The organism is Rhizobium yanglingense, from assembly GCF_977109285.1.
This window is the reverse complement of sequence record NZ_CDSAWY010000005.1, coordinates 1,827,091-2,054,835: the sequence shown is the minus strand read 5'-3', so window position 1 is coordinate 2,054,835 and position 227,745 is coordinate 1,827,091. Positions and strand designations below refer to the sequence as shown.

Sequence of the window (227,745 nt, the reverse complement as noted above, 5' to 3'; positions counted from 1 at the left end):
GACATTCCGGATGGGCGAGCACGGTGATGCCCGGATAATTTTCCCGAAGCTGGCGAACATCATCCGCGTTGAAGAGCTCATGCACCTCGCAGTGGCCATGCCAGGCGATGATCTCAACGTCGGTTTCCTTTGCGACGTTGCGGGCAAGATATTCATCCGGGATCATCAGCACGCGCGGCACACCAAGCGATTCGACCACCTGCTTCGCATTGCCCGAGGTGCAGCAGATATCCGAGGCGGCTTTCACCGCCGCCGAGGTATTGACATAGGTGATCACCGGCACGCCGGGATGGGCCTGGCGCAGCAGCGCGACATCCTCCGGCGTGATCGAATCCGCCAGCGAGCAACCGGCGCCCATGTCGGGAATGAGCACCGTCTTTTTGGGATTAAGCAGCTTGGCGGTCTCGGCCATGAAGTGGACGCCGGCAAGCACGATCACCTCGGCATCCACCTCGATCGCCTTGCGCGCCAGCGCCAGGCTGTCGCCGACGATATCGGCAACGCCGTGGAAGATCTCCGGCGTCTGGTAATTGTGGGCGAGGATGACGGCGTTGCGGCGGCGCTTCAGATCGAGGATCGCTTCGACATCGTCCTGGAAGGTCAGCCATTCCGCCTTGGGGATGACGCGGCTGACACGGTCATAGAGAGAGGACGCGGACACGGGAGAATTCACGGCGAGCTCCTTTTATACTCGAAACGAGTATTTCTAGGACAAACTAATTATTCTCAGATTGAGTTTATGTCAAGCGCGGGAGAGCGGGAGTTTCGAGCCGGACAGCGCGCGTTCTTCGAGAACGGCATGCCGGTAGCGAAAGAGCTTCGCCGGGCGGCCGCCGGTTTCGCTGGCCATCTCGCCGGTTTCCTCGATCAATTGCTGCTGATCGATCAGCCGGCGGAAATTCGGCTTATGAAGCGCAAGGCCCGCCAGCGCTTCGACGCTGCGCTGAAGCTGCAGCAGCGTGAAGCTCTCCGGCATGAGCTCGAAGACGACCGGGCGATACTTGATCTTCGCGCGAAGCCTGGCTATTCCGGTCGCGAGAATCCGCCGGTGATCGGCAAACATCCGGCGGCCCGGGTTCTCCGCCACGGTTACGCCCGCCTCCGCCACCAGACCCGCCTCGTAAAGCAGTTCGTAGCGTTGCAGGGCGAGATCTTCGTTCCATGCGGCGCCATCCAGGCCGAAGGTAAAGGCGATCCGGCGCTTGCGGTTCTGCTGGCGAGCGGCATCCGTCGCTTCCCAGCGCCGCAGCCGGTCGACAAGCGCGTCGAAGACCGGCGGCTTGCCTTTGCGGTGATCCTCCCACGGAAAATATTCGTACCAGCTATGCCAACCCGGCGCCGGGTGCTCCCGCACCAGCCCCAAATAGCTGATCGAGATCGTCCGTCCACCGAGGATCTCGTTCTGCCGGTCGCGGTCGGCGAAGGTATAAAGCTGTTCAAGATAGCCAACCGGATGCGCCGTCTGCTCCTGAACCCACTCCCGCAGCCCGCTCTGCAGCGTGCGGTGCCCCATCTCGAAGGATCCGGATGGCAGCGCCTCGCCAGTCCTGACGGTCATGACGCGCGGGTCTTCGTCGGTTACGGCGGCGAGGACCGCGATCAGTTCTGCGTGTGCGACGCCGATGGGCACTGTGATGGATCGTCCTCTGCAAATGTGGTTTTAGCGAACAGCTTTGCCACACGAGCTATACAATGCCAATGCCAGCGAAGCGCAGCCCGCTGGCAGTCACGCCCTTAAGAAAAGAGCTTCACCGTTCCGGCCATCTCCTCGCGGATCCAGGCCTTGAAGTCCCGCACCTTCTTCGGCTCGCGCGCGCCTTCGGCTGTCACGAAATAATGGCCGAAACCGGTTTTCGCGCGGATGCCGAAGGGGACGGCGAGCTGGCCGGCCTGCAGCGAATAGTCTGCCAGCGTCTGCCAGGCGAGCATGACGCCCTGCCCGGCGATGGCCGCATCGAGGCAGAGCGAAGCGTCGTTGAAGACGTGGCGCGTCGCCGGCGCCGAACCTGAGAGGCCCGCCTCCTGCATCCAGACCTCCCAGCCGAACATGGCGCGGCCATCGATGACGGCCGGCAGCTTCCGGATATCGGCGGGCTCCTTCAGATCGCGCGCCATCTGCGGTGCGCAGACCGGGAATACTTCCTGCTCCACAAGCAGTTCGGCCGTAACACCGGGCCACTGCCCGGCACCGACGCGGATGCCGATATCGACGTCGGATGTCGACAGATTGACGAGGCATGTCGTCGCATCGATGCGCAGTTTGACATCCGGAAAACGCGCGGCGAAGCGATCGAGCCGCCACACCAACCAGCGGGCGGCGAAGACGGGTGCCACAGAGATCGTCAGCGTCGCGTCGTCCCGGCGCTGCGCGATCGAGACGGCCTGCGACATACGGTTGAGGCCCTCCGTCAGTGCGGCAAGCACCGGCGCGCCCGCTTGCGTCACCACCATGCCCTTCGACGTGCGCTCGAAAATCAGCTGATCGAGCTGCGCTTCGGTCTTGATAACCTGCTGACTGACGGCACCGATCGACACCCCAAGTTCTTCCGCGGCAAGCTGCAGCGAACCGAGACGCCCGACGGCCTCCAGCGCGCGCAGCCCGTTCAAATGCACCGAGTTGAGATTCCGCATATATATTTTCTATAGCGCGTCGCTGATAATCTCAATTGAAAATGTTCCTCATGGCTCCGATATTGAGGCGGAGCACCTGTAAAGGCGAGGTTTTGTCGCCGACACACTGTGCATTTCCGAACCAAAGAAAGCGAGGCATGCAATGTCATTGCTGAAGTTTTTCTTGAGTAAGGCATCCGGCGCGAAGGCTCCTGAGGCCGACGATCCGCTGTCGCATCCGGAGATCGCCGCAATGTCGCTGCGGCAAATGGCCGATCTGCCATTAAACTATCCGGCGCCGAAGCCCACGCGATATGAGACGCGGCCGCTTTCGAAATGTGCATGATTGCTGCTGGGGTCTTTTGCGCAGACAACGGCAATGGATTGGATGCCGCCGGCCCTCCTTGCACCTCATTCCTGTCCTTGTGACAGGCAACTCAGCCACGGCGAGGGTTGCCCGCATGAGCCACCCCCATCTCCTCTCGCCGACCGACATGATGAGGAGGGAGTAAGGGACGCCCTCATCCCTTTTCAATCGTCAGCGCCCGCTGCACCGCCGGGCGATCCATCATCCGGGCGTAGTGGGCGGTGGCCTTGGCGAAGCGCATCGGGTCGACGCCGTCGCCGCGCAGCCAGCCGGTCATCGTGAAGAGATAGGGATCGGCGACGGAATACTGCTCGCCCATGACCCAGGGGCCGGCGAGCATCGTCTCCTCGATGAGTTCGAAGCTTTCCGTCATGGTTTGCGGCACCTTGGCCTGCATGGCTTCGTGCGCGGCGGGATCGTCGGCCCAGCGGGAACCGCGGCGCTTGTGCGCATGGTTCACATGCACGGTCGAGCAGAGGTAGCTGTTGAAGGCCTGCAGGCGGGCAAACTCGAAGAAGTCGTCGAGCGGCGCGAGCTTGGCCGCCGGGGCGGTCTGCGCGATATAGGCGAGGATCGCCGGCGTTTCGGTGACTATGCCGCGATCGGTGACGAGGGCGGGAACGCGGCCCTTCGGGTTGATCTTCAGATATTCCGGCGAGCGCTGCTCGTTGTCCTTGAAGCTGATCATCCTTGCTTCATAGGCAAGGCCGGATTCCTCCAGCGCGATGAGACTTGCCAGCGCACAGGTGCTTGGCGCGAAATAAAATGTCAGCATGGTCGAGACTCCGTTTCGGGAATTTTATATAGCGCAGCCGTCACGCCCTGCCCATGGCGGAAATCGGGGCCGTTGCCGGCCCCGGCGCAATCACGCGGCTTTCGCCCAGCCCGGCACCTCTTCCAGCTTGTACCAGACCGGAATGCCGCGCTCGCGCGCGATGCGGACGTCGTTGTCGGCACCCTTGGAGTCCCCCGGCAGCCGCAGCACGCCCTCGCAAAGCTCCAAAAGCCGGTGGGCGACGGGGTGGAAGATTTCCTCGTAGAGATCATCGCCGATCGACTTGCCTCCGGCTGCGTTCCAGACCGGCAAGGCCACCCATTCGCCGATCATCGGCACATGGCCCGCCTTGAAGAGCGCGTAAGCCGGTTCCTCCAGTCGCTTCAGGTTGGCCGCCATTTTTCCCGGATCATCGCCGGTTCCGGACCTGTACGGCCCTGCAATCAGGATCAACATCTCAAACTCCATCACTCCCGGCCTCATGCACGGGATTTCACGATAATGCGTGAAATTGCTTGCATGTCGAGTCATTTCAGGCATTATCGTGATAATTCGTTGATTTTCGTGCAGAGCGATGCTGACAACACAACGCAAATCCCTGATCCTCGACATCCTGCGCCGTGACGGCCAGGTCATCGCCAAGCGCGTCGCCGAAGATTTAGCGCTGTCGGAAGACACGATCCGGCGCGACCTGCGGGAGATGGCGGCTGACGGGCTCTTGAACCGGGTGCATGGCGGCGCAATGCCGATTGCGCCCGACCTGCCAAATTTCTCGGCGCGGGCGGAGCGTTTCGTCCGATGCCAAGCAGCGGCTCGGCGCGCAGGGCGGTGCAAATGGTGAAAGCGGGGCAGATGATCTTTCTCGACGGCGGGACGACGACGGCGGAGATCGCCCGGTATCTGCCACGCGACATCGCCTTTACCGTCGCAACGCATAGCCCGACGATCGCGGCGGAACTGGAGCATCACCCGACCCGCCGACATCATTCTCACAGGCGGGCGGCTCTACAAGCACTCGATGGTGGCAACCGGCGCTGCGGCCATGGCGGCGATCTCGCAGCTTAGACCCGATATCTTCTTCCTCGGCGTCACCGCCGCCCATCCCGTGCACGGGCTCTCCACGGGCGACTTCGAGGAGGCGGCGATCAAGCGCCATATCGCCCGTTGCGCGGCCGAAACATATGTCCTGCTGACCGAGGAGAAATTCGATCTCGTTTCGCCCTGCGCTGTGCTCGGCATTGCCGATGTTGCCGGACTGATCGTTTCGGCGGGAATGCCGGAAGAGCGGCTTGCGCCCTACCGGGCGCTCAATGCCGCGATCCTCGAAGCATGAAGGGCACCGCGAGCCGCGCGAAGTCCTGCGGCAGCAGGCTTGCGGAGAGAGCCGCCACGAAGAGCGCCAGCATTGCATATGCCGGCATCATGCTACCGGTTCCGAGATCGAAGATTGCCGCCAAAAGCGGCTGGAACGCGGCGATCGTCGAGGCGATCCACGGCATGCCGAGCATGCGCGCCGGGAGGGCACCGAAGCCTGGCGTTTCCGCGATTGCCGCAAGCACGCCGTAGCCCGCGGCAACCCAGATGACGGCCCGCAGCCAGGCCCGTTGGCCAAAAGGGAACCATCCTCCCTCTTCGAAGGCGATGAAGAGATAACCGCAGAACACCGTGACGAAGAGGAAGGCCACCGGCAGGCTTTCGACGACCATTTCCGGCCGCAACTGGCCCGTCCAGCCGCCCGCGAGAATCCCCGGGAAGGCCGCCGACGCCGAAAACCAGACAAGCGCGACAGGCGCCCAGAGCCAGTTGACCGACAGGTAATGCAAACGGGCGAATGTGCAGATCACCATGATTGCCCCCGCAAGCCCAATACCCGAAGGCTTCATCGCGCCGGACATGGCAAGCACGATCGGCCCGCAGGAACCGGCGATCTCGGCGCAGCCGGACATGGCGACGATCGCCCAGGTCACGTAATCGAAGCACATGGAAAAGAACAGGAAGATCGCGACGGCGATCAGCATCCACCAGAGATAGCGGCCTGCAAACATATCCTGCCCTCGCGGCATGGGTTGAACGCCGCACCATAGTAGGACAAATGCGCCGCCGCGCATCTCCTCTCGCAGGATTTGGTTTAACCTATATTAGGAATTGCTGATCATCCGAAACAGCCTGTGCCGTAACGGCACGGCCTATGCGAGAAGCGCAGCCGTGACGCGAATGTCGCCGACATGGATGCCGTTCCAATTGTGCATCGGCTTGACGCCCATCGAAATCAGCTTCGCGTGAACCGCGCTGCCCCTTTCGAAGAACCGGGCGAGTGCTGCCGCCACCATGGCCTCGGCGGCGCGAGTCGTCCCGTCCTCGCACTTTACGGCGATCGAGATCCCTTCTTCGGGAATTGCAGCGCAGAAGACGCCCTCGGCGCCGGTCTTGGCGAAAATCCTGCCCGGCGCGATCTGCATCAGCTCGGTGCAGGCGCGGCCCGTACCCGCGACATAGAAGGGCTCCGCCATGCAGGCGTCGAACAGGCGGCGGGAGGCCTTGGCGCGCAGCGGTTCAAGGCCATTGCCGGTCGCCATCTTGGCAAAGCCATGCGCGAGGCCGCGGAGCGGCACGGCATAGGTCGGGATCGAGCAGCCGTCGGTGCCGCAATTATCGCGGCCGAGCACGGCGCCGGTGAGGCTCTCCATCGTACCGCGTAGCTCTTGCTGCAGCGGGTGGTCGTAGCCGGCATAGCCCTTCGGATCAATATCCTGATGGCAGCAGGCGCAGACGAAGCCTGCATGCTTGCCGGAACAATTGTTGTGGAGCGCCGTCGGCGCTGTGATCGTGCGCGCCTGGTGGATCAGAGTCTTGCGGTCCGATGACCAGTCGGGCACTCGCATTCCAGCGTTTCGACGCTCCCTCCAGCGCGCGCCAGCATGGAGGCGGCAAGCGCCACATGCTCGTCCTCGCCGTTATGGGAAGAACAGGCGAGCGCCAGTTCCTTGTTGCCAAAGCCATAGGCATCGGCCGCACCACTTTCGACCAGCGGCAGCGCCTGCATAGCCTTGCAGGAAGACCGCGGGAAAACGCCGGCATCGATTTCGCCAAGCCCGAAGACGACCTTGCCATCGCCGTCGACGGCAACGACCGTGCCGCGATGGCAGCTTTCGACGAGCGAGCCGCGCGTGACTTCGACAGTGACGGGATTGGACATGGGCAGGAATCCGGATCGGTTTTTGGGGAGAGCAAAGCCATAGCGCGTTGCGCCGATAAAGCAATGCCTTTTGGCCGCGCTGCGGCGCGATTGCATTCCCGTTTCGTCCCGAAGCCTAAAGCGGACTGATCCGGTAGGCGCAGCGGCGGGCGCCAAGGAGAATGTGCTCGGACCGCTCGACATTGGCGCCAAGCACATTGCGGAAGGTCTCGAGCTCGGAACGGCAAAAGCCGGCGCAGGCCCGGGCCGCCGCACAGATGGCGCAGTGGTTTTCGACGAGCATAAACGTGCCGTCCTCTTCCATCCAGCTATCGGCCATGTAACCTTCGCGCGTCCGGATCGCTGTCAGCTGGCGGATGCGCAGAGCGAGATCGGAAGCCGAGACCTCCTCGCGATAGCGCTTCACGGTTTCTGCCTCGCGTGCCGATATGATGGTATCCAGGGCATCCCTGCCGAGCGTCTTGACCATGGTGCTCAGAAGGGTCGCGGTCAATTCCGCGTGGCCGTCCGGAAAGGTCTGATTACCGGCCAGGGTCAGATGCCAGAGCTGGCCCGGCCGTCCTCTGCCCGAACCCGGCTCGGTCAGCGGCTCGACAAGACCGTCCTCGGCAAGCTTCGTCAGGTGCTGGCGCGCCGCTTCAGAAGTGATGCCCAGCACATCGCCGATCGACGCTGCGCGCTGCGGCCCTTCGGTCTTTAGCAGAAGCAGAATGCGGTTGGCAGGCGATTGACGCATTTATTTTTCCAAGTCGTTGCTTGCTTTAATGAGTCAGGCATGTAATTTTCCAATTTATAACTTGGAAAATAATGATCCGCTAGCGAAAACATCAAGGTAATTGTCATGACCAGTGCCGATCAGGCCGCTGCGCCGCAGTCATCCGTCTTCCAGCTTTTCACGCCGTCCGTGCTGCCCGCCACGCTGATGCTCGGCGGCGGAGTGACGCTTTATGCAATCGAGAGCTATATCACCGCCACAGTCGCCCCCTCGATCGTCCGCGATATCGGCGGCTTGCCGCTACTTGCCTGGGTGACGACGCTCTTCGTTGCCGCCGCCGTGCTCGGCTCGATCTTCGTCGCCATGCGGCCGCGCGGTATGGGCTTGCGCGGCGCCTATGTCTGCGGCGCCTTGATTTTCGCAACAGGCAGCCTCATCTGCGCCGCCGCACCTGTCATGGAAGTGGTGCTCGTCGGGCGCGCCGTTCAGGGTTTCGGCGCCGGCATCCTTGCCGCGCTTGCCTATGCTTTCGTCCGCTTCGCCTATCCGGAGCCGCTCTGGCCAAAAGCCTCCACGCTCTATGCAGCGATCTGGGGTGTTGCGACCCTACTCGGGCCGACTGCAGGCGGCCTGTTTTCGCAAGGGAGTGCGTGGCGATACGCCTTCATCATCATCGTGCCGCTCGGTCTGCTGATGGCCGTTCTTGCGCCATGGCTGCTACCGAAAGCGACGGACGACCGCGCCCACGGCAAGACGCCGGCCTTGCAGATCTGCCTGCTGCTTGTCGCCGTGCTGTTCGTCAGCATCGCAGGCACCGTCGAGCATATGGTCCCGAAGGCTGCGCTGATTGCCGTTTCCGTCCTCTCGATTTCACTGATGCTGATGACGGAACGTCGAGGCAACAACCGGCTTCTGCCGACCGGCGCGGTCATGCTCGCAAAGCCGGTTGCGCGCGTCTACCTCATCATGTTTGCGCTGCTGTTCATCCTCGTCAGCGACATCTATATTCCCTATTTCCTGCAGACCCTGCATGGCGTGACGCCGCTGATTTCCGGCTATCTGACCGCCCTTGTCGCGCTCGGATGGACGATCGCCGCCTTCTTCAGCGGCTCTCTGACCGGCAGGCGCGCGAGCAACGCAATCGTCGCCGGCTGTATCATCGAAGCGCTGGCGACCGTTTTCCTGGCGATCTTTCTCGCCCGAGACAACCAGATGGCGAGCCTTGCAATTCTCGGACCGGCGGCTGTCGCAATGCTGATGATGGGTTTCGGTGTCGGCCTCGGATGGGCGCATCTGGTGACAAAGGTGCTGCGCCTTGTCAGCAGCGCCGAGCAGGACAAGGCATCGGCAGCGATCTCCACCGTGCAGTCGCTCGGCGGCGCTTTCGGCGCGGCGGTCGCTGGCGTCATTGCCAACAGCACAGGGCTCGTCACACCGGGCGGCATTGCCGGCGCCATCTCGGCGGCCCACTGGCTCTACGCCGCCATGGCGCTCCCCGGCATCGTCACGATTGCGGCGGCACTGACGCTGAGAGAAGGCCGAAATTGAAAAGAGGCGCCTCGGGGCGCCTCTTCCATGAATGAGAGTTTCGCGCGATCTCAGGCGACGCTGCGCTCCGGCTCTTGCTGGACAGCCTGCTGCTTCACGCCGAGATAAAGAACGGAGCGGAGGCCGATGCCGTAGGTCTCGCAGACTTCGGGCGTCAGGAACTCACTGACCGGAACCTCCTGCACCGCAAGGCCTGACCGCCGAATCACATCGACGAATCCCGGCTTCGAGAAGATGCGCACATGGTCATCCTGGCCGAAATGCTGCCAGCGCCCCTCAGGCGTCGTCACTTCGGGATTTTCATAGTTGTCCTGGATCGACAGGCAGATCGGCGCCATCAGGATGGCAATGCTGTCCTGCTTGAGAACACGCCGTATTTCTGAGGTGGCGCGCACCGGATCGTCGACGTGTTCGAGCACGTGCGAGCACAGAACGAAATCGAAAGTTTCGTCCGCATAAGGCAGATTGTGAATGTCCGCCTTGTCGTCCGCCTCTGGCATATACATGTCGCAGCTGCGATAGAAGATGTGCGGATGGCTTTTCAGCCAGAAGCTCAAAGAGCGGCCTGGGGCGATATCCAGAAACCGGAACGGCTGCGCCTGGTTGAGGCGCTGAAACACAGGCGTCAGGAACAGGGCATAGAGCCTGTCGCGGTCGCTCGAGTGACAGTTGGGGCAACTATAGGCCTGATGATTGATCGTTTCGAATTCATCGACCCCATAAGGAAAGCCATGTTCGGTCGCCTTGTCGATATAATACCGCGGAAGCGGTACGAAATGCGGAATCCTGCTGCGGCAGATGGGGCAAGAGTGGAATAGAGCCATTGCATTCCTCGTGGGGACCGTACGACGCGCAATCAACGCCACATCAAGATGCGCAGTTCGAGGGCCGGGTTTCGCTCAGACGACAGTTCAGCGACCCCGGAGACTCTACGTACGGCCAGGATCAGTTTTACCTTGTGCACCGATGCTGGTCCGAAGCTGACCTCAAACGGTCAGCGTGATCTTGCCGATATGGCTGCTCGTTTCCATCAGCCGGTGCGCTTCGACGACCTCTTCGAAGGCAAAGGCCCTGTGGATGACGGGGGCGACCTTGCCGGCTTCGAGGAGCGGCCAGACCTCGGAGAAAAGGTCGTCGCGGATGGCGCGCTTTTCTTCCGCCGTGCGCGGGCGCATGGTGGAGCCGGTGACGGTGAGGCGCTTGACCATGATCGGCGCGAGATTGACCTTTTCAGCCGACCGCGCCGCCCAGCAAGGCGATGATCGACAGGCAGCCATCCCTGGCGAGCGATGCGATGTTCTTTTCGAAATAGGCAGCGCCGATCATGTCGAGTACGACATCGACGCCGCTGCCGCCGGTCTCGGCCTTGATGACCTCGGCGAAATCCTCACTCCTGTAGTTGATCGCGCGCTTGGCGCCGAGCTTCTCGCAGGCCTCGCATTTCTCCGCCGAGCCCGCCGTCGCATAGACCTCGGCGCCGAAGGCGCGGGCCAGCTGGATCGCCGTCGTGCCGATGCCGCTGGAGCCGCCGTGGATCAGCACGCTTTCGCCCTTCCGTCAGGCCGGCCATCTGGAAGAGATTGGCCCAGACGGTGAAGAAGGTCTCGGGCAAGGCTGCCGCTTTCACCGCGTCGTAGCCCTTCGGGAACGGGCAGGACCTGGCCAGCGGGCAGCAGGCAATATTCGGCATAGGCGCCGCCATTGGCGAGGCCGCAGACCTTGTCGCCGACCGCAGTATCCGGCGACGCCCGAACCGAGCGCGACCACTTCGCCGGACAAGTTCGAGGCCGAGGATCGGGCTTGCATCCTTCGGCGGCGGGTATGTTGCCCTGGCGCTGCGCCACATCCGGGCGGTTGACGCCGATCGCCTGCATCGCGACACCAGGATCTGCCCCTCGCCGGGCACCGGAACAGGTCCGCTCGCGAATCGCTCATCACCTCCGGCGCCGCCGAAGCGACGGCAGGTCGACGAAACGCATGTTTCGCTGGGCAAGGGCATGACCGGTCTCCTCCTTGTCCGGAAGCACCAGGAGATGAATTCAGCGCCCGGTGCTTGGGAAGGTGAGAATGTGGCAAAGGCGTCAATTCGCCTCGCCCAGCGGATGGAAGATCGAACCCGTCGGCACTTTCCTTCGCTGTCGGCCTTGATGTGCGCGATTTCGGCGCTGACACGATTGATGTCGTCGATCACCAAGCCTTCCGGCAGCTCAAGGACGCCGATCGAGCAGCGCATCAGCGGGAAGCAGCGCTTCCGCGCCGGCGCGGTCATGACCGCGAATGCAGCCGGCGGCGCGGTCCTCGTCGGAATAGAGATCGCGCGACATCGTCGTGAAAATCGCTGATGCAGCCGGTCAAGGATCTCCGTCAGTTCCTCCTTCGTCCAGTCCGACGACGCCGATGAAGAAGTCGTCGCCGCCGACATGGCCGAGGAAATGACGCTCGGCGAAGAAGTAACGGCGCATCAGCGCGGCGAAGAGCGAGATCGCGTGGTCGCCGAGATGAAAGCCGTAAGCATCGTTGAACGGCTTGAAGTTGTCGAAGTCGCAATAGCAGAAGATGCGTACCTCGTCGCCGTCGCGAGCTGGCTTGGCGCATGAAATCGCGGATGGCGCGGTTGCCTGGCAGGCCGGTCAGCGGGTTCTGGTCCTGCGCGGTCTTCAGCTGCTTTTCGTTGATGACCTTGATCAGCGAGGCAGCGGAGACGACGCCGGCATAGCGCATGTTGTCCGTAAGGATCAAGCAGTTGCTGCCTTCCATATTGGCGAAGATCGTCATCAGCTGCTCGGCGTCGGAATCGAGGCCGACGATCGGCGCCATTTCGACGAAGTGTGAAATGCGTGCGGCTCATAGACCTTGTTCTTCAGGAGATCGCGGCCGAAGGGCTGGTAGATATATTCCTTGAGATGGTGCTCGTGGATGATGCCGCGCGGCTCGCCATTGGCGTTAAGATACCGGGAAGAAGGCCTGGCGCGGATTGCGGCGGAAGAGCTCGAAGACGCGTGTCGATGCTGTCGTTCTCGTAGACTGTCGGCAGCACTTCGATCTGCTTGCGGATAAGGATTTCATCGAGCGATCTGCGCTGCTGCGCTTGCTCTTGCCGAGATCCTGCAGATGCGGAGAACGACGACACGCAGCTCGGAGGTGATGCGGCGTCGGCCGGGCGATCGAACCAGCCCTGGACGAGATCGACGCCATATTCGCGGCAGGCGAGGAATTCCGCTTCGGTTTCGATGCCTTCCGCGATCACCCGGGTGCCGAGCACATGGGCGATGTTGACGATGTTGCTTCAACAGGTGGCGCTTGCGCGGCTTGCGGTCGATGTCGGCGACGAAGTGGCGGTCGATCTTGCAGGTAATCGACGGCATAGTCGCAGAGCAGCTTCATCTCGCCGTGACCGACGCCGAAGTCGTCGATTGCCAGCTTGAAGCCGGTCTTGCGGAGCTTGGAAACCAGCGCCGTGAATTCCGGCACGCTGGTATTGTCGAAACGCTCGGAGAATTCGAAGCAGACCGAGGACGGCGGGATGTTGGCCGGCCTTCAGGTGCTGGAGGAGGGTTTCAACCAGGCGGTCGCCGTGCGGGATCAGCCGGACGTCGAGATTGAGGAAAAGCGTCGAGGTCGAATAATTGCCGAGCGTCGCAAACTTGGCGAGCGCCCGGCTGGCGACCATCTGCTCCAGCTGCAGCAGCTGGGCGGCGCGATGCGCCTCATCGAGGATTTCGACAGGGGAATCGAAGCCGATGCGTTCCTGCCCGCGCATCAGGGACTCGTAGCCGAAGACCGTGCCCGTCCCTGCTTCGACAATTGGCTGGAAAGCATTTTCGATGACGAGTTTCGCGAGGGTCACGATCTGATCGCTGGCATAACGGCGCAATGACGCCCGGTTCGACGGCGGCAGCCGAAAGACATGTCCAAATTCTCCACTGTGAAGTCTTCTTTTTCGCAGCGAAAATGGTGAAAAAGCATCAACGAACCCTTTCGCCAATGTGAAATTTTTGTGAAAGTTGTGTGACCGGAATGTTTCAGCATTCCGATCAATGGCTTAGGTCGCCGACGCCTATCAGGCGGATCGGCGGCGCTCCGCTTCGTGATCGGCAAACATATCTGCAACGCAGCGGCCTCCACTCGCGCGGTCTTCGTCATTTAGAACGTCATTGCGGATATTCTGCGAGCTTGCGGGCGGCATCCCAGAGACGCAGCGCCTCACGGACAACCTCGCTGCTCGATGCATAGCCGCCATGATCGACGGCATCGCGAATGCCTGCTGCCTGGACCGGTGATATGGAAACTGTGACCATTGGCATGAACTTCCTCCCTTCGTTTATCTATGGACAGAACCTGCCCTACGCGGGATGCATGACCACTCATGACATCTGTTCCGGCAATGTCGTCTGCCGGCGCCTTGGTTATCTGAATCTTTAGTCCCGCCTCACATGCTTGTCAAAAAAGAAACATTCCGTGAGCACAGCCTGTGGACAGCCTCACTGCACGCTTCGAAGGCCGATGCCGAACGCAATCATCGTCCATCCCTGCAGAATAAGATCGACCGCGAGGAAAAGTCCGAGGACCCAGAGGCTGTTCACCGGCCAGCCGAGCGCGATGATAAAGCCTGCGAGCGCGGTGACCACGCCGCTTACGACAATCCAGCCCCAGCCCTTGAGCGGCTTCATGCGGCGGCCGATAAAGACGCGGAAGACGCCGGCGACAAGCAGAGCGACGGCCAGAAAGAGCGTCAGAGCAGCGGAGGTAAGGATCGGATTGATGAAGGCGAATATGCCTGCGAGGACGTAAAGTACACCGCTCAGCGCCCAGAAAAGGATATGCTCCCAGCCGCGCACCTGAAAGGCGTGGATGAGATAGACGATCCCCCCGAAGACCATCAGCATTCCCACGGAGTAGACCGACACCACGGTGGCAAGAAGCAGATTTCCGACCGCGATCAGGCCGCAGATCAACAGCAGCACGCCGAGGCCCACGAACCATATCCATTTCGACTGCAGGGACGAGGACGGCGCTCCATCGAAGACGCTCAGCCATGACACACCTCCTGATAGCTTTTCATATGCTGCAGAATTGCGGGCCGGAAAGGGTTGAGGCTTCTCTAATTCCGTCAAAAGGATTTTTGTTGATTGATCAGTCAATCAAAAATAGTATGTGCTGAACTGTCAAGGAGCTGGCCCTCATGCCGAAAATCGGAATGGAACCTCTACGCCGAAAGGCGCTCGTCGACGCTGCACTGCGCGTAATCGCGCGATCACGGCTCGCTGAGCGTCACCATGTCCGATATCGCCCGCCAGGCCGGCGTGTCGCCAGCCCTTGCGCACCACTATTTCGGCAGCAAGGAGCAACTGCTGATCGAGACGATCCGTTCGCTGCTCAGGCAGCTGCGTGACGACACGGTGACGGCGCTGAAGGCTGGCCGTACACCACGCGAAAAGCTCTCTGCCGTCATCCGCGTCAGCTTCCAGGCCGATCAGTTCGCGCCGGAAACGATCGCCGCATGGCTCGCCTTCTATGCCGAGGCGCAGCGCTCGGAAGAGACGCGCCGTTTCCTCGTGCATCTATGCCCGCCGGCTGCGTTCGAACCTGCTGGCCAACCTCAAGAAACTTTGCCCGCCGGATGCCGCAGGACGCATCGCCGAAGGCGCTGCTGCGATGATCGACGGGCTCTATATCCGCCAAAGTCTGAAATCCGCGCCGATCAACATCGAGGCTTCGCATCGGCGCTGACGGAGGATTATGTGACGATGCAATTAGGGGGGATCGAATGAGGCTAACCGCACAGGAATGAGGAGCCTTATTTTTGACCCTGTCGGACAAAGCAAAGCGATTGAACTATGAAAGCCCAGCCGAAAGCGTCGCACTTCATTGACGGCGAATATGTCGAGGACGAAGCGGGCAGCGTCATCGAAAGCATTTATCCCGGCAACCGGCGAAGTGATCGCGCGGCTGCATGCGGCAACGCCTGCCATCGTCGAGAAAGCGATCGCGGCTGCCAAGCGCGCACAGCCGGAATGGGCGGCGATGAGCCCGACGGCCCGCGGCCGCATCCTGAAGCGCGCCGCCGAGATCATGCGCGAGCGCAATCGCGAGCTTTCCGAGCTCGAAACGCTCGATACCGGCAAGCCGATCCAGGAAACGATCGTCGCGGATCCGACGTCGGGCGCCGACAGCTTTCGAGTTCTTCGGCGGCATCGCAGCAGCCGGCCTCAACGGCTCCTATATCCCGCTCGGAGGCGATTTCGCCTATACGAAGCGCGTGCCGCTCGGCGTCTGCGTCGGCATCGGCGCCTGGAACTATCCGCAGCAGATCGCCTGCTGGAAAGGCGGCGCCGGCGCTGATCGCCGGCAATGCGATGGTCTTCAAGCCCTCGGAAAACACGCCACTCGGCGCGCTGAAGATTGCCGAAATCCTGCACGAAGCAGGCCTGCCGAAGGGCCTTTACAATGTGATCCAGGGAGACCGCGACACTGGCCCGCTGCTCGTCAACCATAAGGACGTGGCAAAGGTGTCGCTCACCGGCTCGGTGCCGACCGGCCGCAAGGTCGCCGCCTCCGCCGCAGGCCACCTCAAACATGTGACGATGGAGCTCGGCGGCAAGTCGCCGCTGATCGTCTTCGACGATGCCGATATCGACAGCGCAATCGGCGGCGCCATGCTCGGCAACTTCTATTCGACGGGCCAGGTCTGCTCGAACGGCACCCGCGTCTTTGTCCAGCGGAAGATCAAGGGCGAGTTCCTGAAGCGGCTGAAGGCCCGCACCGAGGCGATCCTGATCGGCGACCCGATGGACGAGGCGACGCAGCTCGGCCCGATGGTTTCCTTCGACCAGCGACAGAAGGTCTTCAGCTACATCGACAAGGGCAAGGCCGAGGGTGCGACACTCGTCACCGGCGGCGGCATTCCGAACAATGTCTCCGGCGAAGGCTATTACGTCCAGCCGACCGTGTTTGCCGACGTGACGGACGGCATGACCATTGCCCGCGAGGAGATCTTCGGGCCGGTGATGTGCGTGCTCGATTTCGACGACGAAGCCGAAGTCATCGCACGTGCGAACGCCACCGAATTCGGCCTTTCGGGTGGCGTCTTCACCGCCGATCTGACGCGCGCCCACCGCGTCGCCGACCAACTCGAGGCGGGCACGCTCTGGATCAACACCTACAATCTCTGCCCGGTCGAAATTCCCTTCGGCGGCTCGAAGCAATCCGGTTTCGGCGGGAGAACTCGCTTGCGGCGCTGGAGCATTATTCGGAGTTGAAAACGGTTTACGTGAACATGGGGCCGGTAGCGGCGCCTTATTGAGAAGAGGCCGAAGCCCTCCCGCTTGTGGGGAGGGGAAGGCCAACACCTACTGAGTGTACATCATGCAAGCAGACTTCGTCATCATAGGCTCCGGCTCGGCAGGGTCGGCCCTCGCCTATCGTCTCTCGGAAGACGGCAGAAACAGCGTGATCGTCATCGAGGCGGGCGGCAGCGACTTCGGGCCGTTCATCCAGATGCCGGCAGCCCTTGCTTGGCCGATGAGCATGAGGCGCTACAACTGGGGCTACCTCTCCGAACCCGAACCGAACCTCAACGGCCGGCGCATCACCGCGCCGCGCGGCAAGGTGATCGGCGGATCCTCCTCGATCAACGGCATGGTCTATGTGCGCGGCCATGCCGAGGACTACAACCGTTGGGAAGAGCTCGGCGCCAACGGCTGGGCCTATGCAGACGTGCTGCCCTACTTCAAGCGCATGGAGCATTCGCACGGCGGCGAGGAAGGCTGGCGCGGCACCGACGGCCCGCTGCATGTGCAACGCGGCGGCTTTCGCAACCCGCTGTTCCATGCATTCATCGAAGCCGGCAAGCAGGCGGGTTTCGAGGCGACGGACGACTACAACGGCTCAAAGCAGGAAGGCTTCGGGCTGATGGAGCAGACCATCTTCCGCGGCCGTCGCTGGTCTGCGGCGAGCGCCTATCTGAAGCCGGCGCTGAGGCGGCCGAATGTCGACATCGCCTACGGTATGGCGCGCAGGATCGTTATCGAGAACGGCCGCGCGACCGGCGTCGAGATCGAGCGCCGCGGCAAGGTCGAAATCATCAAGGCGAACCGCGAGGTGATCGTTTCCGCCTCATCCTTCAACTCGCCGAAGCTCTTGATGCTTTCCGGTATAGGCCCTGGCGCTCACTTGCGGGAGCACGGCATCGAGGTGAAGGCCGACCGGCCAGGCGTCGGCGCCAACCTGCAGGACCATATGGAATTCTATTTCCAGCAGGTCAGCACCAAGCCGGTTTCGCTCTATTCCTGGCTGCCATGGTTCTGGCAGGGCGTGGCGGGCGCGCAATGGATGTTCACGAGATCCGGCCTCGGCACCTCCAACCAGTTCGAAGCCTGCGCCTTCCTGCGCTCGGCAGCCGGCATCAAGCAGCCGGACATCCAGTATCACTTCCTGCCGGTGGCGATCAGCTATGACGGCAAGGCGGCGGCGAAGAGCCACGGCTTTCAGGTGCATGTCGGCTACAATCTCTCGAAGTCGCGCGGGTCCGTCACCCTGCGCTCGCCCGATCCGAAGGCCGACCCCATCATCCGCTTCAACTATATGAGTCATCCGGATGACTGGGAGAAATTCCGCCACTGTGTGCGCCTCACCCGCGAGATCTTCGGCCAGCAGGCTTTCGACCCCTATCGAGGGGCGGAAATCCAGCCGGGTGAGAAGGTGCAGACGGACGACGAGATTGACGGCTTCCTGCGCGAGCATCTGGAAAGCGCCTACCATCCCTGCGGCACCTGCAAGCTGGGCGCTAAGAACGACCCGATGGCCGTGATCGACCCGGAGACGCGCGTCATCGGGGTCGACGGCCTGCGCGTGGCCGACTCGCTCGATCTTCCCACACATCACCTACGGCAACCTCAACGGCCCCTCGATCATGACCGGCGAGAAGGCGGCGGACCATATCCTGGGCAAGCAGCCGCTGCCGCGCTCGAACCAAGAGCCCTGGGTCAATCCGCGCTGGGCCCTGAGCGACCGGTAATCAGAGCCGGTGCTTCGTCCGTATAACGGACCTCGTAATTCATCTTTCTCTTGCAGCTTCGGGTGCATCGAGTTTCGCTCTAATCATTCCGAGCGCCTCCTCGGAAGAATGATCGGGTCCGGTCCATCCAGCTTCGTCTCGTAAAGCGAGACCGCGAGCGATAAATTCCATCTTCGTCTTCCGAAAGTCGATCTGGCGCCGCACCCCGCTTTCGAGGAAGGCGGAAAGCGTTTCCCCTTCCTCCAGCACGCTTTCGGCGGCAGCGCGCAGCTCGGAATCGAAGCGAAGCGACGGAAGGGACGCGGTTTTCATGGCCAACCGCATGCCTTGCAATTGCGATGCAATTTATCCGTCTTTTTTGACGTTCTCAAATCAACGCAGATATGGGACGCGGATTCCAGGATTATCCGGCCGAAAGTCCTTGGTGATGCGCGTCACCAGGAGCAACCCATGCGTATCGGCGGTCGACCAGATTACCGCGTCCGGAAATTTGATCCGGTGGCGCTGTCCTAAGCGAACAGCGCCTTCCGCTATCGCATTATCAACCGCGATGATCTGGAAGTTATTCAAGAAGCTTCGCGTCGCTGCTTCGACGTCGGGATCAGCGCCAATCAACACCTCCATCCAAGTGATGATGCTGATGGCACGGCGTCCATAGCGGTCAAGCTCGTCGCGGGCTTCCGGTATGGCGTTGTGATAGTCGATAAGGATGTTCGTATCGAAGAGCGGTTTCACCATTCGCTTCGAACTTTATCCTGGTATTCGAGCCCATCGATCTTTCTATTACCCCAGAGCCGGAAAGCTTCTGCCTCCTTTGTCCGATCATGACGATCCAGAAAATCGTTGACGGCTTTGCGGATGAGCGAGGCGCGGGAAACCTTCTCGCTCTTCACCATCTTATCGCACGCAATCAAGACTATATGAAACCGATCCACCGCCCGGCGATGAGAGCGGTAATCCATACCGCCGCCGAAACCATGGCTGCAATGCGCAAGCTCGCTGCAACGACCACTCCGGCAATCGCCTTTCGCCAGCTGTCCCTGGCATGCACGATGGCGGCATTGGCAACGCCCACTGCCAGCAATCCGATCTTTGCCAAAAATGCTGGGTTTCCGGCATATTCCATCGGCCGGACGCTGAAGAGGCAGAAGCCTGTGACGATCGCCGCCGTCAAACCGACCGCCGCTGCGCGCGACAGGAATGGCCCGACCACCGAAAGCGGGACCAACGGAAAGAAGCCCATCAACCTGAGATCGAGCGGCAGGATGGCGCCGAGCAGCAAACCGATGGACAGGATATGCGAAGCGTTGACGAACATGTAAAGCAGCGCTGAACGTCGCAACCCGGCGGCGAGCGGCGTTGCGGCAAGCCATTGCCAGAAGTTCGATCGCCATGCGGTCAATTCGTCTGGATTCGATCGGGATAGATATCGTAGCGCTTCTCGCCGACCATGATTCGCACGGCCTTCATGCGCTTTTCATTCCGATCCAGCGAACGGTTTCCGATCGCAACGATCGGATCGCCTTTCTTCGCCGAGCCCTCGACGAAGCCGGAGCGCTCCGTCTGGCGCGGATTGCCGAGTTCGACGCGCCACACGCCGTCATCGGTGGTCGCAACGTCAAGCGCGGGATGCGGGCCGCCCATGGAAATCTTCTGGATCGTCCCCCTCAACTCCATCTGCTCGGCCTCAGCCCATGACCAGCCGTGATGCGCCGCAGCGCCGGTCGCGAAAGCTGCCGCGAGCGCCGCGCTCAAGACGATCTGCCTTGTGGATAAGACACGCATTTCAGTTCTCCCTGCCCTTTTCCGAACAGGTCCGAATTGGCGCATTCCGGCGGCTTTGAAAGGCTTTTCACCAAATCTTGAAGCTGGGAGATGATTTCGCGAACCTGCGGCTGTCTATGGAGAGGGAAGAAGCCGCCCGTCAGGCGAGAAGGCGGGTGACCTCTGCGCCTTTTACCGGAGCGACCGCGTCGGCGATCGTCGTCGAGAACAGCACCTTGCGCGTTGCATCCGCAACTTTGGCGAAGACGCTGCGGATTTTGCAGGTCTGTTCGCCATCGCAATCGTCGCACTTGCGATACGCGGTGATCGAAAGGCATGGGAGCGGCGCGATCGGGCCGTCGACGATGCGCAGGATTTCGCCGAAGGTGATCATGTCGGCGGGCTTCAACAGCAGATAGCCGCCCGCCTTGCCGCGTCGGCTCGCGACGATGCCCTGATGCTTAAGATCGAGCAGGATCTGCTCGAGGAACTTCTTCGGAATTTTCTGCTGCGCTGCAATGTCCGAAATCATGACGGGCTCGCCGGCATCGGCTTCCGCCAGTACCGTCAGCGCCCGGAGCGCGTATTTTGCTTTCTGCGTAATCATTTTGGACCGTCACACACACGAGCGGTGCGACTTGCCGCACCACCTCACAAGCTTACCTATCTCCTATTGCATAGCCAGCATGAACGGAATTTGAACGCGCCCGCGAAAGCCTTGGAAGACAAGCATTTTGGCCTTGTTTTTCTTGCTCGGCCAACGGACAGAATTCTACGCTGGAATTACGCTACCTGCATCTTTTTCGACATCACTTCAGATTTCGAGTTGACAGGCAGCGTGTAACCCTACTAATTTTATAGAGATTAAAACAGCCTCGACAGATTGCTGGCCTGACGCGGCTGCTTTTCTGCATTGCAGCGGCTTCGGAGAGATATTTGCTCCCGTATGCGCCGCTTTCGAAATCCGTTTTTCTGTCCGATCTGCGCTCAAGCTGCGATACTCCGGCCAACATCGAGGACAGGGTTTCCCATGACTGTTGTCAATATCATCGAAGAAGCGGAAACGCTGAATGCGAAACTTGCGACCTTGAGCCTGGCCGAACGTCTGTCGTTTGTCGCCGGCCTAGACGTAAGAGTTGTCTTCACGACATCGCTTGGCATCGAAGACCAGGTGATCACCGCCGAAATCGGCAATCATCGCCTACCGATCGACGTCGTAACGCTGCAGACCGGCCGCCTCTTCCCCGAGACGCTGGCGCTGATCGGCGAAACCGAAAGCCAGTACGACATCCACATCACCCGCTACGAGCCAGAGCAGGCCGATATCGACGCCTATGCGGCGAAATACGGCATGAACGGCTTTTACGAGAGCGTCGAAGCCAGGCATGCCTGTTGTGGCGTGCGCAAGCTGAAGCCGCTTGCGCGGGCGCTGGCAGGCGCAACGATCTGGATCACCGGGCTGCGCCGCGGTCAGTCCGCCAACCGCGCGGAAACGCCTTTTGCGGAATATGACGCCGAACGGCACCTCCTGAAGATCAATCCGCTTGCCGACTGGGATATCGAGACAATTAAGTCCTACGTCGCCGACAATAGCGTGCCGGTTAATCCGCTGCATGCGCGCGGCTACCCCTCCATCGGCTGCGAACCGTGCACGCGCGCCATCAAGCCCGGCGAGCCGGAGCGCGCCGGCCGCTGGTGGTGGGAACAGGATGAAAAGCGCGAATGCGGCCTGCATGTCGGCGAAGAGGCGACAGCGGTTGCCGCACGATAGCCAGGAAGGGTGAGTTTGACGGGCCGGACTGCATGGCCCCTCACCGCTAGCCCTCTCCCCCGCAAGCGGGGCGAGGGGACGGAAAACGAGCCGCCGAGCGCGGCATTGGGGTGAGGGGCAAATGCCTCCTTGCCAATGATCGAAAGTCTGGAGTAGGAAATGCCCGATAGCCGTCCGGATACGGAACTCAACAATCCACAGAGCGCCAAACCGCCGCTCGATCCGCACCTGAAGGCTCTGGAAAACGAGTCCATCCATATCTTCCGCGAGGTTGCGGCCGAATTCGAGCGTCCGGTGATGCTCTATTCGATCGGAAAGGACTCGTCGGTGCTGCTGCATCTGGCACGTAAGGCTTTTTATCCGGGCCGCGTGCCCTTCCCGCTGCTGCATGTGAACACCGGCTGGAAATTCCAGGAGATGATCGCCTTTCGCGACGAGACCGCGAAGAAGTATGACCTGGACCTGGTCGAGCACATCAATCCGCGCGGCGCCGCCGAAGGAATCACACCCTTCAGCCACGGCTCCGCGACCTTCACCGACATCATGAAGACCGAGGGGCTGCGCCAGGCGCTCGACGCCGGACAGTTCGACGCAGCCTTCGGCGGCGCACGCCGCGACGAGGAGGCAAGCCGCGCCAAGGAACGCATCTATTCCTTCCGCACGCCGGACCACCGCTGGGATCCGCGCAACCAGCGGCCCGAGCTCTGGAACATCTACAACGGCCAGATCCGCAAGGGCGAGAGCGTGCGCGCCTTTCCGCTGTCGAACTGGACCGAAGTCGATATCTGGCGCTACATTCAGGCCGAAGACATTCCGCTGGTGCCGCTCTACTATGCGAAGAAGCGCCCCTACGTTGAGCGCGACGGCATGATGATCCTTGCGGAAGACCCGCGGTTGGAACTCCTTCCCGGCGAAGTCCGCCAGGAAGGCATGATCCGTTTCCGCACCCTCGGCGATTTCCCGCTGACGGGTGCCATCCGCTCCACCGCCACCACCCTTGAAGACGTCATAGCGGAGCTGGAAATCGCAACCGTTTCCGAGCGCCAGGGCCGCGCCATCGACCGCGACCAGTCCGGCTCTATGGAAAAGAAGAAGCGTGAAGGATATTTCTGAGATGACTGCAGCAGCACCTGCAACCGCCATCGCCCTGCCTGCCGCCGAGCCGCTGAAGGCCACGCGCGACACACGGCCGTTGCGCCTCATCACCTGCGGCAGCGTCGACGATGGGAAATCCACGCTGATCGGCCGGTTGCTCTGGGACACCAAGGCCGTCAAGGAAGACCAGGCAGCGACGCTCCAGCGCGATTTTACCGGCAAGCAAAACGATCTCGGCCTGCCCGACTTCGCACTCCTTCTGGACGGCCTGCAGGCGGAGCGCGAACAGGGCATCACCATCGATGTCGCCTATCGCTATTTCCAGACCGACAGGCGCGCCTTCATCGTCGCCGACACGCCCGGCCACGAACAGTACACCCGTAACATGGCAACTGGCGCTTCGACCGCCGATCTTGCCGTGCTGCTCGTCGATGCCCGCGCCGGCATCCTCGAGCAGACGCGACGCCACGCGACGATCGCCTCGCTGCTCGGCATCAAGCAGTTCGTGCTCGCCGTCAACAAAATCGACCTGACCGGCTACGACCGCGCCGGATTCGAGAAGATCACGCACGAGTTCAAGGAATTTGCCCTGTCGCTCGGCGTCAAGCAGATCACCGCGATCCCGATGTCGGCGCTGAAGGGTGAAAACGTCGTCTACTCCGGCCAGGCCGCCATGCCCTGGTACACGGGTCCGACGCTGGTCGAGACGCTGGAGCTCGCCACGGTGCGCTCTTCGCAGACCGTCGGCTTCCGTCTCTCGGTGCAGCGCGTGTCGCGTCCCGGCGAAAGCTTCCGTGGCTATCAAGGCACCGTTGCCGGCGGTTCGGTGAAGCCGGGCGACAGCGTCATGATCCTGCCATCGGGCATGGTCGCCAATGTTTCCAAGATCGTCACCTTCGACCTCGTGCGCAACGCGGCCGTCGCGGGCGACGCAATCACCCTCGTGCTCGACCGACAGGTGGACGTCGCGCGCGGCGACATGATCGTCTCGATCGACAGCCAGCCGCAGGTCGGCCTTGCCTTCGACGCACAGATCGTGGCGCTGCAGCCGGAAGGCATCGAGGCCGGTAAGCGCTACTGGCTGAAGAGCGGCAGCCGCCGCCAGCGCGTCCAGGTGCAGCCCCTCAGCCAGTTGGAGCTGAAGACCGGCGCCTGGAACGTGGCCGAGCGGCTTTACATGAATGCCATCGGCAAAGTGCGCCTGGCCTTCGATGAAGCGGCGATCTTCGATCCTTATGAGCAGAACCGTTCCTCCGGCTCCTTCATCCTCATCGACCCGGACACCAACAATACGGTCGCCGGCGGCATGGTGACCGGTAAGCGCTCGGAACTCGGCGGACTTCACACCGGTGACGCGCGCGTCATCCTCTCGCTTCCAGCCGACCTTGCCGAGCAGATTATGGCGAGCGAGATCTTCGCAACCCGCCGCGACGAGGCGCATGTGCACCGGATGACCGCAGCGGAAGCGGCGGAACTCTGGAAAAACGCAGCAAGCGATATCTGAGACTGAAGATGGGGCCGGACGGCCCCTTTTTCTTGCCGTGTCGAGGGCGCGTTACGTATCTGGCGCAAACGGATTGCTGCACGCAGTGTGCGGCGCAAATTCTCGCCCGGGATCAGGGAAAAAATCGGGAAAATCGGCTGGTCGGAGTGGAGTGATTCGAACACTCGACCCCCACGTCCCGAACGTGGTGCGCTACCAGACTGCGCTACACTCCGTGACCAGCGGCGCCTCTATAGACCGGCCCATCTTATTGCGCAAGCACCAAATTTCAAAACCCGGCGCATTTTTGACAGAGGGGTGACAGGGCCCGGCGCAGCCTAAAACTGCAACAAAAAGCCACACTCGCGGCAAATTTCGCCATCGCGAAGACAGGGCAATTTTCTTTTGCCGGGTTCCGCGCTAAAGCGCTCCACGGGACAAGCGGAAACCGTTGGTAGACAGCGATTCCCGCCGTCGAATGCGCGACAAATTCAGGGACGATTAGATGAAACTCCGCACCATTGCCGCGGTCGGGCTTGCCATTGCGCTTGCCGGCTGCACGACCATTCCTTCTGCAGGCGATCCGATTTCCGCACGCTGGACCGGCCAGTCGGCCGGCAAGTTCTTCGCCGCCTACGGCCCGCCGATCGCCGATACCGAAACCGGCTCGGCCACCGTCTATACGTGGAAGGGCGGCTACAAGAGGATCCGCGTCCCGGCGAAATATGCCGAAGGCGAAAACGGCAAGCGCGGCAAGCAGATCGCTGCCGCCCGCACGCTCTATCTCCGCTGCCAGGCCGAAGTCACCGCCGATTCCAGCTACACCATCCGCTCCATCCGCACCGTCGGCGACATCCCGGGCGAAAACAGCAAGTCCTATTGCGCGGAGTTTCTGGCGCCGAAAACGGCTCAGTAGTCCAGTTTCGCGGCCAGTATCAGTCCGGGAAAGGCAGCCTGCAGGCTGCCTTTTCTTTCATTGGCTATTTCGACGACGAGACATGCAGACTGGAGCTACTTCCAAACCCCTTCAGGCCGAAAGTGTTAGCGCCGGACGCTTACGAAGCCAGTCTCCTGCAACAGCTGCAAGAGACACCAAACGCAATTCACATCCGGGAGAACTGTTACTGATTGCTGTCTCACCTAAGGGGTGCAGTCCACTATGTCTCAGGAGTAAACCGTGACCTATGTGTCCAGAATGGACCCGAACAGTCTTGGCTGGGGCGCCAGGATTTGAACCTGGGAATGCCGGTACCAAAAACCGGTGCCTTACCGCTTGGCGACGCCCCACCACAGCTTGAGAGCGGAAACCCGCTTTGCCGCAAGCGAGGCCTGATTAGCAAAGGTCCGGCTGCCTCACAATCACTAACTTGCGCTTCCGGCAAATTTCTGTGCGCTTCTTCCTGCGCCGTGCTACGTCTTGGTTCGCCCGATCAAAGTCTCAGGAGAGATGATGAGCCAGTACCGTGCCCGCCCGCCTGCCCTTGCGACGCTTCTTCTCGACGATGCCGTGGTGCGCATCACGCGCTGGGATTTCGAGCCGGGCGCGGATACCGGCGTGCATACCCACGGGCTCGGCTATGTCGTCGTGCCGATGACTGATTGCGAATTCCTGCTCGAGGATCGGAATGGCAGCCAGCGCGTCGATGTGGCCAAGGGTGCTGCCTACCGGCGCGAGGCGGGCGCGGAGCACAATGTCGTCAATGCCGGAAGCGAGCCGATGTCCTTTATCGAGATAGAATACAAGTAAACCATGCCCAGCCCGACGTTCGATCTTGCCTTCGAGCCTCACTATGGCCGCGCGGTGGACGTTGCGCCGGGGGTCCAGCGCATCACGGCCAACAATCCGAGCCCTTTCACCTTCCACGGCACCAACAGCTATATCGTCGGTACCTCATCCGTCGCCGTCATCGATCCGGGGCCTGAGAACGAGGCGCATTTTGAGGCACTGATCAAGGCGCTCAAGGGCCGGACGGTCACGCATATCGTCATCACCCATACGCATCGCGACCACTCGCCGCTTGCCGCGAAGTTGCAGAAAGAGACAGGCGCCATCAGCGTCGGCGAAGGTATGCACCGCGCAGCAAGGCCGCTCTATGACGGCGAGGTCAATCCCTTTGCCGAAAGCTCCGATACACGTTTCGTGCCGGATATCTCGGTTGGCGACGGCGAGACCATCAAGGGTGACGGCTGGGCGCTGACGGCGGTGCTGACACCGGGACACGCCGCAAACCACGCGGCTTTCGCGCTCGAAGGCACCGGCATCCTCTTTTCCGGCGACCATGTCATGGCCTGGGCGACCTCCATCGTTGCGCCGCCGGATGGCTCGATGGCCGATTACATGGCCTCGCTCGACAAGCTTATCGTACGCCGCGACCACGTGCTTTTACCGGGCCATGGCGGGCCGGTGAAACGTCCCGTCTCCTTCATGCGGGCGCTGAAGACGCACCGGCGCATGCGCGAGCGCGCCGTCGTGGAGCGGATGAAGGCGGGCGACCGGCTGATCCCCGATATGGTGAAGGTGATCTACCGCGACACAGACCCCAGGCTGCACGGCGCGGCGGCACTCTCCGTCTTCGCGCATATCGAGGACTTGGTGGAACGCGGCATCGTGCAGGCGGACGGACCGCCTTCGCTCTTCGGGGCGTATCAACTGTCTGCTGGAGAGGGACGATGAGACGGAATGACTATAGCTATCGGAGCGATGCCGCTGTTCCGGCCTTTCCGGACGACAAGCCGCTCATCATCTTCGACGGCGAATGCGTCTTCTGCTCCCGCTGGGTGAAATTTGCGCTGAAGCACGACAAGGCCGGGCGTTATCGCTTCCTTGCCGCGCAATCGCCGCTCGGCACGGCACTTTACCGGCACTACGGCCTGGATCAGCGGGACTACGAGACGAATATCCTGCTCGAAGACGGCCGCGCGCATTTCAAATCCGAGGGTTCGATCCGCATGATCGCCCGGCTCGGCTTTCCCTGGTCGCTCGTCAGTATCCTTTACATCCTGCCGCGCCCGTTTGCCGACCGGCTCTATGAGTTCGTCGCCAGAAACCGCCTGAAGATCGCCGGGCGCCGGACAACCTGCTATGTGCCTTCGCCCGAGGAACGGAGCCGCTTCCTGGCATGAGCGGTGCAGCACTTCGCATTCTCATCATCGGCGGCTATGGCACCTTCGGCGCCAGGCTGTCGCAGCTTCTTTGCGACGACGAGCGCTTCTGCCTGCTGATTGGAGGACGTTCGCTTGCCAAGGCGGTTGCTTTCGTGTCCAGCCTGGGCGGCAAAGCCGGCAAGGAGCCGGTGGAGTTCGACCGCAACGGCGATGTTTACAAGCAGCTGTCAGCGGTCGCGCCTGCCGTGACCGTAGACGCTTCCGGACCGTTTCAGACGATGGGCGGCGACACCTATCGCGTGCCCAGAGCCTGCATATCTCTCGGCATCGACTACGCTGATCTGGCAGACAGCCGCGAATTCGTCCGCAAGATCGCAGAGCTCGACGCGGAAGCGCGGACGGCAGGCGTATTCGTTCTGTCGGGGCTGAGCAGCTTTCCCGCCCTCTCCATTGCCGCGCTCGACCGCCTGGCACAGGATTTTTCGCGGATCGACCATGTTTCATCGGGTATCGCGCCCTCGCCGCATGCCGACATCGGCCCTAACGTCATCCGGGCGATTGCGAGCTATGCCGGAAAGCCCGTGCCGATCCTTCGCAACGGCATTTCCGCGACCGGCCTTGGGCTGATCGAATGGCATCGGGTGACGGTCGCACCGCCGGGATGCATCCCGCTCAAAAGCGGACGTTTCAGACTGGTTGACGCGCCGGACCTCGATCTTCTGCCTCAGCGGTTCGAGGGCCTGTCATCAATATTCACCGGTGCGGCAACAAAGCCGCAGAGCTTGCAACGGCTGCTGGCTGCAACGGCGCAACTGGTGCGGCTCAAGCTTCTTCCCTCGCTGCTGCCATTTGCCCCGTTGATGCATCGGGCAAGCAAGCTCCTCGCCTCCGGCGAACACAGGGGCGGCATGTTCGTCCGCGCCTCGGGATCGGATCGGGCTGGCCAACCGCTCGAAGCAAGCTGGCATCTGGTCGCGGAAGGCGATGACGGGCCGTTCGTCCCTGTCACCGGGTTGGAGGCCCTGATCCGAAAGCTGGCGAATGGCAATCGACCGGCCGATGGTGCGCGGTCGGCGGCCGCCGAATTTCCTCTTGAAGCGTTCGAAAGATGCTTCGAGCGTTTCGCCATCCACAGCGGCACGCGGCACGTTCGGCCGGGAGAGGTGGACCTGCCTCTCTATCGGCGCCTGCTCGGCTCGGCCTGGGAACGGCTGCCCCGTGCAATTGCCGCGACGCATGACACAAGCGAAGGCGGGCACAGGTTCTCCGGCCGTGCACGCGTGGAGCGCGGGACCGGCTTCCTGGCCTCGATCATCGCTGCCGCCGTGGGCTTTCCGAAAGCGCAAGATGATGTTGCGGTCCGCGTATGTTTCACCACCAAAGGCAGAATAGAGTTCTGGACACGCGATTTCGACGGTGCAGAGTTTCGCAGCGTACAATTGGAGGGCCATGGGCGCGATGCGCATCTGCTCGCTGAAGATTTCGGGCCTTTCCGGATTCTCATGGCTGTGGTGCCGGATGGCGCCAAGCTGCGTTTCGTCGTTCGCGGCTGGCGATTTTTCGGCATCCCCCTGCCTTTGGCGCTAGCGCCCGGCGGCGATATCTACGAGGAGGAGCGCGAAAGCCGGTTCCATTTTCATGTGGAGGTCGGCGGGCCGCTGACCGGGCTGATCGTGAGGTATGCCGGATGGCTGGAAGAAGAGGCGGTTGAGCCTTCGTCTTACCCCGCAATGCCCAGCAATTCCATATCGAGGGCTTCGAGATAATGGTCGGCGATTTCGGCGCTGAGGCCGAGGTCGTGCTGGCCGTAGCGGGAGGCGACGCGAATGTCGACGAAAGTGGTTTCGGCTTCTTCGCGCAGCCGGATGACGACGTCGAAGTGCAGGCCGGTGATGAGCGTGCGGGTTTCGCCCTGAAGCGTTACGCCATTTGCGTCGCGAATTAGCTTTGCGACATCATCCTCATAGGGCCTCGGCGTGGGAACGGGAACCTGATCGGGCGCTTCGGCGACGGCATCGCCATCGGGCTGGGGACTTGCCGGCGCATCCTCGAGATCGCGAACCGGTTCGCCTTCGCCGGCACTTCCGGTGATCGTGATGCCATCCAGCTTCGCCACTTTCCTGACCGCTTCGAGCACGCGGTCGATCGCGCCTTCATAACGCCGGCCGGTCAGTTCCGGATAAGCGAGGAGCTGCTGTTCGCGCTCCTGCGGCGACACGTCGGGATTGCGTTTCATCCAGATCTGATCGGCATGTGGCGACGAAAGCCAGTCTGGCGCTGAAACGACATCCGTCGACACGTCATAGATGGCCGGCAGCGTGAAATAGCGCTCAGCGATAAAACCGCCGAAACCCAAGGGAAGGATCGCAAAGATCAGCGCTTTCAACGCATCGAGGCCGCCTTCGGCTCCCGTCGCCCAGAGGCTTCTGAGACCGACGCCTGCAAGCATGACGGCAAGCAGCGCAAAGCCGATGGAGACAAGCAGCAGGAGCACGAGATAGGGCGTGGCAAGCCCGCCGAACCGGTGCGCGACCAGCACCGCGACCCACAGGATCAATGCAAACGCCCCGAAGCGCCGCGCAAAGCGGGCCGAATTGGAAACGGGGCGGTCAAAGCGGATGGCCATCAAACTTACCGGTTATTCGCGGGCGCAAACCGCCTGCGAGGGCGCAAGAAGCACCCACACTTGTTTATGGCAAGATTCGCCTAAATTGAAACTGTTGTCTCCGCGCAAGGGCCGCAATCCACCAAAAGGCGGTGGTGGCTTTGATAAGTAACATCTGATATGTCACTAAAAAGACGGCTCCGGCGCATTTGCCGATAACGGGAAGGATCAGGAGAAGAGTGATGCTTTCATCGGAAACAACCGAAAGACCACAGGCATCATCGCTTGGCGCAAGCGATCCATCCGAGTCCTTCCTGCCGATGGAGCTTCTTGAGCTCGAGCTTTCGCTCGAAGGCTACGACGGCGGCGAAGAGGGCTTCTGCGAGGCCGTGCGCGCGGCTGCCGCCAATGCAAACGGCGAATTCCTGTTCGATCTTCCGGCAGCCGGGCTCATCGAGGATTGCCGGCGCATCGCCGTTCTGCGCATCCCGTCGGCGAGCACCAAAATGCGTGTCGTGCTTGCCGTTCTCGATACCAATGGCTCGGAAATCCGCGTGCAGGCGCCGGATCAGGAGACCGCACATCTCGTGCAGTTCGCCGATGCCTTCATCGAGGTGCTGGAACGAATTCTGAACTCAGCCGCGTTTTCCGATGTTTGTTGACGTGAGCCGGCAAATCGCCTCTTGTCTGGCGACCGGTTCATGCATCGGAGAATGTGCTATGCGTCTTTCCGCTCTTTCCCTGTCCCTCGCCGCCATCGCGATCAGCCTTTCGGCCTGCCAGAACTTCTCGCCGGAAGAACAGCGGGCTGCCGACGAGCGGCGATGCCTCAGCTACGGCTTCAGGCGCGGCACCGACGCGTTTGCCACCTGCCTGCAGCGCATTGATCTCGACAGGCGCGCTGACGCGCGGGCATTTCGCGCGCAGGCAGATGAAAACTTCGACGACTTCACCCGGCCGATCTACTATCCGCGCTATTACCGCCGCTGACCGTTGCTGATGACCGCCTGAGCTGCCGCGAGCCGGGCAATCGGCACGCGAAACGGCGAACAGGAGACATAATCGAGGCCGATTGTCTCACAGAAATGGATCGAGGCGGGATCGCCGCCGTGCTCGCCGCAGATGCCGAGCTTCATGTCGCGCCGTGTGCGCCTGCCGCGTTCTGCTGCGATGCTGATCAACTCGCCGACGCCGTCGAAATCCAGCGAGATAAAAGGATCGTGCTCGATGATCCCCTTGCGCTGGTAAGTCGGGATGAAGGCGGAGGCGTCGTCGCGCGAAATGCCGAAGGTCGTCTGCGTCAAGTCGTTGGTGCCGAAGGAGAAGAACTCGGCGGCCTCGGCGATCTTGTGCGCGCGCAGGGCTGCCCGCGGCAACTCGATCATCGTGCCGACGAGATAATCGATCGTCATGCCAGCCTCGGTCATCACCTCCCCGGCAACCGCGTCGATCCGTTCCTTGACATAATCCAATTCCGAACGAAGGCCGACGAGCGGCACCATGATTTCCGGGACGACGGCCGCCCCCGTTTCCTGCGCGGCGGCAATAGCCGCCTCGAAAATGGCGCGCGCCTGCATTTCGACGATTTCGGGATGGGAAATGGCAAGCCGGCAGCCGCGGTGGCCGAGCATCGGGTTGAACTCGTGCAGCGCATCGACACGCTGGCGGAGTGCGGCCGCCTCCATGCCCATGGCAGCCGCGACATCCACGATCTCTTCGTCGGTCTTCGGCAGGAATTCGTGGAGCGGCGGATCGAGCAAGCGGATCGTCACCGGCAGGCCGTGCATGACGGTGAAGAGGCCGGTGAAATCCAACCGCTGCATTGGCAGCAGCTTGTCGAGTGCGGCACGCCTGCCCTTCTCGTCTTCGGCAAGGATCATCTCGCGCATGACATGGATGCGCTCGCCTTCGAAGAACATGTGTTCGGTGCGGCAAAGGCCGATACCTTCCGCGCCGAAGGCACGCGCAGCGCGCGCGTCGGCGGGGGTATCGGCATTGGTGCGCACCGTCATGCGGCGGAGCCTGTCGGCCCAGCCCATGATGCGGCCGAAATCCCCGGAAAGCTCCGGCTGGATCATCGGAACCTCGCCCCTCAGCACCTGCCCGGCCGAGCCATCGATGGTGATGATGTCGCCCTTTTTCAGTGTCACGCCAACACCGATAAGGCGCTCGTTGCGGAGATCGATGCGCATGGTTCCGGCGCCGACCACGCAAGGGACGCCCATGCCGCGGGCGACCACCGCCGCGTGGCTGGTCATACCGCCGCGCGTGGTGAGGATACCTTCTGCGGCATGCATGCCGTGGATATCCTCCGGGCTCGTTTCGACACGGAGCAGAATGACCTTGCGGCCCTCCTCCTCCGCCTCGACCGCCTCTTCCGCGGTGAAGACGATCGCACCGGTCGCAGCCCCCGGCGAAGCCGGCAATCCGGTGCCTATCACCTGGCGGTCTACACGCGGATCGATCGTCGGGTGCAGAAGCTGGTCGAGCGTTGACGGCTCGATGCGCAGCACCGCCTGCTCTTCGGTGATCAGCTTTTCATCCACCATATCGACGGCGATCTTCATCGCCGCCTTTGTCGAGCGCTTGCCGGAGCGCGTCTGCAGCATCCAGAGCTTGCCGCGCTCGATGGTGAATTCGATGTCCTGCATGTCGCGGTAGTGCGCTTCGAGCTCGGTGCAGATATGGGTGAGTTCCTCGAAAGCCTCTGGCATCAGCTTTTCCAGCGACGGACGGTCGGAACCGGAGTTGATGCGTCCCTCCTCCGTAATGCTTTGGGGCGTGCGAATGCCGGCGACCACGTCTTCGCCTTGCGCATTGACAAGGAATTCGCCGTAGAGCGACCTTTCGCCGGTCGAGGGGTTGCGCGTAAAGGCGACGCCGGTTGCCGACGCATTGCCGAGATTGCCGAAGACCATGGCCTGGACGTTGACGGCCGTGCCCCAGCCTCCCGGGATGTTGTGGAGCTGGCGATAGGTGACGGCGCGCGCGCTCATCCAGCTTGCGAAGACGGCACCGATGGCACCCCAGAGCTGCTCTTCGGGATCCTGCGGGAATTCCTCGCCGAGTTCCTCCTCGATCAGCTCCTTATACAGCGAAACGACATGCTGCCAGTCGCTGGCTGTCAGCTCGGTTTCGAGCTCATGGCCGAGACGCGCCTTCTGGTCTTCCAGGATCTCCTCGAAAATTTCGTGGTCGAGGCCCATGACGACATCCGCATACATCTGGATGAAGCGGCGGTAGCTATCCCAGGCAAACCGGGCGTCGCCCGCATCATGTCCCAGCGCCTGCACGGTTTCGTCATTGAGGCCGAGATTGAGAACCGTATCCATCATGCCCGGCATGGAAATGCGGGCGCCTGAGCGGACGGACAAGAGCAGCGGCCGGTCCTTTGCGCCGAACTGCCGGCCAGTCGCCTTCTCGATCGTCTCCAGTCCGCGGCGGATTTCATTTTTCAGGCCGGCATCGATCCGTCTACCGAGCGTGTAATAAGCGCTGCAAGCATCGGCGACGATGGTGAAGCCCGGCGGCACCGGCAGCCCCAGGCTGCACATCTCGGCCAGATTGGCGCCCTTACCGCCCAAAACGTCATGGTCCCGTGCGCGACCTTCCGCCTGCCCGTTGCCGAACGTATAGACCAGTTTGGTCATCTTCCCCCCGATCAAAATCAGGACCAGCTTATTCCCTTGGTCCTGAAATGAAAATCGACAAATACGGCGAAATGTTGCACCGCACAATGGATGCTCGCCATTTCGAACCGATTGATTGGAATAGGGAAGAAAAAAAGCTTTGCGGGACTGCAACAACCGTCCCGCAAAGCCTTGTTTCCGTCCAGCCAGGAAACTGGACGGGGGGTACGTTAAACCGGGAAAATCCGACTGCCCTTATTCGGTATGCCACCCGGTCGATCCAACATGCGCATAAGCCCGCATCTCAGGTCCGCCATCTAGAAACAACTTCTAATTCAATTCTGGAAAAAGAGCATCACCCAATTGGGTTAACGCGCCCTTTGGAACATGACCTTTTTTGGGTATTTATGAAAGCGCTTATTTTTCAAGCCGTTTCGCGAAGGCGTTCGGCGGTTTGCAAGTCGACGGAAACAAGCTGCGATACACCTTGCTCGGCCATCGTTACACCAAAAAGTCGATTCATGCGGGCCATGGTGATTGGATTGTGAGTAATGATCACGAATCGGGTCTCGGTCGAGGCCGCCATTTCGTCCATCAGATTGCAATAGCGCTCAACATTGTGATCATCCAGCGGCGCATCCACCTCGTCCAGCACGCAGATTGGCGCCGGATTGGTGAGGAAGACGGCGAAGATCAGGGCCATGGCCGTGAGCGCCTGCTCGCCGCCCGAAAGCAGTGTCATCGTCTGCGGCTTCTTGCCGGGCGGGCGGGCGAGGATTTCGAGGCCCGCCTCCAGCGGATCATCGGATTCGATCAGCTGAAGTTCCGCCGTGCCGCCACCGAAAAGATGGGTGAAGAGGCGCTGGAACTGGCCGTTGACGACGTCGAAGGCGGCGATCAGGCGTTCGCGGCCCTCGCGGTTGAGGCTCTGGATCGCGCCGCGTAGCTTGCGGATGGCGTCGATGACGTCGTCACGCTCCCTGATCAGCGCCTCGAGCTTTTCGGTGAGTTCCTTCTGCTCTTCCTCGGCGCGGAGGTTCACGGCTCCGAGGCGCTCGCGCTCCATCTTCAGCCGCTCCAGCTCGCGCTCGACCTCGCGCAAGTCGGGAACGGACTGCATGGCCTGCAGGCCTGTCAGACGGTACGCCTCATGTGGCGGAACATTGAGCACTTCCCGGATTCGGCTTTCGCTCTCCTGCCGCTTCTCGTGCGCAGAGACGAGGCGCTCTTCGGCGCGGGCGCGGCGCTCGCGGCTTTCGGCAAGTTCGGAAAGCGCCGTGGCGGCCTTATGATCGGCTTCGCGCTGCACGAGTTCGGCGGCAGCGAGAAGATCCCCGGCCCCACGGCGGGCGGCTTCTGCTTTCTGCAATTCGTTCAGCAGCGTCTGGCGCTTGTCCTCGAATTCATCTGGCGCCATTTCGAGTTCGGCCGCTTCCTCGCGTGCCTCCTCCTCGCGATCGCGCAAGGTCGCGATGTGATCCTCGGCGCTTGCGGCGCGCTGGCGCCAGGTCTCGCGCTCCTGGCCGATCGCAATGATGCGGCGCTGGCGAGCCTCGTTCTCGCGGTTTAAGCTTTCGTGGCGGGCGCGCGCTTCGGCCGCAAGACCGCGATCGGTCGCGACCTCGGCCTGCTGGATGCGCAGCCGGTCGTCGAGTGCGGTGAGATCCGGCGCATCCTCGAGCTCGATGCGCGCGGTCTCTTCCTGAACGGCGAGGTCTTGCTGCTGCGACTGGAGCTGGTTGACGGCTTCCGCAACCACGTCGCGACGCCGGATGAGATCGCCGGAGGCGCGTTCGGCGGCAGCCAGCACGTCGCGCGCCTCGGCAAGATGACGGGCCGAAAGGCGGCTCATGTCACGCGCTTCGTTGAGCTTGCGTTCCTCGCCACGAATGGCTTCGCCCGCCATGGCAAGTCGCTCCTCCGCTTCAGCCAGAACATCGCGAGCGAGCGAAACTTCGCTTTCCAGCTCGCCGAGGCGGTTCTTCTGGGCGAGGCGCAAAGCGGCGGCACTCGGCGCATCGGCGCCGGTCACATGGCCATCCCAGCGGTAGACGGCGCCATCTTTCGTCACCAGGCGCTGGCCGGGCTTCAAGTCGTTCAGCAATCGCATAGCGTCGCCATCGGCGACGAGGCCAATCTGCTTCAAGCGGCGCGTCAGTGCAGCCGGCGCGCCGACATGGTTCAGCAAGGGCACGACCCCGGCCGGCAGTGCGGGATCGGAAGTGCCATCACCATTTCCCGACCAGTGGGCAGGCGCCTTCGGATCAAGGGGCGATTCCAGATCGTCGCCGAGTGCGGCGCCCAAGGCCGTTTCGAAGCCGCGATCGACGCGGAGTTCATCGGCAACCGGCGGGAATTGCCCTGCCGCCGCACCCGCATCAAGCATGCGCGAGATCGTGCGGCCTTCGGTTTCCAGCGCATTCAGCTTCGAGCGCGCCTGATCGACCGGCGCGCGTGAAAGCGCTTCGGTCTCTCGCGCTGCGGAGAGCGCTTGTTCGACCGCCTGGATCACCGTTTCGGCCTCGGCGACAGCCATCTCCGCAGCTTCGACCACTGCCCGCTTCTCATCGGGATCGGGCAGCGCAGTGATCTTTTCAGCTACACTGGAGAACTCGCGGTTTGCTTCGTTCATCTGCCGTTCGAGGCGCATCTTGCGGTCTGCGAGATCGCGGATCGCCCGTTCCAACTGATGGCGTCCAGCGGCAGCTTCGGCGCGCTCGGCGGTCAGCGCCGCGAAAACGCGCTCGCTATCGGCAAGCTTTGCCGCAGCACCTTCGAAAGCCTCGCGCAATTCGTCGGCATGGCGGCCAGAATCGGCCAATATCTCCGCAATATCCGCCTCCTCGGCATCGAGCCGCGAAAGGATCGCAGCATTGTCCGACACCAGCCGCTCCTCGCGCTGAATGTCCTCGGCGAGTTGCGCTAGGCGGCGAGTCAGTTCGTCGCGGCGGCGCAGGATGCGGTTTGCGTCGTCCTCGAGCTGCGACTTTGCGATCTGCAGCCGCTGGAGGGCAGCGGCGGCACGCGCCTCGCTCTCGCGGAGCTCCGGAAGCTTCAGGCTGGCCACCCCTTGAGCCTTTGCGGCCTCCATCTGGATCTGGGCCTTTTCCGCAACGACGACGGTCGCCTGGTTAAGGGCGCTGTCGGCCTCGGCTTCCGCCTCCTTCGCCTGCACCCAGCGGATATGCAGGAGTGTGGCTTCGCGCGCACGGATTTCGGCAGATAGCGTCTTGAAGCGGTTCGCCTGACGCGCCTGGCGCTTCAGGCTCTCGATCTGGCCTTCAAGCTGCGAGGTCACGTCATCAAGGCGTTCGAGATTGCCTTCGGCGGCGCGCAGCCGCAGCTCAGCCTCATGACGGCGGGAATGCAGGCCGGAAATGCCGGCGGCCTCTTCCAGCAACTGGCGGCGGGCCTGGGGCTTTGCCGATATCAGCTCGCCGATACGCCCCTGCCCGACCATCGACGGCGAGCGCGCGCCGGTCGAGGCATCGGCGAAGAGAAGCTGCACGTCCTTGGCACGGCTTTCCTTGCCATTGATTCGATAGATCGAACCCTGTTCGCGCTCGATGCGACGGGTCACCTGAATTTCGTCGCTGTCGTTGAACGCGGCAGGCGCCATACGCTCGCTGTTGTCGAGATAGAGCGCGACTTCGGCAGTGTTGCGCGCCGGGCGGTTTCCCGAACCGGAGAAGATCACATCGTCCATGCCGGAGGCGCGCATGTTCTTGTACGAGTTCTCGCCCATCACCCAGCGCAGCGCCTCGACAAGATTGGACTTGCCGCAGCCGTTCGGCCCGACAACGCCGGTCAGGCCCCGCTCGATGATGAATTCCGTCGGCTCGACGAAGGATTTGAAGCCGATGACGCGGAGCTTGTTGAACTTCATGCGGCGCCCCCACGGCGCGCAGAACAACAAACGGGCGCACGGCTTTCGCCGCCGCCCGTCATCTTGAAACGGTTCGGATCAAAGCAGGCTGTCGATGAGGGCCGACATGGTGTCAACCGGCATGTCTCCAGAATAACGCTTCCCGTTGATGAGGAAAGTCGGCGTGGCATCGATGCCGAACTCCTTGGAGCCCCTTTCCCGCGTGGCGTTCACTTCATCCAGAAGCTTCTGGTTCGTCAAGCACTTCGTAAAACTATCCTCACTAAATCCAGCGAGTTTGGCCATCTGGAGAAGTGCAGCACGGCGATCTTCAGCGGCGGCCCAGGTTTCCTGCTGCTTGAAAAGCATGGAAACCATCGGAAAATACTGTTCCGGCGTGCTCAATTCTTCCGGCTTGGAAGCGTTGCAGCGAGCGAGCATGAAGGCTGCTGCAGCGGCCGGATCGAACGGGAATTCGCGGATGATGAAACGCGCCTTGCCGGTGTCCACGTACTTCTTCTTGATCTCGTCGAAGGTTGTGTTGTGGAAGTGGGCGCAATGCGGGCAGGTCATCGACATATATTCGACGATGGTCACCGGCGCATCTTCCTTGCCGAGCGCCATTTCTGGCAGCGGGCCGGGCTTCAGCACTTCCGCCATGTCGACATCACCAGCCGGCTTCGGAAGTTCGGCTGCTGCGTTTGCCGTACCGGTAACCGCAAGTGTCGCGGTCGCGGCGGCCATGCCGCTCAGAAGCTGGCGTTTCGTCAGTTGCATTTCAGAGATCAGCATGGGTTCCCCTAATCGAGAGTGGCGGCTGAATGTGCGATATAACGGCACGCGGCCGCGAACAAGGCACGCTTCGGCAACTTTCTTCAAAGAATTGTGACCTTGGTGGGACGAAAGCTGACGCTGCGAGCCGCATCTGCAATTTCAGTTTTGCCAAAAAGCGGCAGGCGTATTTCTGCCAGTATGGAACAGCTTGAGTATTTGAACGCTGCTTTTGTCGATTCTATAAGCGATGAGGACCCGTTTCTCGAATACAAGAATGCGAACGAAGACGGTTTTTCAAAGTGCGTTATCTGCCCCGCTTCCCCAGCACCGCAGTGCCCAGCCGCTTCACTGCCTCGCGCAGCTTGTCGCCCTCGATGCCTTCCATCATGTCTTCAAGCTTTCGGGCTGCCTCGCCCTTCAGTGGCGGCGGAGTGCGGGAGCGCTTTACCGCTTGCGAAACGGGCTTCTGGACGATGCGGATCTGGTGGACGGCAGCAAAGCCGAAGAAGCTGTTGATGCGCTGGATGAGTTCGCCCTGCGCGTGCGTCAAAAACAGAGCGCGCGCGCCTTCGCAGGCAATCGTCAGGACGCCGGGTTTATAGGTGTCGACTTCATTGCCACGCGCCCAGGCGATCTTTTCCGGACGTGTGCAGTCGGCGAAATCCTCGCCTGCAATTTCATCCCATGAACCGAGCAGCGCGGTGTTGATGCCGGCCCGTTTTGCAAGCACCGGGTCGATCAGGCCGTTCGCCAGTTCGGATATCTGCTTTTCAGCTTTACGTGGATAACTCATCGAAACCTTCGGATGCCGTCGCCAATCGGCGCTACCACCTTGATCGCGCAGCATTGCTCCGCCAAGTATAGGGCACTTCCCCGTCCCGCGGCAAATGATGACATCAACGACACTCGACGCCCCTTCCGCAACGCCTCTTCTCGACTGGTACGACCGGCATCACCGCGACCTGCCCTGGCGCGTCTCCCCGCCGATGGCGGCGCGTGGCGTGAGGGCCGATCCCTATCGCGTCTGGCTTTCGGAGGTCATGCTGCAGCAGACGACCGTGCAGGCCGTGAAGCCCTATTTTGCCAATTTCCTGGCGCGCTGGCCAACGGTTCGCGACCTCGCCGAGGCGCCGAACGACGATGTCATGGCAGCTTGGGCAGGGCTCGGCTACTACGCCCGCGCCCGCAATCTCAAGAAATGCGCAGAAGCGGTCGCCACGCAACATGACGGCGTCTTTCCGGACACGGAGGACGGCCTGAAATCGCTGCCGGGCATCGGCGACTATACGGCAGCGGCGGTCGCGGCGATCGCCTTCAACAGGCAGGCTGCCGTCATGGACGGCAATGTCGAGCGTGTGATCTCCAGGCTCTACGCGATCGCGGCTCCGCTTCCGGCCGGCAAGCCGCTGATGAAGCAGAAGGTGGCGCTCTTGACGCCAGCCGACAGACCCGGCGATTTCGCGCAGGCGATGATGGATCTCGGCGCAACCATCTGTACGCCGAAGCGGCCGGCATGTTCGCTCTGTCCGTTCAGGGGATCGTGCGAGGCGCTTCGCCTGCATGAGCCCGAGCAGTTTCCGGTGAAGGCGGCAAAGAAGGAAAGGCCGGTCCGGCGCGGTGCAGCTTTCGTCGCCGTGACCGCTGACGGCGAAATCCTCCTGCGGCGGCGGATCGCAAGCGGGCTGCTCGGCGGCATGACGGAGGTGCCGACGACCGCTTGGACATCGCGGGCGGATGGGGAAACTTCCGCGGATGCAGCGCCCTTCCCGGCACAATGGGAACCATGTGGCAGCGTCACCCATGTCTTCACGCATTTCGAACTCCGGCTTTCGATCTACCGCGCCGCGATCCCATCGCGAATTCAGACTGATGACAAATGGTGGGAGCCGGTTACAAATCTTGAAGCGCAGGCGCTGCCGACCATCATGAAAAAAGCGATCGCCACCGCTATTCCTCGTGTGTTTGCAATGCCCAAGGGATGACATATGACTGCATCAATTCATCATATCGTTTTCGATATTGGCAAAGTTCTTATCCACTACGATCCGAATATTCCCTACAGCCGCCTCATTCCCGACGCGGCCGAACGCAAGTGGTTTTTCGACAATGTCTGCACCCATGATTGGAACGTCGAGCAGGACCGCGGACGCACCTGGTCGGATGCCGAAGCTCTCCTGATTGAAGCCCATCCGACGCGGGAAGAGCATATCCGCGCCTTCCGCAAGTACTGGCACGAAATGGTTCCGCATGCCTACGAGGACAGCGTCGCGATCATGGAAGCGCTGATTGCGGAGGGCCGCGATGTCACAATGCTGACGAACTTCGCATCCGATACGTTCCGCGAGGCGCAGAAGCGCTTTGCCTTCCTGACGAAACCGCGCGGCGTCACCGTTTCCGGCGATGTCGGGTTAATCAAGCCGGATATCGCGATCTATGAAACGCATACGAGGAGCTTCAGCCTCGAGCCGGCGGCGACGATCTTCGTCGACGACGCGCCTGCGAATGTCGAAGGCGCAAGGGCGGCAGGATGGAACGCCGTGCTTTTCACCGGTGCCGACAAGTTGCGCAGCGATCTTGCCGACTATGGCGTAAGGGCAAGGTGACGGACTGGCGCTGAAAAGAAAGGCGCCCGGGGTGTTGATCCCGGGCGCCGTAGGCCTTCTTCCGCAACTGGAGGTACAAAAACCGGAAGAAGGTAGTCTCGATCAGGTCAGGCCGCTGCTCATTCCGCCTTCGCCAGATCACTGCGGATCACAGACCGCAAATCGTCGATGGGGCGCAGGGATTGCCCGTCGTCGAAGTGCCAGAATGTCCATCCGTTGCATGCATCGAGCCCCTGCACTTTCGCGCCGAGACGATGAATCGAACCAGCCTCGCCCCCGGAGGCAACCGTGCCGTCGGCGCGGACGATCGCACTGTAGCGGCGGCGGGCATCAGTCAGCACCTGGCCGGGTTTGATGAGGCCGCTTTCCAAAAGTGCATTGAAGGCGACGCGAACCTCCTGCTTCTTGCCGGTCATGACGGTCAGCTCTGCCTTGCCGAGCGGCTCGACGGCGGCAATGCGGGCAGAGGCCGCATCGATATAGTCCTGTTCGCGCTCGATGCCGACGAAGTGGCGGCCGAGGCGCTTGGCGACAGCGCCGGTGGTGCCGGAGCCGAAGAACGGATCGAGTATGATGTCGCCGGGTTTCGACGACGCCATGATGACACGGGCGAGCAGCGCCTCCGGCTTCTGCGTCGGATGAACTTTCTTGCCATCGTCGCCCTTCAGCCGTTCGCCACCGCTGCAGATCGGGAACAACCAGTCGGAGCGCATCTGCACGTCGTCGTTGGCAGCCTTCAACGCATCGTAGTTGAAGGTATAGCTCTTGGCCTTCGCGTCCGGGCTCGCCCAGATCATCGTCTCATGGGCATTCTGGAAGCGGCGGCCCTTGAAGTTCGGCATCGGGTTGGTCTTGCGCCAGATGACGTCGTTGAGAATCCAGAAGTTCAGGTCCTGCAGGGTCGCGCCGACCCGGAAGATGTTGTGATAGGAGCCGATGACCCAGATCGTGCCCGTAGGCTTCAGCACGCGGCGGCAGGCAAGCAGCCAAGCGCGGGTGAAAGCGTCGTAGGCTTCGAAGGATGCAAACTGATCCCACGCGTCATCGACGGCATCGACAAGCGACTGGTCCGGACGATGAAGCGTGCCGCCGAGCTGGAGATTGTACGGAGGGTCAGCGAATATGACATCGACGGAATTGGTCGGCAAAGCTTCGAGGGCTGCAACACAATCGCCCCTGATGATCGTGTCGATCCAAGAACCCGGTGTTGCGGAGGTCTTGAGATCGGCAAGCGGAAAAACTGACGCCATATGGATACTCGCTTATACACGTTACGCTTTTACTCGCCGTTATGGTTACTCAAGTTGGTTACCAAAGCCTGAACCGGTGGATGATTTCGGGAAATAAATGCAGGACTCGGAAATAAAGTCGCCGCCGCGCTACACTTCCTTCGTGAAGGGAAACGAAGCCGTTGAGAGACTGAAGCGACGGGCCGACGCCATCCGGGCGCTCCTTTTCGGTTCGGTCGCGCGTGACGAGACGGGCCTGGCGAGTGACCTCGACCTCTTCCGATCCGGCGAGCCGCTTCAACGCCCTCGGGCTCATCTGCATCAAACTCTTCCTAGAAGACGAGCTGCATCTGCCCGTCGATGTTCACGCCACGGGACAACCTTCATCCCCTGTCGCAGGACAGGATCGAAAATTCCGCCTCGCAGGTCTTTTGACGCCCCCGCGAGGTCTGGCACTTTCTACATGACATTCTTCGGGCAATTGCCATCGTCGAGACGGCAATCGCCGGCAAGCCGTTCGCCGACTGCCGGAACGACATTCCTGCCTCTCGCTCTGGAGCGGGCCATAGAGGTCATCTCGAAAGCCGGCCGCGGCATTCGGACGATCTCAAGAACGCGCGGCCGCAAATTGCCCGGCCCAGCGCCAAGGCGATCGGAAACGTGCTGAGGCACGAGTATCATGCCCTTCCGGCAGGATCATCTGGGGCGTCATCGTGGATGAACGTCCCGAAATCCGGAAAGGCAGTTGGATGAAGCCTGACTAAGCCGCATGCACCTGCCGGCTATCGACCGGCGTTTGCGCCCGCTCGAACATGCCGTAGTCTCGAACCACATGGCCGATGCGCAGGCGGTAGTCGGCGAAGATACCGTTGCGGCCGGCCTTCTGCGCGGCGCGGTGGGCTTCGAGATTGCGCCACTCTTTGACCGCCTCCTCGTCACGCCAGAAGGATAGCGACAGCAGCTTGCCGCGCATCGTCAGGCTCTCGAAGCGTTCGATGGAAATGAAGCCGTCAATCTTTTCCAGTTCGGCGCGCAGGTCGCCGGCAAGGTCGAGGTATTTGTGGCGTTCGCCCATATAGGGCACGACTTCGAAGATGACGGCGATCATGGCAGCACCAGCGGAGAATGAGGGACGGACACGTTCTTCAGGAAGATGCGGTCTTCCTTCAGGATGAAGCGCCCGCGTTTGGCGAATTCGTAGTTCTCCTTGCCGAGCGGATCGGCTGCGAGGCGGGCGCGATACGCCTCATAGGCGGCCAGCGTTTCGATGTTGTAGACGCCGTAGGCGGTCGTCGCGGACCCCTCGTGGGGACCGAAATAGCCGATGAGATCGGCACCGTTGCGCGGTATCGCCTGCCCCCAGGCACGGGCATACTCGGTAAAGGCATCCTTCTTGAACGGGTCGATCTCGTAGCGGATGAAGCAGGTCAGCATCACTTTTCTCCTTTGCTTGTGAAAGGCGTTTTCGCACATTGTGCGACGACAATGCTTCGGTTACGATCGAAGTATGAAAGAAGGACCGGATATTGCTCAGATCGGAGCGCTGATCGGCGATCCTGCCCGCGCCAACATGCTGGCTGCGCTGTCGGGCGGCCGGGCCTTGACGGCGACCGAGCTTGCGGCAGTGGGTGGCATCACCCTGCAGACGGCGAGCACGCATCTCGCCAAGCTCGAAACCGGCGGCCTGCTTACCCAGCGAAAGCAGGGCCGCCACCGCTATTTCACACTCGCAGACGAAGCAACTGCCCTGCTGATCGAGAACATGATGGGTTTCGCCGCCAGCCGCGGACATCTGCGCCACCGGCCGGGTCCGAAGGAACCGGCGCTGCGCAAGGCGCGCATCTGCTACGACCATCTGGCCGGCGATTACGGCGTGCGCATGCTCGACAGTCTCGTGGCTTCGGGTGCGATCGACGCAATCGGCGAAGGATTGTCGGTCACCGCGAAAGGCGAGAGCCGGCTGCAATGCATCGGCATAGATGTCTCCGGCCTCAAATCGTCCCGCCGTCCGCTCTGCCGCTCTTGCCTCGACTGGAGCGAGCGCCGCGCGCATCTGGCCGGCAGTCTCGGCAAGGCGCTGCTTTCGACTTTCTTCGACAAGGGCTGGGCACGGCGGACGGCGGGAAGCCGCTCGGTGATCTTTTCGCCCGAAGGCGAGCAGCAGTTCCTGTCGCTCTTTCCGCTGGAAGCCTGAGCCGCCAAGCGTCAGTCGCGAGCCGCCCGCGCGGCGCATTCCAGCCATGCCGGCGTGCCGGTTGAGCTTTCGACGGCCATCGTGTAAGTCGCATCATCCCCCAACAAGGCTTGAGAGTACATGGACGGCTTCGACCTCATTATCTTCGACTGCGACGGCGTTCTGGTCGATTCCGAAATCATAGCGGCGGATGTGGAGTCCAAGCTTCTGACCGACGCAGGCTATCCGATCAGCGTCGAAGAGATGGCGGAGCGCTTCGCAGGCATGACCTGGAAGAACATTCTTCTGCAGGTGGAACGCGAAGCGAGCATTCCGCTTTCCGCCTCGCTGCTCGACAAATCCGAAAAGCTGCTCGACCTGCGCCTCGAACGGGACGTGCAGGCCATTCCCGGCGTCGAGTTCGCCATCTCGCGCCTTGATCTGAAGCGTTGCGTCTGCTCGAATTCCAGCGCCCACCGGCTCGACATGATGCTCGGCAAGGTGGGACTGAAGAAGCTATTTGCTGCGAACGTCTTTTCCGCAAAAGATCTCGGGCCGGATCGCGTCAAGCCGAAGCCGGACATCTTCCTGCATGGCGCCGAGACGATGGGAGTCTCGCCGTCGAGGACGGTCGTCGTGGAAGATTCTGTCCATGGCATCCATGCGGCACGCGATGCCGGCATGCGCGTCATCGGCTTCACCGGCGCATCGCATACCTATTCCTCGCACGCCGACCGCCTGACGGATGCCGGCGCGGAGACGGTCATCTCGCGGATGAAGGATCTGCCGGGCGTCGTTGATGCTCTTTCGCAATGGGCTGGCGTCCTCTAAAAGAGGGACAGGCCGGCTCTTAGCTGCTCTTCTTGGTCTTTGCGGCCGGGCCCTGATCGAAACCGATATTGACGCGAACCAGCGCGCCGGAGCCGACGGGCAGCTTGAAGCCGTCCTTGCGGAAGAGGACCTGAGCAGCCGTCTGCCCTGCCGGAATTTCGGCAGTAAACGGAACCACTTCCGAAGTGACCACATCCTGCCCGTCGAAGGCGGTGATCCGGACCGGCAGCGTGACGCGGCCGGGGCCGCCGGCCGGGCCGGCGATCAGGCGGATCTGCGCCACGACAGTCATCGTCAGGTTCTGTTCGTTCAGCGTGCACTGACGCGTGTAGTCCCCGATTGCCGCCTGATGGACGATCTGGCTGTTGTCACCCGTCTTGCCCTTGGCATAGGTGCGGAAGATCGCGTCCTGATCCTTCATGAAAATCTGCGGGCAGGAGCCCTGCACGACCGGCTGCGCAGTACCTTGGACGTTGGTCGCGGTGCCGATCGGCTTGTCGCTGGAAGACGGATTGGCGGGCGCAAGCGGCATGATCTGGGCATTGCCGTTTGGCTGGGCCGGCGCTTCGGCGGACTTGCTTTCACCGCCGACGCCCAGGGAATTGCAGCTTGCAAGCAGAGCGGCGACTGATACGGAAACGATGAGACGCGAGACTTTGCCGAACACGATTATTCCACCCTCTTACAAAGTTTCTGGCAGGCCCGAAGTCTTGCTTGCAGGGCCTTTCATGACAGTTTGCGATGGTCTATATCAGCGGCGCAAAGAAAAATCGATTGGGTAAGCACCGTTTTGACGCACATTTCGATCTGCTGCAACTTCGGCGCCTGGATCCTCTATCCGGATTTCCTCCGGCCATAACGTCAAGGATGAAGAACGTGGACTATATCTCGACCCGCGGCGAGGCCCCATCTCTCGGCTTTTGCGATGCGTTGCTGACGGGTCTTGCGCGCGACGGCGGCCTCTATGTCCCGCGGCAATGGCCGCATTTCTCCAAGAAGGAAATCCGGGCGCTGCGCGGCAAGAGCTACCAGGAGATCGCGTTTGCGATCCTATCGCCCTTTACGAACGACGAAATCCCCGCCGCCACATTCCGGGCGATGATCGACGAGGCCTATGGCACCTTCCGCCATCCGGCGATCGCCCCGCTCGTCCAGACGGGACCGAACAGCTTCGTCATGGAGCTTTTCCACGGCACCACGCTCGCCTTCAAGGACGTGGCGATGCAGCTTCTGGCACGCCTGATGGACTATGCGCTGGAAAAGCGCGGCGAGCGCGCGACGATCATTGGCGCAACGTCGGGCGATACGGGCGGTGCGGCCATCGACGCCTTCGCCGGCCGCGAGCGCACCGATATTTTCATCCTCTTCCCGCACGGCAAGGTCTCGCCGGTGCAGCAGCGGCAAATGACGACCTCGACGGCTCCCAATGTCCATGCGCTGGCCGTCAAGGGCAATTTCGACGATTGCCAAAACCTCGTCAAAGCGATGTTCAACGACGCCGCCTTCCGCGACAAGGTTCGCCTTTCCGGCGTCAACTCGATCAACTGGGCGCGCATCATGGCCCAGATCGTCTATTACTTCACGACGGCGATAACACTTGGCGGGCCTGATCGTAAGATTTCGTTTACGGTACCGACCGGCAATTTCGGCGACATTTTCGCGGGCTATGCGGCCAAACGCATGGGCCTGCCGATCGGCAAGCTGGTAATCGCGACCAACGAGAACGACATCCTCGCCCGCACGATGAAGACCGGTCGCTACGACATGAAGAAGGTCACGGCGACGACCTCGCCGTCGATGGACATTCAGATTTCCTCGAATTTCGAGCGCCTGCTTTTCGAAGCCTATGATCGGGACGCTTCCAAGGTGCGCCATGCGATGGACAGCCTGAAGCAGTCGAATGGCTTCGAGATCGCGCCGAAGGCGCTTGCCGCCATCAAGAAGGACTTCCGCGCCGGCCGCGCCAGCGAGAAGCAGGTGGCGCAGACGATCAAGAATAGCTACGCCGAAACCGGCTATCTTCTCGACCCGCATTCGGCAATCGGCGTCTTCGTTGCCGCCAAGCACGACAAGCCGAACACGCCGATGGTGACGCTTGCGACCGCGCACCCGGCAAAATTCCCCGCCGCGGTAAAATCCGCCTCCGGTATTGACCCGGCGCTTCCGACGTGGCTTGCTGGACTGATGCTTAAGGAGGAGCGCTTCCAAGTCGTCGATCCGGAACTTAAGGCCGTTGAAGGTTTTATCGGCAAGCACGCCCGGACGTGATGCGCCAGGCGCAGAAAGATAGCCAATGACAGTTGAGTGCACCCGGCTCAAATCCGGGCTGACAGTAGTAACCCAGACCATGCCGCATCTTGAAAGCGTCGCTCTGGGCGTCTGGATCAAATCGGGTTCGCGCAATGAAACGGAAGACGAGCATGGCATAGCCCACCTGCTCGAACACATGGCTTTCAAGGGTACCGCACGCCGCTCGGCCCGCGACATCGCCGAGGAAATCGAGGATGTGGGCGGCGAAGTGAACGCGGCCACCTCGACCGAAACGACGTCCTACTACGCCCGCGTGCTGAAGGATTACGTGCCGCTCGCCGTCGATATTCTCGCCGACATCCTGACCGAGTCGGCCTTCGAGGAAGACGAGCTCGAACGCGAGAAGCAGGTGATCCTGCAGGAGATCAATGCGGCGAACGACACGCCCGACGACGTGGTCTTCGACAAGTTTTCCGAAACCGCCTATCGCAACCAGACACTCGGCCGCGCCATCCTCGGCACGCCCGAAACCGTCGTCTCCTTCTCGCCGCAACAGATCCGCAACTATCTCGGCCGCAACTATACGACCGATCGCATGTTCGTCGTTGCCGCTGGTGCAGTCGATCACGACGAATTCGTGCGCATGGTGGAACAGCGCTTCGCGAGCCTGCCGACCGCGCCGAGCGCGCCGCCGGTCATCGAGACCGCCCGCTATATCGGCGGCAGCGTGCGCGAGACGCGCGACCTGATGGACGCGCAGATCCTGCTCGGCTTCGAGGGCAAGGCCTATCATGCCCGTGACTTCTACTGTTCGCAGATCCTTGCCAACATCCTCGGCGGCGGCATGTCCTCCCGCCTCTTCCAGGAAGTGCGCGAAATCCGCGGCCTCTGCTATTCGATCTATGCCTTCCACTGGGGCTTTTCCGACACCGGCATCTTCGGCATCCATGCCGCAACCGGCGGCGAGAACCTTCCTGAACTCGTACCGGTGATCATCGACGAGTTGCATAAGTCGGCCGGCTTCATCGAGCAGAAGGAGATCGAGCGTGCCCGCGCGCAGATCCGCGCACAGCTTCTGATGGGACAGGAAAGCCCTGCCGCCCGTGCCGGCCAGATCGCCCGCCAGATGATGCTCTACGGCGGCCCCATCTCCAATCAGGAAATGATGGAACGGCTCGAGGGCATCACCATCGAGCGTCTCACCGACCTCGCCGGCCGACTGTTTTTCGACACTGTGCCGACGCTTTCGGCAATCGGCCCGCTGGAGCAACTGGCACCGACGGAAGATATCGTCGCCTCGCTGTCCGCTCCCCTGCCGCAGTCGAAAACTGCAAGCCGCTGAGCCGCGTTCCATCTGCCGGGAGTGATCGATGCCAAAATCGGTTTTTCGATTCCTGTCGCGGCAGCCGGAGGCGGTGGAGCTCGAGAACGACCGCTATGCGCTAAGACTTCCGCGCTATCAGGATTTCAACCAGTGGCACAAGCTGCGCTCCGCCAGCCGCAAGTTCCTGGAGCCCTGGGAACCGACATGGCGTCGCGACGAGCTGACAGAGGGCGCCTATCGCGCCCGCGTCATCCGCGGCAAGCAGGAATACGCGTCCGGCCAGGCGATCCCGCTGTTCCTGTTCCTAAAACCAGACATGGAACTGCTCGGCGGGATCACGATCGGCTATATCCGCCGCGGCGCGGCGCAAAGCTGCATGATCGGCTACTGGATGGGCGAGAAGCATGCCGGCCAAGGCCATATGTCTCGCCGCACTTCAGTTGGTTATACCCTATATCTTCGCAGGGCTTGAGTTGCACCGTATCGAGGCAGCCTGTATTCCGGAGAACTGCACGAAGCATTCGCCTGCTTGAGAAAGCCGGGTTTCAGCGGGAAGGCTATCTGCGCGGATACTTGAAAATAAACGGTCAGTGGCATGACCACGTGATGTATTCACTGCTTGCCACCGATACGGATACAGGCAGGAAAACCGACAGCCGATGACCACGAACCGCATGCTGCCCAAATCACCGTCCGGCCGATTGATCGCGGTGATTGCAGCTCTTTTCCTGTCGATGCTTGCATTGGCTGCAGGCGTTGCGCAGGCGGCGGAGCCCGTGAAGATTTCCCGCGACGACACCGCGCTCGATTTGACCGCGACGACGGAAATCTATGCCAATCAGGGCGAGGCCTTCCAGGTCTCGACGGCCGCAGGCGCAGACGGCATCCGCCGGCGCATCGAGGTGCGTGCCAGCTCCGAAAACCACCAGGGCGACTGGGCCGTCTTTGCGCTCGCCAACGTCTCGGAAGAACAGCTCGAGCGCGTCATCGTCGCTCCGCATTTCCGCCTCGTGAATTCCAAGCTTTTCTGGCCGGACCTCGGCTCGCAGCGCATCATGGCGATCACGCCGAGCGAGGGCTTTGCGCTCGACCGCCAGCCGAGCGCACGAGGCCGACGTCTTCCGCATCACTCTGAACCCAGGCGCTGTCATCACCTTCGTCGCCGAGCTTGCGACGCCCGACCTTCCGCAGATCTATCTGTGGGAGCCGGACGCCTACAAGGACACGATCAACGCCTTCACGCTCTACCGCGGCATCGTGCTCGGGATTGCCGGCCTTCTGGCCGTGTTCCTGACGATCCTCTTCGTGGTCAAGGGAACCTCGATGCTGCCGGCAACGGCGGCACTTGCCTGGGCGGTGCTCGGCTACATCTGCGTCGACTTCGGCTTCCTCGGCAAACTCGTCAGCGTCGCCTCGGCGGACCAACGAATATGGCGCGCCTGCGCGGAAGTGGCGCTGGCGTCGAGTTTCGTGATCTTCCTGTTCACCTATTTGAACCTCAACCGCTGGCACACGCATCTCGGCTATGCGACGCTTGCCTGGGTGCTCGGCCTGGCTTTGCTCTTCGGTGTCGCGATCTATGATCCGTCGATCGCCTCCGGTATTGCGCGGCTTTCCTTCGCGCTGACGGCGACGATGGGCATCGTGCTCATCATTTATCTCGGCTTCAACCGCTACGACCGCGCCATTCTGCTGGTGCCTGCCTGGGCGCTGATCCTGGTGTGGATTTTCGGGGCTTGGTTGACCGTTACCGGCCGGCTCGACAACGACATCATCCAGCCGGCGCTCGGCGGCGGCCTCGTCCTCATCGTTCTGCTGATCGGTTTTACGGTGATGCAGCACGCCTTTGCGGGCGGCGCCTTTCAGCAGGGTCTGTTTTCCGATCTCGAACGCCAGTCTCTGGCGCTGACCGGCTCCGGCGACATGGTGTGGGACTGGGACGTGGCGCGCGACCGCGTCGTCACCATCCCGGATGTTTCCATCAAGCTGGGCTTGTCGCCGGGGACCATGCATGGCGCAGCCCGCAACTGGCTGCCGCGGCTTCACCCGGACGACCGCGACCGATTCCGCGCGACGCTGGACGTGCTGCTCGAACATCGTCGCGGACGGCTGAACCACGAGTTCCGCATCCGCGCCGAGGACGGGCATTTCCATTGGCTGCTGATCCGCGCGCGGCCGGTGCTCGGCTCGAACGGCGAGATCATCCGGTGCGTTGGCACGATCGTAGACGTCACCGAGCAGAAGAATTCCGTCGAGCGGCTGCTGCATGATGCACTGCACGACAATCTCACTGGCCTGCCGAACCGCCAGCTCTTCATCGACCGCCTGCAATCGGTGCTGGCGCTTGCGCCCGGCGGCGAAACGCTCAGGCCGACGGTGATGGTGATCGATATCGACCGCTACAAGCTGGTGAACGATTCGCTTGGCGTCGCAGCCGGCGACAACATTCTTATCGCGCTGACCCGCCGCCTGCGTCGTCTGCTGAAGCCGCAGGATACGCTGGCGCGCCTTGCGGGCGACCAGTTCGGTCTCATTCTCGTTTCCGAGCGCGATCCAGCGAAGGTCGCCGATTTTGCTGATGCCGTCAGCAAGGCGATCATGGTGCCGATCAATTTCGGCAATCGCGAAATTATTCTGACGGCCTCGATCGGTCTCGCCTCCTGGGTAGACCAGCAGGAAAACGCAGCCGGAATGCTGAGCGACGCCGAGCTTGCCATGTATCGCGCTAAGCGCGCCGGCGGCAACCGCGTCGAACCCTTCCGCCCCGCTTTCCGCGATTTCGGGGCCGACCGCCTGCAGCTCGAATCCGATCTCCGCCGCGCCATCGAGCGCAAGGAGCTCTCGATGGTCTACCAGCCGATCGCGCGGCTGGAGGATGTCGAGATTGCCGGATTCGAGGCGCTGATGCGCTGGGAGCATCCGAAGCGCGGCAACATCCCGCCGTCCGAATTCATCCCGATCGCCGAGGCCTCGGACATCATCGGCCCGCTCGGCATGTTCGCGCTCGAACAGGCGACCAGCGACCTGATGGCCTGGCAGAACCAGACCGGCGAGCTGCCGATCTTCGTCTCGATCAACCTGTCGAGCGTGCAGCTCCTCAACAACGAACTCTATGACGACGTGCGCTCAGTTCTTTCGAAGACCCATTGCGAGCCGTCGCGCCTGAAGCTGGAGCTGACGGAATCCATGGTCATGGAAAATCCGGAACAGGCACGGCTCGTGCTGCAGAAGCTCAAGGAAGCTGGCCTCGGACTGGCGCTCGACGACTTCGGCACGGGCTACTCGTCGCTTGCCTATCTTACCCGCTTCCCCTTCGACATGATCAAGCTCGACAAAGCGCTCGTTCGCGATGACAGCGACAAAAAGGCAACCATTCTAAGGTCGGTCATCTCCATGGCGCGCGAGTTGGAGATGCAGGTGGTCGCCGAAGGCATCGAATCCAACGAGGATGCCATCGAGCTCGCCAAGATGGGCTGCAGCTACGGGCAAAGCTACCTCTTCGGCCCGCCGATGGGCTCCGATTCCGTGCTGCGCCTGCTGAAGGAACGATTTCCACTGACGAAGCGGGCTTAGGCGGCCTTTCAAATCAATGCTGGCGACTACCCATCGCCTGTCCACTCCCTGCGTCAACCGCATGCCCTTCTTCCCGTCGGGGAGAAGGGCCGGCAGGCGGATGAGGGGCTACGCCGCAGCCTTCCGCGACATCGCAGACGCGACCTGAATGAGCTTGTGCAGATATTCCAGCTTCGCGACGACAGCCCGCGACAGCACGAAGGGATAGGAATCGGGCTGGCCCATGCTGCGCTGAATGGCGTTGATCGCGACGCTGAGCGGAACCCAGGCGCTGACGAGCTGTTCAGCGCTTTCCGCCCTGTATGGATTGAAATCCACTTCCGAGGCCATTTCCTCATGGCCGCGTGGATCGATGGCGATGCCGAAGGCGCGGGCCGTTTCCAGCGTATCAACGATGTGGAGGTAGTGCGCAAAGCACTCGGCAAAATCTTCCCACGGATGTGAGGATGCATAGGCGCTGATGAAGCTCTCCTGCCAGCCGAAGGGCGGACCGCTGGCATAATGGTTCTGAAGGGCTGCGCCGTAATCCTGTCGTTCGTCGCCGAAGACGGCGCGGAAGGCATCTAAGCCGTTCCTGTCCCGCACCAGCTTGTTCCAGACGAAGTGGCCGGCCTCATGGCGGAAGTGGCCGAGCAGCGTGCGGTAAGGCTCGTTCATCATGCTGCGCGCTTGTTCGCGGGTGGCGTCATCGGCTTCCGCCGCACGGATGGCGATCAGGCCTTCCTCGTGTCCGGTCATCGCGGGGAGGATATTGCCATCGTTCTGAACCGTATCTTCGAGGAAATCGAAAACGAGGCCGCCGACGGGATCTTCCTCGCGAGCCGGGTGCGGCAGGTTCCAGCGCAGCAGCGAATAGAACAGATGGCGCTGCGCCTGGCTGATGCGGCGCCAGCGGGCGATGCCCTCCTGGGTTCCGGTGTTCGGCACCAGCCTGTTGTGGCGGCAGGCGATGCAAAAATCATGGGGGCCTCCATCCGCAAGCAGCCAGTTGCAGATATCGAGACCGGCATTGGCGCAGAAGCGGATCCTGCGCTCCGGACGTGCGACGAGCTGCCACTGCATTTCATCGCGCGGCTCGAGCGCGTGCACGCAGAGATCATCCGGCAGGAAGCCCAGGCGATGATTGCAGCGGACGCAATGGCGGTTGTCGAAGTGGACGACCTGGTCGCAATTATCGCAGGCGAAGAGCCTCATGATTACCTCGACGAATGGTGACGAACCAAAATGCCTGCTGCGCGGCGCGCAACAGGCATTTCGGCGGCGCGCCATCGGCACGCTTGCCGGAAGAAAACGTCACGTCAACGAAATCGTTCCTGGATTAGATATCACGCATGTCCGGCTTCGGCGGAAAGCATGGCGGCGGTGATGCCCATGCCCGCGAGCGCGCGCTCGTATTTGTCGTCCAGATTGCGGTCGAAGATCAGCGCCTCATTGGCGGCGCAGGTCAACCAGCCGTTGCTGGCAACTTCCATTTCGAGCTGGCCGGCACCCCAGGAGGAATAACCGAGCATCATCGTCGCCCTCTTCGGCCCGCCGCCCTTGGAAATCGCGCGGACGATGTCGAGCGTCGCCGTCAAGCAGATATCGTCGCTGATCGGGATGCTGGAGTCGCTGATATAATCATCGGAATGCAGCACGAAACCGCGGCCGCTTTCCACGGGACCGCCTGTCTGGACCGGGAAGTCCCGGGCGTGCTCCGGCAGGACTATCGGCTCCTGGTCGTTGACCATTTCGAGATGCAGCAGCACGTCCGTGAAGGTGAGGCTTTGGGCGCGGTTGATGATGAAGCCCATGGCACCGGCATCGGAATGGGCGCAGATATAGATGACCGTGCGGAAGAAGTTGCTATCTTCCATGCCCGGCATGGCAATCAGGAACTGCCCGTCGAAAAAGCCGCGTTCCCGTCTGTTTTTCAGCGTGGATAAGGACATACTTCCTCCTGCTGCCAGACCGTTACCAACAGCCCTATAAAAGAAACATGGGGCAATGCCGCAGATCAATCAACTGAAAATGAAGAATTAGATGCCCGAACTTCTGGCAGCGAAAGGCGATTTTCGATAAACCGTTGTTCCATGACGATTATTTTTCTCGGGTTTCGCCAGTTTCTGAACGCCACGATCTGCGCCGCCGTGCTGGCGGGATCGCTTGGGCCGGCGCGCGCCGAGATGAGCGGCTGGATCGACAATGAGGGCGGCCGGATGCGGCTGATCGCGCTGCCGCCCGGCCGCGACGGCACGATGCGCGGTGCGCTTCAGATCGAGCCGAAGCCCGGCTGGATCACCTATTGGCGCGAGCCCGGCAACAGCGGAATACCGCCCCAGATCACGGTCGCGCCGGAAAGCGGCATCACGCTGACGGCAATCCGCTATCCCGTGCCAAAACATCTCGTCGACGGAAAGATAGACGACATCGCCTATGACGCACCCGTTTCGCTGACGCTGACCTTCTCGGCGAAAAACGCCTCCCGGTCGCTCGAACTGAAGGCGAGCGCGTTCATCGGCATCTGCAAGGATATCTGCATTCCGTTCCAGGCCGAATTCTCACTTCCCATCGCTGCCGCCAATCAGTCCCGCCCGGAAGAGGAAGCGATCCTCAAGAATGCCGAGGCGTCCCTGCCGGAAAAGCCGTCGTCGCAGTTCAAGGTGATCTCCCACAAGATCTCTGAGGACATGAAAGAGCTCTGGCTGCAAGTTGCCTTGCCCGACGGCGGCGACACCGCGCCGGAGGTGATCCTCACGGGGCCAAATGGATATGTCTTCACTAGGAAGCTGATGAGCAAGCGCGACGGAAAGAATTTTTCAACGTCGATTGCCGTCGACAAGCTGCCGAAAAACTATGAAATCGCCCGCAAAAGCTGGAGCGTTCTGATCATCGACGGCGGCCGCGCCATGGAGACGCCGCTTGCCTTTGACTGACCGGCTTTTATAGTCGGCTGCAACCCCGCGGCTGACCCCGCCGCAATCATAAACACCAAGGAGAACCCTATGACCATCGCGATCGGCGATAAGCTTCCTGCCGCCACATTCAAGGAAAAGACGGCCGACGGACCGGTCGAGGTTTCGACGGATCAGCTCTTCAAAGGCAAGCGCGTCGTGCTTTTCGCCGTACCCGGCGCCTTCACCCCGACCTGCTCGCTGAACCATCTGCCGGGCTATCTCGAAAACCGCGATTCCATCCTCGCCAAGGGCGTCGACGATATCGCCGTTCTCTCCGTCAACGACTGGCACGTCATGGGCGCCTGGGCCGAGCAGTCCGGCGGCATGGGCAAGATCCACTTCCTCGCCGACTGGGACGCCGGCTTCACCAAGGCGCTCGGCCTGGACGCTGACCTTTCCGCCGGCGGCCTCGGGGTGCGCTCCAAGCGCTATTCGATGCTCGTCGAAGACGGCGTCGTGAAATCGCTGAACATCGAGGAGAGCCCCGGCCAAGCCACGATCTCAGGTGCGGCCACGATGATAGAGCAGCTCTGAGAGAGCGGCAGAGAAGGCGTGGAGAGGCGGCCGAACCCAGCCGCCTCAGACCGGTAAATTATTGTATTTTCGTAGGTTCTTGTCGACCAGGAATTCCGGCAGGAAACGACGCATGAGGCTGACTTGGCCCGCCAGTTTTCCCGCAGTGTAGCGCCTTTCCGGCGCAGGATCAGCGGCGGCTTTGACGACGGCTTCTGCCGCAACTTCGGGGCGACGCCGGTTTCGTATCCGGCCTTTTGTTTTTCGGCGGGCTCGCCAACGCCGTCAATTTGCCATATTCGTTACAACATAACTTGTAATGTTATTACATTTAAGAAGCATCACCTATGAAGAGATTGCCTTTCGCGTCCGGTCTGCTCCTGCCCTCTGCTGTGACCCGCGTCGCCTGCGTGCTCGTTCTCGTCGGGGCACTTTGGACGGCGATCCATTGGGCAATCGTCCTGCCATGAGCGGCGCGCTGATCACCCTCGACAACCTGACCGTCGCCTATGATCGTCACCCAGCGGTGCATCATGTTTCCGGCTCCATTCTCGCAGGCAGCCTGACGGCGATCGCCGGACCGAACGGTGCAGGTAAATCGACGCTTCTGAAAGCCATTATGGGCGAGCTGCGGCCCGCCGAGGGGCGGATTTCCCATAGGCTGCAGCGCACGGATTTCGGCTACCTGCCGCAGGCGGCCGAAATCAACCGGCGCTTTCCGATCTCGGTCTTTGACGCCGTGCTGCTCGGTGCTTGGCGTAGCAGCGGCGCCTTCGGGCGCGTCTTGGCGCATGAGACCGGCAAGGCTCGCGAAGCGCTTTCCGCAGTCGGGCTCGAAGGTTTCGAGAAACGCCATATCGGTTCGCTGTCGGCCGGGCAGTTCCAACGCGTGCTTTTTGCCCGGTTGCTGCTGCAGGACGCCAAGCTCATCCTGCTCGACGAGCCGTTCACAGCCATCGACGCCCGCACGACAAAGGATCTGCTCGATATCGTCGCGCGCTGGCACGGCGACGGGCGAACCGTCATTGCGGTGCTTCACGACTTCGACCAGGTGCGGGCGCATTTCCCGCAGACGCTGTTGATCGCGCGGACGCTGATCGGCTGGGGGCCGACCGGCGACGTCATGTCGCCCGCCAATCTTCTCAAGGCGCGCGCCATGGCCGAGCGCTGGGACGAGGATGCGAGAGCCTGCGAGCCTGCGGCATGACGGCCTACGACATCTTCCTCGCACCGTTTGCGGATTACGGTTTCATGCGCCGCGCGCTCGTCGCCTGCCTCTGCCTCGGCCTCGGCGCAGGCCCGATCGGCGTCTTCCTGATGCTGCGGCGCATGAGCCTGATGGGCGATGCGATGAGCCATGCCGTGCTGCCGGGTGCGGCGATCGGCTACCTCGTTGCGGGATCGCTGTCGCTGACCGCCATGGGCATCGGCGGCCTTATCGCCGGGCTCTCCGTGGCGCTGCTTTCCGGCATCGTCAGCCGGACGACGGTGCTGCAGGAGGATGCCAGCTTTGCAAGTTTCTATCTCGCGTCGCTGGCGCTCGGCGTGCTGATCGTTTCGCTGCGCGGATCGAATATCGACCTGCTGCATGTGCTCTTCGGCACCATTCTGGCGATCGACGCTCCTTCCCTCGTCCAGATCGGCGCGATCACCTCGATCACGCTCGTCGTTCTCGCCGCGATCTACCGGCCGCTGGTGGCCGAATGCTTCGACCCGGGGTTCCTCAAAGCCGTCGGCGGCCGGGGACCGGTCTATCATGTGCTTTTCCTGCTGCTCGTCGTGCTCAACCTCGTCGCCAGCTTCCAGGCGCTGGGCACGCTGATGGCCGTCGGATTGATGATGCTGCCGGCGGCAATCGCGCAGCTCTGGTCGCGCAGCCTGCCGTCGATGATGGCGATCGCTGTGATCAGCGCCACCTTCTCCGGCTATCTCGGGCTTATCGCCTCCTACCATCTCGAGCTCGCCTCCGGCCCGACCATCATCATGACGGCGGCGGCAATTTACGGGCTTTCCATCCTCTTCGCGCCGTCGGGCCTTGCCCGGCGCCTCTTTCCCCGCCCGCGTCTTACGGGCTGAACTCAAGGAGACTTCGATGATTTCCCGCAGACCGCTTCTTTCCGCGGCCCTTCCTGTGCTGATCGCCTTTTCGTCCGCACCAGCCTGCGCCGAAACGCTGAAGGTGGTTGCCTCCTTCACCGTGCTTGCCGATGTCGTCAGCCAGGTCGGCGGCGACCACGTGAACGTCACGAGCCTCGTCGGCCCGAATGGCGACCCCCATGAGTTCGAGCCGTCGCCTGCCGACGCCAAGCATCTGAAGGCCGCGCAGGTGACCTTCGTCAGCGGCGAAGGCCTGGAGGGCTGGATGGACCGGCTGATTTCCGCTTCCGGCTACAAGGGAACGCCGGTCACCGTCTCCGACGGCATCAAGACCCGCACGATGGAAGAGGACGGCGAGACCGTCACGGATCCCCACGTCTGGAACAGTCCGGTCAACGTGAAGGTCTGGGTCGCCAATATCGAGAAGGCGCTATCGGCCGCCGATCCGGCGGATGCCAGCATCTTCAAGGCCAATGCCGAGCGCTACACGAAGACGCTCGACGCGCTTGACGCCTATGCCCATTCCAAATTCGACACGGTTCCGGACGACCGGCGCAAGGTGCTGACGAGCCACGACGCGTTCGGCTATTTCGGCCGCGAGTACAATGTCAGCTTCCTAGCGCCGCTGGGCATGTCAACCGAAACGGAGGCGTCTGCCGCAGACGTCGCCAAGCTGATCGAGCAGATCAAGGCCGAGCACGTGAAGAGCTATTTCTTCGAAAACTCGAACGATCCCCGCCTCGTCAGGCAGGTCGCCAAGGCAACAGGTGCGGAACCCGGCGGCGAGCTCTATGTCGAATCGCTTTCGGATGCGAAGGGACCGGCGCCGACCTACGAAAAGATGTTCCGCTACAATGTCGATGAGATCGCCGCGGCGATGGCAAAGTCGAGCTGATTGGCGCCGCGGCTTTCCTCAGAGATTGAAATCAAAGACCAGGAGGCCAGCAAGGCCTCCATCCGTCGAGGAGACGATGCGCTCGCCGACGGCCACATGCTCGGGATGCACGAGATAGGCATCCCGCGCCTCGGCATTTTCGAAGGTCACCACGAAGCCGTCGACGAAGCCGCCATGCAGCCCTTCCGGCGAGACGTTTGGACCATATCTGACATCGAGGATGCCCGGGATCACCTGCTTCAGCGCGACGACCGATTCGAGCAACGCCTGCTTCTCCTCGCCCGTTATAGCAGCCTTCAGCCGCAGCAATACGCAATGCAGGATCATATGGTGGCCTCCTATGGCGTTGCCGGCAGAATAGAGGGAACGAGGCAGAGGGCAAGGGGATTACGGTGACTTCCCGGCGGCTCTACTTGAAACCGTGTCCGGCTCCTCCACCTTTCCAGAGTGGTGCCAATTACGAACGCGGGAGCGCTGCGAGCGAGCCTGCTGGCCACAGATCATTCAACAGAGCACATTGCCCTGCTGTTCGTCCGCATTGACCGGCAGCTTTGAAGAATTCGAAGCCCTCCCTCTTCGTTTTCAAATGAAGGGAGATGGAAATGGCAAAGGTCGTTTGCGTCCTCTATGACGATCCGGTCGATGGATATCCGAGCGCCTATGCGCGGGATGGCCTGCCGAAACTCGAACACTATCCCGGCGGCCAGACGCTTCCCACCCCGAAAGCCATCGATTTTCAGCCGGGCGCCCTGTTGGGCAGCGTTTCCGGCGAACTGGGCCTGAGGAAGTTTGTCGAAAGCCAGGGGCACAATCTGGTCGTGACCTCGGATAAGGACGGTCCCGGCAGCGTCTTCGAACGCGAGCTTGTCGACGCCGAGATCGTGATCTCGCAGCCTTTCTGGCCGGCCTACCTGACCGCCGAGCGGATCGCCAAGGCGGCCAAGCTGAAGCTGGCGATCACCGCCGGCATCGGCTCCGACCATGTCGATCTCCAGGCCGCGATGGACCGCGGCATCACCGTCGCCGAGGTGACCTACTGCAACTCAATCAGCGTATCCGAACATGTGGTCATGATGATCCTCAGCCTCGCGCGAAACTATATCCCCTCCTACCAGTGGGTCGTGAAAGGCGGCTGGAACATCGCCGACTGCGTCGCGCGCTCTTACGATATCGAGGGCATGGCGATCGGCACGGTGGGTGCCGGGCGGATCGGCAGCGCTGTGCTTCGCCGGCTGAAGCCGTTCGACGTCAAGCTGCACTATACCGACCGCCACCGGCTTCCCGATGCAGTCGAGAAGGAGCTCGGCGTTACCTTCCACAAGACGCCAACTGAGATGGTGCCCGTCTGCGATGTCGTCACGATCAACGCGCCGCTGCATCCGGAGACGGAAAACCTCTTCGACGAAGCGATGATCGCCAAGATGAAACGCGGCGCCTACCTGGTGAACACGGCGCGCGGCAAGATCTGCAATCGCGATGCCGTCGCGCAGGCGCTCGAGAGCGGCCAGCTTGCCGGTTATGCCGGCGACGTGTGGTTCCCGCAGCCCCCACCGAAGGACCATCCTTGGCGGTCGATGCCGCATCACGGCATGACGCCGCATATTTCGGGCTCGTCGCTCTCCGCCCAGGCGCGCTACGCCGCTGGCACGCGGGAAATTCTCGAATGCTGGTTCGAAGGCAAGCCGATCCGCGAGGAATATCTGATCGTTGACGGCGGCAAACTCGCCGGCGCCGGTGCCCACTCCTACAGCGCCGGAGACGCGACTCGCGGGTCTGAAGAGGCGGCGCGCTTCAAAAGCTGAAGGCGCCCGGTTGCTCGGAAGGCTCGACCGGCTCTCGTTGCTTGGTGAGAGCAATGTTATGTCGACTTGTTCGCTTCAATGAAACGACGCAGCGCTGTGGCAGCGTTCAGCATATGTGCTCGCATGCGCCGAGATGCCATTTCGCCGTCGCCCTCCGCGATCGCCTGCATGATGCCATCGTGCTCATCCCGGGATTTTCGCATCCGATCGCCTTGCCGAAGTTGCGTGCGCCGAAAGGCGTTCAGCCTCGTGCGCACCGCCATCGCTTGATCGGCAAGAAAGCCGTTGTGGGTAGCGCGATAGATCGTCTCATGGAATTCGCGGTTGAAAGCATCATACGCGTCAAAATCACCTTTCTCGACAATCTCGTCGAGATCATGTCGTGCAGTCCGATCAGGTGGCTTCGCTCGAGCGGGGTCATACGATAGGTCGCAAGCCGCACGCACATGGCCTCGATCTCGGCCGACGTCTCAAACATGTCCATGATGCGCTCGGCGGTCAAGCGAGCCACGACGACGCCTCGCCGTGCGCGAACCTCGACGAGCCCACTGACCGCCAATTGACGCAGCGCTTCTCGAACCGGAGTGCGGGAGGCGCCGAAACGGTCGGCAAGCTGCTGTTCGTCCAGCGAAGCACCCGCTACCAGCGTGCCCGCAGCGATCTCATCCGTCAATGCGTTGCGAATGCGGTCAGACAGGAGCTCCCGATCATCGACATCATCTCCAGCGTCTGATCCCTTGACCATGCATAATCTCCCTGACCCTTCGGGCTCCTTTGTATGCGAATATGCACAACCGGAAAAGTGGCCGCATACAAAGTACTCATCACGGAACCGTTACGCATTCAATTATTGAAAAACGTCCGCATCAAGAATACACATGACCGGAACATCATATATCCTGCATACGCATGGACTTTCTAAGAATGCGAGCTGGAGTGCTGGAAAAGCACTGGCAGCCACGCTTGAGACACGTTGTACGCCAGCCTTCAAACTGTTCGACGCAGAAGGAAGCCATCTCATGATGATGACAAGACGTAGTTTCTCAGCCGCCATTGTTGCCGGCGCGGCCACCTCTCTTCTCTCAACCCGCAGCATGGCCGCGCCCTCTGGTACCGTGAAGGCGCGCAACGTCGTCCTCGCGCATGGGCTGTTCGCTGATGGATCGTGCTGGTCCGAGGTGATTGCCCGACTGCAGGCAGCGGGGTTCAATGCCACGGCCGTGCAAAATCCGCTAACGACGCTGCCTGAAGCGGTATCCTCCGTTGAGCGGGTCCTGGCACGCCAGGATGGCCCGACGGTTCTGGTCGGGCATTCCTTCGCGGGGATGATCGTAACTGAAGCTGGTATGCATCCGAACGTGTCGGCACTCGTTTATGTCGCAGCGCGGGCGCCGGATGCGGGCGAGGATTATGCCGCACTGGCCAAGACATTTCCCACGCCGCCGGCCTCCGCAGGCATCGTTTTCGATGGTGACGAAGGGCACCTTAGCGAGGCGGCATTCCTGCATGATTTCGCGGGCGACCTACCGGAAGCAAGGGCGAAGGTGCTTTATGCAGTCCAGGAGCCATTCAACAAGGCTCTCCTTACGGGCAAGACCTCCCAGGCGGCTTGGCGTTCGAAGCCAAGCTGGTATGCCGTTTCGACGGAAGATCGCACGATCAATCCAGACCTCCAACGCTTCATGGCCAAGCGCATGGGAGCCAAGACCATCGAACTGAAGTCCAGCCACCTCTCGCTGATTTCCCATCCGGACGAGATCACCCAACTGGTCATTGCGGCGGCGGGATAGCACACGCGATCTGGCCGCCCCCTAATGCACGCCGAGGAACTGCTTGAGTTCGGCGGTCTTCGGGTTGGCGAAGACGCCTTCCGGCGGGCCGATTTCGTGCACGCGGCCCTGGTGCATGAAGACGACGCGGCTGCAGACGTCGCGGGCGAATTTCATTTCGTGCGTCACCATCAGCAACGTCATGCCCTCGGAGGCAAGCTCGCGCACGACAGCCAGAACCTCGGCGACGAGTTCCGGGTCGAGCGCGGAGGTGATCTCGTCGCACAGCAGCGCGATCGGCTGCATGGCAAGCGCCCGGGCAATCGCGACACGCTGCTGCTGGCCGCCGGAAAGCTCGTCGGGATAGGCATCGAACTTGTGGCCGAGACCGACGCGGTCGAGCATCTTGCGGGCGACCGCTTCAGCCTCTGCCTTCGGCGTCTTCTTGACGACCGACTGCGACAGCATGACATTGCCGCCGGCCGTCAGGTGCGGAAAGAGATTGAACTGCTGGAAGATCATGCCGACCTTCAGCCTGAGCGCCTTCAGATGCAATTCGTCGTCCAGAAGCTGGGCGCCGGCGACCGAGATCGAGCCTTGGGTGATGGTCTCGAGGCCGTTGATGCAGCGTAGCAGCGTTGATTTTCCCGAGCCGCTCTTGCCGATGATGGCAATGACCTCGCCCGGCTCCACATCCAGGTTGATGCCCTTCAGCACCTCGTTGGTGCCGTAGCTCTTGCGGACTTCAGTGATTTCGATGAGCGACATTGAGCTTCCTTTCGAGGATCTGGCTGCTCTTCGACAGAGGCCAGCAAAGCGCAAAATAGATAAGAGCGACGAGCCCGTAGACAGTGAAGGGCTGGAAGGTGGCGTTGGTGACGACGGTGCCTGCCTTCGATAGTTCGACGAAGCCTATGATCGAGGTGAGTGCCGTTCCCTTGACGACCTGGACGGAGAAGCCGACAGTCGGCGGCACGGCGACCCTCAGCGCCTGCGGTAGGATGACGTAGCGCATCTGCTGCAGCCTTCCCATGCCGAGGCTGGCGGAGGCTTCCCATTGGCCTTTCGCCACCGCTTCGACGCAGCCGCGCCAGATTTCGGCGAGGAAGGCAGCGGTCCAGAGGATCAACGCCAGGCCGGCGGCAAGCCATGCCGGCACGTCGATGCCGAAAAGGCCGAGACCGAAGAAGGCGATGAAGAGCTGCATCAGGAGCGGCGTGCCTTGAAAAAGCTCGATGTAGTATTTCGCAAGCGCCCGCAGCGACTTCCGCTTGCTGATGCGCAGGAAGAGCAGGCCGCAGCCCGACCGCGCCGCCCCCGATGAAGGAAACGAGCGAGAGCAGAACCGTCCAGCGCGTGGCGAGCAGCAGGTTGCGCAGGATATCCCAGAGTGTGAAAACTCGATCATCGCGACAAGCCTCCTCGGGAAAGATGAACCCGCCCGGCCACCACCAGAAGCTGCCGCAGCAGGATCGGCCAGCGCCAGATAGATCGACCGTCGAGACGATGTAGGCTTCGAAGGCGCGGAAAGTTCGCGACTGGATGAAGTTGGCGGCAAAGGTCAGGTCCTCGGCGGCGATCTGCGACACGACCGAGGAGCCGAGCATGACGATCACCACCTGCGAGGACAGTGCCGGCCAGATGCGCTGGAGCGACGGCACGAGAACGACATGGCGGAAGGTTTCGAAACGGCGTCATGGCGAGGCTTGCGCCCGCCTCGAACTGCCCCTTCGGCGTCGCCTGGATGCCGGCGCGGATGATCTCGCAGCTATAGGCCCCGAGGTTGACGACCATGGCAATGATTGGCGGCCGTCAGCTCAGACAGCTGCAGACCGAGCGACGGCAGGCCGAAGAAGATGAAGAAGAGCTGGATCAGGAACGGCGTATTGCGGATCAGCTCGACATAGGCCGCAACGACGGGCTTCAGCCAGGCCGGGCCGAGCGCGCGCACCCAGGCACAGAAGGTGCCGAGCAAAATGCCGAGCACGCCGCCAATCGACGATCAGCTCGATGCGTGATCACGATGCCCTTGACGATCTGCGGGTAATATTGAGGCAGCCAACCGAATTCGAAATGCGTAGCTCAAGACACTGTCCCCTCTTTGAATACCGACGGCGAGTGCGCCACCCCGCGGCGTGCGGGATCGACCATGCTGGACCGGTTTTCAGAGGTCTTTCGGGAGGTCGGCGCCGAGCCACTTCTGGGCAGATGGCATTCAGCGAACCGTCGGCCTTGGCGGCGGCGATGATGCCGTTCACCTTTTCGAGAAGCGCCGGCTGTTCCTTGCTCAGGCCGATGTAGCAGGGCGAGTTCTTGATCAGGAACTTCAGTTCGGGCCGCTTCGGCGGGTTCTTGGCAAGGATGGCGGCGGCAACGACGTTGCCGGTTGCAACAGCCTCGACCTGACCGGAGAGGAAGGCGGAAATCGTGCCGTTGTTATCCTCGTAGCGCTTGATCGTGACATCGGCAGACGCGATCTTCGGTCAGTTCGAGGTCTTCGACGGCGCCGCGGGTGACGCCGACCGTCTTGCCGGCAAGATCTTCCACCTTGGCGACGGAAAGATCGCCTGGCGCGAACACGCCGTTGATAGAAGGGAGCATAGGCCGCGGAGAAATCGATGACCTTTTCACGGTCCGGCATTCTTGCCGAGGCTGGAAATAACCAGATCGACCTTGTTCGTCTGCAGATAGGGAATGCGGTTGGCGCTGGTGACCGGCACGAGTTCGGTTTTGACGCCGATTTTTTCGGCGATCAGATTGGCCATGTCGATGTCATAGCCCATCGGCGCCATATCGGTGCCGACGCTGCCGAAGGGCGGAAAATCCTGCGGGACGGCGACGCGCAGCGTGCCGCGCGCGGTGATGTCGGCAAGCGCATCGGCATGGGAAGCGGAACCAAAGCCGACGGCGGCTGGCGAGGGTTGCGATTGCAAAGAATGTTCTTCTTGTCAGCATGAGTTCATTTCTCCTTTGAAGATTGCGGTTTTTCAGTGTGCCTGCCGGTTGGGAAGACACAGTCCTGGGAGGGAGCGACAGGGAGCTGCGCAATTCCGAGAGTGGGTCCGGGCGGGTCGTGAGGTCCAGGCCCGTTTCCACCTCGTCCAGATGTTCGACGGAGAGCTCGGCGGCCTTGACGAAATCGCCTGCCTGCCATGGCCTCGAAGATGCGGCAATGCCCCTCATGAGATTGCACTGCGTGAAATTCCGACTGATAGAGCATCGAAATCAGGATCGTCCTGGCAGTGAGATCGCGCAGGATGTCGACAAGGATCGGGTTGCCGCCGAGTTCGGCGATGCGGATATGGAAGTCACCCATGAGGCAGGTGAGGCGCTGGCGGTCGCCTGCAGCCATCGCAGCCTTTTCCTCGTCGAGGTGGGAGACGCAGAACCGTGCGGCCCTCGTCCGTCAGCGCGCGCATGCCACGCAGCAGGCCGGATTCGATAGCACGCCTTGCCTCATAGACGGTCATCGCCTCTTCGGCGGACGGCTCAACCACAAACCAGCCTCGCCGGGGGCTCACGGTGACGATGCCGCGCGTTTCGAGCCTCATCATCGCCTCGCGCACACGCGTTCGCGAAACGCCGAAGACTGACGCAAGCTGGTTTTCGCTCAGCCGCGTGCCGGGCCGGATCCGGGCGGAAAGAATGCCCGAAACGATGGCCTCTTCGATGTTGCTCTGTGTGCTTTCGGATGTATGGCTGTCTTGCATACAAGACGGGTAAGCAAGCCATATGCCAGTTTTCGCAAATCTTTCATTTACAACGGCTTTCCCACCTGGACCGCGAAACAGTCCGTTGCAATGCCCACTATTTAAGCAGTTTCTTAGTCTGAATAACGACGAGGCGTCGATTGGAGGCAACCGTGTCTGACGGCTACCCAATATCCAGCAAGAGCGGCCGATGGTCGGACACTTCCGGTTCCCCGACGACGTCGAAGCTCACGACGCCGACTTCAGGCGTCACCAGCATATAGTCCGCAAAGCGCCCGTCTTTGGCATAGTGCGATGTTCTCGTATCCGTGAAGCCGCGGGAAGTGACGAGATCGGTGAGGCCGAGTCCACCGAGCACATCGAACATGACGCTTCCGGGCAGCACGTTGAAGTCGCCGCAGACGACGAGACGCTCGCCCTTGCGCCAGATCTGCCCGATCAAGCTCATCAGCGCATCGGCTTGACCCCGGCGTGCGGGCGTATCGCCCTTGCCGGCCATGTCACGCAGGCCATGCAGGTGGGCGATCGTGATCGCTTGACCGGCCCCGTAGTCGAAAAGGCGGATGGCATGGGCGTTGCGGGCGCGCGGATGCTCTCCGTAGCTATCTGCCGAGAAATCGCCATGCACGAAATCTGCGGCGTGGCCGATGACCGCAACCGACCGACGCACGAACGTCGCAAGACCGAATTCCGAAGGCACGCTGTTTTCGTCATCAAAAAGCTCGCCTCTCGCCGTCGGCGCGAAGAAGGCGTCATGCTCGGGAAGAACCGCCTTGATCTCCTCGAAGAGGTTGGCGCGCTGCGGCAGGATGTGGCTGCCATCGCGATATTCCAGCCAGTCGCTCTTGACGGTGACGGAACGGGTAACCTCCTGGAGGCAGAGCACGTCCGCCTCAGCAGCTCGGAAATAGTCCATCAGCGGTCGATGCAGCTTGCCGCCCCAGGCATTCAGCGAAATGATGCGCAATATCGCCTCCCCGGATTTGCCGCCCTACCGCTTCTTGAAGGGCGCCATGCCCATGCGCGCCAGTTCGTCGGCACGCTCGTTTTCCGGATGGCCGGCATGGCCCTTGATCCAGTGGAGCGTCACCTTATGCTTGTTGCGGGCTTCCTCCAGCGCCTGCCAGAGCTCGGCATTCTTCACCGGTTTCTTGTCCGCAGTCTTCCAGCCGTTTTTCTTCCAGCCGAAAATCCACTTGGAAATCCCGTCCTTGACGTAGGCGCTGTCGGTATAGAGATCGACCTCGCAGGGCGTCTTCAGCGCCGAGAGCGCCGAAATCGCCGCCATCAACTCCATGCGGTTATTGGTGGTCTCCGCCTCGCCGCCGGAGAGTTCCTTTTCAATGTCGCCATAACGCAGGATCGCGCCCCAACCGCCAGGACCGGGATTGCCTGAGCACGCGCCGTCGGTGAAAATCTCGACGTGCTTCATGCCGAAAGCCCGTATTCAACAGCCGATGCGACCTGCCGGTGGAAGCGCAGCTTGCGCAGGTATTCGAGCGGGTCCTTCTTGGTGACCATTGCGCCTTCCGGCGTCGTCAGCCAGTCATAGAGGCGGGTCAGGAAGAAGCGGAGCGCAGAACCACGCGCAAGCACAGGAAGCGCTGCGAGTTCGGCACCGTTGAGCGGCCGAACACTCTGGTAGCCTTCCAACATGGCGGTGCCCTTGGTGATGTTGTAGGCTCCGTCCTTTTCAAAGCACCAGGCGTTGAGAATGATCGAGACGTCGTAGGCAAGCAGATCGTTGCAGGCGAAATAGAAATCGATCAGGCCGGACAGCTCATCGCCGAGGAAGAAGACGTTGTCGGGGAAGAGATCGGCATGAATGACGCCGGCCGGAAGGTCCTTCGGCCAGTGGGCGGAGAGGAAATCGATCTCGCCCCGGATTTCGGCAGACAAGCCCTTCTCGACTTCGTCGGCGCGCGCCTCGGACTTATCCCAAAGCAACTTCCAGCCCTCCAGCGACAGCGCGTTCGGCCGCTTCAGTTCGAAACCTTCGCCGGCGATATGCATCTGCGCCAGGGCCTTGCCGACTTCGCGGCAATGTTTCGGCTTCGGGCTTCCTCAGCCACATGCCTTCGAGGAAGGAAATGAGCGCCGCCGGTCGATCCGAAAGCGTACCGAGCAGCGCACCGTCCTTGCGCGGCAGGGGCAGCGGGCAGGACACGCCGCGGGCGGCAAGATGCTGCATCAGGCCGAGGAAGAACGGCAGGTCGGCCTTTTCGACGCGCTTTTCGTAGAGCGTGAGGATCAACGGCTTTTTGGTGGTGTGCAGCAGGAAGTTGGAATTTTCGACGCCTTCCGCAATCCCCTTGTAGGAAAGCAAAGTGCCGGCATCATACTCCGTCAAGAAACCACTTCAAATCGTCTTCTGAAATATCGGTATAGACTGCCAAGGAGGGCTCTCACATTAAATACGCTAGAGTGGTGAAGCGGATGGGGATACCCCCTTTTGTCACTTCGTGACATCTCCCCCACAAGGGGGGAGATTAAAAGCATGCGTCTTGCCTTGCAATCTATCGTCTTCGTCGCGATTGCCGGAGACGGTGCTACTGCCGATCTCCCCCTTTGTGGGGGAGATGCCCGGCACGGCAGAGCAGGGTAAGCGGCACGATCCAAGCCACTAATCCCCGTTCACAAAAGCCATGTCGGCCGTCGTCAGCTCGATGTTGCGCAGTTCCCGGTTGACCAGGAAATGCTCGTTTTCCTGCAACGGTCTCGGCAAGCTCCAACCTGGCGTCGAAACGCGCCTGGAAGGCCTCGATGATCTCGTTGACGATCACTTCCGGCGCGGAGGCACCGGCGGAAAGGCCAAGCGTCGAAATCGGACCTATCTCGTTCCAGTCCAGTTCAGCGGCGCGCTGCACGAGGATCGACTTCTTTGCTCCTGCCCTCAGCGCGACTTCGACAAGGCGCTTGGAGTTAGAGGAATTCGGCGCACCGACGATGATGAAGAGGTCGCAGCCGGGGGCGGCCTGCTTGACCACTTCCTGGCGGTTGGTCGTGGCATAGCAGATCGCAGTCGGCGGCGGGTGCCGTCAGCTTCGGGAAACGCTGCTCGCAGACGCGCAATCACGCCGGCCGTGTCGTCGACCGAAAGCGTCGTCTGGGTCACGTAGCCCAGATTGTCGGGATCGGCAGGCTGATAGGCATCGGCGTCTTCGACCGTCTCGATCAGCGAGACCGAGCCCTCGGGAAGCTGACCCATCGTGCCGATGACTTCCGGATGACCGGCATGGCCGATCAGCACGACATGGCGGCCGAGGCGATTGTGCCGCATCGCCTGCTTGTGAACCTTGGAAACCAGCGGACAGGTGGCATCGAGATAGAAAAGATTGCGGGCGTTCGCATCTTCGGGAACGGACTTCGGGACGCCGTGCGCGGAAAAAACGACGGGCTGGGCGCGGTGCTCCGCCGGTATTTCATCGAGTTCTTCAACGAAGACCGCGCCCTTGGCCTCCAGTCCCTCGACGACGTAGCGATTATGTACGATCTCGTGGCGGACATAGACGGGCGCGCCATAGGATTTCAGCGCCAGCACGACGATCTGGATGGCGCGGTCGACGCCGGCACAGAAGCCGCGCGGTCCGCAAAGCCTGATCGTCAATGGAGGTTTCGCCGCTATGTTCATGTCATGTCCGGTAATCTGGGATAGGGCCTGGTCTAGCCCAATATAAGAAGGAATCGAAGCGATACTATTGCGAGGCCGGCTTGCCGCGCCCGCGGAATCCACGAGATCGCAACGATCACGACCAGCACCACCGCCAGGCCATACCAAGTAAAGGCATATTGCAGGTGGTTGTTCGGCAGGTCGACGTCGGTGACGGCGCCGATCGGCAGGCCTTTCGGGTTGGGCGTCGAATCGGCGTCGACGAAGAAGGGCAAGACGCTCGGCCTTGTTGAGACCGGTGCTTGCGGCCATCACGTCGAGGTCTTTCCAGTAGAAGATGTTCTTGGCGACATCGTTGTCCGGTACGAGCCAGGAAGGCTTTGCCAGGCAGCTTGTTGCGCGTCAGGCCGATGACCATCTGCTCGCCGGTCAGTTGGCCCTGCATGCGCATTTCCGGCTCCTTGTTCTCAAAAGGAACGAAGCCGCGATTGACGAAGAGGTAGCGTCCGTCCGGCAAGCTCAAGCGGGGTGTAGATGTAATAGCCCGTCTGGCCGCGCCAGGTGGCGAAGAAGTGCCGCTCCTTGTTGTTCACATAACGGCCGGTTGTCGTGACGGGCCGGTACTCGATGTCGCCGCCCGAGGCGAGCATCCGCTCGATATCGGCGAGCGGCACCGGCGCCGAGGCGCGGCGCTGCGCAATATCGGCGATCAGCCCTTCCTTCCAATGCAGGCGCTCCACCTGCCAGGTGCCGAGCGAGACGAGGATGGCGAGAGCAATCAGCACGGCAATGCCGGTGAAGACCGGCAGCCTGCGACGCGCCAGCCACGGCCTGGATATCAGTCACTGGAAATGCGTCCTTCACGGGCATTGTGGCGGTATTGCATGGCGATCAGGATGCCCTTGCACCAGCGCAGCGCCACCAGCGAAAGAGCGATCGTCAATGGAGCGAACAGCAGAATGTGCAGCCAGATCGGCGGCGAATAGTTCACCTCCAGCCACAGCACGGAGCCGATGATGATGAAGCCGACGATGAGAATGACGAAGACGGCGGGGCCATCGCCGGAATCGGCAAAGGAATAATCGAGGCCGCAGGCGGCACAGCGTGGCTTCACCGCGAGCACGCCATCGAACAATTTTCCCTGTCCGCAGCGCGGGCAGCAGCCCCGCATCCCGGTCCTAACGGGATCCACCGGCGGGAAAATATGCACTGTCTTCGCTCATCGTCTTCCTTTCGGCCGCAGATCATTTTCAGCCGCGCCTTAACTCTCCCATAAAGTATCTGCAGGACGAAAGGAAATAGCTGCGCGATTTCGCCTCAGCAATTCGCGCCAAACAGAAGAAGAAGCTCATGAGCAACGAGAACCCTGCAGGCCAGATCGTGATCCTGAACGGGGCGCCGCGAAGCGGCAAGACGACGATCGCGAGAGCCGTTCAGCAGCAGTTCGAAGGACCGTGGATGAACCTCGGCGTCGACATCTACAATGCCGCGACGCCGGCGCGCTACCTGCCGGGCATCGGCCTTCGCCCCGGCGGCGAGCGCCCCGATCTTGAGGAACTGGTGCCGTTCTTCTACGCGGCACTCTACGAGTCCATCGCCATCCATGCCGGGCTCGGGCTCAATGTCGTTGCCGACCTCGGTCATCACGACGCCTATTCGCAGCCGCTCGGGATTCTCACCGATTGCGCCCGGCGGCTTGAAGGTTTCCCGGTTCTCTTCGTCGGTGTGCGCTGCCCGCTCGACGTCATCATGGAGCGCCGCAACATCGACGAGCCCGGGCGCGAGAATCTCTACGAAAAAGGCAATGGCGAGGTCCCTGTTCCGGACCCCGTGCGGCGCTGGCAGGAGGAGGTGCACAGGCCGCGGTATCTACGATCTCGAGCTCGATACCTCGGTATTGACGCCATATGAATGCGCCGAGGCGATCCGGCACCAACTCGATCTCGGAATTGCGGAGCCATCGGCCTTCGAGCGGATCGCTGCTTCAAGGTAGCGATGAAAAAAGGCGGGCGCCGATGGCTCCCGCCTTTCTGATTTTCTTTCGCTCCATCAGCCTGCCGCGACAGGAGCGCCCCAGCCGCCCCAGACGTAGATGCAGAAGAACAGGAAGAGCCAGACGACGTCGACGAAATGCCAGTACCAGGCGGCGGCTTCGAAACCGAAGTGCTGCTTCGGCGTGAAGTCGCCACGAAGCGCGCGCAGCAGGCAGACCAGCAGGAAGATCGTTCCGATCTGCACGTGGAAACCGTGGAAGCCGGTCGCCATGAAGAAGGTGGCGCCGTAGATCGAGTTCTTGAATGCGAAGGGCGCGTGCATGTACTCGTAAGCCTGGACGCCGGAAAACAGGACGCCGAGCAGGACGGTGAGCGTCAGGCCCTGAATGAGACCTCTGCGATCATTGTGCAGCAGCGCGTGGTGCGCCCAGGTGACCGTCGTGCCTGACAGCAGCAGGATGACGGTGTTGTAGATCGGCAGGTGCCAGGGATCGAGAACCTCAATGCCCTTCGGCGGCCACTGGCCACCCGTATATGCGAGGCGCGACGCCTGGATCGCTTCATTCGCAAAGAGACTGGCGTCGAAATAGGCCCAGAACCAGGCGACGAAGAACATCACTTCCGAGGCGATGAACATGATCATGCCGTAGCGCAGATGCAGCGAGACGACGCGGGTATGGGCACCCTCATGAGCCTCCTTCACCGTATCGGCCCACCAGCCGTACATGACATAGAGGATCAGTACGAGGCCGATGTAAAACAGCCAGGGCTGGGCCCAGCTCGACACCAAAGAGGTGCAGCGAACCGCCGTTCAGGTAGCGCATATAGCCGACGCCGCCGAATGTTACGATGAAGGCGCCAAGCGACGCCAGAATCGGCCACGGGCTTGGGTCGATGATGTGGTAGTCGTGATTTTTCTGATGTGCATCGGCCATGTCAGATCCCCGGATGTCTTCCTTCGCTTCGCCTCCGGCATAGCCGGAAACGATCCTCAATCAAAGTTTCTTTTCAACCTTCTGCGCTCTACCCTCGTTCGAAGCCACCGGCTTCGGTCCCTCTTTCGGGTAGAACGTATATGACAGCGTAATCGTGTGGATGTCTTTCGAACTCGACGGCCTTGGTAATATCCGGATCGATATAGAACACCACGGGCATTTCAAGCTTCTCGCCCGGCTTCAGATCCGTTTCGGTAAAGCAGAAGCACTGGATCTTGTTGAAGTAGACCCCCGCCTCGCCCGGCGTCACGTTGAAGACTGCCTGGCCGCGCTGCGTCTCGTTCGACTTGTTCTCCGCCACGAAATTGACCTGGATGGTCTCGCCGATGCGCGGATTGACCTCGCGCTGCACCGGCTTGAAGTCCCAGTACAGGCCCGACGCCACATTGGCGTCGAAAGTCACGCGCATCTTGCGGTCGAGGATGACGCTCGACGCCTGATCGACGCGCTGGGTGGTGCCGTTGTAACCCGTCATCTGGCAGAAGATGCGGTAGAGCGGAACCGCGGCATAGCTCATCGCCGTCATACCGATGACGAAGCTGCAGGCACATGAAGACGACGGCGCCGTTGTTGCGGCCGCTGCTCTGATTCCTGTGCGTTTACGCGTACTCGCTCATCGGTTCAGCCCTCCGTGCCCGGTGAACTTCACGATGGTGATGGCGTAGAAGAGAACGCAAAGGCCAGCAAGCGCGAGGCCGAGAGCGATGTTCCGGTTGCGGCGCGACTTGCGCTGCGCTTCCGTGAGCTTGCACCGTTTCCATCAGAGCAAACCTCCTGCATGCGAGACCAGCATGGTAGCGAGCCGGTCTATCAGACAGGGCAGAGAAGATGGCGAAGAGATAAAAGCATCGAGAAAGCAAAAAGCTTCTTCGCCGGGATCATCTTGGCGATCGCCATCCGGCATGCGCCAGACGGCGATGCGAACAGTATATGAAGACCGCGCCGAGCGCTGCAGCGACAAGACCGTATCCGGCGCTCGCAAAGCCGAGGAAGGACGGAACTACGCCGCACACGGCCGTCAATACGGCATAGGCGACGATCTGGTGCTTGGTGGCGCGCTCGCCAGATACGTTCGGCAGCATCGGCACGCCGACGGCCTCATAATCGCGCATCTTGAACAACGCGAGCGCCCAGAAATGCGCCGGCGTCCAGAGGAAGATGATGAGAAACAGGACGGTGCTTTCAATCGTCACCGAATTCGTCACGCACGCCCAGCCAATCATCGGCGGGAAGGCGCCGGCGGCACCGCCTATGACAATGTTCTGCGGCGTCGAACGCTTCAGCCACATCGTGTAGATGACGACGTAGAAGAAAATCGTGAAGGCGAGGATCGATGCCGAGAGCCAGTTGACCGCGAGGCCGAGGATGACGACCGAAAAACAGGAGAGGATCAGGCCGAAGGCCAGTGCTTCCTTCGGCGTGATGCGACCTGCCGGAATCGGGCGGCGCGCGGTGCGGGTCATGATGGCGTCGATATCGGCATCGTACCACATGTTGAGCGCACCCGAGGCGCCTGCGCCGATGGCAATGCAGAGGATCGAAATCAGGCCGAGCACGGGATTGATGTGGCCGGGTGCCAGCACGAGGCCGGCAAAAGCCGTGAAGACCACGAGCGACATGACGCGCGGCTTCAGAAGCTCGAAATAATCGCGCGCACTGGCTTCCGACAGGAGATGTTCGCCGTCGTTCACAAGTACCTCGTGATTGTTTATGACCCTCATTCTTCCGTCCTGCATTCTTCAAGGCCGGACGCCGCATTTGCATGCGGCGCCCGGAATATCAGCATCTTACTTGATGCGCGGGAGCTGTTCCCACTGGTGATACGGCGGCGGCGAAGGCAGCTGCCATTCGAGCGTCGTGGCACCCTCGCCCCACGGATTGTCGCCGGCGACGCGCTTCCTGGCGAAGGCTTCAAAGACGCCGAAGAGGAAGATCAGCACGCCGAAGGCCGAGATGTAGGAACCGATCGAGGAAACATAGTTCCAGCCGGCAAATGCATCCGGATAGTCGATGTAACGGCGCGGCATTCCAGCAAGGCCGAGGAAATGCTGCGGGAAGAACACCAGGTTGACCCCAATGAACATGACCCAGAAGTGCAGCTTGCCGACGAACTCGTTGTACATGTAGCCGGTCATCTTCGGGAACCAGTAGTACCAGCCTGCGAAGATAGCGAAAACGGCACCGAGCGACAGAACGTAGTGGAAATGGGCCACGACGTAATAGGTGTCATGCAGCGAGCGGTCGAGACCGGCGTTAGCGAGCTGAACACCCGTCACGCCGCCCACCGTGAACAGGAAGATGAAGCCGATCGCCCAGAGCATCGGCGTGCGGAAGGTGATCGAGCCGCCCCACATCGTTGCGATCCACGAAAAGATCTTCACGCCCGTCGGAACGGCGATGACCATCGTCGCGAAGACGAAGTAGCGCTGCGCATCGAGCGACAGGCCGACCGTATACATGTGGTGGGCCCAGACGACGAAGCCAACGGCACCGATCGCGACCATGGCATATGCCATGCCAAGGTAGCCGAAGACCGGCTTGCGCGAGAAGGTCGAGATGATGTGGCTGACCATGCCGAAGCCTGGCAGGATCAGGATGTAGACTTCCGGGTGACCGAAGAACCAGAACAGGTGCTGGTACAGAATCGGATCGCCGCCGCCTTCCGGCGCGAAGAACGACGTGCCGAAGTTGCGATCGGTGAGCAGCATGGTGATGCCGCCTGCCAGAACCGGCAGCGAGAGCAGCAGCAGGAAAGCCGTGATCAGAACGGCCCAGGCGAAGAGCGGCATCTTGTGCAGCGTCATGCCCGGAGCGCGCATGTTCAGGATCGTGGTGATGAAGTTGATCGCACCGAGGATCGAGGAGGCTCCCGCGACATGCAGCGCAAAGATCGCAAGATCGACCGCCGGACCGGGCGCACCGGAGGTGGCAAGCGGCGGGTAGAGCGTCCAGCCGCCGCCGGCACCGTAAGCGCCCGCCGGGCCTTCGACGAACATCGAAAGCACGAGCAAAAGGAAGGCAGGAACGATCAGCCAGAAGGAAATGTTGTTCAGACGCGGGAATGCCATGTCCGGCGCACCGATCATGATCGGCACCATCCAGTTGGCGAAACCGCCGATCATCGCGGGCATCACCATGAAGAAGATCATGATCAGCGCGTGCGCGGTCGTGAACATGTTGAACATCTGCTTGGCGCCGTCGATGGCGGCGTCGCCTTCGTAACCATAGACCATCGAGGCCAGGCCGTGGAAGATCTGGATGCCCGGCTCCTGAAGCTCCATGCGCATGGCAACAGAGAGCGCGCCGCCGACGATGCCGGCAATGATCGCGAAGATCAGGTAGAGCGTGCCGATGTCCTTGTGGTTCGTCGAAAAGAACCAGCGGTTGACGAAGCTCGGCTTGTGCGAGTGGTCGTGATGATCGTCATGCGCATGAGCGTCATGCGAGCGATCATGAGAATGATCGTGAGCGGAAGGTCCAGCCATTGTCCCGAGCCCCTTCTATTACTGTACGTTTTCGGCGACGTCGACGGTCTTTGCAGGACCGTCGGTGGCAGCCATGAGAGCCTTGTAGGCTCCAGGAAGATCAGAAGCGGCAGCCGTCAGCCACTGCTTGTACTTGTCTTCGGAGACGACGCGGATCGCGATCGGCATGAACGCGTGATCCTTGCCGCAGAGTTCGGAACACTGGCCGTAGAACAGGCCTTCGCGCTCCGTCTTGAACCAGGTTTCATTCAAACGGCCAGGAACGGCGTCGATCTTGATGCCGAAGGACGGCATGGCGAAAGCGTGAATGACGTCGGTCGGAGAGGCAGTCACGAGAACACGGACCGTCTTGTTGACCGGCAGAACCACTTCGTTGTCGACGGCGAGCAGACGCGGATAGGTGGCGAGGTCGGACTTGCCGGCAGCTGCGCGATCTGGATCCTTGAGCAGGAAGGAATCGAAGGTGAGCGGCGTCTCGCCGGTGCCTGCGTATTCGTAATTCCACTGCCACTGGGTGGCCGTCGCTTTCAGCGTGACATCCGGGTTTTCCGGTAGGGTGAGCTGCGCCGTCAAAAGGTTGAACGACGGAACAGCGAGGAGGAGAAGAACGAGGACCGGCCCGACGGTCCAGATGACTTCGATCAGCGTGTTGTGGCTCGTCTTCGAAGGCACCGGATTGGCGCTGGCGCGGAACTTGAAACAGACGACGATCAGCAGCACGAGAACGAAAAGCGTGATCGGAACGATGAACCACAGCGTATATTGTTCGAACCAGCGGATTTCCCGCATGATCGGCGTTGCCGCCGGCTGCAGCGTTGCCTGCCACGGCAGCGGCTGATCGGCAAAACTGCCGGAAGCAAAAAGCAGACAGACCAGCGCGGCCAGTGCTGCATAAGCCTTCTTAATCACCTTAGTATCTCCCTCGAGCGCTTGATCTGCCACAAATCGAACGCAGAATCCTTGCCATCTTCAGCGCTTCAAACCACAGTTTGCCATCTACCGCAACAGGCCAGAGCGATTGTCTATGCGGCATTTTTGCCTAAAGTCAAATTCCGCAGCCAGGGCAAAACATTGCTGAAGATTTTCATGGTCATATGAAAAAGACCGGCTGCAACCAATCCGCCCTCCCGACAATATCGGCGAAAGGTCCTATTTCTGCCGTAGTCCCCCGGTTTTGACGGGGCGGGGCTTTTCATTTCCGATGGCGGCCTTCAACAATAGCGGCACTGATTCGAATTCCAGAGGTTTCCATGGGTTTCCGTTCCCTCGCGCGGTCGCTTATTCTGACCACCAGCATCGCAGCCGCGGCGACAACCCCCGTATTCGCCCAGCAGCAGCCTGCGCCGAAGCCGCCTGCCCAGCAACCGGCGCCGGCACAGCCGGCACCAGCGCAACCGGATCGCCCGCAGCAGGCAACGCCCGGACAAAGCCAGCCGCAGGCCCCCGGAACCGTGAAGTCCAACCACGGCGCTTGGTCCGTCGTCTGCGACAAGCCGGCTGGCGCTTCGGCCGAGCAATGCGCGCTGATGCAGAACGTGATTGCCGAAGACCGGCCGGAGGTCGGCCTCTCGGTCGTCGTGCTGAAGACCGCCGACCGCAAGTCGAAGATCCTCCGCGTTCTGGCGCCGCTCGGTGTCCTGCTGCCGAACGGCCTCGGCCTCAATGTCGACGGCAAGGACATCGGCCGCGCCTATTTCGTGCGCTGCTTTGCCGACGGCTGCTACGCCGAAGTCGTGCTCGAGGACGAGCTGCTGAAGACATTCCGCAGCGGCACCAGCGCCACTTTCATCGTCTTCCAGACGCCCGAAGAAGGCATCGGTATTCCGGTCGACCTCAAGGGCTTTGCAGAAGGCTACGACGCCCTGCCCTGATAAGGGCTTGCTCGAACAGCTCTGCGGACCTACATCGGCCTGGAAGCGTTTCTGCTTCGAAGCGGAGAATACGACTATGAATACCGACCTGCTGACGCTGTTCGACGCCGACGAAACGACGATGCGCAAACACGTTGCCGAGGCGCTTTCCGGCTCCGATGATGGCGAGCTCTTCATCGAGCATGCGCAGGCGGAATTGCTGATGTTCGACAATGGCCGCCTCAAGGGCGGAAGCTTCAATACCGAGCAGGGTTTCGGCCTTCGCGCCGTCGCCGGCGAAGCGGTCGGCTACGCGCATGCAGGCGATCTTTCGGTTGCGGCGCTGAAGCGCGCGGCAGAGGCCGTTGGAGCGGTCACGAAGGGCTATTCCGGCAGCTACGCCGCAGCGCCCCAGCGCACCAACAAGAAATTCTACGGCGACGAGAACCCGATCGGCTCACCAACCTTCGAAGAGAAGGTTAAAGTCCTGACCGATATCGACGCATACCTGCGCGGCAAGGACGACAAGGTGCGCCAGGTGACGGCGTCGGTCGCCGCAAGCTGGCAGGTTGTCGATATCCTGCGCGCCGATGGTCATCGCGTTCGCGATATCCGCCCGATGACGCGCATCAACATCTCTGTCATCGTCGGGAAGGGCGATCGGCAGGAAAGCGGCTCCTATGGCAGCGGCGGGCGCATCGGCTTCGGCGATTTTATTGCCGAGGGCAATTGGCAGCACGGTGCCGACGAGGCGCTTCGTCAGGCACTCGTCAATCTCGAAGCGATCGAGGCACCGGCCGGCACAATGGATGTCGTTCTCGGCTCCGGCTGGCCGGGCGTTATGCTGCACGAAGCGGTCGGCCATGGCCTCGAAGGCGATTTCAATCGCAAAAGGACCTCGGCCTTCGCCGGCCTGCTTGGCCAGATGGTGGCTGCACCGGGCGTCACCGTGGTCGATGACGGCACGATCGACAGCCGACGCGGCTCGATCACCATCGACGACGAGGGCACGCCCTCCGGCTACAACGTGCTCATCGAGAACGGTAAGCTCGTTGGCTACATGCAGGACCGCCAGAACGCCCGGCTGATGGGCATGCAGCCGACCGGCAACGGCCGCCGCCAGGGCTATGCCCATGTGCCGATGCCGCGCATGACCAACACCTACATGCTCGGCGGCGACAAGATGCCGGAAGAGATCATCGCTTCCGTGAGGAAGGGCATCTATGCCGTCTCCTTCGGCGGCGGCCAGGTGGACATCACCTCCGGCAAGTTCGTCTTCGGCTGCACCGAAGCTTACCTCATCGAGAACGGCAAGGTCGGCGCACCAATCAAGGGCGCGATGCTGATCGGCAACGGCCCGGATGCGATGAAGCGCGTCTCGATGATCGGCAACGATATGAAGCTCGACACCGGCATCGGCAATTGCGGCAAGGCCGGACAGTGGGTTCCGGTCGGCGTCGGACAGCCGCATCTGCGCATGGACCAGGTGACCGTCGGCGGCACGAAAGCCTAACGATCCGGAGGTGGCGATGAGCGAGATCGAGATCAGACCCTTCGCCGCCCCTGACATCGATGGCGTCTTTTCGGTCATCCTGCCGATCCAGCGCGACGAATTCGGCTTCGCGATCACAGCCGACGACCAACCAGATCTGCAGGTCATCCCGGATTTCTACCAGTCCGGCAAAGGCCAGTTCTGGGTCGCGGAGCTTGACGGCGTCATCGTCGGCACGATCGGCCTCAAGGATATCGGCAACAACCGGGCAGCGCTCCGCAAGATGTTCGTCGCCGCGCCCGTGCGCGGCTCCCGGCACGGCGTTGCCGCAAGGCTGCTCGACACGCTCTTTACCCATGCCAAAGCACACGGCATTCTCGAGATCTTCCTCGGCACGACCGACAGGTTCCTGGCCGCGCATCGCTTTTACGAGAAGAACGGCTTCACTGAGATCAAGCGCGGCGACCTTCCCCGCTCCTTCCCCTTGATGGCCGTGGACAACAAGTTCTACCGGAGGGCGGTCTAGCTGATCGTCCACCGGACCAACGTCTCAGTGAAGGAGTAATGTTTGGCGGCAGAAGGTCCTGCTGAATATCACCTCACCTTGGATGTTCGGCGCATGAAACGCGCTTCGAGGCCTCGCCAGACGCTAACGCAGCTATTTTGAGCTGATGAACGAAAGGGAGCGCCGTCTTACACCGAAGAACAGTGCGGGTGGTGGATCGCCGAGAGCTTGCGGCGTGGCAAGGCGACTTCCCTAGCTTACGGCCTAAACAGCCACTTGCGCTCGATCGCTCGTGCGAGGTCGATGCCGTTTTGGCGGGCGAAAAGCAGGATGTGGCCGAGCATATCGGCCGTTTCGTCGGCGAGGTCCTGCTTCAGTTCGTCCGGCGCCTTGCCTTTCGGGCGCCCTCTGCCGCTCACGCGGTTCCAGGCCTGCGTGAGTTCGCCCATTTCTTCCTGCAGCTTCAGGAGATACCAGTCCGGATCTCTTTCGATGCCATTCACTTCAGCATAACGGCGGGAAGAGGATTCAAACTTTTCCGCGAGATCGGCAAGCATCGGCGTTCTCCTTTTGTATCCAAAACAGGAGAATGCCGATTCGTCCGGATTGTCCAGCGAAGGGTGTTTGGGAAGCTTAGCCTTGGTTGGCGAGCAGCACGCAGTCGTAGGAGCGCTTCTTGAGGGCTTCGCAGGCGGCGGTGGCGGCCTGCTCGCTTTCGAACCCGACGAAGCGGGCGCGGTAGATGGCGTTGGCGCCGGTGCCGAAGGCTTCCGTATAGGGCGTTGCGGATTTCAGCGCCATGCCGCCTGCGGATTTTGCCTGCGCAAGCAGCGCATGGGCGGCATCGGCGCTTGGAGCGGCGGAAATCTGGATCTGCCAGCCGCGGGTCGACGGCTGCGGCTTGCCAGCATTGGCCATTTCCTCAAGTGCTGCCGGACGCTCCAAGGGAACGGCTGCCGTGTCAGAGTAACCGAGCGCGAAAGGAGCGTTGCCGGTTTCGCCTTCGCTTCGTGGCGCGGCGGCTGCAAGCGGCGCATCCGTATCGGCGGCGGCGGAGGCAACTTCGACCGGCTGCTTGGCGCCGACGCTTGCAAGCAGCCTGCCGCCGCTGGAAGCGCGGCCGAGATACTTGTCGAGTAGTGCGGCCATCTGGGCATCGCGGCTGCGGGCCGTGCGGCCGCCGAGAACGACGCCGACGACGCGGCGGTTGCCATCGCGCACGGCGCTCACGAGATTGAAACCGGAGGCGTTCGTGTAACCCGTTTTGATGCCGTCCATACCCTGGTAGCGAACCATCAGGTTGTTATGTCCGCGGATGGTTTTGCCGCGGAAGGTGAACGCCGTCATCGAAAAGAGCCGGTATTCCCTCGGATAGTGTTTGAGCAGCGCGACGCCAAGGGTGGACATGTCGCGGGCCGTCGTCACCTGCCGCTTATCCGGCAGGCCGGAAGCGTTATAAAAGACGGTATGGTTCATGCCGAGCTGACGGGCCTTCTGCGTCATTACGCGGGCGAAGTTGCTTTCGGAGCCCGCGAGCGTTTCGCCCACCGCGGCCGCGGCATCATTCGCGGATTTAACGATCATCCCATAGACGGCTTCGCGCACGGTGATCATTCCGCCCGCCTTCACGCCGAGCTTTGTCGGCGGGCGGCTGGATGCGTATTTCGACATGACGATCGGCGTGTCCCAAGTGATCTTGCCGCGGTTCAGCGCCTCGAAGGTGAGGTAGAGCGTCATCATCTTGGTGAGCGACGCCGGGTGGTTCAGCACATCACCGTTCTCCGACGCGAGAACCTTGCCTGTCCGGGCATCGAGGATGAGGGAGGCGCTGCCGGCCATGGCCGCGATCGGTGCCGAAACGGCAAGCATCACAGCTAGAAATGCGGCCAACAACCTTTTCATGAAGTCCCCTCAATACAAGTGCCGACTGCGGCGAAGCCAAAACATGTCCCGTTCCGCGACAGAAGCCGCTAATCTGGCGCGACTTTGACGCAACGGACACTGATTTTTTAAGTTTTCTTTGCTCTTGGTGAACGGAACGTAAAGATTTCACCTGAAAATGCAACGTTCAACAACGCTTAACTCCATAATTGATAAGTTCGCCCGTCTTCAGGGAGGCGGAATGCACAGGCTGTGGAAAAGTCGCGCGAAACGGATCGCCATTACCGGCGGGCTCGAAGCTGCGCATCTCATCGCTGCTCTCCGGCTCATGCGCAGCGCGCGCGGGCGCGGCGCGATCTTCACCCTGCATCATGTCAGGCCGCACGAGCCGCATGCTTTCGAGCCGAATGCACACCTCGAAATCACGCCGGCATTTCTCGATGCGGCACTGACGCGGCTTGCGCGTGACGGGTACCGTTTCGTCGCGCTGGACGAGATTCCGGCATTGCTTTCCGGACCGGCCGACCAGCCCTTTGCAGCCTTTAGCCTGGACGACGGCTACCGCAACAACCTCGTTCACGCCTATCCGATCTTCGAGAAGCACGAGGCACCCTTTACCGTGTTCGTGGCAAAGGGCCTGACGGAGCGCACGCACACGATCTGGTGGGAGACGCTTGCCGCCGTCCTGCGGAAGGCCGAAAAGGTCCACTTCGATTTCGGCGGAGGCGAAGAGGCCATCACGCTTTTCACATTGGCCGATCAGCATGCGGCATTCTCGCGGTTCGCAGCCCATGTCCACGGCACCGACGAGGCCTCGGCGGTTGCGAAGATCGATGCGCTCGCTCGTCACCATGAGATCGATCCGGCCGAACTCGTCGACGATCTCGTGATGAGCGCGGCGGAACTCAATCTTCTCGACGCAAGCCCCCTCGCCTCCATCGGCGCCCATACGGTCAGCCACCGCGCGCTCGCGCGGCTTCCGGACGCCGAAGCACGGGAGGAAATGGCGCTTTCCGCCGACCATGTAGAGGCGATTACCGGCAAACGGCCGGAAACCTTCGCATTCCCATATGGCACACCCGAAGCAGCAACCCGTCGCGATGCGGCAATCGCAGCCGAACTCAGGTTCAAGGTCGCGGTGACGACCCGGCCGGGCGTCGTGCGGCCGGACCTGCCTGGCAGCACCACCTATCTGCCGCGGCTCTCTCTCAATGGCTTTTACCAGAAGCCGCGCTATGTCTCGGCACTCGCCTCCGGCATCCCGCTGAAGCTGATGGGCCGTTAACCGCTTAAGGATACATCCTGATCTTTTGCCAATCGCCTTCCGGGGCCTTGCGGCGGAATTCGATGCGGTCGTGCAGGCGGAAGTTTTGGTCCTTCCAGAATTCGATCGAAACCGGCTTGATGCGGAAACCCGACCAGTAGGGCGGCCGCGGGATTTCGCCGATGGCATAACGCGCCGTATATTCGGCCACGGCTCTTTCCAGCGCAAAACGGCTTTCCAGCGGACGGGACTGCTTGGATGCCCAGGCGCCGATGCGGCTGCCGCGGGCGCGCGTCTGGAAATAAGCGTCGGCTTCCTCCTCGGTCACGATTTCCACAGGACCGCGCACGCGCACTTGCCGTCGCAGCGTTTTCCAGTGAAAACACATGGCGGCTTTTTTCTGCCCCAAGATTTCGCGGCCTTTCTGACTCTCGAAATTGGTGTAGAAGACGAATCCGTCGCTATCGAATCCCTTCAGGAGAACCATGCGGACATTGGGAAGGCCATCTTCATCGACCGTCGCAAGCGCTACCGCATTCGGATCGTTTATCTCGGAACCCTCGGCATCTTTTAGCCATTCCGCGAAAAGCTTGAACGGCTCGTCGCGCTCGGTGAAGTCACCGCTTATTAACTCATTTGCCGACATATTAGCTCAAATGCCCCGGGTTTATTGGTTTAATGCCCAGCTTTTCACGACTGGACAGGACGCAGGGTGGAAGTCATAGCAAAGTCAAATCGCCATACAAAGGGCCTGCTGTGCCGTTGCGCCACGTTGTTCGTCATCGGCGCGGCGATGCTGCCGCTTTCTGGCTGCATGACGGGCGGTTTTGACTTCCTGAGCGATTCGAAGGTGGACCGTTCGGTTGCCACCGGAACCGTGCCGCAGACGCCGCCGAGCACCGATACGCTTTCCGACGAAATGACGGTTCGCAACGCGGTCACCTCTGCCGACATCCAGAGGATGGCCGGCCAGCCGCTGCCCTGGGCGAATTCCTCCACCGGCAGCGCCGGCGTCATCGACACGATCGTCGAAAACAACGATCAGGGCCAGGTCTGCCGCCAGTTCCGCACGACGCGGCACTCCTATGCGGGCATTGCCAAATTCTACGGCAAGACCTGCCTCGTCGGCGGCGGCAACTGGCAACTGCTGAGCTTCCAGCCGGAAGGCTGACCCGCTTCAAGACATGATTAATCGCAGCCGGACCGCAGCCGCAATACTTAGCAGAAAGCTAACCATTTGCGGCGAAAGCCGCATTCCCCTCCCGAAAAATAAGGACTGATTAGTAACTCTGACGCACGATCGGCTCATAGACGCGTGTTCCGGTTCCTCTGAAATGGACCGGAAGGCGCGCGGAGAGTTGTCATTGGGCTTCGGGGTGCTGGGCAAGGACAGGCACGCCGCATCGCAACACCGGCGGTTATCAAATGCGCGATCCTTACAAGATTTTGGGCGTTCCTCAGGACGCAGGGACAGACGAGATCAAGGCGGCCTGGCGCAACATGGCCAAGGCCGTTCATCCAGATCACAACCAGGGCGATCCGACGGCAACGGCTCGTTTCGCCGAGGTCGGTCGTGCCTATGAGACATTGAAAGACCCCAAGAAGCGCAGCCTTTTCGATACGGCCGCACGGATGGCAGAGGCGCGAATGAACGGCGAGACGATCATGCAGCAGCGCCAGGCGGCTCGCGAGGCGGCAGTCCGGGCGAAGGCCGCGCAGGCGAATGCCGAACGCGTGATGGAAGAACTCGCCCGCGCCAACGCGCAGAAGGCGGCGAAGGCGGCCGCCGAGGCGGCAAAACAGCAGCACGTCAGCCCGGAATCCGCCGAAGACATGGTCGAGCGCATTTTTGGCGCGCAGGCCAAGGCTGCAAGCGCCGGCGCGACGGCTCATCCACAGGCAAATGCCGGCAAGCGGACAGAGGCGGAGGCAGGAAAACTCGAAGCGGAAGCTGTAAAGCCCGAGGAAGAAAGCACCGAGACGGTTGCGGCCGCTGGCGGCATTCTTCAGCCCTTGAGCATACTGACATCGCTTGTGCGCCGCTTTACCGGCAGCGCGCCCGCACCGGAAAAGGCCCCGGATCAATTCGCGCAGGTAACGGTCACGATCGAGGACATATTAAAGGGCAGCTGGACCACGGTGCAGCTCGGCGAGGGCCGCGAGGCAAGCTTCGCATTGTCGGCCGGGACACGGGAAGGCCATCAGGTCCGGCTGAAGAGCCAAGGCTACAAGCTGCCGAACATGCAGCGAGGCGACGCGGTCGTCAGCATCCACGTCGCATCCGATGCGCGTTTCACCGTCGACGGCTTCGACCTGCGTACCGTGCTGCCGGTGACGATCGAGAATGCAGTCCTTGGAACCGAAGCGCGCATCGACGGACCGAACGGGCCGGTCGACGTCACCGTTCCCGCCTGGTCAGGGTCCGACAAGACCATCCTAGTCTCCGGCCAGGGCCTGCCCGACGACACAGGCGGAAAGGGCGACCTGATCGTCGAGCTACGCATTATGTTGTGGGAAAAGCCGGATGATAAGGTCACGGATCTCATGAGAAGCATGCGCGAAGGGCTGTTTCTGTGAAATTTTCGTGACAAGCGCACCCTTTGTTACGATCCCTTACAGTTGATGATTGCCCGCAATCTTGAACCGATTAACGGCCTATGCCATAGGCAACTTCCAATTGGTTCATTAGGGGGCAAAATATGGCTCAAGCAACAGGCCTCATGTCAGGCAAGCGTGGCGTCATCATGGGCGTCGCCAACAATCGTTCGATTGCGTGGGGCATTGCCAAAGCCATTCATACACAGGGCGCCGAAATTGCCTTTACGTATCAAGGCGATGCCCTGAAAAAACGCGTCGAGCCTCTGGCTGCCGAACTTGGGGGCGTACTCGCCGGCCACTGTGACGTCAGTGATGAAGCGAGCATCGATGCGGTTTTCGAGAACATCGAAAAGATGTGGGGCAAGATCGATTTCGTCGTTCACGCGATCGGCTTCTCGGACAAGGACGAGCTGACTGGCCGCTACGTCGATACTTCGCCGGACAATTTTTCCAAGACGATGCAGATTTCCGTCTACTCGTTCACGTCCGTCGCACGCCGCGCCGAGAAGCTCATGACGGAGGGCGGCTCGCTGCTGACGCTCACCTATTACGGCGCCGAGAAGGTCATGCCGAACTACAATGTCATGGGCGTTGCAAAGGCTGCGCTCGAAGCGAGCGTCAAGTACCTCGCCGTCGATCTCGGACCGAAGAACATCCGCGTCAATGCGATTTCGGCCGGCCCGATCAAGACGCTGGCAGCGTCCGGCATCGGCGATTTCCGCTATATCCTGAAGTGGAACGAGTATAACGCTCCGCTCCGCCGCACCGTCACCATCGAAGACGTCGGCGATGTCGGCCTTTACATGCTGTCTGACCTCTCGCGTTCGGTCACCGGCGAAGTGCACCACGCCGACAGCGGTTATCATGTGATCGGCATGAAGGCGGTAGACGCGCCGGATATTTCAGTTATCAAGGACTGATCGAAGTCTAATCAAGCGGAATCTGCCTTGCTCATCTATGTGGTCCGACATGGTCAGACCGACTGGAACGCCGAACGCCGTCTGCAAGGCCAGAAGGATATTCCGCTGAATGTCATCGGCCGCGAACAGGCGCGGCTGAACGGCATCGACATGGCCGAGATTCTCAGGGTAGAAGCCATTTCCTTCGATTTCGTCGCAAGCCCGCTCCAGCGCACGCGCGAGACGATGGAGATCATGCGCACGGCAATGGGTCTGCCGCCCAAGGACTACCGCAGCGACGACCGGCTGGTCGAAGTTTCCTTCGGCGACTGGGAAGGCTTCACCATCCGGGAACTGAAGGCGACCCAGCGCGATCGCATCATCGAGCGCAATATCAACAAATGGGATTTCATCCCGCCGGGCGACTATGCCGAAAGCTACGAGATCATGTCGTGGCGCATCCGCTCATGGTTGAATTCCGTCGAGCGCCCGACCGTTTGCGTCACGCATGGCGGCGTCATCCGCAGCCTCTTCAAGATGATCGCCGATCTGCCGAAGCACGAGGCTGCCGAGGGGGAAATTCCGCAGGACCGAATCTTGAAGATCGACACCGCGAAAAGACTGATCGGCTGGATATAGTCTCTAATTACTGCACGATATCGAGGTCGTTGATCACCCGCTTGCCGTCCACTTCCGTGTAGAAGATCACTACTTTCACACCGGCCTTCAGCCCGTCGAAGTTGAACTCCTCGGGCGCCTGATATGTCTTGCCGTCATCGAGTGTCAGGCTGAGGCTGCTCATGTCGACTTTCTTGATGGTCGCTTCGACGTCGGCGCTCTCCGCAAAGCTGCTGATGGGCGACAGGAAACTTGCTGTGGCCAGCAGCGTGGCAACAAAAAAACGCATCGCGGCAACCCTCTTGAAACTCGACGCAAAAATCCGGTGAGACACAGATAAGCTCCTGAATATGGCGAAAATTGCCCGGAAGAATGGCTTTCCGCGCCTCATTGATGAACAGCATTTTAACAACACTCAAGAGCAGCCGTTAACCAGTAGAGTGCTCTTAATTGCAAGCCGCAAAGATGAACCATCAGGAAATTGTAAATTAACCGGTTCCTCCTAGAGTTCCGCCGAACAGGGAGACATATTTTTGCTTTTCCGGCTGGGCGCCAATATTCAATTGCGGCGGGTACTCAAGAATACCTGGGTTTCACTGCTGGTTTCGACCCTCGTCGCATTTGTGGTCGTTGCGGTCGGCTTCACGCTCGACCGTGCGAATACTGCGGCCTATCTGCGAGAGTTGCAGATCCGCACAGAAAACGAGACGAACCTCATTCGCGCCCGCATGGCGGCACAAATCAATATGGACATCACCGTCGTCCGCGATCTGTCCAACATGATTTCCGTAAGCGCGAGAGCCAGCGATGAAGAAATGGAGCGCCAGATCAATTGGCTGCTCATCCAAAATCCCCATTTCGTCAGCATCGCCGTCGCACCCGATTTCGTCGTCGGCAACGTCTTCCCGCCGCAGTCCGGCAAGGGCCGCATCGGCAAGGATGTACGTGAAAAGCTGATGCTGCGCCAGTCCGTCGGGCGCAATACGGGAGACCAGCAGGCGCGTTTCTACGGCCCGGTCAAGATCGGCAGCGGAAGGGATGCCTTCGCGATCTTCTTCCCGATCTTCATCAAGGAGAACGGGCAGCGCAAGATCTGGGGTGCGGTCGAAGTCACGATCGACCAGGATATGTTTTACGAGAACACTGGCCTCAAACCCGCGCGCAATAGCGAAAACCAGGAACGCTACCCGCATCTCGACCATCTTTCGATCGCGGTGCGCGACCTGGGGACTGCGGCCGAGCAACGCGCCCTTCCCTTCTTCGGCAGCGCCGATGTGCTCGACCAGCAGCCGCTCCGCCGCAAGATCACCTTCGCGGGCGGGCGCTGGGAGCTTTCGGCCGTGCCGACGACCGGATGGAACGAAGCGCCGCCGAACCAGCTTCAGCTTCGCTTGATCATCATCGCGGCCGGCTGCGTCATCATCGTGCCGATCTTCCTCGCGACCCTGCTTCTTGGCGAGCGCACCCGCAATGTCAACGAACTCGAGGCCCGCGAAACGAAGCTGCTTGAACTCTCGCAGCGGCTGAACTTGGCGCTGGATTCTTCCAATATCGGCATCTGGGAACTGCAGGATCACGGCCACAGTCTTTACTGGGACACGCGCGCCTCGGGCCTTCATGGCCAGCCTGCCGGCGAAGGCAGCCATCCGCTTGAAAGCTGGCTCGAGGCAATCGTGGCGGCAGACCGGCCAATCGCCGAGACGCACTTTTTCAACTGCAGCCTGGCAGGCACGTCCTGCACGGCGCAGTACCGTATCAGGCTTTCAGACGGCCGCATCCGGTATCTGCGCTCGGTGGGCTCCTTCTACACGGATGCGGGCGGAACCGGCAGGACGATCGGCATCGTCGCGGACGTGACTGCAGACGCGGAGGCAGCCGATATGCTGCGCAAGGCAAAAGAAAACAGCGATATCAAGAATGCCGAGCTGGAACTGGCGCTGGACGAGCTCTCCCGCCGCGAGACGCAGCTTGCCGAACTTTCAACCCGACTCGATCTGGCGCTCGATTCTTATCAGTGCGGCATCTGGGAAACGACGCTCGGCACTGCCGGCTCGGTCTGGGACGAACGCATGCACGAGCTCTACGGGCTTGAACCACGGCAGGGATTCATGCCCCAGGATGTTTGGCTTTCCTGCATTCACCCGGAAGATCGTGGTTTTGCGCTGGAAAGCGCACGGCATTTCAAGCAGCTCGGCGACAAGCACACGCTCATTTGCCGCGTGCCGGCCGAGGACGGCAGCATTCGCTACGTCCGCTCGACCGGCAAGGTGCACCAGACGGCGACAGGTCAGCTGAAGCTCATTGGCGTCGCGCTCGACGTCACGGAAGATGCGCTGCTGACCGCCGAGCTGAAGGCAGCGAAGGACGAAGCGGTTGCCAAGAATATCGAGCTGGAACTTGCCAAGAATCGTATCGAGCACAATTCGCTGCATGATCCGCTGACGGCGCTGGCCAACCGCCGCAAGCTCGACATCGCGCTCGAAAACCTGACGGCCGGCAGCCGATCGCAGCGGCAGAAATTCGCAATCCTCCACATCGACCTCGACCGCTTCAAGCAGATCAACGACACGCTCGGCCATGCAGCCGGGGACGCGATGCTGGTGCATGCGTCGAAGGTTCTTTCGAAGAATGTCCGTGGCAGCGATGTCGTCGCGCGCATCGGCGGCGACGAGTTCGTCATCCTCGCACTCGATGCGAGCGACGAGGAGATGGCCGCGCTGGCGGGCCGGATCATCGAAGAAATGCGCCAGCCCGTCAATTTCCAGGGCTTCCCTTGCCGCTGCGGCGTTTCGATCGGCATCGCGCTTGCCAACGGCATCCATGTCGACGCGCGCAAGGTGCTGATCAACGCCGATATCGCCCTCTACCGCGCAAAGAGCCTGGGCCGGAACCGCTACGAATTCTTCAACCAGAACCTCCAGGCCGACATCATCAACAGCAAGCGCATCGCCGACGAGATCCTTGCCGGCATCGAGAATGGCGAATTCACCGCCTGGTACCAGCCGCAATTTTGCGCGCGGACAATGCGGCTCACCGGTGTCGAAGCGCTGGTGCGCTGGAACCACCCGGCCCGCGGCCTGCTGACGCCGGACAAGTTCCTGCGCATCGCCGACGAGATCAACGTGGTGCAGGCGCTGGACCGCATCGTTCTCGAAACCGCACTGAAGGACAAGATGCGCTGGGCAGCACTCGGCGTTTCAGTGCCGCAGGTCTCCGTCAATGTTTCAGCGCGGCGGCTGCACGATGGTAGCCTCTTCGAATCGCTGAGCGACCTGCAGATACGCCCGGGCGAGCTTTCATTCGAACTGGTGGAATCGATCTTCCTCGACGAAAGCGAGGATGTGGCGGCTCATAACCTCGACCGCATCAAGGCGCTCGGCATCGACATCGAAATCGACGATTTCGGCACCGGCCATACATCGATCGTCAGCCTGTTGAAGCTGAAGCCGAAACGGCTCAAGATCGACCGCCAGCTCGTCCAGCCGATCCTCAACTCTCCGCAGGAGCGCGCACTGGTAAGCTCGATCATCGACATCGCCCGCTCGCTCGGCGTCGAAACGGTGGCGGAAGGGATCGAGACGATCTCGCACGCCGATATGCTGCGCGATCTTGGCTGCGACCTGCTGCAGGGCTACGCCTTCTCCCGTCCCCTCTCCTTCGACGACTTCACGGCCGCCGCAGCCGATGGTGCGGCATGGCGGATCGCTTCCTGAGGGCTTTAAACAGCTGTTTGTGATTTGGTGCCGCTCTCCATCGCATGATTTGCCCCTCGCCCTAACGCTTCTCCCCGTAAACGGGGCGAGGGAACTTGCCATAGCGAGCGCCGAGATTTGAGGAAGGCTAGGGCATGCCCCCTTCTACCCGTCAGGGGATGAAGGGGCCGCGGCATTTCTCATTGCCGATGACGTCCAAAACCCGCATCGTTTGCAAATTGCGGAAACAGCATTTCTCCTTCAGGTGGATTTCGCGCAAAGAAAGGCTTTTGCCCCAACCTCTTTTTGGCCTATGAGTGTCGCGCATTTTGGAGAATGGCGCGGGTTGCCGCGCGTGGTCGGAACACATGTCGCACAATACATTCGGTCATCTCTTCCGCGTAACCACCTGGGGCGAGAGCCACGGCCCGGCGCTCGGCTGCGTCGTCGACGGCTGCCCTCCCGGCCTGCGCTTCAAGCTGGAAGACATTCAGGCCTGGCTCGACAAGCGCAAGCCCGGCCAGTCGCGTTTCGTGACGCAGCGCCGCGAGGCGGACCTGGTGAAGGTGCTGTCGGGCGTGATGCTGGATGCCGACGGCGAGACGATGACGACGACCGGAACGCCGATCGCGATGATGATCGAGAACACGGACCAGCGTTCCAAGGATTACGGCGAGATTGCCCGGCAATACCGCCCCGGCCACGCCGACTATACCTATGACGTCAAATACGGCATCCGCGACTATCGCGGTGGCGGCCGCTCCTCCGCTCGCGAGACCGCGGCACGTGTCGCCGCCGGCGGGATTGCCCGTCTCGTCGTGCCGAGCATGAGAGTTCACGGAGCTCTCGTACAGATCGGCAAGCACAAGATCAACCGCCAGAACTGGGATTGGGATCAGGTTAACCAGAATCCCTTCTTCTCGCCGGATGCTGAGATCGTCCCCGTATGGGAGGAATATCTTGACGGCATCCGCAAGAATGGCTCCTCAATCGGCGCCGTCGTCGAAGTCGTGGCTGAAGATGTTCCGGCCGGGCTCGGTGCGCCCATCTATGCCAAGCTCGACCAGGACATCGCCTCGCTGCTGATGTCGATCAATGCCGTGAAGGGCGTCGAGATAGGCAATGGATTCGGCGCCGCCGAGATCACCGGCGAAGAAAACGCCGACGAGATGCGCATGGGCAATGACGGCAAGCCGCTGTTTCTTTCCAACCACGCCGGCGGTATTTTAGGCGGCATATCGACCGGTCAGCCGGTGATCGCGCGGTTTGCGATCAAGCCGACTTCCTCCATCCTTACCGAGCGGCGCTCGATTGATGCCGGTGGCAACAATGTCGATATCCGCACCAAGGGCCGGCACGACCCCTGCGTCGGCATCCGGGCCGTGCCGATCGGCGAAGCCATGGTCGCCTGCGCCATCGCCGACCACTACCTCCGCGACCGCGGCCAGACCGGCCGGCTGAAATAGGAACTGTCCCCATGCCTTATGACCAGAAGCGTGTCGTCGATGCCATCCGGGCCTTCGAGGCCGGCGAAATCGTCGTCGTCATGGATGACGACGACCGGGAAAACGAAGGCGACCTGATCGTCGCCGCCGTCCATTGCACACCGGAAAAGATGGCCTTCATTGTCCGCCATACCTCCGGCATCGTCTGCACGCCAATGCCGAAAGAAGAGGCGAAGCGCCTGAACCTCAACGCCATGGTGGCCGAAAACGACTCCGCGCACACGACGGCGTTTACCGTGTCCGTCGATTTCAAGCACGGCACGACGACCGGCATTTCCGCCGACGACCGCACGCTGACGGTGCGCAATCTCGCCAATCCGAATGTCGGTGCAAGCGATTTCGTCCGGCCCGGCCACATCTTTCCACTCGTTGCCCGCGAAGGCGGCGTTCTGATGCGTTCCGGCCATACAGAAGCGGCCGTGGATCTCTGCAGGCTCGCCGGACTGCCGCTGATCGGCGTCATCAGCGAGCTCGTTAATGACGACGGCACGGTGACACGCGGGCCGCAGGTCATCGATTTTGCGGAAAAGCATGGCCTGAAGCTCGTCTCGGTCGCAGACCTCATCGCCTATCGCCAGCGCAAGGAAACGCTGATCGAACTCGGCGCCAGCTTCGATATCGAGACGCCGTTCGGCAAGGCCAAGGCGCACACCTACTCGCTCCCCTGGGATCCGATGCAGCACCTCGCCGTCGTCTTCGGCGATATACGCGACGGCATCGACATCCCCGTGCGCCTGCACCCGGAAAATGTCGCCGAGGACCTCTTCGGCAAGAAGAGCCCGGTCGACCACTATATGCAGAAAATCGCCGAGGAAGGCCGCGGCATCATCGTATACCTCCGTGAAGGCTCCGTGGGCGTGGGCCACTATGACAACGGCCGCAAGGCCCGCAGCCAGGGACGCGAAGCCCACGCCGAAGCCAAGAGCCGCGAAAGCGAATGGCTGGAAATCGGCTTGGGCGCGCAGATCCTGAAAGACCTCGGCGTCAGTTCGATCAGGCTGCTCACCAGCCGCGAGCGACACTATGTCGGCCTGGAGGGATTTGGAATCAAGATTTCAAAGACGGAGATTTGGTGAGAGGTTCCCTTCTGCCCGGAGGAGAAAGGCAGCCCGCCGGGCCGGATGAGAGGGGCGTTCCGACAATCGCGTGCCGAGCTAGGCTCCGGCACTTCTCCCCGCTGGGGAGAAGTGACACGCGGCTAACCCCTCCACCCCATGAGAAACACAACCTTCTCCACCCCTGCAAACTTCGCCACGCGCTCCAGTTCCGCTCGCAGCCTCTCCATCCGTCCCGCAGTAGCCTTCACGCCGGGCTCCAGCCATAGCCGCTTTACATCCAGCGTCCCCTTCTTGCGGTCGGCCTTCATGTCGATGCGGCCGATGAGTTTGTCACCTTCGAGCAGCGGAAAGACGTAATAGCCGTATTCGCGCTTCGGCTCAGGTACGAAAACCTCGATGCGGTAGAAGAAGCCGAACAGGCGTTCGGTGCGGTTGCGGTCGCGGATCGTCGGATCGAAGGGGCTCAAGACGCGAATGCGCGCCGGAGCCTCGAGATAGCCATCCAGCGTCGAAAGGAAATCCACAAAGGCCCAGGAGGGGCGCGGCTTGCCGCCGAGCGCCGGTTCGATCAGGATCTCGGTCAGTTCGTCGCGATGGGTTGAAACCCAGGCCTTGGCCTCGTCCGGCGACAGCAGATTCCAAAAGGCGGCGATTTCGCCGTGTGTCGCAAAACCGAGCCGTTTCAACGCGCTGCGGCACGCCCAATCGACAAACTCCTCCCGGCTTACTTCCGGATCGCGGAATTCGGCGGGGATGACACGCTCGGCCAGATCGTAGATCTTCTGGAAATTGGAGCGGCCGGCGATGGCGAACTTGCCGGTGTGCCAGAAATATTCGAGCGCGGTCTTGTTAGGATGCCAGTTCCACCAGCCGCCCGAGGTGTGTCCGTCGGCCTTGATCTCGCGCGCCATGATCGCGCCGTCGCGCGCCACGCGCTCGTAGGTCTCGTCGAAGGCATGCTCGAAACCCTCGCCGCGCCATTTGCGCCAGCGCTCGACGAGCACCTCTTCCTGGTGCCGGAATTTGTGCTTCCAGTATTTGAAGAAGGCGCTCGGCAGGATGGAGGCGTCGTGCGTCCAATGTTCGAACAGCGCGCCGTCCTTCTCCAGGAGCGCGGTCAGGTGTTCGCGTCTGTATGTCTGGTTGCGGGAAAAGAGGATCTGGTGATGCGCCCGCTCCACCGTCTGGATGCTGTCCACCTGCACGAAACCGATGTCATGGATCAGCTGCAGCAGCCCGGCCTTGGTGAGGGCGCGGTTCGGCGGAGAGCTGAGGCCCTGTTTGGCGAGGAAGACGCGGCGGGCATCACTGTTCGAAAAGAGATTCGTCATGGGCACATCATATTCGGGAAAATGTTCCTAGCCACCCGGTTTTGCACTTTTGACGCTGCGGCTATAGAAGCAGCATCGGATTGTGACAGGGGAATGATTTGGAGATCCGCTTCGAAGGGGCTGCAGTCACTTATGGCGCGCGCGAAGCGCTCTCGCCGCTGACCCTTACTCTCACGGAAAACCGCATCGGCGTCATCGGCCTCAACGGTTCGGGAAAGACCACTTTCGCGCGGCTGATCAATGGTCTGACGAAGCCGACAGCCGGACGCGTGATCGTCAATGGAAGGGATACGGCCGACTCCCATTCGGCCCTTCCGGATGTCGGTTTCATCTTCCAGCAGCCGCAGAACCAGATCATCCTGCCGATCGTGCGCGACGACATTGCCTTCGGATTGAAGGGCCGCGGCTTCTCGAAGGCCGAGATCGAGGCGAAGGTTGAAGCTGCACTCGGCCGCTTCGATGCCGCCCATCTGGCAGCGCGCCGGGCGCATGAGCTTTCTGGCGGCGAGTTGCAGATCGCCGCCCTCTGCGCGGTTCTGGTAACCGGCCCGGATATCCTGATCCTCGACGAGCCGACGAACCAGCTCGATCTCAAGAATCGCGCATTGGTGCAGAAGATCATCGAGGGCCTGCCTGAAAACGCCATCGTGATCAGCCATGATCTGGAACTGGTCGCGGATTTCGGCCGCGTCCTGCTCTTCCACGAGGGCAGGCTTGCCGCCGATGCGCCGGCGGCCGAGGCAATCGCGCGCTACCGGGAGATTACCGCCTGATGCAATCGCTTTATGTCGAGGGAACCAGCATCATGCACCGGCTTCCGGCGCGCTCGAAGCTGCTTGTTCTCGCGATCCTCGGCGTCATTCTCTTCACCACCCGCAACATTCCGCTGCTTTCGCTCGGCGTGCTGATAACAGCGGCCGTCTATTTCAGCCTCGGCCTGCCTTTCGGGCAGGCGATTGCACGGCTGAAGCCCGTGCTGCTGACGATCCTCGTCGTGGCCCTTTTCAGCCTCGCCTTCAATCCCTGGCATGGCGCGGTCGAGGCGCTGCTGCGGCTGACGGCGCTGATGCTCTTTGCGGCGGCGGTGACGGCAACAACGACGATCAGCGAGTTCATCGACGAGATCACGCTGCTTGCCCGCCCATTGGAGCGGGCCGGCCTGGTGGCGGCGAACGATGTCGGACTTGCGGTCGGTCTCGTCGTCCGTTTCGTGCCGGAAATCCTTGGCCGCTACCAGGCGATCAAGGAGGCGCATGCAGCCCGCGGCATTAAGGTGCGGCCCGTCACGGTGCTTGCGCCGTTGATCATCCTCACGCTTAGAGATGCGGATAATATTGCCGCAGCGATTGACGCGCGCGGCGTTCGGCGGCATGTGAGTTAACATTCTGTAAACACGGAGCCCATGATGAGCACCCGCGACCTCGTTCTCTCAGCCCTCTTTGCCGCAATCATCGTGGCGCTCGGCATTCTGCCGCCGATCACGCTCGGCTTCATTCCGGTGCCGATCACCGCGCAGTCGCTTGGCGTCATGATGGCAGGTGTCGTGCTCGGCGCGCGCCGCGGCGCGATCGCCGTGCTGATCGTGCTTGTTCTTGTTGCGATCGGCCTTCCGGTGCTTTCAGGCGGTCGCGGCGGCCTTGCGGCATTTGCCGCACCGACGACCGGCTTCCTCATCGGCTGGCTCTTTGCCGCCTTCGTCACCGGCTATGTCGCCGAGCGCCTGGTGAAGGCCGAGCAGTCCGGCCTCGTGCAGACGGTCGGCTTCTTCCTCGCATCCGCGATCGGCGGCATCGTCGTTCTCTATGCTTTCGGGATCGCCTATCTCGTGGTCGCTGCCGGCGTCGGCCTGCAACAGGCGTTCGTCGGCTCGATGGCCTTCGTCCCCGGCGATGTCATCAAGGCGTTCGTCGCAGCGCTCGCCGGCCGCGCCGTCATGGTCGGTTATCCGCTGCTGCCTGCACGGGCTTAGGATCAGAGCCTAATCAACGAAGGTGTAAAGCCAGTCGCGCGTTTCTTCAGGCAGCGCGGCCGGCGACAGGTCTTCGCGATTGCGCGCCTGCCAGATGATCTCGACCTCGGCGGCGCGTTCGCCTTCCGCCTCGACGGCAATCAGAAAGCCGACGGATCGAACGCCGATCTTGTCGACCGCAGTCGTGAATTCCATCAGTTCGTCGTAGTGCAAGGGCCGGTGCAGGATGCAGGAAATCTTGCTTGCAGTATAAATTGGCTCGCCTTCCACTTCCGGCCGCGTCAGCCAGAAATTTGCAAGTACGGATTCGGCATAGGAAATATAGGACGAGATGAACATCTCACCATGCATGTCGACATCCCGAAACGGCACACGTATTTCCGCTACGTTCGCGCGCGCTGATTTTGCCATCTGCCTGCCTATCCTCACTTCCCCGCTGAAAGACTAATGGCGACACAGGCCGAAGTAAACGGTGGAGCTCACATGGGCACGACACCGCGCGTATGTTGAAATTGCCGGTATTCGCACCATCTGCTGTGGATCATGACTGGGGCAAGCGATAAGAGTATCCGCATGAGCACCCGCCTTTACGAACACCCGATCTTTCTCGAACATGTCACGCCCGCGGGCCATCCCGAGCGGCCGGACCGGATGCGGGCAATCAACGTCGCGCTCGGCCATCCGAATTTCGAGCGGCTGGAGCGCAAGGAGGCGCCGCAGGCGAACGAAGAGGCCGTGCTGCTTGCCCATCCCGAGGAACATCTGCGCGCCGTCATGCGCCAGATTCCCGAAGAAGACGGCGAGATCAACCAGATCGAGGCCGATACCTATGCGAGCCCGAAGAGCCTGCAGGCGGCGCTGACGGGCGTCGGTGCGGCCATGGCTGCGGTGGATGACGTCTTCACCGGCAAGGCCGACAATGTCTTCGTCGCCGCCCGCCCGCCGGGGCATCACGCGGAGAAGATGACGGCGATGGGTTTCTGCTTCTTCAACAATGCGGCGATCGCCGCGCGCCATGCCCAGAGGCGCCATGGCGCCGAGCGTGTCGCGATCGTCGATTGGGACGTACACCACGGCAACGGCACGCAGGACATCTTCTGGGACGACGCCTCCGTGCTCTTCTGCTCGACGCATCAGATGCCGCTCTATCCGGGATCGGGAGCGAAGGACGAAAGCGGCAAGCACGGCACGATCATCAATGCGCCGCTTTCGCCGAATGTCGGCAGCGATCATTTCCGCGAGGCATTCAAATCGCGCGTGCTGCCGGCGCTGGTCGATTTCCGGCCGGACCTCATCATCATCTCTGCCGGCTTCGACGCGCATCACCGCGATCCCTTGGCGCAGATCAATCTCGTCGGCGAGGATTTCGACTGGGCGACCGGAAGATTGCTGGAGATAGCCGACAAAAGCGCCTCCAACCGGGTCGTCAGCCTGCTGGAAGGCGGCTATGATCTGGAAGGGCTTGCCGAATCGGCAGGCTTGCATGTGCTTCGATTGATGAAGGGTTGAGTATGACTGACAGCGCCAAGCCGGAGGTTTCCGGTCTTTCCTTCGAAAAGGCGGTTGCCGAACTCGAAAGCATCGTGGCCCGCCTGGAGCGCGGCGACGTGGCGCTCGATGAATCCATCGAGATCTACGAGCGCGGCGAAGCGCTGAAGAAGCATTGTGAGACGCTGCTTTCGGCCGCCGAAAACCGCATCGAGAAGATCCGGCTCGACCGCGCCGGCAAACCGCAGGGCACGGAGCCGCTGGACGGGGCGTGAGCCCGTAAAACATTCTCCCAAGACTTCTGGCCGGAAGCAAAATCGTCAGTCTAACACCCCCACCAACAGCAGAGGGAACAGTTCAGAATGACGGATAGGCTGAAGAGCAAGGTTGCCATCATCTCGGGCGGTGCGACGGGCATGGGCGGCGCAGCGTCAAAGCTGTTTGCGGCCGAAGGCGCTCGTGTCGCGATCATAGACCGCAATGGCGAGGCGGCGGCGCAGACCGCCACGGCCATCCGGGATGCCGGCGGCGAAGCGGATTTCTGGATTGCCGACGTTTCCGACGAGAAAGCGGTGAACACGGCCGTTGCCGGTATCGAGGAGCGCTATGGCGCCGTTACCGTGCTCTTCAATCATGCAGGCACCATCGTCATCAAGCCGTTCCTGGAAACGACGCTTGAGGAATGGGATTGGCTGCATGCCGTCAACGTGCGCTCGATGTTCCTGATGACAAAGGCCGTGTTGCCGAAGATGATTTCGGCAGGCGGCGGATCGATCGTCTGTACCTCGTCCATCTCCGCCGTTGCCGCGACGCCGATGGAAGTGCTCTATGACACGACCAAGGGTGCAGTGCATATGTTCGCGCGCGCGATTGCGGTGGAATTCCGCGACCGCAACATCCGCTGCAATGCCGTCTGCCCCGGCTTCATCCGCACGCCGCACGGCCTTCGTGAGGTGGCCGACTTACAGGCCTTTGGGGTCGATGTTTCCGACGCCGCGATTGCTGCGCAGCAGGGGAGGATCGGTGAGCCGGAAGATGTGGCGAGGGCGGCGCTCTATTTGGCGAGCGACGAATCCAGCTTCGTCAACGGCGCCCATCTCTTCGTCGATAACGGCTTCACAGCCATCTGACGAACATGAACCCTTTCGCGGCGGCCCTCCAGGCGCTATTGCTGGTCGCGCCCTCGTGCTCGGAGAACCGCCATGTCCTTCTTCCCCGGTAAAGACCCGCTGCCCGGTGACGCCTTCGCCTGCGACGCCATCGAGAATCTGATCATTCCGCGCACCAGCGATATCGGCGGTTTTCAGGTGCGGCGGGCGCTCCCGACGCGGCAGCGGCGGCTGGTGGGGCCGTTCATCTTCTTCGACCGGATGGGACCGGCGATTCTGAAGCCCGGCGAGGCGCTGGATGTGAAGCCGCATCCGCATATCGGATTGTCGACAGTCACCTACCTTTTCGATGGCGAAATCCGGCATATGGACAGTCTTGGTACCGAGAAGGTGATACGGCCCGGCGACATCAACCTGATGACGGCCGGACGCGGCATCGTGCATTCGGAGCGCACGCCCGACAATCTGCGTGGTCACCCGCTGCTGATGTCGGGCCTGCAGACCTGGCTGGCACTGCCGGACGACAAGGAAGAAATCGACCCCTCCTTTGCCCATACGGAAAAAAGCGAGATGCCGCTGATCGATGAACGTGGCGTCAGAGGACGCGTCGTCATCGGCTCCTTCGAAGGCATGGCCTCGCCGGTCAAGGTGTTTTCGGACACGCTCTATGCCGACCTCGATATTGAACCAGGCGCCAGGTTCCCCTTCGGCGTGGCCCATGAAGAGCGCGCAGCCTATGTGCTTTCGGGCGAAGTCATCATCGCCGGCGACCGCTTTGCCGCAGATCAGCTGCTCGTCTTCCGGCCAGGCGACGCGATCACCCTTGAGGCAGGTCCTGCGGGCTGTCATCTGATGCTCTTTGGGGGTGCGGCGCTGAATTCGAAGCGGTACATCTGGTGGAACTTCGTTTCCTCCTCCAAGGAGCGTATCGAGAAGGCGAAGGAGGAATGGCGCACCGGCCGCTTCGACATCGTTCCGGGCGACGAAGAGGAATTCGTGCCTTTGCCTGAAGGATGAACTCCTTTAGAATTATGGGGTTGCGGTTCTTGAAATGCACTTGTTTTGCCGCAATCTAATCGAATAAGCAAAGCAAGAACCATAAGAAAGAGCTCCCGCCCGTGACACATCAGCCGAAAACCCCGCTGCTCGACCAGGTCAAATATCCCGCCGACCTGCGCAAGCTCGAGGATCGTGACCTGCCCAAGCTTGCGCGCGAAGTCCGAGACGAGATGATCGATGCGGTCTCGCGCACCGGCGGACATCTGGGCGCGGGTCTCGGCGTCGTCGAACTGACGATCGCCATCCACAGCGTCTTCGATACGCCCGAGGACCGGTTGATCTTCGACGTCGGCCACCAGTGTTATCCGCACAAGATTCTTACCGGCCGCCGCGAGCGGATCCGCACGCTGCGTCAGGAAGGCGGCCTTTCCGGGTTCACGCGGCGCGCCGAGAGCGAATACGATCCCTTCGGGGCGGCGCACTCATCGACCTCGATTTCCGCGGGTCTCGGCATGGCGGTCGCCGCAGAACTCAGCAAGACAGACCGGCGCGTGATTGCCGTCATCGGCGACGGCGCCATGTCGGCCGGCATGGCTTACGAGGCGCTGAACAATGCCGGCGCGCTCGATGCGCGGCTCATCGTCATCCTCAATGACAACGATATGTCGATTGCCCCGCCAACGGGTGCCATGAGCGCCTATCTCGCCCGCCTCGCCTCCGGACGGACCTATATGGGCTTTCGCGATTTCGGCAAGAAACTGACGGCTTATCTCGGCAAGAAAGTTGACCGGGCGCTCACCCGCGCCGTCGAGCATGCGCGAGGCTACGTCACCGGCGGCACCATGTTCGAGGAAATGGGCTTCTACCATATCGGCCCGATCGATGGTCATTCCTTCGAGCATCTGCTCCCAGTTCTGCGCAATGTGCGCGACAACGCCGAAGGCCCGGTGCTGATCCACGTCGTCACGCAGAAGGGCAAGGGTTATCCGCCTGCCGAAGCTGCCGCCGACAAGTACCACGGCGTCAACAAGTTCGACGTCATCACCGGGGCGCAGGCCAAGGTGAAGCCGAACGCGCCGAGCTATACGAGCGTCTTCGCCGAGGCGCTGGTGCAGGAGGCAACGCTCGACGACAAGATCGTCGGCATCACGGCGGCCATGCCGAACGGCACTGGCCTGGACAAGCTTGCCGAAGTCTTCCCTGCCCGCTGTTTCGATGTCGGCATCGCCGAGCAGCATGCCGTCACCTTCGCGGCCGGCCTCGCCACCGAGGGTTACAAGCCGTTTGCGGCGCTCTATTCCACCTTCTTGCAGCGCGCCTACGACCAAGTCGTCCACGATGTCGCAATCCAGGGCCTGCCGGTGCCGTTTCCCGATCGACCGCGCTGGTTTCGTCGGCGCCGACGGCCCGACGCATGCGGGCTCGTTCGACACGACATTCCTTGCGACGCTTCCCGGATTCGTCGTCATGGCTGCGGCCGACGAGGCGGAACTGAAGCACATGGTGCGCACGGCGGCGGCTTATGACGCCGGCCCGATTTCATTCCGTTATCCGCGCGGCGAAGGAGTCGGCGTCGAAATGCCGGCGCGCGGCGAAATCCTGCAGATCGGCAAGGGCCGCATTGTCAAGGAAGGCACCAAGGTTGCGCTACTCTCCTTCGGCTCGCGGCTCGCGGACTGCCTGCTTGCGGCCGAAGATCTTGAGGCTGCCGGCCTTTCGACCACGGTTGCCGATGCGCGCTTCGCCAAGCCGCTGGACCACGGCCTGATCCGCCAGCTCGCCCGCCACCACGAAATGCTGATCACCGTCGAAGAAGGCGCCATCGGCGGCTTTGGCAGTCATGTGCTGCATTTCCTCGCGATGGAAGGCCTGCTCGAAAGCGGCCTGAAGGTCCGCTCGCTCACCATGCCCGATATCTGGATGGAGCAGGCGAAACCAGAGGTGATGAACGCCCATGCCGGCCTCGACCGCGCAGGCATCGTTTCAACCGTCTTCCGGACACTCGGCCACGGCGCGGCCGTGGGGGTTGCGGGCTGACGCCATCCGGAGCCTTCGGCAGCGCGCAGGCGCCCCAAAGCTACCAAGCTATTTCTTCCGTCCGGTATGCGGCCGCACCGAGGCGGCGGCAGGTCAGTCGCAGGAAGCAGTGCGGCGACGCCGCATCTTATCGACGCAGGCGTCCGATTGCAGTCCACACGCCGGAGGATGCGGAGGTCCTGGCACCGCTTTTTCGAAGGCGAGATCCTGTACCGGCTGCTGAGCGGGCCGCAGGCGGGTCTGCTTGAGCAGATCGCCAATGGCGAAAGCCGACTGAACCAGATCGGCTGGGCAATCGATTTCGTGCGCAGATCAGGCGCAGGAGGCGCCGCGCCTCATGGTCGTGGAAGGCATGACGGCGGCAAAGCGGGATTTCGCGTCGGCTACGACAGCCCATCCCAGTTCAGCGGCGACGATGTCCGGTTCCCCGATATGCCGCCGAAACGCAACGTCGAGCGGATGCGCGGCATCAACGGCATTTAGCACGCAACAACGACAAGGGCGGCCAAACCGACCGCCCCTCTTATATGCCAGATCGATCAGCGATCTCAGAATTCCGTCCAATCGTCTTGGACGGCTGCGGCGGTTGCCGCCTTGCCGCGGAAGGCGCTGGCGAGCTTGTTGGTCAGCGCGCGGGCGGGCGATGCAACAGGGCGGGCGCCGGATTGCGCGGCAATCGCACGGGGCGCGGCCGGTGCGGCCTGGCCGAGCTTGAACTGTTGCAGCAAGGCGTCCAGCGCGTTGGCTTCCTGAGCCAGCGCATGGCTTGCCGCCGTTTGCTCTTCGACCATGGCAGCATTCTGCTGCGTGCCCTGATCCATATTGTTGACGGCGGTGTTGATCTCCTGCAGGCCGATCGACTGTTCGCGCGTCGCGGTGACGATCGCGCCGATATGGCGGTTTATCTCCTGGACCTCGCTCACGATCTCGGCAAGCGCTTTGCCGGTTTCACCGACAAGCGAGACGCCGGTGTTGACATGGTCGCCTGAGGTCGTGATCAGCGCCTTGATCTCCTTGGCGGCGTTGGCGGAGCGCTGGGCCAGTTCCCGCACCTCCTGGGCGACGACGGCAAAGCCCTTGCCCGCATCGCCTGCACGGGCGGCCTCGACGCCCGCGTTCAAGGCAAGCAGGTTCGTCTGGAAGGCGATGTCGTCGATGACGCCGATGATGTTGCTGATCTCGCCCGAGGACTTCTCGATCTGCTGCATGGCGGTGACGGCCTTGCGGACAACATCGCCGGAGCGCTCGGCACCGAGACGCGCACGCTCGACCAGATGGCCGACATCTTCGGCGCGCTTGGCGCTGTCGCGGACCGTCGTCGTGACCTCTTCGAGAGCTGCGGCGGTTTCCTCAACGGCAGCAGCCTGCTGTTCGGTGCGGCGCGCGAGGTCGTCGGCTGCAGAGCGGATTTCGCCGGCGCCGGCATTGATCGCCGAGGCATTGCGGCCAACCGCCTGGAGTGCCGACTGAAGCTTTTCAGCGGCGTGGTTGAAGTCGTTTCGCAGGCTGTCGAAGTGAGCGGAGAAGGGCGTTGCGATCCGGCTTGCGACATCGCCGTTGGCGAGGTTCGAAAGACCGCCCGCCAGACTGTCGATCGCAAAGCGGATCTCGGCTGCCTCGCGGGCCTTCTCCTCGTCGGAGAGCTGGCGCTGGCGCTCGGCCTCGTCGCGCATGCGGTCCGTCTCGCCGGAAAGGCGCTGCTTTTCGATTGCGGCCTCCTTGAAGACCAGCACCGATTTCGCCATCAGGCCGACTTCGTCGCCGCGGTCGAGCGCCGGCACGTCGATATCGTTGTGGCCAGCTGCCAAACGGCCCATGGCGACGGTCATGCCGACGATCGGCTGCGCGATGGTACGTGATAGAAGCCAGGCGAGCATGGCCGCGGCAAGCGATGCAGCGATGCCACCGACGATCAGCGTGAAGGTCAGATCCTTGTTGGCGTCGAGCTGGGTTGTGGCAAAGGCCGCCGACTTTTCACGGGCGACAGCCTTGATCTTGGCGGAGGCCTGACGGAAGCCGTCGAGTTGTCCTTTCGTGGCGTTCACACCGATCTTGACGACGTCTGCGATCGGCGTCTCGGTTTCCTTGCGGGCCTTGGCCTGCGGTTCGGCAAGTTCGTGGAAATAGAGATCGGCCGCCTTCTGCATGCCGTCGATCATCCCGATCAGTTCCGCCTCGCCTGCAGCTGTCTGCTTGGCGGCAGCAATCGCCTTCAGCATGCGTTCGCGATTGGCGAAGATATCGCCATAGGTGCTGTCGCTGCGGAAGAGGATGAAGCCCCGCAGGTTGACGGCCTGCTCCAGCATCGCCTGCAGCGCGTCGTCGATGTGATTGACGAGGAGCTCCGATTTCTCCTGTTCGGCGGCAGCAGCGGCCGAGGCGTTCGCCTTGCTGTACACATGGGCTGAGACGGAAATGAAGATGAGAATCAGCGCTGCAAAGGTTGCGGCAAGCTTTCCCTTCAAGGACATGTTGGCGAACACCGGTCAACTCTCCTGACAAAAACGGCGAAACAAGCCGCGCGAGACGCAGCGGCAGAGCGAATAAAACTAAATCATGATCTGCAGGTGGAGGTTATGATGCCATCATGGCAGGGAACGGCCCGGGCGGACCGCTGCAATCACCGCGACGCTACGGGCACCGGATTTAAATTTACTTAATCTGTCCTGTCCAAAATTTGGGAGAGGAATTGTTTCCACGCGCGTCGCATTTCCTCGAAAGCCCTCATCTCATCTGCGGCGACGGCAACAAAAGGCTTGCAAGCAGCGGATTTGCCGGTCATGCACAGCCGATGTCCGATCAGAATACCCAGCGCCTCGACCAGCTTCTCGTGAGCCTCGGCCTTTTTTCCAGCCGCTCGCGGGCACGCGATGCCGTCAGCCGTGGCACAGTGAAGGTCGGCGGCGCTGTCGTGACAAAGCCGGGCGCTCTCTTTGCCGAGGACGTCGAAATCGAGGTCGATGATCCGGCGCAGGATTACGTCTCCCGTGCCGCGCTCAAGCTCATTGCGGCGCTCGATCATTTCCATCTCTATCCGGCGGGCCACCACTGTCTCGACATCGGCGCTTCGACGGGCGGCTTCACGGAAGTGCTGCTGGAGCGCGGCGCGGCCCATGTGACCGCCATCGATGTCGGCCACGGGCAGATGCATCCGCGCATCGCAGGCGATCCGCGGGTCACGAATATCGAGGGGCTGAACGCCCGCAATTTGACGGCAGAGGATATCGGCCGGCCAACAACCTTCGTCGTGTCGGATGTTTCGTTCATTTCGCTGAAGCTGGCGCTGGCGCCTGCGTTGCAGATCGCCGAGCCTGGCGCCATTGCAGCGCTTTTGGTAAAGCCGCAATTCGAAGCCGGGCGCGAAGCGATCGGCAAGGGCGGACTGTTGAAGGACCCTTCCTCCGCGCCCGTGGTCGCGGCGGAGCTCGAGCGCTGGTTCGCCGAGGACATGGGCTGGAAGAGCCTCGGGCTCATCGCTTCGCCGATCGCCGGCGGCGACGGCAATCAGGAATTTCTACTCGCAGGAACGAAGCCGTGAGCACCGAAACAGTCACCATCCAGAAACTCGGCGGCCAGGGCGACGGCATTGCCGACGGCGCGGATGGCCCGATCTACGTGCCCTTCTCGCTGCCCGGCGAAAGCGTGGCGATCGCGCGCGTCAAGAACCACGGCACGATCATGTCGATTGCCAAGCCCTCTGCCGACCGGCAGGAGCCGCCCTGCCGCCATTTCGGCCCGGACGGCGTCAACGGAACTTGTGGCGGCTGCACGCTGCAGCACATGGCGGATCAACCCTACCGGACCTTCAAGCGGCAGTTGGTGATCGACGCACTGAAATCGAAGGGCATATCGGCCGAGGTCGGCGAACTCGTCCCGGCACATCCCGGCGAGCGGCGGCGCGTCGTCTTTGCGGCACGCAAGACCGAGAAGGATATGCTGATCGGCTTCAACCAGGCCGAAAGCCACCATATCGTTGCGATCGAAGAATGTCCCATCTCGTCGGCAGCGATCCTTGCACGGCTGCCGGCGATCAAGGCAATTGGCGCAGCGCTTGCCACCAGCGCCGAGGCCTTTCGCATTTCGGTTCTCGAATTACTTTCCGGGCTCGATCTCGCCGTCGACGGGATCAAGAAAATGCCGGACCCGCAGCGGCGCAAGGCGATTGAAACCGTGCTTGGCCTTCGCGGCATCGCGCGCGTTTCGCTGAATGGCGAAATCCTGGTCGAGCCCTCCAAGCCGATCGTCGACTTCGGCGGTGTGCAGGTCTCGCCGCCGGCTGGCAGCTTCACCCAGGCGACGAAGCCAGCCGAAGAGACGATGGCCGAGCTGGTGCTTGCCCATGTCGGCAGGGCAAAGCGCATCGCCGATCTCTTTGCGGGCGCCGGCACTTTCTCTCTTCGGCTTGCCCGGATCGGACGCGTGCATGCCGTCGAAGGCGAGGAGAAGGCGCTCGCCGCCCTCGACCAGGCGGCGCGCAAGACACAAGGGCTGAAGCCGGTCAGCGTCGAGAAGCGCGACCTCTTCCGCCGCCCGCTGATGACGTCCGAACTGAAAGTCTATGACGCGGTAGTCTTCGATCCGCCTCGCGCCGGAGCGGAGTTCCAGTGCCGCGAGCTCGCCCGTTCGACAGTGAAGAAGATCGCCGCCGTCAGCTGCAATCCGCTGACACTGGCGCGCGACCTCACCATTCTCATCGAGGGCGGTTACCGGATCACCGGCGTCACGCCGATTGACCAGTTTCTCTGGACCTCGCATGTCGAGGTGGTGGCGACGCTGGAAAAATAGGCCACAGGCTCTCGCTGAGCCGCCATTGCGATCCAGCGCGCGAACGAAAATGCCCGCACCAACGCGGGCATTTTTGGTTTGAAGCGGCAGGGATCAGGCGGCGCGGCGGCTAGCCGAAGCCGTCATTGCATGCGCCCCGGATTGTAGGTTGAACTGCGCCAGAAGCTGCATCAGCTTTGCGGCCTCGGTTGCGAGGCCGTGGCTTGCCGCTGTCTGCTCTTCGACCATTGCAGCGTTCTGCTGTGTGCCCTGATCCATTGTGTTGACGGCCATATTGATCTCGTGGAGGCCGGTCGATTGCTCACGGGTGGCCGTGACAATCGCACCGACATGGCGGCTGATTTCCTGCACCTGCAGGACGATCCCCTCCAGTGCTTTGCCGGTATCGCCGACCAGCGTCACACCGGAGCGAACCTGGAAATTCGAGGCCGTGATCAGGCTCTCGATCTCCTTGGCCGCCTTGGCGGAACGCTGCGCCAGTTCCCGAACTTCCTGCGCGACGACGGCAAAGCCCTTGCCTGCCTCGCCGGCACGTGCGGCTTCGACACCGGCATTGAGCGCCAGAAGGTTCGTCTGGAACGCGATATCGTCGATGACGCTGATGATGTTCGAAATCTGCTCGGACGACTGCTCGATGCCGTTCATCGCATTGACCGCCTTGCGGACGATCTCGCCGGATTCTTCGGCGCCGGCGCGTGTGCGGTTGACGAGATTGCCTGCTTCCTCGGCGCGGCGGGCGGTGTCCTTGACGGTGGTCGTGATCTCCTCGAGTGCTGCGGCAGTCTCTTCGACTGACGCTGCCTGCTGCTCCGTGCGGCGGGCGAGACCATCGGCAGCCGTGCGGATCTCCGACGCACCGGCATCGATCGCATGCGCGTTGCGGCCGACGGTCTGGAGTGCCGCGTGCAGCTTGCCGACGGCCGTGTTGTAGTCGCTGCGGAGACGGTCGAGATGCACGGCGAACGGCGTTTCGATGCGGTGGGCGAGATTACCCTCCGAAAGCGCTCCGAGCGCACCCGCCAGCGCATCGACGGCGGTACGGATTTCCGCCGCCTCCAGCGCTTTTTGCGCTTCGCGATCCTGACGCTCGCGCTCGGTCAGTGCGCGGCTGGTCTCGGCCTCTCCTTCCAGGCGCTCGCGGTCGATTGCGTTGTTCTTGAAGACGGCGACCGCTTCGGCCATCGAGCCGATCTGATCGCGGCGTTCCTCACCGGGAATGGCGGCGGAGAGATTGCCGGCTGCCAGGTTCTGCATCGCAGCCGTCATGGCGGTGACCGGGCGGATGACGAGACCGTGCAGCAGCCAAGCCATGGCGACGATCATCAGGCCAACGGCGAGAAGCGTGGCGATGGTCGCCGCGATGCGGAATTCGTTCAGGGACGCGAAGGCCTTGTCGCCGTCAACGACGAAGCCGAGATGCCACTCGACCGTCGGCAGACCGTCAACCGGCAGGAAGCTGACGAGAACCGGCTTGCCGTCGAATACGCTCTCGACCAGGCCGGGACCGATCGACGGCGTCGCGTTCGGGAAGGCATCGGCAAGCGTCTTGGTAACAAGCTTGGCATCCGGATGGATGAGAATCTGGCCGCTCTTGTTGACCAGGAAAGCCATGCCCTGGCCGCCGAGATCGATCTCCTTGATCATCGTCACCATGGTATCGAGCGAGAAATCGCTGCCGACCACGCCGGCGAGCTTGCCGTCGCGCTTGACCGGAACGGCAGCGCTGATGATGAGATCGCCGCTCGAGGCGTCGGTGTAGGGCTCGGTCAGAACGGGCGCATCGGCCTTGACAGCGTCCTGATACCACGGGCGCTTGCGCGGATCGTAGTCCGCCGGGAGCGGCAGGTCCGGCCAGGACGTGAAGACGCCCTGTTCGTCGCCGAGATAGGTACTGACGAACTGCTTCGTTAGGACGTCGTTCTGCAGCACGCTGACAACGCCGGCGCGATCGGCAGCCTTTGCGGAGGCGTTCGCGACCATCGCGGTCAGCGTGACGCGACCGTTCATCCAGTTGGCAAGGCTGCGTGCAGCCTGCTCGCCGGAAGACTGGATATTCGCTTCGATCGAGGCCGTCGTGACGCTGCGCTGCACCGAATTGATATAAGAGGAAAAGGCGACAAAGGCCGCGAGAACGACGGCAGACGCGGCGACAAGGATGCGCGTCATCAAATTCGTCTTCTTTTTCAAGATGCGTTCCTTTCGGATCGTCTGCCGTCCCGTCGGCGCGCAGGAACGCGGGGCGGGAGCGCGGAACGGGCAGAGGGCTCATGGAGACAAGGATGCGCAAAGCGCCTCATGCGCCCGGACGACCGAATGGAATCAGCTCGTCACCCCCTGATTATTAGGGGTTACTTAAAACAGGCTTAAAATTTCGCAAAAATCCTGTGCCCCGCATCAGCGGCGCATGAAGGCCTCGAAAGCCGCACGGGCTTCCGCGCTCTTCAACTGTGCGGCAAAATGCCGGGCCTCGTCATCGATGCGCGCAATGATCTCGGCACGGTCGCCGCGGATGAGATCACGAGCAATCTTCAAGGCTTCCGGCGGCTTGGCGGCGAGTTTTGCGGCGGCAGCAAGGGTTAGGGGCTCAACGTCCGGCGCGGAGCAAACCTTCCAGACCAGCCCGGCATCCTTTGCCTCCTGCGCGGAGAATGCTTCACCTGCAGCAAGCAGGGCGAAGGCGCGCTGATGACCCATGATGCGCGGCGCAAGCAAGCTGGAGGCAGCTTCCGGAACGAGCGCCAGATCGACGAAAGGTGTGCGAAACTGGCTGCGGTCGGAGGCGACCGTCAAATCGCAATGCATGTGCATCGTCGTGCCGATGCCGATCGCCAGCCCATCGACGCCGGAAACCAGCGGCTTTTCGGCATTGACGAGCGCATTGAGGAAATCGAGAAGCTCCCGGCCAAGGGAGCCACCCATCGCCGCCGCAAGGAAGTCGCCGATATCGTTACCTGCGGAAAAAGCGCCTTCCGTGCCGAGGAAGACCGTCGCCCGGATGGCGATGTCCTCATTCGCGACCTTCAGCGCTTCGGTCATCCGCACATACATGGCGCGGGTGATCGCGTTCTTCTTTTCCGGGCGGTTGAAGCGAATGATCTGTACGCCGGGATGGGCAGCGGATTGTTCGACGATGATGTGGTCGGACATGATGATCCTCAGGCAAGAGCAATGCGGGCAGCGGCGAGACTATCTGCGCCGTTGATGACGCGATCCTTCAAGGCTGCGGTTTCCGACAACAGATTTTCGGCGGCAAAGCGGCAAAGCGCAATGCGGCTTTCCTCCGCACCGTCAGATACCCTGGCAAGCCCGCCTTTGGCGAGGTAGGAGCCGGTCAGGGCGAGCCCGAAGAGGCGCTGATAGGGCGTCGCTCCCGAAAGGGCATCGGCCACCTTGCCATCTGCCTGCACCTTCAAAAGCCAGCCGGTTGCCTGTTCGAGATCGGCGATGGCCGAATCAAGCCGCGCTGCCGTTTCGCCAAAGCCATCGAGATTGGAACTGCGCACCTGATCGGCGATATCGCGAAGTTCGGCGAGGAAGCCTTTCACGTGATCGCCGTTCGAAAGCGGCAGCTTGCGGCTGACGAGATCGATCGCCTGGATACCGTTGGTGCCTTCGTAGATCGGCGCGATCCGAGCGTCGCGCAGGAAGCGCGCAGCGCCCGTCTCCTCGATGAAGCCCATGCCGCCATGGACCTGAATGCCGAGCGAGGCGACCTCGACGCCCGCATCGGTCGAGAAGGACTTGGCGATCGGCGTTAGAAGCGCAGCGCGTTCCTGCCAATGCTGCTTGTCTCCACTGGCGCGATGCGACATGTCGATCGCGTGAGCGCAGGCATAGGAAATGGCGCGGGAGCCTTGCGTCAGCGCCTTCATCGTCAGCAGCATGCGGGCAACGTCGGGATGTTCGATGATCGGGCTCATGCCGCTGCCGTTCCAGCCGGGCGCCCTGCCCTGCGTGCGCTCCATGGCATAGGCTATCGCCTTCTGCGTTGCGGCTTCGGCGATCGCGACACCCTGCATGCCCACCGTCAGGCGGGCGTTGTTCATCATCGTGAACATGCAGTTGAGACCCTTGTTCTCCTCGCCCACGAGCCAGCCGACCGCCCCCTTCTCGCCGCCGAACCTGCCGTCGCCATAAATCATCGTGCAGGTGGGCGATCCGTGGATGCCCATCTTGTGTTCCAGGGAATGGCAAAAGACGTCGTTGCGGCGACCAAGCGAGCCATCGTCGTTGACAAGGAACTTCGGCACGAGGAACAGCGAAATGCCGCGCGTGCCGGCCGGTGCATCAGGCAGGCGGGCGAGGACGAGATGAATGATGTTGTCCGTAGCGTCGTGCTCGCCCCAGGTGATGAATATCTTCTGGCCGAACAGGCGATAGGTGCCGTCATCGCGCCGCTCGGCCCGGCTCTTCAGCGCGCCGACGTCCGACCCTGCATGCGCCTCGGTGAGGTTCATGGTGGCAGTCCACTCGCCGGAGATGAGCTTCGCCAGGTATTTGTGCTGAAGTTCCGGGCTGCCGTGGGCGCTCAGCGCCTCGACCGCACCCATCGTCAGCGTCGGGCAGAGCGCGAAGGCTGTGGCGCCGGAATTCCACATTTCAAGAGCGGCGACGTTCAGCATGTTAGGCAGGCCCTGGCCGCCATATTCCTCGGGGCCTGTCAGTCCGTTCCAGCCACCTGCGATCCAGTCCTGATAGAGTTTCGCCCAGCCATCCGGGGTCTTCACTTCGCCGTCAACCAGACGAGCGCCCTGCCTGTCGCCGATCTCGGCCAGCGGGGCGACTTCTTCCGTCGCGAAACGACCGGCTTCGTTCAGGATCGCATCGACGAGATCCTCGCCGAGGTCACCGAGCAGGCCTTTATCGATCGCGTCGCTCAGCCCTGCGACATGTCTCAGAGTAAACGCGATGTCCTCGACGGGCGCCTTGTACATATCATCTCCTCGCATCTCAAACGGAACCGTGGTTCCAAGCCTCCGATGGAAGAGCTAATTGATTTTTACGTAAACGTCAATTTCGAATTCGGCGTTTCGGAATTGACGACATCTTGCCGCTCGCAGGTCTTCACACTTGCACAAACAACCGTCATGGAGAATCTCTAAACAGACAGATCGCATCGAAAGGATCGCGACCGATGGATACATTGCCCGCCAATATACCCGGCCTCGTCTGGGCCTACAGTTTTCCGGCAGGAAGCGGTAAGGCAGTGCGCCTGCACAACAGCGCGTTTCCGGCAGAACTGGTGTCCGGCAACGGCTTTTACTGGCTGCATCTCAACCTCGCCGATGCGCGCGTCCCTGCCCTGCTCGAGACGCTGGACGGCCTTTCCGAAGATGCCAAGACGGCTCTCACAACGCGCGATACGCATGCTGCGCTTACCGTGGACGAGCAAATGCTCTACGGCACGCTCATCGATTGCCAGCGTGAATTCGATCAGGATACCAACGATCTCGGATGGCTGCATTTCGCGATCGCCGATCGCTTCATCATCACCACCCGTTTGCAGCCGCTGCGCAGTGTCGAGCGGGCGCGCGCGATGATCGAAAAGAATCCGGCAAAATTCTCCCGGCCGGTGGACCTCTTCGAACTGCTGGTGATCGAGTTTCAGCGCACGCTGATTTCCGTTGTCATGGAGCTCACCGAAGAGCTGAACCTCATCGAAGACTTCGTCTACGACAACGTTTCGCGCGATGAGCGGCGGCGGCTGGCGCCGGCACGCCGCACAATCGTGCGCCTCCACCGGCACCTTAGAAACGTCTTGACGCTCATGCGGCGTGCCTCGGCCTCCGACGAGGACGAGATGCCCTTCGGCTTCGAGGATATCGCCGGCCGGCTAACGAGCAGGCTGGAATCGGTCGACCACGATATCTATGCATTGCAGGAACGCGCCCGCTTGCTGCACGAGGAAATCGACTCGAAGCAGTCCTCCGAGACCAACCGTCACCTCTACATCCTTTCGATCATGACCGCCTTCCTGCTGCCGCCAACGCTGGTGACCGGCTTCTTCGGCATGAATACGGCTAATCTACCCTTCGCCGAAGGACCTGGCGGTACGGAATACGCGGTGGCGCTCCTTATCGCTTCGGTGCTGCTTGCCTGGTGGCTGCTCAAGCGGGTCAATATTCTCTGACAAAGAAAAATCGCTATTCAAAGCAACTGCTCCCATAAACGCATATCGAAATAGCGCAGACTTTGCGTGCCGGCTCGCACTTCGTCGCGCAGAAGCATAAGATCACACCATGAAAGTGCGTGCACTCGACCACATTGTACTCTGTGTAAATGATGTTGCGGTGACCTGCCGTTTCTACGAACGCGTGCTCAGCATGGAGGCCCGGGAGGAGCGACCCGGCAAGTGGTCATTGCATTTCGGCACCAACAAGATCAGCCTTCAGGACGCCGGTGCATCGCCAAACATAGCCCGCGAAACTGTCCCGGGCAGCGGAAACTTCTGTTTGCTAACCGATACCCCGCTGGATTCGGTCATCCTGCAGATCAAGCGCCAAGGCATCGAAATTGTTGACGGGCCGGGCGAGCGGGCCGGAGCGATGGGTAAAATCCTGTCCGTTTACTTCAAGGATCCGGACGGCAACCTCGTCGAGGTGAGCAACCAGCTCTAGACCGCATCGAGTCGAGACGAAGGCTTTGCGGTGTTGCGCGTTCGTCTCTGGCGCAAAGCAGCCGCCATTGTGCCTTCCTCTCGAGGTGAGCTAGCGGCATTTATACATAATATCGAAAAGCCCGGCAGTGCTGCCGGGCTGATCGGTTCAAAAATTGTATTAAGCCTCAGTTGTAAGGCGAATAGCATTGCTGCCGCGGGCCGTTGTAGGGCTGGAACGTATTGTCGTAAGCCCGGTATGAACGGTAGCGGTTTGCGCACCAGGCGACGTGACCGCCGCCGCCACTGTAGGCCGGCGGGGCAACGTAGCGCGGCTGCGAGGCGATCGCGCCACCGATTATGGCGCCGGCGCCGAAAGCAGCCAGCGGATACCAGTAGCCGTTATAGTGACGATAGCCAGGGCGCGAATAGCGATAGCCGCGATATCCGCCATAGTAACCAGAGCGATATGCGGGACGGTAACCCGGATAGAATCCGGGACGATAGCCCGGGCGATAGTAACGGCGATACTGAACGTTCTGCACGTCCGAGGATTTTTCCATCTGCGGTGCTGCCGGCATCTGAATGGCCTGGGACGGCACGAAGCTCGTTAGGACAACAGCGACGGAAAAGACGGCACTGGCAATTTTCTTACTGAGCACATTCATTGTATTCTCCAATCCCCAAGCGCGAATCTGGCCTCGCCTGTAACGTATGAGTGCGGAAAATGTTCCCAACACGCGCCGTTCGGCATGGATTGAGTTTCTACCGGAACCCAAATGAACCGGGGATTAACCGGTTCATTTTCCGCAATTGAAACGGGAAGAGTTCAGGCGACGTCGGAAAGCTTCGCCTGATCGCCCTGGAGGCGGTTCACCATGAAGTTCGAATACCATTCGAGGAACTGCATGACGCCGCCTTCATGGAGCATCGAGTAGGGACCGGGCTCATAGGCCGGCGAGTGGATCCCGAAGGCGTTCTCTTCGACGATGCGCCGGTCCTGATCGTTGGTTTCCGTCCAGACGTGGGTGAGTTCCTCGAGATTGTAGTCCACGCCTTCGACGGCGTCCTTGTGCACGATCCACTTCGTCGTGACGGCTGTCTCGTTGGCGCTGAGCGGCAGGACGCGGAACGAGATCGCGTGGTCGCCGAGCAGGTGGTTCCAAGTCGTCGGATAGTGAAAGAGCAGCATGGTTCCGATGCGGTCGATCTTCACATCCTCCGAAAGCGGGCGCTTGACGGCACTCTTGCCGGACATGGTGTAGCTTTCGGCATCCTCGATCAGCGGCATGCGGGCGGTACGGAACTGGCCGTCCGGCGAGATCTGGAACTTGCTCGGAAGGCCCGCCGCCTCGCAGCGCGCCCAGTGACCGGCGATTTCCGGGTCGTCGGCGCCACCGTCCGTGCCGGTGACGCTCGGGGCTTCCGGATAGGTGCGGCAAAGTTCCGGATGGTTGGCGGCGCAGTGATAGCACTCGCGGTTGTTTTCCCAAACGAGCTTCCAGTTGCCCTTCTCGATAATGGTGTTCTGGAAGGCGATCTTGCCTTCGCTCAGACGGTGGGGAAGCAGATAGGGGCTCACCATGTCGCGAATCGGCTGGAAATCCGGTGCCTTTTCTGCCAGGCAGATGAAGATGTAGCCCGCAAAGTTCTCGCAGTGCACGGGCTTCAGGTTGTAGCCGCTCTTGTCGAAATCATCGCCCATGTGGCGGGCGAAGGCGAGCTTGCCGTCGAGGTCATAAGCCCACTGGTGATAGGGACAGACGAGGCGGACCGACGAGCCGTGCTCCTTGGTGCAGACACGCGAGCCGCGGTGGCGGCAGCTGTTGTGGAAGGCACGGATGACGTTGTCGCGGCCGCGTACGATGACGACGGGATACTGGCCGATCTGAACCGTGAAATAGGCGCCGGGCTTCGGCAGTTCGCAATCATGGCCCATGAACAGCCAGTCGCGATAATAGATCATCTCCATATCGAGCTTGAAATAATCTTCGTCGATATAGAAAGGCTGCTCAAGGCTGAAGCCTGCGCGCCGGTTCTTGAGCTGCCGCAAAACGTTGCTGCGAATATCCATCTGTTTATCCTCGTGCCATAGGCTGCCGCCGCGAAGGCGGGATGGAAGCGCCCGCTTCTCCATGCGGGAGAACTATCATGGCTTCATTTAAACACCGGCCATGACTGCCGCTTGGTTGTAATGCGACATCGGCTTCGAAATTGACGACAGCGTGGCGAGGCGACACGATTTTCGCCTCCGCCCCAGAGCCTTCAAATGCGACATCCGACGAACTCAAACCTGACAGCGCAATCCACCTGCATTCGCCGTCATTATCGCATCTGCGACGCCCTTTCGCCACACGCTCCCGCCATCATGCGCAGGAGACGCGCTTTAACGGGCCATTAAGCATAAACTCCTATGTTTCCCTTATCGGACAAAGCAGATGGAATGCGAGCCATGGCGAAACTTCGCTATTTCGACGCCAAAGGAGATGCCAGGCCGCAGGACATGAAGCCTGCAGCGCCGCATTCAGAATTTCTCCGCACCGGCAAGATCACCCGCGATCGTGCGCACTGGCTCGCCGAAGAACGCCGCTACCTGAGCTACCGCGAAGTAAGCGAAAAAACCGGCCGAAAACTGCACACGGCAGGCATCAAGGCGCACCAGCAGATCAATGGCTTCCACCGCACGATCCAGTTCCCCAAGACGGTGTTCCACCGGACGCTCGCCGACAGCCCGCATCTCGGCTACTGCCATGTCACGGCGGCCCGGACGAAATTCGCCCGCTACGAGGAGGTCAGTTGGGCCTTCTACATCGCTAATTTCTACGCAGACATCGGCGACAACGACAATTTCTTCCATCACATCGATATCAAATATTCCCGCATGTATTTCGCCGTCGCAATCAAGCCCGGCGAGCATACGCCGGAGAAAATGACGATCGACCGCTCCATTCGCGGAAATGGCGTGCTCTTCAGATCCGACGATCCGCAGGTGGCGATCAGGAATGTGCTTCTGCTTGGAGCCCGCAACGAACAGCTTCGCGAAATCATCCGCCAGCTCTGATATTGATCGCAAGCTTTCAAAGGCCTATGGGACTGCCTGCAACAACGGGCGGCACATGGCACGCATAATCGACATCGCAGAACATCGACATGAAGCGCTGCAAATGGCGTCCGCCGTGCTTTCGGAAGGTTTTCCGGTCGCCATCCCGACTGAGACCGTCTACGGCCTTGCTGCCGATGCCACCAATGCGGCGGCGATAACCCGTATCTACGAGACCAAGGGCCGCCCCCGCTTCAATCCGCTGATCTGCCATATGAGCGATCTGGCGATGGCGGAAGAATATGCGCAGTTCGATCCGATCTCGCGCGCACTGGCGGAAGCCTTCTGGCCAGGGCCGCTGACGATCGTCCTGCCCCTGAAGGCGGAAAGCCAGATCCATGCGCTGGCAACTGCCGGTCTGGATACGGTTGGTATCCGCGTGCCGAAGGGGTTTGCGGGCGATCTGATCCGCGCCTTCGGCAAACCGCTCGCCGCACCGAGCGCCAACACATCGGGCAGGATCAGCCCCACCAGCGCAGCGCATGTCGACGCCGATCTCGGCAGCAAGATCCGGCTCATCGTCGATGCAGGCGCCAGCACCGTCGGCGTCGAATCCACCATCGTCAAGGTCGAGGACGGGGAACTGAAACTGCTGCGGCCTGGTGGGCTTCCGGCTTCCGAGGTCGAGCGCGTCGCCGGCAAGCGGCTGCGGCGTGCCGGCAAGGCATCCGCAGCAATCGAGGCTCCCGGCATGCTCGCCTCGCATTATGCGCCCGGTGCCAATGTCCGTCTCGATGCCGGGGCTGTTAAAAGCGACGAGGCCTTGATTGCCTTCGGCGCGGCCGATGTCGCGGGTGCGAGCGATGCCGCCATCGTGCTCAACCTCAGCCCCTGTGGCGATCTGGCGGAGGCGGCTGCCAATCTTTTCGACTATATGAAGAAGGCCGATGCCAGCGGCGCAGCGACGATCGCCTTTTCGCCGATACCGGACGAGGGTCTTGGCGAAGCGATCAACGACCGTTTGCGGCGTGCCGCCGCGCCGCGCGAATAACAAGGAAGGAATGAGCTCGATGAGCGCCAGCCTCTCGCCCGAACTTCTCGACCGCTTCGCCGCAATCGTCGGCGAGAAATACGCGCTGCGCAGCGAGGCCGAGCTTGCCCCGCACCTGATTGAGAACCGAGGCCTCTACCACGGCTCCTCCCCGCTCCTGCTCAAGCCCGCGAATGTCGAGGAGGTTTCGGCCATCTTGAAGCTTGCGACGGAAACCGGCACTGCGGTCGTACCGCAGACGGGCAATACCGGCCTCGTCGGCGGCCAGACGCCGCGCGAGGGCAAGTCGGACATCATCGTCTCGCTCGAGCGGATGAACAGGATCCGCGACGTCGATCCGGTGGCGAACCTGCTGGTTGCCGACGGCGGCGCAATCCTCGCCGAGGTGCAGAAGGCGGCCGAGGGGCATGGCAAACTTTTCCCGCTCTCGCTCGGCGCCGAAGGCTCCTGCCGGATCGGCGGCAACCTCTCGACGAATGCCGGCGGAACGGCGGTGCTGGCCTATGGCAATATGCGCCAGCTTTGCCTTGGCCTCGAAGTCGTGCTGCCAACCGGCGAAATCTGGGACGGCCTTCGCCGCCTGAAGAAGGACAATACGGGCTACGACCTTCGCGATCTCTTCATCGGCGCCGAAGGCACGCTCGGCATCATCACCGGTGCCGTCCTCAAGCTTTACCCGCAGCCGCTCGGCCATCAGGTCGCCTTTGCAGGACTTAACTCCGTGGAGGAGGCGCTTGCCCTGTTCAATCTAGCGGGCAGCCTCTGCGGCACCTCGCTGACCGGCTTCGAGCTGATGCCGCGGTTCGGTGTCGAGATCACCGCCAAACATATCGAGGGCGTGCGCGATCCGCTGGAATCGGCTTACCCGTGGTATGTGCTGATCGACATCTCGACCTCGGATTCGGCGGAAACCGCCGAGCGGATGATGAATGCGCTGCTCGAACAGGGTTTTGAGGCAGGGCTGGTGCAGGACGCGGCGATTGCCTCATCCGTCGCGCAGCAGAAGGCGCTGTGGCATATGCGCGAGAGCATGTCGGAGGCCCAAAAGCCCGAAGGCGGTTCGATCAAGCACGATGTTTCTGTGCCGGTCTCGAAGATCCCGCATTTCATGCACGAGGCCGGCGGCGCGGTGATCGCGGCAATGCCCGGCGCCCGCATATGCGCCTTCGGTCACATGGGCGACGGCAATATCCATTATAACATTTCCCAGCCGGTCGGCGCCGACAAGGACGCCTTCATCGCCCGCTGGCATGAGATGAACGAGATTGTGCACGGCATCGTTCTGGCACACAGCGGCTCGATCTCGGCAGAGCACGGCATTGGTCAGCTCAAGCGCGACGAGCTCGCCGCGATCCGCCCCGCCATCGAGATCGACCTGATGCGCCGCATCAAGCGTGCCCTTGATCCGGCGAACATCATGAACCCGGGGAAAGTGGTCAGCGTGGAGTAAGAACGTGGCGGCTTAACCGCCACCGGTCAGAATTTGCAGCGCCGGCGATTGGGTCGTGACGTTCTGAATGTCGTACATCGCCGTGAACCGCTTCACCAGCTTGTCGACCTTCTTCGAGTCGCCAAGATCCTTCAGGTCCACAAACTTTTCGAGAAGTGCAACCTGCTTGTCGACGTCCATGCTGGAGATCTGGCTCGGCAGGTTGTAGGCGGTGGTGATGACCTGGAAGAGGGCCTTGTCGCCTAGGATGGAGTAGAGCGAGGTGATATCCGGCGCCTTGCGGGCGAAGTAAAGCGCCAAGCGCGTGCCGTCGTTCGTCTCGCCTTCCTGCGTTTCGAGCGTCTGCTGCAGATAGGCATCCTGCGTGCGATCGAGCGCACCCTGATCCTGGACGATGCCCAGCTTGGCGCGCGTGAGATTGCCGACCGTGTCGAAGTTGAAGTCGGCGACGAGGTTCTTGAACTTCGTGTCCGCCTTGGTGTTCAAATAACTGTTTGCATCGTCGGGATCGGATGTGAAAATCTTCTGCAGCGTCTCTTCGTCGTAGTCCTTCGGATCGAGACCGACAGACTTGAGAATCAGACCGGTCAACCGGTCGTCCTCCAGGAAATCATCGAGGGATTGCACCGATTCCATGGTCTTGGCGAAATAGTCGACTTCCTCGGTCGCATCTTTGGATGCCTTCTCCTTCAGGGGGCCGTCCTTCATCAGCATTGTGACATGCGACTTATAGTTCGTCGCATATTTGGCCATCGCGGCGGGCGACAGTGCCTGCAGCTGGATCGACGCGTTACCTTCGCCATCGAAATTGAAGGCTCTCGCCAATTGGGTGATGCGGTCGTCCTTGAAGGACGCGACATAGCCCTCGGGGTCGTAAGGATCGCTTGCCAGCAGCCTGCGCATGACGGATTTCGACAGTTCCTCTTCCGTCAAGCCGTAAGCCTGAAGCGCAACCTGATAAAGGTCGGGCAGATCGTCGTTCGTCTTGTCTAGATCGCCGGTCTTGTTGGTCTTCAGGAAATCGTTGATGCTGTCGACGTCGGAGAAATTGTCCAGCGTCCTGGTATCGGACATGCGTGTCTTGTAGTTGGCGACGATTTCCTCGATGGCCGCTTTCGCCTCGTCGTCGTAACGGGCCATGTAGTTTACGGAAGTTGCCTGGATCAGGGAATCCGATTGCGGGCCGTCAGGCCCGAGGACGCTTCCATCAGCCTCAAAGCTGAAGGCCTGATGGACAGCCGTGGCACCCATCGTATTGGCATAGGCGGGATCGATAAGGATTTGCCTCAAGGCGGTGTCGCTCAGGTCCGTGCCGAAGCTGCTCGGGCCAAGACTGTAAGCGGCCCTGATGTAGTCCGTCAGGCGCTCATCGGCGATGAGGCTGTCAACATTGGTGATCGTCTTGATCTTGAATTCGTAATAGGCCTTGTTGTAGTCGGCAGCGGCCTTCGTCGTATAGACGATATCCGGAAACACGTCGTTATCGACAATGACGGTCGACGAATTCAGATTGTACTGCTCCATGACCATGTTTTTCTGGGCCGCGGTCTGGGCCGAGCCATTCACGGTGCCGTCTGCATTGAAATTGAACTGCGCCGCGAGCGCCTGGTACTTCTCACCGCCCTGAAGGTTCACCACGCTGTTCGGATCGCTGAGATCGCTGGTCAGCACATCCCGCAGAAACTGCTTGGACGCGTAGGTCGTATCGATGCCGAACGTCTTCAGCACATAGGTGCGCAGCCGAGTATTATTGACGAGATCATCGACTGTTTGCACGTCAGCGATCTCCGCGCTGTAATAGTCGGTGTCCTTGATCGCCTGCTTTTCCTGATCGGTGAAGGATGCGTTGTACCTGTCGATCAGGTCGTCTTCCTGCGCATCCGTCTGCGCATCGGGCTCGGGTGCATTAAAATTGAACGCCGCCGCGAACTGCTTGTAGCGCTGGTCCGAAAGCTTGTTGGCGAAACTGTCGGGGTCGGTCAGGTCGCTTTCCAGCACCTTCTTCATGAAGGCCTTGGCATAGGTCATGTCGTCGAGGCCATAGGCCTTCATCGCGTAGCTGTAGAGCTTGTAGTTGCCGAGGAAGTCGTCGACGTCCTTCACCTTGTTGATATTCTCGGCGTAGTATTCGGCGTCCCTTTTGACCGTCGCCTGCGAGGCAATGCGATCAAGACTCGTCTTCGGGTCGCGACTGATGATCGCGTAGGCAACGGAGGCGGAAATCATGAATGCGCCCTTAAACAACCTAAAAGAATAATGCAGGATCCTGCGCGCATTTTGCCATGCAAAGCTTACCCGAGACTTACCTGACGCTGTCCCGCTTTGGCGCAGCCATCCTCGCCGGTCCGTTCATGGTCCGGAAACCCTGCCACATTGGTTTTTGATAACCATCGGGGAAGGCAAAGTTTTCTTAACCGCAAATTTTAAGTGGTCCGGAAGAGGCCCCGCCTATTGTCGATGCGTAGAGGGCGAAAAAGCCCCGAGGAGAAGACCGGAAACCGGCTCTCAGGTAAGACAAGGGTAGAAATGAACATGAACAACACCGTTATGAAGCCCGCTTGGGCTGGAACGACACTGCGTCTCGATCCGTCGCGCTTTCCCCAGCAGGTCAGCTACGCCATCCACGACTCCACAAGTGACGTCAGCATAACGATCGATGAACGCGGCGCCGTCCTCCGCAAGACCCTTCCCTCCAGCGGCCTGCCGCTTTCCGTTGCCTTGCCGAAGCGCGCTTTCAAGGGCGTTGCAGCCCGGGCGATCGACCACGGCAACGGGGAAGTGACCGTAACGCTGGAATTGCACCACGAAGACCCGGATCTCTGCATTCCGCTGCTTGTCGCCCACGATCTGTCCGATATCGCGGCGGATTGGCGGGGCTGGTCGGAGGCATTCCGCATTCCGATGCTGATGGTGGAGGCCGACGGCGTTGCACGCCCGCTCGAGGAGCACCTCGGCGATTTGCGTACCAGCCACATGAAACCGCGCCGGCGCCATTCCTATTTCGCCAATCGCCGTCCGCGTTTCCTCGTGCGCCGCACGACCGGCAAGCTCGGCGTGACAATGAAGATCGAAGGCAAGGAAATTATCGCCCGCAATTAAGAATTCGGCGAGTGACCCAATCTGAAACCCGGCCTAGCGCCGGGTTTTTCGTTTCAATCAGGGAAGCCCAAAGAGCAGCGAGACGAACAGTCCCGCAAAGACGATCAGCCCAACACGGTTATTCGACTTGAAAAGCGCCAGGCATTGCGTCGCGTCGTTGATGTCGAGCCTGGCGATCTGCCAGGCGAACATGCCGGTGGCAATCAGCAGCCCGAGATGGGCCGAGAAACCGACGCCGGCCAAAAGAAAGGCGAGCAGCATCAGGACCAGTGTTGCGCCATAAAGACCGATCAGCCACTGCCGCGTCCGATCGCCGAAAAGCAGGGCGGTGGAACGCACGCCGATCAATTCGTCGTCTTCCTTGTCCTGATGCGCATAAATCGTGTCGTAGCCGATCGTCCAGGCGACGGAAGAAAGGTAGAGCGCAATCGCAGCGAAAGACAGGCCGCCGAATATGCCAGCCCAACCCATCAGTGCGCCCCAGGAAAAGGCAAGGCCGAGAAAAAATTGCGGCCAGTCTGTGAAGCGCTTGGCAAACGGGTAGAGCGCGACGATGGCGAGCGAGAGCACGCCGAGAGTGACTGCAAACCAGTTGAACTGCAAAAGCACCAGCAGACCGGCAAGCGCCTGAAGCACCATGAATATCTTTGCCTGGGTGCGCGTGATGCGCCCCGAAGGCAGGGGCCGCGAGCGGGTGCGTGCGACCTCCATGTCGATCCTGTGATCGACCAGATCGTTGTAGGTGCATCCTGCCCCGCGCATGGCGACGGCGCCGATGAAGTAGAGAACCAGGTGAAACAGCGTCTGCGAGCCGGAAAACAGGCCTTGTCCCGCGGCCACATTTGCGGCAAGCGCCACCGACCAGAAGCAGGGCCACATCAGGAGTTGCCAGCCGATTGGCCTGTCCCAGCGCGCCAGCTGCGCATAGGGCCAGAGCCATGAGGGCAAAACCCGGTAAACCCAATTGTCTGAAGGCGCATCGGCAACGCGCCCGTTCAAGCCGCCAATCTGTTGCATGCGGCCATCTAGCGACGGGCGAAGGCGCGGGTCAATAGCAGCGTGGCCTGCCTCCGCGATCATCTTCGCCGATAGAGAAAATAGCGGCCCTTCTCGACGGACGGAGGCAGCGGCATTTCCTCCAGTTCGGAATGCTTCAATTCCAGGCCGCTTGCGACAAATCCGTCAAGGGTCAGCACCGCGACCACGCGAGAGGGCAACCATTCGCGGATGATTGCATCCTGCTCCGGATAACCGGTTCCAATGTCGGCATGAACGACGGCTGCCCTAGTGCCGGTATAACTCAGGCAAGTCTCCCTGATGTCGCCGATGACGACATCGCCGTCATCGGGCCGGCAGCTTCCATGCGCGCCGTTTTCGCGGTCGAATGCAATGATGTGCCGATCCGGGAAGCGCACACGCAAATGGCTGTAGGTCCTGCCATTGCCGAGGCCGATTTCGAGGATCGGTCCATGGGGCAGGCTCGCCTGCCTTGCCGCGATGTGATCGAGAATATCCCTCTGTGCGGAAATCCTGCTGATGAAATCGTCGAGACGTGTTCGCATAGGCAGCTCCGAAGCTTGAACTCGAAACAAGCTTTAAATTCAATCGTTCATCGCGCCGCTCGAAAGCGCAATAGACCCTTACGGCTGGTTCCAGCGCCGGATCACCGGCTCCGTCAGATCGTGCTCATAGCCTAAGATGCTGATGCTTGCAGTATCAAGGACGAAGCGCGAGCCGTCTTCCGGCGGCAGGCCGAGCCAGCGGGCAGCGAGCACGCGCAGGAAGTGGGAGCTGGAGAAGATCAGGATCGGCGCGCCGACTTGGCGAAGGTCGCGGACGATACGGTCCGCCCTTGCGCCGACATCTGCGGCCATTTCTCCGTCAGGGCAGCCGTCGCGGAAGAGCTGCCAGCCGGGGCGGGCCGCAAGGATTTCCTTCGTCGTGATGCCCTCATAGGCACCATAATCCCATTCGGCGAGATCGGGCTTGATCACGGCATCTGCGCCGAAATTGGCAAGGGCGCAGGTGTTCGTCGCCCTTTGAGAAGGGCTCGACCAGACGGCCGAGACAATCAGTCCCTTCAGGCGATCCGCGAGTTTGCGGGCGGCCGTCTCGCCATTCGGGGTCAGCGGGATATCAGTCCTGCCGGTATGTTTTCCGGAGAGGCTCCATTCTGTTTCGCCGTGGCGGACAAGATGAATTTCGGGAAATGCACTGCTCATCTGCAAGCCTTTCCTTGTAGAAAAAACGCGCCCGAAGCCGCGCCGCGATCTCAGAAGACAACCCTTTCCAAGGGAGGCCGCGTGGCCTCGAACTCCTTCAGCTTCGCCTCGTTCTCGGCAATGTAATTGCGGTTGTCCGGTGTCGAATACTGGTTCTTGGAAACCTGGATCTGCATGACGAAGAGTTCATCCCAGCGGAAGCCTATTTCGGAGCCGGCGAGATAAAATTCCCACATCCGGAAGAAGCGCTCGTCATAAAGAGCGACGGCTTCCGCCTTGCGCGCCATGAAGCGCTCGCGCCAATGGCGGAGCGTATAGGCATAATGCAACGGCAGGACCTCGATGTCCCGGATCAGCAGCCCGGCCTTTTCGATTGCAGGCACCGCCTCGCCGATCGAGGGGATGTAACCCTGTGGGAAGATGTATTTCTCGATGAAAGCATTTGTCGCAAAGCTCGGCTTCGGCCGGGCGATGGAATGAAGGAGCATGACGCCGTCGTCGGCGAGAAGTTCATGCACCTTGCGGAAGTAATTGTTGAAATTGCCGATGCCGACATGCTCGAACATGCCGACCGAGACGATGCGGTCGAACTTCATGCCCGTCATCGTGCGGTAATCCTGCAACTCGAAGCGGACGCGATCGGCGAGACTGCGCTTTTGGGCGCGCTCGCGCGAGATCTTCAGTTGCTCTTCGCTGAGCGTGATGCCGGTGACGTCAACGCCCTTTGTCGATTCCGCCAGATACATCCCCATGCCGCCCCAGCCGGAGCCGATTTCCAGAATACGCTGGTTGGGCTCCAGCAGAAGCTTGGCTGCGATATGGCGCTTCTTGGCGACTTGTGCTTCCTCCAGGCTGATGCCCGGCGGGTCGAAATAGGCGCAGGAATATTGCCAGTCCTCATCAAGGAAGAGTTCGAAAAGCTTTTCCGACAGGTCGTAATGATGAGCGACATTGCGCTTGTTGTGATTGACCGGCAGCCGGCTCTTCAGCTGCTGCAGTGCGATGCGGCCGACCAGAAGTGCGGCCATCGGAATATCGAAAATTTCGTTGGTGGTGTTCTGCTTCACCATCGAAAGGAAGTCGTAGATGTTGCCGTGTTCAAGAATGAACCGGCCGTCCATGTACATTTCGCCGAGCTTGAGGGTGGGGTCGCGGCGGATAAGCTTCTCCGCCTCCTCGTCGGCAACCCGGACGACGACCAGATCCCCGGTGCCATCGCCAATCGCATGTGTCTCGCCATTGGCCAGCGTGAGCTTCAGATTACCCTTGCGGATGATTTTTTTGACAATCGATAAAAATCCCGACGCCATGAAAGGCCTCGCATAGGTGACAGGATGATATCGGTTAAACTTAGTCGCTCTCTTCCGCCACACAAGCGCCGTATTTGGCAGTTCCGCAACAAGGCTGCCGAACTGTGACATTTTTGCAATGCCTGCCGTTAAGCTATTATTTTCGCTTCATGGCCTCGGCAAGGGCAGCGCCGAAGGCGCCTTGGGTTTCCTGTTTCGGGACAGCCGGACGCCTATCGTTTTGCGGCCGTGCGCCCTGATTTCCACGGGGCTCGCCGCGTGGCGCTGAAGCCGAGGAGCCATCGTCTTTGCGCATCGAAAGACCGATGCGCTTGCGTTTTGCATCGACTTCGACGACCCGCACCTTGACGACATCGCCGGCCTTCACAACTTCGTGAGGATCTTTGACGAAGCGGTCGGCAAGCTGCGAGACATGCACAAGGCCGTCCTGATGCACGCCGATATCGACGAAGGCGCCAAAGGCCGCAACGTTGGTCACCGTGCCTTCCAGCATCATGCCGGGCTTGAGGTCGGAGATTTCGTTGACGCCTTCTGCGAAGGTTGCCGTCTTGAAGCTCGGGCGCGGATCGCGGCCGGGCTTTTCCAGTTCGGCGAGGATATCCTTGACGGTCGGCAGACCGAACTTCTCGTCGATGAACTGCCGCGGATCAATCGATTTCAGCGCCGCGCTGTCGCCCATCAGCGACCGCAGGTCGCGGCCGCAGGCGGCAACGATCTTCTTTGCCACGCCATAGGCTTCCGGATGCACCGATGACGCGTCGAGGGGCTCCTTGCCGTTCGGGATGCGCAGGAAGCCTGCCGCCTGCTCGAAGGTGCGGTTGCCGAGACGCGCGACCTTGAGCAGGTCGCGGCGGCTTTGGAAGGGACCGTTCTGGTCGCGATGGACGACGATGGCTTCGGCAATCGACGGGCCGAGGCCGGAAACGCGTGAGAGCAGCGGCGCTGAAGCCGTGTTGAGATCGACGCCGACGGCATTCACCGCGTCTTCGACGACAGCGTCCAGCGAGCGCGACAGCTTCTGTTGGTCGACGTCATGCTGATACTGGCCGACGCCGATCGATTTCGGCTCGATCTTGACAAGTTCGGCCAGCGGATCCTGCAGGCGGCGGGCGATGGAAACCGCGCCACGCAGCGACACGTCGAGATCCGGAAATTCAGCTGCGGCGGTCGCGGAGGCGGAATAGACCGACGCGCCGGCTTCCGAAACGATGACCTTGGTGGGCTTTGCGCCCTGAAGATCGGCCAGCATGTCGGCCACCAGCTTTTCGGTTTCGCGGCTTCCAGTGCCGTTGCCGATAGAGATCAGTTCGACATTGTGCTTAAGGATCAGCGCGGTGAGCTCTGCCTGAGCGCCACGCACGTCGTTGCGCGGCTGGAAGGGATAGACCGTGGAGGTCGCAACGACCTTGCCGGTGCCGTCGACCACTGCGACCTTGACGCCTGTGCGGATGCCCGGATCGAGGCCCATCGTGGCGCGCGATCCGGCAGGCGCCGCCAGCAACAGATCCTTCAAGTTTCGCGCAAAGACGTGGATGGCCTCCTCTTCGGCGCGTTCGCGCAGTTCGCGCATCAGGTCGAGAGACAGCGACATGGAAAGTTTGACGCGCCAGGTCCAGCTTGCGACATCCATCAGCCAGCGGTCGCCGGGGCGGCTCGCGCCGATCTCATAGGCAGCCGCAATCATGCGCTCGACAGGTTTGTTGGGAGAGGCGGTCTCGGCGTCGGCCTCGATCGTCAGCGTCAGCACTTCCTCGTTCCAGCCGCGCAGCATGGCGAGTGCGCGATGGCCGGGCACGGTCGCCCAGCGCTCCGAATGGTCAAAATAGTCGGAGAACTTCTCGCCGGCCGTCTGCTTGCCGTCCACGACCTTGGCCTTCACAAACGCGGCGCTGCGCATATGGGCACGGAGCTTGCCGAGCAAATCGGCATTTTCCGCAATGCCTTCGGCGATGATATCGCGTGCGCCTTCGAGCGCCGTCTTCGCATCCGGCACATCGGCAGTGATATAGTCCTCCGCCAGCACCGCCGGTCCCTTCGAGCGATCGGCGAGGATCGCGTCGGCCAGCGGTCCGAGGCCGCGCTCGCGGGCGATCTCAGCACGGGTACGGCGCTTCGGTTTATAGGGCAGGTAGAGATCCTCGAGCTCCGCCTTGGTGGCGGCGCCGACGATCTTGCCCATCAATTCGTCGGTCATCTTGCCCTGGCCGGCGATCGATTCGACGATCGTGTCGCGGCGGGCTTCCAGTTCGCGCAGATAGACGAGGCGTTCTGCCAGATTGCGCAGTTGCGTATCGTCCAGGCCGCCCGTCACCTCCTTGCGGTAGCGTGCGATGAAGGGAACGGTCGCGCCCTCGTCAAGCAGCTCGATCGCGGCTTTGGCCTGGTCCGGCCGGGCATTGATTTCGGAGGCGATGACTGCGGCAAGCGAGCGGAGGTCTGCGGCCATGGGATTTCCTGACTAACGAAGGTAGCGGGACCATAGCGGCGAAAAGCGGCAAGGCAATGCCCGGCAGACCTTTCCACAACAGACTGACGCCTTCATACAGGTTTGCGCTTGCAGCCATCCGACCCTTCGGACCACCTTTTCCCCGCTGGGGAGAAGGGACGACAAAGCGCAGCCGCCTTATCTCCTTCTCCCCAGGGAGAGGGTGCCCGGCAGGGCGGATGCGGGGGCGGCGCGACGCAGAAGGGCGATTGCCTCCTTGCTTGCCTCGCGCGCCTGGATTTCCCGTTTTTGCGGTTGTGCAGATGCGGCATTCTTTGGTAGCAGAGGCGACCGTTTTGGACCGCCCCCCTAAAGGAGGCAAGGAAAAGTGACATGCCCGATCTGCTTCTAGAACTTCGCTCCGAGGAAATTCCGGCCCGCATGCAGCGCAAGGCTGCCGGCGACCTGAAGAAGCTCGTCACCGATGCGCTGGTGGAGGCAGGACTTTCCTATGAGGGCGCGCGCGAATACTGGACGCCGCGACGCCTGACGCTTGATATCCGCGGACTGACCGCCCGCTCCGCCGATGTGCGCGAAGAGCGCAAGGGCCCGCGCACCGATGCCAACGAAAAGGCGATCGAAGGCTTTTTACGCGGCGCCGGCCTTTCCTCGATTTCCGAGGCGCAGGTGAGCAGCGACCCGAAAAAGGGCGATTTCTACATTGCCGTGATTTCAAGGCCCGGCCGCGCTGCGGAAGAGATCATCAGCGACGTTATGCCCGGCATCATCCGCGATTTCCCCTGGCCGAAATCCATGCGCTGGGGCAAGGCGTCCTCCAAACCTGGCTCGCTGCGCTGGGTGCGCCCGCTGCAATCGATCGTCTGCACTTTCGGCACCGAGCATGAGGAAACCTCCGTCATCCCCTTCGAGATCGACGGCATCGTCGCCTCCAATGTGACCTACGGCCACCGCTTCCATGCCCCAGGCGCCATCACCGTCAAGCGTTTCGACGACTATGCCGCGAGCCTCGAAAAAGCGAAGGTCATCCTCGATGCCGAGCGGCGCAAGAACATCATCCTGCATGATGCCCGCGACATCGCCTTTGCCGGCGGACTGGAACTGGTCGAGGACGACGGTCTGCTGGAGGAAGTCTCCGGTCTCGTCGAATGGCCGCAGGTGCTGATGGGCAGCTTCGAGGAGGATTACCTCTCGATCCCCTCCGAAATCATCCGGCTGACGATCAAGACGAACCAGAAGTGTTTCGTAACGCGCAAACAGGGCGAAGAGACGCTTTCGAACAAGTTCATCCTCGTCTCCAATATTGAGGCGACCGACGGCGGCAAGGAAATCATCCACGGCAATGGCAAAGTCGTCCGCGCCCGCCTTTCCGACGCGCTACATTTCTGGAAGCGCGACCAGGGGAACTTGCCGGACCTCGAAACGCTGGAGGCTTCGGCGAAGAAATTCGGGCTTGATCTGAGCAAGCCGCTCGATCAGCGGATGGCGAAGCTCGATGCGCTGCATGTGACATTCCACGCGAAAATCGGAACGCAGGGCGAGCGGGTAACACGCATTCGCACCCTTGCCGGCGAAATCGGTAAAATCGTCAATGCAGATCCCCTAAAGGTCAGCCGGGCCGCAGCGTTGGCAAAGGCGGACCTGCGAACTGAGGTCGTGGGCGAATTCCCCGAACTGCAGGGTGCAATGGGGAAGAAATATGCGCTGCTGCAAGGTGAAGATGAAACAGTGGCGGCGGCACTGGAGGACCATTATAAGCCTCAGGGTCCTACCGACCGAGTGCCTACCGACCATGTTGCCATAACCATAGCGCTTGCTGACAAGATCGACACACTTGTATGGTTTTGGCGAATAAACGAAAAACCAACCGGTTCAAAGGATCCGTTCGCGTTAAGAAGGGCAGCGCTAGGATCGATACGGCTGCTGTTGGAACGGGGAATCAGAGCATCCCTCATCCCGCTGTTTCGCTCTGCATTTCGTAGCGAATGGGCCGTGGCCATCGCGAGCCATGAAGCTTCGATAAGACTCTTCGAGCTTAAAATCCAACAGGATAACGAAAGACTCGACCACGAGAGGCTCGTACAAGAACAGCGCGATGCTATCAAATATTGCAAGAATTATCTTGCTGACGGCCATCCAAAGACAATCGAAGAAGAATATGAGCTGGCAATCAACCTCCTCTCCTTCTTCCACGACCGCCTCAAGGTCTATCTGCGCGACCAGGGCGCTCGCTACGATCTGATCGATGCCGTCGTCACATCCGAGGCAGACGACCTTCTCATGATCGCCCGCCGCGTCGAGGCGCTGACGGCTTTCATTACCTCGGAAGATGGCAAGAACCTCCTGGTCGGCACCAAGCGCGCCACGCAGATTCTGGCCGCCGAGGAGAAGAAGGGCACCGTCATCGCCGACGGCGTTTCGGAAAAGCTGTTCCGGCTGGATGCCGAAACGGAGCTCTTTGCCGCCATCGCCAAAGCCTCGGCCGAGGCTTCCGCCGCAATCGCCAGGGAAGACTTCCGCTCGGCGATGGAGGCGCTTTCGAAGCTCCGCGCCCCGGTCGACCGCTTCTTCGACGACGTGCTCGTCAATGACGAGGACGCGGCGATCCGCGCCAACCGCCTCGCCCTTCTGCGGCTGATCCGCGAGGCGACGGGGACGGTTGCGGACTTCTCGAAGATCGCAGGGTAACGGTTTCGGGCCGCGGCCCTGGCGGCAACCTCGGCACCTCATTCTTGTGCTTGTGACAGGAACCCATTCACGGCGCGTTGCGCCGTGAATGGTTCTGTTGGCCTTTGAATGAGGTTTCCCGCGCGATGGACATGGCGCTGCTGGATCCCTGCGACAGGCACAAGGATGAGGTGGAGGAGAAGCCCATCCCACTGGTCATTCACCAGCGCTCGCGCTATCAGACAATCATGACCACCAAAATCCTCGTCAGCGCCTGTCTCATGGGCCATGCCGTGCGTTATGACGGCCGGGCGAAGCCGCTGGCACATCCGGCGCTCGAGCGGTGGCGGGCGGAGGGCAGGCTGGTGACGATCTGTCCGGAGATGTCGGCAGGCATGCCGGTGCCGCGCCCGCCGGCGGAAATCGAGGGCGGCGCGAGCGGCAAGGACGTGCTGTCGGGAGCAGCACGGGTGTTCGAGATCACCGGAGGCGATGTGACGGCTGCATTCCGAGAAGCCGCGCAGAATGCGCTCAGGCTGGCTCAGGAGACGGGCTGCACCCATGCGCTCCTCATCGATGGCAGCCCCTCGTGCGGTTCCGATTTCATTTATGATGGGTCTTTCAGCGGAGCGCGGCGGGACGGCAATGGTGTTACAGCTGCCCTGCTGAAGCGCGCCGGAATCCAGGTCTTCTCGGACCGGGAGATCGACCGGCTGGTGGAAAGCCTCGCGACGCCCGTCTGATCAAAAGGCATGTCCTTGTGCTCTGCCAGCGCCTCCATCACCTGCAATCGATCGCTGTCCGGCATGATGACATCCGGATTGGTACAATATGTGCCAGTCTATCGACACGCTGCTGCGGCAACTGCGCAGACAAAGCCGCCGGATTTCGCCGGCGGCCGCTTGTATCGCGTGATGAAGGTGGCGGCGTTTAAGCCTATGCCGCGCGGCGGGACGGTTGCCGCCTGACCCACGCCGCCGACGCGGAAGCCGTGGATGAGACCGAGCAGTTCGTCGGTATCAGCCGCCAGCGTTTCTGCCGATGCCGTCGTCTCCTCGGCCATCGCGGCATTCTGCTGCGTTGCCGAATCGAGCTGGTTCATCGAGGACGAGATCGAGCGCGGCGTCGTGTCTTGCTCAGAAGCGCTGTGGGCGATCTTGCCGACGATCTCGTTCGCAGCCCTGATCTGATCCGATATGCGCTTCAGCGCTTCGCCGGCCTCGCCGACAAGACGGACGCCGTGATCGACCTGGGTGGAGGAACGGGCGATCTGATCCTTGATCTCCTTGGCGGCAGCGGCGGAGCGCTGGGCGAGTTCGCGCACCTCCTGGGCGACGACGGCAAAACCCTTGCCCGATTCGCCGGCGCGTGCCGCCTCGACACCAGCATTCAGCGCCAAAAGGTTGGTCTGGAAGGCGATCTCGTCGATGACACCGATGATCTTGCCGATCTCGTCGGACGACTTTTCGATACCGCTCATCGCCTCGATCGCTTCGGTGACGACGGCATCGCTGCGGTTCGCTTCGGTGCTGACGGCATGCACGCGCTTGGCGGCCTCGTGCGCACCTTCCGCAGTCTGGCGGACGGCGACGGTCAACTCGTCGAGAGCAGCCGAGGTTTCCTCCAGGCTGGCGGCCTGGCGCTCGGTGCGCTGCGACAGTTCATTCGAGGCGCGGCGGATCTCTTCCTTGCTGGTGCCGATGTCGCTTCCCTTGGCGCTGACTTTGGCCATGGCGGCCTCGAGATGCGACAGCGCATCGTTGAAGTTGTCTCGAAGGGCGGCGTATTTCTGGCTGAGATCGCCGCAGCGCACGGTCAGGTCACCGCGGGCGAGGTCTTCCAGCGCCTGGCCGATCGTTGTGACGACGTTGGCCTGCATCCGGGCGTCTTCCTGCTGCTGGCGAAGATTGTTTTCACGCTCGGCGCTCAGTGCCATTTCCTGCTCGACCTGGCGCTGGGACAGCGCCTGCCTTTCGCGGATTTTCTCCTGAAGCGACTTCGTGGCCTTGGCCATCATACCCACTTCGTTGCCCATATCGGCATGCGGGATGGTGACCGACAGATCCTCGTCGGCGACGGCCTTCAGGGCTGTGTGGACATCTGAAAGTGGACCTGCGCGTCGAGATCATCCATATAGACGCCGGTCACCACGACGATCTTCCAAGGCGCGAAGTCGAGCGCATAAGCGGTCTTGCGAAAAGTCGCATCCTTAGGCTCGCCCGGCTTACTCGCATAATAGTCAGTCATACCTCGCGCGTTTCACTACGCACGTTCAGCAAGCGCAATCATGCTACTGCGGCCTTCGGTAAGTAAAATTATTGTGAATGACTGAATGTTCACTTAACGAGTCTGGCGTTGCCAAGATCAGCAGCACCAAAACTGAATCATGTTTTCTTGTATGATTACGCAGGTTGTATGAGTACTTTGAAATGAATTGAAATAAAGAATGCGCTCCTGCTTCTCTTCAGGAGCGCATTCAATCCGCCATACGGCGGACCCCGTACGACCAAAACCTTGGCCGGGTCAGGGGCAGGGAACTAAAAAATCACATCCTTAGCTTAAAGTCGGAAACGTCGAGCGGCGCCGTTTGTTCCGCAGGAGCCGACATACCCGCAACGACAGGCTTCGCATCGCCGCCGATCACAGAGGTCGTTGCCGTCGGGTCGATGCCTTCGACGGGGACCGTCACCTTGAAGGCGGCCAGGACTTCGGGGGTTGCCTTGGTCACGAAAACGACGGGCGAGCCGCCCATCCAGCCTTCGGTACGGTAGAGCTTCTGCTCTCCGGCCACATCGCGGAGCGCGCTGGCCTGGATGGCGCCGGGCGGCAACGCCGGCACCGTGTAATCCTTCTTGCGTTCGGTCGATTGCAGCGGCGGGCAGGTCGTGCACCTCTCGGTCACGATGCTTTCACCGCCGGTGCGCGGCGTCTTGCCGATCACCTCGATCGAGGATGCCATCGCCGAGCCGGCTGCCAGAAGAATTGCCGCACCGAGAATGAATTGACGCATGGAAACTGCTCCGACTTACTATGGGAACAAAATAGCGCGCCTTTATTTCCATCCCGTCAGGGGAAAGGGTAAAAATTTAGGGAACTGACCCGATTTCGGGCCAGAGTTAAGCTTTTTGCGCGCTCGATCGCCCGCCAGCCGATATCGCGGCGGCAGAAACCGTTTTCCCATACCACCTTGTCGAGCAGCGCATAGGCGCGCCTCTGCGCCTCGCCGACTGTTCGGCCGGTGGCGGTCACGTTCAGCACACGGCCGCCGGTCGCGACAAGCTCGCCGCCCTTCAAAGACGTGCCGGCATGGAACACTTTCTCGCCGTCGCCTGCCTCCGGCAGCGAGAGGATCGGCGTGTTCTTCTCGTAGGAGCCCGGATACCCCTTAGAGGCCATCACGACGGTCAGCGCCGGATCGTCGCTCCACTCGGCTGTGACCTTGCCGAGCGTGCCTTCGGCCGCTGCCAGCAGCAACGGCAGCAGATCGCTCTTCAAGCGCATCATCAGTACCTGGCACTCGGGATCGCCGAAGCGGACATTGTATTCGATGAGTTCCGGGCCCTTTGCCGTAATCATCAGCCCGGCGAAGAAAACACCGGAGAAGGGATAGCCGCTTTCGGCCATGCCGCGGATCGTCGGCTCGATGATTTCCTTCATCGTCCGCTCGATCATCTCCGCCGTCATCACCGGAGCCGGCGAATAGGCGCCCATGCCGCCGGTGTTGACGCCGGTATCACCCTCGCCCACACGCTTGTGATCCTGTGCGGTCGCCAGCGGCAGGGCGTTGCTGCCGTCGCAGAGGCAGAAGAAGCTCGCCTCTTCCCCGTCGAGATAAGCCTCGATGACGACCTCGGCGCCGGCTGCGCCAAACGCACCCTCGAAGCAATCGTCAACTGCGGCAAGCGCCTCCTCGACGGTCATCGCTACCGTCACACCCTTGCCCGCGGCAAGACCATCCGCCTTGACGACGATCGGGGCGCCTTGTTCGCGGATATAGGCCTTTGCCTTCGGGGCGTTGTTGAAGCGCCGGTAGGCACCGGTCGGGATGTTGTAGCGGGCGCAGATATCCTTGGTAAACCCCTTGGAACCTTCGAGCTGGGCTGCTGCAGCGGAAGGACCGAAGACCTTCAGCCCATCGGCTCGCAGGCGGTCGGCAAGGCCGGCAACCAGCGGCGCCTCGGGGCCGACGACGACAAAGTCGATCGCCTTTTGCGCGCAGAAGGCGGCGACTGCCTCGTGATCTTCTACCTTCAGGGAAACGAGCCTCGCATGTTCTGCAATGCCCGGGTTGCCCGGCGCGGCATAGAATTCCGTCATCAGCGGCGATTGTGCCAGCTTCCAGGCAAGCGCATGCTCGCGTCCGCCCGAGCCGATCAACAGAACCTTCATGCCTGATCCTTTCCGTTTTCTGTCTGGCGGTTAAGGGGCGGGAAGCCAAAGGTCAAGCGGGAAAGCTCACCAGCCGCCACCGCCGCCGCCTCCCCCGCCACCGCCCGAAGAACCGCCGCCACCGGAAAAACCGGAAGTGGAACTGGAGGGCGCAGGCGAGGGAATAGTCGAGGCGATCGTGGACGCCATCGACGACGAGAAGCCGCCGATGCGGTCGGAGAAGGTGCCGCTGCTGAAGTTGCCGGAATACCAGGACGGGGCATAGGCCGCAGCCGCACCGGCAGCGGCCGCCGCGAGCCAGGTTTCGAAGGTGCGCGTCCAAGGCTTCTCGACACCCAGCGCAACCGCATAGGGCAGCAGCCTCTCAAAATGTTGAGGCGACATTTCCGGCGCACCGGCCATGTTCATCCGGTCCTTCTCGGCAAGCGTCAGATACTGACGAAGGCCGTCGATGCCATCCATGATCTTCGAACCAAGCGGCGTCGGCGCCCCCATGATGAAGACATAGAGCAGGTTGAGCAGCACGATGCCGCCGACGGCAAAGAGCATCGGCGTCTCGTGGAATTCCAAGAGCGTGGAGAAAAGCGCCAGAGCCAGCGATGAAACGATGCTGAAGCCGACAAAAACGATGACGGCGATCGCGATCACAGCGGCGATCTTGCCGGCCAAGGACTGGCCAGGGCGGAACGACCGTGCAAAGCCGGCCACGAAGATGGCGCCGAAGACAGAAACGACGATCGGTATGATCATCAAGACGATCGCATCGGGTTCCAGCGTGCCGAAAACGAAGAGCGCGACGAGTGCGGCAGCGCTGAGCGCGATGCCGCCGGTCGTATAGCCGGTGTTGGAATTGTAGTATTTGCCGCGATGTTCCTGCTCGATCGCCGAGCGGAAGCTTTGGCCGACCGACTTCACGCGTTCGCCGTTTGCCTTGTCGATCGTCAGCGAGCCCTTGTTGGCGACGGCGCTCAGGAGGCTGGTTTCGCCGGCTTCCAGCTTCTCCTTACCCACCGGCTTTTGCGTGCGGCGTACGATGATCGATTGCCTGAGGTCTTCAAGAACGACATAGCCGCGAACCGCCAGGTCCAGCGCCGTTGCCGAAAGCGCCGTCCAACCCCCGCCTGAAATGCCCTTGTTGTCGATGTAGTTGACGAGCGCCGGCGAGATGCCTTCGGGAGGATCCCAGCGCGGCACAAGGACGCCGCGGGAAGGGTCGCGTCCGACCTTCAGCCAAGAGCGGGTGTAGTAAAGGAAAACAAGGAGGAGGCCGCCGAAACCGATGAAATAGTCGCGGTTGTCCTTCAGCCACCAGATGTTCTGATCGGATTCGCTCGGTGGATCGATCGCGCCTTTCGGAAGCTTGACGGCAATCGTCAGACCTTCGTTGGCATCGAGCGGCATGGTCGTCGAGAACACCGGCCGGGCATTGCCGCCTGAAATCCGGGCATTCTTGTCCTTTGCGCCAAGCGCACCGGTGAAGACATTCGTATCGGTTGCGGTGACACCATCTGGCAGGTTCACCGTCGCGGTCGCGGCCATGATCGGGAAGATCCAGCCGTTACCGGTCACATTCCAATAGAGTTCGTCGTGATCGGCGAAATAGCGGATCTGGCGATTGGTGGTGTAGGTGAAGGCATATTGATGGCGGCCTGGTGGAAGCATGACCGTCTTCCGACCCAGCATAGATACGGATGCCGCCGGAGACGGTTTCCGTGTTCCACGGCTCGTCATTGCCGTCGCGTTTGACCGATACAACGTCGAAGTCGACGCTGCGGCGGCGACCTTTTTCATCGACGAAAGTCAGCGGAAAGTCGCGGAAGATGCCGCGCCGGATCCGATTGCCCTCGGCATTGACGGTGATTGTCTCCGTCACCGTCATAGCGCCGCTCTTTTCGAGCTTTATATCCGATGCGAAGGAGTTGATGACCTCCGTGGCACTTGCCCCATGTGCTGCAAGCGCCAGAAACAGAAAGAAGCAAAGGCCGAAAAGCCGCCGGATCATCATACCTCTCCCCGCCGGCGGCGCGCTGCCGCCTCAGACAATCGTCAGCCCTCGTTCGCATATTTAACGCCCAGTCCTGCCAACGTCCGCCAATAGGCAGGGAACGTCTTGCCGACGCAGTCCGGATCGAGGATCGTGATGCCGTCTGATCTTCAGCCCGGCGAGCGCGAAGCTCATGGCGATGCGGTGGTCGGCGAAAGTGACGATCTCGGCAGGAAGACGCCTTCCGGCAAGCGACGGATCAGACTGGACGATGAGATCGTCGCCTTCCTCGCGTGCCAGATCCGGCGAATCTGCGTCAGGCCGGTCGACAGCGCGCGGATGCGATCGCATTCCTTGACGCGCAGATTGGCAATGCCGACGAAATGGACGGGCGTTTCGTTGAAGGCGGCAAGGACTGCGAGCGTCGGAACCGCGTCCTGCATCTGCGAGCCGTCGATTTCAGCCGGCAGGCGCGGGAATTTGGCGATCATCTCGATAGGCGCGCGCATCCGGCTGCGTGAAGGCGCCAGTTCGGCACGCCGAGATCGATGGAGCCGCCGGTCAGGACTTCGGCAGCCCAGAGATAAGTTGCCGCCGACGCATCCGGCTCGATGACGAAATCGGCCGCCGTGTACCCGGTCGGCTCGACGCGCCAGGTGACCGCGCTCGTCTTCTCGACCTTGGCGCCGAAGGCTCGCATCGCGGCGGTCGTGAGATCGATGTAGCCGAGGGCACCGATGTCCTCGCCGAGGAGTTCAATATCCACCGGGCGGTCGCCTCCGGCCGCCATCATCAGCAGCGCGGATACATACTGGCTGGAGAGACCACCATCGATCCCGATACGGCTCGCCTCGAAGCAGCCTGTCCCCTTCACGGTTACAGGCGGGCAGCCGGTTTCGGCCGTCGCATCGATTCCGAGAGACCGCAACGCATCAACGAGCGGGCCGATCGGGCGCTTGCGCATGTGCTGATCACCGTCGACGACGACGGTGCCATCAACGAGTGCGGCAGCGGCCGTCAGGAAGCGTGTTGCAGTGCCGGCATTGCCGAGGAAGAGCGGCGCTTTCGGCGCCAGCAGCTTGCCGCTTCCGGTGACGACGAAGCTCGTATCGTCCGGTTCGTCGATGACGACGCCCATGGCGCGCAGCGCATCCGCCATGTAGCGCGTATCGTCGCTCTTCAGCGCGCCGGTCAGGCGGCTGATACCCTTGGCGAGGCCAGCCAGGAGCAGTGCGCGGTTGGTGATCGACTTCGAGCCCGGCGGCACGGCGCGCCCCACGAGCGGAGCCTTAGCCGGGATGATGGTGAGTTTCTTGTCCTTGCTCATGACGCTTGTCTATTCCGTCCATTGCGCTAGCCGCCCTGCGGCCTTGACCGGCCCTGCTCATAGCAGCTTTTGCGCAAAGGCAAACGCCCATATCAGAATTTGACGGCCGGAACGGCGCGGTCGACCTCGTTGGTGATCTCGAAATATTCCCGCTTCTGGAAGCCGAACTGCCCGGCGACCAGATTGGAGGGGAAGCTTTCAACCTTGACGTTGAGATCACGGGCAGCGCCGTTGTAATACCGGCGTGCCATCTGGATTTCGCTTTCCATCGTCTCGAGCGAGGCCTGAAGCTCGGAGAAGTTCTCGTTCGCCTTCAGGTCCGGATAGGCTTCGGCTAGCGCCAAAACACGGCCGAGCGCCTGGCCGAGAAGGCCTTCCGCTTGCGCCCTGCCCGCTACATCGCCAGAAGGCACCGCCTGCGCCTTGTTGCGCAGCTCAACGACCTCTTCCAGCGTACTCTTTTCGTGGGTAGCGTAGCCCTTGACGGTCTCGATGAGGTTTGGGATCAGATCGGCGCGGCGCTTCAGCTGCACGTCGATGCCGGACCAGGCCTCTTCGGCCATCTGCCGGGCGCGGACAAGACCGTTATAGATAAAGACAAGATAAAGCGCGATCAGAACGATCACACCGAGAACGATATACATCGCGAATCCCCCGCAACGACGCAAAGTCTGGACGGAGACTATGCGGCTTCCGCTGGATTGTCATCCCGCATTTCGGGGCTGCGGCTTAACATCAGCGACTAGCGAAATATCACGATACCGCACACAGATCGCCGGTTATATCTTTCTTATTGTGCCGGCTGGTTACGGTGCACTCGCAACTCATGACGAGGAAATAATCAGACAATGAGCGCAGCAATCTTCCTATTGAGCCTGTCGGCGATCGCATCTCTTGTCGTCTTCCGAAAGACCCCTCGGCCGGCGCCCCGGCGCGTCGTCGCACGGTCCAGCCACCGCCGCTAATCGGCATTCTCAGGCGGCGGCCCTGGCGATATTGATGCCGCCGGCATCCGTCAAAAGGAAGGCTTCACCACAAGCCTTGGAGAGCGTGCGCACCCGCAGGATATAGCTCTGACGCTCGGTGACCGAGATCACCCCGCGTGCATCCAAGAGGTTGAAGACGTGGCTTGCCTTGATGCACTGGTCATAGGCCGGAAATACGCACTTGTGCAGCAGCTGGTTGGCATTGTCGCTCGGCGCACCGGCGGCGAGAAGCGCCTGGCACTCCTTCTCCGCATCGATGAAATGGCGATGCAGCATCTCGGTATTGGCGAATTCGAAGTTGTGGCGTGAATATTCCTGTTCGGCCTGCAGGAAGACTTCGCCGTAGCTGATCTTTTCGTCGCCTTCGCGGCCGTTGAAGTTCAGGTCGTAGACGTTGTCGACGCCCTGCACATACATCGCCAGACGCTCGAGGCCATAGGTCAGTTCGCCGGCAACCGGCGCGCATTCGATGCCGCAAACCTGCTGGAAGTAAGTGAACTGCGAGACTTCCATGCCGTCGCACCAGCACTCCCAGCCCAGCCCCCAGGCGCCGAGCGTCGGGCTTTCCCAGTCGTCTTCGACGAACCGGATGTCGTGCAGCAGCGGATCGAGACCGATCGCCGCCAGCGAGCCGAGGTAAAGCTCCTGCAGGTTCGGCGGGTTCGGTTTCAGGATGACCTGATACTGGTAATAATGCTGCAGACGGTTTGGGTTTTCACCGTAGCGGCCGTCCGACGGACGGCGCGACGGCTGGACATAGGCAGCTTTCCACGGCTTCGGGCCGAGCGCGCGCAGCGTGGTCGCCGGATGGAACGTGCCGGCGCCGACCTCCATGTCATAGGGCTGCAGAACCGCACAACCCTTGTCCGCCCAGTAGTTATGAAGCGTCAGGATCAGCGCCTGGAACGAGCGCTTCGGGTTCATATGGTCGGGAATCGATGCAGACATGGAGACAAGCCACCGGTTGCGTATTTTGTCGGACAGGTGCCATGGGAGAGGACAAGGGTCAATACATAACGTAGGATCGGACCATGTTTTGGAAGGCGTTCCGCGAACGTCAACACGACGGTCACCCTGTCTGATGCGGCTCGAGGAGCAGGTCAATGACCGATCTGCCTAATATCGGCGCAGGCGAACACGACTTTCCCGATATCGAGCCATAAGAAACGACGCTCACCCCGGCTCCGGGCAATTCCGGCTTCGGATAAAGCGGTCATTTGCTTCGCTGTCGAGCGGGTTAAGGACGCTACTATTGCGAGAACTCGCCTTGTCGCGACCGAACTTCTAGTCGGCCGGCACTTGCAGCCGGAAAGCGCGTATTCATTCGAGAGCCTGCTCGCGTTCTTCAGCGTTCTCCAGCGGTCACCATCATTCATCCTCCCGCTTCACGCGGTATTCGCCGGTCACCGGATCCTTGACAAGTGTGCCGACGGCGCCGGTCTGACGCTCCTTCTCGGCACGGCGGGATTTTTCCTGCAGGCGCTTGGCATCGGAGATGAAGCGGCGGTAGAGCCACCAGGCAGCACCGACCAGGATTATGATTGTTATAAGCTGCGCCATCTCCCTTTTTCTTCTCCTCTCACAGTCCGTAGCGGCTCCACAATGCCTTTTCTTCGGCCGCTTCGACAAGTCCCGTCGCGAGACCTGATGCGCAAGCCATCAATCGAGACGGGCAGAGACACGCCGGGCATCCGCCGGCCGAAGAGGCTGCGGGCGGCGGTGACAAGCTGCAGCTCTGGTCTTCGGGCCGTAACGCCTTTTCAGTTCCTGGCGCATGTCGCCGAGGCTGTCGACGAGGCCGAGTTCGAGCCCACGCGTGCCGCTCCAGAACAGGCCGGAAAAGACGGTTTCGTCATCCTTCAGCTTGCCGGCGCGGCGTTCGCGCACCATGGTGATGAAGACCTCGTGGATCTCGAGCTGAAGGGTCTTCAGATATTCGATGTCCTTCTCTTTTTCAGGCTGGAAGGGATCGAGGATGACCTTATTTTCGCCGGCCGGTATAGACGCGGCGCTCGACGCCGATCTTCTTGAGGAGTTCGGGGAAGCCGAAGCCACCGGAAACGACGCCGATCGAACCGACGATAGAGGTCGGGTCGGCAATGATTTCATCGCCGGCAAGCGCGATCATGTAACCGCCGGAGGCCGCCACATCCTCGACGAAGACCAGTACTTTCTTCTGCTTCTCACGGGCAAGCTCCCGGATGCGCGTGAAGATGAGCCGCGACTGAACGGGCGAACCGCCCGGCGAATTGACCGCAATGGCGACAGCGGGAGCTTCCTTGTCAGAGAAGGCCTTTTCCAGCACCGGTGCGACATTGGCGAGATTGAGTATCGGGCGGAACTGGCCGCCGCCGCTCATGATTGCGCCCTGAAGCCTGACGACCGGGATGATCACCCCTTCCTTGCGGAAACGCTTCGGTACCAGTTTTCTCAAAAATCCGGCCATTTCAAATCCTTCTCGCTCTCGGCATCGCAATCCATGTATGCAATGGAGCAGCAAACGCAATGGGCCACCTTCCCAACATGCATCCGATTTTTCATTTTGCGAATGACTTGCATTATCATTCTAATCGGGCATAGTGCGGGGCATTGGTCCCAAAAGCGGTAATCATATGGATGTTTTAAATCGTACTCCAAAAGGCGGCTGGCGGCACGACCGCGAGGAAGCCTCGCTTTCAGACGTTTATCGCACGATCGGCACGGGCCGCCCGGGATCGAAACTCCGACGGATCGCCGCCTTTGCTGGCCCTGGCTACATGGTCGCGGTCGGCTATATGGATCCCGGAAACTGGGCGACCTCGCTCGCCGGCGGCTCGAAATTCGGCTACGCACTGCTGACTGTGGCGCTGCTTTCGAACCTCATGGCGATCGTGCTGCAATCGCTTTGCGCCCGGCTTGCCATTGCTTCTGGCCGCGATCTGGCGCAGGCCTGCCGGGACGCCTTCCCGAAATTCGTTTCCGTACCGCTCTGGGCCTTTGCGGAAATCGCAATCATCGCGACGGACATTGCCGAGGTGATCGGCACGGCAATCGGCCTCAACCTGATCTTCGGCGTTCCGCTGGAACTCGGCGTGCTGATTACGGCGCTCGACGTTTTCCTTATCCTCTATCTGCAAAAGCTCGGCTTCCGCTGGATCGAAGCGTTCATCATCACGCTTCTCGGCGTCATTGCGCTGTGCTTCGGCGTACAGATCGTTCTCGCCGACCCGCAGTGGGGCGCCGTCATCACGGGCTTCTTCCCGACGACGGAAATCGTCAGCAACCCGGAAATGCTCTATTTGGCGCTCGGCATTCTCGGCGCGACGGTCATGCCACATAATCTCTATCTGCATTCCGGCATCGTGCAGACCCGCGCCTACGGCCACACCGTGCCGGAAAAGCGGGAAGCGCTGACCTATGCGACGATCAACTCGACCTTTGCGCTCTGCTTTGCGCTGTTGATCAACGCCTCGATCCTGATCCTGGCCGCAGCCGCATTCAACGCCCACGGCCGGACGGACATCGTCGAACTCGGCGAGGCGCACTCGCTGTTGTCACCGCTGCTCGGGCTTGCGATCGCACCCACGCTTTTCGGCATCGCCCTGCTCTGTTGCGGCCTGAATTCGACCGTGACGGCGACGCTTGCGGGCCAGATCGTCATGGAAGGCTTCCTGAAGATCAAGCTTCAGCCATGGGTGCGCCGTCTGATCACCCGCGCCATCGCAATCGTGCCCGCGGCGATCGTGACGATCTGGTACGGCAACCAGGGCACGGCACAATTGCTGATCCTGACGCAGGTCGTGCTCAGCCTGCAGCTTTCCTTCGCCGTCTTCCCGCTGGTGATGTTCACCGCCAGCAAGGCGAAGATGGGCGAGCTCGTCGCGCCGCGCTGGCTGAGCACTATTGCCTATGTGATAGCAGTCGTGATCGCCGGATTGAACATCAAGCTGCTTATCGACTTCGTGACCGGCTAAGCCTTGCATAGGCCGCGCGGCCATTGTTCAGATCGTCGACGAAGGGGGAGAACTTATGCGTTCCTTCTTCGTGCATGATCAGGGGTGCGCGCAATGAAAGCCGCGCCCGCGACCCCTTGATCGCCGTCACCAGGATGCGGACGGCATTCTCACCTTTGCGCGGATGGATGGCGGTAATCTCGATGCCGCCGAAGCGCCTGCCGCAGCCGGTGATGATGTCGGCGATGGATTCGGGCCGCGCAATCAGCGACAATTGCCCGCCGGGGATCATGATCGCGCCGGCGGTACGAATCCACCTTTCGAAAAGACCATCCGTCATCGCATGCGCTTCAGCCTTCAGCACATCCGGCGTTCGCCGGTCAGCCGCGTCGTTGAAAGGCGGGTTCATGATGACATGATGGAAGACCTCGTCGGCAAGGCCCGCGTCGTTGCGCGCCTTTGCCGTGAGCGTCACATCCGCCTGGACGACCGAAACGCGGCCTGCCAGATGGGCGTTTTCCGGCAAGGCAATGCTTCGCCGGGCATAATCGGCCATTTCCGAAGAGCGTTCGAAAAGCACGGCCTGCGCCTTCTGCAGCCGGCAGACCACGGCCAGTCCGGCGGCACCGGCGCCGGCGCCAAGATCGGCAACCTTGATCGCACGGTCATCGGCAACGAGTGCTGCGAGCAGCATGGCATCCATGCCCGAACGGTGCCCCCTGCCCTTCGGCTGGACGATGTAAAAGCCGCCGCGATGGAAGGCATCGATCGTGTCGGAAGCGCCGTTCATGGCCACATTATTTCGCGATACGCAATTCGCCGGCGAGACCGGCATCCGTGAGGATGCGGCGGGCCTGATCGGCTCGCTCCTCCTCGACGAGCAGACGGCGCGGCAGCATGCCGAGCGAGCCCTCGAGAATGCTCATATCCTGATCCGCGACAAAGCAGTGAATTCCCGCATCCTTCAGAAGACTCTGCGCATAGGACAATAAAACAGGGTCATTGGCGCGGATAAGTTCATGCATTTGCGGTCAATTCCCTTTCAATTCTGTGTTGCGCGACAATTCACCCCTTGCCGCTTCAATCGCCCCTTTCTATTGTCAATTCCAAAGAATGAACAGGAGTCCGGGTCGTTGGGCGTGGTCATACCGCTTGAAGAAAGCAAAAACAAACTGGCATCCGTCAAGCCGCTGGTCGATTTGACACGGGCGGACATGGAGCGGGTCAACCAGCTTATTCTTTCGAAGGCCGGTTCCGACGTGCAGATGATTCCGGAGGTCGCAAATCACCTGATCTCTTCCGGCGGCAAGCGCCTGCGCCCGATGCTGACGCTCGCATCAGCCTGTCTCTTCGACTATCGAGGCGAAAACCATGTCAAGCTGGCGACCAGCGTCGAGTTCATGCACACGGCAACGCTGCTGCATGACGACGTCGTCGACGAAAGCGATCTACGCCGCGGCAAATCAACGGCGCGCACGATCTGGGGCAACCAGGCGAGCGTTCTCGTTGGCGATTTCCTGCTTGGCCAGGCCTTCCGCATGATGGTGGATGTCGGCTCACTCGATGCGCTCGATGTCCTTTCGTCCGCCGCCTGCGTCATTGCCGAAGGGGAAGTGCTGCAGCTTTCGGTCGCCAAGAACATGGAGACGACGGAGGACGACTATCTTTCCGTTATCCGGGCCAAGACGGCAGCACTCTTTGCCGCTGCTGCCGAAGTCGGCCCGATCGTCGCAGACGCCGGCAAATCAGGCCGCAATGCGCTGAAATCCTACGGCATGAATCTCGGCCTCGCCTTCCAGCTTGTCGATGACGCGCTGGATTACGGCGGCAAGGCTGCGGATCTCGGCAAGAATGTCGGCGACGACTTCCGCGAAGGCAAGATCACCCTTCCCGTCATCCTCGCCTATCGCCGCGGAACGCAGGACGAGCGCGCCTTCTGGCGCGATGCGATCGAAGGCGGCAACAGCACCGATGCCAACCTGGAAAAGGCCCTCGGCCTGATCACCAAATACGGCACGCTGAACGACACGATCTCGCGGGCCGTTCATTACGGCACGATCGCCCGCGACGCGCTGGCGCCGCTCCCCGAAACGGCCTGGAAATCGGCCCTCATGGAAGTGATCGATTTCTGCATCGAGCGGGTCAACTGATCAAAGGTCCTTGATCGCGGGCTGATTTTCTTGCAGGGCCGCTTCAAAAAAGCCATCCTATTGTGAATCAGTCTTTTAACTGATTTCGCAGCCGGCCGGATAAATCGGCTGCCCTGATGAAAGGTTTTCTAATGCGGCAGAGATATGCCATCCGTCTTCTTTCGAGCGCAGCCCTTGCAGCGGTCATTTCGCTCGGCGCGCTTGGCGGCGTGAATGCCGAAGAAGCGACCAAGACGGACGATGCCAGCAAGAACGTGATCTTCGACCCGGATACGGTCGGTACTTTTGCAGGCGCATTTCTCGCTGCCCGCACGGCTGATGTCGATCATGACTACAAGACGGCGATCGAGCTCTACAAGAAAGCCCTCCAGATCGAGCCTGGCAACCCGGAGATCCGCCAGCGCCTGATGATCTCGCTGCTTTTGAACGGCAATATCGAAGATGGCGTGAAATATGCCAACGACCTGAAGAAGGATCCTTCCGTCGAGCGCATCACCACCGTCGTGCGCAGCATGGACGCGATGCGCCGCGGCGAGTTCAAGACCGCTGAAGCGATCCTGAAATATGACGGCCCGAACGACCTCGACCGCATGATGAACGACCTTTTGCTCGCCTGGGCGCGCGCCGGCGCCGGCCGCAACAAGGAAGCTCTATCGATGGTCGAGAAGATGAAGGGCCCGGAATGGTTCGGCATCTTCCAGAACTATCATGCGGGCGCAATTGCGATTGTAACCGGCAACGTGGCGGCCGCGCGCAGACATCTGAACGATGCAGTGCTGGACAAGGATGGCGGCGCGACCGCACCCGACACCTTCATGCGCGCTGTCATGGCGCTTGCCCGCCTCGAAGCATCCCAGGGCAACAAGCAGAAGGCGCTCGACGCGATCTCGGTCGGTGATAACATGCTGCCGAACTATGCGCCGCTGAATGCGCTGCGCCAGAGCATCGAGAAGGGCGAAAAGCCGGAACAGCAGGTGCGCAACGCCGCGCAGGGCGCTGCCGCCGTGCTTTTCTCCATCGGCAGCGCGTTGAACCGCGACGGCGCCGAAGACATCGTCTCGCTCTATCTGCAGACGGCCAATACGCTTGACCCGAACAGCGCCGATACGCTGGTCCTTCTCGGCGGCATTGCTGAAAAACAGGAACAGACGGACCGCGCCATCGAATTCTACAGGCGCGTGCCGGAAAACTCGCCGATGCGACGCATCTCGGAGCTTCAGCTCGGCCTTGCCCTGGCACAGGGCGGCAAGACCGACGAGGCACGCAAACACCTCAAGGCGCTGATCGTTTCTGACCCGAAGGACGTCCGCTCCTATCTCGCCTATGGCAGCGTGCTTTCCGACGCCAAGGACTATGCGGAAATGGCGGCGAATTACGACAAGGCGGTGGAGGTGATCGGCCCGCTGCCGCGCCGCGCCGACTGGACCGTCTTCTTCCAGCGCGGAATCGCCTATGAGCGCCTGAAGAAGTGGGACCAGGCCGAGCCGAACTTCCGCAAGGCGCTCGACCTCAATCCGGATCAGCCGCAGGTTCTGAACTATCTTGGCTATTCATGGATCGACATGAACCGCAACCTCGACGAGGGCCTGACGATGATCAAGAAGGCCGTCGACCTTCGTCCGGACGACGGCTACATCATCGACTCGCTCGGCTGGGCCTATTACCGCCTGAACCGTTACGACGATGCCGTTGCCGAACTGGAAAAGGCCGCCGAGATCAAGGCCGGTGATGCGACGATCAACGACCATCTGGGCGACGCTTACTGGCGCGTCGGACGCAAGCTCGAGGCCGTTTATCAGTGGAACCGGGCGCTCAGTTCGGCACCGGAAGAGACCGAGATTCCGAAGAATCAAGGACAAGATCGCGAATGGTCTGACGGCGGACAACGACGACGCCAAGGCGGCCGACAAGAAGCAGCCGGATCCGGTGCCTGTTACGCCGCCGCCGGCCGACAAGAAGTCCTGACAACCCATGCATGATGCGGGCATGAGCGGCGGCTTCGCGGTTACCGAAGATGCTCTTGCTAAGATCAATCTTGCCCTGCACGTGACGGGCCAGAAAGCCGACGGCTATCATCTGCTGGACATGCTGGTGACCTTTGCCGGCCACGGCGACAGGCTGGGCTTTGCCGCTTCGCCATCGGACGAATTCACGATCAGCGGACGGTTCGGCCCCGCTCTCGACATCGATTCCCGCAGCAATCTGGTGCTCAAGGCGCGCGACATGCTTCGCCAGGCAGCGCTGGCGCAGGGCGACCATGCACCGCCGGTCCATATCCATCTCGAAAAGAACCTTCCGATCGCCTCTGGTATCGGCGGCGGTTCCGCGGATGCGGCAGCCGCCCTTCGCGGCCTCATGCGGCTTTGGAGCCTCCGCCTGCCCGGCGGGAGGCTGTCAGCGATCGCTCTCAGACTTGGCGCCGACGTTCCCATGTGCCTTGTGAACCGGCCGCTGATTGCGCGCGGGATTGGCGAACAGATCGAGCCCGTTGCCTTGCCCTCTTTTGCGATCGTGCTGGCCAATCCGCTGAAGGCGGTCTCGACGCCCGAGATATTCCGGCTGCTGACAGCGAAGAACAACCCGCCGCTTGCCTTGCGGGGCAGCGACTGGCTGGCGGCGATCGGGGCCAACCGGAACGATCTCGAGCCGCCTGCCCGCAAGCTTGTTCCCGAGATCGAAGATGTGTCGGCCGCATTGAAGGACGCAGGCGCAAGACTTGTCCGCATGTCCGGCTCCGGCGCAACCTGTTTCGGCATCTTCGGCTCGATTGAAACAGCCGGAGCGGCCGCGGCAATGCTTCACAGAGAACGGCCGGACTGGTATTTCCAGGCGACGGAAACGCTTTCGGGAGACAGGTGATGACAGGTATCGACGAACAGCGGCCGTTCATTCCCGTCGGCATCGCCGTGCTGACGGTTTCGGACACGCGCACGCTGGAGAACGACAAATCCGGCGACACGCTTGTGGCGCGGATCGCCGAGGCCGGCCACAAGCTGATGGACCGCGCCATCGTGCGCGACGACAAGGTGGCCATCGCAGCCCAGGTCAACGCCTGGACGGGAACTCACGGCATCGACGTCGTGATCACCACCGGCGGCACTGGCTTGACCGGCCGCGACGTCACGCCCGAGGCGCTGGAGCCGCTGTTCGAGAAGCGCATGGACGGCTTCTCGGCGGTCTTCCACCGCGTCTCCTACGACAAGATCGGCACGTCGACGATCCAATCGCGGGCAACGGCAGGGGTTGCCAAGGCTACCTTCATCTTCGTGCTCCCGGGCTCGCCCGGCGCCTGCAAGGACGCCTGGGACGGCATCTTGAAGGCGCAGCTCGACTACCGCCACATGCCCTGCAATTTCGTGGAGATCATGCCGCGGCTCGACGAGCACATGAAACGCGGCATGGGGAAGTAAAAGGCGCGCTGCTGCCCGGGTGCGCCATGGCAGCAGCCTGCGTTTTACTATGCTGTCCAAGCCCGGCAGAGTGGGTATCGTTTCCCAGCTATCACCCGACAGCAGGAAGCAACTGACCCCGTGAACATCCGTTATGATGAGTGTCCAGGTGCCGCTCTTGGCGGCATAGACCTCAAGAACGGCGTTCTGATTGATCAGTCCGACCGCGGTGAGCTTCTCGGCAAAGTTCTTGTCCAGGAACTCGACGACCTCGGATCGGCCTGCGCAACTGCGCATCATCTGCGATGCTGCCGAATGCGGATGCGCGATCACCAATGTCGTCAATATGACGGCCAGCAGGCCGCGGATCATATTGCGTTTCATGACGCACCTCCTTTCGCCGGAAACCCGGCAGAAGAGGAGACTTCCGCTGTGACCTGTTCTGCCGTCTGTCGGCATTGCATGGTCGGCCGCCAAGAAGCGGGGGCGCTCGGGCGGCGCCATGGCTGAATTATAGCGCGAAAACTTATCGGGCGCCATCTTTAGCGCGAGTGCTGAAAAGTTTGCGCGCTATCGTGCGGCGCGGGCGACCCAGGAGGGAATCAGTTCGCTGGAAAGCTTGCGCAGCTTCTGCCCCTTGGCAAATTCGGAAAGGCGCATTCCGCTTCTTGCGGCGGCAATCGCGTGTTTCTTCGACAGGAGAAGGCCGAGTTCCAGCGGCGGCAGCGACCGGCCCACACGCTGGAAAAACGGGCGCCTGTATCCGCGCGAGGCGGTGAAACGCGCCGGAACTTTGTTGAGGGCGACGTATTCGGCGATCTCGTCTATCCAACCAGTCTGCGGCCGGGCGCCAGGTTCGACGAAAAGTAGCCACTCGCCGCGGGCCGAGCGCAATACATCCTTGATATCCCATTGCGAATGGAACCGGCACCCAGCCGCGTCCGCTACCCTGGATGTACCATCGCGCGAGCCGTGATCGAGCACGACCACGTCGCTTACGAGCCCTTCGACTGCACCCGCCACCAGCACCGATAAAGTCTGCGCCAGCTCAGGTTCCTGATCCTGGCATTCCAGAACAACCGTCAACATTGCCTATTTATAAAGCGCCGCACAAAACTTTGCCAGCGTGACTTTCCTCATTTTGTTCTTGCATTGTTCTCTTTTTCTCGATAGGAATTTAATCATCAAGACGGACGAAGGCAATGGCCTTGTCGCGGGAGAATCGAATGAACGAACAGTCCCTTGCAGGGCAGGCTGCGTTTGCGCCTGCCAATACGGCGGATGTTGCCGAAGCGTTGATCGCCTCTTCCGGCCTTCGCATCGAGGGCGACCGGCGCCGCGGCCGCGCGGCTGGACTGAACCCCGAGCGGGCGCTTCGAGCCGATGCACCGCGAGGCCTGTCGACGACGGCTGGCAGACGCTGGAAGAACTGCCCCCCTTCAAGACCGAAGTGCAGATCGAAAAGCCGCGCACGGCGATTACCCGCAACGAGTCGCCGGACGTTCCGTTCGATCGTTCGATCAATCCCTATCGCGGCTGCGAACACGGCTGCATCTACTGCTTCGCCCGGCCGACGCACGCCTATATGGGGCTTTCGGCAGGCCTCGATTTCGAAGCCAGGCTGTTTGCCAAGCCGGATGCGGCCAAGCTTTTGGAGCGCGAGCTTGCGAAGCCCGGCTACAAGCCGCGGGTCATCGCCATCGGAACCAATACCGATCCCTACCAGCCGATCGAGAAGGAATGGCGTATCATGCGGCAGATCCTCGAAGTGCTGAACAAGGCGAACCATCCGGTCTCGATCGTCACCAAGTCGGCGCTGATCCTGCGCGATATCGATATCCTGCAGGAGATGGCAGCCAAGAGCCTTGTGCGTGCCGCGCTTTCGGTGACCACGCTCGACCGCAAGCTCGCTCGTGCGATGGAACCGCGCGCCGCAACGCCGCCGCGCCGGCTGGAGGCGATCCAGGCCCTGACAGAGGCGGGCATCCCGACCTCGGTGATGGCCGCTCCGATGATCCCCGCGCTGAACGACCACGAGCTGGAACGCATTCTCGACGCGGCAAAGGTTGCCGGTGCGCTGGAGGCGGGCTACGTGATCCTGCGCCTGCCGCTGGAAGTCGCTCCGCTCTTCCGCGACTGGCTGCTGCAGAACTATCCGGATCGCTACCGGCACGTGATGTCGCTGGTCCGCTCGATGCGCGGCGGCAAGGACTACGACGCCGAATTCGGCAAGCGCATGAAAGGCGCCGGCCCCTATGCCTGGCAGCTCGCCCGCCGCTTCGAGATGGCGACGAAACGGCTCGGCATGACAAGGCGCAGCATGCCGCTTCGCGACGATCTTTTCGTGCCGCCGGATGGCAGCGGCGTGCAGCTTTCGCTACTTTAGCAGCCCGTCCGCACGCAGGTGTTCCCTGAGACCGCCCGGCGAATGCCATAACGAGTTACCCCGCAGGAGGCCGCCGCCCTGGCCTCTTGCCGCCCGCAAACGGCTCCCCTGCCCGTTTCGCGGCCTGAGCCCCCGGTGCGCCGCCCTGATCCGGGGGCTTGCAGGAAATCGGGTTGGCGTGCGAGGTTCAGCCGCATGAAACCTCGCACGTCACCCGATTCTCCTCTGCTTTTCGACGAGGTGCCGCTCGTACCGGACTTCAAGCTGGAACTGAAGGCACGCAAGGCCGGTCACTGGCCGGTCGCTGGCGCCGATGAGGCAGGGCGTGGCCCTCTGGCCGGACCTGTCGTCGCCGCTGCTGTCATTCTTGATCCCAGGCGTATCCCGGACGGGCTGAACGATTCCAAGCAGCTCTCGGCGCAACGGCGCGAACAACTTTTCGCCCAAATCCTCGCTACCGCGACGGTTTCCATCGCATCGTCGAGTTCCACACACATCGACCTCACGGATATCCGCAAGGCGAGCCTCGACGCCATGCGCCGGGCAATCTGCGGCCTTGCCATCCCTGCAAGCTATGTGCTGACCGATGGCCTCGACGTGCCGCCGGGGCTGGAGTGCCCGGGCCAAGCGGTGGTCAAGGGCGATGCGCGCTCGGTCTCGATCGCCGCCGCCTCTATCGTTGCCAAGGTGACCCGCGACCGGATGATGGCCCGTGCAGATGCCGTCTTCCCCGATTACGGCTTTGCCGCGCATGTGGGTTATGGCACGGCGCAGCATCGCGCCGGCATCGAGCGGCATGGCCCCTGCTCGCTTCACCGCATGAGCTTCCGGCCGTTGAAGAAGAACGGCACCGAAGGCGCCACGATGGACGAAATGCTGGAAGAGTAACTGCTGCCGCTGCAGACCTGTCCATGAGACCGAACTTCCATGAGATCGAACTCTATACTGCCCTTCATAGAAGCAGCATCTTGCGTTCCCACGTGATGATTGAAGCGGTCATTCAGACCGCTTCGATGGAAACCAGAACAGCACCACTTGAAGTGCAGTCCCGGCGCACAGCTTACTGCTGCGTCGCGGGCGCCGGCTGCGCGGGCGCAGATTCCTGGAGCTTGTCCTGAACTCTCTTGACGAGCGCCGGATCGTTCTGCGCGGCGGTTAGAATTGAGTTGTACTCATCGAGCGAGATGCCTGGAGAGGCTTCCACGGCCTGAACCATTTGCTTACTGGCTTCAGTCTGCAGCTGTTGCTTCGCTGCCGTGTCCTGTGTTGCTCCGATCTTGGCCGAGTATTCCTGCCTAACCTGGTCAACCTGGAGATAGGCGACCGCAAAGGCCTCGATTTTCTGATCGCTGACGGCCGGCCCGCCTTTGCCTTCTGGTTGCGCTTGAACCGGTTGCTGCGCTGGAGCTGCCTGCTGTGCGGACGCGGGGTTGCTGAAAAACATCAAGCTGAGAGCTGCAGCGGTCAACGATGCAACAGGGGTATAACGAGTGATCATATTCATTCCTCTGTGGTGGCGCGTGGACGGCGACATACTGCCTTGGCCGTCGGTTAGGGTTGAGGAACGATCCGGCGACAATGCGACTCTCAGGCGTTTTCGGTGCGGCAATAGGAAGGCGATCTGCCGGCAATCGAGCGGCGGCTTTGTGGCAGGATTCACCGCTTCGGCGTGCTGCCGGCTCAATCATTTGGCCATGATCCCGGCCGCGATTTGATCCCGGTGAACGCGGATGTAGCCGATGTCATCGCGAAAAAGCCGATGATGGCCATCTTCGATATCCTTGCGGTATTTTTCCGATCCCCCGCGCCGCTTCCGCTTCCATGAAAGCGACAAGCCCCTTCAAACGCTCGATCACAAGATCGGGCAAAGCAGCGCGTTCATCGGCTGGCAAGCCGTAAGCGTCGAGGAAGTCCCGCGCCCGGTTGATCTGCTCTTCTATCGTGACAATGCTCTCTACCGCGATATGTCTCGACAGCGGCGCCCATCGATAGACAGCATAGGCGATATCCCAGAGCCTTGGACCGGGATGTGCCGCTTCGAAATCGATGATGCCTATCGCTTTGCCGTCGCGCATGACGACGTTGTACGGTGCAAAATCGCCGTGACAGATGACTTCAAACGGCGGCTTCGGCTCATGCTGCCAGGCGCCTTCAGCGGCCCCTTTAAAGGATGTCGAGCAATCGTGGTAGATGCGCAGCAATCGCGCCGCAGAAGTCAGTACCGTGTCCAAGCGCATTTGGACACTATCGAGGTCGCCGCACTCGCCCTCAATAAAAGTCACGCGCTCGAAATTCTCATCATAGCCTGCCGATCGCGGCGCTGAAGCGAAGCCACACTGCTTCAGGTGCCCAAAGAGAGAATGCACATTCGCAGTCCATGGACGCGTGGCGCGCCATACAAGCCCGTCACGCAAGATCGGTCCGGAACCTGCCTCGTCCTTCAGCATCAGCAACCCTCCGGCAGCCGCACCGCTGCCAATAAAAAAGCCCCGTTGCCGGGGCCTTTCCAGATCAACATGAAAGAACGCTCAGTTCAAGCGCGTCTTCACTTCGCCGACGGCACCCTTGAAGAGGTCGGTCTGGACCTTGCCGTCGGCCTTCTTGGCGAGAACCGTTTCGGCCGCGCTGATCGCCAGATCGACGGCAGCCGAACGGACGGCTTTCATCGCATCGGCCTCCGCCTGCTTGATCTTCTGTTCCGAAAGGGCCGTGCGGTTGGCGACGAACTCTTCCGTCTTCTTCTTCGCCTCGGCAGTCAGCATCTCGGCTTCGCGCTCGGCAGCGGCGACGATATGCGCAGCCTCCGCTTCCGCTTCCTTGCGCTTGCGCTGGTATTCGGCCAGCAGATGCTGAGCCTCTTCGCGCAGACGCTTGGCTTCGGCCAGCTCGTTGCGGATCTGGTCGGCGCGGTCGTCGAGCGACTTTGCCATCATGCCCGGAACCTTCAGATAGACGACGAGGGCCAGGAACAGGACCAGGCCGACAAAGGCGAAGAAAGTTGCATCAAGTTCCATCGATCAAGCCTCCTTCTTGGCGGCTGCGACAGCAGCGGCAACGTCGGTCTTGGCGGTTGTGCCACCGATCAGCTGTTCGATAACGGCAGCGGCCGTTTCCTCGGCAATCGTGCCGACGTCTGCAAATGCCTTCGCCTTGATGTCGGCGATGCGGCCCTCGGCAGCTTTCAGCTTCTCGGACAGGCTGGCTTCGACGGCGCGGCGATCTTCTTCGGCCTTGGCCTTGGCGGCGTCGCGCGCGGCAGAGCCGATCGAGTTCGACTTGGCGCGGGCCGCAGTGAGTTCAGCTTCATAGGCTGCAACGTCCGCATCGGCTTCCGCCTTCAGGCGGCTTGCCTCGTCGAGATCCTGCGAGATTCGCTTATGGCGCTGCTCGAGGATACCGCCGATGCGCGGCGTAATGACCTTTTGCATGAGCAAGAAGAAAACGGCGAAGGTGATCGCCAGCCACAGAAGCTGGGATGCGTAAGTCGACGAATCGAAAGGCGGGAAAACACCGCCGCCATGCTCGCCACCGGGAACGCCGGTCTCGGTATGGACCTCGCCGGGCGCCGGAGCGGCATGCGGGTCCGTGGCGGGCGCTGCACCCGGTTCTGCCGTTCCCGCCGGAGCTTCTTGAGCATAGGCCGGGGTCACAAAAAACATGCTCACCTCCAGGTGTACTGCAAATACGAAGAATCACGGCTTGCTGGTCGCAAGCCGTGATCCCTCAATCCACCGATATTAGACGGCGAAGAGCAGAAGGAGAGCGACGAGCAGCGAGAAGATGCCCAGAGCTTCCGTAACGGCGAAGCCGAAAACCAGACGGCCGAACTGGCTGTCAGCAGCAGACGGGTTGCGCAGAGCGCCAGCGAGGTAGTTGCCGAAGATGTTGCCGAGGCCGAGAGCCGTACCGGCCATACCAAAGCAAGCCAGACCTGCACCGATGAACTTTGCTGCTTCCGCTTCCATGTTGAACTCCTTTGAAATGGTTGTTGCGGCGAATTGACTGACGCCCTTTGACGTCAATGTCGGTATCCTTAGTGGCCACCCGGGTGAACTGCGTCGTTGAGGTACATGCAAGTCAGCACCGCAAAGACGTAAGCCTGGAGGAAGGCGACGAGGAACTCGAGACCGGTCAGGGCGACCGTCATGATGAGGGGAAGAACGGCACCGCCGACACCGACTGCACCGAGGGCTCCAAGCGAGGCGACGAAGCCTGCGAACACCTTCAGCGTGATGTGACCGGCGAGCATATTGGCGAAAAGACGAACAGAAAGTGAAATGGGGCGGGACAGGAAGGAGATGATTTCGATCGTCACCACCAGCGGCAGAAGAATGCCTGGCACGCCCGAGGGCACGAAGACATTCAGGAAATGGAAGCCGTGCTTATAGAAGCCGTAGACGAGAACCGTGCCGATGACGAGCAGCGCCAAGGCGAAGGTGACGATGATCTGGCTCGTCACCGTGAAGAAATACGGGAACATGCCAAGCAGGTTTGCCGTCAGCACGAACATGAAGAGCGAAAAGACCAGCGGGAAGAACTTCATCCCCTTGGTTCCTGCGCCTTCCTTCAGCATTCCGGCGATGAATTCGTAAGACATTTCCGCGACCGACTGCGAGCGGCCGGGGACGATCGCGCGGTTTGACGTCGAGAAATAAAGGAAGCCTGCGGCAATGGCAGCGGATGCCGCCATGAAGAGAGAAGCGTTGGTAAACGAGAAATCAATTCCGCCAATTTCGATCGGCACAATCTTCTGGATCAGGAACTGATGGGTCGGATCGTTAGACACCGCTTGTTCTCTCTTCTTTGGCCCGCGATTGCGGGATCATCACACTGGACAAAGCGCCTGGCACCCTGCCCTATTTCTTGCCGTTTTCGGCCTCTCCAGGCTCCGGTTTTGCAACCTTGCCTGCAGCACGAAGAACGTTCAAAACACCGGCACAGAATCCGAGAAGCAGAAGAACAATCAACCCCCAAGGCGCCGTGCCGACAAAACGGTCCAAAAGATAGCCAAGAAGGGCACCGACGACGATGGCGGAAATGAACTCGCTCGAAAGCTTCATCGCCTCAGCATAGCCCTTGCGGCTTACCTCGGCGCGGGCTTCGTTCGCCTCGTCCTCTCCCGCATCTATGCGCTTGGCTTTGAGCTTCGCTCCCAGCTGCGCACGGCGCTTTTCAAGACTTTCCTCGCGGTCATCCGCCATGGCTTCCTCCTCGTCTTCCGCTGTCCGCGATCCCCGCTACCCCGGTTTTCAGGACAACGGACACAAGGTCTAAAAACCTTTCGGCCCGTTCTGAAGTCGCGCGCAACATAGTTTTAGGGGAAACCATAGTCAAGGCGTAGGAAGCTTATGTCCAGCCATAAAATTATCGTTCCGAATCAATGATTTGATCCGAATTTCACACCGCCTTGAAAATTCGAGCCAAAGAATCCGCTTTCGAAGCCGATGATCGGCGCGGAAATCCGCTGCCGGACCGGCATATCTTCAGCTCCAGCCGCCGCCATAGGTGCGGTAGAAGACGTGCAGGCCGATCCGGCCGACCTTTTCCATGGTCCTTGCCCATTTCGGCCGGACATAGACGGCATGATAATGTGTAGCCGAGCCGACTTGCGGAAGCCAGATCTTGCCGGCCGTGACCGCCATGGCGACGTCGCGGGCAACGCGCCAGTGATTTTCGGAGTTCACGCGATCGCGGATGTTGTCGCAGGCAAAGGAAAACTGGCAGCGGTTCCGCCAGTCTTCGTTCTGGTAGACGACGCCGCAGATGGTTTTCGGGTAGGCCGGGTTCCTGACGCGGTTGAGGATGACCTGCGCGACTGCGGCCTGCCCCTTTACCGATTCGCCGCGAGCTTCGAAGTAGATGCCAGATGCAAGGCACTGCTGCTCGCGCGCCGAAAACACGCTGGCCGGCAGGATGCTCGCCGCCCATGCGTGATCGCCCGCGCCGATCTGCGGAACGAAGCGACCGTCATTTGCCTGATCGGCGAGGATCGAATCGAAGGGCGATTGACGGGCGTAGTCCGGGGCTGCCGGCGCATAGGCGGTCGCCAGCACGTCGGCCTTGTTGCTTGTGACGAGGCCTGCAAGCATCGCCGGAACGCCGGGTTCCGGCATGACCGGCTGCTTCCTGTAGAAATTGGTGGCGATCTCGATTTCCTTGCCCATGATCTTCGGCTTCACGAAGGCGGACTTGTCCTTGATGCCGAAGCTCGGCTGGAAAAGGAGCTGCGTGCGCTGGAGAATGGAGCCAGCGGAGAAATCCTTCGGCGGCTGCATCTTCTCGACGGCGACGATGCGGCCTTTCTTGCTTCCGCGGTTGACGCGGTCTTCGTCCGGCGTTTCCTCGTGGCCCTTGCCTTTCGCGACAAAGGCAAGCTTGCGGCCATCCGGAAGAACCATGCCCGCGCCGGCCGCGATCGTTCCCGTCACGATCGGATCCGCGAAAGCGAGTTCGGCCTGATGAATGGAGCCCGCCGGAGAATTTGTCATCACCATGCGCCAGTTGTCGCGGCTTTGATCAAGCCCGGCGAGCATGGCGGCAAGATCGGCATGCGATGCGATGGTGGGGAATGCAAGCCACCCGCAAATGCCGAAGATGGCGGGTGAAATCCAGCTCTGAGGGAGAAAACGCAGCTTGCTGCGGACAACGCGATTTCGACGCAACGCCAGACTCCGGACACGGGACGCTTCAACAGTCAGACGAAAATTACCCATTAACCTTGATGCTTGGTTAATGCGGTGTCCCAGAATTCATCCGTGAGCGGTTTTTCGTCTTCTCCCCGCGCGGCGAAGATTGTTTGGAAAGGGTGTCAGATGATGACGTGCGAGCCGAGTTCGACTACGCGGTTCGCCGGAAGACGGAAGTAGTCGGAGGGGTTCGCTGCTGCGTTGGCGAGCGCGATATAGAGCCGGTCCTGCCAGTAAGGCATTCCGGATTTCGCATCCGGCACCAGCTTGCGCCGGCCGAGATAGAAGGAGGTCGTCATGATGTCGAACTTCAGCCCGGTCTTTCTAAGCGCTGCGAGCGCCTGGGAGACGTTCTGCGTTTCCATGAAGCCGAAGAGCAGTTCGACACGCGAGAAGCGCTCGGAAATCTGCTCGACCTTGTAGCGTTCGGAGTTTGCAACGCGCGGCTTGTTGACCGTGCGGATCGTCAGGATGACGTTGCGGTCATGCAGGACGTGGTTGTGCTTTAGATTGTGAAGCAAGGCTGCGGGCGCCGATTCCGGATCGCTGGTGAGGAAAATCGCGGTGCCCGGCACATGGGCAGGCGAGTGATCGCTCTTGCGCTCGATGGAACTGACAAAGGAAGGCAGCGGAATATCCGTGTGGCGGGTCTTTTCCATGAGGAGCGCCGTGCCGCGGCGCCAGGTCCACATGACAACGATGAAGGCGGTGGCGATGAGGATCGGAATATAGCCGCCGTCGTGGATTTTGAGAAGGTTGGCACCGAGGAAGATCAGTTCCAGCACAAGCAGCGGCAACAGAACGATCGTTGCGATCGAAGCCGACCAGTTCCAGCGCGTTCGCACGAATTCGAAGGCCATGATTGTGGTGACGACCATCGCGCCGGTGACCGAGATGCCGTAAGCCGTTGCAAGAGCTTCCGAAGTCTGGAACGTGATGACCAGGAACATCACGCCCAGAAAGAGTACTGTGTTGACCGTCGGCAGGAAAATCTGCCCGGTATTGGTCTCCGATGTGAAGAGGATCTCCATGCGCGGCAGGAAGCCGAGGTTGATCCCCTGGCGCACGAGCGAAAAGGCGCCGGTGATGACCGCCTGGCTGGCGATGATCGTTGCAGCCGTCGCCAGTATGACGGCAAAAGGCAGCGCCCACTTCGGGAACATGAGATAGAACGGGTCGGACATCGCCTCCGGATTGCCGAGGACGAGTGCGCCCTGGCCGAGATAGTTCAGCGCGAGCGCAGGGAAGACCAGCGCGAACCAGGCCCACTGGATCGGGCGGCGGCCGAAATGGCCAAGGTCGGCGTAAAGCGCTTCGGCGCCGGTCACCGTCAGGAAGACCGCACCCAGAACAACGATGCCGAAGAATCCCTCGTGGAGCAGGAAGCTGACGGCATAATACGGATTGAAAGCTGCCAAGATCCCGTAGTCGTCGGAGATATGCGAAATGCCGGCAATCGCCATGACGATGAACCAGAGCGCTGTGATCGGTCCGAAAAAACGGGCCATGGCGCCGGTGCCGTGCGATTGGAAAACGAACAGCAAGACAAGGATGCCCGCCGAAATCGGCACGATGTAGGCCGACAGGCTCGGGGCCATGAGCTTAACGCCTTCAACGGCAGACAGAACCGACAGCGCCGGCGTGATCATCGCGTCGCCCAGAAACAGAGCCGCACCTGCCATGCCGAGTGTAAGCAGCAATGCGGTGTGCCCGTTCGCCGTCTTCATCAACAGGGCAAGCAGGGAGAGTGTGCCGCCCTCGCCTTCGTTATCGGCGCGCAGCAGAAGCAGGACATATTTGAGGGTGACGATGATCGTCAGTGCCCAGAGCATCAGCGAGATAAGGCTGATGATCTCGAAACGGGTGATCCCATCGTGCGCAACCGGCTTCAGCGCTTCGCGGAATGCGTAGAGCGGGCTGGTACCGATATCTCCATAGACGACGCCGACGGAGCCGAGCGTAAGATAGAAGAGTTTGCGCGGCGTCATGTGGCGATCGTGTGAATGGCTTTCGTCGGACATGAAGTGACAACAGGCTCCTTAGAGCCAGCCTTTCCATCGGAAAAAGAAAAACGGAATGATGGCGGACATCACCATCAGGCCCAGCGAAGAGGGATAGCCCGCGACCCAGTGCAGTTCCGGCATGAATTCGAAATTCATGCCATAAATGGATGCGACAAGGGTGGGCGGCAAGAAGACGACGGATGCGATCGAGAAGATCTTGATAATCGAGTTCTGCTCGATGTTGATGAGGCCGAGCGAGGCGTCGAGGAGGAAGGTGATGTTTCCGGCGATGTAGGACGCATGCTCCGTCAGCGACTGGATATCGCGCGAGACGGTGCGCGACAGTTCCTTCGTTGCCTGGTCCTTCTGAACTGCGGGGATGGTGTAGAAGAAGGTCATGAGGCGTGAGAGCGAGGCGAGGCTCTCGCGCACCTTGCTGACAAGGCGGTGGTGGCCGGCGATATCGCGAAGCTTCACCTCGAGATAGTTCGAAGGCTTGCGAACCTTTCTGGCGCGGTCGCCGAAAACGTGCGTCGAAAGGATATCGATGCGGGCGACCGAGAGTTCGAGAATTTCCGCAGTCCTGTCGGCGATCGTCTCGAGCAGCTTGGCAAGGAGAGCGGCACCGCTGCGCCACTCTTCCGGCACGCGATGAAGGGCGGCGATGAACAGGGCAAAGGATTTCGGATGCGCGTAGCGGATGGTGATCAACCGGTTCCCAACGAGGATGAAGGCAACATCCGTCAGCGTCGGGGCCTCTGTCTCAGCTTTCCAGACCAGCGAAGCCGTCATGTAGACCGCATTATTCTCGGTATAGAGGCGTGCGGACGGCTCGATATCCTTCAAATCGTCGCGGGTCGGAACCTCGATGCCGACGATTTTTTCGACGTAGAGTTCCTCCTCACGGGTTGGCTCAAGCAGATCGATCCATACCACATCGTCCGGAAACTCCGCGGCGTGCGATAGGTCACGGATTTCGACCGACTTGCAATTTGAACAATAGGCAGTGATCACCGGGTGTTGCTCCAGCCGCCGGCACGTCCTGCAATGCCTGCGCTTTTCATCGAGAGCCTTTCACTGGAATGGCAGCCGTCACGGCGCCGTACAGGCTAATAGTCTTCGATCTTACCGGACGCGGAAAAAGGTTCATACAACTCCAGCTGCATCCGGTCAGAACCCGGCCATGCATTCTGCTCAACCGCATCGCAGTCACCAATCCTTCGATCGACAAGATAACTCCGAACATGCAGGCTGGCCGAAACTTTTCAAGCAAGGGCGGCCATCATCGAGCATCCGCAGAAACCGCCATCATGGCGACGGCGGGCCATATGACGGAAAGCTGTGAAATAATCAAGTCATCTTAGGTGAACTGGACGATATCACCACATTTCTCCCACAATTTGGGGTATGCGACGCGCCGAAACAGCTATTCGAAAATGATCGCCGGCGCCTGGCGCTGCGGCTGGCCGCCGAGTTGTTCCCACACCTTCGAAGCGATGTCGCGATAGATGCCCGCAACGATGCCGTTCGGTTCGGACGCGACAAGCGGCGTGCCGGCATCCGAGGTTTCGCGGATACTCACCGTGAGCGGGACCTCGCCGAGGAAGGTCACGCCAATGCGCTCGGCCTCCCTGCGCGCGCCGCCATGGCCGAAGATGTCGTAGCGGGTGCCAGTATCGGGCGCGATGAAATAGCTCATGTTCTCGACGATACCGAGAACCGGGACCTCCACCTTGCGGAACATATTGAGCCCCTTACGGGCATCGATCAATGCAAGGTCCTGCGGCGTGGAGACGATGACGGCGCCGGCGAGCGGCACCTGCTGGGCCATCGTCAGCTGCGCATCGCCGGTACCGGGCGGCATGTCGACGACCAGCACGTCGAGTTCGCCCCAGGCGACTTCGCGCAGCATCTGCAGCAGCGCCGATTGCACCATCGGGCCGCGCCAGATCATCGCAGTTTCCTCATCGACGAGGAAGCCCATCGACATGACCTTGAGGCCGTAGTTCTCCATCGGATTGATGATGCGGCCGTCGACCTGCGTCGGCCGGCCGGAAATCTTCAAAAGGCGCGGCATGGAGGGACCGTAGATGTCGGCGTCGAGAATACCGACACGCAGACCGTTCGCCTGTAGGCCGAGCGCGAGATTGACGGCCGTCGTCGACTTGCCGACGCCACCCTTGCCGGAAGCAACCGCGATGATCGACTTGATGCCTGGAACGCCGATCTTGCCGGCGCGCGGCGGCTGTTGCTGCGGCGCGTGCGCATGGCCTTCATGGCCGTGCCCTGCATGGGCAGCAGGACGGGCGGCAGGTGCGGAGGCAGGGGCCGCTTTCTTGTCGGCGGTCAGCGCCACGAGCGCACCCTTGACGCCGGGCAGTTCCTTGATGACGCGTTCGGCCGCGAGACGCAGCGGCTCAAGCTCCTTGGCTCGCTCGGCCGGAACGGTGATCGAGAAATAGACCTTGCCGTCTGCAATGAAGACATCGGAAACCATGCCGAGCTCGACGATATTGTGTTCGAGATCGGGACCGCGCACGGTCTTCAGCGTTTCGAGAACTTGTTCCTTGGTGACGTCCGTCATTCCACCCTCACGCATAGTCTTTGAAGAGACGTAGATAGTGGAGGGCTGCGGCTTCGCCAAACGAAATCGGCATCAAGGGCAACGGAAATCGCGCTCTATCGAAAACCGTTGCGGCCATCTGGTCCGCCGGGCTTTCGCCCCGATGGCCGCAACGGTCTGCCCGATACCCGGCGCAATGCAAGCCCAAGTAGAACAATGTGGGGAAATGACCAGAGGAAAAATCACCCCAAACCACGGGGTTGGAGCGACATCACGGAGGGCCGTTACAAAAAGGCAACAACCGCCGCCGGCAACGGATGCGGGAGACATGCATCTACGCTGCCGGCGGCCGGTTACCGATGGCGCCGTTCATTTTTGGCGCTCTTTCAAAGTCCCCTCTGGACCTCTGCGGAATAAGAAGCAAGGCTCGTGCCAGATGGTGATCGGCAAGCGCTTCATATGCCGCTTGGCATGGATCGCACCCGGCTGTATGGCGTGATCGATCAATGCGGGCGACAGCGATGGAATTGCCAAGGATCTTGCGGGAACAGGTGGAGGAGATGCTGGAGGGCCAGCCGCTCGATGGGCTGAAGCGCGCCGCGGCACGCCTTTCCAGGCGCTACCGCCAGGAACTGCGCGACGGCAGTTTCCACATCAGCGATAGCCTTGCAGCCAAGGCTTATCTCGCCGCCAGGCTGCCCGCCACCTATGCCGCGATCCGCGCCGCCTATGAAATGATTTCGCAAGCCCGGCCTGATTTCGCCCCTGAGTATTTCGTCGATATCGGGGCTGGTCCAGGCTCGGCACTCTGGGCGGCCACCGACTGCTGGCCGGAGATCAAAAGCGCCGTGATGGTGGAGGCAAGCGATGCGATCCGCAACGTCGGAAGAAGCCTCTCGGGGCGGCTCGACCTTCAGACGGAATGGCTGGATGGCAATCTTATCAAGGCGTTGCCGAAAATTGCGCCCGCCGATCTCGTCACTATCGCCTATGTGCTCGATGAGATAGAGCCGCATCAGATCGACGCGTCGATCGATAAGCTCTGGGCGATGACGCTCGACACGATCGTCATCATCGAACCCGGAACGCCAGCCGGTTGGGACCGCATCCTCGCCGCGCGTGACCTACTGCTCTCAAAAGGGGCGCATCTGATCGCGCCCTGCCCGCATGCATCGGACTGTCCTCTCGCGCGGCCAGATTGGTGTCATTTTTCGCGCCGGGTCGCCCGCTCGAAAATGCACCGCTTGGTCAAGGATGCGGACGTACCGTGGGAGGACGAGAAGTATATTTTCATCGCCGCAAGCCGTTTTGCAGGCGAGGCTGCCCAGGCCCGCATCATCGCACCGCCTCAGGGCTCGGGCGGAGTGATCCGGCTGAAGCTCTGTCAAAGCGACGGGACGGCGGGCGAGCGCACCTTCTCCAAACGCGACGGCGCCACCTTCAAATGGGCGCGCCGGGCGAATTGGGGCGACGGGCCGGAACGCGACGGAGAGTAGTAGCATCGGATGAAAGACCCGGCCCTGCCCATCTTTTAAGCCAAACTGCCAATATTTTCAGCAGGGTTACTTGATGATGCCGATGCGCAGTGCCTTGGCGACCGCCTGCGTCCGGTTGACCGTGTCGAGCTTCTTCGTTGCGCGGTTCAGGTAGTGGTTGACGGTATGTTCCGAGAGGTTGAGGATATCGGCGATTTCCGCACTGGTCTTTCCCGCCGCCGTCCAGTTCAAGCAATCGATTTCGCGGTCCGTCAGCGCATCCGTCATGCGCGTATCGAGACTGCGGATTTCGGCAAGCCTGTCGAACACATGGATCGAGATATAGGAAAGATCGCGCATCTCTTCCGGCGCGAAGGGCTCGCGATCACCGGCGAACGAGACTGCGCCGCGCATACCCGATGGCTCGTGCGTCGGGAAAAATGCGCAGCGCATCATCTTGAAACGCTCGAAAAGCGCCACGGCCATCGCCGTCTTCCCGTCATCCCTCCTATGGCCCTTGGTCACGTCGACGAAAAAGGGGACCGCGGACGTGCGCAGGCGGCGTATGACGGGACTGCTCACCAGCAGGTTTTCCTGATCATAAAGCGCCAGCAGCTCGGCCGGCCAACTGGTGATCACCGTCGCGCTTTGCAGTTCGAATGACGTGACCGGCGGCAGGTTGAGGACCATGAACGCGCGGCTTCGGCAGGCTTCCGTCAGGCGCTTCATGAAGCGGAAGATATCGAACTGGGTCTTCAGGCCCGCGACTTCCTGAATGTATCCATCTGCATCGAAAGATGCCCGTGACAGTGCTGTCATCTACTTTTTCGTCTTCTCAAGAGCGGCGGCGCCGTTTCAGATCGATGTGTGCCTGCAAGCCAACCACGCGCCAGCATGAAATAAAAAACAACCTGGCCGAAATACAATGGCCGAAGAGACTATTCGTTTTGACAAACTACCGCAGTTGGCGTGATTCGCAGCCAAATCTCAATATCGCACTCATCATAAGTGCGCTCTGCGAGAGCGTCCAGCCGATTGCATCGCCGCGTGGGCCGCTATCGGCGCGGGCCGAGACGGACGCGCATCGCATCCGCGATGCATTGCGCCGTCTGCTTTAAGGGTGCAGCCCATTCTTCGAGACGCTCAAGCGTGAGCCTGTAAGCCGGACCGGTGATCGAAACGCCGCCCGTAAAGCTTCCATCCTCCATCCGGATTGGCGCCGCGACGCAGCGGATACCCGGCTCATGCTCCTCGCGGTCGATGGCGAAGCCGGCTTTGCGGATTGCCGCCACCTCGGTCAGCAATGCTTCGGCCGAGACCAATGTCTGTGGAGTGAAGCTATGGAAGGAGAGGCTTCGCACCAGCGTCTCCAGCGCATCATCCGGCAAAATCGAAAGAGCAACCTTGCCGACGCCGGTGCAATAGACGGGCGAGGCATTGCCGATCTGGGAATACATGCGAACAGACTGCTGGCCCTCGATCTTGTCGAGGTAGATAATGGAGGTTTCGCGCAGGACGCCGAGATGGACCGTCTCGCCGCTCATCTGCTGCAGGTGCCGCAGATGCGGTTCGGCAATCAGCCGGAACTCATTCTTCGCCCAGCTTCGCGACGCCAAATCGAGAAGCCGCAGCCCCGGCGCATAGCGGCCGTCTACGTCGAATTCCAGAAGCCCTTCCTCGACGAGATGACCGAGCTGGCGGTGCAGCGTGCCGCGCGGCTGGCCGACGAGCGCGAGAATATCGGTAAAGCGCATTGGACGTTCGGCATGCGTCACGAGCTCGAGCAGCGCCATCGCCTTACCCAATGTCCCCGTTTCACTTTCTCTCGATATATCTTTTCGTGGAGCCATTGATCGCCTACCGTCGGCCTTGACACGAATGGCAGCGTAATCAGATAATTCCACATAGTCAAATTGAGTTCCAAATAATGGAAACACGGGAGGATACGGTGACGAGCGTAGTCGCGCAGTTTCCGGAATTCAGGGATCGTTGCGTGCTCGTGACAGGCGGCGGCTCCGGCATCGGCGCCGCGATCGTCGAGGGCTTCGCCCGGCAGGGCGCGAAGGTTTCCTTCATCGACATAGCCGAAACGGAAAGCCGCGAACTTGCCATGCGGCTTTCCCGCGATTCGGAACATCCGGTGCATTTCTTCAAGGCCGATCTTCGCAATATCGCCGCGATCCGGCAGACGGTTGATGCGGTGGTCGCGCAATCAGGGCCGATCACCGTTCTCGTCAACAATGCTGCCTGGGACGACCGGCATGAATTCGATACGGTGACCGAAGAATACTGGGACAACAACCAGGCGACAAACCTCCGCCATGTCTTCTTCACCGCCCAGGCCGTTGCGCCTTCCATGCGTGCGGCAGGCGGCGGCGCGATCATAAACATGTCGTCGATCGCCTTTCTCCTGAACATGCCGGACTTCCCGGCCTATTCCACGGCCAAGGCCGCCGTGATCGGTCTCACCAAGAGCCTTGCCGGCAAGCTTGGCCCCGACAATATCCGCGTCAACTGCATCTTACCGGGCATGATCGTGACCGAACGGCAGATGAAGCTCTGGCTGACCGAAGAAGGCATTGCGCAGACCATCAAACGGCAGTGCCTGAAGAAGGTCCTGCATGGCGACGCGATCGTCGGCCCTTGTCTGTTTCTTGCATCCGACTGCGCGGCCGCGGTGACGGCGCAGTCCTTGATCGTCGACGGAGGCATTTTCTAATGGCAAATCCCGCTTATGTCGCGGTGGATTGGGGTACGAGCAGTTTCAGGCTCTGGCTGATCGGCAAGGACGGCAGCATTCTGGGCGAACGCCGCAGCGGCGAAGGCATGACGACGGCGGCCAAGACCGGCTTTGCCGATGTCTTGGCGTCGCACCTTGCCGCACTCTCGGTCCCACAGAACGTGCCGGTCATCGCCTGCGGCATGGTCGGCGCCAAGCAGGGCTGGGTCGAGGCGGGCTATATCGACGTTCCTGCGTCGATCTCCTCGATCCTCACCGGCGCGGTTTCCGTTCCGGGCCAAAGCCGGGATGTCCGTATTCTCCCCGGCCTTGCCCAACGCGACAAGGCATCGCCCGACGTCATGCGCGGAGAGGAAACGCAGCTGCTTGGCGCACTTGGCCCCGACAGCAGGGGATTGCAGGCCGTCTGCATGCCAGGCACGCACTCGAAATGGGTTCATGTTCAGGACGGCGAAGTGATCGGGTTTTCAACCTTCATGACTGGCGAACTCTTCGACGCCATCAGCAAGCATACGATCCTCTCGCATGCCGTTGCGAGCGCCGAGGCGGCGCAAGCGGACAATTCCGCCTTCAGAGCGGCAGTCTCGGCCGCTTTCAGGCAGCCTGCCATGGCGTCGAACCTTCTCTTTACCGCCCGCTCGGGCCAGCTTCTTCACGGATTGACGGCGGCCGGTGCACAGGCAAGGATTTCCGGCACTCTGATCGGGCTTGAAATCGCCGGTGCGCTTTTCGACGCACCGAACGACACGCCTGTCACGCTCGTCGCGTCCGGCCGCCTCCAGGGCCTTTATGAAACGGCCTTCAAGTTCTTGTCTCTAAAGTACACCGTCATCGATGCCGACACGGCCGTGCGCCGTGGGCTTTCGGCCGCCGCCGAAGCTATCTGGCCGAATTGAGGAAATTCTCATGATCAACCGCATTCCCTTCCCCTCCATGAAGCGTCCGCTCATCGCCATTCTCCGCGGCATCAAGCCGCAGGAAACCGAAAGCGTCGTCGGCGCGCTGATCGAGAACGGCCTCGCCGCGATCGAAATCCCGCTGAATTCGCCCGACCCTTTCAAATCCATCGAGATCGCTGCGAAAATGGCGCCGCCGGAATGCCTGATCGGCGCGGGCACCGTGTTGACGGTCGATGCTGTCGACAGCCTTCACAATGCCGGTGGCAAGCTGCTCGTCACACCGAATGTCGAGCCTGACGTCATCATTCGCGCGCGCAGCTACGGTATGGTCTCGATGCCGGGCGTCTTCACGCCGACCGAGGCGCTCGCTGCCGCGCGCGCCGGGGCAACCGGCCTGAAATTCTTCCCCGCCAGCGTGCTCGGTCCTTCGGGCATCACGGCCATCCGCGCCATTCTGCCGCCCGAACTGGTGATCGCGGCGGTCGGCGGCGTCTCCGACAAAAACTTCGCGGACTACACGAAAGCGGGCATTCTGGCCTTCGGCCTCGGCACCAGCATTTACAAGCCCGGAATGACGGCCGCAGAGGTTGCCGAGCGCGCCAAGGCCACCATTTACGCCTATGACGCAGCCGTAGGAGCGTAGGCATATGACCGAGATTTACGAGTTCGAGGGCAAGACGCTTTGCAATACCAGTTCGGTACTTGGCGAAGGCCCGACCTACGATCCGGATACCGACACCGTCTGGTGGTTCAATATTCTCGGCAAGGAACTGCACGAACTGAACCTCAGCACCGAAAAAAAGAAGGTGCATCCGCTTCCGATGATGGCGAGCGTGCTCGCACGCATCGACGCCAACCGCCAGCTGCTCGCAACCGAAGAAGGACTTTTCGTCCGCGATATTGGCAGCGGCAATCTGACCTTCTACGCCGCATTCGAAAACGACAACCCGGAAAACCGCTCGAACGACGGCCGCACGCACCCATCCGGCGCACTGTGGATCAGCACGATGAGCAAACGGGCGGAACCCCAGGCAGGCGCGATCTACCACGTCGCCGGTGGAAGGGTGACGAAGATCTTCAGCGGCATCAGCATTCCCAATTCGATCTGCTTTTCGCCCGACGGCACGATTGGCTATTACACGGACACGCGCATCAGCCGCCTCATGCGCGTCATGGTCGATCCGCAGACGGGGCTGCCGACGGGCGAGCCGATCGTCATGGTCGACAGCATGGATGATCCCGGCGGCATCGACGGTTCCGTCTGCGATTCGGATGGCTATATCTGGAACGCGCGCTGGGGTGCAGGCGTCGTCGACCGGTACAGCCCGGACGGCCTGCGCATCGCCCGTTACAAGGTTCCTGCCGCACAACCCTCCTGCCCAGCCTTTATCGGCGTCAATGCGGACCGGCTGGCGGTGACGACCGCCTGGGAAGGGCTCGACGACACCGCGCGCTCGTCGCAGCCGCAAGCTGGCGCGCTGCTGGAGCTTGGTGTGACGGTAAAAGGCGTTTTCGACCCAGTCTACCTGCTCTGAACAACGCAACGCGGACGTTTTAAAGAAGCTGAGGGCGAAATGCCCTCAGTCCATCTTCATTCCGGGTCGGAGCACGATTGCGAGCAAACGGTTTTCGTCGATGACAGTTTTGGCGGGATAGATCGCCAACGGATTGCTCGCCGGTTGCGGCAATTCCGTGTTCTTCTTGAGCCTTTCGGCCATGGAAAGACGCGCATCGACCAAGCCTGCTCGATGGCCTGTCCAACTGAGAGCCCGTCCCCGGGAGAAAATGCGATCAGAACGGTGATGAATGCCGCGATTGCCCGCCCGCACCGAGAAAGCCTGTGCTCAATATCGAAAAAGCGGCGCGCTTTGTTGTAGCCGTCAAAATCACACGCATTTCGATAGAATTCCGCGAAAATCATCGAACTTTCCGTGTTCGTTCCCGGAACTAAAAGCCTATCCAGTCATTTTCCTTTTGAACCGGCACGGAAAAAGACGCCAAAGAACAAAACCGGCGGCCGCGCTTAAGACCAATCGAGGAACACAAAGGTAGGTTCGAAATGACACGCAAACTTCTGACGACCGTTGCCGCTGGCGCCCTGTTTGCCACGGCTTTCGCGCCGGCGGCGTTCTCGCAGACTGCACCGCAGCCGGCTACCCCCGATGCAACCCAGACGGCTCCGGCCGACCCGGCAGCACCAAAGATGCCGGATGCAACCGCTCCGGCTGGTGACGCCCAGGCTCCGGCTCCGGCTCCGTCGACTGATACGGCCGAGGCAGGCGCATACCTGACAGAACAGGGTGCAGACCAGATCAGCGCCAATTCCTATATTGGCCAGTCCGTCTATACCGGCGAGAACGAAAGCATCGGTGAGGTCAACGACCTGATCATGAAAAAGGACGGCGGCTTGGTTGCTGCTGTGATCGGTGTTGGCGGCTTCATTGGTATCGGTGAAAAGAACGTTGCAGTGCCGATGGACAAGATCACCGCTGCCCAGAACACGCAGGACGGCAGCCTGAAGCTGACGACCTCGGAGACGGCAGAATCTCTGAAGGCCGCTCCGGAATTCAAGACCCTGCAGGCTCTGGCCGCTGAAAAGGCTCCGGCGCCTTCGGGCACGATGCCGTCAGACCCGACAGCGACGGGTTCGACCAATAAATAATCCCGCGCGGTGCGTATAGTGTAGGCGGCGGTGCCCAATCGGGCGCCGCCGTTTTCTACAGAAGAGGTCAAAAGCGCAGGGCCGATTGCCGCATGGACGTCAGACAGATTGTGACGTCTGACGGCGACGCGAAACGGCCTTTGATGCGGCTTGCGCAGGCCTCAGGCCGACACGCGATCGATCGCGGCCGAGTCGTAATAGTTTTCGTGGAGGAAGCGCAATGTGGCGATGCCATCGGCGGGCTTGCCGAAATGGTAGCCCTGCCCCATGCCGCAGCCGAGCGACCGCAGCTTCACGGCCTCCGAATAATCCTCGATGCCCTCGGCAACCACTTCGAGATCGAGGCCTTCGCACATTGTCAGGATCGCCTTGATGATATGCTCGGAGGCGCGGTCTGAATTGATGCGCGAGACGAAGGCGCGGTCGATTTTCACCTTGTCGAAGATGAAGTCGCGAAGGCGCCCGAGGCTAGATTGACCGGTACCGAAATCGTCAAGCGAGATGCGCACGCCTGCCTGCCGAAGCTCGGAAAGGATGCGGTGGGCGGTATCGGTGGAACTCATGACCGCCGTTTCGGTGATTTCCAACTCCAAACGGTGCGGGTCTAAGCCGACGCGGCCGAGGGTGGAGAGCACGTTGCTGCTTGTGCCTGGATCCATGAGCTGGGCGGAGGACAGGTTGAACGACAGGAATAGTTCGCGCGGCCAGGAGAGTGCCGCTTCGGCAGCCTTTCGAAGCAAGGTTTCCGACAGCGCGTCGATGAAGCCGCGCTCTTCGGCGAGCGGCACGAAAACGCCCGGCGAAACAAAGCCGAGGTCAGCATCGTTCCAGCGCGCCAGGGCCTCGAAGCCGACCACCTGATTGTTCGACAGAGAGACGATCGGCTGGAAATGCACGTCGATGGCGTCTGAGATGATGGCATTTCGAAGCGCCTGCTCGAGCTGTGTTGCGCGCTTCATCTCCTGCGCGATCTCGCGCGAATAGACGGTGATCTGGCTGCGGCCGCGGCGCTTCGAGCGATAGAGAGCGGTTTCAGCGCTTTTCAAAAGCTCATCGAACTCCGCACCGGCGAAAGGATAGATGGCAAAGCCGAAGGAGGCGGAAAGCCGCACGTTGCGGTCGCCGAGATCATAGGGCGCCGACAGCACCTCGCGGATCATCTGGCCGAACTTTTCAGCGCTTGCGCGCTCGAAGATCAGCGGCAGCACGAAAGCGAATTCGTCGCCGTCGTGGCGGGTGACCAGCGCGCCATCCGGTATACATGCCTTCAGGCGGTGGGCGACCTGGCAGAGAATTTCGTCGCCGGCTGCAGAGCCGAAAAGATCGTTGATTGGCTTGAAGGAATCGAGGTTGGCGATGCCGATGGTGAAGGGAGCCGGATCGCTTGCGCGTTCCGTGGAAATCTGACTGACCCTGTCGCGCATGCGATGGCGGTTGCCGAGCCCAGTCAGCGGATCGGTGTAAGCCATGGCCTGAAGCTCATTCTGGCTCAGAGGCAAGAAGGGTATGTCCGCTGGCTTCATTATTCAACCTGAGATTTCGTCACTCCCTCCCGGAAGAATGGCGGGCAAGTCTTAACAAACCGATAGTAAACCGGCTCCGTTCGGCTCAGATGATGCCCCAGATTTGAGGAGTTGACGGCGCTCAGACGTGCGCCCGCAGCGGCTCGGCGGCGAGATGCTTCTGGAAGAGCGTTTCCAGTATGTCTGGACTGACCGGCTTCATGATGACATCATCCATGCCGGCCTTCGCGCATTCGTCGCGATCCCGCTCGAATGCCTGCGTCAGGACGCCGACAATCGGCGTCTTATGCGGGTGGTTGTCTTCCATCTGGCGGATCATGCGCGCCGCCTCGAAACCGTTCAATCCTGGCAGTGAAATGTCCATCAGCACGATCTGCGGCCTGTATTCCGCCCAGAGGCGCACTGCTTCGTCGCCGCTGGCTGCGATCAGGTAGCGGTAACCCAGTCCTTCCAGTATCTGGGAAAAGACAATCTGGTTGATGTCGTTGTCTTCCGCCACAAGCACCTCCAGGAAATCCATCTCGGAAGACGTATTGATTTCCCAGTCGGCCTCGCCTTCCGGCGCGGTGCGGTTGTTGCGGTTGAAGTGGCGGGCGATCTGGAAGGTAAGCTCATTGGCAAGCTGGAAACCATCCATGACCAGCGCCGGGATGCCGTATTGTCCGGCAAGTTCCAGGCAGCGCATGCCCAGCTGATTGTCGACGATCAGAAGATCAAGCGCGATGCCGGACGAGGTTGCGATCTCCAGGAAGCGCTCTTCCTCGTCTTCGCCGCGAACGGAGCAGGCCTCGAAGCCGTATTTCGCAAGCGTGCGGAGGGCGGCGGTTTCAGCAGCGAGGTCGCCGGTGACGACGAGGATCTTGCGGCCGGAGAAATTCTCCGGAACGATCGTTTCCATCGCGGCCGGCGGCCGGCGCTCGTGATCGCCATTCAGCGGCACATAGGCGCGGCGATAGGATTGACTGCTGGAGGTGGTGACGGATGTAGCCTGGTCGAACTCGTCGAGATCGGCGCCGTCGCGCGGCAGATCCTGCATCGTGGATACGATAAAGTAGCGTCCCGGCTTGCCGATGCGATGCTTGCGGCTGACGATGTCGCGCTCCGAACCGTCGCGGGCGACCTGCCGCTGCCGCACGACGGACATCTCGCCGGTTTCCAGAACATGTCGGTCGCTCTCCTCGAAGCGCTTGGCGACTTCGGGAGAGAAGAGATCCCCGCTCTTGCGGCCGAGCACCTCCTCGACAGTCGTCTGGTATTTCTCGCAGAAGGCGATGTTGACGGCGACGTAGGTGAGGTTGCGATCCTTGACGAAGAGCGGGAACGGCAGATTGTCGAGTATATCCTCGGTCAGCTGAACACGTTCGAGATCGGCGCGCCACTGCTCCTCACGCTTCTTCTCCTCGGAAATATTGGAAATGATCGATACGCAATAGCCGCTCGGCAGACGACGCTTGACCAGACGGATCCAGCGGTCGCTGCCATGGCGCTCGACGATTTCGAAGCGCTCGCGCCAATGCGAGGCAATCTTCTGGGACAGCCAATCCTCGCGACCGAGTGGTATGCCTGGCTGCCTGGCCGCATATTGCTGACGCACGCCGGTGTCGTAGACGGCGCCGAGAAAATCGCGAAGCCGGGTTCCAGGCTTCAGCATCACGGACGAAATCGGGAAGAAATCGAGCACCTGGCGGCTCGCGAAGATCATCTGATCGTTCTTGTCGTAGATGATGAGGGCGGCCGAGAGGCCGTCCGAAAAGGCATCGAAGAGCGCAGCCTGCAGGTCGATTTCGGCCGGCATCTCATCGCTCACGGATGATGCGTCCGCCTTTTCGAAGCCGGCACTCATTCCTTCACGTCCCACATCTGTCCGATTTCATAGCAGTGTCTGGTTGTGTACGATCAAAATGCCAGCTTTCTCCTAACGGCGGCTTAACGTTAAGCACCCCCAATTCACGGGGAAAACACATGGTCCACGGGCGCAGCGTTTTCGCCCTTCCCTCGGACCCGCGAATCCACGAAAATGGCGCATGGCCATCAGACAACTCTCCGAAACGCTCATCAACCAGATCGCCGCCGGCGAAGTCATCGAACGCCCGGCGAGCGCGGCGAAGGAGCTGATCGAAAATGCACTGGATGCCGGCGCGACCCGTATCGAGATCGCCACGTCCGGCGGCGGCAAAGGCTTACTGCGGGTCAGCGACAACGGCTCCGGCATGGATGCAGCCGATCTCGAACTTGCCGTGAAGCGGCATTGTACCTCGAAGATTTCCACGACGCTTGACGACATCCGCACGCTCGGCTTTCGTGGCGAAGCGCTGCCTTCGATCGGTTCCGTGGCGAAGCTCAGTATTTCCAGCCGTCGCAAGGATAGTGCGGGCGGCACCGAGATTGCCGTTGCCGGCGGCAAGGTCCTGCATCTGAGGCCCTCGGCCTCCAATCCGGGCACGATCGTTGAAGTGCGCGATCTCTTTTTCGCAACACCTGCGCGATTGAAGTTCCTGAAGACAGAGAAGGCGGAAGCGGCGGCCATCACAGAAGTCGTCAAGCGCATGGCGATCGCCTTTCCCGGCGTGCGCTTCGTCCTGTCCGGCACCGATCGCAGCACGCTCGAATTTCCGGCAACCGGAGAGGATCATTTGGCGCGCATGGCGCAGGTGCTTGGCAAGGAATTCCGCGATAACGCGATCGAACTCGACGCCGAGCGCGAAGGCATCGCTCTCACCGGCTTTGCCGGCGTACCGACCTTCAACCGCGGCAACTCCGCCCATCAATATGCCTTCGTCAACGGCCGGCCGGTCCAGGACAAACTGATCCTTTCGGCGATCCGCGGCGCATATGCCGAGACGATCCCGGCCGGACGCTATCCGGTGGCTGTCTTGTCGCTGTCGCTCGATCCGGCGCTGGTGGATGTCAACGTGCATCCGGCCAAGTCGGACGTGCGCTTCCGCGATCCGGGCCTCGTGCGCGGGTTGATCGTCGGCGCGGTGCGCGAGGCGCTGGCGCGTGACGGAAGCCGGGCGGCAACGACTGGCGCGGACGGTATGCTGCGCTCCTTCAGGTCGGGTTTCCAGCCGGGCTATCAGCGGCCAGCGCAAGCCGCATGGTCGGCCGGGACGTCCCCATCGCGTCCGTTTCAGACGGCAAACGGCGGCTTTGGCGCAAGGCCGCAGGCGTCCTTCGACGGACTGAGCATGCCGGCTGCGCGGGCCGAACCGCAGGCGCAGGCATGGCAGCAGCCCCGACCAGCCGAAGAACCGCCGCCGCGTTACCCGCTCGGCGCTGCGCGCGCGCAGATCCACGAGAACTACATCGTCGCGCAGACGGATGACGGGCTTGTCATCGTCGACCAGCACGCCGCACATGAGCGGCTGGTCTTCGAGGCAATGCGAAAGGCGCTGCAATCGAAACAGCTGCCATCACAGGTGCTGCTGATCCCGGAAATCGTCGACCTGCCGGAAGAGGATTGCGACCGGCTGATGGTGCATGCCGAGGGCCTCAAAGGGCTTGGGCTTGCAATCGAGCGCTTCGGGGCGGGGGCGATTGCCGTACGCGAAACGCCGGCGATGCTCGGCGAGGTCGATGCGCAGGGCCTCATCCGCCAGCTTGCCGACGAGATTGCCGAATGGGATACGGCCTCCGGCCTTTCGGCCAAGCTCGAATATGTCGCCGCGACCATGGCCTGCCACGGCTCGGTGCGCTCCGGCCGCAGGCTCCGGCCGGAGGAAATGAATGCGCTGCTTCGGCAGATGGAAATGACGCCGGGCTCCGGCCAGTGCAATCACGGGCGGCCGACCTATATCGAACTGAAGCTGTCGGATATCGAGCGGCTGTTCGGACGCAGCTGAAAACGCTGGCAATAATGCCTTCGCCGCGATATTGGCAGTCGAAGGCATAAGGGAACGGAGCAGGATGAACTTGTTTGAAGGAAACGGAAACCGCGAGGCGAAGATCCGCTATCTCGATGCAGATTTCCAGATCCTGTCGCCGGGTTCCTATGTCATCTGCGCCATGACCGGCAAGCATATCCCGCTCGACGAGCTACGCTACTGGAGCGTTGCCCGCCAGGAACCCTATGCCGACGTCGTTTCTTCGCTCGAAGCCGACAAGCGCGCCGGCGTTCTGCCGAACCAGAAGCGCTGATCCAGAAAACGCTCGTGAAAGAGCGCCCGCTCCGGCTTCGAGGGCGTCTGGCGAAACGCGGTGATCGTTGACGGATTCAACGCGATGTCGCGCCCGCAAACTCACCCGGACTTCCGGCTTTTTCTCAGCCGCCGCTCCCGGCAGGCCTCCATGGCACGATCGATGATGAGGCCGGGTGCCTGCGGGTCTTCGAACGACATTTCGACTTCGATGACTCGGCATTTGGCGGCGAGTTCCTCCGCTTTGCCATGGTGGCCGGCAAGCCGCACGAAATCCTTCGATGTCGTGACGATCAGCAGGTCGTCGCGTTCGGCGGTCGACAGCAGGTCAGCCATCTCATCGTCGCTCAGGTGTTCGTGGTCGCCGAAGGATCTCCCGATCGCGATTTCGGCGCCGAGTGATTCCACCGTCCGGAAGAACTTGCCCGGATCGGCAATGCCTGCAAATGCCAGCACCTTGCGGCCGGCGAGGTCGTTTTCTCCGCAAACCTTCAGCGATGCGGTGAAATAGGGTTTCGCGGCGCGGGCAGCCATGCGGACGATCGCATCGGCGGCATTGCCCTTTCCCACTTTCAGGAGCGCGCTGGCATAGCGCATCTGCACGGAGATCGGTGCGCGCACGGGACCGCCCGGCACGGTATGCCCATTGCCCAGGCCGCGCGTCGTGTCGATGACGAGCAGCGCATAGTCGATCGCCAGCCGCGCGCTCTGGAAACCATCATCCATGATGATGAGGTCGGCCCCTTCCCTGACAAGCCGCTCGGCGCCTTCGACGCGGCGGCGGGAAACGACGGTCATCGCCTCGCGGGCAAGCAGCAGCGGCTCGTCGCCAACGGCAACGGCGCGATGGTGAGCGGGATCGACAACCACGGTGACGTCCAGGGAGCCGCCATAGCCACGGCTCAGGAAGCCGGGCCGCAACCCCTTGGCCTTGGCGGCCCGAGCGATCGTCAGCGCTGTCGGCGTCTTGCCGGCGCCGCCTACGGTGAAATTGCCGATGCAGATGACGGGAACGAGAACGGAAGCGCGGCGCGCATGCGTCATACGATAGCCGGCGATCCGTCCATAGAGGAAGGAAAAGGGCAAGAGCGCCCATGCCCGCCAATCAGCTTTCGTCCACCAAAACGGCGGCGCTTCGGATACCATAACTGCCGCCCTATGCTCCTCTGGTGCCTTGCGGGCCACCGGCTACCCCCTCGACTGGCGGGAAAGAAAGGGCAAAATTGCAGAAAAAGCAAGCTTTTGCTCCCGACCGTCCTCATTCCCTTGCTTGTCACAGCAATCAAGCCACGGTGCGTCTGCGCCGTAAATGAAACAACGACATTGGAAAAGGGTCTTCCGCGCCATCGACATGGCGCGGCTGGACGCGCACAGAGATTAGGGAGAACAAGGGGGTGCCGTCGCGGCAAGAATGATTGGCCGCGCGTAGTGGACAATCATGCCATTTGCAGGTTCGGCAACAGGCCTTCGAGTTCGGTGATATCGTTGAGGCAATAGTCGGATGCGGCTACCAACGATTCCCGCGAGCCGGTGCCCGTCAGCACGGCGATCTTGAGGCCGGCCTCGGCATTGTGGCCCATGTGCAGGTCGTGATTGTTGTCGCCGACGACCGCCACTTGCGCCGGCTCCAGCCCGGTCGCCTTGCAGAAGCCGAGGACCATTCCAGCGTCCGGCTTGATGCCGAAGCCGCTGTCATAACCGGCGATGTAGTTCACGAACTCAGCGAAACCGAAGCGCTGCGCGGTCTGGCGGATGGAGCGCTCGTTGTCGCTGGACGCGATGCCGAGCTTGAAGCCGCGGCGGTGCAGGCGGCCGAAGAAGGCGGCAAGATCGGTGACCGGTACGGAAAAGTCGGCGGCATGGGAAAAGAGAGCGTCGAGCTTGATCGTCAGTTCAATGACATCAACCCTGGAACCCGCCGCGACCAGCCCCTCGGCGATCTGCCGGGTATTGCCGGCAGCCAGCAGACTGTCGGGCACGATATGGCCGGTCACCGGGTCCATTCCGGTCGCCAGCAACAGATGGTCGGCTAGCGCCGGATCGTCTTGCGAGGCAATGCGCGCCAATTCACGGTTCACCGGCAGCCAGCTCTCATCATAATCGAGCAGGGTGCCGTCCTTGTCGAAGAGAATGCCCTTGATTTGCGCAGCCGTCATGTTTTCCATCAGCCCTCTGCCACCGACCTCGGCAGCAGTCTTGCCTTCACCGTCAGCGGATTGATGTAAGGCTCGAGAGACTTCACCGTCGCCGTCAGCGCGCCGCGCATTTCCTGCACAGCCATGACGCCGGCCTCGATCATACTACGCCGCGCCTCGCCATTGATGAGCAAATAATGCACCCCCTTGGCCAGCATCTCGGTATCGCGCACCATGCGGGCGCTGCCGCGGCGGGCAAGCTTCTGATAGGCGTCGCGGAAGTTCTGGACATTGCTGCCGGAAAGCACAGCGCAGCCCAGCATGGCGGGTTCGAGCGGATTTTGCCCGCCTTCGGCAAAGAGCGAACGGCCGACGAAGGCGACTTCCGTCATCCGCAGGTAAAGACCCATTTCGCCGATCGTATCGCCGAGGAAGATATCGACATCCGGCGAGAGTAGGTCGTCGCGCGTGCGGCGGGCAACCTTGAGGCCCTGCTTGACGAGCATTTCTTCGATCTCGTCGGAGCGCTCGGGATGGCGCGGCACAATGATCGTCAGCTGGCCGTTGCGCTCCTTCAGCGTGCGATGAACGACCGCCGCGGCATTTTCCTCGCCGTCGAAAGTCGAGATCGCAGCCCATGTCTTGCGATCGCCGATCTGCTTCTTATAGCGGGCGAGTACGGATGCGTCGTAAGGGGGTGCGTCCGTATCGACCTTGAGATTGCCGGAGGTCGTCACGTGCCTTGCCCCGAGATCGCGAAAACGCTCGGCATCGATATCCGACTGCGCGATCACAAGCGCGAGGTTCTCGAACAGCGCCTCGGCAATGGCCGTTCGACGCTGCCAGCGCGCGAAGGAGCGATCCGACATGCGCGCATTGACGAGGATCTGCGGAATGCGGCGGCGGCCGAGTTCCATGACGGTCGCCGGCCAGATTTCCGACTCTGCAATAATGGCACAATCCGGCTGCCAGTATTCGAGGAAGCGGCTGACGGCGGGCTTCAGGTCGAGCGGTACATACTGATGGATCGCCTCATTGCCGATGCGCTCGGCGGCGAGCCTTGCCGAGGTGATCGTGCCCGTCGTCAGGATCACATGAATGTCGCGGCGGCGGATTTCGCGGATAAGCGGAATGACGGCGTTGGTCTCACCGACACTCGCAGCATGGAACCAGACAAGCGGCCCCTGCGGCCGGTTTGCGCTGGCATAGCCAAAGCGCTCCGTGCGGCGCGCACGCTCTTCCTTGCCCTTGGCGGTCCGGTAGGCGAGATAGGCGCCGACGATCGGAGAGGCGATGACCCCTGCCGTCCGATAGACGCCCAGCGCGAACCGCGCTCTTGGCGAACTCATCTAAAATGCCTCCGATCAGCGATGATCGACATCAAACCCATTCCCCAATTATTGTTGCGGCCGGAATGACCGAGTAATTTGTTCAGAATGCGTCAATCGCCTGTGGCGCGTATCTAACGATGCGCAAAGACGGCCCTGCCGAATGGGACGGCATCCGGCGCGTAAAGTGCTGAAAAATTAGTTATTTCCAGCCTTGTCCTGCGGATCGAGCAAACGATGCATGTGGACGATGAAGTAACGCATATGTGCGTTGTCCACGGTCGACTGCGCCTTGGCCTTCCAGGCCCCTAGCGCCGAGGCGTAATCGGGAAAAATGCCGACAATATCGAGATCATTCAGATCCCGGAACTGAACATCGGTCAGGCTTTCCAGTTCTCCGCCAAATACGAGATGCAAGAGCTGCTTTTTGCCGCCAGATTCCGTCATTTTCTTCTCTTTCTCTACTGGTCTCCTCCGCGCTTTCATCTGCGGGATTTTGACGCAAACGTCAACTGCTTCGTATTTCAGCAAGCCCTTCGAGGAACTCCGCAACGCGAGGGCCGGCAGCGCCGCAAAGCTCGGCATGACTAACCTCAGAACGGTTGTAGAGGACCGAGCGTCCATCGAGATCGGTCAGCCGGCCGCCGGCGCGTTCGAGGATGAGATCGGCTGCCGCAAGATCCCAGTCATGCGAATTGCGCTTGACAAAGGTACCTTCAAGACGGCCGTCCGCGACCATCGCGATGCGATAGGCGAGCGAGGGCACATGCTTGACCCTTTCGATCTTGCGCCGGAAGGGATCGGGGAACGCCTTCAGGATGTCTTCGCCGATCGCAAAACGACTAAGGGTATCCGGTCCGTTGGCCGATACGGCAATGGGCTCGCCATTCTTCATCGCGGCACCGCCTTCAACCGCCTCGAAAAGCTCGTCGAGGGCGGGAGCGTAGAGCACTCCGGCAACCGGCCTGCCGCGATGGACGACGGCGACGCTGACGCACCAGAGATCCAAGCCGCCGAGGAAGGCGCGCGTGCCGTCGATCGGATCGATGACGAAAAGCGTCTCGGCCGACAGACGGGCGGCGCTGTCCTCGGTCTCTTCGGAAAGCCAGCCGTAATCCGGCCTGGCGAGGCGCAGGATGGATTCCAGCTTTTCGTTGGCGGCGAAATCGGCAGCGCTGACCGGCGAGCGGCCTCCATTCTTCCACCAGACCTCCGGCGACTGATTGAAGAAACCGAGAGCAACATCACCCGCCTGCTTTGCGGCATCGGCGATCAATTCGAGATCGCTTTGCCAGCGGGCCGTTCGAACGTCACACATTGCATCAATCCAATTCCAACAAGGTCAGGGCGCTCTAGCGTCCCGCAAGCGTCATTCCCTCGATCGCCAGCGTGGGGGCCGCTACGCCATACTTGCGATCGATGTCGTTTGCGGGCGTCACACGCATGAACATCTCCTTGAGGTTCGAGGCGATCGTCACTTCGGAGACAGGGAATGTCAGTTCGCCGTTTTCGATCCAGAAGCCGGTCGCGCCGCGGCTATACTCGCCTGTGAGCATGTTGACACCCTGGCCGATAAGCTCAGTCACGTAAAAGCCGTTCCCGACGCTCCGGATCAACTCTTCTGGCGAGATATCACCCGGTTCCAGCGCGAGGTTCGTCGAAGCGGGCGTCACCGAATTGCCGCTACGCACGCCGCGGCCATTGGTTTCCATGCCGATTTCACGCGCCGTCGCAGTCGAAAGGAACCAATGCTTCAGGACGCCGTCCTCGATCATCACCAGCCGCTCGCCGGAAATGCCTTCGCCATCGAAAGGACGCGAGGACGGGCCGCGGACGATCAGCGGATCGTCGGTGATCGAAAGGCCGGATTTCAACACCTGCTGGCCCATCTTGTCGCGCAGGAAGCTGGATTTGCGCGCGACCGACGCGCCATTGATGGCGCCAGCGATGTGGCCGACGAAACCGCGGGCGATGCGCGGATCGAAGACGACGGTGACGCCCTTGCCGGTATCGACCTGACGCGGATTGAGGCGCTTGACGGCACGCTCGCCGGCGCGGCGGCCGATTTCGGCGGCATCGTCGAGTTCGGCGTAATAAAGGCGGCTGTCATAATCGTAATCGCGCTCCATGCCGGTGCCTTCGCCAGCAATGACGCTGACGGAACGGCCGAAGCGCGAGCCCATATAGCTGCCTTGGAAGCCGTGCGAGGTGACGAGAACCAGCCCCCCGAAACCAGCGGAGGCTCCGCCCCCGGACGAGTTGGTGACGCCCTTGACCTCAAGGGCCGCGGCCTCAGTCGCAAGCGCTGCCTCGCGCAGCATGTCGGCGGAAACTTCCGTCGGGTCGAAAAGCTCAAGATCGGCATAGGACTTCGCAAGCCTCTGCTCGTCGGCAAGGCACGCGAAGGGATCTTCAGGCGAGACTTTTGCCATCGCGACAGCGCGTTCGGCGAGCGCCTTCAGGTCGAAGCCCGGATTGGCGGAAACGCTCGCGACCTTCCGGCCAACGAAGACGCGCAGGGAGAAATCGTCGCTCTCAGACGATTCCGTGCCTTCGACCTTGCCGAGGCGGATGCCGACGGATTGCGAGCGCGAGCGCACGACAACCGCATCGGCGGCATCGGCGCCGGCCTTCCTGGCAAGATCGATCAACTGGCTTGCACGGGAAAGAAGTGTCGAGGAATTCTATTTCTGAGGACATGATTTGGCCTTTCCTTGGGCTTCCATTTATTGTGCACTTCCGAAAGCATCAAGGCCGCGGCCGCCGATTCTTTTTCGCGCGGCTTGCGCGCTTCCCACCATTGAAAGAAACTCCGCGACATGTCCGCCCCTAATGCCCTCTTTTCCGAAACGATCCTGCTGCTCGGCGGCGCGGTCGTTGCCGCCCCGATCTTCAAGAAGCTCGGGCTCGGCACGGTGCTCGGCTATCTTGCCGCGGGCGTCGTTATCGGTCCGATATTTCATGGCATCACGGACGGCGAGCAGATTTTGGGCGTTGCCGAGCTCGGCGTCGTCTTCCTGCTCTTCATCATCGGCCTCGAGCTCAAGCCCTCGCGCCTCTGGCAGATGCGACGCGACATCTTCGGGCTCGGGACCGCGCAGGTGATGCTGACGGGACTGGCGCTGACGGGGCTTGCCTATTTCTCCGGCGTGCTCGACTGGCGGGGAAGCGTCGTTGCGGGCTTTGGGCTGGCGCTTTCTTCCACTGCCTTTGCGATGCAGATCCTCGATGATGCTGGCGAGGTGAACACCAAATACGGGCAGCGCTCCTTTTCGATGCTGCTTTTCCAGGACCTGGCAATCGTGCCGCTGTTGGCTCTGATCACCATTCTCGACGGTGGAACCGGCAGCAATGCGCCGCTTCTGGACTTTGCGATCGCGGTCGGTGCCGTCGGCGCGATGATCGTCATGGGGCGCTATCTGCTGACGCCGCTCTTCCAGGTGATTGCAAGGACCGGAGCACGCGAGGCGATGATCGTCGCGGCGCTTTTCGTGGTCATGGGATCGGCGAGCCTGATGCAGTTTGCCGGGCTTTCCATGGCGATGGGCGCGTTCCTGTCCGGCGTCATGCTCGCCGAATCCTCCTACCGGCACGAGCTTGAGGCGGATATCGAACCTTTCCGCGGCGTGCTTCTCGCTATCTTCTTCATGGCGGTCGGCCTGTCGCTGGAACTGGACGTGCTGATCGACAACGCGCTCTTCATCGTCGCCGCGGTGCCGATCGTGATGGCCGTCAAGGCTGTGATCATCTACGGCCTCTGCCGGGTGAGCGGTTCTTCGCACGACGACGCCATCCGCATCGCTTTCCTGCTGCCGCAGGGCGGCGAGTTCGGCTTCGTGCTGTTTACGACTGCCGGTGCGGCGGGACTGATGCCCTTCAGCACGGCATCGCTGCTGGTCGCCATCGTTACACTGTCGATGGCGCTGACTCCGCTCGGGGCAGCACTTTCGAAACGTATGCTGAAAGGCGAGGATCAGGAGGAGCTTGATGAGGACTTCGAGGGTGCGGGCGCCGATGTGCTGATGGTCGGCTTCTCGCGTTTCGGCCAGATCGCCGCGCAGATCCTGCTCGCGGGTGGGCGCGACGTGACGGTCATCGATTTCTCCGCGGACCGTATTCGCCAGGCGTCCTCCTTCGGCTTCCGTATCTATTTCGGCGACGGAACGCGCAAGGACGTGCTGCGCTCGGCCGGCATCGAAAAGGCGAAGATCGTCGTCGTCTGCACGCAGAAGCGGGAAATCACCGATAAGGTGGTGGACCTGGTGCAGGCCGAATATCCGCACGCGAAACTGTTCGTGCGCTCCTACGACCGTGTCCATTCGATCGCCCTCAGGAATCGCAATGTCGACTACGAACTGCGCGAAACGCTGGAATCCGGCCTGCTGTTTGGCCGCCGCACGCTTGAGGCGCTCGGGGTCGACGATGCGGACGCCTTTGAGATCGGCGAGGATATCCGCAAGCGCGACGAGGAGCGGCTGGTCCTTCAGGTAACCGGCGGGCTGCAGGCAGGCCGCGACATGCTCTTTTCCCAGCCGGTCCGGCCAGAACCGCTGGTGAAGCCGAAGCGAACGATGGATTTCGACGAAGATCCGCTAGCCGGAACGGCTGACGTGACAGCGGATGCCTAAGCTCTGAGGCGGGCTTCAAATTCCTGATCGAGTGCGCGCTTCAGTTCATCCTTGACGCCCGCAGACATCGCCAGTACCTCGCGCGCCTTGAGAAAATCCATCACGCCAGTGCGGCCGACGGCCGGGCGCAGGAAGATATGCGGCGGCTGGAGCTTGAGCTTCAGCGTAATTGCCGTCTGCATCATCAGTTGGCCGGAACCGAAAATGCTTTCCATGCGGTTCGGAATATGTGTGCCGTCGCCTTCCGGCGCACCGACGACATCGACACCGATGACGATGTCGGCACTATCCATCAGGCACTCGTATGGGACCGGGTTGCTGATGCCGCCATCGATCATCACCCGGCCGTGGAGGCGAACGGGCATGAAGACGGCAGGGATGGAAGACGATGCGGCAAGCGCCGGAAACAGCGCTCCTTCGCCGATGATGACCTCGCTCTGACCGTAGTAATCGGTCGTGATGACGTTCATCGGAATAAGCAGATCTTCGAAGCGATCGGGCAGGCCGGCCGGCAGGAAAGCCTTGAGGATACGCTCGAGATTGAACTGGCCGATACGGATGCCCTTTGCGACGGCGTCCCGGACCGTCTGCGGCCGCAGACCCCAGATGCGGCTGACGACAGCCGTCTTGTTACCGACCGTCATCAGCGCGTGTTCGCGGATCGCCTCGCCACTCATGCCAGCCGCCATGCCCGCACCCATGATGGCGCCGATCGACGCGCCGGAAATCGCAACGGGCCGTATGCCGAGCTCGTCCAGCGCTTCGATCACGTGGATATGGGCGAGCCCACGGGCACCGCCGCCGCCGAAGGCGATGGCCACCGTCGGCATGCGGCTCGCAACAGGCATTTCGTTATTCGCAATAGCCGCCGCCTGCTGCACAACCCAACTCCGGATAAACCGCCGCCCTTATTCAGGCTGGTAGCGGAAGAAATGAACCCTTGTATCGCCAAAGATGCGATCTTCGAGGAAGAGATAGGAAGGATCAACTGAAACGGCAACATCCGATCGCTCTTCGAGAACGGCAATCGCGCCCGGCACGAGCCAGCCGCCCTTGGCGGCAGCTGCCATCGCCTTTTCACCCAGACCCTTGCCATAGGGTGGATCGGCGAAAAGCATGCTGAAGGGCTCGAGATTGCCGACGGAACCCAGGTCTGTGGCGTCACGCCGCAGAATGCGGGTGCGGCCGTGGAGGCCGAGCGCATCGATATTCTCCCAGAGAAGCCCCCTGCCCTCGACGCTGTTTTCGACAAAGAGCGCATGACGGCAGCCGCGCGAGATGGCTTCAAGGCCCACGGCGCCGGTGCCGGCAAAAAGATCCAGAATCCGGGTGCCGTCGATGCATTCCGAATAGGCGTGGCTCAGGATATTGAACAGGCTCTCACGCGTCCGGTCGGCAGTCGGCCGGATGTCGTTCGATTTCGGCACGGCGAGCGGCCGTCCGCGAAACTCACCGCCGACGATCCGCACCGCGCGTCATTCCCTTTCCTTTCGGTCCACCGCGCGACGGCGCGCCCGAAGGCTTGCCACCGCCGCCGGGCCGATCGCCCTTAGGCTTGCTTGAGAAATTCTTGGAGCCGCCGCCCGGCTTGCCGAAGCTCTTGCCACGGGGCTTGTCGCCCGCAGGTTTATCGCCAAACGGCCTTTCGCCGCGCGGACGTTCGGAGCGGCCCTCGCCGGGAGCGGTGCGGGCTGTGCGCGGACGATCGCCGAAGGAATGGGGACGCTCGTCACCTTCTTCGCGTGGTCTGCGGTCGCTGCGGGGCTTGTCGCTAAAAGGCCGATCCCCACGCGGAGGACGGTCACCTGACGGGCGGTCACCACGCGCGGGACGATCACCGAAAGAACGGGGACGCTCGTCACCTTCTTCGCGTGGTCTGCGGTCGCCACGGGGCTTGTCGCCGAAGGGCCGATCCCCGCGCGCAGCGCGGTCGCCGGACGGGCGGTCGCCACGAGCCGGACGGTCGCCAGAACGGCGATCCGGGCGTGCAGGACGATCGCCGAACGAGCGCTTGCGGCCAAAACCCTCGCCGTCATCCTTGGACTTCGGCGAAGCTTCGCTGGAGCGGATCCACTCGCCTTCTTCGTCGCGGGCGCGGTTGATCTGCACGCGTGGCCGGTCATCGCCGTAGTTGGAGGGCTGCGGCTTACTGCTGCCCGGCTTCTCTCCACGCTTGCGGGCGGTCTGGGCATTCTTCGCAGCCTTGGCGGCAGCCTTTTCGCCGAGCGGACGGGCGCCGGGCGCCATCCAGACGTTGGCGTTTCTGCGGCTGCCAAGCGCCGGCCGCTTGGGCCGGTCGTCTTCCCTGCGGCCAACATCGCGGTCGCCTTCGCGCCTGCCATCCCGGCGGTCATCACGGCGGTCATCACGGCGATCGTCACGCTTGGTGTCGAGACGGCTCAAAGCACGCTCGCGCTTGTCCTCAGGCTTCCAGGAGCGCTCGCGCTTCTCCGGCTTTGTTTCCACCTCTTCCTCGGCAGCAAGGGCAGGCGCGTTGTAGATCGGGGCATCGAAGTTCGCCTTGGCGTCCTCGATCAGGCGCGGTCCAAGCTGATCGCGCAGCGTGCGTCCGCGCACTTCAACGACGTGGCCCTCTGGCAGATCGCCGAGTTGGAACGGACCGTAGGAAACGCGGATGAGACGGTTGACGTCGAGGCCGAGCGCGCCGAGCACATTCTTGATTTCACGGTTCTTGCCTTCGCGAAGACCCATGGTGATCCAGACGTTGGAACCCTGGGTGCGGTCAAGCGTCGCTTCGATGGAGCCGTAGAGCACGCCGTCGACGGCAATGCCGTCCTTCAGCCTGTCGAGCGCTTCCTGATCGATCTCGCCATGGGCGCGCACGCGGTAGCGGCGGAGCCAGCCGGTGGTCGGCAGTTCGAGCGCGCGGGCAAGACCGCCGTCATTGGTCAGCAGCAGCAGACCTTCGGTATTGATGTCGAGCCGGCCGATCGACATGACGCGCGGCAGCTCTTCTGGCAGGTTGTCGAAAACCGTCGGGCGGCCTTCCGGATCGGAATTGGTGGTCACCAGACCGGCCGGCTTGTGATAGAGCCAGAGGCGCGTGCGCTCGATGCCGCGGATCGGTACGCCGTCGACCTCGATCTTGTCGGTAAGCGTCACGTTGACCACCGGCGTATCGAGCGTCTTGCCGTTCAGCGTGACGCGGCCTTCCATGATCATGCGCTCGATGTCGCGGCGCGAGGCAACGCCTGCGCGCGCCATGACCTTGGAGATGCGTTCCGCCTTGGTTTCGCCGTCGGTCTCGGCGGCTGCAGCCTTGGGGGCCGCCGAGCTTCTTGCCGATTTGCCTTCGGTTTTCGGCCGCGCATCGTGCGCGGAGGGCTTGCCGCCCGGCCGTTTTGGCTTGTCTTTGAATGTCATTTGTTGTTTGCCTGCCTTTTGGGGCCTGTCTATCAGGTCGCGCCCTTGCGGTTAAGTGGGAAATTGCCGGATCGTGAAGACAAATCGGTTTATGGAGATGGCCCTTGACGAAGCGCGGGCAGCGGGCGAGCGCGGCGAAGTGCCGGTCGGCGCCGTGGTGGTGCGCGATGGCGCCGTCATCGCGCGCGCCGGCAACCGGACGCGGGAGCTCAACGACGTCACGGCCCATGCCGAGGTGGCTGCGATCCGCATGGCTTGCGAAGTCCTGGGGCAGGAGCGTCTGGTTGGCGCCGACCTCTACGTGTCGCTGGAGCCCTGCACCATGTGTGCCGCGGCCATCTCGTTCGCGCGCATCCGCAGGCTCTATTACGGCGCGGAAGATCCCAAAGGCGGGGCAGTCGACAATGGTGTGCGGTTTTACGCCCAGCCGACCTGCCATCACGCGCCGGAGGTCTATTCCGGTTTGAACGAAACGGAATCAGCGGACATTCTCCGGACGTTCTTTGCCGAAAAGAGAGAGCTTCCATGACCCCGAGCATTCTTGTTCTCGCCGCCATAGTCGCGCTCGCCGCCTCGGCTTACAGGGCGCTCGCGCCGGGTGCAGAGAAAATCCCGATGCAATGGTCTTTGCGGGGCAAGGTGAGCTGGTCGGCGCGCCGGCTCATGGCCTTCGGCTTTGTGTCGGCACTTGCCCTCGTTCGCCGCTGGTTTGCGGCGCGGCAGGCCTGAGATGGCCTGAACTTACTGAAGGAAGTTCCACCACTTCTTGCCGGTGCCGGCAACTGCAGCATCCTTCTTGCGCTGCTTTGCCTTCTTGAGCTCGGGTTCGCCAAGGTCTTCCAGCTTGGCGGGATCGTCGACCTGGCGATAGGTCGACGGCGGATCGGAAATGTAGCGGCGCTGATCGAGATAGGCCCCCTTCTGCAGGGCACGGGCTTCGCGGTAGGCCTTGGTCTGCGCTTCGGTCGTCTGGCGACCGCCTTCGACGCCGTTCTTGGCGAGCGGCGAGACATAGGTATACTTGTCTTCGTTATCGTCGGCTTCCTTGACGAGGCGTGCACGGGTTTCTTCCGGCGACTCGACCCACTGCGGATTTTCCTTGCTCGCGATCGTCTGCTGCGGCTCGACCAGCGCTTCCCTGGAAGCCTGGGCAGGCAAGATGAGCGTCGGGCGCGGCGTGTACTTGACGCCCTTGTTCTTCGGCTCGCGGGGAGCCAGGGACACGGACTGGCCGATATCGTCGCCAAGCTGCGCCATCGCCGTCGTGCCTGTACCGTAGGTCGGGCTGCAGCCGGAAGCTATCGAGCCCGCCGCCACAACAACAGCCAGGCAAGCGCCTGCACGGAACCAACGCGTCGCTAACATGAAAACCCTTCCAGCCATGCCGGTGCAATCATCGCCCTACCGGATGATCGTCCCCCTGACGTAAAAATCCGGCCATTTTCAGGCAGCTTTTACCGGATGAACTGCAAAAGAGCAATTCATCCGGCAATTTTCTTCAGTATTACAATCCGAGTTCACGCAATGCAGCGGCATCGCGCGCCGATACATCCGGATACTGCGGATCGGAGCCGACATCCTTGGTGATACGCCAGGAGCGGGCGCATTTGGTGCCCTCGGCAAGTGCTGGCTCGACGCTGACGCCCGGAACTTCCGGCAGCCGGAAGGCTTCGGCCGGCCCCTCGGCGCCGTCGACGGCAATATCCGAGGTGATGCAGATTTCCGAGAAATCCAGCCCATCAAGAGCAGCGCGAAGCACGCTGTCCGTGACATGCACGACGGGCGCTGCTTCCAGCGACGAGCCGATCCGCTTGTCCTTGCGCTCGATCTCCAGAGCGCCGGTGACGACCGAACGGATCGCACGGACCTTCTTCCACTTGCCGGCCAGCGCCTCGTTCTTCCATTCAGGCGGGATCGCCGGGAACTGCTCGAGATGAACTGAGACCGCCGACGGATCGCGCGACAGCCACGCCTCTTCCATCGTGAAGGGCAGCATCGGCGCCATCCAGGTCACCATGCTATCGAAGATATTGCGGATGACATGGAGAGCCGCACGGCGCCGCGGGCTCGACGGCGCATCGCAATAGAGCGCGTCCTTGCGGATGTCGAAATAGAAGGCCGAGAGCTCGACATTGGCGAAGTCGATCAGCGCGCGGGCGATCTTCTTGAAGTCGAAGGCATCGTAGTTCTCGCGCACGAGCTCGTCGAGCTCGGCCAGGCGGTGGAGCATCAGCTGCTCCAGTTCCGGCAGATCGGCGAGCGCGATCACTTCGCCCTTGTCGTGGGCGAGTGTGCCAAGCATCCAGCGGATCGTGTTGCGGAGCTTTCGGTAGGCATCGACATTCGTCTGGATGATCGTCTTGCCGACGCGAAGGTCGTCCGCGTAGTCGGAGGTCATGACCCAGAGGCGGAGGATATCCGCACCGGCATCCTTCATAACTTCCTGCGGCGCAGTGACGTTGCCCTTGGACTTCGACATCTTCTCGCCCTTCTCGTCCATGGTGAAGCCATGGGTGAGGACGGCGTTGTAGGGCGCGCGGCCGCGGGTAGCGGCCGATTCAAGCAGCGAGGAATGAAACCAGCCGCGATGCTGGTCCGAGCCTTCGAGATAGAGATCGGCCGGCCACTTAAGGTCCGGGCGGTCTTCCAGCGTAAAGGTGTGCGTGGAGCCCGAGTCGAACCAGACGTCGAGGATATCCATGACCTGCTTCCACGGCTCGTTCGCCCTCTTGCCGAGGAACCGCTCACGCGCACCTTCGGCGAACCAGGCGTCGGCACCTTCCTTTTCGAAGGCATCGAGGATGCGGGAATTGACATCGTCGTCCTGCAGGATCTGGCCTTGCTCGTCGACGAAGACGCAGATCGGCACGCCCCAGGCGCGCTGGCGCGAAAGCACCCAGTCCGGGCGCTGTTCGATCATGGCGCGCAAGCGATTCTGGCCGGCAGCCGGAACGAAGCGGGTATCGTCGATCGCGTTCAGCGCACGGGAGCGCAGCGTCGTTCCGTCGCCGAGCTCCTTGTCCATATGGACGAACCACTGCGGCGTGTTGCGGAAGATGACCGGCTTCTTCGAGCGCCAGGAATGCGGATAAGAGTGCTTCAGGCGGCCGCGTGCGAAGAGCGCGTGACGGGCGATCAACGCTTTGATGACGCGCTCATTGGCATCACCCTTCTTGCCGCTGTCGTCGATAATGCGCGCCGCGCCGCCTTCCGCATCCGGGCCGAAGCCCGGCGCGTCGATGGTGAAGAAGCCGGCATCGTCGACCGGGAACGGGATCGTGGACGAGATGCCGCGCGCTTCGAGCTCCCGCATATTGTCCATCCAGGCATCGAAGTCCTCGCGACCGTGGCTGGGGGCGGTATGGACGAAACCGGTACCGGCGTCATCGGTCACATGCTCGCCATCAAGCAGCGGCACCTGGAAATCATAGCCGCCGCCCAGGCCGTGCAGCGGGTGCGCGCAGGTGACGGCGGCAAGTTCATCCGCTTTAATATCGCGAACGAAATTGAAGGTCACTTTCGCCTTGGCAGCGGACTCCTCAGCCAAGCGCCTGGCAAAGATCAGCTTCTCGCCGGGCTGCGGGCCGAAGTCGTTCTCGGCGGTTGCAACTTCGTAGAGGCCATAGGGGTAGCGCGACGAGAACGCGACCGCGCGGTTGCCGGGGATCGTCCAAGGAGTCGTCGTCCAGATGACCACGAAGGCGCCGGCCAGAGCGGCGGGGCCTTCCGCGACGGGGAACTTCACCCAGATCATGTCGCTTTCGACATCGGCGTATTCGACTTCGGCTTCCGCCAGCGCTGTGCGCTCGACGACCGACCACATGACCGGTTTGGAGCCGCGGTAGAGCTGGCCGCTTCTTGCGATCTTCAAAAGCTCGCCGGCAATGCGCGATTCGGCGTGGAAGTTCATCGTCGTATAGGGATTATCGAAGTCGCCCTCGATGCCGAGGCGCTTGAACTCCTCGGACTGAACCTTGATCCAGCCGGCGGCGAAGTCGCGGCATTCCTTGCGGAATTCGTTGATCGGAACTTCGTCCTTGTTCTTGCCCTTCTCGCGGTACTTCTCCTCGATCTTCCATTCGATCGGAAGGCCGTGGCAGTCCCAGCCGGGAACGTAGTTGGCGTCAAAGCCGCGCATCTGGAACGAGCGGTTGATGACGTCCTTGAGGATCTTGTTCAGCGCGTGGCCGATATGGATGTTGCCGTTCGCATAGGGCGGGCCGTCATGGAGGACGAATTTCTCGCGTCCGGCGGCGGATGCGCGCAGCTTCCTGTAGAGGCCCATCTGCTGCCAGCGTGCAACGATTTCCGGCTCCTTCTGCGGCAGGCCGGCGCGCATTGGGAAGCCGGTTTCGGGCAGGTAGAGGGTCTTCGAGTAGTCGATCTTTTCGGCTGTGTCGGTCATGTTCAGCAATCGTTTCTGGGCGCCTTCAAGGCGCGACGGCTTCAAAAATGTCTGATGACGGAAGCGCTCGTTTGCCCAAGCGCCAAAAACCCGGACCTTCCGGCGGCTCAGCGCGCGCGGAAGGCCGGGCCGATAATTCGCATCGCACTCGACAGCCGGACATTATTCATAGCGGCGGTTCATAGGCGTTTTTGCCGGGAAAAGGAAGAGGGATTTGAGGCCGTGCCCACCGGCAACGCGGCGTCAGACGAAACAAAGCTTAAGGTCGAGTTCGCCGAGCGGCCGGACACCCGCAAGCAGCGCCCTTGCCTCCTGCTCGTCAAGCTTGATCTGCTCGACGAGCGGTTCCAGGCCGTCGAACTTCAGTTCGGGCCGCAGGTGGCCGAAGAAGGAGACGGAACAGGTCCGGCCGTAGAGGTCGCCGCTGAAATCGAAGAGATAGGTCTCCAGCAGCGGCGCACCGTCTTCGATCACCGTCGGGCGGCGGCCGTAGCTTGCAACTGCATCGTAGAGATTGCCGTCATCCAGGCGGAAGCGGACGGCGTAGATGCCGGCTGCAAGTTCGGCCTCCGGCGGAAGCTGCATGTTTGCGGTTGGAAAACCGAGCTCGCGGCCAAGCTTTTCGCCGCCGATCACCTCAGCCTCGATTGTGTAGCGGTAGCCGAGCAGCGCGGCGGCCTCGCTGACATCGCCTTCCTTCAACAAGTCGCGGATGCGGCTCGATGAGACGACCTCGGCATTCTCGTCGCGGAAGGCGTCGATCAGCGTAACGCCGAAACCGTATTTATGGCCGGCATCCATAAGGAAGGCCGGGCCGCCCTCGCGATTCTTGCCGAAATGGAAGTCGAAGCCGGTGACGACTTCGGAGGCGCCCAGCCAGTCCTTCAAGATGCCGTGGATGAAGTCGTCCGGCGAGCGCTGCGAGAATTCGCGGTCGAAGGGATATTCGATAACGGCGTTGAAGCCGATCGCTTCCAGGATGCGGGCCTTCAGGGGTGCAGGGGTGATGCGAAAGACCGGTGTTTCCGGCCTGAAGACCGTGCGGGGATGCGGTTCGAAAGTCAGCACCAGAGCCGGGATGTCCCGCTCTTTCGAGATTTCCAGCGCGCGGTTCAGCACCGATTGATGGCCGCGATGAACGCCGTCGAAATTGCCGATGGCAATCACCCCGCCCTTCAGGTGGGCAGGCAAGGGTTCGCGGGTTTCATTGCGGTGAAAAACGGTCATCGGCGGGCTTCTTCTTATGCGAGGCGCGGCATCCACCACTTGGGCGCGGCCTTCTCGCGTTCGAGATAGGCATGCAGGATCGCCTCGTCGGTCTCGCCGTTCAGCGTGTACTCCTTCGCGTGGATACCGCCGCTGATATAGAGGAGATCGAGGCCGTAATCGAGAGCGCCGTGCACATCCGTCGGCATGCCGTCGCCGATGGCAAGAATGCGGCTTTTCGGGAAATCGCCGTGGAGTTCGTGCGCGGTTGCCAGCACGGCGTCGTAGATCGGCGCGTGCGGCTTTCCGGCGATGCGGATCTCGCCGCCCAATTGGTGGTAATAGGCAGCCATGGCGCCGGCGCAGGGGATGATGCGGTGACCACGTTCAACGACGAGGTCCGGATTGGCGCAGACCATCGGCACGTTGCGCGCCTGAAAATCCTTGAGCATATCCGTGTAGTCTTCCGGCTTTTCCGTCTCGTCGTCGAAGAAACCGGTGCAGACCACGGATTGAGCGTCCTTCGCATCGACGCGCTCGACGCCGAGACCTTCGATGATGGCCAGATCGCGATCCGGGCCAAGCAGGAACACCTTCTTCGGGCCTTCGGCGATCAGGCCACGGGTGACGTCGCCGGAGGTGACGATCCGGTCATAGGCGCCGTCCTGGATGCCGATCTGGCGAAGCTGGGCGACGACCTGAGGCGCGATGCGCGGCGAATTGGTGATGAGGATAACGGCAAGCCCCTCGCCGCGCGCCGCTTCCAGAGCGGCAGCGGCCGTCGGGAAGGGATCGACGCCATTGTGCAGCACGCCCCAGACATCGCAGAACACCGCATCATACTGGCTGGTGATCTCCGCAAAACTTCTAATCCGCTTGGCCATCCGATTTCCCGATTTGCTTTCAGTCAGGCGTGACATTGCAAAGGCATGCCGCGATGGCAAGGATTTTCGGGCGATCTTCAGCAAAAACCGTCGGACCTTCCACGAGAGGAACGCCACGCCGTGGACAGCCTGCGCGGGCGCTCCGAAGCTCACGCAACCGACACGCGTCGAATCGGGCGATGCTTCAAACAATTCCCGCCCTCTTCACAATTCCGGCGCAAAATTCCGTGATGGGTCTTCTTGACTCCTTCTGGAGCCATCCCTAAATGCTCGGCGCTAGCACTCCTCAACGGAGAGTGCTAACACTTATCCATGTGGGCCGCCCGGCCCGCGAATGTCATTTGATCGAGGGATTAGACAATGGCAAGCACCAATTTCCGCCCCCTTCACGACCGCGTCGTCGTTCGCCGCGTTGAATCCGAAGAAAAGACCAAAGGCGGCATCATCATTCCCGATACCGCTAAGGAAAAGCCGCAGGAAGGCGAAATCGTCGCCGTCGGCTCCGGCGCACGTGACGAGTCCGGCAAGGTCGTCGCTCTCGACGTCAAGGCTGGCGACCGCGTTCTGTTCGGCAAGTGGTCCGGCACAGAAGTCAAGATCAACGGCGAAGACCTTCTGATCATGAAGGAAGCCGACATCATGGGCATCATCGGCTGATCCAGCCGGTCGCTTTTTACCGAAATCGCTGACAACCCTTCTCAGGAGTTTTCAAAATGGCAGCTAAAGAAATTAAGTTCGGCCGCACCGCGCGCGAAAAGATGCTGCGCGGCGTCGATATCCTCGCTGACGCAGTCAAGGTAACGCTCGGCCCGAAGGGCCGCAACGTCATCATCGACAAGTCCTTCGGCGCGCCGCGCATCACCAAGGACGGTGTTTCGGTCGCCAAGGAAATCGAACTTGAGGACAAGTTCGAGAACATGGGCGCCCAGATGGTCCGCGAAGTCGCTTCGAAGACCAACGACATCGCCGGTGACGGCACCACGACCGCAACCGTTCTTGCTCAGGCCATCGTTCGCGAAGGCAACAAGGCCGTTGCAGCCGGCATGAACCCGATGGATCTGAAGCGCGGTATCGATCTTGCCGTTACTGAAGTCGTCAAGGATCTCCAGGCCAAGGCCAAGAAGATCTCCACTTCGGAAGAAGTTGCCCAGGTCGGCACGATCTCCGCAAACGGCGACAGCCAGGTCGGTCGCGACATTGCTGAAGCCATGCAGAAGGTCGGCAACGAAGGCGTGATCACTGTCGAAGAAGCCAAGACCGCCGAGACCGAACTCGAAGTCGTCGAAGGCATGCAGTTCGACCGCGGCTATCTCAGCCCGTACTTCGTGACCAACCCGGAAAAGATGGTTGCTGACCTCGACGACGCCTATATCCTTCTGCACGAGAAGAAGCTCTCCAACCTGCAGTCGATGCTGCCGGTTCTCGAAGCCGTCGTTCAGACCGGCAAGCCGCTGCTGATCATCGCTGAAGACGTCGAAGGCGAAGCACTCGCAACGCTCGTCGTCAACAAGCTGCGCGGCGGGCTGAAGATTGCTGCCGTCAAGGCTCCGGGCTTCGGCGACCGCCGCAAGGCCATGCTCGAGGACATCGCCGATCCTCACCGGTGGCTACGGTCATCTCCGAAGATCTCGGCATCAAGCTCGAGTCCGTTACCCTCGACATGCTCGGCCGCACCAAGAAGGTTTCGATCTCCAAGGAAAACACCACGATCGTCGACGGCGCCGGCGCCAAGTCCGACATCGAAGGCCGCGTTGCGCAGATCAAGGCGCAGATCGAAGAAACCACCTCCGACTACGACCGCGAGAAGCTGCAGGAACGCCTTGCCAAGCTCGCAGGCGGCGTTGCCGTCATCCGCGTCGGCGGCTGCGACGGAAGTCGAAGTGAAGGAAAAGAAGGACCGCATCGACGACGCCCTCAATGCGACGCGCGCTGCTGTTCAGGAAGGTATCGTCCCGGGTGGCGGCGTTGCCCTGCTGCGTTCCTCCGTCAAGATCACGTCCAAGGGCGTGAACGACGATCAGGAAGCCGGCATCAACATCGTTCGCAAGGCGCTGCAGTCGCTGGTTCGCCAGATCGCTGACAACGCTGGTGACGAAGCTTCGATCGTCGTCGGCAAGATCCTCGACAAGAATGACGACAACTACGGCTACAACGCTCAGACGAGCGAATATGGCGATATGATCGCCATGGGTATCGTCGACCCGGTCAAGGTCGTCCGTACGGCTCTGCAGAATGCAGCCTCGGTTGCTTCGCTGCTGATCACCACGGAAGCGATGATCGCCGAGCTGCCGAAGAAGGACGCTCCGGCAATGCCAGGCGGCATGGGCGGAATGGGCGGCATGGACATGATGTGAGACTGAGGTCTCGCATCTGAGCCATCCGGTTCAGTTCAGGAAGGGCGGTCTTCGGGCCGCCCTTTTCTTTTGAAGCGCGATTCGCAGCTGCGCACGCGCAGGCCAAGCCGTCGACTTTTCAAAGCGTTTAACTTGGCCCGTTTGCTTGCCGCCACCAGCCCGTAGCTTTCGCGAAGCTTGCGCCGCCAGATTTTTCAACAAATATTCGAATTTCGCTTAAAGAGGAATTTGCCGGGCAAAAACCACTCCTTTGCGAAGAGAAACCACGCACAAATCCATCACAAATTGATTCCTTGTACTTCTCATGCGACGTTTTCCGGCAAAATAGCCGGTTGAACCGTCTTGGCCGGACGAGGGTTCCGCCCCGAAAAAGCCGTTGCCGTTTGGCGAAAAGCTCCTATAAATCCGCGCTGCAATTGATGTACGTTCGAGGATCGTTTTCACCCGCCAGCGAGGCCGGAACGCCGTCTTAACCTGCGCGAACATTCGGCGACGAACGTTTGCGCGACAAGCAAGAGCAAGCCTCAGTGCCCCGCCGGCGATCGAGGTTCCAGACCCTAGGCATGATGCCTGGCGCCGTATGACCCTGTTTCGCTCTGACCGCAGCGCAGCGGAGACTGCGCCCGAACCGGGGAACCCCTTGTTTAAGATCGCTAAAGCAACTGTTGCCGCCCCCCTGATGCCTGGATCGCTCGATCTGACCCATCGCAACCAGGATATGATTGCGCAATTTTCGGTCTCCGAGGCCTGGGCCGGCGACTTCTCAAGCGGAATCATCCGCCTCGGCGACTGGAGCAGCCTGCTGCATGGCCTTTCGACACAGGAATGCGGCCTTCTGAGCCTGCTGCGCTGCTATGATCCGAAAGATCGGGGGCATATCCTCGCGCTTTTCGAACAAGCCACAACACTTTCGTCGTCCTTCTGCTTTTCCACCACGATCATGATGCCGAACAGCATGCGTCAGCCGGTTTTCTGCATGGGTGAATCGAGCGGAGTGGAGGAAAAATTCAGTGGCAGCATCGCGGGGGTCTTCATCTTTCCGCGCTTCAAGCTGGATGGGGCAAACCAGACGGCAAGCCGGCAACAAAGCGCAAGCATCGTAAGAGAAAGGCCGATCCTGCGACCGGCCATACCGAGAATGCTGGGGCTTTTCGGCGACAATGATATTGGACGCGAACGTCAGGCAGACTGTGTGGAAACGCGTGATCGACGGTGGCTGTCGTCAGATTTTCAGCCAATCCGGCCAGTCGTGCGCGAAGGCAGCGCTGGGGTCAGCCGGCCAGAACGTCGACAGGATCATGGCGCGAGCGCCCAGTCGCCTTCGGCCTCACACGGATGAAACCGGTGATCGTTAGGTCCAGTCGATCCACGAAAGCTTCGATGAAGCGGACCGGATTGTCCGGTCCGACGCAGTCGTCCAGCGGCTCGGGCAAAAGCAGCATTTGCGAGCGGTCTGTTCTAGAAGGATGTGCCATGGCAAAGTGTAGACCGACAGTTGCCACAAGGAATTTTCAATTGGCTTTCGGGCAGCGGGAATAAGCGAACCTGGAGGGAAATGGATGACTGACTGGGAACTGATCCGAGACATGATGGCCGCAGCGATCGATGCTTGTGAGAGCGATAGAGACGCTGCTGTTAGCGTGCGCGGCGCGTGGACCTATCCGGAAAACATTCGATACGCGATCATCCGAGAGAGGCACGAAAAGGCAGACGACCGCGCCTATGTGCCGGAAGCCTCCCGCACCCTTGTCGCCATGGCACACGCCGCAGCGGAAATAATTGGATCCGGCCAGCCTAAGGCTCCAGCAGCAGACGACATACGCAAGATGATCACCTGGTTCGGTAGCCACGCTGTCCCTGGTGTCGAGTAGGCCATCGGGAACCGGCGTAGCACCTCATCTTGAATCGAGGACGTTAGTTTCCACACGGTCTTCTCTATTCGGCGTGTTGAGGTCAATCGCTTCAAGCTGTCTCTGCACCGGCATTCAATATCTTTCGCGGTCCACGCTTCTCTCCGGGATCGGCACATTGGCCCTCCCACCATAGGATCAGAAGAACAAGGCGGTCCAATCTGTAGGGCGCTCTGACTGCGGTAATATTCTGCAGTCGATGCAAGACCGTGCCCCGAACTCACCTTGTCCACCGTCCGCGAAGGACATCTTTCCGCCGGTCGGCAGAACTCTATTGTCTCCTGTTATTCCTGCTCATGCGGCCTTCGCCACGTCCTGGTCGCGGGTCCACCGGAATTCCGTCCCATCACTCCACATCCGATGCATGATCACTGCCAGCCGCCGCGCCAGCGCAACGATCGCCTTTCGCATGCCACGTCGCTTTACGACACTCATCGCCCATGCTTTCAGCCAAGACCATTTCCTGACTCGGGTCAGCAGCACCTGCGCCGCCTCGTAAAGCAAACCGCGCATGATCGCATCGCCGGCGGCCGAGACCCGGCCGATCCTCTTGCTTTCTCCCGATTGATTGACGACCGGCGTCAGGCCTAGGGCTGGCCCCACCGCTCGCGACTTCGCAAACCGGGCGGGCGCGTCGATGGTGCAGATATACGCCAACGAGATCACAGGGCCGATCCCAGGTATCGTCATCAGCCGGTTGCAGGTGTCATCATCCCGGGCGATATCGAGCACCTTCCGGTGCAATCGCGAGAATTCTTCCCGGAGTTTTCGACGAGCGTCAAGTAGGGGAGCGATGACCTCCTTGAGATCAGGAACTGCCTCCAGGAGTTCGTCGATGTGGTTTTCGAATTTACCCACCCTGGCAATGCCGACCTTGAGGCCGAAGTTACGCAGCAGCCCGCGAATATCGTTCTCGAACGCGAGCGCCTTTTCCTGGAGCAGCTTCACGAGCTGTCAAAAGAGCGCGGCGTTTCTGATTGGTCAGCGTCTTGACGTGCACGGGACGCAAAGAGGTTCACCCGCATCATCTGGGCAATACCGCGGGCATCGTTGCGGTCTGTCTTGTTGACCTGCGCTTTGAGAAACGCTTTCGCATGACGGGTTTCGATGCCGCAGACTGCCGGCAGGTCCGCCTCGACCAGGCCACTATATAGCCATTGCGACATCGGGCCGGCTTCCAGCCCGACGCGGACCAATTCCCAGTCCCGGGTTCTTTAGCGCCAGGACCAGATCGTCCGGATGACTGACGACTTTCATCTCCCGGCAAATCTGACCGGTCTCATCGACGACACATACCGATGTCTCTTGCAACGAAACGTCAAGGCCTGCAAAATACTTCATGCTGCGCTTCCTTTTCATTGACGCTTGTGGCTGTTCTCACATGACCACGTTTATCATCAACTCGAAAGCGCAGCACCTCCTCATCAGACCTGTGATGTTGAGGCAGGGACTCAAGCCGAATATCCTATCTGCAGGAATTTAGCGACATGCTCATGTCTTCGTCGTTCCGGTGAAAAAACCCTCCAGCTCCGCAAAGCCCATAGCCTGGTCTAGAAACGGAAGGTACCTGCCGATCGCATTTCCCGCGCCGCCTTCACGAACGTGCCGAAGGCGAGCCTCGCCAGCCCCGAACCGACACTTATCCGCTTGACGCCCGCCTCCGCCAACTCTGCCACGCTGAACGTTGCGCCGGGCATTCCCATCACAACGTTGACGGGCTTCGTCACGGCCTCGCAAACCAACCGGATCGTGCGAAGGTCACGAAGGCCTGGTGCATAGAGCACGTCGGCTCCGGCCTTCTCGAACGCTTGCAGTCGCCGGATCGTGTCGTCGAGATCGGCGCGGTCCCACAAAAAATTCTCACAACGCGCCGTCAGGACGAAATCGTGCGGCAGAGACCGGCGGGCCTCGACAGCCGCCTCTATACGCTCTACCGCCAGCGTGAAATCATAGATCGGATCATCGCGCCGGCCGGTATGATCTTCAAGCGAACACCCGGCGAGACCGATGTCGGCAGCGGCTCGGATCGTCTCGGCAGCACTCTCCGGACTGTCGCCGAAGCCTTTTTCGAGGTCGGCCGAGACGGGGAGCGGCGTTGCGGCCACGATGGATCGGCAATGGTCCAAGGTGCCTTCTCGTGAAACGCGCGCCCTCCGCGACGCCCAGAGAGAACGCCATGCCAGCGCTGGTGGTGGCGAGCGCCGGAAAACCCACGGCAGCTAAAATCCGGGCTGTGCCGATATCCCAGGGATTGGGGATAATGAACGCGCCCGGTGCTTCGTGCAGTTTGCGAAATGCAGTGCGCTTGTCTTCCATCTGCTACCTCCCAGACTCGCCTCGTTAGACGCGAACATGACACGAGATGTGGAACAAATATAGAACGACTGCCATAAAAAGCTTCCCGCAAAGCCGCTAATTCTAACGGCCGTTCCTGCGACCAGCCTCTTCCTTTAGGCCGGATTACTCCGGCTTCACGGGGATGTTCAGACCCTTGGCGCTTGCCGGACGCGCGATGCAGCGTTCGAGCCAGGCCATGACGGAGGGGAACTTCGCGTAGTCCAGGACTTCGCGGCCGCCGTAGAAGATGTCGGCGCCGCGGATCCATGGGAATGTGGTGATGTCCGCGATGGTGTAGGCGTCGCCCATGATCCACTGCCGTCCCTCAAGGCGCGCTTCCAGCACGCTTAGCAGCCGCTTGGCTTCGTCGCGGTAACGCTCCATCGGATAGGAATTGTTGGCGACCTTGTCGGCCGCGAACTTGTAAAAATGGCCGAACTGGCCGAACATCGGGCCGACGCCCGCCATCTGGAAGAACACCCACTGGATGGTCTCGTAGCGTCCCACAGCATCCGGGGGCAGGAGCTGGCCGGTTTTTTCCGCGAGATAGAGGAGAATCGCGCCTGATTCGAAGAGGCCGATCGGCTTCCCGCCTGGCCCGTTCGGATCCATGATTGCCGGTATGCGACCATTCGGATTGAGCGAGAGGAATTCGGGGGACTTCTGACTGTTGGTTCCAAAGGAGATGTAATGCGGCTCGTAAGGCAGACCGAGCTCTTCCAGCGCGATCGCTATCTTCACGCCGTTCGGCGTTTGCAGCGAATAAAGCTGAATGACATTTGGGTTCTGCGCCGGCCAGCGCTTGGTGATCGGAAATGCGGAAAGGTCTGCCATGCCATCTTCTCCTGGGAGTTGGTGGCCGAACATAGAAGACCGGCGAAGCAAAAGACAAGCCGCTCAGCGGAGTGATCGTTTCAGATTAGTGAACAAACCATCCTCATTTGTTTATCTTTTCATCGCAACCAAAAAAGGCGACAACACCGGCCAATCGGGGTTCAAACGGTGCCGGGCACGGGGACCTCCAGAGCAATTCAAACGGAGATCGCGTCCATGTCGAATACCACCAACATCGTCCTTCTTGTCGCCCGCATCCTGCTTTCGTTTATGTTCATCATGTCCGGCTTCGGCAAGCTCACCGATCCGGCCGGTACGGCCGGTATGATCAGCGGTGCCGGCCTTCCTGCCGCAACGCTTCTCGCCTATGCCGCTGGCCTCTTTGAGCTTGTTGCCGGGCTTGCCGTCCTCGTTGGTTTCCAGACCCGTATCGTCGGCTGGGCACTCGCCCTCTTCTGCGCCTTCACCGGCCTCGTCTTCCACAGCGGCACGATCAACGTTCCGGATTTTCCGGCTGCAGCCAATGGCTGGATCAACGTGCTCAACCAGATCATGCTGATGAAGAACCTGACGCTTGCCGGCGCCTATATCCTCCTCGCCACCTTTGGCCCGGGCGCCTATTCGCTGGATGCACGCCGCGGCGCATATGCCGTTGCCGCCTAAGCGCGCAACATCCTCCCAAGCGTAAGAAACCCGCCGTCGGAAGACGGCGGGTTGTTCGTTTGGTTCTTTGCAGACATCAAAGGGCGCTGCGCACCGCCTCTATGATCCTCGCCACCGACGGCTCACCGGCGTGGCTCTCCTTGCGGGCACGCACGAGGCAGGCTTCCGACCGCAAGATCACACCGTCATTCAGCACCCGCAGATGGTTCGCCCTCAAGGTGGAGCCCGTCGAGGTGATGTCGACGATGATATCAGCGGAGCCGGAGGCCGGAGCCCCTTCCGTCGCACCAAGGCTTTCGACGATGCGGTAGAGCTGGATGCCATGCTGGCTGGAGAAGAACTGCTGCGTCAGCCGCCAATACTTGGTTGCGATGGTCAAACGGCGGCCATGGCGGGCGCGGAAGTCGGCCGCGACATCGCCAAGATCGGCCATGGTGTCGACATCGAGCCAGATCTCAGGAACGGCAACCACCACGTCGGCGCGGCCGAAACCGAGGCGGGCGCAGAATTCGACGCGCCTGTCGGCTTCCGCCAGCCCTTCGCGCACTAGGTCTTCTCCGGTCACGCCGAAATCGATGGTGCCATTGCCGAGTTCGCGCGATATTTCCGAGGCCGACAGGAAGGCGATCTCGACGTCGTCCCAACTCTCGACACGGCCGCGATAGGAGCGCTCATTGCCGACGGCGATGATCCTCATGCCGGCGCGCTCGAAGAGTGTCGAGGCATCGTCCTTCATCCGGCCCTTGGAGGGCAGCGCGATGGTGATGGTCATAGGGCCGCCCTTTCCGTTTCGATGCGGTCGAGCCAGAGCGAAAAGCCAACGGCTGGAATGCGGTCCTTGGCGCCCAGCAGCGTCAACAGCCTGTCGAAGCGTCCGCCGCCTGCGAGCACGGCGGACGAACCCTGGATGCCCGCCTCGAAGACAAGGCCGGTGTAATAATCGAGCGGGCGGCCGAAGGCGGCGCGATAATCGATGGAGGCGAGGTCGATCCCGGCATTGCCGAGGGCGGCCACCCGGCCATCGAAGCGAGAGAGCGCATTGCCGAGCTTCAGCCCGGCGGCATCGGCAAAACCGGCCAGAGCGGCCGACGCATTGATGAGCGGCACCCTCAGCGACAGGAACTCTTCGAGCACGCGGAAGGCCGCATCATCGAGGCGCGTTTCCGAAAGGACCAACTTCTCCTTCAGCCGGCGGGCGATTTCAGCCGGCGAGCGGCTGGCGTTCGAGGAATAGCCGGTTCTGTGCATCGTCGCGTCGATGTGGGCGATGAGTGCTGTCTCGTCGCCGGCGGCGATTAGCCGTGCGACATCGTCATCCAGATCGGTCACGAATTGCGGGCTGACGAGGCTCGCGAGCAGCGCTTCAAGCTGACCCATATTGCCGAAGGCATGGATCAGCCGCTTCTGCCATCCGAGCGGTAGGCCGAGCGCCTGGACCACGGCTTCGAAGACGGCCTGATCGCCCAGCGTGACCGTGAGGCGCTTGCCAGGAAGAAGCCGCGCCAGGATGCCGGTCGCATCGCCGATCGCGCGGGCGTCGGCGCTGGCGATATTGATGTCGCCAAGGTCTTCGATGCCTGCCTGATAGAATTCGTTTCCACCCTCGCGGCGCTGACGAAAGACTTCGCCGAGATAGGAATAGCGTTTCGGCGTGCCGGTTGCAGTCTCGATGTGGCGGATGCAGACGGGAATGGTGAATTCCGGCCGCAGGCAGAGGCTGGCCCCGGTTTCGCTTTCCGTCATGAAGATGCGGCGGCGGAGGTCTTCGCCGGCAATGTCGAGGAAGGGCTCGGCCGGCTGGATGACCGGCGTGTCGATCCGTTCCGTCTTGCGGGCGGCAAATTCGTCCAGGAGGTCGTTGGCGAAATCGGGGAGGTTGATCAGGACCATGGGGTGGCTCCCAAATAAAGTCCCCCTCCCAACCCCTCCCCACAAGGGGGAAGGACTAACCCGCGGCGATCGCCGAAAAGCAGCGCGGTCGACCAGGCGAATAGGGAGGGGCTGGGGAGTGGAAAATCACCCATTGCCGCCCGCCCTCGCGCGATCCTCCGCCTGAGCCGCCAGGATTTCCTTCACCTTCGCCACCAGATCGGCCTCGGCGACGGTCTCCTGCGCCACGCGCGCCTCGCGCCAGCTGGCATTGTCCTCGATCTCACCGGACAAGCGCTTGCCTTCGATCAGGTCCTTGATCTGCGCGACGCCTTGGGCACGCTCATCGCCGCCCTGGATGATGGCGATTGGGCAGCCGCGGCGGTCGGCATATTTAAGCTGGTTGCCGAACTTCTTCCAGTTGCCCTGGAACATTTCGGCGCGGATGCCGGCGGCGCGCAGCGCTTGCGTCATGCGCTGGTAGCGACCCAAAGCATCCATATCCTGGCCATCCATGACTGTGACGAGCACCGGCTCGATGACCTCGCTCTGGCCAAGCTTGCCGAGGTTCTTCAGCGCCGTCATCAGGCGCGAAACGCCGATCGAGAAGCCGGTTGCCGGAACCGGCTGGCCCATGAAGCGGGAGACGAGGCCGTCATAACGGCCACCGCCACCAACGGAGCCGAAGACAACCTTTTCGCCCTTTTCGTTGGTCACGTCGAAGAGCAGTTCGGCTTCGTAGACAGGGCCGGTGTAGTATTCGAGACCGCGGACAACCGAGGGGTCGATCTTGATGCGATCTGGACCGTAGTCCGCTGCTTCAACCAATTGCCAAATCTGCTTTAGCTCAAGAACCCCTTCAATGCCTTTAGGAGAATCTTTGAAGTTGTTGTGAAGCGTGTCAAAAATAGCCCCTCCATCAATCTCGGCACTGGCCACCGGGTTTTGAACCAACGGATGTGAACCGAGTGCCGTTTCTGCCGTCTGCAAGATATTGATGAAATCAAGTAATCGATCAATCTGCTGCGAAGTCAGCCCCGCGCCCTTGGTGAAGTCACCGGATTCATCCTTGCGGCCTTCGCCTAGCAAAAGCCGCACGCCCTCAGGACCGAACTTGTCGAGCTTATCGATGGCGCGCAGCACGTTGAGGCGCTGGCCTGCCTTGTCCTCGTCACCGAGACCGATCGCCTCCAGCACGCCATCCAGAACCTTGCGGTTGTTCACCCGGATAACATAATCCCCGCGCTTGATGCCGAGGGCTTCCAGCGTATCGGCCATCATCATGCACATTTCGGCATCGGCCTGAACACCTGGCGCGCCGACGGTGTCGGCGTCGAACTGCATGAACTGGCGGAAGCGGCCGGGGCCTGGCTTTTCATTGCGGAACACATAGCCGGCGCGATAGGTGCGGTAGGGTAGCTGGATCTCGTTGAAATTCTCCGCGACATGGCGGGCGAGCGGCGCCGTCAGGTCGTAGCGCAGGCTCATCCACTGGTCGTCGTCGTCCTGCAGCGAGAAGACACCCTCGTTCGGACGGTCGCTGTCCGGCAGGAACTTGCCGAGCGCATCGGTATATTCGAAGAGCGGTGTTTCGACCGGATCGAAACCATAATGCTCATAGACTTCGCGGATCTTCGCGGTCATCTCGTTGACGGCGCGGATATCGGCGGCCGAACGGTCGACGAAGCCGCGCGGCAAGCGGGCCTTGAGCTTTTGTGGTTTCTTCTGCTTCTCGTTCATTTCCAACGCATTCCGCTCAATCGTGACAGTGGCGGTTTCCTAGCGGATTGGGACGATAGCGGCAAGGGCGAAGGGACTTGAAGCGCCAGCCAGAATCGAAGATCGAAGGGCAGCCCACCGAATTGCGGGAACGACCATGATTATCGAGGCACTTCACTATCTCGCGACGCTGCCTGTCACGGGCAAGGCGAACCGCAAGTTCATCCGCTATTCCATCAACCTCTGGTCCCGCGCCAGGCGCTGTAGCCGGGCGTGGGCGGAGCATGAAGAGAACAGCCGCACAGCTATCCTCTCCGCGATGGGCGGTCTTCGCGAGACACGCACGGTCGTCGTGCTCGGCTCAGGCCTGCTTTGCGACGTGCCGATCCAGGAGCTTTCGAAGAGCTTCGATACGGTCGTTCTTGTCGATCTCGTGCACGTCGCGTCGGTACGCCTTTGGCTGAAGACGAAGGGCTACCGCAATGTCCGGCTCATCGAGCGCGATCTCTCCGGTTATGACGATCTCGCGGCAAGGAAAGAGGTGGAGCCGCTCGGCTTCTTGCGGTCGGTGCCCTATCTCGATTTCGCGGTCTCGGCGAATCTGCTGTCGCAAATCGGCCGTGGCGTGAAGCGGCGCTATGAGGCGGAAGAGCCGGGCAGGATGCCCGATGACACCGTGGCTCGGCTGATCGACGCTCATCTTTCCGATCTGGCCGCCTTGCCCTGCCGAACCTGCCTTCTGACCGACATCTCCTACGCCGTCATCGACCGCTGCGGTAAAACTCACGAGGAAAACGACCTTTTACATGGCGTCTTGCCGCCTGCGGCCAACGCCCACTGGTCATGGCCGGTCGCCCCGATCGGCGAGGAAAGCGCTGACTACCAGATCGTCCACAAGGTCATTGCCGCCTACTGAATTAGACGTCTCCGACAATCCCGAAGGGACCGAAGACGACTTCAAGGCGACTGGCAAGGGCTGGCGGGGCGCATCAATGAGGCGTTGCGCAAGGCGGCAAAGCTTTGAAATTCACACATGGGTCGCTTGGTTTCCTTGCCGGGCCTGCTTATCTTGATGGCATGCGTGTCTTCGCCATCACGACGATGCTTTTCGCCTGGCTGTTCTACAGCGCGATGTCCGCGCTGGCGGGCTGTCCTACGTGCGCGTCGATGCAACAGCCCGTCCTGGCCGAAACGCATCACGATATGGCCGGCATGGATACGGCCGGGCATGAGAATGGCGCAGCCAAGGATCCCTGCGCAACAGGCGACACGGCTCATATGGCCTTCTGCGCGGTATGTCTTATCGCGCCTCCGCCGCTCGCGATCGATACAAGCGCGAAGTCTCTCTTCGCCTATCCTTCACCGGCCGCTGCACATGCGCTCGCCGATCTTCGCCCTAGACCGCAGGCACCACCTCCCCGCCTTGTCTGACAATACTTTCCGCATACCGATCGCGCGGTATCTGCCTCGCAAAAGCACTTATGTCAGACAGAGGAAGGAAGTCCCATGTCTCTGAAAATTCTTGCCCTTACCGCAGCCGTCGCCTTCGCCGCCCCAGCGCTTGCCCAGGAAGCGCTTGCCCAGGATAAGACGATGCACATGAATCAAGATATGCCGATGCATACGAATATGCAGATGGACATGAGCAAGCCGATGGGCGACCAGGGTCCTTCAAGCCAGGCCTTTGCCGAGGCGAACGCCAAGATGCACAAGGATATGGCGATTGAAATGACCGGCGATGCCGATGCAGATTTTGTCCGCAGCATGATCCCGCATCATCAAGGTGCGATCGACATGGCAAAGATCGAGCTGCAATACGGCAAGGACCCGAACATCCGCAAACTCGCCGAAGCCGTCATCAAGGCTCAGGAAGCCGAGATCGCGGACATGAACGCCTGGCTGAAAGCCCACGGCAGGTAAGGCCAGTAAAACCCCCCGAAGGCTGTTGTCCAACTTTCGGGGGGCAGTTCATTCCCGCACCGGCGTTTTCAGTTCGCCGTTCTCAGGCGTTCGGCTCGAACGGTTCCGGGCGGCGGGCGGCACCCTGGCGAGCCAGCATCCAGCCTGGATATTCCGGCGCCAGCGCGCTGACCTCGTCGAGCTTCTGCATGTCGCCGGCATCGAGCTTCAGCTTGACGGCGGCAAGGTTCTGGTCGAGCTGATCGATGCGCTTCGCGCCGATGATGAGGCTGGTCACGAACGGCTTTGCGAGGACATAAGCGAGCGCAACGGCTGCGACGTTGCTGCCGTGCTTCTCGGCAATTTCGCGCATGACGGCGACGCAGGCCCAGGCCTTGTCCTTGTCCACTGGCGGAAAGTCGAAATTGGCGCGGCGGCCTTCGCCGTTGCCAGGCGCACCGGGGCCAAATTTGCCGGACAGTAGACCGCCGGCGAGCGGCGACCAGACCATCAGGCCGATCTTCTCTTCATTCATCAGCGGCACGATTTCCCGTTCGAGATCGCGGCCGGCGATCGAGTAGTAGGCCTGGACGGTTTCGAAGCGGGCGAAGCCGCGTCGCTCGGAAATGCCCAGCGCCTTGGCGATCCGCCACGCCTGCCAGTTGGAAACGCCGATATAGCGCACGAGACCACGCGAGATGAGATCGTCGAAAGCGCGCAGCGTCTCGTCGATCGGGGTGACGGGATCGGTTGCGTGGATCTGGTAGAGATCGATATGGTCCGTCTGCAGCCGCTTCAGACTGGCCTCGACGGAATCCATGATGTGACCGCGCGATGCGCCGCGATCGTTCGGCTTGTCACCCATGACGCCGTAAACCTTGGTGGCGATGACGACGTCCTTGCGCGGGACATCGAGGTTTTTCAGCGCCTGGCCGAGCAGCCTTTCGGATTCACCGGAGGAATATACATCGGCGGTGTCGATGAAATTGACGCCGGCAGCGAGCGAGCGCTCGACGATCTGGTCTGCCGCCTTCTGGTCCACATCGGCAATGGAACCCCATATGGTGCCGCTGACCGCCTCGCCGAACGTCATTGTGCCGAGGCAGATTTCCGAGACGAAAAGTCCTGTATTTCCGAGTTGATTGTATCGCATGGAGAAATTTCCTTGTGTCGGCCGCAAGCGGCCGCTTGCGGACTGCTGAACGCTATTTTTTGATTATTGGCCCGCACGTGTCAGGCACAGCCAGGGCTGGCTGCAGGTAGGCAATATTTTACCTAATGCCGATCCCCTGCTTTTCAACGCCGCTGCAACGTGCTGCGACGAAAAAGCAAAAGCCCTTGTCTCGACGCGGCCGCTCAATAGATTGCTTCATGGATTGCAGGAGCTTGAGATGAGCACACATGCGCTGACGACAATCGGCTTCGATGCCGATGATACGCTCTGGCAGAACGAGCAATATTATCGGCTGACCGAAGAGCACTTCAGGGAATTGCTCGCCGATTTCGCCGAGGGTCCGAAGATTTCGGAGCGCCTGCTGGAGGCCGAGAAGCGCAATCTCAGCCACTATGGCTTCGGCATAAAGGGCTTCACGCTGTCGATGATCGAGACGGCGATCGAAATCACCGAAGGCAAGGTGCCAACGAGCGTGATTGCCCAAATTCTCGATACGGGCCGCGATCTTCTGTCCCATCCGGTCGAGACCATGCCGCATGTGCGCGAGACGCTTGAAGCGCTGTCGGGAAATTACCTGCTCGTGCTGATCACCAAAGGCGACCTGTTCGACCAGGAACGCAAGCTCGCACAATCCGGTCTCGGCGATTTCTTCGATGCCGTCGAGATCGTCTCGCAGAAGACCGCAGTCACCTATCGCCGGATTTTCTCGAAGGTCGGCGATGGTCCGGAGCGGGCGATGATGGTCGGCAATTCACTGAAATCCGACATCGTGCCGGCGATTGCCGCCGGAAGCTACGGCGTCTTCGTGCCGCATGAAATGACTTGGGTTCTGGAGCACGTCGACGAACCGAAGGATGCGCCACGCTTTCGCAAGATCGCCCACCTTGGCGAGCTTGGCAGCTTGCTCGGCGCACTATCTTGACCTATTCGCCGGTGCCGGATTTCGAGGGTGCCGGCGGAAAGAGTGAAGGGCGCTCCTGCTCTTGCGGTGTGGCGGGCTGCGGCTCGCCGACTGGCTGCGGCTCGACCAGTAGCGTATAAGGCGCCCCGAGGCCACGGCGAGGCGAGACCTTGGAATAATAGGGCCGCAGAAACCACGTGGTGTTTTCCTTTACGGTCACATCTAGCGTCGTGCCATCCTCGTCCGTACCGAAGAAAGCTTCGTCATCCGTCTTCGAAAGGTCGAAGATCGCAAGGAAGGCGAATTGGCTCTTGGTCGTGAAGCTGATCTTCACGCGCTGACCAGCACGCACCGGCAGAGTATAGACATCGCTGTTGCCGAACTTGGTCCAGCCTTTGATCTGCATGGTAACGGCCGGAAACTGCAACTTCTCGAGCTTTTCGCCAGGGTCGAGTTGCGGCGCCTGAGCAAATGCCGCCGTGGTGGATAACACGACTGCCGCAGCGGTTCGGACCCACACTTTCACGGGCGTACCAATGCCGCGCGCATCGCCTCCACTTCGGCACGGCAGAAGCAGCCTTCGATATGATCGTTGACGAGACCCATTGCCTGCATGAAGGCATAAACTGTGGTCGGACCGACAAAGGTCCAGCCGCGCTTCTTCAAATCCTTCGATATCCTTACCGAAACCGGCGTCGTCGGATTGGCGGCAACATGCTGGCGGTCAACGAGGGCCGGACGTTCGTGGAGTTGTGGCTCATAGCTCCAGAAGTAATGCGCGAGCGAGCCGAATTCGGCCCTCAATGCGATCGCGTGCCGTGCATTGTTGATTGTCGAGGCGACCTTGCCGCGATGACGGACGATGCCGGGATCGGCAAGGCAGCGCTCGATATCCCGCTCGTCGAAAAGTGCAATCTTTTCGAAATCGAAGCCCGCAAAGGCGGCGCGGAAATTCTCGCGCTTGCGCAGGATCGTCAGCCAGGAGAGGCCCGACTGAAAACCCTCGAGGCAGATTTTCTCGAAGAGGCGGATATCGTCGGTGACCGGCCGGCCCCATTCCTCGTCGTGATAGCGCATGTAGTCGGGGAGATTTGCGTGCCAATGGCAGCGGCTCTTGCCGTCGTCGCCGGTGATGATACCCGATTCGCTCATTCTTCTCCGCAGCTCCTGCGCTCAGAATCCGGCTTTACCATTTAGAAACCTTGTTTCCAAACCGAAGAGTAACCCTGACGAAAAGTTTATTGCGGAGGCCGGCTTATAATGAATCGATCTTTACCATTCGCTGGCGGGATGATGGCAGCATTGTGTCAGGCAGAAATGCCGCCCTCATGCATTCTCGGTCATTTGTAGAGAGTTCGTCCGATGATGAAATCCGTCTTGATTGCCGCCGGCCTGATCGGCCTTCTTGTCTCGCCGGCGCTCGGCGACGATCGCTATGCGAGCCGCCCGCCGGTCGTTCTCAGCCCCGATCTCACCGCGCCGTGGCTCAACCAGCTCGGTGGCGGCATCCGTCCCGTCGTCTATCAGCGCCCGGCCGTGCAGCCGCGCGGCTTCTTCCAGCGCCGGTTCTTCCGCCGGGCACCGGCCGTGCAGCAGGTTGCGGCCGTTCGTCCCGGAGTACCGGTGATCCGCCATCAGATCGAGCCGCAATATCTGCCGCAGATGGTCGATTACGAAACCAAGGAAAAGCCGGGCACGATCGTCATCGACACCAACAACCGCTTTCTCTATCTCGTGATGGCAAACGGCAAGGCCCGGCGATATGGCGTCGGCGTCGGCAAGCCAGGCTTCGAGTGGGCCGGCGCGCACAAGATCACCCGTAAGTCGGAATGGCCGGCTTGGACGCCGCCTTCCGACATGATCAGCCGCGAAGCCGCCAAGGGCCATTATCTGCCTGCGCGCATGGATGGCGGCCCGGAGAACCCGCTCGGCGCGCGCGCCATGTATCTCGGCTCGACGCTCTACCGCATCCACGGCACCAACGCACCCTGGACGATCGGCAGCGCCGTCTCGTCCGGCTGCATCCGCCTGCGCAACGAAGACGTTGTCGACCTTTACGAACGCGTCAACGTGGGCACGCGGGTTATCGTCATGTAACGCCCAAATTTAGTTCCGCTCTGCAAGAACATCCGGGCCGGCATACTCGAAAAGTGCAATGGCGGCGGCAACTGATCTTGAATCGGGCTGAAGTTCAGGTAGCTTCAGCCCGATCTTGCTTTTGAGGGGAATCAATCATGCTGAAAGTCGCCTCCGGCCTTGTGGCCGCCGGCATTGCGTTTTCCGTCGCAATAATGCCCGCCGTTGCCCAACCAGCGCACGATGCTGCGCCGGTCGTGCGCGTCGCGCAATCGAAGTTCGTCAAGCCGCAGTATAAGCGCAAACTCGTGCGGCTCGTGACCGACGAAGCACCGGGGACGATCATCGTCGATACCAACAACAAGTATCTCTACTTCGTCGAATCGAAGAACCGCGCCACGCGCTACGGCATCGGCGTCGGGCGTGATGGCTTCGGATGGTCGGGAGTCGTCAAGGTCGGCCGCAAGGCAGAATGGCCGAGCTGGACGCCGCCGGCCGAGATGCGCATCCGCGAAGCCCGCAAGGGCCATATCATTCCCGCCTTTCAGGAGGGCGGCGAGGACAATCCGCTCGGCGCACGCGCCATGTATCTCTACAAGGGCGGACGCGACACCATTTTCCGCATCCACGGCACCAATCAACCCTGGACGATCGGCCTCAACATGTCTTCCGGCTGCATCCGAATGATGAATAATGACGTCATCCATCTCTATTCGCGCGCGCCGGTCGGCACGAAGGTGATCGTCATCGGCCCCGGCAACCAGCAAGGCAACGTCGCCTTCCAGGACAGGGGCATCGACGTGCTGCGTACCATCTTCGGCGGCGGCTGACGTCGCTGATTACTTGATAACGACGGGCGGCCTTGTGCCGCCCTTTTCATATTGACGTTGGGTAAGATTGTTGCGGCCTGTTCAAGCTGTTACGGCTCACTTGGAGCCACAGCTGACCTTGCCGCTGGCGGTGAACGGCTTTCCGTCGCCGCTGACCATCAGTCCGTAGGTGCCTGAAAAATTCTTCCCACGGCCCTCGGCAAGAATGACGAGGCTCAGTGACTGGTCTTTGGCGTCTTCGCTGCCATCATCGAAAATCTCGAGGCGGAGTTCACCGTCATGCGACCAGCGGTTCGTGAGTTTGCTGGAATCGAACACGCGTTTCCTGAAGGCCTCGGGAACCGAGTTGTTTTTGACGATCAGCGCGCCGCGGAAATGATTGAGCCTGTGGCCGGCCTCGTCTTGAAAGCCGCTTTCGATCGTGAACCGCGCGCTATTATCGTCCGTTGAGCAAAAGAAACGGCTGTCGGCGTGAGCAACCCCTGCCGCGCCAAGCAGACCTGCAAGCAATATGATTGTACGCCCCATAGCGCTGAACTCCGTGACCGGCCGAAAACCGGCCCGACTCACGTTAACGGAAGACCTCTTAATTTTTGCGGTATATCGCCGCCATAGGCCCAATCAAGCAGTTCAATCGTATGCAGAATTGGGATCGCTGTGCCGGTCGCGATCTGCGTGATGCAGCCGATATTTCCGGTTGCAATCACATCCGGCTTCGTCGCCTCAAGGTTCTTCACCTTGCGCACCTTCAGCGCTGCGGAGATATCCGGCTGCATGATGTTGTAGGTTCCTGCCGAACCGCAACAGAGATGGCCTTCCACCGGATCGCGCACCGTGAAGCCGGCCGCCTTCAGAAGTTGTTTCGGCGCCATGGTGATCTTTTGGCCGTGCTGCATGGAGCAGGCAGAATGATAGGTCACCGTGAGGCCCTTCGGCACATTGGCAGGCAGGTCGAGCGATGCCAGGAATTCCGTTATGTCCTTCGCCAATGCCGCCACGCCTGTCGCCTTTTGTGAATAGGCGGGATCAAGACGGAGCATGTGGCCGTAATCCTTGATCGTGGTGCCGCAGCCGGAGGCGGTGATGATGATCGCGTCCAGACCACCCTTCTCGATCTCGCGCGTCCAGACATCGATGTTTGCCCGTGCGCTTGCAAGCGCCTGCTCCTCCCGGCCCATGTGATGCACCAGCGAGCCGCAGCAGACCTCGCCGGCGGGCGCTACCACCTCGATGCCAAGGCGGGTCAAAAGCCTGATCGCCGCCTCGTTGATCGCGGGATCGAGCACCGGCTGAGCGCAGCCCGTCACAATCGCGACCCGGCCGCGCTTTTCCCCCTTCGCAGCATGGACCGCCGGCCGCGAGAAGGGCGATGGCGCCGGAATATGTTTCGGCGCAAGTGCCAGCATCGCGGCAAACGGCTTCAAGGCCGGCGCACGCATCAGGCCCTGGAGCGGCCTACCGATCTTCGCAAGCTTCAACGCCAGGCGGAAGCGGCCCGGATAGGGCAGCACCGCCGCCAGCATGGCGCGCGTGAACCGGTTCATGAAAGGGCGTTTATAGGTCTTTTCGATATGGGCCCGGGCATGATCGACCAAATGCATGTAGTCGACGCCGGAGGGACACGTCGTCACGCAGGCCAGGCAGGAGAGACAGCGGTCGATATGTGTAACCACTTTGGCATCCGCGGCCCGGCCGTTTTCCAGCATATCCTTGATGAGATAAATGCGGCCGCGCGGGCTGTCGAGCTCGTTGCCGAGCGTCACATAGGTGGGACAGGTCGCGGTACAGAAACCACAATGCACGCATTTGCGCAGAATCTTCTCGGATTCGGCGACGTGCGGATCAGCGAGCTGCTCGGCGGTGAAGTTGGTTTGCATCAGGCAACTCCCGGCCGTGGGGAGACATACCCCCCTCTGTCCTTCCAGACATCTCCCCCACACGGGGGAGGATCGGATGAGACGGCCTTGCCGTCGAAGTTGGACCAGAGCGGAAAGAGCGCACGACATGCATTGCCAATCTCCCACCTTGTGGGGGAGATGTCCCCTAGGGACACAGGGGGGTGCTGCCACAAGCGGATAACGGCCATCATATCACCCCATCTTTCCCTGATTGAGTATTCCCGCCGGATCGAATTTATCCTTCACCCGCGCCGACAGCTGCGCGACGGCCTCGGGCTGCGGCTGGAACGCCGATACCGCAGCGCGCGCCGCGTCAGTTGCCCGGATCAGCGTGGCGTGGCCGCCGCCCAGCGCCTTGATGAAACGTCGGATGAGCTGCGATTCCGGATCGGCCTCCATCCGCATCCAGATCAGGCCGCCTTGCCAATCGTAGAACGCATCGACGCCAGCTTCGAGGCGCAGCGCGGCGACGAGCTGGTGGCCGATGGTCGGAGCGACGGAGATGCGCCAGACCGGGCGCATCGTTTCATCGACATAAGGAAGCACATCGCGTATTTCGCGCCAGAGCTGGCGGCTGGCGGGCTCGTCCAATCTCGCGACCGTGCCGAAGGCCGACATCGCCGACGCCAGCTTTTCAGCGCGCGCTTCGACGGAGCCCGGCAGACCTTCGATCCTGAGAACGGTCGTTTCGCCCTGCGGCAGCTTGCCGCGGAGGAATTTCCAGGTAACGGTCAAGGGAAGGTGGGCCGCACCTGAGACCTCGACCGGCTGTGCCATCGCCGCGGCCATCGCAGCGGCTGCTTCCACATCATTGAGGCCGGAGACGACGATTGTCACTTCCGTTTTCGGCCGCGGCGGCACGCGGAAGGTGACTTCCGTCAGCAAGCCAAGCGTGCCGTGCGAACCGGCGAGAAGCTTGACGAGATCGAGGCCGGTGACATTCTTCATCACCCGCCCGCCCGCCTTGACGATCTCGCCCCTGCCGTTGACGAAGCGGATGCCGAGCAGGCTGTCGCGCGCCGCGCCTGCTACGAAGCGGCGAGGACCGGAGACGTTGGCGGCAAAGACGCCGCCGATGGTCGGCTCGCCGGACGTGCCCATGACCGGGCGGTGGTCCATCGGCTCGAAAGCCAGCATCTGCCCGTTTTCCGCAAGCGCCGCCTCGACCTCTGCAAGCGGTGTTCCGGCGCGCGTGGTCATGACCATCTCGCCGGGATTGTACGAGACGATGCCGGTCAGACCCGTCGAACGCAAGCGGTCCTTCGCCACAGCATTGCCGAAGCCCGAGCGGGTGTTGCCGCCACATATGGCAAGCGGCTTACCCGCGGCCGCGTGTTCACGAATGATCGAGACTGCGGCCTCTTCCGTCTCCGGCAGAAAATCGGTCATACGGCGGCGCGCCCATCAAGCGGGAAGACCTTGGACGGGTTGAGCAGCCAGCCCGGATCGAAGGCGGAGCGCACCGCCATCTGCTGAGCGAGATCCACGTCGGTAAATTGATGCCGCATCAGGTCGCGCTTCTCGATGCCGACGCCATGTTCGCCGGTGAGACAGCCGCCGGCATCGACGCAGAGCTTCAGGATGTCGTTGCCGGCGGCCTCGGCTCGCGCTGCGTCCTCCGGATCGTTGGCATTGAAAAGGATCAACGGGTGCATGTTGCCGTCGCCGGCGTGAAAGACGTTTGCGACGCGCAGACCGTAGCGATCGACGATCTCCGACGTCTTTTTCAACACATAGGAAAGTTGGCTGAGCGGCACCGTGCCGTCCATGCAGATATAGTCCGCAATCCGCCCCGTGGCCCCGAATGCGGATTTGCGACCTTTCCATATCTGGGCCGCCTCCGTCGCCGACTGGCTCTCGCGAATGGATCTTACGCCATGACGGCGGGCGATCTCGACGATGTTTTTCAGAATGCCGTCCATCTCCGTCTCGGAGCCTTCGACCTCGACGATCAGCAGCGCGCCGGCATCGAGCGGGTATCCCGCATGGGCAAAGGCCTCGCATATCTCGATCGCCGGCTTATCCATGAACTCGATCGCCACGGGAATGATGCCCGCTGCGATGATATCGGCGACGCAGGAGCCGGCTTCCTCGGAACTGTCGAAGCCGAAGAGCACGGGCCGCGCACCCTCGGGCTTCGCGATCAGGCGGACCGTCGCTTCGGTGACGATGCCGAGCTGTCCCTCGTGGCCGCAGACCAGACCCAGCAAGTCGTAGCCTCCCGCATCCAGCGCCTTGCCACCGAGCTCGATCACCGTTCCATCCGCCAGCACCATCTTCACGCCGAGCAGGTTGTTGGTCGTGACGCCGTATTTCAGGCAGTGCGCACCGCCGGAATTCATGCCGATATTGCCGCCGATGGTGCAGGCCAGCTGCGAGCTGGGATCGGGCGCGTAGAAGAAACCATCCGCGGAGACCGATTCGGAAATATTGAGGTTCGTGACGCCCGCCTGGACGACGGCTGCCCGGTTTTGATAATCGATTTCCAGAATGCGGTTCATCTTCGAAAGGCCGATCACGACCGCATCCTCTTGCGGGATGGCGCCGCCTGAGAGCGACGTGCCCGCCCCGCGAGGCACGATCGGAATGCCGTAGCGATGGCAATATTTCATCACGGCTGCGACTTCGCCGGTGGTGCGTGGCAATGCGACGGCAAGCGGCACCCGGCGATAGGCAACGAAGGCATCTGTTTCGAAGGGCACGAGCTCTCGCGCCTCGTGAATGAGACATTCGGGCGGCAGCAAGTCGACGAGATCGGCGACGATCTGGCGGCGGCGGGCCAGCACATCGGCGCGCGGAGCGAGAAAAGAGATGGCGTCGGACATGGCGCGCTTCCTTCGGACGAATGGCGGCGAAACCGGCGCGTCCTCCACGACAACCGGCTCGTTTGGCTTAGCACTTTCCCGAAACTGGCGCAAATGCTAGGCATTTATGCCAAAAGGGAAAAAGTCTAAAAGCAATATGACAAATCTGGGTGATCTCGAGATATTTGCCAAGGTCGTTTCGACCGGCAGCATGTCGCTTGCCGGGCGGGTGCTCGGCTTTTCGCCGGCCGTCGTTTCCAAGCGCATCAAACGACTGGAAGACAGGCTCGGCACACGTCTCTTGCAACGCACGACCCGCCAGATTTCGTTGACCGAGGCCGGAAAGGGTTTCTACGATCGCGTGCTCGGCATTCTCGCTGGGCTGGAGGAAGCGGAATATTACATCTCCGGCCGCTCGGCGCTGATGCACGGCACGCTAAAGATCTCGGCACCCACTTCATTCGGCCGCATGCATATTGCGCCGCATCTCAAGGCGTTCATGGACGCACACCCGGAGCTTGCGATCAACCTCGTGCTGACGGATGAATTAAGCGATATCATCGGCGGCGGCTTCGACCTGGCAATCCGCATTGCTGAGCTCACCGATTCCAGCCTCGTCGCTCGAAGGCTCGCGCCGGTCCGGCGCCTGCTTTGTGCCGCGCCTTCCTATCTCGACATGCATGGGATGCCGCAAAACATCGACGACCTGAAGAACCATCGCTGCCTGCCGGCGCACAACAACGAGCTATGGCGCCTTGAAGGACCGGGCGGAGCGATGAGCCTGCGGCCGGAGGGCATGCTCGTCACCAATTCCAGCGAGGTGATCCGCGAGACGGTGATCGCGGGGCTCGGCATCGCGCTGCGCTCCACCTGGGATATCGGGGATGAACTCAAGAGCGGCAATCTCGTGCAGGTGCTGCCGGCCTATGAGGGCTCCCGCAACGTGGCGCTCTCCGCAGTATACCCCAGCCGGCAGTTTTTACCGGCCAAGGTTCGCCTGTTCATCGACTATCTCGCCGACCTCTACGGCCCGGTTCCCTACTGGGAACTTTAGGCAACGCACGAGAATTGGGCGGCGCAAGACGCATAGTCACCATATCTTGAAAGAATCCGGAGGAACAAATGTCCCCGGCATTGAATGAAACGTTAGTCGGGAGCATATTGAACAGCTGTGCACGGACGGAATCAGAACACGATCTGACGGAATTCCGAAGCGGAACGGCAACGAATTTCCTTATTCGAAGTGTATATCATGTCCTCTACCGTCGAACGGCGCATGGACCGTGCAAGATTTCCATGCGAAACTTATATTAGTGATTCCTGAGGCAAGCTTTAAAAGGTGACCCGACAATTGACGATTCTTGCCCGACTGGTTTCTGATGTGCAGCTGATGTTCCGTCGCCCGCCGCGACTGCAATATGCTGCCCTCTGCTACCGGGTGAAGAAGAAGACCAGTGAGGTCGAGGTTCTCTTGATGACGAGCCGCGATACGGGCCGCTGGGTCATTCCTAAGGGCTGGCCGATGAACGGCAAGCGCTCCTATGAAGTTGCCGCCCGTGAGGCCCATGAGGAAGCGGGTGCGCGTGGCGCTGTCGAACACGAGCCGCTCGGCTCCTACACCTATCCGAAGATGCTGAAGGACGGACTGAAAGTAACCTGCAAGGTCCAGGTCTATGTGCTTGAGGTCACCGATGTCGCCAAGAACTTCAAGGAAAAGGGCGAACGTAGGATCGAGTGGGTAACGTGCGACGAGGCGGTCAAGCGCGTCAACGAGCCCGAGCTTCGCGATCTCTTCCTGCTCTTCAAGCGAAGGATGAGCGAGCGGCCTCAGGCAAGCTTGCCCAGGCAGATTCCAGCGGAATGATTCCTGCCTTCTTGCGCTGCTAGGATAAAGGGGCGCTAAAGCAGGATTTGCCCCAAGGAACAGAATGCCCAGCCGAACTCCCGTTCTTACGAAACGAACGCTCGACAAGGACCTCGACAAAATCACCCATGCCGAGGACGCGGCGAAGTTCGTCGCGCGCAAGCTGGTCGCCCCGGGCCTCGGCCTGATCTTCCTCGGTCTGGCGATGCTTTTTGCAGGCGTCTACGTCTTCGACCGGCAGGGCGCCGTTCTCGTCATCGCTGCTGCTGCGCTCGCTGCCTACATGGCCATGAACATTGGCGCGAACGACGTGACGAACAATGTCGGCGCCGCCGTCGGCGCGCGTGCCATGACGATGGCACAGGCTCTCGTCATCGCGGCAGCCTTCGAGGTTCTCGGAGCAACGATCGCCGGCGGAGCGGTGGTCAGAACGATCTCGTCGAGCATCATCGATGCCGTAGAGGTTCCCGAAGGCCTGCTTGCCTGGATCATGATGGCCGCGCTGATGGCCGCAGCGCTCTGGATCAATCTTGCGACCTGGCTGAACGCGCCGGTCTCGACGACACATGCGATCGTCGGCGCGGTGATCGGTGCCGGAATTGCCGCTGTCGGACCGGATCCCGTCAACTGGCGCGTCATGGTCGAGATTACCTCAAGCTGGATGACATCGCCTCTGATCGGCGGCGTGATCGCCGCTGGCCTGCTCTACCTCGTCAAGACCTTGATCATCTACCGTGACGACAAGATCGCGGCAGCACGGCGCTGGGTTCCGGCGCTGATTGCCTTGATGACCGGCGGTTTTGCGGCTTATATGATCTTGCAGCTCACGCCCGCCGGGCGATTTTCGTCACCGACGATCCTTGCATTCGGATTATCCGCCGGCCTCGTTGCCTGGGCAGCGTCAATGCCGATCGTCGCACGGCAATCGCAAGGCCTGGAAAACCGCAACAGTTCGCTGCGCATTCTCTTCAAATTCCCGCTGATCGGCTCTGCAGCGCTGCTGTCCTTCGCACACGGCGCCAACGACGTTTCGAACGCCATCGGCCCGCTTTCGGCGATCGTGCGTTCGATATCGGGCCTTTCATCCGGCGGTGACGCGCCGCTCTGGGTGATGCTGATCGGTGCCCTCGGTATCTCCGTCGGTCTGGTGCTATTCGGCCCGCGCCTCATCCACCTTGTCGGCGAGCAGATCACCAAACTCAATCCGATGCGGGCCTATTGTGTCGCACTCTCGACGGCCTTCACCGTCATCGTCGCGTCCTGGTTCGGACTGCCGGTCAGCACGACGCATATCGCCGTTGGCGCCGTCTTCGGCGTCGGTTTCTTCCGTGAATGGTACACGCGCAATTCCAAGCGCCGCATCGAATATATGCGCAGCAAGGCCGAGGCCTGGGCGATCGAGGAACCGGAAGATCCGAACGTTCATGAGGCGCGCCGCCGCTATCTTGTGCGGCGCTCGCATTTCATGACCATCATTGCCGCCTGGATCATTACCGTGCCTGCGTCGGCGGCGCTTGCGGCGTTGCTCTATTGGGTTATGTTCGCCCTCTTCGTTTGATCGGGATTGTTTGAGATGCGCGCCAATTTCCGCATGCAGCGGCTTTTCGTCGATGCTTCCTTGTCGCCGGGCGCCGCCGGGTGGAGGCCAGTTCCGACCAGTACAATTATCTCGCCAACGTGCTGCGCATGACGGACGGCGCCGAAATCCTGGTATTCAACGGCCGAGACGGAGAATGGAAGGCGAGCCTTTCCTTTCCGACCCGCAAGCGCATCCTGCTGACGCCAACCGAGCAGACCCGGCCCCAGCCGGCTCCATCCGACCTGCACTATCTTTTTGCGCCGCTGAAGGTCGGCCGCCTGGACTACCTCGTGCAGAAGGCGGTCGAGATGGGCGCCGGCGTGCTGCAGCCGGTCATGACGCAACATGTGCAGGGCAAGATCACCAATCTCGATAAACTGAAGGCCAATGCTGTCGAGGCGGCAGAGCAATGCGGCATCCTCGCCATCCCGGAAGTTGCCGAGCCGGTGAAGCTCTTCGATCTGCTCGACAACTGGCCGCAAGAGCGGCGGATCATATTTTGCGACGAGGGCGATGCGGGGCAAAACCCGCTGCCACTGCTTTCGAAGATCGAGGAAAAGCAGCTTGCGCTGCTCGTCGGACCGGAGGGCGGCTTTTCCGAGGAGGAGCGCGCGCGGCTGAGCGGCCTCGATTTCGTCACGGCCATCCCCCTCGGGCCGCGTATCCTGCGCGCCGACACGGCTGCGGTTGCGGCCATGGCGGTGATCCAGGCGGCCGTCGGCGACTGGAATTAACCTTCAAATCAGGCTCCGTTGAAACAGCCTGCTATTTTTTTGATGCGTCGTTGAAAGAATTTCACTTGCAACATACGTGAGACCGGCACTAATCACCCTTCCAATTGCCCGGGCTACCGGGCGTTCCCCAGAATACAGGTTACGTTGAATGGCTCGCGATACTACTGACCAGACACCGATTTCTTCGGTGCAGGAGCTGACCGATTACATTGCCGCGGGGAACAAGCCGAAGGAGCGCTTCCGCATCGGCACCGAGCATGAAAAGTTCGCCTTCTTCCGTGCGGACAACAACCCGGTTCCCTATGCCGGCGAAGCCAGCATCTCAGCCCTTCTGAAGGGCCTGCAGGCAAAGAACGGCTGGGATCCGATCATGGACGGCGAAAATATCATCGGCCTTGCCGAGCAGCACGGTATGGGCGCGATCTCGATCGAGCCGGGCGGCCAATTCGAGCTTTCCGGTGCGCCGCTGGAAACGATCCACGAGACCTGCAGGGAATCCAATTCGCATCTCGCGACGCTGCGCGAAATCGCCGAGCCGATGGGCATCCGCTTCCTCGGCATCGGCGGCAGCCCGAAATGGACGCTCGCCGAGACGCCGCGCATGCCGAAATCCCGTTACGACATCATGACCCGCTACATGCCGAAGGTTGGCACCAAGGGCCTCGACATGATGTACCGCACTTGCACGATCCAGGTGAACCTCGACTTCGCCTCCGAAGCCGACATGCAGAAGAAGATGCGCGTGTCGATGAAGCTTCAGTCGCTGGCAACCGCGCTCTTCGCGTCCTCGCCCTTCACCGAAGGTCAGCCGAATGGCATGCTTTCCTGGCGCGGCGACATCTGGCGCGACACGGACAACCGGCGCTCCGGCCTGCTCGATTTCACCTTCCGCGACGACTTCGGCTTCCAGCACTACATGGAATGGGCGCTCGACGTGCCGATGTACTTCATCGTCCGCGACGGCCACTATCATGACTGTACCGACGTCACCTTCCGCCAGTTCATGAACGGCGCGCTAAAGGGCAAGGTCGCCGCGTGGGAGCCGACGATGGGCGACTGGACGAACCATCTTTCGACGCTCTTCCCCGACGTTCGCCTGAAGCGTTTCCTCGAGATGCGCGGTGCAGACGGCGGCCCGTGGCGCCGCATCTGTGCTCTGCCCGCCTTCTGGGTGGGCCTTCTATACGACGAAGCGGCGCTCGATGCGGCCGATCAGCTGACGAAGAACTGGACATTTGCCGAAGTCAGCGCGCTGCGCGATGCCGTTCCAACGGCCGGCCTGAAGGCCGAGTTCGGCGGCCACGCCCTTTATGAAACCGCCCGCGAGGTCATCGGTATTTCGAAGGCGGGTCTGAAGTCGCGCAACCGGCTGAACAAAGAAGGCCAGGATGAGAGCATCTTCCTATCGCCGCTCGACGAGGTGATGGCGAAAAAAGCCACGCTCGCCGAGGACCTGCTGGCGCGTTACAACGGCCGCTGGCAGCACTCCGTCGAGCCGGTCTTCGAGGAATATCAGTACTGAACTCTTCGGCAAAAAGCCGTTTGCGCATTCCGATTTCCGTTTATAGTGGCGATTCACAAGCACTAGAAAGCGGGGGAGGACTGTCATGTTGCCACTCTTCGACATGATGATGCAGGCGCAGAATGGCGCGGCGATGGACGCGATCTCCAAGCAATTCAACCTTGCCCAGGAACAGGCGACCAAGGCGATGGCGGCGCTGATGCCCGCCTTTTCCGCCGGGCTGAAGCGCAGCACGAGCAATCCCTATGACTTCATGGGCCTGATGCAGGCGGTCGCATCCGGCAACTATGCCAAATATTTCGAGGACATGACGAAGGCCTTCACCCCGGAGGGCATCTCGGACGGCAATAATATCCTCGGCCAGCTTTTCGGCTCCAAGGAGGTTTCGCGCGCCGTCGCCGCACAAGCCGCGCAGATGACCGGCATCGGCCAGGAGATCTACAAGCAGATGCTGCCGGTGATGGCCGATACGCTGATGGGCGGGCTCTTCAAGCAGGCGACCGGACAGATGGCCTCGCCCGTCAACCCTTTCATCAATACCGCGATGGGCGAGACGATCCAGAAATGGCTGGAAAGCACCGGTTTTGCGCCAAAGCCGAAAACAGCACCCGAGCCGAGCATCTTCGACAATCCGTTCACGCAAGCGATGCAGGTGATGTTCAGCACGCCGCAGCCAGAATCCAAGAAGGCTCCAGCCAACCCGTTCCTCGACAATCCTTTCGCCAAGGCCTTTCAGGACATGATGGGAAGCCTCAATCAGCCGGCGGCGCAAAAGGCGCCCGAGCCTCCGAAAGAAGAGGCCAAGGAGCAGGCGGAGAATTACCTGAAGATGCTCAACACCATGTTCGACAGCGGGCTTGAGGTGCAGAGGGGCTATCAGAAAAGCATGGAAGCGATCTTCGAGACCTATCTGCCTAAGAAGGGCCAGCCTTCCTCCAAGATATAAAAAAACCCGGAGACAGCTTGGGAAAGCCGGTCACCGGGTCAAGCGGCAGGGCTATTGGCTATCACCCTGCGGGGAAACTGGCCGCTCCTAATCGACGTAGGAACGGAATATCGCGAGGCGCCAGCGGCGGCGCGCCGAGTTCGTCAGATGTGCCGACGGATCTTCGAAGAAGGTCGACGTCGACAGGGCGGCGGTAACGTCGGCCCGCGTCAGGCCGATATCCCGCAACTGATTGTCGTCGAGGTCATTCAGGCCGTTGATCGCTCTGCGATTGCGGAATGCGCGAAAGAGAGCCGTCAGCGGCACAAGGGTTCCGCCGAGACGCTGGGAAAACGTCGCGGGCTGCTTGGCACAGTCGAGTTCTACTGTCTGGTCAATCATGCGCATCGAACTCTCCTTTCTTTCGGGCGCAACAGCCCACCCCTCCCGCGAGGTCGAGCGGAAGGAGGGCTGAAACCTAGGCAGGACAGCAGGGTGTCTGTCCGTCACTTTGCTTGATTTGCATCCCGAAGATGCCAAAGACCTATTGATCAGTCCAACGAATGTTTCTAATGGTTATTATCAGCAATCGTTATAGGTGAGCCCATGTCCGCGCCTCTTGATATTGACCAGTTGCAGACTTTCATCGCCATCATCGATTTCCGGCAGCTTCACCAAGGCGGCCGATCGCGTCTACAAGACGCAATCCGCCGTCTCGATGCAGATGCGCCGCCTCGAGGAACGAATCGGCAAGCAGCTCTTCATCAAGGACGGCCGCGGCAACCGCCTGACGGTGGAGGGCGAGAAGCTTCTGAACTACGCCCGCCGTATCATCCGCCTCAACAACGAGGCAATCGCCGCTTTCGACGACAACCGTCTCGAAGGCATGCTGCGCATCGGCACGCCGGACGACTACGCCGACCGCTACATGCCGGAGATCATCGGCCGTTTCGCCAAGACTCATCCGAATGTGGAGCTTTACATCGTGTGCGAGCCCTCGGTGGATTTGGCAGAACGCATGCACAAGGGCGAGCTCGACATCGCGCTGGTGACGCATAACCCGCGGGAACGCATGTCCGACGTCGTCAGAACCGAGCCGCTCTGCTGGGTCGGCTCCGCCAACCACCCGCTCCGTGACGACGCGCCTGTGCCGCTTGCTGTCGGACGCCGCGATTGCCAGTGGCGGCAACTTGCCTGTTCGGCGCTCGATGCCGTGGGCCGCGAGCATCAGATCCTCTTCACAAGCTGGTCATGCACGGTGGTTGCCGCTGCCGTGCTTGCCGGCATGGCGGTTTCGGTGATGCCGGAATCGGCATTGCGGACAGGCATGAAGGTTCTGAGCCAGGCTGACGGCTTCCCTGCCCTGCCGCCGGTGCAGATCGGCATCATGAAGCGTCCGGGAGTTTCAATCTCGCTGATGAATGCGATCACGGCGCATATCACCGCCTGCCTCGACAACATCACGCCTGCGGTGGTCGACGACAATCTGGAACCGGATGTGAAGACGGCCTATGCGCGGCAGTATCCGCGCCTGAAGGCCGCCAACATGGTACCCAGCTGGTAGGCTTCAGGCCGCCTCGGCGAAAAGCGAAGCGCGGATGACGTGCTTCCATTCGTCCAGCATCCTTTTTGCCAGCTTTTCTTCGCTCTTGACCGCGAGGCGGATCGATGCGCCGATCAGGTGGCTGAAAAGGTAAGTGCGCGCTTGCATATCGACTTCCGGCATCTCCGGGGCGATGCGCTTTATCGCCTCGAGGAAAATCTCGGCCACGCGATTGCTGTGCTGGATGTTGAGCTGCAAGAGATCCTGGTCGGTCTCCGTTCCCATCCAGACGCCGAGATAGGTGGCGTCGTTGCGGTATTCGTTATAGTACCAGTCGATCATCACCGAGATCAGATCCAGTGCTTCATCGAGGGACTGGACGTTGGAGAACATGACGGCCGTTTTCGCCTGGACTGCGGCCGCATGCCGGTCGAAGAGCGCTTTGACGATCGCCGCCTTTTCAGGGAAATATTGATAGACCGAGCCGATCGGCACCTTGGCGGCAGCGGCGAGCTCCGTCATGCGCATGGCGCTGACGCCCTTTTGCGCGATCAGCTCTGCGGCGGCGGCAAGGATCAGATCGAGTCTCTGGATGCTGCGTTCCTGCTTCGGCTTCCGGCGAAGGCCGATGCGATCCATACCCTGCGCGCTCATATCGTTCCCATGAATTATCGTTGAGCGGCGGAAGATGGCTCAAACCGGCGCATCCGAGCGATATGGCATGCAGGTATTCATGCGCCGTAAATCGAAAAGCTCGCATTTTAACAGACGCCAGAAGCATATGAAAATCGGGGTGATAAGCCCCGATTTGGTCGTTCAAAGCTGTGGGTCAGTTATTCGGCAGCCGCCGGCTGCACGGATCGCATCGAGCCTGTGGCCGTGCTGTTTTTCAAGAGCACGAACGCGGCGGTTGCAACCCGATCAGGCCAGGCTCTTCTTCAAGAACTCGACGGTGCGGCTCCAGGCAAGATCGGCCGCCTTCTTGTCGTATCGCGCCGAGGACGTGTCGTTGTTGAAGGCATGATTGACGCCGTCGTAGACGAATATCTGGAAGCTCTTGCCGTTTGCTTCCAGTTCCTTCTTGTAGGCGTCGATGCCGGCATTGATGCGGTCGTCGAGGCCGGCATAGTGCAGCATCAGCGCCGCCTTTATGTTCGGCACGCCAGCCTTCGGCTGCGCACCGTAATAGGCGACGCCTGCCTTCAGCTCCGGCGATTGCGTCGCGAAATTGTTGACGACCCCGCCACCCCAGCAAAAGCCGATGGCGCCGACATTGCCATTGGCAGAGGGAAGCGTCGTCAGGTACTTGAGGCTTGCTTCGGCATTCGCGACAGTTGCAGCCGGCTCAAGCTTGCCAAACATGTCCCGCGCCTGATCCTCGTTCTCCGGCGTGCCGCCGAGCGGAGATAGGAAATCCGGCGCCAGCGCCACGAAGCCTTCCAGCGCCATGCGGCGGGCGACGTCGCGGATATGCGGGTTGAGGCCGCGATTTTCGTGAATGACGATAACGCTGCCGAGCTTTCCGGATGCCTCCTTCGGTTCGACCAGATAGCCCTTCATCTCGCCGCTGCCGCCGGGATAAGTGACATCCTGCGCCTTCAGCCGCTCGTCGTTGGCCGGGACCATTTCCGCACTCGCCTTGTTTGCCGCAAGCATCGGCGCGATGACGGCGGCAGCACCTGCCGATCCTGCAAGTTTCGTCAGCTTGTCCATGAAGCTGCGGCGGTCGAGCGTCAGATGCGTGTATTCGTCATAGGCGTTGATCATCGCCTGCGTGATTTCCGGCTTGTCCATGTGAACCTCCTCTTTTCCTCGCTGAGCCAAAGCCTGATGAGAGATGATAGGTCAGCCGACGATAACGCAGGAACAAAACTGCGTTACCCGCTGAAGGCCATCCAGCCGGCAAGCCACGCCCACATGGCACCAAGCACGACGTATCCGGCAGCAAAGAGCGGACTGCGCAAGCGCATGCGGTTGCTCGTCACATGTGCGAAAGCGTGGGCATACCGCAACGCCACGAAGATCCAGGCGAGCATGAGGGCGCCC

The 227,745-nt window shown here is 61.2% G+C and carries 190 protein-coding genes, 2 tRNA genes and 38 pseudogenes (2 of these 230 cut by a window edge); 99 read left to right on the top strand and 131 right to left on the bottom strand.

Going from position 1 to position 227,745, the window contains the following annotated elements; translation table 11 throughout:
- From nadA to ACW4PC_RS19955, 3 genes are all read right to left on the bottom strand, one after another.
- On the bottom strand, window positions 1–673 hold the 5' portion of the coding sequence (gene nadA / locus ACW4PC_RS19965; RefSeq protein WP_455874914.1) for a quinolinate synthase NadA. 299 nt of this gene lie to the left of the window's left edge; only the first 673 of its 972 coding nucleotides appear in the window; its start codon is at window positions 671–673; its stop codon lies beyond the left edge, outside the window.
- Between the two features lie 69 nt (window positions 674–742).
- Window positions 743–1,630: an NUDIX hydrolase gene (locus ACW4PC_RS19960; protein ID WP_455874913.1), complete on the bottom strand. Its 888-nt coding sequence runs from the start codon at window positions 1,628–1,630 to the stop codon at window positions 743–745.
- Window positions 1,631–1,734: 104 nt separating this feature from the next.
- Complete coding sequence (locus ACW4PC_RS19955) at window positions 1,735–2,631, bottom strand: LysR substrate-binding domain-containing protein (protein WP_455874912.1); 897 nt, start codon at window positions 2,629–2,631, stop codon at window positions 1,735–1,737.
- Between the two features lie 142 nt (window positions 2,632–2,773).
- On the opposite strand from ACW4PC_RS19955, the gene ACW4PC_RS19950 reads away from it, so the two are divergent.
- The gene (locus ACW4PC_RS19950; RefSeq protein WP_455874911.1) at window positions 2,774–2,956 is read left to right on the top strand and encodes a hypothetical protein; all 183 of its coding nucleotides are present in this window, start codon (window positions 2,774–2,776) and stop codon (window positions 2,954–2,956) included.
- A gap of 175 nt (window positions 2,957–3,131) precedes the next feature.
- On the opposite strand, the gene ACW4PC_RS19945 is transcribed toward ACW4PC_RS19950, so the two are convergent.
- Together ACW4PC_RS19945 and ACW4PC_RS19940 are read right to left on the bottom strand one after the other, a co-directional pair.
- Complete coding sequence (locus tag ACW4PC_RS19945; RefSeq protein ID WP_455874910.1) at window positions 3,132–3,752, bottom strand: glutathione S-transferase family protein; 621 nt, start codon at window positions 3,750–3,752, stop codon at window positions 3,132–3,134.
- Between the two features lie 90 nt (window positions 3,753–3,842).
- A complete protein-coding gene (locus ACW4PC_RS19940; protein WP_455874909.1) occupies window positions 3,843–4,208 on the bottom strand; it encodes a DUF4406 domain-containing protein in 366 nt (121 codons plus the stop codon).
- A 118-nt stretch (window positions 4,209–4,326) separates the two neighbouring features.
- Between ACW4PC_RS19940 and ACW4PC_RS19935 the strand changes: the two are divergent.
- A pseudogene (locus tag ACW4PC_RS19935) lies at window positions 4,327–5,085 on the top strand (DeoR/GlpR family DNA-binding transcription regulator).
- Here the strand turns inward: ACW4PC_RS19935 and ACW4PC_RS19930 are convergent.
- The 3 genes and pseudogenes from ACW4PC_RS19930 to ACW4PC_RS19920 all read right to left on the bottom strand — a co-directional run bounded on the left by ACW4PC_RS19930 (window position 5,060) and on the right by ACW4PC_RS19920 (window position 7,684).
- Window positions 5,060–5,815: a hypothetical protein gene (locus tag ACW4PC_RS19930; protein WP_455874908.1), complete on the bottom strand. Its 756-nt coding sequence runs from the start codon at window positions 5,813–5,815 to the stop codon at window positions 5,060–5,062. The pseudogene ACW4PC_RS19935 and the gene ACW4PC_RS19930 overlap by 26 nt on opposite strands.
- 123 nt (window positions 5,816–5,938) lie before the next feature.
- Window positions 5,939–6,948 (bottom strand): annotated as a pseudogene (locus tag ACW4PC_RS19925) (asparaginase).
- A 115-nt stretch (window positions 6,949–7,063) separates the two neighbouring features.
- Window positions 7,064–7,684, bottom strand: coding sequence for a helix-turn-helix transcriptional regulator (locus tag ACW4PC_RS19920; RefSeq protein WP_239595103.1), 621 nt, complete (start codon window positions 7,682–7,684; stop codon window positions 7,064–7,066).
- 105 nt (window positions 7,685–7,789) lie between these two features.
- Between ACW4PC_RS19920 and ACW4PC_RS19915 the strand changes: the two genes are divergently transcribed.
- The gene (locus tag ACW4PC_RS19915; protein WP_455874907.1) at window positions 7,790–9,211 is read left to right on the top strand and encodes an MFS transporter; all 1,422 of its coding nucleotides are present in this window, start codon (window positions 7,790–7,792) and stop codon (window positions 9,209–9,211) included.
- Window positions 9,212–9,261: 50 nt separating this feature from the next.
- Here the strand turns inward: ACW4PC_RS19915 and ACW4PC_RS19910 are convergent, their stop codons facing one another.
- The 5 genes and pseudogenes from ACW4PC_RS19910 to ACW4PC_RS19890 form a co-directional block, all read right to left on the bottom strand.
- A complete protein-coding gene (locus ACW4PC_RS19910) occupies window positions 9,262–10,035 on the bottom strand; it encodes a class I SAM-dependent methyltransferase (protein ID WP_455874906.1) in 774 nt (257 codons plus the stop codon).
- 162 nt (window positions 10,036–10,197) lie between these two features.
- Window positions 10,198–11,210, bottom strand: a pseudogene (locus tag ACW4PC_RS19905) (NAD(P)H-quinone oxidoreductase).
- A gap of 82 nt (window positions 11,211–11,292) precedes the next feature.
- Window positions 11,293–13,164, bottom strand: a pseudogene (locus ACW4PC_RS19900) (GGDEF domain-containing protein).
- A 107-nt stretch (window positions 13,165–13,271) separates the two neighbouring features.
- Window positions 13,272–13,515 (bottom strand): annotated as a pseudogene (locus ACW4PC_RS19895) (ribbon-helix-helix domain-containing protein).
- 177 nt (window positions 13,516–13,692) lie between these two features.
- Entirely contained in the window at window positions 13,693–14,244 is a 552-nt protein-coding gene (locus ACW4PC_RS19890; RefSeq protein ID WP_455875072.1) for an HdeD family acid-resistance protein, read from the bottom strand.
- Between the two features lie 149 nt (window positions 14,245–14,393).
- Here ACW4PC_RS19890 and betI point away from each other — a divergent pair.
- From betI to betA, 3 pseudogenes are all read left to right on the top strand, one after another.
- Window positions 14,394–14,982: pseudogene (gene betI / locus ACW4PC_RS19885) on the top strand (transcriptional regulator BetI).
- A 66-nt stretch (window positions 14,983–15,048) separates the two neighbouring features.
- A pseudogene (gene betB, locus ACW4PC_RS19880) lies at window positions 15,049–16,514 on the top strand (betaine-aldehyde dehydrogenase).
- 62 nt (window positions 16,515–16,576) lie between these two features.
- Window positions 16,577–18,227: pseudogene (gene betA, locus ACW4PC_RS19875) on the top strand (choline dehydrogenase).
- A 39-nt stretch (window positions 18,228–18,266) separates the two neighbouring features.
- Here betA and ACW4PC_RS19870 read toward each other — a convergent pair.
- The 6 genes from ACW4PC_RS19870 to ACW4PC_RS19845 form a co-directional block, all read right to left on the bottom strand.
- The gene (locus ACW4PC_RS19870) at window positions 18,267–18,539 is read right to left on the bottom strand and encodes a YlcI/YnfO family protein (protein ID WP_455874905.1); all 273 of its coding nucleotides are present in this window, start codon (window positions 18,537–18,539) and stop codon (window positions 18,267–18,269) included.
- A gap of 60 nt (window positions 18,540–18,599) precedes the next feature.
- Complete coding sequence (locus ACW4PC_RS19865) at window positions 18,600–18,965, bottom strand: PIN domain-containing protein (RefSeq protein ID WP_455874904.1); 366 nt, start codon at window positions 18,963–18,965, stop codon at window positions 18,600–18,602.
- Window positions 18,959–19,123 (bottom strand): CopG family transcriptional regulator, encoded by a 165-nt coding sequence (locus tag ACW4PC_RS19860; RefSeq protein ID WP_455874903.1) that lies wholly within the window; start codon window positions 19,121–19,123, stop codon window positions 18,959–18,961. Before ACW4PC_RS19860 ends, ACW4PC_RS19865 begins: the two co-directional genes overlap by 7 nt.
- Window positions 19,124–19,143: 20 nt before the next feature.
- Entirely contained in the window at window positions 19,144–19,629 is a 486-nt protein-coding gene (locus ACW4PC_RS19855) for a DUF6644 family protein (RefSeq protein ID WP_455874902.1), read from the bottom strand.
- Window positions 19,626–20,012, bottom strand: a complete 387-nt coding sequence (locus ACW4PC_RS19850; RefSeq protein WP_455874901.1) for a DUF6152 family protein — start codon at window positions 20,010–20,012, stop codon at window positions 19,626–19,628. The genes ACW4PC_RS19855 and ACW4PC_RS19850 overlap by 4 nt, the downstream gene beginning before the upstream one ends.
- A gap of 139 nt (window positions 20,013–20,151) precedes the next feature.
- A complete protein-coding gene (locus ACW4PC_RS19845) occupies window positions 20,152–20,598 on the bottom strand; it encodes an RrF2 family transcriptional regulator (RefSeq protein ID WP_455874900.1) in 447 nt (148 codons plus the stop codon).
- Between the two features lie 423 nt (window positions 20,599–21,021).
- Between ACW4PC_RS19845 and ACW4PC_RS19840 the strand changes: the two genes are divergently transcribed.
- The 3 genes from ACW4PC_RS19840 (at window position 21,022) to cysN (ending at window position 24,361) form a co-directional block, all read left to right on the top strand.
- The gene (locus tag ACW4PC_RS19840; RefSeq protein ID WP_455874899.1) at window positions 21,022–21,762 is read left to right on the top strand and encodes a phosphoadenylyl-sulfate reductase; all 741 of its coding nucleotides are present in this window, start codon (window positions 21,022–21,024) and stop codon (window positions 21,760–21,762) included.
- Between the two features lie 159 nt (window positions 21,763–21,921).
- Window positions 21,922–22,875: a sulfate adenylyltransferase subunit CysD gene (gene cysD, locus ACW4PC_RS19835; protein ID WP_022716380.1), complete on the top strand. Its 954-nt coding sequence runs from the start codon at window positions 21,922–21,924 to the stop codon at window positions 22,873–22,875.
- A gap of 1 nt (window position 22,876) precedes the next feature.
- Entirely contained in the window at window positions 22,877–24,361 is a 1,485-nt protein-coding gene (cysN, locus tag ACW4PC_RS19830; RefSeq protein WP_455874898.1) for a sulfate adenylyltransferase subunit CysN, read from the top strand.
- Between the two features lie 138 nt (window positions 24,362–24,499).
- On the opposite strand, the gene ACW4PC_RS19825 is transcribed toward cysN, so the two are convergent.
- Window positions 24,500–24,576 (bottom strand) — tRNA-Pro (locus ACW4PC_RS19825).
- Between the two features lie 269 nt (window positions 24,577–24,845).
- On the opposite strand from ACW4PC_RS19825, the gene ACW4PC_RS19820 reads away from it, so the two are divergent.
- The gene (locus ACW4PC_RS19820) at window positions 24,846–25,256 is read left to right on the top strand and encodes a hypothetical protein (protein ID WP_455874897.1); all 411 of its coding nucleotides are present in this window, start codon (window positions 24,846–24,848) and stop codon (window positions 25,254–25,256) included.
- Between the two features lie 296 nt (window positions 25,257–25,552).
- Here the strand turns inward: ACW4PC_RS19820 and ACW4PC_RS19815 are convergent.
- Window positions 25,553–25,627, bottom strand: a tRNA-Gln gene (locus ACW4PC_RS19815).
- 163 nt (window positions 25,628–25,790) lie between these two features.
- Between ACW4PC_RS19815 and ACW4PC_RS19810 the strand changes: the two genes are divergently transcribed.
- From ACW4PC_RS19810 to ACW4PC_RS19795, 4 genes are read left to right on the top strand one after another with little or no spacing between them, the layout of a single operon-like run.
- A complete protein-coding gene (locus tag ACW4PC_RS19810) occupies window positions 25,791–26,087 on the top strand; it encodes a cupin domain-containing protein (RefSeq protein WP_455875071.1) in 297 nt (98 codons plus the stop codon).
- A 3-nt stretch (window positions 26,088–26,090) separates the two neighbouring features.
- On the top strand, window positions 26,091–27,014 hold the full coding sequence (locus ACW4PC_RS19805; RefSeq protein WP_455874896.1) for an MBL fold metallo-hydrolase: 924 nt from the start codon (window positions 26,091–26,093) through the stop codon (window positions 27,012–27,014).
- Window positions 27,011–27,463, top strand: a complete 453-nt coding sequence (locus ACW4PC_RS19800) for a thiol-disulfide oxidoreductase DCC family protein (protein ID WP_455874895.1) — start codon at window positions 27,011–27,013, stop codon at window positions 27,461–27,463. Before ACW4PC_RS19805 ends, ACW4PC_RS19800 begins: the two co-directional genes overlap by 4 nt.
- On the top strand, window positions 27,460–29,211 hold the full coding sequence (locus tag ACW4PC_RS19795) for a DUF4166 domain-containing protein (RefSeq protein WP_455874894.1): 1,752 nt from the start codon (window positions 27,460–27,462) through the stop codon (window positions 29,209–29,211). The genes ACW4PC_RS19800 and ACW4PC_RS19795 overlap by 4 nt, the downstream gene beginning before the upstream one ends.
- Here the strand turns inward: ACW4PC_RS19795 and ACW4PC_RS19790 are convergent.
- Window positions 29,166–30,071, bottom strand: coding sequence for a DUF1499 domain-containing protein (locus ACW4PC_RS19790; RefSeq protein WP_455874893.1), 906 nt, complete (start codon window positions 30,069–30,071; stop codon window positions 29,166–29,168). The genes ACW4PC_RS19795 and ACW4PC_RS19790 overlap by 46 nt on opposite strands.
- Before the next feature lie 221 nt (window positions 30,072–30,292).
- Here ACW4PC_RS19790 and ACW4PC_RS19785 point away from each other — a divergent pair, with 221 nt between their 5' ends.
- Together ACW4PC_RS19785 and ACW4PC_RS19780 are read left to right on the top strand one after the other, a co-directional pair.
- A complete protein-coding gene (locus ACW4PC_RS19785) occupies window positions 30,293–30,712 on the top strand; it encodes a hypothetical protein (protein ID WP_455874892.1) in 420 nt (139 codons plus the stop codon).
- Window positions 30,713–30,770: 58 nt separating this feature from the next.
- Window positions 30,771–31,040, top strand: a complete 270-nt coding sequence (locus tag ACW4PC_RS19780) for a hypothetical protein (RefSeq protein ID WP_455874891.1) — start codon at window positions 30,771–30,773, stop codon at window positions 31,038–31,040.
- Here the strand turns inward: ACW4PC_RS19780 and ppdK are convergent.
- From ppdK to ACW4PC_RS19760, 4 genes are all read right to left on the bottom strand, one after another.
- The gene (gene ppdK, locus ACW4PC_RS19775) at window positions 31,028–33,700 is read right to left on the bottom strand and encodes a pyruvate, phosphate dikinase (RefSeq protein WP_455874890.1); all 2,673 of its coding nucleotides are present in this window, start codon (window positions 33,698–33,700) and stop codon (window positions 31,028–31,030) included. The genes ACW4PC_RS19780 and ppdK overlap by 13 nt on opposite strands.
- Before the next feature lie 403 nt (window positions 33,701–34,103).
- Window positions 34,104–37,565 carry a chromosome segregation SMC family protein gene (locus tag ACW4PC_RS19770; protein WP_455874889.1) on the bottom strand — a complete coding sequence of 1,154 codons (3,462 nt, stop codon included), beginning with the start codon at window positions 37,563–37,565 and terminating at the stop codon, window positions 34,104–34,106.
- 78 nt (window positions 37,566–37,643) lie between these two features.
- Complete coding sequence (locus ACW4PC_RS19765; RefSeq protein ID WP_455874888.1) at window positions 37,644–38,336, bottom strand: DsbA family protein; 693 nt, start codon at window positions 38,334–38,336, stop codon at window positions 37,644–37,646.
- A 286-nt stretch (window positions 38,337–38,622) separates the two neighbouring features.
- Window positions 38,623–39,111: a DUF721 domain-containing protein gene (locus ACW4PC_RS19760; RefSeq protein ID WP_455874887.1), complete on the bottom strand. Its 489-nt coding sequence runs from the start codon at window positions 39,109–39,111 to the stop codon at window positions 38,623–38,625.
- Window positions 39,112–39,208: 97 nt separating this feature from the next.
- Between ACW4PC_RS19760 and mutY the strand changes: the two genes are divergently transcribed.
- Both mutY and ACW4PC_RS19750 read left to right on the top strand, forming a co-directional pair.
- Window positions 39,209–40,300: an A/G-specific adenine glycosylase gene (gene mutY / locus ACW4PC_RS19755; RefSeq protein ID WP_455875070.1), complete on the top strand. Its 1,092-nt coding sequence runs from the start codon at window positions 39,209–39,211 to the stop codon at window positions 40,298–40,300.
- A 3-nt stretch (window positions 40,301–40,303) separates the two neighbouring features.
- Complete coding sequence (locus ACW4PC_RS19750; protein WP_455874886.1) at window positions 40,304–40,921, top strand: HAD family hydrolase; 618 nt, start codon at window positions 40,304–40,306, stop codon at window positions 40,919–40,921.
- Window positions 40,922–41,040: 119 nt separating this feature from the next.
- Here the strand turns inward: ACW4PC_RS19750 and ACW4PC_RS19745 are convergent, their stop codons facing one another.
- The 4 genes from ACW4PC_RS19745 to ACW4PC_RS19730 all read right to left on the bottom strand — a co-directional run bounded on the left by ACW4PC_RS19745 (window position 41,041) and on the right by ACW4PC_RS19730 (window position 43,584).
- On the bottom strand, window positions 41,041–42,171 hold the full coding sequence (locus ACW4PC_RS19745; protein ID WP_455874885.1) for a DNA methyltransferase: 1,131 nt from the start codon (window positions 42,169–42,171) through the stop codon (window positions 41,041–41,043).
- Window positions 42,172–42,229: 58 nt separating this feature from the next.
- Entirely contained in the window at window positions 42,230–42,472 is a 243-nt protein-coding gene (locus ACW4PC_RS19740) for a hypothetical protein (protein WP_455874884.1), read from the bottom strand.
- 438 nt (window positions 42,473–42,910) lie between these two features.
- Entirely contained in the window at window positions 42,911–43,258 is a 348-nt protein-coding gene (locus ACW4PC_RS19735; RefSeq protein WP_455874883.1) for an antibiotic biosynthesis monooxygenase family protein, read from the bottom strand.
- Window positions 43,255–43,584: an NIPSNAP family protein gene (locus ACW4PC_RS19730; RefSeq protein WP_283071065.1), complete on the bottom strand. Its 330-nt coding sequence runs from the start codon at window positions 43,582–43,584 to the stop codon at window positions 43,255–43,257. Before ACW4PC_RS19730 ends, ACW4PC_RS19735 begins: the two co-directional genes overlap by 4 nt.
- A gap of 73 nt (window positions 43,585–43,657) precedes the next feature.
- Between ACW4PC_RS19730 and ACW4PC_RS19725 the strand changes: the two genes are divergently transcribed.
- Complete coding sequence (locus ACW4PC_RS19725) at window positions 43,658–44,344, top strand: ArsR/SmtB family transcription factor (RefSeq protein ID WP_455874882.1); 687 nt, start codon at window positions 43,658–43,660, stop codon at window positions 44,342–44,344.
- 120 nt (window positions 44,345–44,464) lie between these two features.
- Window positions 44,465–45,154: an HAD family hydrolase gene (locus ACW4PC_RS19720; protein ID WP_455874881.1), complete on the top strand. Its 690-nt coding sequence runs from the start codon at window positions 44,465–44,467 to the stop codon at window positions 45,152–45,154.
- 19 nt (window positions 45,155–45,173) lie between these two features.
- Here ACW4PC_RS19720 and ACW4PC_RS19715 read toward each other — a convergent pair whose 3' ends face one another.
- Window positions 45,174–45,824, bottom strand: a complete 651-nt coding sequence (locus ACW4PC_RS19715; protein ID WP_170250151.1) for a hypothetical protein — start codon at window positions 45,822–45,824, stop codon at window positions 45,174–45,176.
- A 206-nt stretch (window positions 45,825–46,030) separates the two neighbouring features.
- Here ACW4PC_RS19715 and thrC point away from each other — a divergent pair, with 206 nt between their 5' ends.
- The 4 genes and pseudogenes from thrC (at window position 46,031) to ACW4PC_RS19695 (ending at window position 52,301) form a co-directional block, all read left to right on the top strand.
- On the top strand, window positions 46,031–47,422 hold the full coding sequence (gene thrC, locus ACW4PC_RS19710; RefSeq protein ID WP_455874880.1) for a threonine synthase: 1,392 nt from the start codon (window positions 46,031–46,033) through the stop codon (window positions 47,420–47,422).
- 25 nt (window positions 47,423–47,447) lie between these two features.
- Window positions 47,448–48,746, top strand: a complete 1,299-nt coding sequence (locus tag ACW4PC_RS19705; RefSeq protein ID WP_022716446.1) for a M16 family metallopeptidase — start codon at window positions 47,448–47,450, stop codon at window positions 48,744–48,746.
- Window positions 48,747–48,774: 28 nt separating this feature from the next.
- A pseudogene (locus ACW4PC_RS19700) lies at window positions 48,775–49,391 on the top strand (GNAT family N-acetyltransferase).
- Window positions 49,388–52,301, top strand: a pseudogene (locus tag ACW4PC_RS19695) (EAL domain-containing protein). Before ACW4PC_RS19700 ends, ACW4PC_RS19695 begins: the two co-directional pseudogenes overlap by 4 nt.
- A 108-nt stretch (window positions 52,302–52,409) precedes the next feature.
- Here ACW4PC_RS19695 and ACW4PC_RS19690 read toward each other — a convergent pair.
- Both ACW4PC_RS19690 and ACW4PC_RS19685 read right to left on the bottom strand, forming a co-directional pair.
- On the bottom strand, window positions 52,410–53,495 hold the full coding sequence (locus ACW4PC_RS19690; protein WP_455874879.1) for a zinc-binding metallopeptidase family protein: 1,086 nt from the start codon (window positions 53,493–53,495) through the stop codon (window positions 52,410–52,412).
- Window positions 53,496–53,626: 131 nt separating this feature from the next.
- Window positions 53,627–54,232, bottom strand: a complete 606-nt coding sequence (locus ACW4PC_RS19685) for a YqgE/AlgH family protein (RefSeq protein ID WP_455874878.1) — start codon at window positions 54,230–54,232, stop codon at window positions 53,627–53,629.
- Between the two features lie 141 nt (window positions 54,233–54,373).
- Here ACW4PC_RS19685 and ACW4PC_RS19680 point away from each other — a divergent pair, with 141 nt between their 5' ends.
- Window positions 54,374–55,216 (top strand): protein-disulfide reductase DsbD domain-containing protein, encoded by an 843-nt coding sequence (locus tag ACW4PC_RS19680; RefSeq protein WP_455874877.1) that lies wholly within the window; start codon window positions 54,374–54,376, stop codon window positions 55,214–55,216.
- A 69-nt stretch (window positions 55,217–55,285) separates the two neighbouring features.
- Window positions 55,286–55,771 carry a redoxin family protein gene (locus tag ACW4PC_RS19675; RefSeq protein WP_455874876.1) on the top strand — a complete coding sequence of 162 codons (486 nt, stop codon included), beginning with the start codon at window positions 55,286–55,288 and terminating at the stop codon, window positions 55,769–55,771.
- A 45-nt stretch (window positions 55,772–55,816) separates the two neighbouring features.
- Here ACW4PC_RS19675 and ACW4PC_RS19670 read toward each other — a convergent pair.
- Window positions 55,817–55,981, bottom strand: a pseudogene (locus tag ACW4PC_RS19670) (oxidoreductase); the annotation flags it as partial.
- A 116-nt stretch (window positions 55,982–56,097) separates the two neighbouring features.
- On the opposite strand from ACW4PC_RS19670, the gene ACW4PC_RS19665 reads away from it, so the two are divergent.
- The 4 genes from ACW4PC_RS19665 to ACW4PC_RS19650 are packed head-to-tail and all read left to right on the top strand — an operon-like array spanning window position 56,098 to window position 58,742.
- Entirely contained in the window at window positions 56,098–56,220 is a 123-nt protein-coding gene (locus ACW4PC_RS19665; RefSeq protein ID WP_281438303.1) for a hypothetical protein, read from the top strand.
- A complete protein-coding gene (locus ACW4PC_RS19660; protein ID WP_455874875.1) occupies window positions 56,217–56,957 on the top strand; it encodes a metal ABC transporter ATP-binding protein in 741 nt (246 codons plus the stop codon). The genes ACW4PC_RS19665 and ACW4PC_RS19660 overlap by 4 nt, the downstream gene beginning before the upstream one ends.
- Window positions 56,954–57,826 carry a metal ABC transporter permease gene (locus tag ACW4PC_RS19655; RefSeq protein WP_455874874.1) on the top strand — a complete coding sequence of 291 codons (873 nt, stop codon included), beginning with the start codon at window positions 56,954–56,956 and terminating at the stop codon, window positions 57,824–57,826. The genes ACW4PC_RS19660 and ACW4PC_RS19655 overlap by 4 nt, the downstream gene beginning before the upstream one ends.
- Window positions 57,827–57,842: 16 nt before the next feature.
- Entirely contained in the window at window positions 57,843–58,742 is a 900-nt protein-coding gene (locus ACW4PC_RS19650) for a metal ABC transporter substrate-binding protein (protein ID WP_455874873.1), read from the top strand.
- 18 nt (window positions 58,743–58,760) lie between these two features.
- Here ACW4PC_RS19650 and ACW4PC_RS19645 read toward each other — a convergent pair whose 3' ends face one another.
- Window positions 58,761–59,069 carry a Dabb family protein gene (locus ACW4PC_RS19645; RefSeq protein ID WP_455874872.1) on the bottom strand — a complete coding sequence of 103 codons (309 nt, stop codon included), beginning with the start codon at window positions 59,067–59,069 and terminating at the stop codon, window positions 58,761–58,763.
- A gap of 275 nt (window positions 59,070–59,344) precedes the next feature.
- Here ACW4PC_RS19645 and ACW4PC_RS19640 point away from each other — a divergent pair, with 275 nt between their 5' ends.
- The gene (locus tag ACW4PC_RS19640; RefSeq protein WP_455874871.1) at window positions 59,345–60,544 is read left to right on the top strand and encodes an NAD-dependent formate dehydrogenase; all 1,200 of its coding nucleotides are present in this window, start codon (window positions 59,345–59,347) and stop codon (window positions 60,542–60,544) included.
- Between the two features lie 56 nt (window positions 60,545–60,600).
- On the opposite strand, the pseudogene ACW4PC_RS19635 reads toward ACW4PC_RS19640, so the two are convergent.
- A pseudogene (locus ACW4PC_RS19635) lies at window positions 60,601–61,289 on the bottom strand (GntR family transcriptional regulator).
- Between the two features lie 274 nt (window positions 61,290–61,563).
- Here ACW4PC_RS19635 and ACW4PC_RS19630 point away from each other — a divergent pair.
- The gene (locus ACW4PC_RS19630) at window positions 61,564–62,334 is read left to right on the top strand and encodes an alpha/beta fold hydrolase (RefSeq protein WP_455874870.1); all 771 of its coding nucleotides are present in this window, start codon (window positions 61,564–61,566) and stop codon (window positions 62,332–62,334) included.
- A 21-nt stretch (window positions 62,335–62,355) separates the two neighbouring features.
- On the opposite strand, the gene ACW4PC_RS19625 is transcribed toward ACW4PC_RS19630, so the two are convergent.
- The 12 genes and pseudogenes from ACW4PC_RS19625 to ACW4PC_RS19570 all read right to left on the bottom strand — a co-directional run bounded on the left by ACW4PC_RS19625 (window position 62,356) and on the right by ACW4PC_RS19570 (window position 70,856).
- Window positions 62,356–63,081, bottom strand: a complete 726-nt coding sequence (locus ACW4PC_RS19625) for an amino acid ABC transporter ATP-binding protein (protein WP_455874869.1) — start codon at window positions 63,079–63,081, stop codon at window positions 62,356–62,358.
- Window positions 63,059–63,746 (bottom strand): annotated as a pseudogene (locus ACW4PC_RS19620) (amino acid ABC transporter permease). Before ACW4PC_RS19620 ends, ACW4PC_RS19625 begins: the two are co-directional and overlap by 23 nt.
- Window positions 63,723–64,371, bottom strand: a pseudogene (locus tag ACW4PC_RS19615) (amino acid ABC transporter permease); the annotation flags it as partial. The pseudogenes ACW4PC_RS19615 and ACW4PC_RS19620, both read right to left, overlap by 24 nt.
- A 106-nt stretch (window positions 64,372–64,477) precedes the next feature.
- A pseudogene (locus tag ACW4PC_RS19610) lies at window positions 64,478–65,268 on the bottom strand (transporter substrate-binding domain-containing protein).
- A 45-nt stretch (window positions 65,269–65,313) separates the two neighbouring features.
- Window positions 65,314–66,023: pseudogene (locus ACW4PC_RS19605) on the bottom strand (GntR family transcriptional regulator); the annotation flags it as partial.
- A gap of 163 nt (window positions 66,024–66,186) precedes the next feature.
- Window positions 66,187–66,990 carry an endonuclease/exonuclease/phosphatase family protein gene (locus tag ACW4PC_RS19600; RefSeq protein WP_455874868.1) on the bottom strand — a complete coding sequence of 268 codons (804 nt, stop codon included), beginning with the start codon at window positions 66,988–66,990 and terminating at the stop codon, window positions 66,187–66,189.
- A gap of 24 nt (window positions 66,991–67,014) precedes the next feature.
- A complete protein-coding gene (gene rnhA / locus ACW4PC_RS19595) occupies window positions 67,015–67,455 on the bottom strand; it encodes a ribonuclease HI (protein WP_092583421.1) in 441 nt (146 codons plus the stop codon).
- Window positions 67,452–68,419: pseudogene (locus ACW4PC_RS19590) on the bottom strand (homoserine kinase). Before ACW4PC_RS19590 ends, rnhA begins: the two are co-directional and overlap by 4 nt.
- Window positions 68,420–68,572: 153 nt before the next feature.
- A complete protein-coding gene (locus ACW4PC_RS19585) occupies window positions 68,573–69,010 on the bottom strand; it encodes a hypothetical protein (RefSeq protein WP_455874867.1) in 438 nt (145 codons plus the stop codon).
- Window positions 68,917–69,654, bottom strand: coding sequence for a 4-hydroxy-3-methylbut-2-enyl diphosphate reductase (gene ispH / locus ACW4PC_RS19580; RefSeq protein ID WP_455874866.1), 738 nt, complete (start codon window positions 69,652–69,654; stop codon window positions 68,917–68,919). Before ispH ends, ACW4PC_RS19585 begins: the two co-directional genes overlap by 94 nt.
- A 64-nt stretch (window positions 69,655–69,718) precedes the next feature.
- Window positions 69,719–70,475 (bottom strand): annotated as a pseudogene (locus tag ACW4PC_RS19575) (SURF1 family protein).
- A pseudogene (locus ACW4PC_RS19570) lies at window positions 70,472–70,856 on the bottom strand (DUF983 domain-containing protein). The pseudogenes ACW4PC_RS19575 and ACW4PC_RS19570 overlap by 4 nt, the downstream one beginning before the upstream one ends.
- Before the next feature lie 127 nt (window positions 70,857–70,983).
- On the opposite strand from ACW4PC_RS19570, the pseudogene ACW4PC_RS19565 reads away from it, so the two are divergent.
- Window positions 70,984–71,626 (top strand): annotated as a pseudogene (locus ACW4PC_RS19565) (chloramphenicol phosphotransferase CPT family protein).
- 56 nt (window positions 71,627–71,682) lie between these two features.
- On the opposite strand, the pseudogene ACW4PC_RS19560 reads toward ACW4PC_RS19565, so the two are convergent.
- The 5 genes and pseudogenes from ACW4PC_RS19560 to coxB all read right to left on the bottom strand — a co-directional run bounded on the left by ACW4PC_RS19560 (window position 71,683) and on the right by coxB (window position 77,016).
- Window positions 71,683–72,562 (bottom strand): annotated as a pseudogene (locus tag ACW4PC_RS19560) (cytochrome c oxidase subunit 3).
- Window positions 72,563–72,622: 60 nt separating this feature from the next.
- A pseudogene (locus ACW4PC_RS19555) lies at window positions 72,623–73,173 on the bottom strand (cytochrome c oxidase assembly protein).
- Between the two features lie 209 nt (window positions 73,174–73,382).
- Window positions 73,383–74,343, bottom strand: a pseudogene (locus ACW4PC_RS19550) (heme o synthase).
- Between the two features lie 66 nt (window positions 74,344–74,409).
- Entirely contained in the window at window positions 74,410–76,107 is a 1,698-nt protein-coding gene (ctaD, locus tag ACW4PC_RS19545; RefSeq protein ID WP_455874865.1) for a cytochrome c oxidase subunit I, read from the bottom strand.
- An 18-nt stretch (window positions 76,108–76,125) separates the two neighbouring features.
- Entirely contained in the window at window positions 76,126–77,016 is an 891-nt protein-coding gene (gene coxB, locus ACW4PC_RS19540) for a cytochrome c oxidase subunit II (protein WP_455874864.1), read from the bottom strand.
- A 341-nt stretch (window positions 77,017–77,357) separates the two neighbouring features.
- On the opposite strand from coxB, the gene ACW4PC_RS19535 reads away from it, so the two are divergent.
- From ACW4PC_RS19535 to ACW4PC_RS19525, 3 genes are all read left to right on the top strand, one after another.
- Window positions 77,358–77,978 (top strand): invasion associated locus B family protein, encoded by a 621-nt coding sequence (locus ACW4PC_RS19535; RefSeq protein WP_022716481.1) that lies wholly within the window; start codon window positions 77,358–77,360, stop codon window positions 77,976–77,978.
- 76 nt (window positions 77,979–78,054) lie between these two features.
- On the top strand, window positions 78,055–79,470 hold the full coding sequence (gene tldD / locus ACW4PC_RS19530) for a metalloprotease TldD (protein WP_455874863.1): 1,416 nt from the start codon (window positions 78,055–78,057) through the stop codon (window positions 79,468–79,470).
- A 16-nt stretch (window positions 79,471–79,486) separates the two neighbouring features.
- A complete protein-coding gene (locus tag ACW4PC_RS19525; RefSeq protein ID WP_455874862.1) occupies window positions 79,487–79,975 on the top strand; it encodes a GNAT family N-acetyltransferase in 489 nt (162 codons plus the stop codon).
- Between the two features lie 236 nt (window positions 79,976–80,211).
- Here ACW4PC_RS19525 and ACW4PC_RS19520 read toward each other — a convergent pair whose 3' ends face one another.
- Both ACW4PC_RS19520 and ACW4PC_RS19515 read right to left on the bottom strand, forming a co-directional pair.
- A complete protein-coding gene (locus tag ACW4PC_RS19520) occupies window positions 80,212–80,511 on the bottom strand; it encodes a pyrophosphohydrolase domain-containing protein (protein WP_239595187.1) in 300 nt (99 codons plus the stop codon).
- 76 nt (window positions 80,512–80,587) lie between these two features.
- Window positions 80,588–81,856: a serine hydrolase gene (locus ACW4PC_RS19515; protein WP_455874861.1), complete on the bottom strand. Its 1,269-nt coding sequence runs from the start codon at window positions 81,854–81,856 to the stop codon at window positions 80,588–80,590.
- Window positions 81,857–82,076: 220 nt separating this feature from the next.
- Here ACW4PC_RS19515 and ACW4PC_RS19510 point away from each other — a divergent pair, with 220 nt between their 5' ends.
- Window positions 82,077–83,120, top strand: coding sequence for a polysaccharide deacetylase family protein (locus tag ACW4PC_RS19510; RefSeq protein WP_455874860.1), 1,044 nt, complete (start codon window positions 82,077–82,079; stop codon window positions 83,118–83,120).
- 4 nt (window positions 83,121–83,124) lie between these two features.
- Here the strand turns inward: ACW4PC_RS19510 and pdxH are convergent, their stop codons facing one another.
- Complete coding sequence (pdxH, locus tag ACW4PC_RS19505) at window positions 83,125–83,745, bottom strand: pyridoxamine 5'-phosphate oxidase (protein WP_039844182.1); 621 nt, start codon at window positions 83,743–83,745, stop codon at window positions 83,125–83,127.
- A gap of 66 nt (window positions 83,746–83,811) precedes the next feature.
- Between pdxH and ACW4PC_RS19500 the strand changes: the two genes are divergently transcribed.
- From ACW4PC_RS19500 to ACW4PC_RS19485, 4 genes are all read left to right on the top strand, one after another.
- On the top strand, window positions 83,812–84,270 hold the full coding sequence (locus ACW4PC_RS19500) for an RT0821/Lpp0805 family surface protein (RefSeq protein WP_039844181.1): 459 nt from the start codon (window positions 83,812–83,814) through the stop codon (window positions 84,268–84,270).
- A gap of 254 nt (window positions 84,271–84,524) precedes the next feature.
- A complete protein-coding gene (locus ACW4PC_RS19495) occupies window positions 84,525–85,676 on the top strand; it encodes a DnaJ C-terminal domain-containing protein (RefSeq protein WP_455874859.1) in 1,152 nt (383 codons plus the stop codon).
- Between the two features lie 122 nt (window positions 85,677–85,798).
- Window positions 85,799–86,617 carry an enoyl-ACP reductase FabI gene (fabI, locus tag ACW4PC_RS19490; RefSeq protein WP_039844179.1) on the top strand — a complete coding sequence of 273 codons (819 nt, stop codon included), beginning with the start codon at window positions 85,799–85,801 and terminating at the stop codon, window positions 86,615–86,617.
- Between the two features lie 27 nt (window positions 86,618–86,644).
- Window positions 86,645–87,235: a histidine phosphatase family protein gene (locus tag ACW4PC_RS19485; protein ID WP_022716491.1), complete on the top strand. Its 591-nt coding sequence runs from the start codon at window positions 86,645–86,647 to the stop codon at window positions 87,233–87,235.
- A 7-nt stretch (window positions 87,236–87,242) separates the two neighbouring features.
- On the opposite strand, the gene ACW4PC_RS19480 is transcribed toward ACW4PC_RS19485, so the two are convergent.
- Window positions 87,243–87,503, bottom strand: coding sequence for a DUF1344 domain-containing protein (locus ACW4PC_RS19480; protein WP_022716492.1), 261 nt, complete (start codon window positions 87,501–87,503; stop codon window positions 87,243–87,245).
- A 244-nt stretch (window positions 87,504–87,747) separates the two neighbouring features.
- Here ACW4PC_RS19480 and ACW4PC_RS19475 point away from each other — a divergent pair, with 244 nt between their 5' ends.
- The 3 genes from ACW4PC_RS19475 (at window position 87,748) to ribB (ending at window position 93,487) form a co-directional block, all read left to right on the top strand.
- A complete protein-coding gene (locus tag ACW4PC_RS19475; protein WP_455874858.1) occupies window positions 87,748–90,927 on the top strand; it encodes a bifunctional diguanylate cyclase/phosphodiesterase in 3,180 nt (1,059 codons plus the stop codon).
- A 347-nt stretch (window positions 90,928–91,274) separates the two neighbouring features.
- The gene (gene aroC / locus ACW4PC_RS19470) at window positions 91,275–92,372 is read left to right on the top strand and encodes a chorismate synthase (RefSeq protein ID WP_455874857.1); all 1,098 of its coding nucleotides are present in this window, start codon (window positions 91,275–91,277) and stop codon (window positions 92,370–92,372) included.
- An 11-nt stretch (window positions 92,373–92,383) separates the two neighbouring features.
- Window positions 92,384–93,487, top strand: coding sequence for a 3,4-dihydroxy-2-butanone-4-phosphate synthase (gene ribB, locus ACW4PC_RS19465; protein ID WP_022716496.1), 1,104 nt, complete (start codon window positions 92,384–92,386; stop codon window positions 93,485–93,487).
- A gap of 122 nt (window positions 93,488–93,609) precedes the next feature.
- Here ribB and ACW4PC_RS19460 read toward each other — a convergent pair whose 3' ends face one another.
- The gene (locus tag ACW4PC_RS19460; protein ID WP_455874856.1) at window positions 93,610–94,800 is read right to left on the bottom strand and encodes a winged helix-turn-helix domain-containing protein; all 1,191 of its coding nucleotides are present in this window, start codon (window positions 94,798–94,800) and stop codon (window positions 93,610–93,612) included.
- Between the two features lie 98 nt (window positions 94,801–94,898).
- Between ACW4PC_RS19460 and ACW4PC_RS19455 the strand changes: the two genes are divergently transcribed.
- The 3 genes from ACW4PC_RS19455 to ACW4PC_RS19445 are packed head-to-tail and all read left to right on the top strand — an operon-like array spanning window position 94,899 to window position 96,769.
- The gene (locus ACW4PC_RS19455; protein WP_194729132.1) at window positions 94,899–95,573 is read left to right on the top strand and encodes an energy-coupling factor ABC transporter ATP-binding protein; all 675 of its coding nucleotides are present in this window, start codon (window positions 94,899–94,901) and stop codon (window positions 95,571–95,573) included.
- The gene (locus tag ACW4PC_RS19450; protein WP_455874855.1) at window positions 95,573–96,181 is read left to right on the top strand and encodes an energy-coupling factor transporter transmembrane component T family protein; all 609 of its coding nucleotides are present in this window, start codon (window positions 95,573–95,575) and stop codon (window positions 96,179–96,181) included. The genes ACW4PC_RS19455 and ACW4PC_RS19450 overlap by 1 nt, the downstream gene beginning before the upstream one ends.
- Window positions 96,182–96,205: 24 nt before the next feature.
- The gene (locus tag ACW4PC_RS19445) at window positions 96,206–96,769 is read left to right on the top strand and encodes a biotin transporter BioY (RefSeq protein ID WP_455875069.1); all 564 of its coding nucleotides are present in this window, start codon (window positions 96,206–96,208) and stop codon (window positions 96,767–96,769) included.
- Between the two features lie 9 nt (window positions 96,770–96,778).
- Here the strand turns inward: ACW4PC_RS19445 and ACW4PC_RS19440 are convergent, their stop codons facing one another.
- Window positions 96,779–97,180 (bottom strand): acyl-CoA thioesterase, encoded by a 402-nt coding sequence (locus ACW4PC_RS19440; RefSeq protein WP_455874854.1) that lies wholly within the window; start codon window positions 97,178–97,180, stop codon window positions 96,779–96,781.
- Between the two features lie 162 nt (window positions 97,181–97,342).
- Between ACW4PC_RS19440 and ACW4PC_RS19435 the strand changes: the two genes are divergently transcribed.
- The 6 genes and pseudogenes from ACW4PC_RS19435 (at window position 97,343) to ACW4PC_RS19410 (ending at window position 102,885) form a co-directional block, all read left to right on the top strand.
- Complete coding sequence (locus ACW4PC_RS19435) at window positions 97,343–98,278, top strand: histone deacetylase family protein (protein WP_194729130.1); 936 nt, start codon at window positions 97,343–97,345, stop codon at window positions 98,276–98,278.
- A gap of 2 nt (window positions 98,279–98,280) precedes the next feature.
- Complete coding sequence (locus ACW4PC_RS19430; RefSeq protein ID WP_022716503.1) at window positions 98,281–98,532, top strand: exodeoxyribonuclease VII small subunit; 252 nt, start codon at window positions 98,281–98,283, stop codon at window positions 98,530–98,532.
- Between the two features lie 87 nt (window positions 98,533–98,619).
- Window positions 98,620–99,387 (top strand): SDR family NAD(P)-dependent oxidoreductase, encoded by a 768-nt coding sequence (locus ACW4PC_RS19425; RefSeq protein WP_455874853.1) that lies wholly within the window; start codon window positions 98,620–98,622, stop codon window positions 99,385–99,387.
- A gap of 72 nt (window positions 99,388–99,459) precedes the next feature.
- The gene (locus ACW4PC_RS19420; protein WP_455874852.1) at window positions 99,460–100,383 is read left to right on the top strand and encodes a pirin family protein; all 924 of its coding nucleotides are present in this window, start codon (window positions 99,460–99,462) and stop codon (window positions 100,381–100,383) included.
- Window positions 100,384–100,484: 101 nt separating this feature from the next.
- Window positions 100,485–102,402, top strand: a pseudogene (dxs, locus tag ACW4PC_RS19415) (1-deoxy-D-xylulose-5-phosphate synthase).
- Between the two features lie 168 nt (window positions 102,403–102,570).
- The gene (locus ACW4PC_RS19410) at window positions 102,571–102,885 is read left to right on the top strand and encodes a hypothetical protein (protein ID WP_455874851.1); all 315 of its coding nucleotides are present in this window, start codon (window positions 102,571–102,573) and stop codon (window positions 102,883–102,885) included.
- Between the two features lie 65 nt (window positions 102,886–102,950).
- Here ACW4PC_RS19410 and ACW4PC_RS19405 read toward each other — a convergent pair whose 3' ends face one another.
- Window positions 102,951–104,873 carry a methyl-accepting chemotaxis protein gene (locus ACW4PC_RS19405; RefSeq protein WP_455875068.1) on the bottom strand — a complete coding sequence of 641 codons (1,923 nt, stop codon included), beginning with the start codon at window positions 104,871–104,873 and terminating at the stop codon, window positions 102,951–102,953.
- Between the two features lie 320 nt (window positions 104,874–105,193).
- Here ACW4PC_RS19405 and ACW4PC_RS19400 point away from each other — a divergent pair, with 320 nt between their 5' ends.
- On the top strand, window positions 105,194–105,940 hold the full coding sequence (locus ACW4PC_RS19400) for a TlyA family RNA methyltransferase (RefSeq protein ID WP_455874850.1): 747 nt from the start codon (window positions 105,194–105,196) through the stop codon (window positions 105,938–105,940).
- The gene (locus tag ACW4PC_RS19395) at window positions 105,937–107,187 is read left to right on the top strand and encodes a class I SAM-dependent RNA methyltransferase (protein WP_455874849.1); all 1,251 of its coding nucleotides are present in this window, start codon (window positions 105,937–105,939) and stop codon (window positions 107,185–107,187) included. The genes ACW4PC_RS19400 and ACW4PC_RS19395 overlap by 4 nt, the downstream gene beginning before the upstream one ends.
- 93 nt (window positions 107,188–107,280) lie before the next feature.
- On the opposite strand, the gene mcpU is transcribed toward ACW4PC_RS19395, so the two are convergent.
- The 3 genes from mcpU to ACW4PC_RS19380 all read right to left on the bottom strand — a co-directional run bounded on the left by mcpU (window position 107,281) and on the right by ACW4PC_RS19380 (window position 112,121).
- Complete coding sequence (gene mcpU / locus ACW4PC_RS19390) at window positions 107,281–109,374, bottom strand: methyl-accepting chemotaxis protein McpU (protein WP_455874848.1); 2,094 nt, start codon at window positions 109,372–109,374, stop codon at window positions 107,281–107,283.
- A gap of 207 nt (window positions 109,375–109,581) precedes the next feature.
- Window positions 109,582–110,334, bottom strand: coding sequence for a crotonase/enoyl-CoA hydratase family protein (locus ACW4PC_RS19385; protein ID WP_455874847.1), 753 nt, complete (start codon window positions 110,332–110,334; stop codon window positions 109,582–109,584).
- An 8-nt stretch (window positions 110,335–110,342) separates the two neighbouring features.
- Window positions 110,343–112,121, bottom strand: coding sequence for an acyl-CoA dehydrogenase (locus ACW4PC_RS19380; protein ID WP_455874846.1), 1,779 nt, complete (start codon window positions 112,119–112,121; stop codon window positions 110,343–110,345).
- Between the two features lie 200 nt (window positions 112,122–112,321).
- On the opposite strand from ACW4PC_RS19380, the gene ACW4PC_RS19375 reads away from it, so the two are divergent.
- Window positions 112,322–113,317, top strand: a complete 996-nt coding sequence (locus ACW4PC_RS19375; RefSeq protein ID WP_039844162.1) for a transporter — start codon at window positions 112,322–112,324, stop codon at window positions 113,315–113,317.
- A gap of 109 nt (window positions 113,318–113,426) precedes the next feature.
- Window positions 113,427–113,804, top strand: a complete 378-nt coding sequence (locus ACW4PC_RS19370; protein WP_455874845.1) for a VOC family protein — start codon at window positions 113,427–113,429, stop codon at window positions 113,802–113,804.
- A gap of 166 nt (window positions 113,805–113,970) precedes the next feature.
- Here ACW4PC_RS19370 and ACW4PC_RS19365 read toward each other — a convergent pair whose 3' ends face one another.
- Window positions 113,971–114,450, bottom strand: a complete 480-nt coding sequence (locus ACW4PC_RS19365) for a BA14K family protein (RefSeq protein WP_455874844.1) — start codon at window positions 114,448–114,450, stop codon at window positions 113,971–113,973.
- Between the two features lie 161 nt (window positions 114,451–114,611).
- The gene (locus tag ACW4PC_RS19360; protein WP_455874843.1) at window positions 114,612–115,856 is read right to left on the bottom strand and encodes an aromatic ring-hydroxylating oxygenase subunit alpha; all 1,245 of its coding nucleotides are present in this window, start codon (window positions 115,854–115,856) and stop codon (window positions 114,612–114,614) included.
- A gap of 378 nt (window positions 115,857–116,234) precedes the next feature.
- Here ACW4PC_RS19360 and ACW4PC_RS19355 point away from each other — a divergent pair, with 378 nt between their 5' ends.
- The 3 genes from ACW4PC_RS19355 to ACW4PC_RS19345 are packed head-to-tail and all read left to right on the top strand — an operon-like array spanning window position 116,235 to window position 119,323.
- Entirely contained in the window at window positions 116,235–116,843 is a 609-nt protein-coding gene (locus ACW4PC_RS19355; protein WP_455874842.1) for a DUF6656 family protein, read from the top strand.
- Window positions 116,844–116,898: 55 nt separating this feature from the next.
- The gene (locus ACW4PC_RS19350) at window positions 116,899–117,873 is read left to right on the top strand and encodes an L-threonylcarbamoyladenylate synthase (RefSeq protein ID WP_455874841.1); all 975 of its coding nucleotides are present in this window, start codon (window positions 116,899–116,901) and stop codon (window positions 117,871–117,873) included.
- 19 nt (window positions 117,874–117,892) lie between these two features.
- Entirely contained in the window at window positions 117,893–119,323 is a 1,431-nt protein-coding gene (locus ACW4PC_RS19345; RefSeq protein WP_455874840.1) for an FAD-binding oxidoreductase, read from the top strand.
- A 12-nt stretch (window positions 119,324–119,335) separates the two neighbouring features.
- Here ACW4PC_RS19345 and ACW4PC_RS19340 read toward each other — a convergent pair whose 3' ends face one another.
- Entirely contained in the window at window positions 119,336–121,549 is a 2,214-nt protein-coding gene (locus ACW4PC_RS19340; protein WP_455874839.1) for a DUF1217 domain-containing protein, read from the bottom strand.
- 306 nt (window positions 121,550–121,855) lie between these two features.
- Here ACW4PC_RS19340 and ACW4PC_RS19335 point away from each other — a divergent pair, with 306 nt between their 5' ends.
- Window positions 121,856–122,422: a DUF6101 family protein gene (locus tag ACW4PC_RS19335; RefSeq protein WP_455874838.1), complete on the top strand. Its 567-nt coding sequence runs from the start codon at window positions 121,856–121,858 to the stop codon at window positions 122,420–122,422.
- Between the two features lie 57 nt (window positions 122,423–122,479).
- Here ACW4PC_RS19335 and ubiA read toward each other — a convergent pair whose 3' ends face one another.
- The 5 genes from ubiA to ACW4PC_RS19310 form a co-directional block, all read right to left on the bottom strand.
- Window positions 122,480–123,439 carry a 4-hydroxybenzoate octaprenyltransferase gene (ubiA, locus tag ACW4PC_RS19330; protein WP_455874837.1) on the bottom strand — a complete coding sequence of 320 codons (960 nt, stop codon included), beginning with the start codon at window positions 123,437–123,439 and terminating at the stop codon, window positions 122,480–122,482.
- A 59-nt stretch (window positions 123,440–123,498) separates the two neighbouring features.
- On the bottom strand, window positions 123,499–123,984 hold the full coding sequence (locus ACW4PC_RS19325) for a class I SAM-dependent methyltransferase (protein WP_455874836.1): 486 nt from the start codon (window positions 123,982–123,984) through the stop codon (window positions 123,499–123,501).
- 78 nt (window positions 123,985–124,062) lie between these two features.
- Complete coding sequence (locus ACW4PC_RS19320; protein WP_455874835.1) at window positions 124,063–124,644, bottom strand: histidine phosphatase family protein; 582 nt, start codon at window positions 124,642–124,644, stop codon at window positions 124,063–124,065.
- Window positions 124,645–124,694: 50 nt separating this feature from the next.
- Window positions 124,695–125,954, bottom strand: a complete 1,260-nt coding sequence (locus tag ACW4PC_RS19315) for a class I SAM-dependent methyltransferase (RefSeq protein ID WP_455874834.1) — start codon at window positions 125,952–125,954, stop codon at window positions 124,695–124,697.
- A gap of 136 nt (window positions 125,955–126,090) precedes the next feature.
- On the bottom strand, window positions 126,091–128,400 hold the full coding sequence (locus ACW4PC_RS19310; protein WP_455874833.1) for a Tex family protein: 2,310 nt from the start codon (window positions 128,398–128,400) through the stop codon (window positions 126,091–126,093).
- Between the two features lie 372 nt (window positions 128,401–128,772).
- Between ACW4PC_RS19310 and glyS the strand changes: the two genes are divergently transcribed.
- Together glyS and ACW4PC_RS19300 are read left to right on the top strand one after the other, a co-directional pair.
- Window positions 128,773–131,085 (top strand): glycine--tRNA ligase subunit beta, encoded by a 2,313-nt coding sequence (gene glyS / locus ACW4PC_RS19305; RefSeq protein ID WP_455874832.1) that lies wholly within the window; start codon window positions 128,773–128,775, stop codon window positions 131,083–131,085.
- Between the two features lie 227 nt (window positions 131,086–131,312).
- Window positions 131,313–131,807 (top strand): DUF523 domain-containing protein, encoded by a 495-nt coding sequence (locus tag ACW4PC_RS19300; RefSeq protein ID WP_455875067.1) that lies wholly within the window; start codon window positions 131,313–131,315, stop codon window positions 131,805–131,807.
- Window positions 131,808–132,025: 218 nt separating this feature from the next.
- Here the strand turns inward: ACW4PC_RS19300 and ACW4PC_RS19295 are convergent.
- From ACW4PC_RS19295 to ACW4PC_RS19250, 10 genes and pseudogenes are all read right to left on the bottom strand, one after another.
- A pseudogene (locus ACW4PC_RS19295) lies at window positions 132,026–133,314 on the bottom strand (methyl-accepting chemotaxis protein); the annotation flags it as partial.
- Window positions 133,315–133,609: 295 nt separating this feature from the next.
- Window positions 133,610–134,074 (bottom strand): plant virulence effector HPE1-like domain-containing protein, encoded by a 465-nt coding sequence (locus tag ACW4PC_RS19290; RefSeq protein ID WP_455874831.1) that lies wholly within the window; start codon window positions 134,072–134,074, stop codon window positions 133,610–133,612.
- A gap of 56 nt (window positions 134,075–134,130) precedes the next feature.
- The gene (purD, locus tag ACW4PC_RS19285; protein ID WP_455874830.1) at window positions 134,131–135,453 is read right to left on the bottom strand and encodes a phosphoribosylamine--glycine ligase; all 1,323 of its coding nucleotides are present in this window, start codon (window positions 135,451–135,453) and stop codon (window positions 134,131–134,133) included.
- Window positions 135,454–135,519: 66 nt separating this feature from the next.
- Window positions 135,520–136,854, bottom strand: coding sequence for a DUF2207 domain-containing protein (locus ACW4PC_RS19280; protein ID WP_455875066.1), 1,335 nt, complete (start codon window positions 136,852–136,854; stop codon window positions 135,520–135,522).
- Between the two features lie 18 nt (window positions 136,855–136,872).
- Window positions 136,873–137,332 (bottom strand): annotated as a pseudogene (locus ACW4PC_RS19275) (DUF2207 domain-containing protein); the annotation flags it as partial.
- 167 nt (window positions 137,333–137,499) lie between these two features.
- Window positions 137,500–138,764, bottom strand: a pseudogene (aroA, locus tag ACW4PC_RS19270) (3-phosphoshikimate 1-carboxyvinyltransferase).
- Window positions 138,765–138,856: 92 nt separating this feature from the next.
- Window positions 138,857–139,408 (bottom strand): LemA family protein, encoded by a 552-nt coding sequence (locus ACW4PC_RS19265; protein ID WP_455874829.1) that lies wholly within the window; start codon window positions 139,406–139,408, stop codon window positions 138,857–138,859.
- A gap of 330 nt (window positions 139,409–139,738) precedes the next feature.
- Window positions 139,739–140,698, bottom strand: a complete 960-nt coding sequence (locus tag ACW4PC_RS19260; RefSeq protein WP_455874828.1) for a glycine--tRNA ligase subunit alpha — start codon at window positions 140,696–140,698, stop codon at window positions 139,739–139,741.
- A gap of 420 nt (window positions 140,699–141,118) precedes the next feature.
- Complete coding sequence (locus ACW4PC_RS19255) at window positions 141,119–141,310, bottom strand: membrane protein (RefSeq protein WP_039844147.1); 192 nt, start codon at window positions 141,308–141,310, stop codon at window positions 141,119–141,121.
- 19 nt (window positions 141,311–141,329) lie between these two features.
- Window positions 141,330–142,196: pseudogene (locus ACW4PC_RS19250) on the bottom strand (S49 family peptidase).
- Window positions 142,197–142,362: 166 nt separating this feature from the next.
- Here ACW4PC_RS19250 and ACW4PC_RS19245 point away from each other — a divergent pair.
- Window positions 142,363–143,703, top strand: a complete 1,341-nt coding sequence (locus tag ACW4PC_RS19245; RefSeq protein WP_455874827.1) for an Nramp family divalent metal transporter — start codon at window positions 142,363–142,365, stop codon at window positions 143,701–143,703.
- Here the strand turns inward: ACW4PC_RS19245 and ACW4PC_RS19240 are convergent.
- Together ACW4PC_RS19240 and ACW4PC_RS19235 are read right to left on the bottom strand one after the other, a co-directional pair.
- Window positions 143,681–144,472: a tRNA1(Val) (adenine(37)-N6)-methyltransferase gene (locus tag ACW4PC_RS19240; RefSeq protein WP_455874826.1), complete on the bottom strand. Its 792-nt coding sequence runs from the start codon at window positions 144,470–144,472 to the stop codon at window positions 143,681–143,683. The genes ACW4PC_RS19245 and ACW4PC_RS19240 overlap by 23 nt on opposite strands.
- 7 nt (window positions 144,473–144,479) lie before the next feature.
- On the bottom strand, window positions 144,480–144,707 hold the full coding sequence (locus tag ACW4PC_RS19235; protein WP_028739850.1) for a putative signal transducing protein: 228 nt from the start codon (window positions 144,705–144,707) through the stop codon (window positions 144,480–144,482).
- A 108-nt stretch (window positions 144,708–144,815) separates the two neighbouring features.
- Between ACW4PC_RS19235 and ACW4PC_RS19230 the strand changes: the two genes are divergently transcribed.
- The 4 genes and pseudogenes from ACW4PC_RS19230 to moaB all read left to right on the top strand — a co-directional run bounded on the left by ACW4PC_RS19230 (window position 144,816) and on the right by moaB (window position 149,242).
- A complete protein-coding gene (locus ACW4PC_RS19230) occupies window positions 144,816–145,832 on the top strand; it encodes a polyprenyl synthetase family protein (protein ID WP_455874825.1) in 1,017 nt (338 codons plus the stop codon).
- Window positions 145,833–145,963: 131 nt separating this feature from the next.
- Window positions 145,964–147,797: pseudogene (locus tag ACW4PC_RS19225) on the top strand (tetratricopeptide repeat protein).
- 6 nt (window positions 147,798–147,803) lie between these two features.
- Window positions 147,804–148,691, top strand: coding sequence for a 4-(cytidine 5'-diphospho)-2-C-methyl-D-erythritol kinase (locus ACW4PC_RS19220; RefSeq protein WP_455874824.1), 888 nt, complete (start codon window positions 147,804–147,806; stop codon window positions 148,689–148,691).
- Window positions 148,691–149,242, top strand: coding sequence for a molybdenum cofactor biosynthesis protein B (gene moaB / locus ACW4PC_RS19215; RefSeq protein WP_455874823.1), 552 nt, complete (start codon window positions 148,691–148,693; stop codon window positions 149,240–149,242). The genes ACW4PC_RS19220 and moaB overlap by 1 nt, the downstream gene beginning before the upstream one ends.
- 57 nt (window positions 149,243–149,299) lie before the next feature.
- On the opposite strand, the pseudogene ACW4PC_RS19210 reads toward moaB, so the two are convergent.
- Window positions 149,300–149,605: pseudogene (locus ACW4PC_RS19210) on the bottom strand (hypothetical protein); the annotation flags it as partial.
- A gap of 186 nt (window positions 149,606–149,791) precedes the next feature.
- Entirely contained in the window at window positions 149,792–150,310 is a 519-nt protein-coding gene (locus ACW4PC_RS19205; protein ID WP_133936788.1) for a glycosyl transferase, read from the bottom strand.
- A 137-nt stretch (window positions 150,311–150,447) separates the two neighbouring features.
- On the opposite strand from ACW4PC_RS19205, the pseudogene ACW4PC_RS19200 reads away from it, so the two are divergent.
- Both ACW4PC_RS19200 and ACW4PC_RS19195 read left to right on the top strand, forming a co-directional pair.
- Window positions 150,448–151,607, top strand: a pseudogene (locus ACW4PC_RS19200) (PA0069 family radical SAM protein).
- Between the two features lie 195 nt (window positions 151,608–151,802).
- Window positions 151,803–152,495: a ribonuclease HII gene (locus ACW4PC_RS19195; protein ID WP_455874822.1), complete on the top strand. Its 693-nt coding sequence runs from the start codon at window positions 151,803–151,805 to the stop codon at window positions 152,493–152,495.
- A gap of 172 nt (window positions 152,496–152,667) precedes the next feature.
- Here the strand turns inward: ACW4PC_RS19195 and ACW4PC_RS19190 are convergent, their stop codons facing one another.
- From ACW4PC_RS19190 to apbC, 11 genes are all read right to left on the bottom strand, one after another.
- Complete coding sequence (locus ACW4PC_RS19190; protein ID WP_455874821.1) at window positions 152,668–153,105, bottom strand: DUF4168 domain-containing protein; 438 nt, start codon at window positions 153,103–153,105, stop codon at window positions 152,668–152,670.
- Window positions 153,106–153,349: 244 nt separating this feature from the next.
- Window positions 153,350–154,054 (bottom strand): phosphotransferase, encoded by a 705-nt coding sequence (locus ACW4PC_RS19185; RefSeq protein ID WP_455874820.1) that lies wholly within the window; start codon window positions 154,052–154,054, stop codon window positions 153,350–153,352.
- An 81-nt stretch (window positions 154,055–154,135) separates the two neighbouring features.
- The gene (locus tag ACW4PC_RS19180) at window positions 154,136–154,621 is read right to left on the bottom strand and encodes a F0F1 ATP synthase subunit B (RefSeq protein ID WP_455874819.1); all 486 of its coding nucleotides are present in this window, start codon (window positions 154,619–154,621) and stop codon (window positions 154,136–154,138) included.
- Window positions 154,622–154,624: 3 nt separating this feature from the next.
- Window positions 154,625–155,266 carry a F0F1 ATP synthase subunit B gene (locus ACW4PC_RS19175; protein WP_455874818.1) on the bottom strand — a complete coding sequence of 214 codons (642 nt, stop codon included), beginning with the start codon at window positions 155,264–155,266 and terminating at the stop codon, window positions 154,625–154,627.
- Between the two features lie 78 nt (window positions 155,267–155,344).
- Window positions 155,345–155,572 (bottom strand): F0F1 ATP synthase subunit C, encoded by a 228-nt coding sequence (locus tag ACW4PC_RS19170; protein WP_027507791.1) that lies wholly within the window; start codon window positions 155,570–155,572, stop codon window positions 155,345–155,347.
- A gap of 68 nt (window positions 155,573–155,640) precedes the next feature.
- Complete coding sequence (locus tag ACW4PC_RS19165) at window positions 155,641–156,393, bottom strand: F0F1 ATP synthase subunit A (RefSeq protein WP_455874817.1); 753 nt, start codon at window positions 156,391–156,393, stop codon at window positions 155,641–155,643.
- 70 nt (window positions 156,394–156,463) lie between these two features.
- On the bottom strand, window positions 156,464–156,808 hold the full coding sequence (locus tag ACW4PC_RS19160; protein ID WP_074066842.1) for an AtpZ/AtpI family protein: 345 nt from the start codon (window positions 156,806–156,808) through the stop codon (window positions 156,464–156,466).
- Window positions 156,809–157,090: 282 nt separating this feature from the next.
- Window positions 157,091–158,269, bottom strand: coding sequence for a cell wall hydrolase (locus ACW4PC_RS19155; RefSeq protein ID WP_455874816.1), 1,179 nt, complete (start codon window positions 158,267–158,269; stop codon window positions 157,091–157,093).
- 146 nt (window positions 158,270–158,415) lie between these two features.
- Window positions 158,416–160,314 (bottom strand): potassium transporter Kup, encoded by a 1,899-nt coding sequence (locus ACW4PC_RS19150; RefSeq protein WP_455874815.1) that lies wholly within the window; start codon window positions 160,312–160,314, stop codon window positions 158,416–158,418.
- A gap of 18 nt (window positions 160,315–160,332) precedes the next feature.
- Window positions 160,333–161,310 carry a magnesium transporter CorA family protein gene (locus ACW4PC_RS19145; RefSeq protein ID WP_455874814.1) on the bottom strand — a complete coding sequence of 326 codons (978 nt, stop codon included), beginning with the start codon at window positions 161,308–161,310 and terminating at the stop codon, window positions 160,333–160,335.
- 412 nt (window positions 161,311–161,722) lie between these two features.
- Complete coding sequence (gene apbC / locus ACW4PC_RS19140; RefSeq protein WP_074066838.1) at window positions 161,723–162,880, bottom strand: iron-sulfur cluster carrier protein ApbC; 1,158 nt, start codon at window positions 162,878–162,880, stop codon at window positions 161,723–161,725.
- Window positions 162,881–163,380: 500 nt separating this feature from the next.
- Between apbC and ACW4PC_RS19135 the strand changes: the two genes are divergently transcribed.
- Window positions 163,381–164,355: a small ribosomal subunit Rsm22 family protein gene (locus ACW4PC_RS19135; RefSeq protein ID WP_455874813.1), complete on the top strand. Its 975-nt coding sequence runs from the start codon at window positions 163,381–163,383 to the stop codon at window positions 164,353–164,355.
- A gap of 66 nt (window positions 164,356–164,421) precedes the next feature.
- Here the strand turns inward: ACW4PC_RS19135 and ACW4PC_RS19130 are convergent, their stop codons facing one another.
- A complete protein-coding gene (locus tag ACW4PC_RS19130) occupies window positions 164,422–165,153 on the bottom strand; it encodes a helix-turn-helix transcriptional regulator (RefSeq protein ID WP_455874812.1) in 732 nt (243 codons plus the stop codon).
- Window positions 165,154–165,389: 236 nt separating this feature from the next.
- Window positions 165,390–166,184: an IclR family transcriptional regulator gene (locus ACW4PC_RS19125; RefSeq protein ID WP_455874811.1), complete on the bottom strand. Its 795-nt coding sequence runs from the start codon at window positions 166,182–166,184 to the stop codon at window positions 165,390–165,392.
- Between the two features lie 98 nt (window positions 166,185–166,282).
- Here ACW4PC_RS19125 and ACW4PC_RS19120 point away from each other — a divergent pair, with 98 nt between their 5' ends.
- Genes ACW4PC_RS19120 through ACW4PC_RS19105 form a run of 4 tightly spaced genes read left to right on the top strand, consistent with a single transcriptional unit; the run spans window position 166,283 to window position 169,508 of the window.
- Window positions 166,283–167,053 (top strand): SDR family NAD(P)-dependent oxidoreductase, encoded by a 771-nt coding sequence (locus ACW4PC_RS19120; RefSeq protein WP_455874810.1) that lies wholly within the window; start codon window positions 166,283–166,285, stop codon window positions 167,051–167,053.
- Window positions 167,053–167,970: a 2-dehydro-3-deoxygalactonokinase gene (locus tag ACW4PC_RS19115; protein WP_455874809.1), complete on the top strand. Its 918-nt coding sequence runs from the start codon at window positions 167,053–167,055 to the stop codon at window positions 167,968–167,970. Before ACW4PC_RS19120 ends, ACW4PC_RS19115 begins: the two co-directional genes overlap by 1 nt.
- 13 nt (window positions 167,971–167,983) lie before the next feature.
- Window positions 167,984–168,616 carry a 2-dehydro-3-deoxy-6-phosphogalactonate aldolase gene (locus tag ACW4PC_RS19110; protein WP_455875065.1) on the top strand — a complete coding sequence of 211 codons (633 nt, stop codon included), beginning with the start codon at window positions 167,984–167,986 and terminating at the stop codon, window positions 168,614–168,616.
- A gap of 4 nt (window positions 168,617–168,620) precedes the next feature.
- Window positions 168,621–169,508 carry an SMP-30/gluconolactonase/LRE family protein gene (locus tag ACW4PC_RS19105; protein WP_455874808.1) on the top strand — a complete coding sequence of 296 codons (888 nt, stop codon included), beginning with the start codon at window positions 168,621–168,623 and terminating at the stop codon, window positions 169,506–169,508.
- A gap of 45 nt (window positions 169,509–169,553) precedes the next feature.
- On the opposite strand, the gene ACW4PC_RS19100 is transcribed toward ACW4PC_RS19105, so the two are convergent.
- Window positions 169,554–169,712 carry a hypothetical protein gene (locus ACW4PC_RS19100; RefSeq protein WP_455874807.1) on the bottom strand — a complete coding sequence of 53 codons (159 nt, stop codon included), beginning with the start codon at window positions 169,710–169,712 and terminating at the stop codon, window positions 169,554–169,556.
- Window positions 169,713–170,032: 320 nt separating this feature from the next.
- Here ACW4PC_RS19100 and ACW4PC_RS19095 point away from each other — a divergent pair, with 320 nt between their 5' ends.
- Window positions 170,033–170,635, top strand: coding sequence for a PRC-barrel domain-containing protein (locus tag ACW4PC_RS19095; protein WP_455874806.1), 603 nt, complete (start codon window positions 170,033–170,035; stop codon window positions 170,633–170,635).
- Window positions 170,636–170,796: 161 nt separating this feature from the next.
- On the opposite strand, the gene ACW4PC_RS19090 is transcribed toward ACW4PC_RS19095, so the two are convergent.
- Complete coding sequence (locus tag ACW4PC_RS19090; protein ID WP_455875064.1) at window positions 170,797–172,161, bottom strand: putative bifunctional diguanylate cyclase/phosphodiesterase; 1,365 nt, start codon at window positions 172,159–172,161, stop codon at window positions 170,797–170,799.
- Between the two features lie 118 nt (window positions 172,162–172,279).
- Window positions 172,280–174,001: a response regulator gene (locus ACW4PC_RS19085; RefSeq protein WP_455874805.1), complete on the bottom strand. Its 1,722-nt coding sequence runs from the start codon at window positions 173,999–174,001 to the stop codon at window positions 172,280–172,282.
- A gap of 181 nt (window positions 174,002–174,182) precedes the next feature.
- Between ACW4PC_RS19085 and mutL the strand changes: the two genes are divergently transcribed.
- Window positions 174,183–176,000 carry a DNA mismatch repair endonuclease MutL gene (mutL, locus tag ACW4PC_RS19080; RefSeq protein ID WP_455874804.1) on the top strand — a complete coding sequence of 606 codons (1,818 nt, stop codon included), beginning with the start codon at window positions 174,183–174,185 and terminating at the stop codon, window positions 175,998–176,000.
- A 64-nt stretch (window positions 176,001–176,064) separates the two neighbouring features.
- Window positions 176,065–176,295: a DUF2093 domain-containing protein gene (locus tag ACW4PC_RS19075; RefSeq protein WP_022716573.1), complete on the top strand. Its 231-nt coding sequence runs from the start codon at window positions 176,065–176,067 to the stop codon at window positions 176,293–176,295.
- 101 nt (window positions 176,296–176,396) lie between these two features.
- On the opposite strand, the gene lpxK is transcribed toward ACW4PC_RS19075, so the two are convergent.
- The 6 genes and pseudogenes from lpxK to ACW4PC_RS19045 form a co-directional block, all read right to left on the bottom strand.
- On the bottom strand, window positions 176,397–177,440 hold the full coding sequence (gene lpxK, locus ACW4PC_RS19070; protein ID WP_455875063.1) for a tetraacyldisaccharide 4'-kinase: 1,044 nt from the start codon (window positions 177,438–177,440) through the stop codon (window positions 176,397–176,399).
- A gap of 290 nt (window positions 177,441–177,730) precedes the next feature.
- The gene (locus ACW4PC_RS19065; RefSeq protein ID WP_455874803.1) at window positions 177,731–178,450 is read right to left on the bottom strand and encodes an HAD family hydrolase; all 720 of its coding nucleotides are present in this window, start codon (window positions 178,448–178,450) and stop codon (window positions 177,731–177,733) included.
- Between the two features lie 8 nt (window positions 178,451–178,458).
- Window positions 178,459–179,778: a lipid IV(A) 3-deoxy-D-manno-octulosonic acid transferase gene (gene waaA, locus ACW4PC_RS19060; RefSeq protein WP_283070968.1), complete on the bottom strand. Its 1,320-nt coding sequence runs from the start codon at window positions 179,776–179,778 to the stop codon at window positions 178,459–178,461.
- Window positions 179,779–179,955: 177 nt separating this feature from the next.
- Complete coding sequence (locus ACW4PC_RS19055) at window positions 179,956–180,204, bottom strand: DUF4170 domain-containing protein (protein ID WP_028739857.1); 249 nt, start codon at window positions 180,202–180,204, stop codon at window positions 179,956–179,958.
- A 61-nt stretch (window positions 180,205–180,265) separates the two neighbouring features.
- The gene (locus tag ACW4PC_RS19050) at window positions 180,266–181,075 is read right to left on the bottom strand and encodes a 3'(2'),5'-bisphosphate nucleotidase CysQ (protein WP_455874802.1); all 810 of its coding nucleotides are present in this window, start codon (window positions 181,073–181,075) and stop codon (window positions 180,266–180,268) included.
- Window positions 181,076–181,109: 34 nt separating this feature from the next.
- Window positions 181,110–182,457 (bottom strand): annotated as a pseudogene (locus tag ACW4PC_RS19045) (TldD/PmbA family protein).
- 119 nt (window positions 182,458–182,576) lie between these two features.
- On the opposite strand from ACW4PC_RS19045, the gene ACW4PC_RS19040 reads away from it, so the two are divergent.
- Window positions 182,577–184,385, top strand: a complete 1,809-nt coding sequence (locus ACW4PC_RS19040) for a monovalent cation:proton antiporter-2 (CPA2) family protein (RefSeq protein ID WP_455874801.1) — start codon at window positions 182,577–182,579, stop codon at window positions 184,383–184,385.
- On the opposite strand, the gene ACW4PC_RS19035 is transcribed toward ACW4PC_RS19040, so the two are convergent.
- From ACW4PC_RS19035 to ACW4PC_RS19025, 3 genes are read right to left on the bottom strand one after another with little or no spacing between them, the layout of a single operon-like run.
- Window positions 184,382–185,233, bottom strand: coding sequence for a patatin-like phospholipase family protein (locus ACW4PC_RS19035; protein ID WP_455874800.1), 852 nt, complete (start codon window positions 185,231–185,233; stop codon window positions 184,382–184,384). The genes ACW4PC_RS19040 and ACW4PC_RS19035 overlap by 4 nt on opposite strands.
- Window positions 185,234–185,293: 60 nt before the next feature.
- The gene (gene rsmD / locus ACW4PC_RS19030; RefSeq protein ID WP_039844108.1) at window positions 185,294–185,854 is read right to left on the bottom strand and encodes a 16S rRNA (guanine(966)-N(2))-methyltransferase RsmD; all 561 of its coding nucleotides are present in this window, start codon (window positions 185,852–185,854) and stop codon (window positions 185,294–185,296) included.
- Window positions 185,835–187,769, bottom strand: a complete 1,935-nt coding sequence (locus tag ACW4PC_RS19025; RefSeq protein ID WP_455874799.1) for a pseudouridine synthase — start codon at window positions 187,767–187,769, stop codon at window positions 185,835–185,837. Before ACW4PC_RS19025 ends, rsmD begins: the two co-directional genes overlap by 20 nt.
- 91 nt (window positions 187,770–187,860) lie before the next feature.
- Here ACW4PC_RS19025 and ACW4PC_RS19020 point away from each other — a divergent pair, with 91 nt between their 5' ends.
- Together ACW4PC_RS19020 and ACW4PC_RS19015 are read left to right on the top strand one after the other, a co-directional pair.
- Window positions 187,861–188,298 (top strand): nucleoside deaminase, encoded by a 438-nt coding sequence (locus ACW4PC_RS19020; protein ID WP_455875062.1) that lies wholly within the window; start codon window positions 187,861–187,863, stop codon window positions 188,296–188,298.
- Window positions 188,295–188,498: a hypothetical protein gene (locus ACW4PC_RS19015; RefSeq protein WP_455874798.1), complete on the top strand. Its 204-nt coding sequence runs from the start codon at window positions 188,295–188,297 to the stop codon at window positions 188,496–188,498. Before ACW4PC_RS19020 ends, ACW4PC_RS19015 begins: the two co-directional genes overlap by 4 nt.
- Before the next feature lie 12 nt (window positions 188,499–188,510).
- Here the strand turns inward: ACW4PC_RS19015 and ACW4PC_RS19010 are convergent, their stop codons facing one another.
- From ACW4PC_RS19010 to ACW4PC_RS18995, 4 genes are all read right to left on the bottom strand, one after another.
- Window positions 188,511–189,134 carry a hypothetical protein gene (locus ACW4PC_RS19010; protein WP_455874797.1) on the bottom strand — a complete coding sequence of 208 codons (624 nt, stop codon included), beginning with the start codon at window positions 189,132–189,134 and terminating at the stop codon, window positions 188,511–188,513.
- A 139-nt stretch (window positions 189,135–189,273) separates the two neighbouring features.
- Complete coding sequence (gene ileS / locus ACW4PC_RS19005) at window positions 189,274–192,174, bottom strand: isoleucine--tRNA ligase (protein ID WP_455874796.1); 2,901 nt, start codon at window positions 192,172–192,174, stop codon at window positions 189,274–189,276.
- A gap of 243 nt (window positions 192,175–192,417) precedes the next feature.
- Window positions 192,418–193,401: a bifunctional riboflavin kinase/FAD synthetase gene (locus ACW4PC_RS19000; RefSeq protein WP_455874795.1), complete on the bottom strand. Its 984-nt coding sequence runs from the start codon at window positions 193,399–193,401 to the stop codon at window positions 192,418–192,420.
- A 14-nt stretch (window positions 193,402–193,415) separates the two neighbouring features.
- Window positions 193,416–194,264, bottom strand: coding sequence for a TIGR01459 family HAD-type hydrolase (locus tag ACW4PC_RS18995; RefSeq protein ID WP_074066816.1), 849 nt, complete (start codon window positions 194,262–194,264; stop codon window positions 193,416–193,418).
- 360 nt (window positions 194,265–194,624) lie between these two features.
- Here ACW4PC_RS18995 and groES point away from each other — a divergent pair, with 360 nt between their 5' ends.
- The 4 genes and pseudogenes from groES to ACW4PC_RS18975 all read left to right on the top strand — a co-directional run bounded on the left by groES (window position 194,625) and on the right by ACW4PC_RS18975 (window position 198,489).
- A complete protein-coding gene (groES, locus tag ACW4PC_RS18990; RefSeq protein ID WP_004675403.1) occupies window positions 194,625–194,921 on the top strand; it encodes a co-chaperone GroES in 297 nt (98 codons plus the stop codon).
- A 56-nt stretch (window positions 194,922–194,977) separates the two neighbouring features.
- Window positions 194,978–196,618, top strand: a pseudogene (groL, locus tag ACW4PC_RS18985) (chaperonin GroEL).
- 640 nt (window positions 196,619–197,258) lie between these two features.
- A pseudogene (locus tag ACW4PC_RS18980) lies at window positions 197,259–197,702 on the top strand (hypothetical protein); the annotation flags it as partial.
- Between the two features lie 475 nt (window positions 197,703–198,177).
- A complete protein-coding gene (locus ACW4PC_RS18975; protein ID WP_455874794.1) occupies window positions 198,178–198,489 on the top strand; it encodes a hypothetical protein in 312 nt (103 codons plus the stop codon).
- Window positions 198,490–198,822: 333 nt separating this feature from the next.
- Here the strand turns inward: ACW4PC_RS18975 and ACW4PC_RS18970 are convergent.
- From ACW4PC_RS18970 to ACW4PC_RS18960, 3 genes and pseudogenes are all read right to left on the bottom strand, one after another.
- Window positions 198,823–199,869, bottom strand: a pseudogene (locus ACW4PC_RS18970) (IS110 family RNA-guided transposase).
- 150 nt (window positions 199,870–200,019) lie between these two features.
- Window positions 200,020–200,844 (bottom strand): annotated as a pseudogene (locus ACW4PC_RS18965) (isocitrate lyase/PEP mutase family protein).
- 144 nt (window positions 200,845–200,988) lie between these two features.
- The gene (locus ACW4PC_RS18960; RefSeq protein ID WP_455874793.1) at window positions 200,989–201,699 is read right to left on the bottom strand and encodes a glutathione binding-like protein; all 711 of its coding nucleotides are present in this window, start codon (window positions 201,697–201,699) and stop codon (window positions 200,989–200,991) included.
- A gap of 216 nt (window positions 201,700–201,915) precedes the next feature.
- Between ACW4PC_RS18960 and ACW4PC_RS18955 the strand changes: the two genes are divergently transcribed.
- On the top strand, window positions 201,916–202,362 hold the full coding sequence (locus tag ACW4PC_RS18955; protein WP_194729077.1) for a DoxX family protein: 447 nt from the start codon (window positions 201,916–201,918) through the stop codon (window positions 202,360–202,362).
- 76 nt (window positions 202,363–202,438) lie between these two features.
- Here ACW4PC_RS18955 and hisG read toward each other — a convergent pair whose 3' ends face one another.
- The 3 genes from hisG to hisS form a co-directional block, all read right to left on the bottom strand.
- Window positions 202,439–203,134: an ATP phosphoribosyltransferase gene (gene hisG / locus ACW4PC_RS18950; RefSeq protein WP_455874792.1), complete on the bottom strand. Its 696-nt coding sequence runs from the start codon at window positions 203,132–203,134 to the stop codon at window positions 202,439–202,441.
- Window positions 203,131–204,252: an ATP phosphoribosyltransferase regulatory subunit gene (locus ACW4PC_RS18945; RefSeq protein ID WP_455874791.1), complete on the bottom strand. Its 1,122-nt coding sequence runs from the start codon at window positions 204,250–204,252 to the stop codon at window positions 203,131–203,133. Before ACW4PC_RS18945 ends, hisG begins: the two co-directional genes overlap by 4 nt.
- Before the next feature lie 126 nt (window positions 204,253–204,378).
- Window positions 204,379–205,971: a histidine--tRNA ligase gene (gene hisS, locus ACW4PC_RS18940; RefSeq protein WP_455874790.1), complete on the bottom strand. Its 1,593-nt coding sequence runs from the start codon at window positions 205,969–205,971 to the stop codon at window positions 204,379–204,381.
- A gap of 136 nt (window positions 205,972–206,107) precedes the next feature.
- On the opposite strand from hisS, the gene ACW4PC_RS18935 reads away from it, so the two are divergent.
- From ACW4PC_RS18935 to copM, 3 genes are all read left to right on the top strand, one after another.
- Window positions 206,108–206,866, top strand: coding sequence for a hypothetical protein (locus tag ACW4PC_RS18935; RefSeq protein ID WP_455874789.1), 759 nt, complete (start codon window positions 206,108–206,110; stop codon window positions 206,864–206,866).
- Window positions 206,867–207,027: 161 nt separating this feature from the next.
- Window positions 207,028–207,381: a hypothetical protein gene (locus ACW4PC_RS18930; RefSeq protein WP_455874788.1), complete on the top strand. Its 354-nt coding sequence runs from the start codon at window positions 207,028–207,030 to the stop codon at window positions 207,379–207,381.
- A gap of 75 nt (window positions 207,382–207,456) precedes the next feature.
- A complete protein-coding gene (gene copM / locus ACW4PC_RS18925; RefSeq protein WP_455874787.1) occupies window positions 207,457–207,870 on the top strand; it encodes a CopM family metallochaperone in 414 nt (137 codons plus the stop codon).
- An 82-nt stretch (window positions 207,871–207,952) separates the two neighbouring features.
- Here the strand turns inward: copM and ACW4PC_RS18920 are convergent, their stop codons facing one another.
- Complete coding sequence (locus tag ACW4PC_RS18920; RefSeq protein ID WP_455874786.1) at window positions 207,953–209,002, bottom strand: aldo/keto reductase; 1,050 nt, start codon at window positions 209,000–209,002, stop codon at window positions 207,953–207,955.
- A gap of 238 nt (window positions 209,003–209,240) precedes the next feature.
- Here ACW4PC_RS18920 and ACW4PC_RS18915 point away from each other — a divergent pair, with 238 nt between their 5' ends.
- A complete protein-coding gene (locus tag ACW4PC_RS18915; protein ID WP_455874785.1) occupies window positions 209,241–209,945 on the top strand; it encodes an HAD family hydrolase in 705 nt (234 codons plus the stop codon).
- A 1-nt stretch (window position 209,946) separates the two neighbouring features.
- Here the strand turns inward: ACW4PC_RS18915 and ACW4PC_RS18910 are convergent, their stop codons facing one another.
- Both ACW4PC_RS18910 and ACW4PC_RS18905 read right to left on the bottom strand, forming a co-directional pair.
- A complete protein-coding gene (locus ACW4PC_RS18910) occupies window positions 209,947–210,450 on the bottom strand; it encodes a PPC domain-containing protein (protein ID WP_455874784.1) in 504 nt (167 codons plus the stop codon).
- Window positions 210,447–211,076, bottom strand: coding sequence for a DNA-3-methyladenine glycosylase I (locus ACW4PC_RS18905; RefSeq protein WP_455874783.1), 630 nt, complete (start codon window positions 211,074–211,076; stop codon window positions 210,447–210,449). Before ACW4PC_RS18905 ends, ACW4PC_RS18910 begins: the two co-directional genes overlap by 4 nt.
- A 210-nt stretch (window positions 211,077–211,286) precedes the next feature.
- On the opposite strand from ACW4PC_RS18905, the gene ACW4PC_RS18900 reads away from it, so the two are divergent.
- Complete coding sequence (locus tag ACW4PC_RS18900; RefSeq protein WP_455874782.1) at window positions 211,287–212,021, top strand: L,D-transpeptidase; 735 nt, start codon at window positions 211,287–211,289, stop codon at window positions 212,019–212,021.
- A gap of 137 nt (window positions 212,022–212,158) precedes the next feature.
- Entirely contained in the window at window positions 212,159–212,830 is a 672-nt protein-coding gene (locus ACW4PC_RS18895) for a L,D-transpeptidase (RefSeq protein ID WP_455874781.1), read from the top strand.
- A gap of 96 nt (window positions 212,831–212,926) precedes the next feature.
- On the opposite strand, the gene ACW4PC_RS18890 is transcribed toward ACW4PC_RS18895, so the two are convergent.
- The 4 genes from ACW4PC_RS18890 to ACW4PC_RS18875 all read right to left on the bottom strand — a co-directional run bounded on the left by ACW4PC_RS18890 (window position 212,927) and on the right by ACW4PC_RS18875 (window position 217,553).
- A complete protein-coding gene (locus tag ACW4PC_RS18890; protein ID WP_455874780.1) occupies window positions 212,927–213,358 on the bottom strand; it encodes a hypothetical protein in 432 nt (143 codons plus the stop codon).
- A gap of 38 nt (window positions 213,359–213,396) precedes the next feature.
- Window positions 213,397–214,707 (bottom strand): glycolate oxidase subunit GlcF, encoded by a 1,311-nt coding sequence (gene glcF / locus ACW4PC_RS18885; RefSeq protein ID WP_455874779.1) that lies wholly within the window; start codon window positions 214,705–214,707, stop codon window positions 213,397–213,399.
- A gap of 213 nt (window positions 214,708–214,920) precedes the next feature.
- On the bottom strand, window positions 214,921–216,117 hold the full coding sequence (gene glcE, locus ACW4PC_RS18880; protein WP_455874778.1) for a glycolate oxidase subunit GlcE: 1,197 nt from the start codon (window positions 216,115–216,117) through the stop codon (window positions 214,921–214,923).
- Window positions 216,114–217,553, bottom strand: a complete 1,440-nt coding sequence (locus tag ACW4PC_RS18875) for an FAD-linked oxidase C-terminal domain-containing protein (protein WP_455874777.1) — start codon at window positions 217,551–217,553, stop codon at window positions 216,114–216,116. The genes glcE and ACW4PC_RS18875 overlap by 4 nt, the downstream gene beginning before the upstream one ends.
- Window positions 217,554–217,689: 136 nt before the next feature.
- Here ACW4PC_RS18875 and ACW4PC_RS18870 point away from each other — a divergent pair, with 136 nt between their 5' ends.
- The 6 genes and pseudogenes from ACW4PC_RS18870 (at window position 217,690) to ACW4PC_RS18845 (ending at window position 224,177) form a co-directional block, all read left to right on the top strand.
- Window positions 217,690–218,586: a LysR family transcriptional regulator gene (locus tag ACW4PC_RS18870; RefSeq protein ID WP_455874776.1), complete on the top strand. Its 897-nt coding sequence runs from the start codon at window positions 217,690–217,692 to the stop codon at window positions 218,584–218,586.
- A gap of 297 nt (window positions 218,587–218,883) precedes the next feature.
- The gene (locus tag ACW4PC_RS18865) at window positions 218,884–219,396 is read left to right on the top strand and encodes an NUDIX hydrolase (RefSeq protein ID WP_455874775.1); all 513 of its coding nucleotides are present in this window, start codon (window positions 218,884–218,886) and stop codon (window positions 219,394–219,396) included.
- A gap of 64 nt (window positions 219,397–219,460) precedes the next feature.
- Complete coding sequence (locus tag ACW4PC_RS18860) at window positions 219,461–220,954, top strand: inorganic phosphate transporter (RefSeq protein WP_455874774.1); 1,494 nt, start codon at window positions 219,461–219,463, stop codon at window positions 220,952–220,954.
- Window positions 220,955–220,969: 15 nt separating this feature from the next.
- Window positions 220,970–221,709: pseudogene (locus ACW4PC_RS18855) on the top strand (16S rRNA (uracil(1498)-N(3))-methyltransferase).
- Window positions 221,710–221,857: 148 nt separating this feature from the next.
- Window positions 221,858–223,231, top strand: coding sequence for a glutamate--cysteine ligase (locus ACW4PC_RS18850; protein ID WP_455874773.1), 1,374 nt, complete (start codon window positions 221,858–221,860; stop codon window positions 223,229–223,231).
- An 85-nt stretch (window positions 223,232–223,316) separates the two neighbouring features.
- Complete coding sequence (locus tag ACW4PC_RS18845) at window positions 223,317–224,177, top strand: DUF937 domain-containing protein (protein WP_455874772.1); 861 nt, start codon at window positions 223,317–223,319, stop codon at window positions 224,175–224,177.
- Between the two features lie 87 nt (window positions 224,178–224,264).
- On the opposite strand, the gene ACW4PC_RS18840 is transcribed toward ACW4PC_RS18845, so the two are convergent.
- Window positions 224,265–224,564 carry a DUF1127 domain-containing protein gene (locus ACW4PC_RS18840; protein WP_455874771.1) on the bottom strand — a complete coding sequence of 100 codons (300 nt, stop codon included), beginning with the start codon at window positions 224,562–224,564 and terminating at the stop codon, window positions 224,265–224,267.
- A 198-nt stretch (window positions 224,565–224,762) separates the two neighbouring features.
- On the opposite strand from ACW4PC_RS18840, the pseudogene ACW4PC_RS18835 reads away from it, so the two are divergent.
- Window positions 224,763–225,720 (top strand): annotated as a pseudogene (locus tag ACW4PC_RS18835) (LysR substrate-binding domain-containing protein).
- Window positions 225,721–225,723: 3 nt separating this feature from the next.
- On the opposite strand, the gene ACW4PC_RS18830 reads toward ACW4PC_RS18835, so the two are convergent.
- From ACW4PC_RS18830 to ACW4PC_RS18820, 3 genes are all read right to left on the bottom strand, one after another.
- Complete coding sequence (locus ACW4PC_RS18830) at window positions 225,724–226,353, bottom strand: TetR family transcriptional regulator (RefSeq protein ID WP_022717280.1); 630 nt, start codon at window positions 226,351–226,353, stop codon at window positions 225,724–225,726.
- A 267-nt stretch (window positions 226,354–226,620) separates the two neighbouring features.
- The gene (locus tag ACW4PC_RS18825) at window positions 226,621–227,493 is read right to left on the bottom strand and encodes a dienelactone hydrolase family protein (RefSeq protein WP_455874770.1); all 873 of its coding nucleotides are present in this window, start codon (window positions 227,491–227,493) and stop codon (window positions 226,621–226,623) included.
- Between the two features lie 83 nt (window positions 227,494–227,576).
- Window positions 227,577–227,745, bottom strand: partial view of an MAPEG family protein gene (locus ACW4PC_RS18820; protein ID WP_455874769.1) — the 3' end only. 251 nt of this gene lie beyond the right edge of the window; only the last 169 of its 420 coding nucleotides appear in the window; the start codon falls outside the window, past its right edge; the stop codon is at window positions 227,577–227,579.

Bases quoted from the DNA above. Each gene is read 5' to 3' on its own strand.
- ACW4PC_RS19135 (WP_455874813.1), top strand. From the start codon at position 163,381: ATGGAATTGCCAAGGATCTTGCGGGAACAGGTGGAGGAGATGCTGGAG.
- ACW4PC_RS19425 (WP_455874853.1), top strand. From the start codon at position 98,620: ATGACGGATAGGCTGAAGAGCAAGGTTGCCATCATCTCGGGCGGTGCG.
- ACW4PC_RS19430 (WP_022716503.1), top strand. From the start codon at position 98,281: ATGACTGACAGCGCCAAGCCGGAGGTTTCCGGTCTTTCCTTCGAAAAG.
- ACW4PC_RS19515 (WP_455874861.1), bottom strand. From the start codon at position 81,856: ATGAAAAGGTTGTTGGCCGCATTTCTAGCTGTGATGCTTGCCGTTTCG.
- ACW4PC_RS19175 (WP_455874818.1), bottom strand. From the start codon at position 155,266: ATGTTTTTTGTGACCCCGGCCTATGCTCAAGAAGCTCCGGCGGGAACG.
- ACW4PC_RS19355 (WP_455874842.1), top strand. From the start codon at position 116,235: ATGGCGAAACTTCGCTATTTCGACGCCAAAGGAGATGCCAGGCCGCAG.
- ACW4PC_RS19205 (WP_133936788.1), bottom strand. From the start codon at position 150,310: ATGTTGACGGTTGTTCTGGAATGCCAGGATCAGGAACCTGAGCTGGCG.
- ACW4PC_RS19050 (WP_455874802.1), bottom strand. From the start codon at position 181,075: ATGTGTGACGTTCGAACGGCCCGCTGGCAAAGCGATCTCGAATTGATC.
- waaA (WP_283070968.1), bottom strand. From the start codon at position 179,778: ATGAGTTCGCCAAGAGCGCGGTTCGCGCTGGGCGTCTATCGGACGGCA.
- ACW4PC_RS19690 (WP_455874879.1), bottom strand. From the start codon at position 53,495: ATGAGGCTCTTCGCCTGCGATAATTGCGACCAGGTCGTCCACTTCGAC.
- ACW4PC_RS19435 (WP_194729130.1), top strand. From the start codon at position 97,343: ATGAGCACCCGCCTTTACGAACACCCGATCTTTCTCGAACATGTCACG.
- ACW4PC_RS19920 (WP_239595103.1), bottom strand. From the start codon at position 7,684: ATGCGTCAATCGCCTGCCAACCGCATTCTGCTTCTGCTAAAGACCGAA.
- tldD (WP_455874863.1), top strand. From the start codon at position 78,055: ATGAATACCGACCTGCTGACGCTGTTCGACGCCGACGAAACGACGATG.
- ACW4PC_RS19765 (WP_455874888.1), bottom strand. From the start codon at position 38,336: ATGCTGATCTCTGAAATGCAACTGACGAAACGCCAGCTTCTGAGCGGC.
- glcE (WP_455874778.1), bottom strand. From the start codon at position 216,117: ATGACCGATTTTCTGCCGGAGACGGAAGAGGCCGCAGTCTCGATCATT.
- ACW4PC_RS19085 (WP_455874805.1), bottom strand. From the start codon at position 174,001: ATGAGTGCCGGCTTCGAAAAGGCGGACGCATCATCCGTGAGCGATGAG.
- ACW4PC_RS19320 (WP_455874835.1), bottom strand. From the start codon at position 124,644: ATGAGCAGTGCATTTCCCGAAATTCATCTTGTCCGCCACGGCGAAACA.
- ACW4PC_RS19450 (WP_455874855.1), top strand. From the start codon at position 95,573: ATGCAATCGCTTTATGTCGAGGGAACCAGCATCATGCACCGGCTTCCG.
- ACW4PC_RS19195 (WP_455874822.1), top strand. From the start codon at position 151,803: ATGAAACCTCGCACGTCACCCGATTCTCCTCTGCTTTTCGACGAGGTG.
- ACW4PC_RS18945 (WP_455874791.1), bottom strand. From the start codon at position 204,252: ATGGTCCTGATCAACCTCCCCGATTTCGCCAACGACCTCCTGGACGAA.
- purD (WP_455874830.1), bottom strand. From the start codon at position 135,453: ATGAAGGTTCTGTTGATCGGCTCGGGCGGACGCGAGCATGCGCTTGCC.
- mutY (WP_455875070.1), top strand. From the start codon at position 39,209: ATGACATCAACGACACTCGACGCCCCTTCCGCAACGCCTCTTCTCGAC.
- rnhA (WP_092583421.1), bottom strand. From the start codon at position 67,455: ATGAAGCACGTCGAGATTTTCACCGACGGCGCGTGCTCAGGCAATCCC.
- moaB (WP_455874823.1), top strand. From the start codon at position 148,691: ATGACAGGTATCGACGAACAGCGGCCGTTCATTCCCGTCGGCATCGCC.
- ACW4PC_RS18930 (WP_455874788.1), top strand. From the start codon at position 207,028: ATGCGTGTCTTCGCCATCACGACGATGCTTTTCGCCTGGCTGTTCTAC.
- mutL (WP_455874804.1), top strand. From the start codon at position 174,183: ATGGCCATCAGACAACTCTCCGAAACGCTCATCAACCAGATCGCCGCC.
- ACW4PC_RS19410 (WP_455874851.1), top strand. From the start codon at position 102,571: ATGCGGAGGTCCTGGCACCGCTTTTTCGAAGGCGAGATCCTGTACCGG.
- ACW4PC_RS18900 (WP_455874782.1), top strand. From the start codon at position 211,287: ATGATGAAATCCGTCTTGATTGCCGCCGGCCTGATCGGCCTTCTTGTC.
- ACW4PC_RS19115 (WP_455874809.1), top strand. From the start codon at position 167,053: ATGGCAAATCCCGCTTATGTCGCGGTGGATTGGGGTACGAGCAGTTTC.
- ACW4PC_RS19190 (WP_455874821.1), bottom strand. From the start codon at position 153,105: ATGATCACTCGTTATACCCCTGTTGCATCGTTGACCGCTGCAGCTCTC.
- ACW4PC_RS19335 (WP_455874838.1), top strand. From the start codon at position 121,856: ATGAACAACACCGTTATGAAGCCCGCTTGGGCTGGAACGACACTGCGT.
- ACW4PC_RS18905 (WP_455874783.1), bottom strand. From the start codon at position 211,076: ATGAGCGAATCGGGTATCATCACCGGCGACGACGGCAAGAGCCGCTGC.
- ileS (WP_455874796.1), bottom strand. From the start codon at position 192,174: ATGACCGACACAGCCGAAAAGATCGACTACTCGAAGACCCTCTACCTG.
- ACW4PC_RS19950 (WP_455874911.1), top strand. From the start codon at position 2,774: ATGTCATTGCTGAAGTTTTTCTTGAGTAAGGCATCCGGCGCGAAGGCT.
- ACW4PC_RS19130 (WP_455874812.1), bottom strand. From the start codon at position 165,153: ATGACAGCACTGTCACGGGCATCTTTCGATGCAGATGGATACATTCAG.
- ACW4PC_RS19630 (WP_455874870.1), top strand. From the start codon at position 61,564: ATGATGATGACAAGACGTAGTTTCTCAGCCGCCATTGTTGCCGGCGCG.
- ACW4PC_RS19805 (WP_455874896.1), top strand. From the start codon at position 26,091: ATGCCCAGCCCGACGTTCGATCTTGCCTTCGAGCCTCACTATGGCCGC.
- ACW4PC_RS19385 (WP_455874847.1), bottom strand. From the start codon at position 110,334: ATGTCCGACCACATCATCGTCGAACAATCCGCTGCCCATCCCGGCGTA.
- ACW4PC_RS19725 (WP_455874882.1), top strand. From the start codon at position 43,658: ATGAAAGAAGGACCGGATATTGCTCAGATCGGAGCGCTGATCGGCGAT.
- pdxH (WP_039844182.1), bottom strand. From the start codon at position 83,745: ATGTCGGCAAATGAGTTAATAAGCGGTGACTTCACCGAGCGCGACGAG.
- aroC (WP_455874857.1), top strand. From the start codon at position 91,275: ATGTCGCACAATACATTCGGTCATCTCTTCCGCGTAACCACCTGGGGC.
- ACW4PC_RS19915 (WP_455874907.1), top strand. From the start codon at position 7,790: ATGACCAGTGCCGATCAGGCCGCTGCGCCGCAGTCATCCGTCTTCCAG.
- ACW4PC_RS19910 (WP_455874906.1), bottom strand. From the start codon at position 10,035: ATGGCTCTATTCCACTCTTGCCCCATCTGCCGCAGCAGGATTCCGCAT.
- ACW4PC_RS19280 (WP_455875066.1), bottom strand. From the start codon at position 136,854: ATGCCGCTCGATGCCAACGAAGGTCTGACGATTGCCGTCAAGCTTCCG.
- ACW4PC_RS19075 (WP_022716573.1), top strand. From the start codon at position 176,065: ATGAACTTGTTTGAAGGAAACGGAAACCGCGAGGCGAAGATCCGCTAT.
- ACW4PC_RS19625 (WP_455874869.1), bottom strand. From the start codon at position 63,081: ATGTCGCTCATCGAAATCACTGAAGTCCGCAAGAGCTACGGCACCAAC.
- ACW4PC_RS19160 (WP_074066842.1), bottom strand. From the start codon at position 156,808: ATGGCGGATGACCGCGAGGAAAGTCTTGAAAAGCGCCGTGCGCAGCTG.
- ACW4PC_RS19360 (WP_455874843.1), bottom strand. From the start codon at position 115,856: ATGGATATTCGCAGCAACGTTTTGCGGCAGCTCAAGAACCGGCGCGCA.
- ACW4PC_RS19840 (WP_455874899.1), top strand. From the start codon at position 21,022: ATGACTGTTGTCAATATCATCGAAGAAGCGGAAACGCTGAATGCGAAA.
- ctaD (WP_455874865.1), bottom strand. From the start codon at position 76,107: ATGGCTGGACCTTCCGCTCACGATCATTCTCATGATCGCTCGCATGAC.
- ACW4PC_RS19650 (WP_455874873.1), top strand. From the start codon at position 57,843: ATGATTTCCCGCAGACCGCTTCTTTCCGCGGCCCTTCCTGTGCTGATC.
- ACW4PC_RS19370 (WP_455874845.1), top strand. From the start codon at position 113,427: ATGAAAGTGCGTGCACTCGACCACATTGTACTCTGTGTAAATGATGTT.
- ACW4PC_RS19535 (WP_022716481.1), top strand. From the start codon at position 77,358: ATGGGTTTCCGTTCCCTCGCGCGGTCGCTTATTCTGACCACCAGCATC.
- ACW4PC_RS19255 (WP_039844147.1), bottom strand. From the start codon at position 141,310: ATGGCGCAGCTTATAACAATCATAATCCTGGTCGGTGCTGCCTGGTGG.
- groES (WP_004675403.1), top strand. From the start codon at position 194,625: ATGGCAAGCACCAATTTCCGCCCCCTTCACGACCGCGTCGTCGTTCGC.
- ACW4PC_RS18840 (WP_455874771.1), bottom strand. From the start codon at position 224,564: ATGCGCATGATTGACCAGACAGTAGAACTCGACTGTGCCAAGCAGCCC.
- ACW4PC_RS18960 (WP_455874793.1), bottom strand. From the start codon at position 201,699: ATGGCAGACCTTTCCGCATTTCCGATCACCAAGCGCTGGCCGGCGCAG.
- ACW4PC_RS19735 (WP_455874883.1), bottom strand. From the start codon at position 43,258: ATGATCGCCGTCATCTTCGAAGTCGTGCCCTATATGGGCGAACGCCAC.
- ACW4PC_RS19020 (WP_455875062.1), top strand. From the start codon at position 187,861: ATGGAGATGGCCCTTGACGAAGCGCGGGCAGCGGGCGAGCGCGGCGAA.
- ACW4PC_RS19495 (WP_455874859.1), top strand. From the start codon at position 84,525: ATGCGCGATCCTTACAAGATTTTGGGCGTTCCTCAGGACGCAGGGACA.
- ACW4PC_RS19760 (WP_455874887.1), bottom strand. From the start codon at position 39,111: ATGAGTTATCCACGTAAAGCTGAAAAGCAGATATCCGAACTGGCGAAC.
- ACW4PC_RS19865 (WP_455874904.1), bottom strand. From the start codon at position 18,965: ATGGTGAAACCGCTCTTCGATACGAACATCCTTATCGACTATCACAAC.
- ppdK (WP_455874890.1), bottom strand. From the start codon at position 33,700: ATGACCAAACTGGTCTATACGTTCGGCAACGGGCAGGCGGAAGGTCGC.
- copM (WP_455874787.1), top strand. From the start codon at position 207,457: ATGTCTCTGAAAATTCTTGCCCTTACCGCAGCCGTCGCCTTCGCCGCC.
- ACW4PC_RS19955 (WP_455874912.1), bottom strand. From the start codon at position 2,631: ATGCGGAATCTCAACTCGGTGCATTTGAACGGGCTGCGCGCGCTGGAG.
- ACW4PC_RS19705 (WP_022716446.1), top strand. From the start codon at position 47,448: ATGACAGTTGAGTGCACCCGGCTCAAATCCGGGCTGACAGTAGTAACC.
- ACW4PC_RS18935 (WP_455874789.1), top strand. From the start codon at position 206,108: ATGATTATCGAGGCACTTCACTATCTCGCGACGCTGCCTGTCACGGGC.
- ACW4PC_RS19860 (WP_455874903.1), bottom strand. From the start codon at position 19,123: ATGGTGAAGAGCGAGAAGGTTTCCCGCGCCTCGCTCATCCGCAAAGCC.
- ACW4PC_RS19380 (WP_455874846.1), bottom strand. From the start codon at position 112,121: ATGTACAAGGCGCCCGTCGAGGACATCGCGTTTACTCTGAGACATGTC.
- ACW4PC_RS19440 (WP_455874854.1), bottom strand. From the start codon at position 97,180: ATGGCAAAATCAGCGCGCGCGAACGTAGCGGAAATACGTGTGCCGTTT.
- ubiA (WP_455874837.1), bottom strand. From the start codon at position 123,439: ATGCAACAGATTGGCGGCTTGAACGGGCGCGTTGCCGATGCGCCTTCA.
- ACW4PC_RS19185 (WP_455874820.1), bottom strand. From the start codon at position 154,054: ATGCTGAAGGACGAGGCAGGTTCCGGACCGATCTTGCGTGACGGGCTT.
- ACW4PC_RS19870 (WP_455874905.1), bottom strand. From the start codon at position 18,539: ATGAAAACCGCGTCCCTTCCGTCGCTTCGCTTCGATTCCGAGCTGCGC.
- ACW4PC_RS19820 (WP_455874897.1), top strand. From the start codon at position 24,846: ATGAAACTCCGCACCATTGCCGCGGTCGGGCTTGCCATTGCGCTTGCC.
- ACW4PC_RS18890 (WP_455874780.1), bottom strand. From the start codon at position 213,358: ATGGGGCGTACAATCATATTGCTTGCAGGTCTGCTTGGCGCGGCAGGG.
- ACW4PC_RS19445 (WP_455875069.1), top strand. From the start codon at position 96,206: ATGAGCACCCGCGACCTCGTTCTCTCAGCCCTCTTTGCCGCAATCATC.
- ACW4PC_RS19365 (WP_455874844.1), bottom strand. From the start codon at position 114,450: ATGAATGTGCTCAGTAAGAAAATTGCCAGTGCCGTCTTTTCCGTCGCT.
- ACW4PC_RS19770 (WP_455874889.1), bottom strand. From the start codon at position 37,565: ATGAAGTTCAACAAGCTCCGCGTCATCGGCTTCAAATCCTTCGTCGAG.
- ACW4PC_RS19235 (WP_028739850.1), bottom strand. From the start codon at position 144,707: ATGCATGAACTTATCCGCGCCAATGACCCTGTTTTATTGTCCTATGCG.
- ACW4PC_RS19850 (WP_455874901.1), bottom strand. From the start codon at position 20,012: ATGCGTGTCTTATCCACAAGGCAGATCGTCTTGAGCGCGGCGCTCGCG.
- ACW4PC_RS19750 (WP_455874886.1), top strand. From the start codon at position 40,304: ATGACTGCATCAATTCATCATATCGTTTTCGATATTGGCAAAGTTCTT.
- ACW4PC_RS19745 (WP_455874885.1), bottom strand. From the start codon at position 42,171: ATGGCGTCAGTTTTTCCGCTTGCCGATCTCAAGACCTCCGCAACACCG.
- ACW4PC_RS18895 (WP_455874781.1), top strand. From the start codon at position 212,159: ATGCTGAAAGTCGCCTCCGGCCTTGTGGCCGCCGGCATTGCGTTTTCC.
- ACW4PC_RS18920 (WP_455874786.1), bottom strand. From the start codon at position 209,002: ATGCGATACAATCAACTCGGAAATACAGGACTTTTCGTCTCGGAAATC.
- ACW4PC_RS19310 (WP_455874833.1), bottom strand. From the start codon at position 128,400: ATGGCCGCAGACCTCCGCTCGCTTGCCGCAGTCATCGCCTCCGAAATC.
- ACW4PC_RS19665 (WP_281438303.1), top strand. From the start codon at position 56,098: ATGAAGAGATTGCCTTTCGCGTCCGGTCTGCTCCTGCCCTCTGCTGTG.
- ACW4PC_RS18870 (WP_455874776.1), top strand. From the start codon at position 217,690: ATGACAAATCTGGGTGATCTCGAGATATTTGCCAAGGTCGTTTCGACC.
- hisS (WP_455874790.1), bottom strand. From the start codon at position 205,971: ATGAACGAGAAGCAGAAGAAACCACAAAAGCTCAAGGCCCGCTTGCCG.
- ACW4PC_RS19400 (WP_455874850.1), top strand. From the start codon at position 105,194: ATGTCCGATCAGAATACCCAGCGCCTCGACCAGCTTCTCGTGAGCCTC.
- ACW4PC_RS19660 (WP_455874875.1), top strand. From the start codon at position 56,217: ATGAGCGGCGCGCTGATCACCCTCGACAACCTGACCGTCGCCTATGAT.
- ACW4PC_RS19055 (WP_028739857.1), bottom strand. From the start codon at position 180,204: ATGACGGAATCTGGCGGCAAAAAGCAGCTCTTGCATCTCGTATTTGGC.
- ACW4PC_RS19220 (WP_455874824.1), top strand. From the start codon at position 147,804: ATGCATGATGCGGGCATGAGCGGCGGCTTCGCGGTTACCGAAGATGCT.
- ACW4PC_RS18845 (WP_455874772.1), top strand. From the start codon at position 223,317: ATGTTGCCACTCTTCGACATGATGATGCAGGCGCAGAATGGCGCGGCG.
- ACW4PC_RS19720 (WP_455874881.1), top strand. From the start codon at position 44,465: ATGGACGGCTTCGACCTCATTATCTTCGACTGCGACGGCGTTCTGGTC.
- ACW4PC_RS19810 (WP_455875071.1), top strand. From the start codon at position 25,791: ATGAGCCAGTACCGTGCCCGCCCGCCTGCCCTTGCGACGCTTCTTCTC.
- ACW4PC_RS19785 (WP_455874892.1), top strand. From the start codon at position 30,293: ATGCTTTCATCGGAAACAACCGAAAGACCACAGGCATCATCGCTTGGC.
- ACW4PC_RS19040 (WP_455874801.1), top strand. From the start codon at position 182,577: ATGTCCGCCCCTAATGCCCTCTTTTCCGAAACGATCCTGCTGCTCGGC.
- ACW4PC_RS19655 (WP_455874874.1), top strand. From the start codon at position 56,954: ATGACGGCCTACGACATCTTCCTCGCACCGTTTGCGGATTACGGTTTC.
- ACW4PC_RS19245 (WP_455874827.1), top strand. From the start codon at position 142,363: ATGGATGTTTTAAATCGTACTCCAAAAGGCGGCTGGCGGCACGACCGC.
- ACW4PC_RS19180 (WP_455874819.1), bottom strand. From the start codon at position 154,621: ATGGAACTTGATGCAACTTTCTTCGCCTTTGTCGGCCTGGTCCTGTTC.
- ACW4PC_RS19525 (WP_455874862.1), top strand. From the start codon at position 79,487: ATGAGCGAGATCGAGATCAGACCCTTCGCCGCCCCTGACATCGATGGC.
- ACW4PC_RS19025 (WP_455874799.1), bottom strand. From the start codon at position 187,769: ATGACATTCAAAGACAAGCCAAAACGGCCGGGCGGCAAGCCCTCCGCG.
- ACW4PC_RS19685 (WP_455874878.1), bottom strand. From the start codon at position 54,232: ATGTCCTTATCCACGCTGAAAAACAGACGGGAACGCGGCTTTTTCGAC.
- ACW4PC_RS19375 (WP_039844162.1), top strand. From the start codon at position 112,322: ATGGATACATTGCCCGCCAATATACCCGGCCTCGTCTGGGCCTACAGT.
- ACW4PC_RS19640 (WP_455874871.1), top strand. From the start codon at position 59,345: ATGGCAAAGGTCGTTTGCGTCCTCTATGACGATCCGGTCGATGGATAT.
- fabI (WP_039844179.1), top strand. From the start codon at position 85,799: ATGGCTCAAGCAACAGGCCTCATGTCAGGCAAGCGTGGCGTCATCATG.
- ACW4PC_RS19780 (WP_455874891.1), top strand. From the start codon at position 30,771: ATGCGTCTTTCCGCTCTTTCCCTGTCCCTCGCCGCCATCGCGATCAGC.
- ACW4PC_RS19260 (WP_455874828.1), bottom strand. From the start codon at position 140,698: ATGTCTGCATCGATTCCCGACCATATGAACCCGAAGCGCTCGTTCCAG.
- ACW4PC_RS18975 (WP_455874794.1), top strand. From the start codon at position 198,178: ATGACTGACTGGGAACTGATCCGAGACATGATGGCCGCAGCGATCGAT.
- ACW4PC_RS19125 (WP_455874811.1), bottom strand. From the start codon at position 166,184: ATGGCTCCACGAAAAGATATATCGAGAGAAAGTGAAACGGGGACATTG.
- ACW4PC_RS19645 (WP_455874872.1), bottom strand. From the start codon at position 59,069: ATGATCCTGCATTGCGTATTGCTGCGGCTGAAGGCTGCTATAACGGGC.
- ACW4PC_RS19845 (WP_455874900.1), bottom strand. From the start codon at position 20,598: ATGATTACGCAGAAAGCAAAATACGCGCTCCGGGCGCTGACGGTACTG.
- ACW4PC_RS19240 (WP_455874826.1), bottom strand. From the start codon at position 144,472: ATGAACGGCGCTTCCGACACGATCGATGCCTTCCATCGCGGCGGCTTT.
- ispH (WP_455874866.1), bottom strand. From the start codon at position 69,654: ATGAACATAGCGGCGAAACCTCCATTGACGATCAGGCTTTGCGGACCG.
- ACW4PC_RS19945 (WP_455874910.1), bottom strand. From the start codon at position 3,752: ATGCTGACATTTTATTTCGCGCCAAGCACCTGTGCGCTGGCAAGTCTC.
- ACW4PC_RS19315 (WP_455874834.1), bottom strand. From the start codon at position 125,954: ATGGCGTCGGGATTTTTATCGATTGTCAAAAAAATCATCCGCAAGGGT.
- ACW4PC_RS19680 (WP_455874877.1), top strand. From the start codon at position 54,374: ATGACGATTATTTTTCTCGGGTTTCGCCAGTTTCTGAACGCCACGATC.
- glyS (WP_455874832.1), top strand. From the start codon at position 128,773: ATGCCCGATCTGCTTCTAGAACTTCGCTCCGAGGAAATTCCGGCCCGC.
- ACW4PC_RS19350 (WP_455874841.1), top strand. From the start codon at position 116,899: ATGGCACGCATAATCGACATCGCAGAACATCGACATGAAGCGCTGCAA.
- ACW4PC_RS19010 (WP_455874797.1), bottom strand. From the start codon at position 189,134: ATGTTAGCGACGCGTTGGTTCCGTGCAGGCGCTTGCCTGGCTGTTGTT.
- ACW4PC_RS19000 (WP_455874795.1), bottom strand. From the start codon at position 193,401: ATGACCGTTTTTCACCGCAATGAAACCCGCGAACCCTTGCCTGCCCAC.
- ACW4PC_RS19420 (WP_455874852.1), top strand. From the start codon at position 99,460: ATGTCCTTCTTCCCCGGTAAAGACCCGCTGCCCGGTGACGCCTTCGCC.
- ACW4PC_RS19150 (WP_455874815.1), bottom strand. From the start codon at position 160,314: ATGTCCGACGAAAGCCATTCACACGATCGCCACATGACGCCGCGCAAA.
- ACW4PC_RS19940 (WP_455874909.1), bottom strand. From the start codon at position 4,208: ATGTTGATCCTGATTGCAGGGCCGTACAGGTCCGGAACCGGCGATGAT.
- ACW4PC_RS18850 (WP_455874773.1), top strand. From the start codon at position 221,858: ATGGCTCGCGATACTACTGACCAGACACCGATTTCTTCGGTGCAGGAG.
- ACW4PC_RS19520 (WP_239595187.1), bottom strand. From the start codon at position 80,511: ATGCTTGCCGATCTCGCGGAAAAGTTTGAATCCTCTTCCCGCCGTTAT.
- ACW4PC_RS19015 (WP_455874798.1), top strand. From the start codon at position 188,295: ATGACCCCGAGCATTCTTGTTCTCGCCGCCATAGTCGCGCTCGCCGCC.
- ACW4PC_RS19170 (WP_027507791.1), bottom strand. From the start codon at position 155,572: ATGGAAGCGGAAGCAGCAAAGTTCATCGGTGCAGGTCTGGCTTGCTTT.
- ACW4PC_RS19065 (WP_455874803.1), bottom strand. From the start codon at position 178,450: ATGACGGCTGCGCAAATCAAGGGCATTCTCTTCGACAAGGACGGCACC.
- ACW4PC_RS19675 (WP_455874876.1), top strand. From the start codon at position 55,286: ATGACCATCGCGATCGGCGATAAGCTTCCTGCCGCCACATTCAAGGAA.
- ACW4PC_RS19290 (WP_455874831.1), bottom strand. From the start codon at position 134,074: ATGCGTCAATTCATTCTCGGTGCGGCAATTCTTCTGGCAGCCGGCTCG.
- ACW4PC_RS18955 (WP_194729077.1), top strand. From the start codon at position 201,916: ATGTCGAATACCACCAACATCGTCCTTCTTGTCGCCCGCATCCTGCTT.
- glcF (WP_455874779.1), bottom strand. From the start codon at position 214,707: ATGCAAACCAACTTCACCGCCGAGCAGCTCGCTGATCCGCACGTCGCC.
- ACW4PC_RS19730 (WP_283071065.1), bottom strand. From the start codon at position 43,584: ATGCTGACCTGCTTCATCCGCTACGAGATCGACCCGTTCAAGAAGGAT.
- ACW4PC_RS18875 (WP_455874777.1), bottom strand. From the start codon at position 217,553: ATGTCCGACGCCATCTCTTTTCTCGCTCCGCGCGCCGATGTGCTGGCC.
- ACW4PC_RS19340 (WP_455874839.1), bottom strand. From the start codon at position 121,549: ATGATTTCCGCCTCCGTTGCCTACGCGATCATCAGTCGCGACCCGAAG.
- ACW4PC_RS19930 (WP_455874908.1), bottom strand. From the start codon at position 5,815: ATGCCGCGAGGGCAGGATATGTTTGCAGGCCGCTATCTCTGGTGGATG.
- ACW4PC_RS19300 (WP_455875067.1), top strand. From the start codon at position 131,313: ATGACCACCAAAATCCTCGTCAGCGCCTGTCTCATGGGCCATGCCGTG.
- lpxK (WP_455875063.1), bottom strand. From the start codon at position 177,440: ATGGTATCCGAAGCGCCGCCGTTTTGGTGGACGAAAGCTGATTGGCGG.
- ACW4PC_RS19480 (WP_022716492.1), bottom strand. From the start codon at position 87,503: ATGCGTTTTTTTGTTGCCACGCTGCTGGCCACAGCAAGTTTCCTGTCG.
- ACW4PC_RS19345 (WP_455874840.1), top strand. From the start codon at position 117,893: ATGAGCGCCAGCCTCTCGCCCGAACTTCTCGACCGCTTCGCCGCAATC.
- cysN (WP_455874898.1), top strand. From the start codon at position 22,877: ATGACTGCAGCAGCACCTGCAACCGCCATCGCCCTGCCTGCCGCCGAG.
- apbC (WP_074066838.1), bottom strand. From the start codon at position 162,880: ATGACGGACGTCACCAAGGAACAAGTTCTCGAAACGCTGAAGACCGTG.
- ACW4PC_RS19095 (WP_455874806.1), top strand. From the start codon at position 170,033: ATGACACGCAAACTTCTGACGACCGTTGCCGCTGGCGCCCTGTTTGCC.
- hisG (WP_455874792.1), bottom strand. From the start codon at position 203,134: ATGACCATCACCATCGCGCTGCCCTCCAAGGGCCGGATGAAGGACGAT.
- ACW4PC_RS18995 (WP_074066816.1), bottom strand. From the start codon at position 194,264: ATGGCCAAGCGGATTAGAAGTTTTGCGGAGATCACCAGCCAGTATGAT.
- ACW4PC_RS19325 (WP_455874836.1), bottom strand. From the start codon at position 123,984: ATGCGAACACGTCTCGACGATTTCATCAGCAGGATTTCCGCACAGAGG.
- ACW4PC_RS18860 (WP_455874774.1), top strand. From the start codon at position 219,461: ATGCCCAGCCGAACTCCCGTTCTTACGAAACGAACGCTCGACAAGGAC.
- ribB (WP_022716496.1), top strand. From the start codon at position 92,384: ATGCCTTATGACCAGAAGCGTGTCGTCGATGCCATCCGGGCCTTCGAG.
- ACW4PC_RS18825 (WP_455874770.1), bottom strand. From the start codon at position 227,493: ATGGACAAGCCGGAAATCACGCAGGCGATGATCAACGCCTATGACGAA.
- ACW4PC_RS19460 (WP_455874856.1), bottom strand. From the start codon at position 94,800: ATGACGAATCTCTTTTCGAACAGTGATGCCCGCCGCGTCTTCCTCGCC.
- ACW4PC_RS19790 (WP_455874893.1), bottom strand. From the start codon at position 30,071: ATGGCCATCCGCTTTGACCGCCCCGTTTCCAATTCGGCCCGCTTTGCG.
- ACW4PC_RS19035 (WP_455874800.1), bottom strand. From the start codon at position 185,233: ATGCCTGTTGCGAGCCGCATGCCGACGGTGGCCATCGCCTTCGGCGGC.
- ACW4PC_RS19405 (WP_455875068.1), bottom strand. From the start codon at position 104,873: ATGTCCTTGAAGGGAAAGCTTGCCGCAACCTTTGCAGCGCTGATTCTC.
- ACW4PC_RS19740 (WP_455874884.1), bottom strand. From the start codon at position 42,472: ATGCAGATGAGCCCGAGGGCGTTGAAGCGGCTCGCCGGATCGGAAGAG.
- ACW4PC_RS19795 (WP_455874894.1), top strand. From the start codon at position 27,460: ATGAGCGGTGCAGCACTTCGCATTCTCATCATCGGCGGCTATGGCACC.
- ACW4PC_RS18830 (WP_022717280.1), bottom strand. From the start codon at position 226,353: ATGAGCGCGCAGGGTATGGATCGCATCGGCCTTCGCCGGAAGCCGAAG.
- ACW4PC_RS19265 (WP_455874829.1), bottom strand. From the start codon at position 139,408: ATGTATATCGTTCTCGGTGTGATCGTTCTGATCGCGCTTTATCTTGTC.
- ACW4PC_RS19510 (WP_455874860.1), top strand. From the start codon at position 82,077: ATGCACAGGCTGTGGAAAAGTCGCGCGAAACGGATCGCCATTACCGGC.
- ACW4PC_RS19800 (WP_455874895.1), top strand. From the start codon at position 27,011: ATGAGACGGAATGACTATAGCTATCGGAGCGATGCCGCTGTTCCGGCC.
- cysD (WP_022716380.1), top strand. From the start codon at position 21,922: ATGCCCGATAGCCGTCCGGATACGGAACTCAACAATCCACAGAGCGCC.
- ACW4PC_RS18915 (WP_455874785.1), top strand. From the start codon at position 209,241: ATGAGCACACATGCGCTGACGACAATCGGCTTCGATGCCGATGATACG.
- ACW4PC_RS19105 (WP_455874808.1), top strand. From the start codon at position 168,621: ATGACCGAGATTTACGAGTTCGAGGGCAAGACGCTTTGCAATACCAGT.